Source organism: Microbacterium sp. NPDC089695 (assembly GCF_044749085.1).
Lineage (GTDB): Bacteria > Actinomycetota > Actinomycetes > Actinomycetales > Microbacteriaceae > Microbacterium.
Genome location: NZ_JBIVHG010000001.1, coordinates 2227637 through 2453456 on the forward strand (window position 1 = coordinate 2227637; position 225820 = coordinate 2453456).

The 225820-nt window shown below is 69.6% G+C and carries 216 protein-coding genes, 2 tRNA genes, 1 other RNA gene and 1 pseudogene (2 of these 220 cut by a window edge); 143 read left to right on the top strand and 77 right to left on the bottom strand.

Going from position 1 to position 225820, the window contains the following annotated elements:
* Both secA and ACIPYT_RS10675 read left to right on the top strand, forming a co-directional pair.
* Nucleotides 1-1146: the final stretch of a preprotein translocase subunit SecA gene (gene secA, locus ACIPYT_RS10670; RefSeq protein ID WP_401073494.1), read on the top strand. The gene continues 1665 nt to the left of window position 1, outside the view; the window shows 1146 of its 2811 coding nt (coding positions 1666-2811); its start codon lies off the left edge, out of view; it ends in the stop codon at nucleotides 1144-1146.
* A 77-nt stretch (nucleotides 1147-1223) separates the two neighbouring features.
* On the top strand, nucleotides 1224-2450 hold the full coding sequence (locus ACIPYT_RS10675) for a pyridoxal phosphate-dependent aminotransferase (protein ID WP_401073496.1): 1227 nt from the start codon (nucleotides 1224-1226) through the stop codon (nucleotides 2448-2450).
* On the opposite strand, the gene ACIPYT_RS10680 is transcribed toward ACIPYT_RS10675, so the two are convergent.
* The gene (locus tag ACIPYT_RS10680) at nucleotides 2374-3609 is read right to left on the bottom strand and encodes a CpaE family protein (protein ID WP_401073499.1); all 1236 of its coding nucleotides are present in this window, start codon (nucleotides 3607-3609) and stop codon (nucleotides 2374-2376) included. The two genes, ACIPYT_RS10675 and ACIPYT_RS10680, sit on opposite strands and share 77 nt — an antisense overlap.
* Nucleotides 3606-4223, bottom strand: a complete 618-nt coding sequence (locus tag ACIPYT_RS10685) for a hypothetical protein (RefSeq protein WP_401073502.1) — start codon at nucleotides 4221-4223, stop codon at nucleotides 3606-3608. Before ACIPYT_RS10685 ends, ACIPYT_RS10680 begins: the two co-directional genes overlap by 4 nt.
* A 98-nt stretch (nucleotides 4224-4321) precedes the next feature.
* On the opposite strand from ACIPYT_RS10685, the gene ACIPYT_RS10690 reads away from it, so the two are divergent.
* Nucleotides 4322-4600 (top strand): helix-turn-helix domain-containing protein, encoded by a 279-nt coding sequence (locus ACIPYT_RS10690; RefSeq protein WP_401073505.1) that lies wholly within the window; start codon nucleotides 4322-4324, stop codon nucleotides 4598-4600.
* Here the strand turns inward: ACIPYT_RS10690 and ACIPYT_RS10695 are convergent.
* Nucleotides 4588-5196, bottom strand: coding sequence for a hypothetical protein (locus ACIPYT_RS10695; RefSeq protein ID WP_401073508.1), 609 nt, complete (start codon nucleotides 5194-5196; stop codon nucleotides 4588-4590). The genes ACIPYT_RS10690 and ACIPYT_RS10695 overlap by 13 nt on opposite strands.
* A 127-nt stretch (nucleotides 5197-5323) precedes the next feature.
* On the opposite strand from ACIPYT_RS10695, the gene ACIPYT_RS10700 reads away from it, so the two are divergent.
* On the top strand, nucleotides 5324-5710 hold the full coding sequence (locus tag ACIPYT_RS10700; RefSeq protein WP_401073511.1) for an Rv3235 family protein: 387 nt from the start codon (nucleotides 5324-5326) through the stop codon (nucleotides 5708-5710).
* Nucleotides 5711-5734: 24 nt separating this feature from the next.
* On the top strand, nucleotides 5735-7219 hold the full coding sequence (locus ACIPYT_RS10705) for a sensor histidine kinase (protein WP_401073514.1): 1485 nt from the start codon (nucleotides 5735-5737) through the stop codon (nucleotides 7217-7219).
* A gap of 87 nt (nucleotides 7220-7306) precedes the next feature.
* On the opposite strand, the gene ACIPYT_RS10710 is transcribed toward ACIPYT_RS10705, so the two are convergent.
* Nucleotides 7307-7555 carry a WhiB family transcriptional regulator gene (locus ACIPYT_RS10710; protein ID WP_028503730.1) on the bottom strand — a complete coding sequence of 83 codons (249 nt, stop codon included), beginning with the start codon at nucleotides 7553-7555 and terminating at the stop codon, nucleotides 7307-7309.
* A 234-nt stretch (nucleotides 7556-7789) separates the two neighbouring features.
* On the opposite strand from ACIPYT_RS10710, the gene ACIPYT_RS10715 reads away from it, so the two are divergent.
* Nucleotides 7790-8173, top strand: a complete 384-nt coding sequence (locus tag ACIPYT_RS10715) for a hypothetical protein (RefSeq protein WP_401073516.1) — start codon at nucleotides 7790-7792, stop codon at nucleotides 8171-8173.
* 4 nt (nucleotides 8174-8177) lie between these two features.
* Here the strand turns inward: ACIPYT_RS10715 and bcp are convergent, their stop codons facing one another.
* The 3 genes from bcp to aroA are packed head-to-tail and all read right to left on the bottom strand — an operon-like array spanning nucleotide 8178 to nucleotide 11053.
* Entirely contained in the window at nucleotides 8178-8651 is a 474-nt protein-coding gene (bcp, locus tag ACIPYT_RS10720; protein ID WP_401073519.1) for a thioredoxin-dependent thiol peroxidase, read from the bottom strand.
* A 9-nt stretch (nucleotides 8652-8660) separates the two neighbouring features.
* Nucleotides 8661-9731 carry a ribosome small subunit-dependent GTPase A gene (rsgA, locus tag ACIPYT_RS10725; RefSeq protein WP_401073521.1) on the bottom strand — a complete coding sequence of 357 codons (1071 nt, stop codon included), beginning with the start codon at nucleotides 9729-9731 and terminating at the stop codon, nucleotides 8661-8663.
* Nucleotides 9728-11053 (bottom strand): 3-phosphoshikimate 1-carboxyvinyltransferase, encoded by a 1326-nt coding sequence (gene aroA, locus ACIPYT_RS10730; RefSeq protein ID WP_401073524.1) that lies wholly within the window; start codon nucleotides 11051-11053, stop codon nucleotides 9728-9730. Before aroA ends, rsgA begins: the two co-directional genes overlap by 4 nt.
* Before the next feature lie 71 nt (nucleotides 11054-11124).
* Here aroA and ACIPYT_RS10735 point away from each other — a divergent pair, with 71 nt between their 5' ends.
* Genes ACIPYT_RS10735 through ACIPYT_RS10745 form a run of 3 tightly spaced genes read left to right on the top strand, consistent with a single transcriptional unit; the run spans nucleotide 11125 to nucleotide 13384 of the window.
* On the top strand, nucleotides 11125-11787 hold the full coding sequence (locus ACIPYT_RS10735; protein ID WP_401073526.1) for a sigma-70 family RNA polymerase sigma factor: 663 nt from the start codon (nucleotides 11125-11127) through the stop codon (nucleotides 11785-11787).
* Nucleotides 11784-12029: a zf-HC2 domain-containing protein gene (locus ACIPYT_RS10740; protein ID WP_401073529.1), complete on the top strand. Its 246-nt coding sequence runs from the start codon at nucleotides 11784-11786 to the stop codon at nucleotides 12027-12029. Before ACIPYT_RS10735 ends, ACIPYT_RS10740 begins: the two co-directional genes overlap by 4 nt.
* 50 nt (nucleotides 12030-12079) lie before the next feature.
* A complete protein-coding gene (locus tag ACIPYT_RS10745; protein ID WP_401073532.1) occupies nucleotides 12080-13384 on the top strand; it encodes a GNAT family N-acetyltransferase in 1305 nt (434 codons plus the stop codon).
* Between the two features lie 97 nt (nucleotides 13385-13481).
* On the opposite strand, the gene ACIPYT_RS10750 is transcribed toward ACIPYT_RS10745, so the two are convergent.
* Nucleotides 13482-17156, bottom strand: coding sequence for a multifunctional oxoglutarate decarboxylase/oxoglutarate dehydrogenase thiamine pyrophosphate-binding subunit/dihydrolipoyllysine-residue succinyltransferase subunit (locus ACIPYT_RS10750; RefSeq protein WP_401073535.1), 3675 nt, complete (start codon nucleotides 17154-17156; stop codon nucleotides 13482-13484).
* 160 nt (nucleotides 17157-17316) lie between these two features.
* Between ACIPYT_RS10750 and ACIPYT_RS10755 the strand changes: the two genes are divergently transcribed.
* From ACIPYT_RS10755 to ACIPYT_RS10765, 3 genes are all read left to right on the top strand, one after another.
* The gene (locus ACIPYT_RS10755; RefSeq protein WP_401073538.1) at nucleotides 17317-18771 is read left to right on the top strand and encodes a GuaB1 family IMP dehydrogenase-related protein; all 1455 of its coding nucleotides are present in this window, start codon (nucleotides 17317-17319) and stop codon (nucleotides 18769-18771) included.
* A gap of 108 nt (nucleotides 18772-18879) precedes the next feature.
* The gene (locus ACIPYT_RS10760) at nucleotides 18880-20196 is read left to right on the top strand and encodes a hemolysin family protein (protein ID WP_401073540.1); all 1317 of its coding nucleotides are present in this window, start codon (nucleotides 18880-18882) and stop codon (nucleotides 20194-20196) included.
* Entirely contained in the window at nucleotides 20193-21254 is a 1062-nt protein-coding gene (locus ACIPYT_RS10765) for a hemolysin family protein (protein ID WP_401073542.1), read from the top strand. The genes ACIPYT_RS10760 and ACIPYT_RS10765 overlap by 4 nt, the downstream gene beginning before the upstream one ends.
* Before the next feature lie 61 nt (nucleotides 21255-21315).
* Here the strand turns inward: ACIPYT_RS10765 and ACIPYT_RS10770 are convergent, their stop codons facing one another.
* Entirely contained in the window at nucleotides 21316-22383 is a 1068-nt protein-coding gene (locus tag ACIPYT_RS10770; RefSeq protein WP_401073545.1) for an NADH:flavin oxidoreductase/NADH oxidase, read from the bottom strand.
* A 74-nt stretch (nucleotides 22384-22457) separates the two neighbouring features.
* On the opposite strand from ACIPYT_RS10770, the gene ACIPYT_RS10775 reads away from it, so the two are divergent.
* The 5 genes from ACIPYT_RS10775 to ACIPYT_RS10795 are packed head-to-tail and all read left to right on the top strand — an operon-like array spanning nucleotide 22458 to nucleotide 26788.
* Complete coding sequence (locus tag ACIPYT_RS10775) at nucleotides 22458-23318, top strand: NAD(P)H-hydrate dehydratase (protein ID WP_401073547.1); 861 nt, start codon at nucleotides 22458-22460, stop codon at nucleotides 23316-23318.
* The gene (locus ACIPYT_RS10780; RefSeq protein ID WP_401073550.1) at nucleotides 23315-24556 is read left to right on the top strand and encodes a hypothetical protein; all 1242 of its coding nucleotides are present in this window, start codon (nucleotides 23315-23317) and stop codon (nucleotides 24554-24556) included. Before ACIPYT_RS10775 ends, ACIPYT_RS10780 begins: the two co-directional genes overlap by 4 nt.
* 4 nt (nucleotides 24557-24560) lie before the next feature.
* Nucleotides 24561-24893: an MTH1187 family thiamine-binding protein gene (locus tag ACIPYT_RS10785; protein ID WP_401073553.1), complete on the top strand. Its 333-nt coding sequence runs from the start codon at nucleotides 24561-24563 to the stop codon at nucleotides 24891-24893.
* Nucleotides 24894-24902: 9 nt separating this feature from the next.
* A complete protein-coding gene (locus tag ACIPYT_RS10790; RefSeq protein WP_401073555.1) occupies nucleotides 24903-26120 on the top strand; it encodes an MFS transporter in 1218 nt (405 codons plus the stop codon).
* Nucleotides 26121-26173: 53 nt separating this feature from the next.
* Complete coding sequence (locus ACIPYT_RS10795) at nucleotides 26174-26788, top strand: NUDIX hydrolase (RefSeq protein WP_401073558.1); 615 nt, start codon at nucleotides 26174-26176, stop codon at nucleotides 26786-26788.
* 30 nt (nucleotides 26789-26818) lie between these two features.
* On the opposite strand, the gene ACIPYT_RS10800 is transcribed toward ACIPYT_RS10795, so the two are convergent.
* From ACIPYT_RS10800 to ACIPYT_RS10815, 4 genes are all read right to left on the bottom strand, one after another.
* Nucleotides 26819-28027 (bottom strand): homoserine O-acetyltransferase, encoded by a 1209-nt coding sequence (locus ACIPYT_RS10800; protein ID WP_401073561.1) that lies wholly within the window; start codon nucleotides 28025-28027, stop codon nucleotides 26819-26821.
* Nucleotides 28028-28089: 62 nt separating this feature from the next.
* The gene (locus ACIPYT_RS10805; protein ID WP_401073564.1) at nucleotides 28090-29040 is read right to left on the bottom strand and encodes an endonuclease/exonuclease/phosphatase family protein; all 951 of its coding nucleotides are present in this window, start codon (nucleotides 29038-29040) and stop codon (nucleotides 28090-28092) included.
* Between the two features lie 124 nt (nucleotides 29041-29164).
* Entirely contained in the window at nucleotides 29165-30487 is a 1323-nt protein-coding gene (locus tag ACIPYT_RS10810) for a bifunctional o-acetylhomoserine/o-acetylserine sulfhydrylase (protein ID WP_401073567.1), read from the bottom strand.
* A gap of 133 nt (nucleotides 30488-30620) precedes the next feature.
* On the bottom strand, nucleotides 30621-31211 hold the full coding sequence (locus ACIPYT_RS10815) for a TetR/AcrR family transcriptional regulator (protein WP_401073570.1): 591 nt from the start codon (nucleotides 31209-31211) through the stop codon (nucleotides 30621-30623).
* Between the two features lie 34 nt (nucleotides 31212-31245).
* Here ACIPYT_RS10815 and ACIPYT_RS10820 point away from each other — a divergent pair, with 34 nt between their 5' ends.
* The 4 genes from ACIPYT_RS10820 (at nucleotide 31246) to ACIPYT_RS10835 (ending at nucleotide 34391) form a co-directional block, all read left to right on the top strand.
* A complete protein-coding gene (locus ACIPYT_RS10820) occupies nucleotides 31246-32178 on the top strand; it encodes a DMT family transporter (RefSeq protein WP_401073573.1) in 933 nt (310 codons plus the stop codon).
* A 64-nt stretch (nucleotides 32179-32242) separates the two neighbouring features.
* Nucleotides 32243-33025 carry an SDR family oxidoreductase gene (locus ACIPYT_RS10825; RefSeq protein WP_401073576.1) on the top strand — a complete coding sequence of 261 codons (783 nt, stop codon included), beginning with the start codon at nucleotides 32243-32245 and terminating at the stop codon, nucleotides 33023-33025.
* 2 nt (nucleotides 33026-33027) lie between these two features.
* A complete protein-coding gene (locus ACIPYT_RS10830; protein ID WP_401073579.1) occupies nucleotides 33028-33741 on the top strand; it encodes a uracil-DNA glycosylase in 714 nt (237 codons plus the stop codon).
* A gap of 38 nt (nucleotides 33742-33779) precedes the next feature.
* Nucleotides 33780-34391, top strand: coding sequence for a GNAT family N-acetyltransferase (locus ACIPYT_RS10835; protein WP_401073582.1), 612 nt, complete (start codon nucleotides 33780-33782; stop codon nucleotides 34389-34391).
* A 6-nt stretch (nucleotides 34392-34397) separates the two neighbouring features.
* On the opposite strand, the gene ACIPYT_RS10840 is transcribed toward ACIPYT_RS10835, so the two are convergent.
* From ACIPYT_RS10840 to ACIPYT_RS10865, 6 genes are all read right to left on the bottom strand, one after another.
* Nucleotides 34398-35210, bottom strand: a complete 813-nt coding sequence (locus ACIPYT_RS10840; RefSeq protein WP_401073585.1) for an ABC transporter ATP-binding protein — start codon at nucleotides 35208-35210, stop codon at nucleotides 34398-34400.
* A complete protein-coding gene (locus tag ACIPYT_RS10845) occupies nucleotides 35207-35998 on the bottom strand; it encodes an ABC transporter ATP-binding protein (protein WP_401073587.1) in 792 nt (263 codons plus the stop codon). Before ACIPYT_RS10845 ends, ACIPYT_RS10840 begins: the two co-directional genes overlap by 4 nt.
* A complete protein-coding gene (locus ACIPYT_RS10850; RefSeq protein WP_401073590.1) occupies nucleotides 35995-36861 on the bottom strand; it encodes an ABC transporter permease in 867 nt (288 codons plus the stop codon). The genes ACIPYT_RS10845 and ACIPYT_RS10850 overlap by 4 nt, the downstream gene beginning before the upstream one ends.
* Nucleotides 36861-37808, bottom strand: coding sequence for an ABC transporter permease (locus tag ACIPYT_RS10855; RefSeq protein ID WP_401073593.1), 948 nt, complete (start codon nucleotides 37806-37808; stop codon nucleotides 36861-36863). Before ACIPYT_RS10855 ends, ACIPYT_RS10850 begins: the two co-directional genes overlap by 1 nt.
* 16 nt (nucleotides 37809-37824) lie before the next feature.
* Complete coding sequence (locus tag ACIPYT_RS10860; RefSeq protein WP_401073596.1) at nucleotides 37825-39345, bottom strand: ABC transporter substrate-binding protein; 1521 nt, start codon at nucleotides 39343-39345, stop codon at nucleotides 37825-37827.
* Between the two features lie 93 nt (nucleotides 39346-39438).
* The gene (locus ACIPYT_RS10865) at nucleotides 39439-40365 is read right to left on the bottom strand and encodes an alpha/beta fold hydrolase (protein ID WP_401073599.1); all 927 of its coding nucleotides are present in this window, start codon (nucleotides 40363-40365) and stop codon (nucleotides 39439-39441) included.
* A 173-nt stretch (nucleotides 40366-40538) separates the two neighbouring features.
* Here ACIPYT_RS10865 and ACIPYT_RS10870 point away from each other — a divergent pair, with 173 nt between their 5' ends.
* From ACIPYT_RS10870 to ACIPYT_RS10880, 3 genes are read left to right on the top strand one after another with little or no spacing between them, the layout of a single operon-like run.
* Nucleotides 40539-41015 carry a carboxymuconolactone decarboxylase family protein gene (locus tag ACIPYT_RS10870; protein ID WP_401073602.1) on the top strand — a complete coding sequence of 159 codons (477 nt, stop codon included), beginning with the start codon at nucleotides 40539-40541 and terminating at the stop codon, nucleotides 41013-41015.
* Nucleotides 41012-41731: a tyrosine-protein phosphatase gene (locus tag ACIPYT_RS10875; protein ID WP_401073605.1), complete on the top strand. Its 720-nt coding sequence runs from the start codon at nucleotides 41012-41014 to the stop codon at nucleotides 41729-41731. The genes ACIPYT_RS10870 and ACIPYT_RS10875 overlap by 4 nt, the downstream gene beginning before the upstream one ends.
* Before the next feature lie 48 nt (nucleotides 41732-41779).
* Nucleotides 41780-42250 (top strand): SIP domain-containing protein, encoded by a 471-nt coding sequence (locus tag ACIPYT_RS10880; protein WP_401073608.1) that lies wholly within the window; start codon nucleotides 41780-41782, stop codon nucleotides 42248-42250.
* A 13-nt stretch (nucleotides 42251-42263) separates the two neighbouring features.
* Here ACIPYT_RS10880 and ACIPYT_RS10885 read toward each other — a convergent pair whose 3' ends face one another.
* From ACIPYT_RS10885 to ACIPYT_RS10900, 4 genes are all read right to left on the bottom strand, one after another.
* Complete coding sequence (locus ACIPYT_RS10885; protein WP_401073611.1) at nucleotides 42264-42716, bottom strand: Fe-S oxidoreductase; 453 nt, start codon at nucleotides 42714-42716, stop codon at nucleotides 42264-42266.
* Nucleotides 42713-43516 carry an arginase family protein gene (locus ACIPYT_RS10890; protein WP_401073614.1) on the bottom strand — a complete coding sequence of 268 codons (804 nt, stop codon included), beginning with the start codon at nucleotides 43514-43516 and terminating at the stop codon, nucleotides 42713-42715. The genes ACIPYT_RS10885 and ACIPYT_RS10890 overlap by 4 nt, the downstream gene beginning before the upstream one ends.
* 62 nt (nucleotides 43517-43578) lie before the next feature.
* Nucleotides 43579-44325: a PspA/IM30 family protein gene (locus ACIPYT_RS10895; RefSeq protein ID WP_401073616.1), complete on the bottom strand. Its 747-nt coding sequence runs from the start codon at nucleotides 44323-44325 to the stop codon at nucleotides 43579-43581.
* Nucleotides 44326-44380: 55 nt separating this feature from the next.
* Nucleotides 44381-46423, bottom strand: coding sequence for a TPM domain-containing protein (locus ACIPYT_RS10900; protein WP_401073618.1), 2043 nt, complete (start codon nucleotides 46421-46423; stop codon nucleotides 44381-44383).
* Between the two features lie 122 nt (nucleotides 46424-46545).
* Here ACIPYT_RS10900 and ACIPYT_RS10905 point away from each other — a divergent pair, with 122 nt between their 5' ends.
* From ACIPYT_RS10905 to ACIPYT_RS10925, 5 genes and pseudogenes are all read left to right on the top strand, one after another.
* The gene (locus tag ACIPYT_RS10905) at nucleotides 46546-47385 is read left to right on the top strand and encodes a DUF3097 domain-containing protein (protein ID WP_401073620.1); all 840 of its coding nucleotides are present in this window, start codon (nucleotides 46546-46548) and stop codon (nucleotides 47383-47385) included.
* 30 nt (nucleotides 47386-47415) lie between these two features.
* The gene (gene trmB, locus ACIPYT_RS10910; protein WP_401073623.1) at nucleotides 47416-48141 is read left to right on the top strand and encodes a tRNA (guanosine(46)-N7)-methyltransferase TrmB; all 726 of its coding nucleotides are present in this window, start codon (nucleotides 47416-47418) and stop codon (nucleotides 48139-48141) included.
* A complete protein-coding gene (locus ACIPYT_RS10915; RefSeq protein ID WP_401073627.1) occupies nucleotides 48138-49031 on the top strand; it encodes a CPBP family intramembrane glutamic endopeptidase in 894 nt (297 codons plus the stop codon). Before trmB ends, ACIPYT_RS10915 begins: the two co-directional genes overlap by 4 nt.
* Before the next feature lie 41 nt (nucleotides 49032-49072).
* Nucleotides 49073-49465 carry a DUF1304 domain-containing protein gene (locus tag ACIPYT_RS10920; protein ID WP_401073630.1) on the top strand — a complete coding sequence of 131 codons (393 nt, stop codon included), beginning with the start codon at nucleotides 49073-49075 and terminating at the stop codon, nucleotides 49463-49465.
* Nucleotides 49466-49526: 61 nt separating this feature from the next.
* Nucleotides 49527-50601: pseudogene (locus tag ACIPYT_RS10925) on the top strand (DNA polymerase IV).
* 72 nt (nucleotides 50602-50673) lie between these two features.
* Here the strand turns inward: ACIPYT_RS10925 and ACIPYT_RS10930 are convergent.
* The 4 genes from ACIPYT_RS10930 to ACIPYT_RS10945 all read right to left on the bottom strand — a co-directional run bounded on the left by ACIPYT_RS10930 (nucleotide 50674) and on the right by ACIPYT_RS10945 (nucleotide 54082).
* On the bottom strand, nucleotides 50674-51651 hold the full coding sequence (locus tag ACIPYT_RS10930; protein ID WP_401073633.1) for a zinc-binding dehydrogenase: 978 nt from the start codon (nucleotides 51649-51651) through the stop codon (nucleotides 50674-50676).
* Nucleotides 51652-51712: 61 nt separating this feature from the next.
* Complete coding sequence (locus tag ACIPYT_RS10935; RefSeq protein WP_401073636.1) at nucleotides 51713-52135, bottom strand: organic hydroperoxide resistance protein; 423 nt, start codon at nucleotides 52133-52135, stop codon at nucleotides 51713-51715.
* Nucleotides 52136-52159: 24 nt separating this feature from the next.
* Entirely contained in the window at nucleotides 52160-52624 is a 465-nt protein-coding gene (locus tag ACIPYT_RS10940; RefSeq protein WP_401073639.1) for a MarR family winged helix-turn-helix transcriptional regulator, read from the bottom strand.
* Nucleotides 52625-52681: 57 nt separating this feature from the next.
* The gene (locus tag ACIPYT_RS10945) at nucleotides 52682-54082 is read right to left on the bottom strand and encodes a threonine/serine exporter ThrE family protein (RefSeq protein WP_401073642.1); all 1401 of its coding nucleotides are present in this window, start codon (nucleotides 54080-54082) and stop codon (nucleotides 52682-52684) included.
* 103 nt (nucleotides 54083-54185) lie between these two features.
* On the opposite strand from ACIPYT_RS10945, the gene ACIPYT_RS10950 reads away from it, so the two are divergent.
* Together ACIPYT_RS10950 and ACIPYT_RS10955 are read left to right on the top strand one after the other, a co-directional pair.
* The gene (locus ACIPYT_RS10950) at nucleotides 54186-54704 is read left to right on the top strand and encodes a CGNR zinc finger domain-containing protein (protein WP_401073645.1); all 519 of its coding nucleotides are present in this window, start codon (nucleotides 54186-54188) and stop codon (nucleotides 54702-54704) included.
* A 61-nt stretch (nucleotides 54705-54765) separates the two neighbouring features.
* Nucleotides 54766-55695: an AEC family transporter gene (locus ACIPYT_RS10955; protein WP_401073648.1), complete on the top strand. Its 930-nt coding sequence runs from the start codon at nucleotides 54766-54768 to the stop codon at nucleotides 55693-55695.
* Here the strand turns inward: ACIPYT_RS10955 and ACIPYT_RS10960 are convergent.
* A complete protein-coding gene (locus tag ACIPYT_RS10960) occupies nucleotides 55682-57079 on the bottom strand; it encodes a glucose-6-phosphate dehydrogenase (RefSeq protein WP_401073650.1) in 1398 nt (465 codons plus the stop codon). The two genes, ACIPYT_RS10955 and ACIPYT_RS10960, sit on opposite strands and share 14 nt — an antisense overlap.
* 78 nt (nucleotides 57080-57157) lie before the next feature.
* On the opposite strand from ACIPYT_RS10960, the gene ACIPYT_RS10965 reads away from it, so the two are divergent.
* The 3 genes from ACIPYT_RS10965 to ACIPYT_RS10975 all read left to right on the top strand — a co-directional run bounded on the left by ACIPYT_RS10965 (nucleotide 57158) and on the right by ACIPYT_RS10975 (nucleotide 61773).
* A complete protein-coding gene (locus ACIPYT_RS10965) occupies nucleotides 57158-58957 on the top strand; it encodes a glycoside hydrolase family 15 protein (RefSeq protein WP_401073653.1) in 1800 nt (599 codons plus the stop codon).
* Between the two features lie 105 nt (nucleotides 58958-59062).
* Nucleotides 59063-60166, top strand: a complete 1104-nt coding sequence (locus ACIPYT_RS10970) for a magnesium and cobalt transport protein CorA (RefSeq protein WP_401073656.1) — start codon at nucleotides 59063-59065, stop codon at nucleotides 60164-60166.
* A 59-nt stretch (nucleotides 60167-60225) separates the two neighbouring features.
* Entirely contained in the window at nucleotides 60226-61773 is a 1548-nt protein-coding gene (locus ACIPYT_RS10975) for a DUF4041 domain-containing protein (RefSeq protein WP_401073659.1), read from the top strand.
* A 68-nt stretch (nucleotides 61774-61841) separates the two neighbouring features.
* Here ACIPYT_RS10975 and ACIPYT_RS10980 read toward each other — a convergent pair.
* Together ACIPYT_RS10980 and ACIPYT_RS10985 are read right to left on the bottom strand one after the other, a co-directional pair.
* A tRNA-Arg gene (locus ACIPYT_RS10980) sits at nucleotides 61842-61914 on the bottom strand.
* Between the two features lie 16 nt (nucleotides 61915-61930).
* Nucleotides 61931-62731, bottom strand: a complete 801-nt coding sequence (locus ACIPYT_RS10985; RefSeq protein WP_401073662.1) for an SGNH/GDSL hydrolase family protein — start codon at nucleotides 62729-62731, stop codon at nucleotides 61931-61933.
* Nucleotides 62732-62801: 70 nt separating this feature from the next.
* On the opposite strand from ACIPYT_RS10985, the gene argS reads away from it, so the two are divergent.
* Together argS and ACIPYT_RS10995 are read left to right on the top strand one after the other, a co-directional pair.
* Nucleotides 62802-64466: an arginine--tRNA ligase gene (argS, locus tag ACIPYT_RS10990; RefSeq protein WP_401073665.1), complete on the top strand. Its 1665-nt coding sequence runs from the start codon at nucleotides 62802-62804 to the stop codon at nucleotides 64464-64466.
* Between the two features lie 40 nt (nucleotides 64467-64506).
* A complete protein-coding gene (locus ACIPYT_RS10995) occupies nucleotides 64507-65358 on the top strand; it encodes a DUF2993 domain-containing protein (protein ID WP_401073668.1) in 852 nt (283 codons plus the stop codon).
* Between the two features lie 9 nt (nucleotides 65359-65367).
* Here the strand turns inward: ACIPYT_RS10995 and ACIPYT_RS11000 are convergent, their stop codons facing one another.
* Nucleotides 65368-66423 carry a YihY/virulence factor BrkB family protein gene (locus ACIPYT_RS11000; RefSeq protein WP_401073671.1) on the bottom strand — a complete coding sequence of 352 codons (1056 nt, stop codon included), beginning with the start codon at nucleotides 66421-66423 and terminating at the stop codon, nucleotides 65368-65370.
* A 146-nt stretch (nucleotides 66424-66569) separates the two neighbouring features.
* Between ACIPYT_RS11000 and lysA the strand changes: the two genes are divergently transcribed.
* From lysA to ACIPYT_RS11030, 6 genes are all read left to right on the top strand, one after another.
* Complete coding sequence (gene lysA / locus ACIPYT_RS11005) at nucleotides 66570-67982, top strand: diaminopimelate decarboxylase (RefSeq protein WP_401073674.1); 1413 nt, start codon at nucleotides 66570-66572, stop codon at nucleotides 67980-67982.
* Between the two features lie 56 nt (nucleotides 67983-68038).
* Nucleotides 68039-69346 (top strand): homoserine dehydrogenase, encoded by a 1308-nt coding sequence (locus ACIPYT_RS11010; protein WP_401073677.1) that lies wholly within the window; start codon nucleotides 68039-68041, stop codon nucleotides 69344-69346.
* The gene (gene thrB, locus ACIPYT_RS11015) at nucleotides 69343-70278 is read left to right on the top strand and encodes a homoserine kinase (protein ID WP_401073679.1); all 936 of its coding nucleotides are present in this window, start codon (nucleotides 69343-69345) and stop codon (nucleotides 70276-70278) included. Before ACIPYT_RS11010 ends, thrB begins: the two co-directional genes overlap by 4 nt.
* A 216-nt stretch (nucleotides 70279-70494) precedes the next feature.
* Complete coding sequence (gene rho / locus ACIPYT_RS11020; protein ID WP_401073682.1) at nucleotides 70495-72438, top strand: transcription termination factor Rho; 1944 nt, start codon at nucleotides 70495-70497, stop codon at nucleotides 72436-72438.
* An 11-nt stretch (nucleotides 72439-72449) separates the two neighbouring features.
* The gene (prfA, locus tag ACIPYT_RS11025) at nucleotides 72450-73529 is read left to right on the top strand and encodes a peptide chain release factor 1 (RefSeq protein WP_401073685.1); all 1080 of its coding nucleotides are present in this window, start codon (nucleotides 72450-72452) and stop codon (nucleotides 73527-73529) included.
* 53 nt (nucleotides 73530-73582) lie between these two features.
* On the top strand, nucleotides 73583-73996 hold the full coding sequence (locus ACIPYT_RS11030; RefSeq protein ID WP_401073687.1) for a hypothetical protein: 414 nt from the start codon (nucleotides 73583-73585) through the stop codon (nucleotides 73994-73996).
* A 9-nt stretch (nucleotides 73997-74005) separates the two neighbouring features.
* Here the strand turns inward: ACIPYT_RS11030 and epsC are convergent, their stop codons facing one another.
* Nucleotides 74006-74575 carry a serine O-acetyltransferase EpsC gene (gene epsC / locus ACIPYT_RS11035; protein WP_401073690.1) on the bottom strand — a complete coding sequence of 190 codons (570 nt, stop codon included), beginning with the start codon at nucleotides 74573-74575 and terminating at the stop codon, nucleotides 74006-74008.
* An 8-nt stretch (nucleotides 74576-74583) separates the two neighbouring features.
* Nucleotides 74584-75522, bottom strand: coding sequence for a cysteine synthase A (cysK, locus tag ACIPYT_RS11040; protein WP_401073694.1), 939 nt, complete (start codon nucleotides 75520-75522; stop codon nucleotides 74584-74586).
* 97 nt (nucleotides 75523-75619) lie between these two features.
* Between cysK and prmC the strand changes: the two genes are divergently transcribed.
* The 16 genes from prmC to ACIPYT_RS11120 all read left to right on the top strand — a co-directional run bounded on the left by prmC (nucleotide 75620) and on the right by ACIPYT_RS11120 (nucleotide 91413).
* Entirely contained in the window at nucleotides 75620-76480 is an 861-nt protein-coding gene (prmC, locus tag ACIPYT_RS11045; protein WP_401073697.1) for a peptide chain release factor N(5)-glutamine methyltransferase, read from the top strand.
* Nucleotides 76481-76533: 53 nt separating this feature from the next.
* Nucleotides 76534-77238 (top strand): L-threonylcarbamoyladenylate synthase, encoded by a 705-nt coding sequence (locus ACIPYT_RS11050; protein ID WP_401073699.1) that lies wholly within the window; start codon nucleotides 76534-76536, stop codon nucleotides 77236-77238.
* Nucleotides 77235-78407 carry a glycosyltransferase family 4 protein gene (locus ACIPYT_RS11055; protein ID WP_401073702.1) on the top strand — a complete coding sequence of 391 codons (1173 nt, stop codon included), beginning with the start codon at nucleotides 77235-77237 and terminating at the stop codon, nucleotides 78405-78407. Before ACIPYT_RS11050 ends, ACIPYT_RS11055 begins: the two co-directional genes overlap by 4 nt.
* A complete protein-coding gene (locus ACIPYT_RS11060; RefSeq protein ID WP_401073705.1) occupies nucleotides 78404-78907 on the top strand; it encodes a hypothetical protein in 504 nt (167 codons plus the stop codon). Before ACIPYT_RS11055 ends, ACIPYT_RS11060 begins: the two co-directional genes overlap by 4 nt.
* A gap of 146 nt (nucleotides 78908-79053) precedes the next feature.
* The gene (atpB, locus tag ACIPYT_RS11065) at nucleotides 79054-79836 is read left to right on the top strand and encodes a F0F1 ATP synthase subunit A (RefSeq protein ID WP_401073708.1); all 783 of its coding nucleotides are present in this window, start codon (nucleotides 79054-79056) and stop codon (nucleotides 79834-79836) included.
* 44 nt (nucleotides 79837-79880) lie between these two features.
* The gene (gene atpE, locus ACIPYT_RS11070; RefSeq protein ID WP_401073710.1) at nucleotides 79881-80114 is read left to right on the top strand and encodes an ATP synthase F0 subunit C; all 234 of its coding nucleotides are present in this window, start codon (nucleotides 79881-79883) and stop codon (nucleotides 80112-80114) included.
* Nucleotides 80115-80140: 26 nt separating this feature from the next.
* Nucleotides 80141-80695 (top strand): F0F1 ATP synthase subunit B, encoded by a 555-nt coding sequence (locus ACIPYT_RS11075; RefSeq protein ID WP_401073713.1) that lies wholly within the window; start codon nucleotides 80141-80143, stop codon nucleotides 80693-80695.
* Complete coding sequence (locus tag ACIPYT_RS11080) at nucleotides 80695-81486, top strand: F0F1 ATP synthase subunit delta (protein ID WP_401073715.1); 792 nt, start codon at nucleotides 80695-80697, stop codon at nucleotides 81484-81486. The genes ACIPYT_RS11075 and ACIPYT_RS11080 overlap by 1 nt, the downstream gene beginning before the upstream one ends.
* Before the next feature lie 47 nt (nucleotides 81487-81533).
* Complete coding sequence (atpA, locus tag ACIPYT_RS11085) at nucleotides 81534-83174, top strand: F0F1 ATP synthase subunit alpha (RefSeq protein ID WP_401073718.1); 1641 nt, start codon at nucleotides 81534-81536, stop codon at nucleotides 83172-83174.
* A gap of 19 nt (nucleotides 83175-83193) precedes the next feature.
* Nucleotides 83194-84093: a F0F1 ATP synthase subunit gamma gene (locus tag ACIPYT_RS11090; RefSeq protein WP_341934818.1), complete on the top strand. Its 900-nt coding sequence runs from the start codon at nucleotides 83194-83196 to the stop codon at nucleotides 84091-84093.
* Nucleotides 84094-84114: 21 nt separating this feature from the next.
* Nucleotides 84115-85569, top strand: a complete 1455-nt coding sequence (gene atpD, locus ACIPYT_RS11095) for a F0F1 ATP synthase subunit beta (protein ID WP_401073721.1) — start codon at nucleotides 84115-84117, stop codon at nucleotides 85567-85569.
* A gap of 2 nt (nucleotides 85570-85571) precedes the next feature.
* On the top strand, nucleotides 85572-85832 hold the full coding sequence (locus ACIPYT_RS11100) for a F0F1 ATP synthase subunit epsilon (protein WP_400816899.1): 261 nt from the start codon (nucleotides 85572-85574) through the stop codon (nucleotides 85830-85832).
* Nucleotides 85833-85908: 76 nt separating this feature from the next.
* The gene (locus tag ACIPYT_RS11105; protein WP_401073724.1) at nucleotides 85909-86655 is read left to right on the top strand and encodes a YaaA family protein; all 747 of its coding nucleotides are present in this window, start codon (nucleotides 85909-85911) and stop codon (nucleotides 86653-86655) included.
* Nucleotides 86656-86773: 118 nt separating this feature from the next.
* Nucleotides 86774-87562 (top strand): large exoprotein, encoded by a 789-nt coding sequence (locus ACIPYT_RS11110; RefSeq protein ID WP_401073726.1) that lies wholly within the window; start codon nucleotides 86774-86776, stop codon nucleotides 87560-87562.
* Nucleotides 87563-87792: 230 nt separating this feature from the next.
* The gene (locus ACIPYT_RS11115; RefSeq protein WP_401073729.1) at nucleotides 87793-88602 is read left to right on the top strand and encodes a PP2C family protein-serine/threonine phosphatase; all 810 of its coding nucleotides are present in this window, start codon (nucleotides 87793-87795) and stop codon (nucleotides 88600-88602) included.
* A gap of 57 nt (nucleotides 88603-88659) precedes the next feature.
* Nucleotides 88660-91413 (top strand): FtsK/SpoIIIE domain-containing protein, encoded by a 2754-nt coding sequence (locus tag ACIPYT_RS11120; protein WP_401073732.1) that lies wholly within the window; start codon nucleotides 88660-88662, stop codon nucleotides 91411-91413.
* Between the two features lie 10 nt (nucleotides 91414-91423).
* Here the strand turns inward: ACIPYT_RS11120 and ACIPYT_RS11125 are convergent, their stop codons facing one another.
* Nucleotides 91424-92419: an asparaginase gene (locus tag ACIPYT_RS11125; RefSeq protein ID WP_401073734.1), complete on the bottom strand. Its 996-nt coding sequence runs from the start codon at nucleotides 92417-92419 to the stop codon at nucleotides 91424-91426.
* A 98-nt stretch (nucleotides 92420-92517) separates the two neighbouring features.
* Between ACIPYT_RS11125 and ACIPYT_RS11130 the strand changes: the two genes are divergently transcribed.
* On the top strand, nucleotides 92518-93012 hold the full coding sequence (locus tag ACIPYT_RS11130) for an OsmC family protein (protein WP_401073737.1): 495 nt from the start codon (nucleotides 92518-92520) through the stop codon (nucleotides 93010-93012).
* Between the two features lie 55 nt (nucleotides 93013-93067).
* On the opposite strand, the gene ACIPYT_RS11135 is transcribed toward ACIPYT_RS11130, so the two are convergent.
* On the bottom strand, nucleotides 93068-93847 hold the full coding sequence (locus ACIPYT_RS11135; RefSeq protein WP_401073740.1) for a lysophospholipid acyltransferase family protein: 780 nt from the start codon (nucleotides 93845-93847) through the stop codon (nucleotides 93068-93070).
* A gap of 124 nt (nucleotides 93848-93971) precedes the next feature.
* Here ACIPYT_RS11135 and ACIPYT_RS11140 point away from each other — a divergent pair, with 124 nt between their 5' ends.
* Nucleotides 93972-94925: an FKBP-type peptidyl-prolyl cis-trans isomerase gene (locus ACIPYT_RS11140; RefSeq protein ID WP_401073742.1), complete on the top strand. Its 954-nt coding sequence runs from the start codon at nucleotides 93972-93974 to the stop codon at nucleotides 94923-94925.
* Nucleotides 94926-94994: 69 nt separating this feature from the next.
* Entirely contained in the window at nucleotides 94995-96077 is a 1083-nt protein-coding gene (dxr, locus tag ACIPYT_RS11145) for a 1-deoxy-D-xylulose-5-phosphate reductoisomerase (RefSeq protein ID WP_401073745.1), read from the top strand.
* Nucleotides 96078-96119: 42 nt separating this feature from the next.
* Here dxr and ACIPYT_RS11150 read toward each other — a convergent pair whose 3' ends face one another.
* The 3 genes from ACIPYT_RS11150 to ACIPYT_RS11160 all read right to left on the bottom strand — a co-directional run bounded on the left by ACIPYT_RS11150 (nucleotide 96120) and on the right by ACIPYT_RS11160 (nucleotide 99238).
* Nucleotides 96120-97742, bottom strand: coding sequence for a Mur ligase family protein (locus ACIPYT_RS11150; protein ID WP_401073748.1), 1623 nt, complete (start codon nucleotides 97740-97742; stop codon nucleotides 96120-96122).
* Between the two features lie 141 nt (nucleotides 97743-97883).
* Nucleotides 97884-98576 (bottom strand): YcnI family protein, encoded by a 693-nt coding sequence (locus ACIPYT_RS11155; protein ID WP_401073751.1) that lies wholly within the window; start codon nucleotides 98574-98576, stop codon nucleotides 97884-97886.
* An 89-nt stretch (nucleotides 98577-98665) separates the two neighbouring features.
* Nucleotides 98666-99238 (bottom strand): hypothetical protein, encoded by a 573-nt coding sequence (locus ACIPYT_RS11160; RefSeq protein WP_401073753.1) that lies wholly within the window; start codon nucleotides 99236-99238, stop codon nucleotides 98666-98668.
* Between the two features lie 81 nt (nucleotides 99239-99319).
* Between ACIPYT_RS11160 and ACIPYT_RS11165 the strand changes: the two genes are divergently transcribed.
* Complete coding sequence (locus ACIPYT_RS11165; RefSeq protein WP_401073756.1) at nucleotides 99320-100636, top strand: M50 family metallopeptidase; 1317 nt, start codon at nucleotides 99320-99322, stop codon at nucleotides 100634-100636.
* Nucleotides 100637-100644: 8 nt separating this feature from the next.
* Here ACIPYT_RS11165 and ACIPYT_RS11170 read toward each other — a convergent pair whose 3' ends face one another.
* Nucleotides 100645-102534, bottom strand: coding sequence for a chorismate-binding protein (locus ACIPYT_RS11170; RefSeq protein ID WP_401073759.1), 1890 nt, complete (start codon nucleotides 102532-102534; stop codon nucleotides 100645-100647).
* A gap of 239 nt (nucleotides 102535-102773) precedes the next feature.
* Between ACIPYT_RS11170 and ispG the strand changes: the two genes are divergently transcribed.
* The 3 genes from ispG (at nucleotide 102774) to ACIPYT_RS11185 (ending at nucleotide 105885) form a co-directional block, all read left to right on the top strand.
* Nucleotides 102774-103904: a flavodoxin-dependent (E)-4-hydroxy-3-methylbut-2-enyl-diphosphate synthase gene (gene ispG, locus ACIPYT_RS11175; RefSeq protein ID WP_401073761.1), complete on the top strand. Its 1131-nt coding sequence runs from the start codon at nucleotides 102774-102776 to the stop codon at nucleotides 103902-103904.
* 78 nt (nucleotides 103905-103982) lie between these two features.
* The gene (locus ACIPYT_RS11180) at nucleotides 103983-104972 is read left to right on the top strand and encodes a hypothetical protein (protein WP_401073764.1); all 990 of its coding nucleotides are present in this window, start codon (nucleotides 103983-103985) and stop codon (nucleotides 104970-104972) included.
* 40 nt (nucleotides 104973-105012) lie between these two features.
* Entirely contained in the window at nucleotides 105013-105885 is an 873-nt protein-coding gene (locus ACIPYT_RS11185) for a hypothetical protein (RefSeq protein WP_401073766.1), read from the top strand.
* Between the two features lie 15 nt (nucleotides 105886-105900).
* Here the strand turns inward: ACIPYT_RS11185 and ACIPYT_RS11190 are convergent, their stop codons facing one another.
* Both ACIPYT_RS11190 and ACIPYT_RS11195 read right to left on the bottom strand, forming a co-directional pair.
* Entirely contained in the window at nucleotides 105901-106608 is a 708-nt protein-coding gene (locus ACIPYT_RS11190) for a hypothetical protein (protein ID WP_401073769.1), read from the bottom strand.
* The gene (locus ACIPYT_RS11195; protein WP_401073771.1) at nucleotides 106605-108020 is read right to left on the bottom strand and encodes an RNB domain-containing ribonuclease; all 1416 of its coding nucleotides are present in this window, start codon (nucleotides 108018-108020) and stop codon (nucleotides 106605-106607) included. The genes ACIPYT_RS11190 and ACIPYT_RS11195 overlap by 4 nt, the downstream gene beginning before the upstream one ends.
* 68 nt (nucleotides 108021-108088) lie before the next feature.
* Between ACIPYT_RS11195 and ACIPYT_RS11200 the strand changes: the two genes are divergently transcribed.
* Entirely contained in the window at nucleotides 108089-108859 is a 771-nt protein-coding gene (locus tag ACIPYT_RS11200) for an isocitrate lyase/phosphoenolpyruvate mutase family protein (protein WP_401073774.1), read from the top strand.
* 42 nt (nucleotides 108860-108901) lie between these two features.
* Complete coding sequence (locus ACIPYT_RS11205; protein ID WP_401073777.1) at nucleotides 108902-110659, top strand: proline--tRNA ligase; 1758 nt, start codon at nucleotides 108902-108904, stop codon at nucleotides 110657-110659.
* Nucleotides 110660-110723: 64 nt separating this feature from the next.
* On the opposite strand, the gene ACIPYT_RS11210 is transcribed toward ACIPYT_RS11205, so the two are convergent.
* Nucleotides 110724-111227: a pyridoxamine 5'-phosphate oxidase family protein gene (locus ACIPYT_RS11210; protein ID WP_401073779.1), complete on the bottom strand. Its 504-nt coding sequence runs from the start codon at nucleotides 111225-111227 to the stop codon at nucleotides 110724-110726.
* Between the two features lie 149 nt (nucleotides 111228-111376).
* Between ACIPYT_RS11210 and ACIPYT_RS11215 the strand changes: the two genes are divergently transcribed.
* The 6 genes from ACIPYT_RS11215 (at nucleotide 111377) to ACIPYT_RS11240 (ending at nucleotide 119498) form a co-directional block, all read left to right on the top strand.
* Nucleotides 111377-112417 (top strand): TIGR00730 family Rossman fold protein, encoded by a 1041-nt coding sequence (locus tag ACIPYT_RS11215; RefSeq protein WP_401073782.1) that lies wholly within the window; start codon nucleotides 111377-111379, stop codon nucleotides 112415-112417.
* A 118-nt stretch (nucleotides 112418-112535) separates the two neighbouring features.
* Entirely contained in the window at nucleotides 112536-113519 is a 984-nt protein-coding gene (gene nusA / locus ACIPYT_RS11220) for a transcription termination factor NusA (protein ID WP_401073785.1), read from the top strand.
* 125 nt (nucleotides 113520-113644) lie between these two features.
* Nucleotides 113645-113854: a YlxR family protein gene (locus ACIPYT_RS11225; protein WP_401073788.1), complete on the top strand. Its 210-nt coding sequence runs from the start codon at nucleotides 113645-113647 to the stop codon at nucleotides 113852-113854.
* 59 nt (nucleotides 113855-113913) lie between these two features.
* Nucleotides 113914-116670 carry a translation initiation factor IF-2 gene (gene infB, locus ACIPYT_RS11230; protein ID WP_401073791.1) on the top strand — a complete coding sequence of 919 codons (2757 nt, stop codon included), beginning with the start codon at nucleotides 113914-113916 and terminating at the stop codon, nucleotides 116668-116670.
* Nucleotides 116671-116746: 76 nt separating this feature from the next.
* A complete protein-coding gene (gene rbfA, locus ACIPYT_RS11235; RefSeq protein WP_401073793.1) occupies nucleotides 116747-117178 on the top strand; it encodes a 30S ribosome-binding factor RbfA in 432 nt (143 codons plus the stop codon).
* Between the two features lie 166 nt (nucleotides 117179-117344).
* Entirely contained in the window at nucleotides 117345-119498 is a 2154-nt protein-coding gene (locus tag ACIPYT_RS11240; RefSeq protein ID WP_401073796.1) for a LuxR C-terminal-related transcriptional regulator, read from the top strand.
* 22 nt (nucleotides 119499-119520) lie between these two features.
* Here ACIPYT_RS11240 and ACIPYT_RS11245 read toward each other — a convergent pair whose 3' ends face one another.
* A complete protein-coding gene (locus ACIPYT_RS11245; RefSeq protein WP_401073799.1) occupies nucleotides 119521-120420 on the bottom strand; it encodes an A/G-specific adenine glycosylase in 900 nt (299 codons plus the stop codon).
* 68 nt (nucleotides 120421-120488) lie between these two features.
* Here ACIPYT_RS11245 and truB point away from each other — a divergent pair, with 68 nt between their 5' ends.
* The 6 genes from truB to ACIPYT_RS11275 all read left to right on the top strand — a co-directional run bounded on the left by truB (nucleotide 120489) and on the right by ACIPYT_RS11275 (nucleotide 126819).
* Nucleotides 120489-121382 carry a tRNA pseudouridine(55) synthase TruB gene (truB, locus tag ACIPYT_RS11250; RefSeq protein WP_401073802.1) on the top strand — a complete coding sequence of 298 codons (894 nt, stop codon included), beginning with the start codon at nucleotides 120489-120491 and terminating at the stop codon, nucleotides 121380-121382.
* Complete coding sequence (locus ACIPYT_RS11255) at nucleotides 121379-121747, top strand: hypothetical protein (protein ID WP_401073804.1); 369 nt, start codon at nucleotides 121379-121381, stop codon at nucleotides 121745-121747. The genes truB and ACIPYT_RS11255 overlap by 4 nt, the downstream gene beginning before the upstream one ends.
* A gap of 108 nt (nucleotides 121748-121855) precedes the next feature.
* On the top strand, nucleotides 121856-122275 hold the full coding sequence (locus tag ACIPYT_RS11260) for a hypothetical protein (RefSeq protein WP_401074822.1): 420 nt from the start codon (nucleotides 121856-121858) through the stop codon (nucleotides 122273-122275).
* A complete protein-coding gene (locus tag ACIPYT_RS11265; protein WP_401073807.1) occupies nucleotides 122272-123225 on the top strand; it encodes a bifunctional riboflavin kinase/FAD synthetase in 954 nt (317 codons plus the stop codon). The genes ACIPYT_RS11260 and ACIPYT_RS11265 overlap by 4 nt, the downstream gene beginning before the upstream one ends.
* 198 nt (nucleotides 123226-123423) lie before the next feature.
* A complete protein-coding gene (locus tag ACIPYT_RS11270; protein ID WP_401073810.1) occupies nucleotides 123424-125568 on the top strand; it encodes a DEAD/DEAH box helicase in 2145 nt (714 codons plus the stop codon).
* Nucleotides 125569-125790: 222 nt separating this feature from the next.
* Entirely contained in the window at nucleotides 125791-126819 is a 1029-nt protein-coding gene (locus ACIPYT_RS11275; RefSeq protein WP_401073813.1) for an ATP-dependent 6-phosphofructokinase, read from the top strand.
* Between the two features lie 97 nt (nucleotides 126820-126916).
* Here the strand turns inward: ACIPYT_RS11275 and ACIPYT_RS11280 are convergent, their stop codons facing one another.
* A complete protein-coding gene (locus ACIPYT_RS11280) occupies nucleotides 126917-127507 on the bottom strand; it encodes a DUF559 domain-containing protein (RefSeq protein ID WP_401073815.1) in 591 nt (196 codons plus the stop codon).
* Nucleotides 127508-127978: 471 nt separating this feature from the next.
* A complete protein-coding gene (locus ACIPYT_RS11285) occupies nucleotides 127979-130072 on the bottom strand; it encodes a S9 family peptidase (RefSeq protein WP_401073818.1) in 2094 nt (697 codons plus the stop codon).
* Between the two features lie 157 nt (nucleotides 130073-130229).
* Here ACIPYT_RS11285 and ACIPYT_RS11290 point away from each other — a divergent pair, with 157 nt between their 5' ends.
* Both ACIPYT_RS11290 and ACIPYT_RS11295 read left to right on the top strand, forming a co-directional pair.
* Entirely contained in the window at nucleotides 130230-131636 is a 1407-nt protein-coding gene (locus ACIPYT_RS11290) for an anion permease (RefSeq protein WP_401073821.1), read from the top strand.
* Nucleotides 131633-131968 (top strand): peptidase, encoded by a 336-nt coding sequence (locus ACIPYT_RS11295; RefSeq protein WP_401073823.1) that lies wholly within the window; start codon nucleotides 131633-131635, stop codon nucleotides 131966-131968. The genes ACIPYT_RS11290 and ACIPYT_RS11295 overlap by 4 nt, the downstream gene beginning before the upstream one ends.
* Nucleotides 131969-131978: 10 nt before the next feature.
* Here the strand turns inward: ACIPYT_RS11295 and ACIPYT_RS11300 are convergent, their stop codons facing one another.
* Entirely contained in the window at nucleotides 131979-132545 is a 567-nt protein-coding gene (locus tag ACIPYT_RS11300; RefSeq protein WP_401073825.1) for a TetR/AcrR family transcriptional regulator, read from the bottom strand.
* Between the two features lie 70 nt (nucleotides 132546-132615).
* Between ACIPYT_RS11300 and ACIPYT_RS11305 the strand changes: the two genes are divergently transcribed.
* Nucleotides 132616-133530: a phosphodiesterase gene (locus tag ACIPYT_RS11305; RefSeq protein ID WP_401073828.1), complete on the top strand. Its 915-nt coding sequence runs from the start codon at nucleotides 132616-132618 to the stop codon at nucleotides 133528-133530.
* Nucleotides 133531-133623: 93 nt separating this feature from the next.
* Nucleotides 133624-135084: an aspartate ammonia-lyase gene (locus tag ACIPYT_RS11310; RefSeq protein ID WP_401073831.1), complete on the top strand. Its 1461-nt coding sequence runs from the start codon at nucleotides 133624-133626 to the stop codon at nucleotides 135082-135084.
* A gap of 66 nt (nucleotides 135085-135150) precedes the next feature.
* On the opposite strand, the gene ACIPYT_RS11315 is transcribed toward ACIPYT_RS11310, so the two are convergent.
* Nucleotides 135151-136020 carry a fumarylacetoacetate hydrolase family protein gene (locus ACIPYT_RS11315; protein WP_401073833.1) on the bottom strand — a complete coding sequence of 290 codons (870 nt, stop codon included), beginning with the start codon at nucleotides 136018-136020 and terminating at the stop codon, nucleotides 135151-135153.
* A gap of 88 nt (nucleotides 136021-136108) precedes the next feature.
* On the opposite strand from ACIPYT_RS11315, the gene ACIPYT_RS11320 reads away from it, so the two are divergent.
* From ACIPYT_RS11320 to ACIPYT_RS11335, 4 genes are all read left to right on the top strand, one after another.
* On the top strand, nucleotides 136109-137500 hold the full coding sequence (locus ACIPYT_RS11320; protein ID WP_401073836.1) for a PrsW family intramembrane metalloprotease: 1392 nt from the start codon (nucleotides 136109-136111) through the stop codon (nucleotides 137498-137500).
* Nucleotides 137501-137513: 13 nt separating this feature from the next.
* The gene (locus ACIPYT_RS11325; protein WP_401073839.1) at nucleotides 137514-138227 is read left to right on the top strand and encodes an alpha/beta fold hydrolase; all 714 of its coding nucleotides are present in this window, start codon (nucleotides 137514-137516) and stop codon (nucleotides 138225-138227) included.
* 208 nt (nucleotides 138228-138435) lie between these two features.
* Entirely contained in the window at nucleotides 138436-138804 is a 369-nt protein-coding gene (locus ACIPYT_RS11330) for an FKBP-type peptidyl-prolyl cis-trans isomerase (RefSeq protein ID WP_401073842.1), read from the top strand.
* Nucleotides 138805-138981: 177 nt separating this feature from the next.
* Nucleotides 138982-139536: a YceI family protein gene (locus ACIPYT_RS11335; RefSeq protein ID WP_401073844.1), complete on the top strand. Its 555-nt coding sequence runs from the start codon at nucleotides 138982-138984 to the stop codon at nucleotides 139534-139536.
* Nucleotides 139537-139567: 31 nt separating this feature from the next.
* Here the strand turns inward: ACIPYT_RS11335 and ACIPYT_RS11340 are convergent, their stop codons facing one another.
* Entirely contained in the window at nucleotides 139568-140860 is a 1293-nt protein-coding gene (locus tag ACIPYT_RS11340; protein ID WP_401073847.1) for an MFS transporter, read from the bottom strand.
* Nucleotides 140861-141046: 186 nt separating this feature from the next.
* On the opposite strand from ACIPYT_RS11340, the gene rpsO reads away from it, so the two are divergent.
* A complete protein-coding gene (gene rpsO, locus ACIPYT_RS11345; RefSeq protein ID WP_005048780.1) occupies nucleotides 141047-141316 on the top strand; it encodes a 30S ribosomal protein S15 in 270 nt (89 codons plus the stop codon).
* A gap of 73 nt (nucleotides 141317-141389) precedes the next feature.
* On the opposite strand, the gene ACIPYT_RS11350 is transcribed toward rpsO, so the two are convergent.
* From ACIPYT_RS11350 to ACIPYT_RS11380, 7 genes are all read right to left on the bottom strand, one after another.
* Nucleotides 141390-142634, bottom strand: a complete 1245-nt coding sequence (locus ACIPYT_RS11350) for an MFS transporter (RefSeq protein WP_401073850.1) — start codon at nucleotides 142632-142634, stop codon at nucleotides 141390-141392.
* Entirely contained in the window at nucleotides 142588-143796 is a 1209-nt protein-coding gene (locus tag ACIPYT_RS11355) for an amidohydrolase family protein (RefSeq protein WP_401073853.1), read from the bottom strand. Before ACIPYT_RS11355 ends, ACIPYT_RS11350 begins: the two co-directional genes overlap by 47 nt.
* Entirely contained in the window at nucleotides 143783-144814 is a 1032-nt protein-coding gene (locus tag ACIPYT_RS11360; RefSeq protein WP_401073856.1) for an ABC transporter ATP-binding protein, read from the bottom strand. The genes ACIPYT_RS11355 and ACIPYT_RS11360 overlap by 14 nt, the downstream gene beginning before the upstream one ends.
* Nucleotides 144811-145827, bottom strand: a complete 1017-nt coding sequence (locus ACIPYT_RS11365; RefSeq protein ID WP_401073858.1) for an ABC transporter ATP-binding protein — start codon at nucleotides 145825-145827, stop codon at nucleotides 144811-144813. The genes ACIPYT_RS11360 and ACIPYT_RS11365 overlap by 4 nt, the downstream gene beginning before the upstream one ends.
* Entirely contained in the window at nucleotides 145827-146825 is a 999-nt protein-coding gene (locus ACIPYT_RS11370; protein ID WP_401073860.1) for an ABC transporter permease, read from the bottom strand. Before ACIPYT_RS11370 ends, ACIPYT_RS11365 begins: the two co-directional genes overlap by 1 nt.
* 69 nt (nucleotides 146826-146894) lie before the next feature.
* Nucleotides 146895-148619, bottom strand: a complete 1725-nt coding sequence (locus ACIPYT_RS11375; RefSeq protein ID WP_401073863.1) for an ABC transporter substrate-binding protein — start codon at nucleotides 148617-148619, stop codon at nucleotides 146895-146897.
* 37 nt (nucleotides 148620-148656) lie between these two features.
* Complete coding sequence (locus tag ACIPYT_RS11380) at nucleotides 148657-149670, bottom strand: ABC transporter permease (protein WP_401073867.1); 1014 nt, start codon at nucleotides 149668-149670, stop codon at nucleotides 148657-148659.
* 169 nt (nucleotides 149671-149839) lie between these two features.
* Between ACIPYT_RS11380 and ACIPYT_RS11385 the strand changes: the two genes are divergently transcribed.
* The gene (locus ACIPYT_RS11385; RefSeq protein WP_401073870.1) at nucleotides 149840-151327 is read left to right on the top strand and encodes a chlorohydrolase family protein; all 1488 of its coding nucleotides are present in this window, start codon (nucleotides 149840-149842) and stop codon (nucleotides 151325-151327) included.
* Complete coding sequence (locus ACIPYT_RS11390; protein WP_401073872.1) at nucleotides 151324-151992, top strand: GntR family transcriptional regulator; 669 nt, start codon at nucleotides 151324-151326, stop codon at nucleotides 151990-151992. The genes ACIPYT_RS11385 and ACIPYT_RS11390 overlap by 4 nt, the downstream gene beginning before the upstream one ends.
* A 30-nt stretch (nucleotides 151993-152022) precedes the next feature.
* On the opposite strand, the gene ACIPYT_RS11395 is transcribed toward ACIPYT_RS11390, so the two are convergent.
* Nucleotides 152023-153027, bottom strand: coding sequence for an isopenicillin N synthase family dioxygenase (locus tag ACIPYT_RS11395; protein WP_401073874.1), 1005 nt, complete (start codon nucleotides 153025-153027; stop codon nucleotides 152023-152025).
* A gap of 160 nt (nucleotides 153028-153187) precedes the next feature.
* Here ACIPYT_RS11395 and efeU point away from each other — a divergent pair, with 160 nt between their 5' ends.
* The 3 genes from efeU to efeB are packed head-to-tail and all read left to right on the top strand — an operon-like array spanning nucleotide 153188 to nucleotide 156715.
* Nucleotides 153188-154141, top strand: a complete 954-nt coding sequence (efeU, locus tag ACIPYT_RS11400; RefSeq protein WP_401073876.1) for an iron uptake transporter permease EfeU — start codon at nucleotides 153188-153190, stop codon at nucleotides 154139-154141.
* On the top strand, nucleotides 154138-155370 hold the full coding sequence (gene efeO, locus ACIPYT_RS11405; protein WP_401073879.1) for an iron uptake system protein EfeO: 1233 nt from the start codon (nucleotides 154138-154140) through the stop codon (nucleotides 155368-155370). The genes efeU and efeO overlap by 4 nt, the downstream gene beginning before the upstream one ends.
* Nucleotides 155371-155392: 22 nt before the next feature.
* Complete coding sequence (efeB, locus tag ACIPYT_RS11410) at nucleotides 155393-156715, top strand: iron uptake transporter deferrochelatase/peroxidase subunit (RefSeq protein WP_401073881.1); 1323 nt, start codon at nucleotides 155393-155395, stop codon at nucleotides 156713-156715.
* Nucleotides 156716-156722: 7 nt separating this feature from the next.
* On the opposite strand, the gene ACIPYT_RS11415 is transcribed toward efeB, so the two are convergent.
* Both ACIPYT_RS11415 and ACIPYT_RS11420 read right to left on the bottom strand, forming a co-directional pair.
* Nucleotides 156723-157610, bottom strand: a complete 888-nt coding sequence (locus tag ACIPYT_RS11415) for a serine hydrolase domain-containing protein (protein ID WP_401073884.1) — start codon at nucleotides 157608-157610, stop codon at nucleotides 156723-156725.
* Nucleotides 157607-158755, bottom strand: a complete 1149-nt coding sequence (locus ACIPYT_RS11420; RefSeq protein WP_401073886.1) for an acyltransferase family protein — start codon at nucleotides 158753-158755, stop codon at nucleotides 157607-157609. Before ACIPYT_RS11420 ends, ACIPYT_RS11415 begins: the two co-directional genes overlap by 4 nt.
* Nucleotides 158756-158890: 135 nt before the next feature.
* Here ACIPYT_RS11420 and ACIPYT_RS11425 point away from each other — a divergent pair, with 135 nt between their 5' ends.
* The 3 genes from ACIPYT_RS11425 to ACIPYT_RS11435 all read left to right on the top strand — a co-directional run bounded on the left by ACIPYT_RS11425 (nucleotide 158891) and on the right by ACIPYT_RS11435 (nucleotide 162168).
* Nucleotides 158891-160090 (top strand): LLM class flavin-dependent oxidoreductase, encoded by a 1200-nt coding sequence (locus ACIPYT_RS11425; RefSeq protein ID WP_401074825.1) that lies wholly within the window; start codon nucleotides 158891-158893, stop codon nucleotides 160088-160090.
* A 1-nt stretch (nucleotide 160091) separates the two neighbouring features.
* On the top strand, nucleotides 160092-160736 hold the full coding sequence (locus ACIPYT_RS11430; protein ID WP_401073888.1) for an FMN reductase: 645 nt from the start codon (nucleotides 160092-160094) through the stop codon (nucleotides 160734-160736).
* A 79-nt stretch (nucleotides 160737-160815) separates the two neighbouring features.
* On the top strand, nucleotides 160816-162168 hold the full coding sequence (locus ACIPYT_RS11435) for an FAD-binding oxidoreductase (protein WP_401073891.1): 1353 nt from the start codon (nucleotides 160816-160818) through the stop codon (nucleotides 162166-162168).
* A 45-nt stretch (nucleotides 162169-162213) separates the two neighbouring features.
* Here ACIPYT_RS11435 and ACIPYT_RS11440 read toward each other — a convergent pair whose 3' ends face one another.
* Together ACIPYT_RS11440 and ACIPYT_RS11445 are read right to left on the bottom strand one after the other, a co-directional pair.
* Entirely contained in the window at nucleotides 162214-162912 is a 699-nt protein-coding gene (locus ACIPYT_RS11440) for a response regulator (RefSeq protein WP_401073892.1), read from the bottom strand.
* Complete coding sequence (locus ACIPYT_RS11445) at nucleotides 162909-164189, bottom strand: ATP-binding protein (RefSeq protein ID WP_401073895.1); 1281 nt, start codon at nucleotides 164187-164189, stop codon at nucleotides 162909-162911. The genes ACIPYT_RS11440 and ACIPYT_RS11445 overlap by 4 nt, the downstream gene beginning before the upstream one ends.
* A 159-nt stretch (nucleotides 164190-164348) precedes the next feature.
* Between ACIPYT_RS11445 and ACIPYT_RS11450 the strand changes: the two genes are divergently transcribed.
* Nucleotides 164349-165791, top strand: coding sequence for a cation:dicarboxylate symporter family transporter (locus ACIPYT_RS11450; protein WP_401073898.1), 1443 nt, complete (start codon nucleotides 164349-164351; stop codon nucleotides 165789-165791).
* A gap of 53 nt (nucleotides 165792-165844) precedes the next feature.
* Here the strand turns inward: ACIPYT_RS11450 and ACIPYT_RS11455 are convergent, their stop codons facing one another.
* Together ACIPYT_RS11455 and ACIPYT_RS11460 are read right to left on the bottom strand one after the other, a co-directional pair.
* A complete protein-coding gene (locus tag ACIPYT_RS11455) occupies nucleotides 165845-166021 on the bottom strand; it encodes a DUF5302 domain-containing protein (RefSeq protein WP_161804375.1) in 177 nt (58 codons plus the stop codon).
* A gap of 39 nt (nucleotides 166022-166060) precedes the next feature.
* The gene (locus ACIPYT_RS11460; RefSeq protein ID WP_401073900.1) at nucleotides 166061-166633 is read right to left on the bottom strand and encodes a DedA family protein; all 573 of its coding nucleotides are present in this window, start codon (nucleotides 166631-166633) and stop codon (nucleotides 166061-166063) included.
* A gap of 154 nt (nucleotides 166634-166787) precedes the next feature.
* Here ACIPYT_RS11460 and ACIPYT_RS11465 point away from each other — a divergent pair, with 154 nt between their 5' ends.
* Nucleotides 166788-168713 carry a GDSL-type esterase/lipase family protein gene (locus ACIPYT_RS11465; protein WP_401073903.1) on the top strand — a complete coding sequence of 642 codons (1926 nt, stop codon included), beginning with the start codon at nucleotides 166788-166790 and terminating at the stop codon, nucleotides 168711-168713.
* A gap of 45 nt (nucleotides 168714-168758) precedes the next feature.
* Here the strand turns inward: ACIPYT_RS11465 and ACIPYT_RS11470 are convergent, their stop codons facing one another.
* Entirely contained in the window at nucleotides 168759-170069 is a 1311-nt protein-coding gene (locus ACIPYT_RS11470; RefSeq protein ID WP_401073905.1) for a UDP-glucose dehydrogenase family protein, read from the bottom strand.
* Nucleotides 170070-170433: 364 nt separating this feature from the next.
* On the opposite strand from ACIPYT_RS11470, the gene ACIPYT_RS11475 reads away from it, so the two are divergent.
* The 5 genes from ACIPYT_RS11475 to ACIPYT_RS11495 all read left to right on the top strand — a co-directional run bounded on the left by ACIPYT_RS11475 (nucleotide 170434) and on the right by ACIPYT_RS11495 (nucleotide 175868).
* Nucleotides 170434-172710: a polyribonucleotide nucleotidyltransferase gene (locus ACIPYT_RS11475; protein WP_401073908.1), complete on the top strand. Its 2277-nt coding sequence runs from the start codon at nucleotides 170434-170436 to the stop codon at nucleotides 172708-172710.
* Between the two features lie 215 nt (nucleotides 172711-172925).
* Nucleotides 172926-173951 (top strand): aldo/keto reductase, encoded by a 1026-nt coding sequence (locus ACIPYT_RS11480; RefSeq protein ID WP_401073911.1) that lies wholly within the window; start codon nucleotides 172926-172928, stop codon nucleotides 173949-173951.
* A gap of 84 nt (nucleotides 173952-174035) precedes the next feature.
* Nucleotides 174036-174638: a histidine phosphatase family protein gene (locus tag ACIPYT_RS11485; RefSeq protein WP_401073913.1), complete on the top strand. Its 603-nt coding sequence runs from the start codon at nucleotides 174036-174038 to the stop codon at nucleotides 174636-174638.
* A gap of 55 nt (nucleotides 174639-174693) precedes the next feature.
* On the top strand, nucleotides 174694-175434 hold the full coding sequence (gene dapB, locus ACIPYT_RS11490; protein ID WP_401073916.1) for a 4-hydroxy-tetrahydrodipicolinate reductase: 741 nt from the start codon (nucleotides 174694-174696) through the stop codon (nucleotides 175432-175434).
* The gene (locus ACIPYT_RS11495) at nucleotides 175434-175868 is read left to right on the top strand and encodes a hypothetical protein (protein WP_401074827.1); all 435 of its coding nucleotides are present in this window, start codon (nucleotides 175434-175436) and stop codon (nucleotides 175866-175868) included. The genes dapB and ACIPYT_RS11495 overlap by 1 nt, the downstream gene beginning before the upstream one ends.
* A gap of 26 nt (nucleotides 175869-175894) precedes the next feature.
* Here ACIPYT_RS11495 and ACIPYT_RS11500 read toward each other — a convergent pair whose 3' ends face one another.
* From ACIPYT_RS11500 to ACIPYT_RS11510, 3 genes are all read right to left on the bottom strand, one after another.
* The gene (locus tag ACIPYT_RS11500) at nucleotides 175895-176320 is read right to left on the bottom strand and encodes an OsmC family peroxiredoxin (RefSeq protein ID WP_401073919.1); all 426 of its coding nucleotides are present in this window, start codon (nucleotides 176318-176320) and stop codon (nucleotides 175895-175897) included.
* A 90-nt stretch (nucleotides 176321-176410) separates the two neighbouring features.
* On the bottom strand, nucleotides 176411-176911 hold the full coding sequence (locus ACIPYT_RS11505; protein ID WP_401073922.1) for a DUF4395 domain-containing protein: 501 nt from the start codon (nucleotides 176909-176911) through the stop codon (nucleotides 176411-176413).
* Nucleotides 176912-176931: 20 nt separating this feature from the next.
* On the bottom strand, nucleotides 176932-177345 hold the full coding sequence (locus ACIPYT_RS11510; protein WP_401073925.1) for a thioredoxin family protein: 414 nt from the start codon (nucleotides 177343-177345) through the stop codon (nucleotides 176932-176934).
* Nucleotides 177346-177440: 95 nt separating this feature from the next.
* Between ACIPYT_RS11510 and ACIPYT_RS11515 the strand changes: the two genes are divergently transcribed.
* From ACIPYT_RS11515 to ACIPYT_RS11605, 19 genes are all read left to right on the top strand, one after another.
* On the top strand, nucleotides 177441-178250 hold the full coding sequence (locus ACIPYT_RS11515; protein WP_401073927.1) for a thymidylate synthase: 810 nt from the start codon (nucleotides 177441-177443) through the stop codon (nucleotides 178248-178250).
* Nucleotides 178247-178723, top strand: coding sequence for a dihydrofolate reductase (locus ACIPYT_RS11520; RefSeq protein WP_401073930.1), 477 nt, complete (start codon nucleotides 178247-178249; stop codon nucleotides 178721-178723). The genes ACIPYT_RS11515 and ACIPYT_RS11520 overlap by 4 nt, the downstream gene beginning before the upstream one ends.
* A 1-nt stretch (nucleotide 178724) precedes the next feature.
* Nucleotides 178725-179486, top strand: a complete 762-nt coding sequence (locus ACIPYT_RS11525) for an SDR family NAD(P)-dependent oxidoreductase (protein ID WP_401073932.1) — start codon at nucleotides 178725-178727, stop codon at nucleotides 179484-179486.
* A 64-nt stretch (nucleotides 179487-179550) separates the two neighbouring features.
* On the top strand, nucleotides 179551-180528 hold the full coding sequence (gene dapA / locus ACIPYT_RS11530; protein WP_401073935.1) for a 4-hydroxy-tetrahydrodipicolinate synthase: 978 nt from the start codon (nucleotides 179551-179553) through the stop codon (nucleotides 180526-180528).
* 68 nt (nucleotides 180529-180596) lie between these two features.
* The gene (locus tag ACIPYT_RS11535; protein ID WP_401073938.1) at nucleotides 180597-182273 is read left to right on the top strand and encodes a ribonuclease J; all 1677 of its coding nucleotides are present in this window, start codon (nucleotides 180597-180599) and stop codon (nucleotides 182271-182273) included.
* A gap of 65 nt (nucleotides 182274-182338) precedes the next feature.
* Nucleotides 182339-182833 carry a GNAT family N-acetyltransferase gene (locus ACIPYT_RS11540; protein WP_401073941.1) on the top strand — a complete coding sequence of 165 codons (495 nt, stop codon included), beginning with the start codon at nucleotides 182339-182341 and terminating at the stop codon, nucleotides 182831-182833.
* A 72-nt stretch (nucleotides 182834-182905) separates the two neighbouring features.
* Nucleotides 182906-185620, top strand: coding sequence for a DNA translocase FtsK (locus ACIPYT_RS11545; RefSeq protein WP_401073944.1), 2715 nt, complete (start codon nucleotides 182906-182908; stop codon nucleotides 185618-185620).
* Nucleotides 185620-186195 (top strand): CDP-diacylglycerol--glycerol-3-phosphate 3-phosphatidyltransferase, encoded by a 576-nt coding sequence (gene pgsA / locus ACIPYT_RS11550; RefSeq protein WP_401073947.1) that lies wholly within the window; start codon nucleotides 185620-185622, stop codon nucleotides 186193-186195. Before ACIPYT_RS11545 ends, pgsA begins: the two co-directional genes overlap by 1 nt.
* Nucleotides 186192-186671 carry a CinA family protein gene (locus ACIPYT_RS11555; RefSeq protein WP_401073950.1) on the top strand — a complete coding sequence of 160 codons (480 nt, stop codon included), beginning with the start codon at nucleotides 186192-186194 and terminating at the stop codon, nucleotides 186669-186671. Before pgsA ends, ACIPYT_RS11555 begins: the two co-directional genes overlap by 4 nt.
* A gap of 144 nt (nucleotides 186672-186815) precedes the next feature.
* The gene (locus ACIPYT_RS11560; protein WP_401073953.1) at nucleotides 186816-187124 is read left to right on the top strand and encodes a helix-turn-helix domain-containing protein; all 309 of its coding nucleotides are present in this window, start codon (nucleotides 186816-186818) and stop codon (nucleotides 187122-187124) included.
* A gap of 22 nt (nucleotides 187125-187146) precedes the next feature.
* Nucleotides 187147-187371, top strand: a complete 225-nt coding sequence (locus ACIPYT_RS11565) for a DUF3046 domain-containing protein (RefSeq protein ID WP_401073956.1) — start codon at nucleotides 187147-187149, stop codon at nucleotides 187369-187371.
* A gap of 257 nt (nucleotides 187372-187628) precedes the next feature.
* Entirely contained in the window at nucleotides 187629-188672 is a 1044-nt protein-coding gene (recA, locus tag ACIPYT_RS11570) for a recombinase RecA (RefSeq protein ID WP_401073960.1), read from the top strand.
* A gap of 371 nt (nucleotides 188673-189043) precedes the next feature.
* The gene (locus ACIPYT_RS11575) at nucleotides 189044-189502 is read left to right on the top strand and encodes a regulatory protein RecX (RefSeq protein WP_401073963.1); all 459 of its coding nucleotides are present in this window, start codon (nucleotides 189044-189046) and stop codon (nucleotides 189500-189502) included.
* A gap of 106 nt (nucleotides 189503-189608) precedes the next feature.
* The gene (gene miaB / locus ACIPYT_RS11580) at nucleotides 189609-191159 is read left to right on the top strand and encodes a tRNA (N6-isopentenyl adenosine(37)-C2)-methylthiotransferase MiaB (protein WP_401073966.1); all 1551 of its coding nucleotides are present in this window, start codon (nucleotides 189609-189611) and stop codon (nucleotides 191157-191159) included.
* Nucleotides 191156-192091 (top strand): tRNA (adenosine(37)-N6)-dimethylallyltransferase MiaA, encoded by a 936-nt coding sequence (miaA, locus tag ACIPYT_RS11585; RefSeq protein WP_401073969.1) that lies wholly within the window; start codon nucleotides 191156-191158, stop codon nucleotides 192089-192091. Before miaB ends, miaA begins: the two co-directional genes overlap by 4 nt.
* Before the next feature lie 102 nt (nucleotides 192092-192193).
* A complete protein-coding gene (locus tag ACIPYT_RS11590) occupies nucleotides 192194-192736 on the top strand; it encodes a dihydrofolate reductase family protein (protein ID WP_401073972.1) in 543 nt (180 codons plus the stop codon).
* Nucleotides 192737-192745: 9 nt separating this feature from the next.
* Nucleotides 192746-193204 (top strand): GNAT family acetyltransferase, encoded by a 459-nt coding sequence (locus ACIPYT_RS11595; RefSeq protein WP_401073975.1) that lies wholly within the window; start codon nucleotides 192746-192748, stop codon nucleotides 193202-193204.
* 23 nt (nucleotides 193205-193227) lie between these two features.
* Nucleotides 193228-194100: a diaminopimelate epimerase gene (gene dapF / locus ACIPYT_RS11600; RefSeq protein ID WP_401073978.1), complete on the top strand. Its 873-nt coding sequence runs from the start codon at nucleotides 193228-193230 to the stop codon at nucleotides 194098-194100.
* Between the two features lie 23 nt (nucleotides 194101-194123).
* On the top strand, nucleotides 194124-194753 hold the full coding sequence (locus ACIPYT_RS11605; protein ID WP_401074830.1) for an HAD family hydrolase: 630 nt from the start codon (nucleotides 194124-194126) through the stop codon (nucleotides 194751-194753).
* 17 nt (nucleotides 194754-194770) lie between these two features.
* Here the strand turns inward: ACIPYT_RS11605 and ACIPYT_RS11610 are convergent, their stop codons facing one another.
* Nucleotides 194771-195424 carry a class I SAM-dependent methyltransferase gene (locus tag ACIPYT_RS11610; RefSeq protein ID WP_401073981.1) on the bottom strand — a complete coding sequence of 218 codons (654 nt, stop codon included), beginning with the start codon at nucleotides 195422-195424 and terminating at the stop codon, nucleotides 194771-194773.
* Nucleotides 195425-195493: 69 nt separating this feature from the next.
* On the opposite strand from ACIPYT_RS11610, the gene hflX reads away from it, so the two are divergent.
* A complete protein-coding gene (gene hflX, locus ACIPYT_RS11615; protein ID WP_401073984.1) occupies nucleotides 195494-197005 on the top strand; it encodes a GTPase HflX in 1512 nt (503 codons plus the stop codon).
* A gap of 18 nt (nucleotides 197006-197023) precedes the next feature.
* Here the strand turns inward: hflX and ACIPYT_RS11620 are convergent, their stop codons facing one another.
* Nucleotides 197024-197692: an SIMPL domain-containing protein gene (locus ACIPYT_RS11620; protein ID WP_401073987.1), complete on the bottom strand. Its 669-nt coding sequence runs from the start codon at nucleotides 197690-197692 to the stop codon at nucleotides 197024-197026.
* Nucleotides 197693-197834: 142 nt separating this feature from the next.
* On the opposite strand from ACIPYT_RS11620, the gene ssrA reads away from it, so the two are divergent.
* Nucleotides 197835-198204, top strand: a transfer-messenger RNA (tmRNA) gene (gene ssrA, locus ACIPYT_RS11625).
* A gap of 95 nt (nucleotides 198205-198299) precedes the next feature.
* On the opposite strand, the gene ACIPYT_RS11630 is transcribed toward ssrA, so the two are convergent.
* The 3 genes from ACIPYT_RS11630 to hisN are packed head-to-tail and all read right to left on the bottom strand — an operon-like array spanning nucleotide 198300 to nucleotide 200605.
* Nucleotides 198300-199160 (bottom strand): transposase, encoded by an 861-nt coding sequence (locus ACIPYT_RS11630; protein WP_401073989.1) that lies wholly within the window; start codon nucleotides 199158-199160, stop codon nucleotides 198300-198302.
* A gap of 45 nt (nucleotides 199161-199205) precedes the next feature.
* The gene (locus ACIPYT_RS11635) at nucleotides 199206-199772 is read right to left on the bottom strand and encodes a hypothetical protein (RefSeq protein WP_401073992.1); all 567 of its coding nucleotides are present in this window, start codon (nucleotides 199770-199772) and stop codon (nucleotides 199206-199208) included.
* A gap of 35 nt (nucleotides 199773-199807) precedes the next feature.
* Nucleotides 199808-200605 (bottom strand): histidinol-phosphatase, encoded by a 798-nt coding sequence (gene hisN / locus ACIPYT_RS11640; protein ID WP_401073995.1) that lies wholly within the window; start codon nucleotides 200603-200605, stop codon nucleotides 199808-199810.
* A gap of 147 nt (nucleotides 200606-200752) precedes the next feature.
* Between hisN and ACIPYT_RS11645 the strand changes: the two genes are divergently transcribed.
* Nucleotides 200753-200825, top strand: a tRNA-Lys gene (locus tag ACIPYT_RS11645).
* A 152-nt stretch (nucleotides 200826-200977) separates the two neighbouring features.
* On the opposite strand, the gene ACIPYT_RS11650 is transcribed toward ACIPYT_RS11645, so the two are convergent.
* Genes ACIPYT_RS11650 through ACIPYT_RS11660 form a run of 3 tightly spaced genes read right to left on the bottom strand, consistent with a single transcriptional unit; the run spans nucleotide 200978 to nucleotide 203477 of the window.
* Complete coding sequence (locus ACIPYT_RS11650) at nucleotides 200978-202207, bottom strand: MFS transporter (protein ID WP_401074832.1); 1230 nt, start codon at nucleotides 202205-202207, stop codon at nucleotides 200978-200980.
* A gap of 7 nt (nucleotides 202208-202214) precedes the next feature.
* Nucleotides 202215-202634 carry a MarR family winged helix-turn-helix transcriptional regulator gene (locus tag ACIPYT_RS11655; RefSeq protein ID WP_401073998.1) on the bottom strand — a complete coding sequence of 140 codons (420 nt, stop codon included), beginning with the start codon at nucleotides 202632-202634 and terminating at the stop codon, nucleotides 202215-202217.
* Nucleotides 202635-202688: 54 nt separating this feature from the next.
* Nucleotides 202689-203477, bottom strand: coding sequence for an IclR family transcriptional regulator (locus ACIPYT_RS11660; protein ID WP_401074000.1), 789 nt, complete (start codon nucleotides 203475-203477; stop codon nucleotides 202689-202691).
* A 105-nt stretch (nucleotides 203478-203582) separates the two neighbouring features.
* On the opposite strand from ACIPYT_RS11660, the gene ACIPYT_RS11665 reads away from it, so the two are divergent.
* From ACIPYT_RS11665 to ACIPYT_RS11675, 3 genes are read left to right on the top strand one after another with little or no spacing between them, the layout of a single operon-like run.
* A complete protein-coding gene (locus ACIPYT_RS11665) occupies nucleotides 203583-204356 on the top strand; it encodes a CoA transferase subunit A (RefSeq protein ID WP_401074002.1) in 774 nt (257 codons plus the stop codon).
* Between the two features lies 1 nt (nucleotide 204357).
* Nucleotides 204358-205005 (top strand): CoA transferase subunit B, encoded by a 648-nt coding sequence (locus ACIPYT_RS11670; RefSeq protein ID WP_401074005.1) that lies wholly within the window; start codon nucleotides 204358-204360, stop codon nucleotides 205003-205005.
* Nucleotides 205002-206204 (top strand): acetyl-CoA C-acetyltransferase, encoded by a 1203-nt coding sequence (locus ACIPYT_RS11675; protein ID WP_401074007.1) that lies wholly within the window; start codon nucleotides 205002-205004, stop codon nucleotides 206202-206204. Before ACIPYT_RS11670 ends, ACIPYT_RS11675 begins: the two co-directional genes overlap by 4 nt.
* Nucleotides 206205-206225: 21 nt before the next feature.
* Here the strand turns inward: ACIPYT_RS11675 and ACIPYT_RS11680 are convergent, their stop codons facing one another.
* Nucleotides 206226-206504 (bottom strand): hypothetical protein, encoded by a 279-nt coding sequence (locus tag ACIPYT_RS11680; protein WP_401074010.1) that lies wholly within the window; start codon nucleotides 206502-206504, stop codon nucleotides 206226-206228.
* 200 nt (nucleotides 206505-206704) lie between these two features.
* Here ACIPYT_RS11680 and ACIPYT_RS11685 point away from each other — a divergent pair, with 200 nt between their 5' ends.
* The 7 genes from ACIPYT_RS11685 (at nucleotide 206705) to ilvC (ending at nucleotide 215473) form a co-directional block, all read left to right on the top strand.
* Nucleotides 206705-207985 carry an MFS transporter gene (locus tag ACIPYT_RS11685; RefSeq protein ID WP_401074013.1) on the top strand — a complete coding sequence of 427 codons (1281 nt, stop codon included), beginning with the start codon at nucleotides 206705-206707 and terminating at the stop codon, nucleotides 207983-207985.
* A 48-nt stretch (nucleotides 207986-208033) separates the two neighbouring features.
* Complete coding sequence (locus ACIPYT_RS11690) at nucleotides 208034-209443, top strand: trehalose-6-phosphate synthase (RefSeq protein WP_401074016.1); 1410 nt, start codon at nucleotides 208034-208036, stop codon at nucleotides 209441-209443.
* Nucleotides 209444-209489: 46 nt separating this feature from the next.
* Nucleotides 209490-210287, top strand: a complete 798-nt coding sequence (gene otsB, locus ACIPYT_RS11695) for a trehalose-phosphatase (protein WP_401074020.1) — start codon at nucleotides 209490-209492, stop codon at nucleotides 210285-210287.
* A gap of 9 nt (nucleotides 210288-210296) precedes the next feature.
* The gene (gene ilvD / locus ACIPYT_RS11700) at nucleotides 210297-212015 is read left to right on the top strand and encodes a dihydroxy-acid dehydratase (protein ID WP_401074024.1); all 1719 of its coding nucleotides are present in this window, start codon (nucleotides 210297-210299) and stop codon (nucleotides 212013-212015) included.
* Between the two features lie 70 nt (nucleotides 212016-212085).
* A complete protein-coding gene (locus ACIPYT_RS11705) occupies nucleotides 212086-213888 on the top strand; it encodes an acetolactate synthase large subunit (RefSeq protein WP_401074026.1) in 1803 nt (600 codons plus the stop codon).
* Nucleotides 213889-213890: 2 nt separating this feature from the next.
* Nucleotides 213891-214400, top strand: a complete 510-nt coding sequence (gene ilvN / locus ACIPYT_RS11710; RefSeq protein WP_401074029.1) for an acetolactate synthase small subunit — start codon at nucleotides 213891-213893, stop codon at nucleotides 214398-214400.
* Nucleotides 214401-214444: 44 nt separating this feature from the next.
* Nucleotides 214445-215473: a ketol-acid reductoisomerase gene (gene ilvC, locus ACIPYT_RS11715; RefSeq protein WP_401074031.1), complete on the top strand. Its 1029-nt coding sequence runs from the start codon at nucleotides 214445-214447 to the stop codon at nucleotides 215471-215473.
* Nucleotides 215474-215625: 152 nt separating this feature from the next.
* Here the strand turns inward: ilvC and ACIPYT_RS11720 are convergent, their stop codons facing one another.
* A complete protein-coding gene (locus tag ACIPYT_RS11720; protein WP_401074033.1) occupies nucleotides 215626-216561 on the bottom strand; it encodes a hypothetical protein in 936 nt (311 codons plus the stop codon).
* A gap of 75 nt (nucleotides 216562-216636) precedes the next feature.
* Here ACIPYT_RS11720 and ACIPYT_RS11725 point away from each other — a divergent pair, with 75 nt between their 5' ends.
* The 3 genes from ACIPYT_RS11725 to serA all read left to right on the top strand — a co-directional run bounded on the left by ACIPYT_RS11725 (nucleotide 216637) and on the right by serA (nucleotide 219224).
* Nucleotides 216637-217167 carry a hypothetical protein gene (locus ACIPYT_RS11725; protein ID WP_401074036.1) on the top strand — a complete coding sequence of 177 codons (531 nt, stop codon included), beginning with the start codon at nucleotides 216637-216639 and terminating at the stop codon, nucleotides 217165-217167.
* Nucleotides 217164-217493 carry a hypothetical protein gene (locus ACIPYT_RS11730; protein ID WP_401074038.1) on the top strand — a complete coding sequence of 110 codons (330 nt, stop codon included), beginning with the start codon at nucleotides 217164-217166 and terminating at the stop codon, nucleotides 217491-217493. Before ACIPYT_RS11725 ends, ACIPYT_RS11730 begins: the two co-directional genes overlap by 4 nt.
* Before the next feature lie 126 nt (nucleotides 217494-217619).
* The gene (serA, locus tag ACIPYT_RS11735) at nucleotides 217620-219224 is read left to right on the top strand and encodes a phosphoglycerate dehydrogenase (protein ID WP_401074041.1); all 1605 of its coding nucleotides are present in this window, start codon (nucleotides 217620-217622) and stop codon (nucleotides 219222-219224) included.
* A 72-nt stretch (nucleotides 219225-219296) separates the two neighbouring features.
* Here the strand turns inward: serA and ACIPYT_RS11740 are convergent, their stop codons facing one another.
* On the bottom strand, nucleotides 219297-219842 hold the full coding sequence (locus tag ACIPYT_RS11740; RefSeq protein WP_401074044.1) for a TetR/AcrR family transcriptional regulator: 546 nt from the start codon (nucleotides 219840-219842) through the stop codon (nucleotides 219297-219299).
* A 120-nt stretch (nucleotides 219843-219962) separates the two neighbouring features.
* Between ACIPYT_RS11740 and ACIPYT_RS11745 the strand changes: the two genes are divergently transcribed.
* From ACIPYT_RS11745 to ACIPYT_RS11765, 5 genes are all read left to right on the top strand, one after another.
* Nucleotides 219963-221498: an MFS transporter gene (locus ACIPYT_RS11745; RefSeq protein ID WP_401074047.1), complete on the top strand. Its 1536-nt coding sequence runs from the start codon at nucleotides 219963-219965 to the stop codon at nucleotides 221496-221498.
* A gap of 74 nt (nucleotides 221499-221572) precedes the next feature.
* Nucleotides 221573-222616, top strand: a complete 1044-nt coding sequence (locus tag ACIPYT_RS11750) for a 3-isopropylmalate dehydrogenase (RefSeq protein WP_401074050.1) — start codon at nucleotides 221573-221575, stop codon at nucleotides 222614-222616.
* Nucleotides 222617-222677: 61 nt separating this feature from the next.
* Nucleotides 222678-223778: a branched-chain amino acid aminotransferase gene (locus ACIPYT_RS11755; RefSeq protein ID WP_401074052.1), complete on the top strand. Its 1101-nt coding sequence runs from the start codon at nucleotides 222678-222680 to the stop codon at nucleotides 223776-223778.
* Between the two features lie 83 nt (nucleotides 223779-223861).
* Entirely contained in the window at nucleotides 223862-224638 is a 777-nt protein-coding gene (locus ACIPYT_RS11760; protein ID WP_401074055.1) for a fumarylacetoacetate hydrolase family protein, read from the top strand.
* A protein-coding gene (locus tag ACIPYT_RS11765) for an MFS transporter (protein WP_401074058.1) crosses the window boundary here: on the top strand, nucleotides 224635-225820 show its 5' portion. The gene runs 92 nt beyond the window's last position; only the first 1186 of its 1278 coding nucleotides appear in the window; the start codon lies at nucleotides 224635-224637; its stop codon lies off the right edge, out of view. The genes ACIPYT_RS11760 and ACIPYT_RS11765 overlap by 4 nt, the downstream gene beginning before the upstream one ends.

Genomic DNA, 225820 nt, shown 5'->3' on the forward strand with positions numbered 1-225820 from the left:
ACGGAGCGCCACGAGTCGCGCCGCATCGACAACCAGCTGCGCGGACGATCCGGACGTCAGGGCGACCCCGGCGAGAGCCGGTTCTACCTCAGCCTCACCGACGACCTCATGCGGCTGTTCCAGTCGGGTGCCGCGGAGGCGATCCTGTCGCGCACGAACTTCCCCGATGACGTGCCGATCGAGTCGGGCCTGGTGTCTCGAGCGATCCGCAGCGCGCAGTCGCAGGTCGAGGCGCGGAACGCCGAGATGCGCAAGAACGTGCTCAAGTACGACGACGTCCTGAACCGGCAGCGCGAAGCGATCTATGCGGACCGTCGGCACATGCTGCAGGGCGACGACATCGCCGACCGCGTGCAGCACTTCATCGAGGACGCGATCAGCGGCGTGGTGAGCGACCACACCGGCGAGGGGCACAACGAGAGCTGGGACTTCGACGCCCTGTGGACCGAGCTCAAGACCCTGTACCCGGTCAGCGTCACGATCGACGAGGTCGTCTCCGAGGCGGCCGACCGCAAGGGCGGCATCACGGCGGACGGACTCACCCGCGAGCTGCTCTCCGACGCGAAGATCGCCTACGAGACCCGCGAGGAGTCGCTGGGAGAACCGGCCACGCGCGAGCTCGAGCGTCGCGTGGTGCTGCAGGTGCTCGATCGTCGCTGGCGCGACCACCTCTACGAGATGGACTACCTCAAGGACGGCATCGGCCTGCGGGCCATGGCCCAGCGCGACCCGCTCATCGAGTACCAGCGCGAAGGCTACGCGATGTTCCAGTCGATGATGGGCCAGATCAAGGAGGAGTCGGTCGGCTACCTCTACAACCTCGAGGTCGAGGTGCGCCGCGCCGGCGACTCCGAGACCGCCGAGGTCGAGGCCAAGGGGCTGTCCGACGGCGCCGGCGAGCAGCGTCTCGAGTACTCCGCGGCGAACGACGCCGGCGAGGTCGAGGTCCGCAACGAGCGTGGTCAGGTGCAGCAGGCGGCGACAGATCGTCTGCGTCAGGCGGCTGCGCGCGCCCAGGCTCCGCAGCAGGAGGCGCCCGCCGCGGAGGCCCCGCGCGGTGCGTTCGGACAGCGCACGGATGCCGCCGAGGCGCCGGCCGCCGGCAACCGCGAGCAGCGACGGGCGCAGTCCAAGAAGAAGAAGTAGAGCGCGCCGCGACGCGTTCGGCGAAGAGGGCCAGTCCGTGCGGATTGGCCCTCTTCGCGCCCCTGTAGGCTTGCGCAATGACACCATCGCGCCACTTCGACCAGTCGTCGAAGCTCAAGAACGTCCTGTACGAGATCCGTGGGAACACGCTCGTCGAGGCGGCGCGACTCGAGGCCGAGGGCCACCGCATCCTGAAGCTGAACACCGGCAATCCCGCGATCTTCGGCTTCGAAGCACCGCACCAGATCGTGCACGACATGCTCGCCGCGCTCCCGACGGCCCACGGCTACAGCGACAGCAAGGGCATCGTGTCGGCACGCCGCGCGGTGGTCAGCAGATACGAGCAGATCGAGGGGTTCCCGCGCTTCGACCCGGAGGACGTCTTCCTCGGGAACGGCGTGTCCGAGCTCATCACGATGACCATGCAGGCTCTGCTCGACGAGGGCGACGAGGTGCTGATCCCCGCACCCGACTACCCACTGTGGACCGCCATGACGAGCCTGGCCGGCGGCACTCCCGTGCACTACGTGTGCGACGAGGACGACGAATGGCAGCCCGATCTCGAGGACATCCGCTCGAAGATCACCCCCCGCACCAAGGCGATGGTGATCATCAACCCGAACAACCCGACCGGCGTCGTGTACTCGAAGGAGATCCTCGAGGGCATGGTGCAGATCGCACGTGAGCATGAACTGCTCCTGCTCTCGGACGAGATCTACGACCGCATCCTGTTCGACGACGCGGTCCACATCCCGACGGCGACTCTCGCCCCCGACCTGCTCTGCCTGACGTTCAACGGTCTGTCGAAGACGTACCGTGTCGCCGGCTACCGCTCAGGATGGCTCGTGATCACGGGTCCGCAGTCACATGCCAAGGGATTCCTCGAGGGGATCACGCTGCTCGCCTCGACGCGACTGTGCCCGAACGTGCCTTCGCAGTACGCCGTGCAGGCCGCACTGGGGGGCGTGCAGTCGATCGATGCGCTCATCGCGCCGACGGGGCGCCTGCACGAGCAGCGGGACATCGCCTGGCAAGGCCTCGAGGCGATACCCGGAGTGTCGTGCGTCAAGCCGCAGGGCGCGCTCTACGCCTTCCCGCGGCTCGATCCGAACGTGCATGAGATCCGTGACGACGCAAAGCTCGTGTACGACCTCCTCGTGTCCGAGCACATCCTGCTCGTGCAGGGCACCGGATTCAACTGGGCGACCCCCGATCACCTCCGTATCGTCACGCTCCCCGAGCCGCGGGTCCTCGCAGAAGCCGTCGAACGACTCGGGAACTTCCTCGCGAGCTACCGCCAGTAGCGACCGGGGCTTCGGGTACGAGCGAGGCCGCTGCTCTGCGTACAGCGGCGACGAACGCCGAGCGCGGCGCGACCTCGGACGGCGGGCGAGCGTGCAGCAGCGCTGCATCCGTCGCTCGGTCGTCGAACGGAAGGAACGCGATGTCGGAGACCCCGGCGAACCTTTCGAGCGTGCGCCGTATCTGGCTCCGCGCGTCGATGCCGAGTGGGCCGGGTCGTGTCTTGTTGACGAGCACCCTGATCGGTGTGCCGGGTGCGAGTCGAGAGAGCTCGGCGTGATCGCGGAGGAAGCGGCTGATCCCCACAGGGTCGGCGGACACCACCGCCAGCACGATGTCGGCTTCGGCGAGCACGGCCGTCGTCGCGGCATGGCGGCGTGGGCCGCTGACGTCGAACGTGACCTCGTCGTCGGCATCGAGCGCAGCAGACACGTCGACGACGGAGTCCTGCGCCCAGCTCCGACAGGCGCGAAGCGCGGCGTGCACGCGTGATGCCGTGAGCTCCGGCCATCGCGACGGGCGATTGATCCCGCTCAGGACGGAGATGTCACCGCCGCTCGTCGGCACGACCACCGACAGTCGATGCAACTCGGCGTCGTCGAGAGCACCCATCTCGGCACGGCGGCAGGCGGCGGCGATGCCGGGAGCCTCGTCGCTCAGCCCCAGGAGCAGCGAGATCGACGGAGCGACCGTGTCGGCGTCGACCAGAGCCGTGCGTCGACCGTGGCGTGCGAGCTCGACCGCCGACTGGATGGCCACGATCGACCGGCCGGGAGCACCCGCGGGCCCCCACACCGCGATGACGCGGTTCGGGGACGTCGCGGGGGCGGACGGCGCGATCGACTCCGCCTCGTGGAGTGCGGCGAGAACCTCCCATCCGCTCGCGTCCGGGGCGAGCGAACCCGCGAGTCCGTACCGCGCCAGAAGTCGGCTGTCATGCTCGCCCAGGGGGATGACGCGCACCGCCGCACGGTCGCAAGCCAGGATGAACGCCGGGGTGAGCAGCGTGCGAGAGGCGGGGACCACCACGGCGTCGACGCCGTCGAGCCGTGCGCCCAGCGCGGAAGGAGGCGCCACATCGGTGTCGACGCCCTCCAGCGCCAGTTCGGCGGCCAGTGCGTCGGCACGCGGCTGGGGGAGGCCGATGAGTATCGTCGTCATCGTGTTCCGACCGGGACGATCGAGAGCGCCGCGCCGCTGGAGATCGCGGCGAGCACGTCGGCGACGGCTGCCCGCGCCACCGTGAGCTCGACGGCCGCGTTGCCGGTGTCGAGCACAGCGTCGTCGTCGACCAGGGCATGGACGATCGCGTCACCCACCACGACCCGTGGTGGCACGGGAGCACCGTCATCCGCGGCGACGGGAGTCTCCCAGAGCTCGACGACGGTGCCGGCGGCCACGTCGTGCGGCACGCCCGTGCTGCTCGTGACGACGACGGTCGTGGTGCGGCGGGAATCCTGATCGACCAGGGCGGAGCGCGGGACGAGTTCGCCCTCATCGAGGGTGCGGGCCGAGACGACACCGGGGCGGAGTGTGGAGGGCGAGACGTAGTCGTCGGTGAGCGCGCCGAGGTTCGCCTCGACCGGTCGCAGGTCGTCGGCTGTGATCGTCTCGCCCAGCACGATGGTCCGGTTCGCCTGGTACACCGGCGTGGTGGAACCGGCCGAGGAGACCACGAGCCAGACGCCGCCGATCGCGGCGGCGACGAGGCCGAGACCGATGACGAAGCGCAGATCGCTCCAGAACGCGCGTCGAGGATGCAGGGGTGTGCTCATGCCACACATGCAAACAGAAAACCGCGGCGGCCTCCGTGAGTTATCCACACTGCTCACCGGATCCCGGCATCCGGTGGGCACAGGTGGAGAATAGGGGCATGTCCGACTCGTCAGCGCAGGCCGCGCGTTATCTCGCGCCCTCGCAGGTCGCCGAGCTGCTGGGCATCGAGGTGCATGAGGTCGTCGAGCTCGTGCACCAGGGGCGCCTGCGTGGCTGCCGCCTCGGCTCTCCGCCGCGATGGCGCATCGACGAGTCCAGCATCGAGGGCTACCTCGCCGAGCAGGCGGAGGAGACACGGCGAATGGCGCTGTGGCGGCAGGCGAACGAGGCGAGTTTTCCGGAGCTGTGGGGGACCGCTCGCACTCACGGTATGTGAGATCCGACGATCTGCACGCCGGCGATCGCGCGGAACGGCACGATCCGGAATCCCGTCACGCCGCTCACGGAACGCGGTGAGCCGGCATCGTGCACCGCGAGGTCGAGGTGGTCGGCGCCCGCGCGATCGATCGTCCCGTGCAGGTCCGGTCCCTCGACGCGGAGAACCCGAACCGGTGCGCGCCGTCGCGCGAGGTCTCGCAGCACGAACCCGAGCGTCATGCGCTCGCGGAGACCGTCGTCGGCGTTCCCGGTATCGAGGCTCGCGAGCAGCAGGCCGTGATCGACGTCGAGCCCGAGGATCGCGTTCAGCGGGACGATCCGCGTCGCACGCGCACGATCGGCGCCTTCCGCCTCGGTCAGCACCATCGCCGACCAGTCCGCACCCAGGGTCTGCAGTCGCACGCGGACCCGGCCGCACCCGGCCACATCGACCGTCGCGGAGGCGCCCGAGGCCGTGAGGATGCGCAGACGGTCGCGCAGGTCGAGCCGCGAGATCCGCAGGCGCTCCGACTCGGCATCCAGCGCGGCGCGCTCACTCTCCCATTCCGAGGCGAGCTGGCTCTCGAGGTCTTCGAACAGGCGGTCCCAGTGCACCCCACATACCGTAGGCGAACCGATCACCGGACATACGAGTTATCCACACTCTTCGCGCTCGCCCCCTTTCCGCCGTTCCTTCCCGTGCTCTACTGGCGGCAGTTTTCCCGGATGGAGAGTGCCTCAGATGTCGCTTCACGAGTACTTCGGACCGCAGCCCACGCCGCGAGTCGAGCTGCCAGACCCGCTCCCGCTGCTGCGCAGCCTCACACGCGGAGTCCTCGAAGTGCTCGCCGGGATCAGGGAGGTGGACCAGCTCGCCCGCTGGTTCAGCGAGGACGCGTACCGAACCCTGGTGACGCGTGCGAACCTCTCCGCACGGGCACGGAGCGCCCGGGGCATGGCACCGGCGCGTCCGTCGTTCGACATCCTGTCGATCCGCACCTCCGAGCCCGCAGACGGCGTGGTCGAGGCCGTCGTGGTCGTCGCTGGGCCCGGTCGCACGCGCGCGGTCGCCGTGCGTCTGGAAGGGCTCGACCGGCGCTGGCGCGCGACGTCGCTGGCCATTCTCTGAGCCGACGCGCTCTAGGCTGGACGGGTGTCAACCCTCAGTGATCTCGCCCACGCCCAGGGTCGTCTGACCGACAACGACGTCGAGTGGCTCCACCGGCTCGCCGGTGACGGCCAGCTGCTCGCCGATCTGGCCTCCGCGGACATCGTCGTGTGGGTCCAGACCGAGGACGGCTCGTTCATCGCGGTCGCCCACGCTCGTCCGAGCGGCGCAGCGACGCTGTTCTACCGCGACATCGTCGGAGAACGCGTGCGTCCGCAGTGGCGCACGCAGGTGCAGGGCGCCTTCGACTCCGCGGAGATCGTCGACTCCTCCTCACCCGACTGGTTCGAGGAGACCCCGACCCGCGTCCGGGCCGTGCCGATCGTCAACGTGCGCGGCGACGCCGAGCGGCGTCCGTCGGTGATCGGTGTCGTGACGCGGCACACCAACCTCGGTGAGGCGCGCACGCCCTCTCGGCAGCAGATCACGTTCGACGAATGCGCCGACGATCTGTTCCGCATGATCGCCGACGGCAGCTTCCCCGATCTCGCGGCACCTACCTCCCCGCGCCGGGGGGCGCCGCGTGCGTCGGACGGGCTGATCCGCATCGACGTGGACGGCATCACGACCTTCGCGAGTCCGAACGCGCTCTCGGCGTTCAACCGCATGGGCTTCGACGACGAGCTCGAGGGCGAGTCGCTCGCCGAGGTCACGACGCGGCTGGTCCCGCCGTCGCGACAGGTCGACGAGTCACTGCCCGTCGTCGTGACGGGACGCGCGCCATGGCGGACGGACATCGAGGCACGGGGCGTCACGGTATCGCTCCGCGCCATCCCGCTCAAGGATCGCGGCACGCGGATCGGCGCGATCGTGCTGTGCCGTGACGTGTCGGAGCTGCGTCACCAGGAGCAGGAGCTGATCACCAAGGACGCGACGATCCGCGAGATCCACCACCGCGTCAAGAACAACCTGCAGACGGTCGCCTCCCTGCTCCGGATCCAGGCACGGCGCACGCACTCCGACGAGGCCCGGGATGCGCTCACCCAGGCGATGCGGCGTGTCGACGCGATCGCCGTGGTGCACGACACCCTCGCCCAGGGGCTGACCCAGAAGGTCGATTTCGACGAGGTCTTCCACCGCGTCCTCAAGCTCGTCGCCGAGGTCGCATCGGCGCCCAACACTCGGGCGCGGACGCAGTCCACCGGACGATTCGGCGTGCTGCCGAGCGAGTACGCTACGCCTCTCGCGCTGGCTCTCACCGAGGTCGTCACGAACGCTGTCGAGCACGGGCTCGCGGGTCAGGAGGGCATCGTCACGATCGATGCCGCTCGCACCGAGGAGAACCTGCGGGTGACCGTGCGCGATACGGGCCACGGTCTGCCCGAGGGACGCATCGGCCAGGGGCTCGGGACGCAGATCATCCGCACCCTGATCCAGGGCGAGCTGAGCGGCTCGATCGAATGGCGGGGGAGTGAGGGCGCGGGCACGGAGGTCGTGATCGACATCCCCCTGCGCTGGCTCACTACCTGATCGCGAGGAGACGCGCATCCGGAGGAGACCCGGAGCGTACACGCGAAAGCGGCCCGAGACATCGTCTCGGGCCGCTCGTCGTCGTGGTCAGGATGCGCGGCGGGCGCGTGCGGCGCGGCGCTTGAGAGCGCGGCGCTCGTCTTCGGAGAGGCCGCCCCATACGCCCGAGTCCTGGCTGGACTCGAGGGCGTACTGCAGGCAGATCTCGGTCACCGTGCAGGTGGCGCAGACCGTCTTCGCCTTCTCGATCTGATCGACGGCCGGGCCGGTGTTCCCGACGGGGAAGAAAAGCTCGGGGTCGACAGTCAAGCAGGCGGCTTTGTCGCGCCAATCCATAGGGGGCTCCTCGGTGTGGGACTTGTGAATCGTCGCAGCGCGACGACACGGATTTCGGGTCGCAGTTCGGGTTCAGCTACCCTGTTGAGATACGGACGGTTGCCCGCATTCTGTGATGCGGGCACGAAGCCCGCCCCACGCCGCTGTGGGAGCACATGACGTTGTCTATTCTGTTACATGAACCAGGCGAAATCAAGGGTTTCTTCGCTTCTCATTCGATTCCCAGGAGACAACGTGCGCTCACCGGCCCTCGCTTTCGCCGCCGCCGCGATCCTCGCCCTCGAGGCGCTCGCGCTGATCGTGTTCGCGCTGATCGAGATCGTCGGACTGGGCTCGGGGGATGCGTCGTCGTTGCCGACCGCGATCGCATTGATCGTGCTCACGGTGATCGGCGCCGTCGCTCTGGCCGCCTTCGCGATCGGGACGCGATCGGGGCGTTCCTGGGCCCGCTCGGGCGGCATCGTCTTCCAGGTGCTGGCCGTCGCGATCGCTCTGGCGTCGCTGACGATCCAGCCCGTCCAGTGGCTGTTCACCCTGGCTGTCGGAGTGCCCGGCCTGGTGTGCTTCGTTCTGCTGATAGCGACCACGCGCGCCGAGAACGCGACGCCGTCGGAGTAGCGGCCTAGGCGTCGATGCCGAGCTGCTTGCGAAGCCGCGCGACGTGCCCCGTGGCCTTCACGTTGTACTGCGCGAGGGCGATCTCGCCATCCTCATCGATCACGAACGTCGATCGCAGGACGCCCTCGATCTTCTTGCCGTAGTTCATCTTCTCGCCCCATGCGCCATAGGCGAGGTGCACGGCGTGGTCGGGGTCGCTGAGGAGAGTGAACGTGAGTCCGTCGCGCTCGCGGAACTCGCGCAGCTTCGCCGGCTCGTCGCGCGAGACGCCGACGACGCGGTATCCCGCTCCCTGCAGGGAGGAGATGCTGTCGCGGAAGTCGCAGGCCTGGGTCGTGCAGCCGGGCGTCATCGCCGCGGGGTAGAAGTACAGCACGACCTTCTCACCGCGCAGATCCGCCAGGCGAACGGTCTCGCCGTCCTGGTCGAGCAGAGCGAAGTCGGGGGCGGGGTTTCCGGATTCCAGGCGCACAGTCACGCCCTCAGCCTATCGGCCGGGAGCCTGATCCGCCTTGTCGGCGAACGTCTGCAGCAGGCGCTGCAACGAATCCAGTCGGGCCAGTTCGCTCGGGCCCAGCTCACCGCGCTGCGCAGCCTCGATCAGGGCGCAGTCCGGCGCGTCCGCGAGGTGCGTGCAGCCCCGCGGGCAGTTCTCGGCGATCACCGCGAGCTCGGTGAACGCCGCGAGGATGTTCGCCGGGTCGACGTGTCCGAGGCCGAACGATCGGACCCCGGGGGTGTCGATCACCCAGCCCGACCCGTCGGCACCCTCGTAGCGCAGGGAGACCGTCGACGACGAGGTGTGGCGTCCTCGCCCTGTGACCTGGTTGACATGTCCCGTCGCGCGAAGCGCGGTCGGCACCAGGGCGTTCACGAGGGTCGACTTGCCCACACCGGAGTGACCGACGAACACGGTCGAGTGCCCCACGAGCGCCGCCCCGATCTCGTCGACGGGCATCTCGGCGCGCGCGCTGGTGAAGACGCGCAGGTCGAGACCGTCGAAATGCGACAGGACGGCGGTCGGATCGGCCAGGTCGGTCTTGGTCACGACGAGCAGGGGGCGGATGCCGGCATCCAGCGCCGCGACGAGGTAGCGGTCGACCAGGCGGGCGCGGGGCTCCGGATCGGCGGCGGCGACGACGACGAGCATCTGGTCGGCGTTGGCGACGATCACCCGTTCCACCTGGTCGGTGTCGTCCGCGCTGCGGCGCAGCAGCGAGGTGCGCTCGACGATCCCGACGATGCGGCCCAGGGTGCCCTCCTCGCCGGAGGTGTCGCCGACGACGCGCGCCCGGTCTCCCGTGACGATCGGCGTACGGCGCAGCTCGCGCGCTCGCGCGGCGGTGATCGTGCGCTCCTCCGGGCCGTCCTCGTCGAGCATCACGGAGTAGCGCCCGCGATCGACGCCGAGCACGCGACCGGTCAGTGCGTCCTCGTGGGCCGGGCGGCGCTTGGTGCGCGGACGGTTCGCCTTCGGGTTCGGCCGGCTGCGGATGCTGCTCTCGTCGTAGTCCTCGTAGTCGTCTTCGAGGTCGTCGGCGTCGTCGAGCCAGCTCACGCGGATGCGCCTCGCAGCATGCGCTCCCACAGCATCGTGAACTCGGGGAGGGTCTTCGTGGTCGTGCCGATGTCGTCGATCTCCACGCCGGGGACCCGGAGTCCGATCAGCGCGCCCGTCGTCGCCATGCGGTGGTCGTGGTACGCCTTCCAGGTGCCGCCGTGCAGAGGGCGCGGGATGATCCGCAGGCCGTCGGGGAGCTCCTCGGCCTCGCCGCCGAGAGCTCGCAGGTTCGCGACGAGCGCGGCGATGCGATCCGTCTCGTGCAGGCGGATGTGGCCGATGCCGCGGATCGTGGTCGGACCGGAGGCGAAGGCTGCGAGGCCGACGAGGGTGGGGGTGAGCTCGCTCGCCGCCGACAGGTCGAGGTCGAGTCCGCGGATCTCGGCGCCGGCCTTGACGGTCATCGTTCCGCTGTGGCGTCCGACGTGGGCGCCGAGAGCCTGGAGGATCTCCGGCAGCAGTGCGCCCGGCTGCGTCGAATGCACGGGCCAGCCGGGCACGGAGACCGTGCCGCCCGTGACGAGTGCGGCGCCGAGGAACGGCGCGGCGTTCGACAGATCGGGCTCGATCGCGATCTCCTTGGCCCGGGGCACTCCCGCCTCGACGAGCCATTCGCCGTGCGCGGGGCGTTCGATGCGGATGCCACGGCGACTGAGCGCCTCGATGGTCATGTCGATGTGCGGGAGGCTCGGCAGGTGCTCGCCGGTGTGCACGAGGTGGAGGCCCACGTCGAAACGCGGGGCCGCGAGCAGCAGCCCGGAGACGAACTGGCTCGAGGCGGAGGCGTCGATCTCGACACGTCCGCCCATGATGCGTCCGTGTCCGCGGATCGTGAACGGCAGGGCCCAGGTGCCCTCGTCGTCGATGTCGACGCCGAGGTCGCGGAGCGCCGTGATGAGCCCTCCCATGGGGCGGTGCAGGGCGGTCTCGTGCGCCGTCAGATGCACGTCGTGAGCGGCGAGTCCCGCGAGCGGCGCGATGAAGCGCATCACGGTGCCGGCCTGACCGCAGTCGACCGTGGTGCCGCCGACGAGCTTGGCGGGGGTGACGACGAGGTCGGGGCCGAACTCTCCTGAGCCCTCGACCTCTTCGATGTCGACGCCGAGAGCGCGCAGCGCATCGACCATGCGTCGGGAGTCGTCGGAGTGCAGCGGCGCGACGAGTCGGCCGGGGCCGTCGGCGATCGCGGCGATGATCAGCTCACGGTTCGTGAGCGACTTCGACCCGGGGATCGTCACGGTGGCGTGCACGGCGTCGGAGACGGTCGGGGCCGGGTAGGCGCCGCGGACCGGGGCGGGGGAATACCTGTCAGCGCTCATCGGTTCCCACTTTAGTAAAGACGAGTCGCCGCCCGACCGAACGGCGCGATCTCGAGACCGGAAGAGAGAGCATGCTCGCCACGCTTGAGCGCGAATCCGTGCGCCTCAGCGGCCTAGACTGGCCGGTGATGGATGACACCGCACCCGCAAGCACGGTCAGCGACCCTCGACGGGAGTTCGAGGAGCAGGCGCTCCCGTTCATGGATCAGCTGTACGCCGCAGCCATGCGCATGACCCGCAACCCCGCCGACGCCGCCGACCTCGTGCAGGAGACGTTCGTGAAGGCGTACGGCTCCTGGTCGACGTTCGCGCAGGGCACGAACCTCAAGGCGTGGCTCTATCGGATCCTCACCAACACGTACATCAACATCTATCGCAAGAAGCAGCGCGAGCCTTTCCAGGGCACGATCGACGAGCTGGAGGACTGGCAGCTCGGCGGTGCGGAGTCCACGACCGCCTCCCACAGCCGCTCGGCCGAGGCCGAGGCGATCGACCACATGCCGGCATCCGTCGTGAAGGACGCACTGCAGGCCGTACCGGAGGACTTCCGGCTGGCGGTGTACCTCGCGGACGTCGAGGGCTTCGCCTACCAGGAGATCGCCGACATCATGAAGACGCCCATCGGCACCGTGATGAGCCGACTGCATCGAGGCAGGCGGATGCTGCGGGAGCTGCTGGCTGACTACGCCGCGGAGCGGGGAATCTCCGCGGCCGACACGAGGAGCAGGAAATGAGCGACTGCGGCTGCGACAAGGCCCGTCAGGATCTGGAGGAGTACCTCCGCAACGAGGTCTGCAAGACCGGGCACTCCGAGATCCGCGAGCATCTCGAGAACTGCCCCTCCTGCCGGGACGAGGCGCTCGTCGCGAAGACCCTCACCGAGGTCGTCGCCCGCGCGTGCAAGGAGACGGCGCCGGAGGAGCTGCGCGACCAGGTGTTCGCCCGACTCCGCGAGGTCCAGGCCGCGCAGCACTGAGGGCTCCCCGCACGCACGGCGACGTCCGCGCCCACCCGTAGGGTGGTCTCATGACGCACATCGACGCACGCGACATCTCCGCCGACCCTGCATCCGCCGATCGTCTGTCGGCCGACGGTCTCGACTATCGCATCGTCGACACTGCGGATGCCGTGGAGTCCGAGGCCTTCCAGCGTGCCGTCTCACGAGGTTTCCTCGGCGCGGAGCAGACCGCTGAGGCGCTCGCGTTCGGGAACGAGACGTTCACGTCGCGCCGCAACATCGGCGTGTTCGACGCGGCGGTGACCGACGGGCGCCCCGTGGCGACCGTCGACTCCTGGGTCACGCCGCTGACCCTGCCCGGCGGCGAGATCCCCATGTGGGCGATCAGCGGGGTCACGGTCTCCGCGACGCATCGTCGCCGCGGGATCGCTCGTGCCCTGCTGGAGGGCGAGTTGCGCGCCGCCGCGAACGCCGGCGTCCCCGTGGCGGGGCTCACGGTCTCGGAGGCGACGATCTACGGCCGTTACGGCTTTGGTCCGGCGGTCCCCGTCGCCCGGGTCAGCGTCGACACCCGACGCGCGGGATGGGCCGCGCCGGCCGCCCCTGGGCGTCTCGAGTACATCGACCGCGAGACTCTCGCGACGGAGCTCGGCGCCGTGCACGAGCGCGCGCGTCGCAGCCGGCCGGGACAGATCCCGGGGTGGACGGCCCGATGGGAGCAGATGGCAGGTCTCGCTCCCGCCGACACCGACCGCGATCGCGTACGCGGCGTGCGCTACCGCGACGCGGCGGGCGAGGTGCGCGGTGCGATCGCCTACACGCTCGCCGAGGGGACGGGGACGTCGGCGTGGCGGCACACGCTCAAGATCCGCCTGCTCGTCGGCGAGACCCCGGAGGCGACGGCCGCGCTGTGGCGGTTCGCCCTGCAGCACGACCTCGTCGACGGGGTCGAGGCGGATCTGCGTCCTCTCGACGACTCCTTGCCGTGGCTCGTCCACGACCAGCGCGGGGTGACCCAGACCGTGCACGACCACGGATGGCTGCGCATCCTCGACGTCGCGGCCGCGCTGAGGGCACGGCGCTACACGACGGCGCTCGACGTCGTGCTCCGGGTAACAGATCCGCTCGGATTCGCCGCCGGGGACTGGCGTCTTCAGATCGACGCCTCCGGCACGGCAGAGGTCGAGGCGGTCGACGCACGGACTCCGGACGTCGAGCTCGACGTGTCGGCGTTGTCGGCGATCTACGCGGGCGGGGTGCGCGCGTCATCCCTCTTCGGAGCCGGGCGGATCACCGCTTCGGCGGAGACGGTCGAGGCGCTGGACCGCGCATTCGTCAGTGTGCCCGCTCCCGCGCTCGACATCTGGTACTGAGGACATCCGGTACTGAGACCGACCGAGAGCAGAGGTCGTACGACGAAGGGCCCCGATTCTCGTGATCGGGGCCCTTCGTCGTATGCATCTCTCTCGGTCAGTTCAGCGTGAGAGCCTGGCGGATGAGCGTCGCCTGCTCGGCAGCGTGCACCTTCGATGAACCGGTCGCCGGTGAGGCCGACGCCGACCGTGCGATCGGCCGGAATGTGCGGTCACCCGGGACGTCGGCGAAGGCGAGCGCGAGGAACGGCCAGGCACCCTGGTTCTCCGGCTCCTCCTGCACCCACACGATCTCGGCGTTCGGGTACGAGTCGGTGATGGCCTTGAGCGCGTCGATGGGAGTCGGGTACAGCTGCTCCATGCGCACCAGCGCGATCTCGGGGTTCGGGTTCTTCTCGAGCTCCGAGCGGAGATCCCAGTGGACCTTGCCCGAGTGCACGAGCACGCGCTTGACGGCGGTGCGGTCGAGACCGCGGTCGTCGTCGATCACGGGCTCGAACCGGCCCTGCGTGAAGGCCTCGACCGGGCTCGTGGCACCGCGCAGACGCAGCATGGCCTTCGGGGTGAAGACGATGAGCGGCTTGCGCGGGCGCGCGTAGGCCTGTCGGCGGAGCAGGTGGAAGTATGACGCCGGGGTCGATGGGCGCGCGACGATCATGTTGTCCTGCGCGCACAGCTGCAGGAACCGCTCGATGCGCGACGACGAGTGATCGGGTCCCTGGCCCTCGTAGCCGTGGGGGAGCAGCAGCGTGACGCTCGACTGCTGGCCCCACTTCTGCTCGGCGGCGGAGATGTACTCGTCGATCACCGACTGGGCGCCGTTCACGAAGTCGCCGAACTGCGCCTCCCAGAGCACGAGGGCCTCGGGGGCCTCGACGGAGTAGCCGTACTCGAAGCCCAGCGCCGCGTACTCGCTCAGGAGCGAGTCGTACACGAAGAAGCGACCCTGCGACTCGGAGAGGTTCGACAGCGGCAGCCACTCCTGGCCGTTCGCACGGTCGTGCAGGGTCGCGTGGCGCTGCACGAAGGTGCCGCGTCGCGAGTCCTGACCGGCGAGTCGCACGGGTGTGCCCTCGACGAGCAGCGAGCCGAACGCGAGCAGCTCGCCGAAGCCCCAGTCGATGTTGCCGTTGCGGCTCATGTCGAGGCGCTTCTCGAGCTGCTGCTGCAGCTTGGAGTGCACCGTGAAGCCTTCCGGCTTGTTGACGAAGGCGTCACCGATGAGCTGGATGACCTCGGTCGGGACCCCTGTGACGTCGGGCTCGCCGAGCTGCTCGTCGACGGCCGGAGCATCCTGCGCGATCGGGGTCGCGCCGGTCTCGGCGGCGTGCGTCTCGGCGAAGGCGATCTCCAGACGGTTCTGGAAGTCGGCCTTGGCCTCGTCGTACTCCTCCTCGGTGATGTCGCCGCGACCCACGAGCGACTCGGTGTAGAGCTTGCGCACCGAGCGCTTCGCCTGGATCAGGTCGGTCATGAGCGGCTGCGTCATCGAGGGGTCGTCGCCCTCGTTGTGTCCGCGGCGGCGGTAGCAGACGAGGTCGATCACGACGTCGCGGTGGAAGCGCTCGCGGTACTCGAAGGCGAGCTGCGCGACGTGGATCACGGCCTCGGGGTCGTCGCCGTTCACGTGCAGCACCGGCGCCTGGATCGTCTTCGCGACGTCGGTGGCGTACACCGAGGTGCGGGAGTCGTTCGGCAGCGTCGTGAAGCCGACCTGGTTGTTGACGACGATGTGGATCGTGCCACCCGTGCGATAGCCGCGCAGCTGCGACATCTGCAGCGTCTCGACCACGACGCCCTGACCGGCGAACGCGGCGTCGCCGTGCACGAGGATCGGGAGCCACGTGAAGGTGCCGATGGGCTTGCGGTCCTGCTTGGCGCGGACGATGCCCTCGAGCACGCCGTCGACGGTCTCGAGGTGCGACGGGTTCGCGGCGAGGTACACCGGGAGCTCGGAGTCGTCGTCGGCGACGAAGGTGCCCTGCGTGCCCAGGTGGTACTTCACGTCGCCCGACCCGCGCTGGTTGCCCGGGGTCTGGAGGCCCTCGAACTCCTGGAACACCTGTCCGTAGGTCTTTCCCGCGATGTTCGTGAGCACATTCAGGCGGCCGCGGTGGGCCATGCCGATCGCCGCGCCCTCGAGCCCGGACGTCGCCGCGCCCTGCAGGATCTCGTCGAGCAGCGGGACGAGCGACTCGCCGCCCTCGAGGGAGAAGCGCTTCTGGCCGACGAACTTCGTCTGCAGGAAGGTCTCGAACGCCTCGGCCTCGTTGAGCTTGCGGAGGACCCGCAGCTGCTCGTCGTGGCCCGGCTTCTGGTACTTGACCTCGACCTTCTCCTGGAACCAGCGGCGCTGCTCCGGATCCTGGATGTGCATGTACTCGATGCCGAGCGTGCGGCAGTACGAGTCGCGCAGGACGCCGAGGATGTCGCGGAGCTTCGCGATGCGCCGCCCGCCGAACCCGCCAGTGACGAACTCGCGGTCGAGGTCCCAGAAGGTGAGGCCGTGGCTCTCGATCTCCAGGTCGGGGTGCGACCGCTGCACGTACTCGAGCGGGTCGATGTCGGCCATGAGGTGTCCGCGCACGCGGTAGGAGTTGATGAGCTCCTGCACGCGGGACTGCTTGTCGACGCGCTCGGCGAGGTCGACCGCGATGTCGGGGTTCCACCGGATCGGCGCGTAGGGGATGCGCAGTGCGGCGAAGATGTCGTCGTAGAAGCCGCGCTGCCCGATGAGCAGCTCGTGCACCTTCTTCAGGAACTCGCCGGACCCGGCGCCCTGGATCACGCGGTGGTCGTACGTGCTCGTGAGCGTGATCGTCTTGCCGATCGCGAGCTCGTTGAGGGTCTTGCCGCTCGCGCCCTGGAACTCGGCGGGGTACTCGAGGGCGCCGGCGCCGATGATGCAGCCCTGGCCCTTCATCAGGCGCGGCACGGAGTGCACGGTGCCGATGCCGCCGGGGTTGGTCAGCGAGACGGTGGTGCCCTGGAAGTCGGCGGCCGTGAGCTTGTTGTTCCTGGCGCGCGTGACGAGATCCTCGTAGGCCACGAGGTACTCGGAGAAGGTCATGGTGTCGGCGCGCTTGATGCTGGGCACCATGAGCGCACGGGTGCCGTCGGGCTTGGGCAGATCGATCGCGATGCCGAGGTTGACGTGCGCAGGCGCCACGACCGACGGCTTGCCGTCGATCTCGGCATAGAACACGTTCTGGCTGCGGAACTCGTCGAGCGTGCGGATGAGGGCCCAGCCGATCAGGTGCGTGAAGCTGATCTTGCCGCCGCGCGTGCGCGCCATGTGGTTGTTGATGACGATGCGGTTGTCGATCATCAGCTTCGCCGGGATCGTGCGAACGCTCGTCGCGGTCGGGACGGTGAGCGACTCGTCCATGTTCGCCGCGAGGGTCTTGGGCAGTCCGCGCAGCGGGGTGACCTTGTCCTCCTCGGCCGCCTCCTCCGCCTCCTTGGCCGCGGGCTTCGGCGCCTGCGCGGGGATCGGAGCCGCGACGGCGGGCTTGGCGGTCGTGCGGGCCACGGGCTGTGCGCCGATCACGGGGATCGGAGCGGTCACAGGATGCGCGGCGGACGGCTCGGCGGCAGGTGCGGCGGGCGTCGTGCCCGACCCGGTCTCGGAGTGGTACTTCTCGAGGATCGGCCACCACTCCTTGTCGACGGAGTCGCGGTTCACCTTGAACTGCTCGTAGAGCTCTTCCACGAGCCAGGAATTGGCTCCGAACCCCCCGTCGCCGCTGACGCCGGTCACCTGGTTCGACACGCTCGATCGCCCTCTTTCATCACTGAATTCCACGTGTGCGCATCAGGACGTCAGGATGCGTCCGGGCCCGCACACTCTCGACCATCAAGCCTAACGTGTTTCGACCGGCAATCGTCCAGGCCGGGCACCTCCGTCGCCGGGATCTCGGTACCGTGGAGACATGGAGTTCATCGGCGCATCGCCCACAGTGGATCTCACCTACTCGGACGTGTTCCTCGTGCCGCGACGATCGGCCGTCACGAGCCGGCTCGAGGTCGATCTCGCGCCGCAGGACGGCACACCCGCGACTCTGCCCCTCGTCGCGTCGAACATGAACTCCGTGACGGGTCCGCGCCTGGCGGCGGTCCTCGCGCGCCGCGGCGGCCTGGGCGTGCTCCCGCAGGACATGCCGTTGCAGGATCTCGACGCCGCGATCCGCGAGGTCAAGGCGCAGCCGGTGCTCTGGGACACGCCGGTGGTGCTGGCACCGCAGGCCTCGGTGGCCGACGCGCTGCGCCTGTTCCCGGCGGCTCCGGGGCACGGGATCGTCGTGGCGACCGGGACGGCGCCGTACGACGTCGACCGCATCCTCGGCGTGCTCCCGGCCACGCGTCTCGCCACCGCGCTGCCCGACGCGCAGCTCGGCGACCTGGTGCACACCGGCACGCCCGCCATCGACGCCGACGACATCGGGTCGGGACGTCACGCCTTCGATGTGATCACCGACGCGGGTGTCGAGACCGTCACCGTCGTGCACCACGGGCACCTGGTGGGCACCCTCAGCGCGCGCAGCGCCCTGCGGTCCACGCTGTACGGCCCGGCTCTCGACGCCGACGGTCGGCTCGCGGTCGCGGCGGCGGTCGGCATCAACGGCGACGTCGCCGCCAAGGCGAAGGCCCTCGCCGCTGCGGGCGTCGACGTCCTCGTGGTCGACACCGCGCACGGACATCAGGAGGGGATGCTGGGCGCGTTGCGCGCCGTCGCAGGCCTCGGCCTCGGCATCCCGATCGTCGCGGGCAACATCGTCACGGCCGACGGCGTGCACGACCTCGTCGCGGCCGGCGCGTCGATCCTCAAGGTCGGCGTGGGCCCTGGCGCGATGTGCACGACGCGCATGATGACCGCCGTCGGACGCCCGCAGTTCTCGGCGGTCCTCGAGACCGCGGAGGCGGCGCGCTCGCTCGGAGCGCACGTGTGGGCGGACGGGGGAGTGCGGTATCCGCGCGACGTCGCGCTCGCGCTCGCCGCAGGCGCGGCATCCGTCATGATCGGTTCCTGGTTCGCCGGCACGATCGAGGCCCCGGGCGAGCTGCAGTCCGATCCCGACGGCCGTATCTACAAGGAGTCCTGGGGCATGGCGTCGACCAAGGCCGTGCAGGCGCGCTTCGGTCGTCTCGACGCGTACGAGCGTGCACGCAAGGAGCTGTTCGCGGAGGGGATCTCCTCGTCGAAGATCTACCTCGATCCGCTGCGTCCCGGCGTGGAGGACCTGCTCGACATGATCACGTCGGGCGTGCGGTCCTCGTTCACGTACGCGGGCGCCGCCTCCGTGCCCGAGTTCCATGACCGCGCTCGTGTGGGCCTGCAATCAGCAGCCGGGTACGAGGAGGGCAAGGCGCTTCCCGTCAGCTGGTGACCGCCGGGGGCGCGGTGCGATCCCGTATGATTTTCTCACCATGGACGACCCTCCCAGTTGCAGTACATCGCCCCACCGCCCGCCTCTCCGCTGTGAGGGGTCACTCTGATGGACTTCATCCTGCTGGGCGTGGGGCTCCTGCTCACGATCGGCACCGGTCTGTTCGTCGCGAGTGAGTTCGCTCTGGTCAATCTCGACCGTGCCGAGGTCGAGGCGCGGCAGGCGCGGGGCGAATCCCGGCTCTCGATCACCATCAGCGCGCTGCGGCACACCTCGACGCATCTGTCGTCGGCGCAGCTCGGCATCACGCTGACCACCCTCCTCACGGGCTACACGATGGAGCCCGCGCTCTCGAACATGCTCCGCCCCACGCTCGTCGCCTGGCATTTCCCGGAGGCCGTCATCGCGCCGCTCGCGACCGTCGTCGCGATGCTCGTCGCGACCGCGCTGTCGATGATCCTCGGCGAGCTCGTGCCCAAGAACTTCGCCCTGGCGCTGCCGCTCGCGACCGCGAAGCTCGTCGTCCCGTTCCAGGTCGCCTTCACGACGGTGTTCAAGCCCGCCGTCGTCGTGCTCAACGGCTCGGCCAACGGCGTGCTGCGCAGCATGGGCGTCGAGCCCAAGGAGGAGCTCTCCGGCGCGCGCACCGCCGAGGAGCTGTCGTCGCTGGTCCGTCGCTCGGCGATGGCCGGTGTGCTGGAGGCCGACACCGCCACCCTGCTCGACCGCACCCTGACGTTCTCGCGCCTCTCCGCGGCCGACGTCATGACGGCCCGTCCGAGCATGCACGCGATCGCGGCGAGCGACTCCGCCGACGAGGTGCTCCAGCTCGCCCGACGCACGGGCCACAGCCGTTTCCCCGTGTACGGCGACGATCTCGACGACATCACGGGTGTCGTGCACCTCAAGGCGGCGATCTCGGTGCCGCGCGAGCGTCGAGCGGAGGTGCCGGCGGGCGCGCTCGCGACCGAGCCGCTGCGGGTTCCCGAGACCGCGCACGTCGACAGCATGATCGCCGAGCTGCGGGCGCGCGGCTACCAGCTCGCGGTCGTCGTCGACGAGTACGGAGGGACCGCCGGGCTCGTGACCCTCGAGGACCTGGTCGAGGAGATCGTCGGCGAGGTGTCCGATGAGCACGACCGCACCAGGGCCGGTGTTGTCGTCGGGCGCGACGGCATCACCTTCCCGGGTGAGCTCCGACCCGACGAGCTGCGTCGCCGGGCCGGCGTCGACGTGCCCGAGGGCGACGTGTACGACACGGTCGGCGGATTCGTCATGAGCGTGCTCGAGCGCGTTCCCGCCGCGGGCGACGAGGTGCCGCTCGACTCCGGCACACTGCAGGTCGTGAGGATGGACGGGAGGCGGGTCGACCGCATCCGCTTCGTGCCCGGCCCCGAGATCGCGGACGGGGAGGAGACCCGATGAACGATTGGGCAGGACTCGCCTGGCTGGTCGTGCTGCTGGTCGCCAACGCGTTCTTCGTCGGCGCCGAGTTCGCAGTGATCTCCGCGCGCCGGTCGCAGATCGAGCCCCGTGCCGATCAGGGCTCCCGTGCGGCCAAGACCGCGCTGTACGCCATGGAGCATGCGACGCTCATGCTCGCGACCTCGCAGCTCGGCATCACGATCTGCTCGCTGCTGATCCTCAACGTGTCGGAGCCGGCGATCCACCACCTCCTCGCGGCGCCGCTGCACGCGATCGGATGGTCGGATGCCGTGGTCGACGTGGTGTCGTTCACGTTCGCACTGCTGATCGTGTCGTTCCTGCATGTGGTGTTCGGCGAGATGGTGCCGAAGAACCTCGCGTTCTCGGTTCCGGACCGTGCCGTGCTGCTGCTCGCCCCGCCGCTCGTCTGGGTGTCGAAGGCGTTCATGCCGGTGATCTGGGTGCTCAACGCGGCGGCGAACGGCGTGCTCCGGTTGTTCCGCGTCGAACCGAAGAACGAGGCCGCATCGACGTTCACGCTGGGTGAGGTCGCGACCATCGTCGACCAGTCCCGCCGCGAGGGCGTGCTCATGGATGCCGCGGGCGCCGTGGCCGCCGCGGTCGAGTTCACCGACAAGAAGGCGCGCGACGTCGCGGTGCCGCTGAGCGATCTCGTGACGCTGCCGCAGACGACGACGCCGGACGACATCGAGAAGGCCGTCGCCCGCTACGGCTTCTCGCGCTATGTGATCGTCGACGAGGAGGGCGTGCCCGTGGGCTACGTGCACCTCAAGGACATCCTGCGTGCGTCCGACGGCCCCGACGCCGAGGCCAGGCTCTTCGAGCCGTTGCCCACCAAGCGCATCCATCACATGGTGCCGGTGCAGGAGCAGACCGACCTCGAGGACGCGCTCGCTGTGATGCGCCGCGCCGGACGCCACCTCGCGAAGGTGCGCGACGCCGAGGGACGGACCACGGCCGTGCTCTTCCTGGAGGACATCCTCGAGGAGCTCGTCGGAGAGGTGCAGGACGCGACGCGTCGCGTGCGCGGCCACTGACCGGGCGACGCGAGGCCCTCCGGATCATCGATCCGGAGGGCCTCGTCGTGCAGGGCGGCGCTCAGCGCCAGCGTGCGCGGTCGTACTGCGGCGGCCACACGATCTCGGCGCCGAGCTCGTGCGCCGCGCGCAGGGCGAAGTGCGGATCGCGGAGCCACTCCCGGCCCGCGAAGATCGCGTCCGCCGCTCCGTCGACGAGCACCTGCTCTGCCTGCGCCGCCGCGGTGATGAGTCCGACGGCCGTGACGGGGATGCGGCCGCCCTGGCGCACCCCTTCGGCCAGCGACACCTGGTAGCCGGGGAAGACGCTGATGCGCTGGTGCGCGACGAGCCCGCCCGACGACACGTCGATGAGGTCGGCGCCGTGCGCACTCGCCCAGCCGCTCACGGTCTCCGCTTCCTCCGGCGTGAAGCCGCCGTCGGCGTGGTCGGTCGCCGAGATGCGCACGAACACGGGAACGTCGTCGTCGACGGCGGCGCGCACGGCATCGACGACGCGGAGCAGCAGGCGGGCCCGGTTCTCGAGAGAGCCGCCGTACTCGTCGTCGCGGAGGTTCGACAACGGCGAGAGGAACTGGTGCAGCAGGTAGCCGTGTGCGGCATGGATCTCGAGCACGTCGAAACCCGCCTCGGTCGACCGGCGCGCCGCGGCTGCGAACGCCTCGACCACGGCGTCGATGCCGTCCGCGTCGAGGGCGACGGGTTCGGCGTATCCGTCGAACCCGATCGCCGACGGTGCGAACGTGCGCCATCCGCCCTCGGCCGACGGGACGCTGCCCCGCTGCTCGGCCCAGGGCCACCAGGTCGACGCCTTGCGACCGGCGTGCGCGAGCTGGATGCCCGCGGCGGCACCGCGATCGTGGATCGCCTTCACGATCGGCGCCCAGGCGTCGCGCTGCTCGTCGGTCCAGATGCCCGCGTCGCGCGGAGAGATGCGGCCGTCGGCGACGACCGCCGTCGCCTCGGCGATGACGAGACCGGCGCCACCGGAGGCGAACTGCGCCAGATGCGTATGATGCCAGTCCTGCACGACGCCGTCGACGGCGCTGTACATGCACATGGGGGACACCCACAGGCGGTTGCGGACGGTGACGGATCGGATCTGCAGCGGGGAGAAGAGTGTGCTCACCCGTCCACGTTACGGCGCTGAGAAGCACCGTGGGCCGTGCGGGCGCGGGCTGTGGAGAGGGCTAACGTGGAGCCATGCCCTCCGCCGCCTCCGCGTGGTCACGCGCCGACACCGCGCGTTTCGTGCGCGTCCCCGGCCATGACGACGACAAGTACTCGCGCGGGGTCGTCGGGCTGCGCACCGGGTCGACCGCCTACCCGGGGGCGGCCGTGCTCGGCGTGGAGGCCGCGTGGCGCACCGGTGCGGGATTCGTGCGCTACATCGGACCGGGTCGTGCGGCCGATGCCGTGCTCGCGCGGCGCCCCGAGACGGTCGTGAGCGCCACGGTCGGCGGAGCCCGCGTGGGCGCCTGGGTCATCGGATCGGGCACGGACGCCGCGCACCGCGGACCCGAGGATGCGGCCGAGGTGAGGGACGTCCTCACCGGCGACGCGCCCGTGATCGTCGATGCGGGAGCCCTCGACCTCGCCGCGGACGAGGCCCTGTCGGAGAACGGCGTGAGAGCACCGCTGCTGCTCACGCCGCATCGGCGCGAGTTCGATCGCCTGCGCCGACACCTCGGTCTGGCGGCGCTCGACGATCGGGAGCAGGCAGCGATCCGGATGGCCGAGGCCGTCGACGCCGTGGTGCTGCTCAAGGGTGCACGGGCGATCATCGCCGCCCCCGACGGCGCCGTGATCGCGGTCGAGGCGGGCACCCCCTGGCTCTCGACCGCGGGGACGGGCGACGTGCTCGGGGGAGTGCTCGGTGCGATCGTGGCCGCCAACCCCGACGCTCGCCTGATCGAGGCGGCCGCAGCCGGAGCATGGCTGCACGGTGCGGCAGCCAGGCACGCTGCCGGCCTCGACGAGGGCGACGGTGCACCCGGCCGACCGATCGTCGCCCTGGACGTGGCGGAGTCGCTGCCCCATGTGGTCGCAGGGCTCCTCCGGTGATCGCACGTCGACACGCGACCCGCCTCGTACTCCTGTGGAGCGCGTTCCTCGCCGTGCACGCCCTCACGGCGGCGACCGGATGGATCTACCCGAGCCAGCCGATGGGCGACGTCGTGCTCGTGTACGAGCCGTGGTCGACGGCCGCCCTCACCGGTGGACCGATCGTCGGCATCACCGAGACCTGGGTCTACCCGCAGCTCGCGCTGGCGCCCATGCTCGCGACGAAGATCCTGTCCGCGCCGCTCGTACCCGTGCTCGGCGTCGCGGGGGCGTATCTGGTCGCATGGGCGGTCCTCGTCACGGCTCTCGACGCTGTCGCCTTCGCATTCCTGCTCGGGCGACGCCCGGCGACGGGCCATCGCGCCGCCGGATGGTTCTGGATCGCCGCGCTCCTGCTGCTCGGACCCATCGCGATGTACCGGATCGACGCGGTCACCGTGCCGATCGCGATCGTCGGAGGCCTGTGGCTCCTGCGTCGCCCTGCGGTCGCGGCGGCGTTGTTGACGATCGGCGCATGGATCAAGATCTGGCCCGGCGCGCTGCTCCTGGCAGCCCTCGTCGCTGCACGGACCAGGATGCGGATGCTGATCACGGCCGCCGCGGTGACGGCCGGCATCGTCGTCGTGCTGTTCGTCCTGGGCGCCGACGACGAGATCCTCGGCTTCCTCACCGAGCAGACCGGTCGCGGCCTGCAGATCGAAGCCGTCGCGGCGACGCCGTTCCTCTGGCTCGCCGTCGTGGGTGCCGCGCGCATCGAGTACAGCTTCGACATCCTCACGTTCCAGATCGCCGCTCCGGGCGCGGACGCGGTCGGCGCGATCCTGACCCCGCTCATGGTGCTCGTCGCCGTGGTCCTCGTCGCGGTCGGCGCACGCAAGACCATGCGGGGCGCCGCCGTCGCCCGGTTGTTCCCGCCGCTCGCGATGTCGCTGGTGGTCACGCTCATCGCACTCAACAAGGTCGGCTCGCCGCAGTTCCAGAGCTGGCTGATCGTGCCGGCGCTCCTGTGGATCGTGATGGATCGCACGAGGGCCGCGGCCCCTGCTCTGCTCGTCCTGGCGCTGTGCGCCCTGACCTGCCTCGTCTATCCGCTGAACTACGACGCGCTGCTGCGGGCCGAGGCGCTGCCCGTCGTCATCCTCTCGGTGCGCAACGCCCTGCTCGTGGTGCTGCTCGCCGTCGGCATCCGCGCTCTCGCGCGAGTGCCCGTCTCCGCATCGAACACGAACAGGGAGTGACCCCATGCTGATCGCCTTCTCCGTCGCACCGAGCGGTGTACCCGCCGACGGTTCCGAACGCAGCGACGCCTCGGTGCACGACGCGGTCGCCGCGGCCGTCCGCGTGGTCCGCGAATCCGGACTCGCCCACCGCACGACGAGCATGTTCACCGAGATCGAGGGGCCCGACTGGGACACGGTCATGGACGTCGTGAAGCGTGCGACCGAGGCGGTCATGCCGTTCGGCTCACGCGTGTCGCTCGTGCTCAAGGCCGACATCCGCCCCGGGTACTCCGGAGAGCTCGACGCCAAGATCGAGCGGCTCGAGGCGGCGATCGACGACGCGGAAGACCGCTAAGCTGAACCGGTGAATCCCTCGACTGAATCGAGGGGTGCGGCGAAGTGGGCGCTCCTCTCTCTCGCCATAGGCAGTTTCGGCATCGGCATGACCGAGTTCGTCGTGATGGGCCTGCTGCCCAACATCGCCGAAGAGCTCCTGCCCGCCGTGTGGGCCTCCAGCCAGGAGGACGCGCTGAGCCAGGCCGGGTGGCTGATCTCGCTGTATGCGCTCGGCGTCGTCGTCGGCGCACCGACCATCGCCGGTTTCGTGGCGCGCTTCCCGCGTCACCGGGTCATCATCGGCCTCGCGATCGCCCTCACGGTGTTCAACGCGCTCACGGTCGTGCTGCCCACGTTCGAGTTGGTCGGCGTCTCGCGATTCCTCGCGGGGCTGCCGCACGGCGCGTACTTCGGCATCGGCGCGCTGATCGCCGCCGACGTCATGGGACCGGGCAAGAGGGCCAAGGGCGTCGCCTTCATCCTCACGGGTCTCACGGTCGCCAACGTCGTGGGTGTGCCGCTCGGCACGTTCCTCGGGCAGGTCTGGGGATGGCGCGCGGCGTTCGCCGTGGTGGCCCTGGTGTTCACCCTCGCCACGGTGTGCGTCGTGCTGTTCGTGCCCGAGCATCCGGGATCGCCCGGTCGCACGATGCGACAGGAGCTCGGCGTCTTCCGCATCCCCCAGGTGTGGTTCACGCTCGGCGTCGGCGCGATCGGCTTCGGCGGGTTCTTCGCGGTCTACAGCTACATCGCCCCGCTCGTGACCGAGGTCGCGGCCTCTCCGGAGTGGGTCGCGCCGATCGTGCTCGTGATCATGGGCATCGGGATGACGGTCGGCAACCTCGTCGGAGGTCATCTCGCCGACCTGGATCTGCGGCGGACTCTGCTCTACGGGTTGGCGGCGATGGGCGTCGTGTACGCGCTGCTCGCCGTGTTCGCCTTCTGGATCGTCTCCCTCGCGCTGCTCGTGTTCGTCGTCGGCTTCGTGTCGTCGGTGCTGAGCCCCACCATCCAGACACGTCTGATGGACGTCGCGGGCGACAACCAGTCGATCGCCGCGGCGATGAACCACTCCGCGTTGAACATCGGCAACAGCCTCGGCGCCTTCCTCGGCGGCGCGGTGATCGCTGCGGGGTGGGGGTTCACAGCGCCGTCCTGGACCGGTGTCGCGCTCGCGGCAGCCGGTCTGCTGATCGCCCTCGTGTCGTACCGCGTGGAGGCCCGGCGTCCCGCGCTGGTCGACTGAACCCGCACTCTCGGCGCGCGCGAGCGGTGCACGGGCGCGCCTAGAGTGAGGGGATGAGCGCCGCCGCCGAGCCCGACCTCCCCGTCGCGGGCACCGTGGTGCTGCTGCGCCCGGGAGCCTCCGGCATCGAGGTGCTGCTCATGCGACGTCCCGGGCGGGGATTGTTCGCGGACGCGTGGGTGTTCCCCGGCGGCAAGGTCGAGGACTCCGATCGCCAGGAGGGCGCGACGGAGCAGGACGACGCACGTCGCGCCGCCATCAGGGAGACCCGCGAGGAGGTGGGGCTGGAGATCGACGACGCGATCGTGCTGTCCCGCTGGCAGCCGCCCGCGGAGGCTCCCGTGCGCATCCGCACCTGGTTCTTCCTGGCGGCAGCACCCGAGGGCGAGCTCGTGCCGTCCGCGGGCGAAGTCGTCGCGACGTCCTGGGTCACGCCCGCGGACGCTCTGGCACGCCACGCCACGGGGGAGTGGGTGCTGTTCCCTCCGACCTGGGTCACCCTGCAGCAGTTGGGCGCACCGGCATCCGTGGACTCGGCTCTCGCCGCGGCCGGAGTGGCGAGGTACTTCGCGACGCGTGTGCACGAGACCCCGCAGGGCACGGTCTTCGACTGGGACGATCTGCGCCTCGAGACCGGCGCGCTGCCCTGGAGACTCGTCGAGCGCTGAGCCCTACGCGGTGTCGCGGCCCTGACGTGATCAGGACGCGAGCAGACGGCGCAGGTGCCGGCCGACAGCCTCGGTCTCGATCAGGAACCCGTCGTGCCCGAAGTCGCTGGCGAGCACGACCGCTTCGGGCCCGTCGAGCGTGTCGGCGATGCCGTGGGCGATGCGGTGCTGCCCCTCGACGGGGAACAGGCGGTCGGTGTCGATGCCCAGCACGAGCGTGCGCGCCGTGACGAGACCCAGCGCCTGCTCGACGCCCCCGCGATCCCGGCCCACGTCGTGCGAGTTCATGGCCTCGACGAGCGTCACGTAGCTGTTCGCGTCGAAACGGCGGGTGAACTTGTTGCCGTGGAAGTCGAGGTACGACTCGACCGCGAACCGGCCGCCGTGCCCCAACGGCGAGACGTCCGACTGCCACGACCTCTGGAACCGCTGGTTGAGCTCGATCGGGCTGCGGTAGTTCAGCAGCGCCATGCGGCGCGCGAGCGCGAGGCCGCGGTGCGGCCCGTCTCCGTCGGCGAGGTCGTAGTACTCTCCGCCCTGATACCTCGGGTCCATGCGGATCGTCTCGAGCTGCACGGTGTTCAGTGCGATCTGGTCGGCCGTGGTCACCGGGGGCGACGACAGCACGGCGAGGCGCTCGACGCGGTCGGGATGCTCCACGCCCCATTCGAGAGCGTGCATGCCTCCCATGGAGCCGCCGATCACGGCCGCCCAGGAGTCGATGCCCAGCGCGTCGGCGAGACGCACCTGGGCCGCCACCTGGTCGCGGATCGTGAGATACGGGAATCGCGACGCCCATTCGTAGCCGTTCGGCGCGATGCTGGCCGGACCCGTCGAGCCCTGGCATCCGCCGAGCATGTTGGGGGCGATCACGAACCAGCGATCCGTGTCGAGCGGTGCACCCGGCCCGACGATCTCCTCCCACCAGCCGGCGGTCGGGTGGCCGGCACCCGCCTCGCCGCGCACGTGGCTGTCTCCCGTGAGGGCGTGCAGCACGAGGATCGCATTGTCGCGGGCGGCGTTCAGCTCGCCCCACGACTCGAACGCGAGCCGGATGCCGGGGAGCTCGGCGCCGCTCTCGGTGGTGAAGGCTCCGAATGCGGCGAAACGCCGCCCGCCGAGGTGGTCGCCGTCGCGCCACGCCCCCGTGGCCGGCGGTCGGGCGCGCAGCAGCCGCACATCGGCCTCCGTCACGGGAGCCGACGGCACCGTGTCCTCCGACGTCGTCTGCCAGTCCATGCATCCATTCTCGCGTGAGCGGCGCGACGGATGCCGAACGTTACGGAGTCCGGGAGAGTCGCTCAGAGACCGAACCGCGTGACGGTGGCGAGGTGGTCGCTGTTGCCCGCGCGCATGGTCGTCGAGGACTCGACGTCGAGACCGCGGGCGAACACGTGGTCGATGCGTGTGAGCGGCATCGCCGCGGGCCAGGTGAGGCCGAGCGTCGCATCGGTCGGGCGCACCCAGTCGAGCTGTCGGCGCAGTGCGTCGAGCGCAGGATCGGCCGAGGCTGCGTTGAAGTCGCCGACCACCACGACCGACTCCGCGGGGTCGGCGGCCACGGTGTCGGCGATGCCGGAGAGCATGGTGTCGCGGCCCTGCTGATGACCGGGGCGCACGGATGCCGCATGCAGCACGTACACCGCGACCTCGGCCTCGGGGGCCTGCACCGTGACGCGCATCGCGCGCTTCCAGTCGAGTCCGAGAGTGAGGGCTTCCGCCTGGCCGATCGGGTACCGGCTCCACACCCCGACCGTGCCGACTGCGTACGAGTGCGGATACCGTGACGCGAGAGCCTCCCGTGCGGCCGCCAGACTCTCGCCGTCCAGCTCGGTGAGGGCGATCACGTCCGCCGAGGTCGCGGCGAGCTCGAGCGCTGAGGCCGCTGCCCCGCCCGATTGCGCGCGCACGTTCTGGCTGACGATCTCGATCGCGGGGGAGCCCGCCGGCGCCGCAGCCGCGAACCCGGGAGCCGACGGCAGCATCGCGAGAGCCCACACGAGCACGGGCGCGAGGAGGAGCAGCAGCACTCGTCGTGCGCTGACGACGGCGATCACGAGAAGCACGGCGAGGGCGAGACCGATCCACGGCAGGAGGACGGATGCCGCGGTGCCGACGATCCCGGGAATCCATGCGCCCACGATCACGACCAGCAGGACGAGCGCCGCCAGGGCGATGGCACGTGCGGTCGCCGAGCGGCGTGCGCGGGGCGGTCGTGTCCGCGACGGCGGAGGGGGTGCGGCGACGGTCATCGGGTCTCCTCGTGAGCGGATCCCATTCTCGTCGGGGCGGCTGTGGGTCGGCCGAGCGCGGGTCGTCGGTGAACGAGGAAGCGCCCCGGGCGGACCCGGGGCGCTTCCGACGGCGGGGACGAGCTCAGGCTCGCGCGGCCTCCGACACGCGACGCGCGGCAGCGAGGGCCTGATCGAGGTCTGCCTTGAGGTCGTCGATGTTCTCGATGCCGACCGAGAGGCGCACGAGGCCGGGGGTGACTCCGGCCGTGAGCTGCTGCTCCGGGGTCAGCTGGGCGTGCGTCGTCGATGCCGGGTGGATCACGAGCGAGCGCACGTCGCCGATGTTGGCGAGGTGGCTGAACAGCGAGAGGCTGTTGACGAACTCGCGCCCCGCCTCGACACCGCCCTTGAGCTCGAACGACAGCACGGCGCCGACGCCCTTGGGGGCGTAGGTGTTCGCCGCGGCGTACCAGGGCGACGACGGCAGGCCGGAGTAGTTCACGCTCGCGACGTCGTCGCGCCCGTCAAGCCACTCCGCGATCTCCTGCGCGTTCTGCACGTGGCGCTCGATGCGCAGCGACAGCGTCTCGATGCCCTGGATGAGGTTCCAGGCGCTCTGCGGCGCGATCGACGATCCGAGGTCGCGGAGCAGCTGCACGCGGGCCTTGATGATGTAGGCGAGCGGGTCGCCGACGGCCGTGGTGTAGCTGGCGCCGTGGTACGAGGGGTCGGGCTCGGTGAGCCCTGGGAACTTCTCGACGTTCTTCGACCACTCGAAGGTGCCGCCGTCGATCACGACGCCGCCGATCGTGGTGCCGTGGCCGCCGAGGAACTTGGTGACGGAGTGCACGACGACGTCGGCGCCGTGCTCGAACGGGCGGATGAGGTACGGCGTCGCGATCGTGTTGTCGACGATCAGCGGCACGCCCGACTCGTGGGCGATGTCGGCCACGGCGCGGATGTCGAGGATGTTGATCTGCGGGTTGCCGATCGTCTCGGCGAAGAACAGCTTGGTGTTGGGCCGCACGGCGCGGCGCCACTCCTCGGGGTCGTCCTGGTTCTCGACGAACGTGACCTCGATGCCGAGCTTGGCCAGCGTGTACTTGAACAGGTTGTAGGTGCCGCCGTAGATCGAGCTCGACGAGACGAAGTGGTCGCCGGCCTGGGCGATGTTCAGGATCGCGAACGTCGAGGCGGCCTGGCCGCTGGACAGCACGAGTGCGCCGGTGCCGCCCTCGAGCGCGGCGAGACGCTGCTCGAGAACGTCCTGCGTCGGGTTCTGGATGCGCGTGTAGATGTTGCCGAATTCTGCGAGCGCGAAGAGGTTCGCGGCGTGGTCGGCGCTGTCGAACACATACGACGTGGTCTGGTAGATCGGCGTCGCGCGTGCCTTGGTGACGGGGTCGGGCGCGGCTCCGGAGTGGATCTGCTTGGTCTCGAAACGCCAGGTCTCGGGTGCGGACATGTTGTTCCCCCTGGAACGGTCGATGGTCGAAGCGGCGGATGCTGCTGCATGCGAGAGTACGGAACTCCGACGGATGCCGACAGTGGCCGGGACATGTGACGTAACACCCGCGGTCACGGGACTGGGAGCGCGATCACCCCTGCGTGAGGAGCGTCCGTGCCCAGCGGCGCGCGACGACGAAGGGCTCGGCGAACGTCGCCATCCCCACCGTCACGATGGCGCCCTCGTAGAGCAGCATCATCGCCTCGGCCGTGCGGCGCGGATCGGGCACGTCCGCCTCGGCGCAGAGATCCGCGAAGAGATCGAGGAGCCAGGCCTTCTGCCGCGACACCTCGGGGAACACCGGATGGTCGTCGGTGCCCTCCCCGATCTCGGCGCGGGCGTTGATCGCGCTGCATCCCTTCGGGCTGTTCTCATCTGACCAGGAGATCGCGGCGTCGAAGACCGCGAGCACGCGATCGGGGCCGGCGTCGGGAACCTGCGCGAGGTGCGCGGCGACGTGCGCGCGCCAGCGGGCGTCTCGATGCTGCAGGTAGGCGACGACCAGCGACTCCTTGGAGCCGAACCGGTCGTACAGCGTCTTCTTCGTCACCCCCGCCGCGTCGGCGATCGTGTCGACCCCGACCGCGTGGATGCCGCGCTCGTAGAAGAGTCGGGATGCCGCGTCCAGCACCCGCCGGCCGCCCGGCGTGAGGGGAGCGAGGGTCGGTACCGGGGCTGTCATGCCCTCGACTATACCAATCTGTATAGTCGAGGGCATGAGTAAACAGATCGGTATACTTCCGCGGATCGTCACGGTGACGGCCGCCGGCGCGTTCGTCGCGAGCTGGAGCTCGGGGTTCGTCATCCCGGCCTTCGCGACGACGGAGGTCTCGCCGCTGACTCTGCTGGTGTGGCGGTTCGTTCCCCTCGCGATCCTGCTCGTGGGACTCGTCGCCATCTCCGGCGCGGGGCGCGGCACGAGCATCCGCGATCTCGGGGTGCAGGCGACGATCGGCCTGTTCGCGCAGTTCGGATACTGCATCGCCGTGTACGGCGCGGTCGCCGCGGGTATCGCGACCGGCACCGTCGCGCTGATCGACGCCGTTCAGCCGCTCGTCGTGGCGGTGCTCGCGGGGCCGGTGCTGGGTCTCCGCGTGCGGGGATCGCAATGGGTCGGTCTCGGCATCGGCGCGATCGGCGTGCTGCTCGTCGTCCGCTCCCAGTTCGGATCCTCGCCCGCTGCCCCCGTGGCGTACGTGCTGCCGGTGCTGGCGATGGTCTGCCTCATCGTCGGCACGCTCCTGCAGCGCAGGCACGCCGTCTCAGGCCCCGTGCTGCTGACTCTGGCCGTGCACGTGTCCGTCGCGGCCGCGCTGTTCCTCGTGATCGCCATGAGCACCGGCACCCTGACGCCCCCGGCCTCGGGATCGTTCTGGATCGCGGTCGCGCTGACGGCCGTGTTCCCGACTCTCGCGGCGTACGGGCTGTACTGGTGGCTGCTGCGACGGATCGGTGTCACCGCGCTCCAGGCGCTCCTGTTCCTCATCGCCCCCGTCACCTCGCTCGCCGGGGCGCTGCTGCTCGACGAACCCCTCACGCTCGAGACCGTCCTCGGCTATCTGCTCTGCGGAGCCGGGGTCGCCGTCGTGCTCGCGGTCGAGAGCTCGGCTCAGCGGGCTGACGCGGCGGTGGGACAGCGCGAGCGCTGAACGGAGGCCGGCGCAACGCCGCGCGCGAACCGCGCTGCGGCACGGAACATCGTACGGTGGAGGCATGGCGAACAGGCGTGCAGTCGTGACCGGTGCGAGCTCGGGGATCGGGGAGGCCACGGTGCGCGCGCTGCGTGCTCGGGGGTGGGACGTCGTCGGCGTCGCGCGACGTGAGCAGCGTCTCGCCGCCCTCGTCGCCGAGACCGGTGCCTCTGCCATCGCATGCGATCTGACCGATCCGGTCGCCGTCGCCGCCCTGGTCGAGGAACTCGACGCCACGGGGCCTGTGCACGCGCTCGTGCAGGTGGCGGGAGGGGCGCGCGGCACCGACCGGGTCGAAGACGGGGTCACCGCCGACTGGCAGTGGATGTATGACGCGAACGTGCTCGCGACGCAGCGGCTCGTGGCCGGACTCCTTCCCCTTCTGCGGCGCGCGGCGGCAACCGACGGCCACGCCGACACCCTGTTCGTAACGTCGACGGCCGCGCAGGTCGCCTACCCGGGCGGTGCGGGCTACAACGCCGCCAAGGCCGCGGAGTCGATGCTGGTGCACGCGCTGCGCCTCGAGCTCAACGGCGAGCCCATCCGCGTCGCCGAGGTCGCGCCCGGTCTCGTGCACACCGAGGAGTTCACGCTCAACCGCCTCGGCGGCGACACGGCCGCTGCCGAAGCCGTCTACTCGGGCGTCGAGGCGCCGTTGCTCGCCGACGACGTCGCCGACGTGATCGCCTACGCGCTCGACGCCCCCGGCCACGTCAACCTCGACCTCATCACCATGCGACCGGTGGCCCAGTCGGCGAACCATCTGCTCGCCCGCGGCCCGCTCCGGGTCCGCCCGGCCGAATGACGATGCCGCCGCGCACCCTCGCCGAGCTCGCCGCCGACGGGTTGATCGACCCCGGGTGGGCCGACGCGCTCGCGCCGGCGCAGGACACGATCTCCGAACTGGGTGATCGGCTCCGTGCCGAGCAGGCCGCCGGTCGCGGATACCTGCCGTCGGGGGAGCACGTGCTCCGTGCGTTCCGGCGTCCGCTCGCCGACGTGAAGGTGCTCATCACCGGGCAGGACCCGTACCCCACGCCGGGGCACGCGATCGGTCTCTCGTTCGCGGTCGACGCCGCCGTGCGGCCGCTGCCGCGGAGTCTCGGCAACATCTACAAGGAGCGACAGAGCGACCTGGGCCTCCCGCCCGCACCCCACGGCGACCTGACCGCGTGGAGCGACCAGGGCGTGCTGCTGCTGAACCGGGTGCTGACCGTGAGCCCCGGGGAGGCCGCGTCGCATCGCGGCTGGGGCTGGGAGAAGGTCACCGAGCTCGCCATCCGCGCTCTCGCGGCGCGCGACGAGCCGCTCGTCGCGATCCTCTGGGGCAAGGATGCCGCGGGGCTGCAGCCCCTGCTCGGGCCCACACCGACGATCGCATCGGCGCATCCGTCTCCGCTGTCGGCGAGCCGGGGTTTCTTCGGCTCTCGCCCGTTCTCGCGGGCGAACGCGCTGCTCGAGGGGCTCGGGTCCGAGCCCGTCGACTGGCGGGTCGCGGGTGAGCGCGTCACGGACGGTTGACCGAGCGGCATGGCGGCGGCGCGCCCTAAGCTGAGCGCATGCAGTTCGAACCCGGGGATCGTCGTCGCGTGCTGCCGCGCCATCTGCGTCCGCAGGAGGCACCCGATGTGTTCTCGTACTCGATACGACCGGTGCGTCCGGGGGACCTCCCGCACGTGCGCGAGATCTACAACCATTTCGTGAGCAACTCCGTCGTCACGCTCGACGAGCGGCGCAGCAGCATCCCGTACTGGCGCGACAAGTTCGCGATGCTCTCGCGTCTCGGCCTGCCGTTCCTGGTCGCGGTGTCGCCGTCCGGCGCGGTGCTCGGCTATGCCCTGGCGCAGCCGTGGGCAGGGAAGAACGCTTACCGCTACACGGTGGAGGACTCGATCTACCTCGGCCCCGGCGCCGGCGGCAAAGGGCTGGGCAGCGTGCTGCTGCAGGCGCTCATCGATGCCTGTGAACAGCTCGGCATCCGCGAGATGGTCGCCGTCATCAGCGATACGAAGGCCGACGCGTCGATCCGACTGCATGCCCGCCTCGGCTTCGTCGAGGCGGGCCGCATGGGCCGGGTCGGGCACAAGTTCGGTCGCGACCTCGGCACGGTCTACATGCGCAAGGCGCTGCGTCCGAGCCGGCGTCGCCGGTTCTTCGGCGCCGGGCGCTGACGCGGTTCACGCGTCGGACACCGGCCGCCCCGGTACGTCGGGGATGACGGGAATGGCGGCCAGCAGCGCCCTGGTGTAGTCCTCGGTCGGCCGCTGCAGCACCTCGGAGGTATGCCCGCGCTCGACGATGCGGCCGTCCTTCATGACGACGACCGTGTCGCACAGGTGCTGAACGACTCCGAGGTCGTGGGAGACGAGCAACAGCGTGAGGGCGGTGGTGCGGCGCAGCTCGATCAGCAGTTCGAGGATCTGCGCCCGCACGGTCACATCCAGGGCCGACAGCGGTTCGTCGCCCACGAGGATCCGCGGACGATGCACGATCGCCCTGGCCAGAGCGATGCGCTGCCGCTGACCGCCCGAGAACTCGTGCGGATAGCGGTCGGCCATCGCGGGATCGAGACCGACCTGGATCAGCACCTCGCGCACGCGCGCGCGACGGTCGCCGTCGATGTCGAGAGCCCACAGCGGCTCCGCGATGATGCGCCCCGCGGTCATGCGGGGATCGAGTGAGGCGTAGGGGTCCTGGAACACCAGACCGGTCTCGCGTCGCAACCAGTGCAGCGAGCGCGCCGATGCCGCGGCGTCGACCTGTCGACCGTCGATCGCGACGGTGCCGTCGGTCGGTCGGTCGAGGCCGAGGAGCAGTCGTACGAGCGTCGACTTGCCCGAACCCGACTCGCCGATGATGCCGAGCGCCGACCCCTCGGCGACGTCCAGATCGGTGGGGTGCAGTGCGAGCTGGCGTCGCGTGCGCTCGAACGCCGCACGCTTGGGCACGACGAACTCGCGGCTCAGTCCGCGCGCCTCGATCAGGCTCATGCCGACTCCCCGTCCGGTCGCCACAGCGTCGCGGTCGCGTCGCGGAGCAGGCCCTGCGTGATCGGCGATGTCGGCGCGGTGAGCAGTGTGCTCACCGGGGCGGCCTCGACGACGCGTCCGTGCTCCAGTACGACCCCGTGCGTCGCGACCTGTGCGAGCACGGCGAGGTCGTGGGTGATGAACACGAGCGACATGCCGTGCTGGTCGACGAGTGAGAGGAGCAGGTCGAGGATCTCGGCCTGGATCGTGACGTCGAGGGCGGTGGTGGGCTCGTCGGCGATCAGGAGCTGCGGTCGGCAGGCGAGGGCCATCGCGATCGCGACGCGTTGACGCTGGCCACCCGACAGCTGATGCGGGTAGCGGTCGACGATCGACGCCGGGTCGGGCAGTCGCACGCGCGCGGCCTCCTCGATCGCACGCTGCCGGGCCGCCCGACGGTCGATCCGTTCGTGGATGCGCACGGACTCGGCGATCTGACGCCCCACCGTGCGGATCGGATTGAGCGCCGTGCGGGGCTCCTGGAAGACGATGCCGATCTCGTCGCCGCGCAGGCGCGCGAGCTCGCGATCCGGCATCCCGATCAGCTCGGTGCCGCGCCAGCGGATGCTCCCGCTCGCGACGGCGCCTTCGGGCAACAGGCCGAGGATCGCGAGGGCGGTGAGCGACTTCCCCGAGCCGGACTCGCCGATGAGTCCCAGGCGCGCGCCGTCGGGGACCTCGAACGAGATGCCGTCGACGACGCGTCGCCCGTCGATCTCGATCACGAGACCGTCGACGATCAGACTCATGCGACCACCGCCGGGGTGTGGGTCTCGGCGGCGCGGTGCCGCAGAGTCGGGTCGGTCGCCTCGCGCAGACCGTCGCCGAGGAGGTTGAGCGCCAGCACCGTGATCGTGATGGCGAGTCCCGGCCAGATGACAGAGAGCGGATGCACGCCGATGTACCGCTGCAGATCGGCCAGCAGGAGTCCCCAGCTCGGATCGACGACCGAGGCGCCGAATCCGAGGTACGACAAGCCCGCCTCGGCCAGCACAGCCACCGCCATCGACCACGACAGCTGCACGATGAACACGGGCGCGACGTTGGGCAGGAGGTGACGGGTCAGGTTCTGGGTCGTCGTGAGGCCGGATGCCCGGGCGGCGAGCACGAAGTCGCTCTGCTGCACCCGTCGCAGCTCCGGCCGCGTCACGCGTGCGATGTTGACGCCGAACCCGATGCCGACCGCCCAGATCACGACCCAGAGCGAGCCCCCCCAGACCGAGGAGATCATCATCGCGATGAGGAGCACGGGGAATGCGATGAGAATGTCGACGAGCACGGCCACGGTCTCACGGAGCCACCGGGCGGTGAGTGCGCCGAGCGCCGCGAGGGCGATTCCGACGATCGTCGCCACGATCCCGGCGCCGATGCTGACGAAGACGGTGGTGCGCGCGCCGGCCATGAGCAGGCTGAGGATGTCACGGCCGGTGTCGTCGGTGCCGAGCAGGTGCGGCCAACCGGGCACGGCCCACCGGGAGGCGATGTCGCTGTTCTGCGGATCGAACGGTGTCCAGAACAGAGAGACGAGAGCGGTGACCGCGATCACGGCGACGACGAGGAGTCCGAAGCGACCGGTCGCACCGCTCCACAGGCGTGTGAGCCAGACGGGCATCAGGCCTCCCCCTGCCGCGGGTCGATGGCCCGATGGATCAGGTCGACGGCGAAGCCGATCACGAGCACGAAGCCCGTGAGGACCAGCAGCTCGCTCTGGACCTTGATGAGGTCGCGGGTGCCGACATCGGTCACGAGCATCCGTCCGATACCGGGCAGGGTGAACAGCTGCTCGATCACGACCGAGCCGACGATGATGCCGGCGACCTGGAGACCGAGCACCGTGACGATCGACAGTCCGACGGCCGGGATGCCGTGCGAGATCAGCGCACGCGTGCGGGTGAGGCCCTTGGCGGCGGCGGTGCGCACGAAGTCCTGCCCCGCGGCCTGGAGCGTCGCGCTGCGCACGAAGCGCATGAGCATCGCGCCCTCCACGACGCCGATCGTGAGCGCGGGGAGCAGCAGCGACTCGATCGCCGCGCCCGGGGTGCTCCACCCCGTGCGCGGGAAGCCCTGCGGCGGGAGCCAACCCAGCCAGACCGAGAAGACGACGATGAGCATCATCCCCGCCCACACCACGGGCACCGCGGCGAGTGCCTGGGCGCCGACGCTCAGCGCGGTGCCTCCGACGCGGCCCCGACGAAGAGCCGCGAGGATGCCGAAGGGCACGGCGATCAGCAGCGCGATCAGCAACGACATGATGCCGAGCGGGACGGTGACCTGCGCCTTCTGCGCCAGTTCGTCGCCGACCGAGGCCCCGGACAGCAGCGACGTGCCGAGGTCGCCCCGGAGGATCCCTCCGATCCATTCCGCGTACTGCTGGGGGAGCGGTCGGTTGAGTCCGAGCGATTCGCGCAGCGCCTCGACCTCGGCGGGTGACGCCTGGGTGCCGGCGATCAGTTGCGCGACGTCGCCCGGGAACACCCGCAAAGTGAGGAAGATCAGCACGCTCGACACGAGGAGCCCTGCGATGAGCAGGGCTCCTCGGACGAGCGTGTAGCGGATCACGACGGGTGCGCCGCGATCACTGCTCGGCGGCGACGGTCACGCCGGCCAGATCGATGCGGGAGTTGATCGAGTCCTGCGGGAACCCGCTCACGAGCGGACTCACCGCGGTGATCGTCGCGCCGTTGTACAGCCAGTCGGCCGCGTGATCCTCCGACACGAGATGGGCGGCTTCGGCGAGGAGCTTCGCGGACTCGTCGGGGTCGACCTCGGCCAGAGCCTTCGTGTAGAGGTCCTGCACCTCGGCGTTGTCGTAGCCGAAGTAGTAGTCGGGGTTCGCGAAGTTGCCGAAGTCACGCGGCTCGACGTGCAGCACGAAGCTCAGGTCGTAGTCGTGGTTCGTGTACACGTCCTCGAGCCAGGTCGGGAACTCCACCGAGTCCACGTCGAGCGTGACGCCGACCTTGTTGAAGTCGGAGATCAGCACCTTCGGCACAGTGGTGCCGTAGAAGCTCGGGATCGTGAGGGTGAGCTCGAGGTCTTCCTGACCTGCTTCCGCGAGGAGCTCCTTGGCCTTCTCGGGGTCGTACGAGATCACGTCCGACAGGTCTTCGTATCCCGGATCGAGCTCGGGGATCGGACCGTAGAGCGTGGACCCGGCGCCGACCGCCTCGACCAGCGACTCGTGGTCGATCGCCAGGCGGAGCGCCTCGCGCACGCGCACGTCGTCGAGCGGGGCTTTGGCGTTGTTGAACGCGAGCGTCGCCTTGTCGGTCGTGCGTCCCGTCGTGAGCGTGAAGTCGCCGGAGTCCTCGAGCTGAGGGGCGAGGTTCGGATCGACCGCGGTGAGCACCTGGACCCCACCGTCGAGCGCCGTGTTCACTCCGGCCGTGAAGTCGGGGATGTACTGGAACTCGACCTCGGCGACGCCGGCGGGCTCGCCCCAGTAGGCGTCGTTGCGCGCGAAGGTGATCGAGCTGCCCTTGCTCCAGCGGGTCAGGGTGAAGGGACCCGTGCCGTTCTCGGCGGTCTTGAGGTCGGTCGTGTCACCGGTCTGGAACACGAGGCCGGCGGGACCTGTGAGCGCGAACAGGAAGTTCTGGTTCGGCTCGGTGAGCACGATCTGCACGGTCGTCGCGTCGGGGGCCGTGATCGAGGCGACCGCGGCGAACTCGGCGTTGCCCTGCAGCGTCGCGTCCGTGCGCACGGCCTCGTACGAGGACACGACGTCGGCGGAGGTGAGCGCGGCGCCGCTGTGGAACACGATGCCGTCGTTCAGCGTGAACGTGTACGTCAGGCCGTCACCGGACACCTCGTAGTCGGAGGCGAGTCGCGGCACGATCTCGTTGTCCTCCGTGCGGCTCACGAGACCCTCGTAGATGTTGTCGATGAGGATCTGCTCGAGCGCGGCGCCGCTGGTGTGCCGGATGTCGAGGTTGGTGGGCTCGAGCACCAGGCCGACCTGCAGCGTCGCATTCGGGTCGGGGTCGCCGACGGGCGCGGTGGTCTCGGGCTGGGAGGCGCCGGAGCAGGCGCTGAGGACGATCGCGCTCGCGGCGATCGCGGAGATGACTGCGAGTCGCCTGATACGTCGGGACATGGGTGGTTTCCTCTCGGTGCGGCAGGTGCTGTGTGCCGGTGGAACGAGCCTAGGGATGAGCGGGAGGGGGAGGGCCGGTGATGGAACGGAAGGTCACAAACCCTGCGAGGAGCGAGCCGCGGAGATGATCTCGGCGAGGGCGCCGGGTGCCGTCTCCTGGACGTTGTGCGTGGCATCGAGTGCGAGGACGCGAGCATCGGGGAGCCGGCGCGCGAACTCCTCGGCATCCGCGGCCGAGACGAAGCCGTGCACGGCACGGATCAGCGTGACGGGCGCGGCCGTGCGTGCGAGATCGTCCCACCCCGATGCGCTGAGGATCGACGGCGAGGCGGCATCGCCGGGGGCGTGCGCCGCGAGCGCCTGGGCGGCGAGATGGGCGAAGTGGTGCTTCCACTCGACCCGGCCGTCGGCGCGGACGCGCGTGTTGTGGAAGACCCCGCGCTCGGTGTCGGCACGCGCGCCGCCGAACCCGAATGCGATCGCACGGTCGACCAGCTCGTCGCGGCTCGCGAAGTCCGTGGGCCCGGCGTAGAACTCCCGCAGCGCCGCGGGGCCGGCTGACGTGTCGATCCCCGGAGTGATGTCGACCACGAGGAGCTCGGCGACCAGGTCGGGGCGCGATGCCGCGAGCGCCGCGCCGGTCAGGCCTCCGAGCGACTGGCCGACCACGATCTGCGGCGCGTCCGTCCAGGCGTCGAGCGCCGTCGCGACGTCGGACGCCAGGGTGCGCGGAGAGTAGTCGAGGTCGCTCCGCCAGGAGGAGTCCCCGTGGCCTGCGAGATCGAAGACGAGGGCGGAGTCGCCGAGGGCGAGGACAGTGGTGTCCCAGGTGTGCGCGTTGAGCCCTGCGCCGTGCAGGAGGGTGATCCGCGGAGGCTCCGTGCCGAAACGGAGAGCACTGATCGTGCGGCCGTCGGCGAGAGCGAGGGAGAGCCGCTCGACGGGCGGCACGGAAACGCCGTACGCCTCGGCCTGCGCGGGAAGATAGCTGAACTCGGTGATGTCGGTCGCCACCTGCATATTCTCCACTGCGGCAGACCCCGTCGAGAAATACGAGAGCAGTACGACAAGTCGTTCGTCATTCAGGCAGTGCATAGTGCTGTCGATTCGTCGATGAAGGTGTGCTTCATGCATTCCGCGCGCAGGCGGAGTCGTGCCGCTCCGTCGACATCGACGCGCAATATCATGGAGCCATGAGCGAGACGCGAGTGCACCTCTCCAAGACCGAGCCGACCGCCTACCAGGCGCTCGACGCGTTCGCGAGGACCGTCGGGCAGATCTGCGCGGCGAACGGCATCGACGATCGGCTCAAGGAACTCGTCATGATCCACTCGTCGCAGCTGAACGGATGCGCGTACTGCACGCGTGTGCACGTCGACCGTGCGGTCGCCGCCGGGATCGACGCCGACACGATGATGCAGATCGCCTCCTGGCGCGAGAGCGACGTGTTCAGCGAACGGGAGCAGGCGGCGCTCGAGCTCGCCGAGGCGTTCACGTTCATCTCGGAGGACGGGATCTCCGATGACCTGTACAACCGCGTCGGCGCTGTCTTCACCGAGAAGGAGTACGCGGCGTTGAGCTGGGCGTGCGTCTCGATCAACGCCTTCAACCGCGTCGTGATCGCGGGGCGGTACCCCGTGCCGCCGCGCACGCCGCAGGCGCAGGCATGACGATCCTCGAGATCGACGGCGTCACGAATGTGCGGGACGTCGGGGGGATGCCCGCCGTCGGAGGCCGCATCCGTTCCGGCGTGCTGCTGCGCTCCGGTCAGCTGTCGGGGGCGACCACGGCCGGCGCCGACGCGCTGCGGCATCGCGTCGCGCACATCGTCGACCTTCGCGACGGCGAGGAGGTCGCTGCCGAGCCCAGCGGGATCGAAGGCCCCACCACCACGCATCTGCCGCTGTTCCTGGGTTCCGTCCGCTCGTTCTTCGAGAGCGACACGAGCCTCCACGACCTGTACCTGCACCTGCTGGAGGAGAGCGGGGAGCGGATCGTCGCGGCGATCCGGGTGATCGCCGCGGGGGAGCCGACGCTGGTGCACTGCACCGTCGGCAAGGATCGCACGGGCGTGACGGTGGCACTCGCGCTCGCCGCGGTCGACGCGGACCGCGAGTCGATCATCGCCGACTATGCGCTCACCGAGTCGCAGCTGCCGCCCGAGCGATCGCGTCGCATCGCCGCGTACCTGACGGCGCAGCATCCCGAGGCCGTGCATGCCGTGGCGCTCGCCACGCAGTCGCCCGCCCCGGTCATGCGCGGGCTGCTCGACGCCGTCGACGAACGATGGGGCTCGGCGCGGGAGTATCTCCGCGCCCAGGGGATGACGGATGCCGAGCTCGAGGCGCTGCACGACGCGCTCGTCGAGTCGGTTATGACGGAATAGTGCGACCAAGGTTAGGCAACCCTTCGCGTGGTGTAGCATGGACTCATCATGAGCATCACCGTCGAGACCCGTAGCACGCGCGCCGAGCGCCGTGCCGCGCGTCGCGCTGCGCACCACCTCGTGACCGCCGACGAGAACTCGCTCGCCGAGCTCGAGGCCTTCCTCGCGACGCTGCCGCTCTGCGCCTCCGGACGCATCTTCATCGAGGTCGCCGAGACGAGCGACATCGGAGTGATCGACGCCCCGGGCCGCATGACGGTCACGTGGCTCGCGCGCGATCGTCGCTCGGGCATGCCGGGGACAGGGCGCGCATGTGCTCCGGGTCAGGCTCTCGCCCGCGCGACCTGCGCGTGGGCCGACGAGATGCTGTGCGACGAGGAGTTCGAGACGCACGTCACGCTGCTCGGCGGCTACCTCGGCACGGCCGACATCATCGAGCACCTCACGGGCGACCTCGAGATCGCGCCGACGCGCATCCACGCTCCCGAGCGCTTCGGGCTGCTTCCGATCGAGCGCTGAGCGCTCTCTTCGGCTAGCGCTGCGATCTCGGCGCACCTCGGCGGACGTAGTTGCCGTCTTCGAGTCCGGCCTCGATCTCGAAGCGGTTCCGTAGCGGATCTCGTCCTGCGAGCGCGTAGAGCACTGGCATCAGGAACCCATAGCGCAGCCACTGCGCCTTGTGCACCGCCTCGTGCCGCAGCACGGCATCGGTCGGCCGCGCGTCGCCGGTCAGGAAGCATCCGCCGACGCACACGCCACCGCGATTGAAGGTCCAGTTCGGCATGCCGCGGAACACCCACAGGCCTGAGCGACGCTCGATCGGGCCGGTGCTCCACAGCGATCCCCACACCCAGCCGACGGCGGTGCCCCACCAGTAGCCGATGCGGCTGATCGGGGATCGCAGCAGGACAGACGGGATGCGCCGATCGATGCGTCGCCCGCGGGCGAGCGCCTCCTCGGCGGCGGGACGCCAGTCGGTGCTCACGCCACGGCCCCGACCAGTCGGAGAAGTGCGCCGAGGTCGTCGACGGCGTCGGCTGGGGAGCGCGGAGCGAACCCCGCGATCGTGGCTCCCGCCAGAGGTACGCGCTCGCGGAGCGCACGGATCGCAGCGCCGAGCGTTGCGGGTGCCGCTCCGAAGGGCACGGCCGCGGAGACACCTGAGAGATCCGCGGGATCGAGCACGTCGACGTCGATGTGCACCCAGACGCGGCTCGCCCCGGTGGCCTGCACGGCATCGGCGAGGGCGTCGACGCGGTCGAGGTCGTCGACCGACAGCTGCGAGAGACCCGCGAGCACGGGCGCCTCCGCATCGTCGACGGTGCGCATGCCGACCGTGACCACCCGATCGCGGGGGATGCCGGGGGACAGCGCCACCTGCGGCTCGCCCTCGCCGAGCACGGCACGGAGCGCCATTCCGGAGAACGCCCCGGACGGCGAGGTCTCGGGGGTGTGGAGGTCGCCGTGCGCATCGCACCACACGACGGCGAGATCGTCGGTACCGCCCGGGAGGGCTGCGAGAGCCGCGACCGTGACGCTGCAGTCGCCGCCGATCACGACCGTGTCGGCGGTCATGCTCTCGGCCACGAGTTCACGTGTGCGGCGGAGCGCGCTGAGCCTGCGCACGCCGGTGCCGAGTGATTCACCGGCCTCCACGGGCACCTCGAGCACGGTGGTCGCCGCACGGGGAAGATCGCCGGCGATCGCGGATGCGCCGTCGACGAGGAGCATCGCGCGCGCGGCGGGGGAGCCCTGCCACTGCGGGACGACGAGAAAACGCACCATCGGTGCCTCCCGGAGGAAGTGCGGATGCCCCGGACGTGAGTCCGGGGCATCCGCGGGGTGTGTCAGGAGCCTTCGATGGCCTGGCGCGACGCGGTCGAGCCCCCGGCCTTGAGCTCGGCCAGCCGTGCCTCGACCTCGGTGAGCTCGCCGAGGTCCTCGAGGCTCTCGAACTGGGCGTCGAGGCTCGATGCGGCCAGCTCGGCCTTGCCCTGGGCCAGCGCCTCCTGGCGACGGACCTTGTCTTCGAAACGACCGAGCTCGCTGGTCGGGTCGAGCACGTTGATCGACGAGACCGCGTCCTGCACCTTGGTCTGCGCCTCCGCCACCTTGGCGCGGGCGAGCAGCTCGCTGCGCTTGTTCTTGAGCTCGCCGAGCTTGTCCTTCATGCCGTTGAGGCCGGACTTGAGCTTGTCGACGATCTCGGTCTGCGACGCGATCTGCGGCTCGGCACCCGTCGCCTCGCGCTCGGCGCTGATCTGGCGCTGGAGAGCGATCTTGGCGAGGCTGTCGAACTTGTCGGCGTCGGCGGCGTTGCCGCTGGTGCGCATCTCGTCGGCCTTGCGGCTGGCGGCGAGCGCCTTGTTGCCCCACTCGGTGGCCGCCTGGACGTCCTCTTCGTGGTCGCGCTCGAGCAGGCGCAGGTTGCCGATGGTCTCGGCGATCGCCGACTCGGCGTCGGCGATGCTGTTGGTGTAGTCGCGGACGAGCTGGTCGATCATCTTCTGCGGGTCCTCCGCAGAGTCCAGGAGCGAGTTGATGTTCGCGCGGACGAGGGTCGAGATGCGTCCGAAGATGGACTGCTTGGTCATGAGTGTTCCTTTCGAAGGGGCGTGGTCATGGTCTGTGGGTGGACGTGTAGGAGAGTCAGAAGCGTCGACCTCCCGAGCGGCCGCTGCGGCCGCTGGAGCGACTGCCGCCTCCGCCGCCGAACCCGGAGCTGCGGAACCCGCCGCCCCCGCTCGAGCGCCAGCTGCTGCTTCGTCGTGTGGAGCCGCCGCCTCCGCCGCCGGACAGGAGGCCGCCGATGATGCCTCCGAGGATGTCTCCGCCGAGGCCGGAACCGCCGCCCGAGGAGCCGCCGCCGAAGATGCCGCCCCCTCCCCAGCCGTCGTCGTAGCGGTTCGGGTTCATGGCCGACACGTCGGCCTGCGCCGATGACGTCGCCTGGCGCGCGAGGTCGAGCGCCCGCCCGGCCTCGGTGAGCGCGGCCTCGGCGTTCGATGAGCGCAGGTCCAACGCCTGTGTCAGCGTGGACTGGGCCTGGGAGAGCCGGGTGCGTGCGGTCGACCCGACCGTGCCTCGGCGGGTCTCGATGTACTCGCGCGCCGCGCGGATCTCGGACTCCGCCTGAGCGAGCGTCTGGTCGAGCATGTGCGCCGTGCGACGGGTGCGTTCGACGGCCTCGGTGCCCTGGGCGATGGCCGCGTCGATCTGGGTATTCGCCGCCGTGAGGGCGTCGAGCACGCGTTGCGGGCTCCGCGCTGTGCCCGACAGCTCCGCCTGCGCGGCCTGGAGCTGTGCCGCGGTGGCGGAGACGATGCCGCCGATCGTCCCCGAGGCGTCGGGGATCCCCTGAGCGGTCGCGATGTCGCCCTGGAGCTCGGCCACGAGGGCCTGCGCCTGCGACTCGATGCCGCCGAGCTCGGAGCCGAGGTCGGTGATCGCCTTCACGAGCTGCGCGGACTGGGCCACGGACTGCTCGGCGGTGCGGATCGCGAAGGCGGCCTCGCCGGTGCGCCCCGCCGTGATGGCCTGCGCGGCTCCGGCGATCGAGCGATCCGCGAGGGCTGCGCGCTCGGCGGCCTGCGCGGGGTTGTCGGCGACCGTGACCAGTGCGCTCCGATCGTAGGTGCCCGCAAGGCCGGCGAGGGCGGCGGACGCGTCGGCCAGAACGGGATCGAGGGCCGCACGCTCGGCGCGGACGCGGTCGAGCTCCTGCGGCGCGTTCTGCTCGAGCTTGCGGAGCGCGTCGAAGGCCTCGGTGTTGGCGTCGAGGACGTCGTCGATCTCGTCGCACAGTCGGATGATGCGGATATGCCAGTCCCGACGATCGTGGACCGTGTCCTCGATCTCGTCGTCGAGCTTCTGCTTGAGGTCGAACGCCTCCGACATCTTGGCCTTGGCTGTCTCGACCGCGCCGCTGAACTCCGACGTCGCCTCCTCGCCGAACTGCGCGACCGCGAATCCGAGCTCCTCACGGCTCGACGTGATCGCGTCGTCGGCCTGAACGAGGGCGGCACCCGCCTGGGTCTGCACCTGCTCGTCCGTCAGCGTCGAGAAGGGGTCGTTCGGATCGGGCCTCTCGGGCATCGCGCCGCGGGCACGCACCGCCGCCTTGCGCCGAGAGCGCACGATCAGCGCGATCACGAGCCACACGAGGAGACCGGCCACGATGACGCCGACCACGATGAGCGTGGCGCGCAGCGCGCCCGCCCCGCCGTCGCCCTGCATCTCGTCGGCGGCGAGGATGACCGCGCCGCTCCAATCGCTGTCGCGCATCTGGGGGAGGATCGAGTCTTCGATGTCGTCGAGCTTCGCGTCGCTCAGCGGGCCGTCGGCGGCCGCGGAGATGTAGTAGCTGCGCCCGTCGACCGCCACCGCGAGGAGGTACTGCTCCGAGCCGAGGTTGTTCGCCTCCGCCACGGCATCGGCCCAGCCGGCGCTGTCGCTCGGAGAGGTGAAGTCGTCGACGAACACGACGAACAGCTCGATGGATACCGCATCGCTCAGGGTGTCGAGTCTGTCTTCGACCGCCTGCTTCTCCGTCGGGTTGAGCACGCCGGCGTCATCGGTCACGTACCCCGGATCGAGCGTGATCGGATCGGTCGCGTAGGCCGCCGGGGCGACGAGCGCCCCGAGCAGCGCGGCGGTCGCCAGCGCAGCCGCTCCGAGCAACCGTGTCTTCATAGCGTTCCCTCCGACCGGCAGCCGAGCCCCATGGCACGAGTCTATGCACTGAGTCCGACACGCGACAGCCTCCGGCGGGTGTTGTCCGTTCGCCGTCAGCGGAGACACATACGCTGGAGGGCATGGACGACAGGTACGGATCTGATGTGCTCGCGACCGGGTGGCGGCAGCGCGGCGTGAAGCCGGTGCCCGAGGTCGCGGCCGAGGTCGACCTCGTCGTCGAGGTCGCGTCCGACGGGTATGTGGGCGCGGTCACCCGGGTGCAGGGCGGGAACGTCGAGCTCGAGGACCGGGTCGGGCGGAAGCGCCTGTTCCCGCTCGGCGGCGGATTCATGATCGACGGCGCCGCCGTGCGCCTCACCCCGCCCGCCCCGAAGGAGCAGCGCGCGAAGCGCACGGCATCCGGGTCCTTCGCCGTGGGGGACCAGCGGGCGCGTGTGGCGCTGCCCAGCCGCATCCTGGTAGAGGGGCGGCACGACGCCGAGCTCGTCGAGAAGGTGTGGGGCGCCGACCTGCGCGTCGAGGGCGTCGTCGTGGAGTACCTGCAGGGCGTGGATCTGCTCGACGACCTCCTCGCGGAGGAGCCGCCGAGCGCCACCCGCCGCTACGGCGTGCTCGTCGACCACCTGGTCGCCGGCTCCAAGGAGTCGCGGATCGCGGATGCCGTCGCACGCGGACCCTACGGACGCCACGTCAAGATCGTCGGGCACCCGTTCGTCGACGTGTGGCAGTGCGTGACTCCTCGTGCCCTCGGCATCGCGAAGTGGCCCGAGATCCCGAGGGGGACCGACTGGAAGACCGGGATCTGCCGGGCGTTCGGCTGGCCGCACGAGACGCAGGCCGACACGGCTCGCGCATGGCAGCACATCCTGTCGAAGGTGCACACGTACCGCGACCTCGAGCCGACGCTTCTCGGCCGCGTCGAGGAGCTCATCGACTTCGTCACCGCTCCCGCATCCTGAAGGCGGTCGGGCGCCGACTACCCTGGAGTCATGCCCGAACCCCGTACCTTCCGTGACGAACCGGTGTCCTTCGTGCGCCGCAGCGGACGGATGTCCGACGCGCAGGAGCGCGCCTTCGAGGAGCTCGGACCGCACTATCTGCTCGACGTCCCGCGCGACGTCGCGTGGACGTCCGTGCACCCCGAGGCCCGTCTCGATCCCGCGGCGGAGTACGGCCGCGACGCCGACCTCTACGTCGAGATCGGCTCCGGTCAGGGGCACGCGATCGTCTCGGCCGCCGCGTCGCGTCCCGACGACGACTTCCTCGCGGTCGAGGTCTTCCGCGCCGGACTCGCGCGCACCATGCTCGACGCGGATCGCGAGGATGCGCGCAACCTCCGCGTCGTCGAGGCGAATGCTCCGGAGGTGCTCTCCTCGTACCTTCCCGAGGGCGCCGCCGCCGAGGTCTGGATCTTCTTCTCCGACCCATGGCACAAGAAGAAGCACACCAAGCGTCGTCTCATCCGGCCCGGTTTCGGCGTGACGGCCGCGCGAGCGCTGCGCGACGGCGGCCTGCTCCGCCTCGCGACCGACTGGGAGGACTACGCGCTGCAGATGCGAGAGGTCTTCGACGCCGAACCCGACTTCGAGCGGGCGTTCGAGGGCGAATGGGCGGCGCGCTTCGACGGGCGCGTCATGACGGCGTTCGAACGCAAGGGCATCGCGAAGGGCCGGGACATCCGCGATCTGGTCTACCGCCGGAAGCCCCGCGCGTGACGACCGTCCGCGCCGAGACGACCGTATGGCCGGGGCTCGCCCCGGCGGTGCTCGTGTGCCTCGCGGCGCCGGCCTTCTTCGTGCTCGAGATCCCGTGGCTGGGGTGGACGCTGCTGGCCCTCGGCACCCTGTCGGCGTGGCTCGTGGAGCGGAACCGCCCGCGCGTGCCCGACGCGGTCGTGAGCATGGGCTCGCGGCGAGAGACGGCGCGCGTGATCGGCGTCTCCCGGCAGCCCTCGCTCACCCGGGACCTGTCGCTCATCGCGCTCGGGATGCTCGTCGTGAGCGTCATCCCGCTCGCGGCCGAGCTCGACAACCTCGCGATGCTCCGCTTCACGCTGGCGCTCGGCGGTGCCGTGGCCGTGCCGTACCTCGTGTCGCGCTTCATCTACCGCGACAGGGCGATCAGCTTCCCGTGGCGTACCGGCGAGCGGTGGGGGCGGCTGCAGTGGGGCTGGCTCGTGGCGGTGCTGGTTCTCGGCTGGCTGATCCTGCCGTTCTACTTCATCACCAGCGGCGTCTACCAGAACTGGCCCGTGGTCGACACCCCCGACCTCATCGCACGGCTGTTCGTGGGCGTCGGCGCGGTCGGCATCTGGGACGAGCTGTTCTTCATCTGCACGGTCTTCGCGCTGCTGCGCCGTCACTTCCCCGACGCGCTCGCGAACGCGCTGCAGGCGATCGTGTTCGTGTCGTTCCTGTGGGAGCTCGGCTACCGCGAGTGGGGCCCCGTGCTCACGATCCCGTTCGCGCTGCTGCAGGGGTTCATCTTCCTGCGCACGCACTCGCTCGCCTACGTCGTCACGGTGCACCTGCTGTTCGACGCCGTGGTCTTCGCGGTGCTCGTGCACGCGCACAATCCCGGACTCCTGCCGATCTTCCTGGTCTGAGGCGTCCGCGTCCGACAGTCCGGCGGCGATACGATCGAGCCATGCTCATCACAGGCCTCGTCCTCGCGGCGGCTGCCGCCGCCTTCCACGTCTTCATCTTCGCCCTCGAGTCGCTCAAGTGGACCGAGCCCGAGACGCGCAAGATCTTCGGCGTCGCGAGCGAGGCGGACGCCATCACGATGAAGCAGCTCGCGTTCAATCAGGGGTTCTACAATCTCTTCCTCGCCCTGACCACTCTGCTCGGCATCGGTCTCACGATCGTCGGTGCGCCGACGGTCGGACTGACGCTGGTGTTCGCGGGCACCGGGATGATGGTGGCCGCGGCCCTGGTGCTCGTGCTGTCCGACCGCACGAAGCTCCGTGCGGCGGCGATGCAGGGCACGCTGCCGCTGCTCGCCGTGATCGCGACGGCGGTCGGCGTCTCCCTGGGCTGAACGCCGCCCGAATCCGAGGCAGAGGGGTGACATCCCCGTCGCGACAGGTCACACTCGTGGCATGGCCGACTGGGTGCTGCACGTGGACATGGATCAGTTCATCGCGGCGGTCGAGGTGCTCCGACGGCCCGAGCTCGCGGGGCTGCCGGTGATCGTGGGCGGGCGCGGTGATCCGACCGAGCGGGCGGTGGTGTCGACGGCATCGTACGAGGCCCGGGCGTTCGGGATCGGGTCGGGGATGCCGCTGAAGATCGCCGCGCGCAAGGCGCCGGATGACGCGGTCTTCCTCCCGGTCGACCACGAGGCCTACGAGTCGGCCTCGGCAGAGGTCATGTCCGCACTCAGAGCGGTGCCGGGAGTCGTCGTGGAGATCATCGGGTGGGACGAGTGCTTCCTCGGTGTCGCGACGGAGGATCCGGAGCAGGTCGCCGCCGACGCGCAGTCCGCCGTGCTCGAGGCCACGGGGCTGTACTGCTCGGTCGGCATCGGCGACAACAAGGTGCGCGCGAAGATCGCCACCGAGTTCGGCAAGCCGCGGGGGATGTTCCGGCTCACGGCCGAGAACTGGTTCGCGGTGATGGGGGAGAAGCCCACACGCGACCTCTGGGGAGTCGGTCCCAAGGTGCAGAAGCGTCTCGCCGGCCTCGGCGTCGAGACCGTGCAGGAGCTCGCGGACGCGGATCGAGAGTCTCTGGTCGCCGTTCGGCCCGCGCATGGGCGTCTGGTACCGAGATCTCGGTGCGGGCAACGGCCCTGCGACGGTCGACGACAGCCCATGGGTCGCCCGCAGCCACAGCAGGGAGACGACGTTCCAGCAGAACCTCACCACGCCTGACGAGGTCGACGCGGCGCTTCGCGAACTGGCGGGCCACGCCTTCGACGATTGTGCGGCAGAGGGGAGGCCCGTCGTGCGGGTGCACCTCAAGGTGCGGTACGCGCCTTTCGAGACCAAGACGTTCGGGCGCAAGCTCGCTGAGCCCACCATGACCCGTGACGACGTGATCACCGCCGCCGTCGCGCTCGGTCGCACGCTGGATGCCGACCGCGAGGTGCGGTTGCTCGGAGTGCGCGCGGAGATGACCATGCCCGACGGCGGCGACGCGGCCGAACGGACCCCGGTGCGCGGGCGCATCTGACGCCATGCCCCCGCGGGGAGGAGACGATGTCCCTGCTCGCGTCGGCGAGCGCGCAGGGACACCGCCGCACGATCAGAACCTCAGCAGCACCTTGCCGACGCGTCCGGCGGTGTCGCTCGCCCGCACCGCATCGGCGATCTCAGCGGCGTCGAACACGGCGGAGACGGGGAGCGTGAGGGTGCCGTCGGTCATCCGCTGGATCAGCTCTCCGAACAGGGCGCCACGTGTCGCGGCATCGAGCGAGGGGATCACCTTGCTGCCCCAGAAACCCTTCACGACGGCCTGCTTGAAGATCACGTCGGAGGAGGCGATCTCCATGACCGGCGACTGCATCGCGCCGAAGGCGACGAGCGTGCCGCCCTCGCCGAGCAGCGACAGGACGTCGCCCGCCGACGAGCCGCCCACCGAGTCCACCCCGTAGGCGATATCCGCGCCGCCCGTGATCTCGGCGACGCGGTCGCGCCAGTCCTCGGCATCCGTCGCCACGACCTTCTCGATGCCCTGCGCGCGCAACTCGTCCACACCCGCCGCGCGGCGGACGAGTCCGAGGACGTTCACGCCGCGCGCGGATCCGAGTTGTGCGAGCATGCGTCCCACGGCGCCGTTCGCGGCGTTCTGCACGATCCAGTCGCCCTCTTTCGCACCGAGGAACTCCAGCAGCGTGATCGTGCTGAACGGCATCGACACGAGCTGCGACGCGGTCTCGTCGTCGATCGCGTCCGGCACGGGGATGAGACCGGCGGCGTTCGCGACGACGTACTCGGCCCACGCGCCGAAGGTGCCGCCCGTGGCGACGCGCTGTCCGATGCTCAGGTGCTCGACGCCCTCGCCGAGCGCGTCGACGACACCCAGCGCCTCGGTGCCGGAGGCCGCGGGGAGGTCGGGCACGAAGCCGTACGTGCCGCGCACGGTCCAGAGGTCGTGGTTGTGGATCGGCGACAGGACGATCCGCAGGCGGACCTGGCCGGGGCCGGGCTCGGGCGTCGGGCGCTCCTCGACGGCGAGGACGTCTTCGGGGGCGCCGAAGGACTGATGGATGAGTGCGCGCATGATGTTCTCCTCGGAGATGGTTGCAGTGACGGATGTGGTCGTGCGGAGAGCGGATCGAGGGTCAGTCGTCCGCGACCGTGATCGTGACCTCGATGTTGCCGCGGGTGGCGTTCGAGTACGGGCAGACCTGATGTGCGGCGTCGGCGAGTGCCTGGGCTTCGTCGTGCGCGAGTCCGGGGATCACGACCTCGAGCTCGACGGCGAGTCCGAAGCCGCCCTGGCCGTTCGATCCGATGTGCACGCGGGAGCCGACGGAGGTGTCGGCGATCGCGACCTTCTGCGTGCGGGCGACCGCCTGCAGCGCCGAGTGGAAGCAGGCGGCGTACCCGGCGGCGAAGAGCTGCTCGGGGTTCGCGCCGTCGCCGCTGCCGCCCATCGCCTTCGGGATGGCCAGGTCGAACGCGAGACCGCCGTCGGCGGTGACGGCGCGGCCGTCGCGGCCTGCTCCGGTGGCGAGGGCTTCGGCGGTGTAGAGAGCATCCATCGTGGGATTCCTTCCGGTTGGCGGTCAGCGACCGCGGTGGCCTGTGGAGAGGTCGCCGGAGGCGGCGACCTCGTGCAGCAGAGCGGTGAGCCCTCGCAGCTCGGAGATGAGACGACGACGGTCCTCGTCGTCGGCTTTACCGGCGAGCTCGGCGACCCTGGCATGCACGGGAGCGACCTCGGCGCGGAGCGCGACGCCCGCGTCGGAGAGCTGCACGATCACCACGCGTTCGTCGCCGGCGCGGCGGGTGCGGGTGACGTAGCCGGCCTGCTCGAGTCGGCGCACGAGGGGGGAGAGAGTGCCGGAGTCGAGCTGCATGGCGTCGCCGAGTGCGCCGACGCTCTGCTCGCCCTCATTCCAGAGGATCGCGAGCACGAGGTACTGCGGATACGTGAGTCCCCAGGGTGCCAGGAGCGAGCGGTACGCCTGCGTCGTCGCGCGGGCGGCGGAGTAGAGCGAGAAGCACACCATCTCATCGGTCACGGCCATGAGAAAGATTGTGCACAATCTAGTTGTGCGTGACCTGAACGCCTGGGGGAGCGTCCTTCAGCGGCGCAGACGCGCGCGGGTCTTCGAGACGCTCGACAGCGTGGCGCGCACGGGCGTGCCGAGGTACAGGCCCAGCGACGCTCCGGACGCGAGACCGATGCCGATCACCGCGGCGTCGATCAGCGAGCCGCCGGCGCCGACGACCCCGCTCGTCGTACCGCCGGCATGCACCATCTCCAGGAGCCCCTGGAACACGGCGACTCCCGGAACCAGCGGGACGATCGCCGCCGTGGTCACCGCGACCGACGGCACGTGCAGGTTGTGCGCGATCAGCACGCCCACGAAGCTCGCGAGCAGCGCGCCCACCGCGCTCGCCGCCGCGGGGTGCAGGTTCACGGCGGTCGCGCCCGTGTATCCCGCGATCGTGATGGCGCTGAGCAGTGCGCTCACCAGGATGATCCGGAGCCCGGCGCCGTTGAACACCGCGACCGCGACCGCGATGATGATCGCCCCCGCGAACACCCCGAGCAGGGGGCCGAAGGGGGCGGGGTCGTCGGGGAGGTCCATCGTGAACCCCAGCAGCCCGCCGAGTTCCAGTCCGACGAGGATGCCGATCACGACGCCGAGCGTCTGCATCGTCAGGTCGAGGATGCGGCCGCCCGCCGTCAGGGCGAAGCCGTCGATCGCATCCTGCGCCGCGCCGACCACCGTGAGTCCGGCGAGCATCAGGACGATTCCCGAGGCCACGATGATCGACGGTCGGATGCCGACGAACGGCTCGATACCCGCGGAGCCCAGCGCCGACACCGCGACCGCGACGACCGTCGTGACGAACCCTCCCGCGATCTGGCTGAAGAAGAGCGGCACCCGGATGCGCGCGAGCCCGGCCTGGGTGAGTGCGGCGGCGAGTGCGGCGAGGAACGTCAGGCCCACGATCACGGGCGATGCGCCCAGCAGGATGCTCACCCCGACGGCGAGCAGCGCCCGCGCGACGATCACGACCGGCTGCTGGTAGCGGAACGGCAACCGTCGGATGGCGCGGAACGCGGTGCGCGCCGACTCCAGATCGAGGCCCCCGTCGATGTCGGCGACGAGCGCCTGCACCCGCTGCAGCTTGGCGTGGTCCGGAGCGGCCACGCGCACGACGCGAACGAGCGTCTCCGGCCACACCTCTCCGCTCAGGTGGAACGAGACCGTGATCGAGTTGTAGGTGACGTCGACCTGGACGCCGCGCAGACCGTAGGCCTCGCACACGCGGATGATCGCGAGCGTGACCTCGTGCGCCGAGGCGCCGACGCCGAACATGGCCTCGCCGATCCTCGTCGCGAGGTCGAGGACGCGCGGGACGGTGCGTTCGTCGATCACCGGCAGCATCTCGGTGTGCGCGACGCTCGAAGGATCGGTGTGCAGGATGCGTCGCATCGAGGCGAGCAGTCGCCGGCGCGAGTTCGGGGACATGCGTCCATTGTCCCGCGCACGAGGCTCGGCGCAGGCGACGCGCGGGTGCGTCGGGAATCCCGACGCCTCCGACGGCCGGGGCCGCTCGTGGTGTAATCGTTCAATGCTGTTCGCTCATGACAACATGCCGGGAGCGCACCTGGCGGCCGCGCTGGTGAACGCCGCGGCGTCGGGCATAGCGCGTCCGGCGATGGAGGAACTGCTCGGGGAGCACGGCATCCGGCGCCCGCAGCTCACCGGCGACCAGGCCGAACTCCTCGGTGACTGGTCGACGCGCCTGCGCACGGTGTTCGCTGCGGAGGACCAGGACGCGCGCACCGTCGCGGTGAACGCTCTGCTGACCGTCGGCACGACCGGCGTCTACCTCACCACCCATGACGGGCGTCGTCCGCATCTGCACTTCACTCCGGAGGACGACGACATCGTCGGACGGGTGCGTGCCGTCACCGCGGGCGGCCTCGCGATCTTCACGGTCGAGTCCGAAGGCGAGCGCCTCGGCACCTGCGCGCGTACCGGGTGCCGTGCGGTCTTCGTCGACACGAGCAGGAACGGACGACGACGCTACTGCTCGGCGCGCTGCGGCAACTACGACGCCGTGCACCGGCATCGCTCTCGGGTGTGACGCGACGCGGGCGCCGTTGTCATGGTTGAAATGCCATAACCGCTTGCACGACTCTCGATGAGTGCCTCTCGCCGTCACCGCCATCCTGCCCGTCGTCCTCCTGCTCGTGATCGGATGGGCGCTCCGTCATCGGGCGCCGCTCGATCCCTCGTTCTGGCGAGGCCTGGAGTGGATGAGCTACCGGGTCTTCACTCCCGCGCTCTTCGTGACGTCCATCGGTCGCGCTGACCTCGGGATCGTGCCGATCGTGCCGCTCGTGGTCGCGCTGACCGCGCCGGTGCTGGTCGTCCTCGGCATCCTCTTCGGCGCAGCGGCTCTGCTGCGCATCACCGGAGCTCGACTGACGTCTCTCGTGCAGGGGTCGGTGCGCGTGAACACCTATCTCGGCCTGATGTTCGCGACAGCGCTGCACGGCGAAGAGGGCATCGCCACCTATGCGATCGCGAGCGCCGTCATGGTGCCACTCGTCAACGTGGTCTGCGTCTCGGCGCTCGCACGCTGGGGCGACGGCGTCGATGATCGCAGGCCGCACTTCGGACGTGAGCTCGCGTCGAACCCGCTGATCCAGGGGTGCCTGATCGGGATCCTCGTGAACGTCACGCGCATACCTCTCGAGGGTCCGATCGCGACGGTGCTCGATCTGCTCGCTGCACCGGCCCTCGTGACCGGGACGCTCATCGCCGGGGCGGCGCTCACGTTCGCGCTCCGACGGCAGGACCTCCTCGACATCGGCATCGCGGTGCTGCTCAAGCTCATCGTGCTGCCCGCGCTCGCGGTGACGGCGGCCGTGCTGCTGGGGATCGACGGCGTGGTGCTCGCCGCGGTCGTGCTCATCGCCGCCGTACCCACTGCGCCGTCCGCCTATGTGCTGGCGCGGCGCATGGGCGGCGACCACCGACTGATGGCGTCGATCACCGGAGTGCAGACCGTGATGGCGCTCCTGACCGTGCCGCTCGCGCTGGCCGTGCTGGACGTGGTCACGACGCGGTGAGGGCGGTTCCGTCGACGGCCGAGCCGCCCGTGCTCGGCCACCCGTCGGGCCCCGCCGACCCGGCGGGGTACTCCTGCATCGGGACGGCCCCCGCGGCCCAGGCATCGCGGATCGGCTGCAGGATGCGCCAGCAGTCCTCGGCCTCGTCCGCGCGCACCGAGAGGGTGACGTCGCCGTCGAGCAGCTCGTCCAGCACCTCTTCGTACGACCGCTGCTGGCCCCGACCCATCTCCGCGACGAGTTCCTCGTCACGGAGGTCGAAAGGCTCGTCGCCGCTCGTCACGTGCAGGTCGAGCGTCATCCGGTCGGGACCGAGCGCGAAGGTCAGTCGCCCGCCGTCCCGCGGCGCCGGCGAGAGGCCCGCGGGCAGGTGTCGCACAGGGCGGAACGTCACGACGACCTCGGAACGCTTCGCGGGCAGTGCCTTTCCGGAGCGCAGGACGAACGGCACGCCGGCCCAGCGTTCGTTCGCCACCTCGAACACGACCTCCGCGAGCGTCTCCGTCGCACGCGCCGCATCCACGCCTTCTTCGTCGACGTACGACGGGATGCTCCTTCCGTCGACCGTGCCCGCGGTGTAGCGAGCGCGATACGACGCGGTCTCCGGCGAATCCCTCCACACGTGAGTCGCCCGCAGGGCCGCGGCTTTCGCATCGCGCAGGTCGCGTTCGCCGAGGGTCGCCGGCGGCTCCATGGCCATGAGGCCCAGAACCTGCAGCAGATGGCTCTGGATCATGTCGATCATCGCCCCGGCGCGGTCGTAATAGCCCGCACGATCCTCCAGGGCGAGCGACTCGTCGAAACGGATCAGCACGGATTCGATGTGCTCGGCCGACCACACCGGGTCCCACATGCGGTTCGCCAGACGCAGGCCGAGCAGATTGAGGAGCATGGAGCGCCCCAGGAAGTGATCGACCCGGAAGATCCTGTCCTCCGGAACGAGGGTGGTCAGGGCTGCATTGAGGGAGCGCGCGCTCGCCGCATCGTCGCCGAAGGGCTTCTCCATCGCGAGCACGAGATCGTCGGGCAGGTGTGCTCCGTGGAGGGCGTCGACGGCCTTCCGGGTGATCGCAGGCGGGAGCGCGAAATACAGAACGGTGCCGGGTCCGACCGTCGCGAGCAGCGCGCCGAGGGCGGAGGGGTCGGTCACATCGACGGCCGTGTAGTCGCCGATCGTCGCCCGACCTGCGGCGGCCGTGCCGACGGCATCCGTCACGGTCGTCCGCCAGCGCGCGTCGTCCCAGTCCTCGACGCCCGCGCCGCGCACGGTCACCGTACGGTCCGGAGTGCGGGCGAGCAGTGTGCCCAGGGAGGGGAGGAGGAGGCGCGAGGTGAGGTCGCCCGTGGCTCCGAGGATGAGCAGGGTCCGTGACGAGCTGGTCATGCCGTCGAGGGTATGCATTCGCCGAGTACCGGCGCCACCCCGTGGTCGGGCACGCGAAGTCATGGCACACTGCGGATCGTGACTGCTCGGATCGAGGACTACGCCCTGCTCAGCGACTGCCGCACCGCGGCTCTCGTCTCGACGGAGGGGAGCATCGACTGGTTGTGCCTGCCGCGCCTCGACTCCGCTTCGGTCTTCGCGGCGCTCCTCGGCGACGAGCATCACGGACGGTGGCAGCTGCGCCCCGTCGACGCGGATGCCGTGAGCACGCGTCGCTACGACGGCGACACCTTCGTGCTCGTCACCCGGTGGCGGAGCGGCGACGCGATCGCCGAGGTGCACGAGGTCATGCCCGTCGTCGACGACCCGGAGGCGTCCGTGCTGCGCACCGACATCGTGCGCCGCATCGTCGGCATCCGGGGTGAGATGAGGTTCGTGCAGCACCTCACTCTGCGTTTCGACTATGCGAGGGCGATGCCCTGGGTGCGTCAGACCGGTACAGAGGACGATCCCTGTCTCGTGGCGATGGCCGGACCGGATGCCGTCGCGATCCGCGGAGCACGGCTGGAGCCGAACGATCATGAGCACGCCGGCGACGTCGTGATCCGCGAGGGGGAGGTGCGCGATCTCCAGCTCACCTGGTTCCCCTCGCATCGTGACCTCCCCGCGCGGCTCGACGCCGACGCGGTCTTCGCGGACACCGCGCAGTGGTGGCAGGAGTGGGCCGATCGGATCACGCATGAGGGCCCGCATCACGCCGAGGTCGTGCGGTCGCTGCTGATCCTCCGCGCCCTGTCGAACCGCGAGACAGGCGGCATCGCGGCAGCGGCGACCATGGGCCTTCCCGAGGACGTCGGAGGAGAGCGCAACTGGGACTACCGGTACGTGTGGCTGCGGGATGCGGCGCTCACGCTCGAGGCTCTCGTCGACCACGGCTTCCTGCACCTCGCAGACGCCTGGCGCACCTGGTTGTTGCGCGCTGTGGCCGGTGACCCGGCGGATCTGCAGATCATGTACGGACCGGCGGGCGAGCGCGACATCACCGAGCGCGCGCTGACCCACCTCCCGGGGTTCGAGGATTCGCGTCCGGTGCGTCTCGGCAACGGGGCGGCGACGCAGTACCAGGCCGACGTGGTCGGCGAGGTGGTGGTCACTCTCGCGGCGGCGCGAGCGGCGGGCGTGCACGAGTCGACGTTCTCGTGGGCGCTGCAGAAGCAACTGCTGCGATTCGCGGCCGACCAGATCGACCGGCCCGATCAGGGTCTCTGGGAGATCCGCGGCGAACCGCGCTACTTCACGCACTCGCGCGTCATGATGTGGGCGGCGTTCGACCGCGGAGTGCGTGCGGTGGAGGACGACGGACTCGACGGCCCGGTCGACACCTGGCGCGGGTTGCGCGACCGCCTGCGCGCCGAGATCGACGAACGAGGGGTCAGAGACGGATGCTTCGTGCAGCACGCCGACACCGACGAGGTCGACGCGTCGCTGCTGCTCCTCCCGCAGGTGGGCTACTGCCGCCCCGACGACCCGCGCATGCTCGCCACGGTCGAGCGCATCGAGCAGACGCTGATGCGCGACGGATTCGTGTACCGGTACCGGACGGCGACCGGCGTCGACGGGCTGCCGGGGCCGGAGGGGGCGTTCCTCGCCTGCTCGTTCTGGCTCGTGGAGCAGTACGCGTGCACGGGGCGGATCCACGAGGCGGAGCAGCTCATGGGCCGGCTGTGCGCCCTCGCGAACGACGTCGGGATGCTGTCGGAGGAGTACGACCCGGCGGCGGGGCGACAGCTCGGCAACACCCCGCAGGCGTTCTCGCACCTCGCGCTGGTCCGCGCGGCCGATGCCCTGGCGCGCAAGATGCACCGGCCGCGCGGCTGAGGAGCCGTTGCTCGTCGGCGTCGTCACCGCCCGTCGCGGCCTCCTCGTGCCTATGCTCGTGGATGGCGCAGGCGGCGCATCCCCATCAGAGAACGAGGACACGGCATGACGCAGCACGCGAGCGACGACCCGAACCGCCAGCGCGGCGGCGTGTTCCGCCGACGGACGCCTTTCGCGTCGACCCCCGGCACCGGGACGACCCGCCGCACCCGCTACGTCGACGACGGTCACCTCGTCCGCGCTCCGCGCGACACCTCGGTCGACGACGCACAGGCCTTCACAGACGAGGACGACCGCCGCACAGCCCTCCTGCTCTACCCGTCGCCCACGCCCGAAGACGTCGCGGAGCTCGCGAACACCTGGCACCTGCATCCGCTGCTCGTCGAAGACCTCCTGCACGCCGGGCAACGACCCAAGCTCGAGCGCTACGACGACACGCTGTTCCTGGTCGTGCGCTCCGCCTGGTACGTCGACGCGACGGAGGACGTCGACTTCGCCGAGTTCCACATCCTCGTGCGCCCTCGGGCCGTGGCCGTGTTCTGTCAGGACGGACGCTGGATCGACGGTCTCGACGCCGATGACGCGTCCGGGGCCGCCGACCGCGGCGAACAGACCCTCCTCGACGACGAGCAGCTACTGCACCACGGACCGGAGGCCATCGTCTACCGCCTGCTCGACGCCATCGTCGACGGCTACACGCCGGTGCTCCGCGGCCTCGACATCGATCGGGAGCAGATCGAGCGCCAGGTGTTCGGCGGCGACGCGGCCGTCACCGAGCGCATCTACCGGCTGAGCCAGGAGGTCATCGACCTGCAGCAGGCGACCTCCGGCTTGACCGAGGTGCTCGCGTCCCTGCGCGACGGGTTCCGCCGCTACGACATCCCTGCACCGCTGCAGTCGTACCTCCAGGACGTCGCCGATCACCTCAGTCGCGCCGAGGTGCGGGTCGGCGACCTGCGGGAGTCGCTGTCGCAGATCCTCACGGTCAACGGCACGCTCGTGGCCCAACGGCAGAACGAGGACATGAAGAAGATCTCCGGCTGGGCGGCGATCCTGTTCGCCCCCACGCTCATCGGTGCGATCTACGGCATGAACTTCGACAACATGCCCGAACTCCACTGGGCGTTCGGATACCCGCTCGCCGTCGGCGGGATGGTGGCCTTCGCACTCGTCCTGTACATCGTCTTCAAGCGTCAGAAATGGATGTAGTCGCGGGGCGCCCTGGGGTCACGATGATGTGCGTCTGATCTCTGCGCTACGTTGAGCGAATGACAAGCGACACCGTGCAGCCGGGTTGGCATCCAGACCCCTCCGGACAGTTCGAACAGAGGTACTGGGACGGAGCGACGTGGACGGAGCACGTATTCGCCGGCGGGATACAGTCCGTGGCTCCGATCGCTTCAGTCGCTCCGGTCGCTCGCAGTCGCGCAGAGGCCCGCGCACTCGCAGGCCAGACCGCCGCTGAGCCGCGCCCCGCGCAGATTGCGGGGGTGGATCCCGTCGCTTCCGAACCTGCGCCGTCGAACGTCGGCGCCCGGAACGCACTGGTCCTCGAGAACATCCCGCTCGTCGGTGCACGCAAGCACGCCGAGAAGCTCCGCTCGGAGGTCGCGCGACTCCAAGGACTCATCGATCAGTACGGTCTCCAAGACGTGGCCGCCCTCGATGATCTGAAGCGTCACCTGAACCAGGAGATCGACGGCGTTCGCGGACGAGTCGCAGCCGCCGCGGCGGAGCTCGCATCGCGCCAAGCGGACATCGCTTCGACGGAGGCGTCTCTTCTCGACCTGCGCGGCGCCGTCGAGATTCAGGAGCTCGGTCTCTACGACTACGAGCATCCTGCTGAGGACTCGGTCGCTCTGGCAACGCAGCTCGAAGCGCTGCGTGCAGACATCAAGACGGCAGTCCGCACCGGTCGTGCGACGCAGGCATCGAGCAACTTCACGTTCAACAACAGCACGGCCAAGGGTGCGAAGTTCGTCCGCGACATGTCGAAGCTCATGCTCCGCTCCTACAACGCGGAGGCCGAGAACTGCGTCAAGGCTGTCCGGGCCGGTAACCTCGCCACTGCTCAGAAGCGCCTCACGACCGCCATGGAGCAGATCGCCCGTCTGGGCACCATGATCGACCTGAGCATCACGTCGTACTTCCACCAGCTCCGACTGCGGGAACTCGAACTCGCCAACCGACACCTTCGTGCCGTCCAAGAAGAGAAGGAAGCGGACCGCGCCCATCGTGAGGAACTTCGGGAGCAGCGCAAGGCGGAGAAAGAACTCGCCGCCGAGAAGGCGCGACTCGAGAAAGAGCGAGGGCACTATGCCAACACCATCGCGGCCCTCGAAGCCAACGGCGACCACGAAGGCGCAGAGCGGATGCGGGCGCGCCTCGCCGATGTCGATCACGCCATCGAGAACGTCGACTACCGTGCGGCGAACATTCGCGCCGGGTATGTGTATGTCATCAGCAACGTCGGATCTTTCGGACCAGATGTGGTGAAGATCGGGCTCACCCGCCGGCTCGAGCCCATGGACCGCGTGAACGAGCTCGGTGACGCATCAGTGCCGTTCCGTTTCGACGTCCACGCGCTGTTCTTCGCCGACGACGCGGTCAGCATCGAGGCGATGCTGCATCAGCACTTCGCGGACCGTCGCATCAACCGGATCAATCTGCGTCGTGAGTACTTCCGCACGACGCCGACCGAGGTGCGTGAGGTGTTGAAGGCGCACTCCGTCGAGCTGCTCGACTTCAAGCTCGAGCCCGCGGCGGAGGAGTACATGGCTACTCGTGCCCTCCAGGGCGACCAGGTCCCGGCGTGACCGACCGGCGCCAGCGGTAACGCGAAGAGGGACCGTCCAGATGGACGGTCCCTCTTCGTATGTCTGTGTGCCCCCGACAGGAGTCGAACCTGCGACCTACGGTACCGGAAACCGGCGCTCTATCCACTGAGCTACGGAGGCGTACCGAACGACGATATCACTGGTCGGGGTCGGTCTCCGACCCGGCCTCGGTGACGGGCGCGTCGCCCAACTGCGTGAGCGCGTCGGCGAGCTTCTCGGCCAGGTAGCGGTGGCCGTCGGTGGAGGGATGCACGGTCGCGGCGTCGATCACCGACAGGTAGTTCTGATCGGTGATCCAGTCCTGACCGATGGGGGAGATGTACCACCAGCCGCGGGCGGCGGCGAGCTCCGACAGGTCGGCGTCGATGCGCGCGGTCGCGTCCCCGACCGGAAGCTCGTGCGGGGCCGGCCCGAGGATGACGATCGTCGCGTCGGGGTACGTCGCGGCCATGGCGTCCCACGCGGCGTTCACCGCATCCCGATATCCGGCGACGCCCTGCGCGCGGTCGTTGATCGACCCCTGGATGATCACGAGGTCGGGGGAGAGCGCGGGGTCGAGCGCCGCGATGCGTTCGCCGAAGGTCGGCCCGTCGATGCCCGGCTTGAGGTAGCCGCTGCCGCGCACGCCGTTCACGATCGTCTCGCCGTCGATGAGATCCGCGAGCACATAGGCGTAGCCGTCGGTGGGCACGGTCGCCGAGGATCCGTACGTCCACGAGTCGCCGAACACGAGCACCGTCGGATGCTCGGGGAGGGCGAGAGGCGCCGGTGCGATCGCGACCGCGTCGTCACCCGCGGAGGCGGCGCCGATCGGCTCGGTCGCCGGCGTCCCGATCCACGGTCGCCACACCCCGAGAACGACCGCCGAGAGCGCGAGGATCACGGCGATCACGACGCCTGCGACGGGCAGGCGACGGCGGGCGGCGGCGGGAATCATGGCATGACTGTAGATCACGTTCGGCCCTACGCAAATTCGGCGCCGCGACGCGCCGTAAACTGGGCAGTCTATGAATCCTGAAACGCTCGCCCACGCCCTGCTCGCCGTGCTCGCACCGATCGCCGAGGAACGACGTCCGGGCGAGCCTCTCGCGCTCGCCGCATCGGACATCGTCTTCGAGCGTCCGCGCAACCGCGAGCACGGGGACTGGGCGTCGAACATCGCGATGCGTCTCGCGAAGCAGCTGGGCACGAACCCGCGTGAGCTCGCGCAGCAGATCGCCGACGGCCTCGCCCAGGTCGACGGCGTCGAGACCGCCGAGGTCGCGGGGCCGGGATTCATCAACATCCGCCTGGATGCCGCGGCCGCCGGCGCGCTCGCGAAGGTCATCGTCGATGCCGGCGCCGCCTACGGCACCAATGACTCGCAGGCGGGGCAGAGCATCAACATCGAGTTCGTGAGCGCGAACCCGACCGGCCCGCTGCACATCGGACACACGAGGTGGGCGGCGCTCGGCGACGCGATCGCGCGCGTGCTCATCGCGTCGGGGGCGAACGTCGCCCGCGAGTACTACATCAACGACGCCGGCGTGCAGATGGAGCGCTTCGCGCACTCCGTCCTCGCCGCGGCGAAGGGGGAGCCGACGCCCGAGGGAGGGTACGCGGGCAGCTACATCGGCGATCTCGCGGCACGCGTGCTCGCCGCGCGCCCCGATCTGCTCGACCTTCCCGCCGAGGAGCAGGTGCTCGTGACGCGCGAGCTCGCGTACGAGTACCAGCTCGACGAGCAGAAGGAGTCGCTCGCGAAGTTCAACGTCGAGTTCGACGTCTGGTACTCCGAGCGCCGTCTGCACGCGAAGAACGCCGACGGCGTGAGCCTCGTCGACCAGGCCGTCGACCGTCTCCGCGAGCAGGGCCACGTCTTCGACGACGAGGGAGCGGTGTGGGTGCGCACCACCGATTTCGGCGACGACAAAGACAGGGTCATCCGCCGTTCCAACGGCGAGTACACGTACTTCGCCGCGGATGCCGCGTATTACCTCGACAAGGGCGACCGCGGGTTCGAGTACAAGCTGTATCTGCTCGGCGCCGACCACCACGGCTACGTGCACCGACTCAAGGCGATCGCCGGGGCCGCGGGCGAGGACCCGGAGAAGAACGTCGAGGTGCTGATCGGCCAGCTCGTGTCGGTCGGCGGTGCGCGTCTGAGCAAGCGCGCGGGCAACATCATCGAGATGGATGATCTGCGCGAATGGCTCGGAACGGATGCTCTCCGCTACTCGCTCGAGCGCTCGCCCGCCGACTCGCCGCTCGCGCTCGACCCCGAGCTGCTGAAGAAGCGCACGAACGACAACCCCGTCTTCTACGTGCAGTACGCCCACGCGCGCACGCACAACGTGGGTCGTAACGCCGCCGACTCGGGTGTCGACCGCTCCGAGTTCGCGCCCGAGACGCTCACTCACGAGACCGAGGCGGCGCTGCTGGGCGCACTGCAGGAGTTCCCGCGCATCGTGGCGTTCGCGGCAGAGGTGCGCGAGCCGCACCGGGTCGCCCGCTACCTCGAGGAGCTCGCGGGGCTGTATCACCGCTGGTACGACAACTGCCGAGTGATCCCTCAGGGAGACGACCCGATCGAGAGCGTGCACCGCACCCGCCTGTGGCTCAACGATGCGGCCGGACAGGTCTTCCGCAACGGGCTGAACCTGCTGGGGGTCTCCGCCCCCGAGCGCATGTAGCCGTCTCCGGCGGACTGCACCGATACGGCAGAATGCCAGAATGAGCGACGACAACCCCACGCTGCCCTACCCCTCGGCCGACACCGAGCATCCGACGCTCGTGATCCCGGGCGAGGACGACGGTGCGGGCGCGACCGCACCTCGCACGCGCCGGCGTCGCTGGCCGTGGGTGCTGCTCATCGTGGTGGTCGTGCTGGCGCTGCTCGTCGTCGCCGCGGAACTCGTCGTGCGCTCGGTCCTCCCCGGGGTGGTGCGGTCGATCGTCGTGGAGCAGCTCGATCTGCCCGCCGACCAGCAGCTCGACGTCGAGGCCGACGGCATCCTGCTCCCGCAGCTGATCGGCGGACGCCTCGACAGCCTGCACCTGTCGACCGACTCCGTGACGCTGGAGGGGGTGACCGGCGCGGTCGACGTGACGGCGACGGGAGTGCCGCTGCGCGGCGGCGACCTCGACGGCGCGTCCGGGACCATCCGGATCGACGAGTCGCAGTTCACCACGCTCCTGGCGCGCACCGACCTCCCCGTCGACACGGTCACGCTCGATGCCCCGAACGCCACGGTGGCGGGGTCGGTCCCGGTGCTCGGCATCCCGATCCCGATCACCCTGACCGTCACACCGGGCGTCGCCGAGGGCGACCTCGAACTGACACCCGTGTCGCTGACGGTCGGCGGACTCGAGATCGACGCCGACCAGGTGGGATCGTCGCTCGGTTCGCTCGGCGCCCAGATCACCGAGACGCAGCGCGTGTGCATCGCCGATCAACTCCCGGCCGGACTCACCATCACGGGTCTGGAGATCGAGGGGAGCGAGGCCGTGATCGACGTCGACGTCGACGGGGCGATCGCGACCGACCCCGCACTGCTCGAGAAGGGCGTGTGCCCCGCGCCCTGACCGGTGGGGTCAGGCGTCCTCGCCAGGGGTCGTGAGCCCTGCGGCCTTCTGCGCCGTGCGCAGCGCCGCGGTCGCGAGAGCGACCTCTGCTTCGGCGCGCTGCACGCGCCGCTGCTCGAACGTCGTCGCACCGAAACGGGCGTGCACGCGATCCCCGCGTTCCTCCTCGGACGTCACGATGTACGAGCAGGCGATCAGGATCACCTGGGTCGACAGCTGAAGCCAGATCAGGAGTGCGAGCAGCGAGGCGAACGACGCCAGAAGCGGATTGCTGGTGGCCCCGCCGACGAAGAGGCTCGAGAGCGCCTGCAGGACGAGAAGCCCGACGCCGCCGATCACCGCGCCGCTCCAGAGCGAGCGCGCCGACGCGTGCACGCCCGACAGCAGCCGGAAGATCGCTGCGACCAGCGCCGTGTCGAGCGCGAGGACGACGAGAAGCGAGACGATGCGGATTCCCCATGCGGCGCCGGGGGAGTCCTCGGGCAGCCCCAGCAGACCGCTCAGCCAGGTGATGCCGATGCGTCCCACGAAGGTGACACCCGCCGCCGCGACGAACGCCGCGCCCACCCCGACCGCGAGCAAGAGGTTGCGCAGCATGACCCAGATGAACAGGATGTCGTCCTGAGCCGTACCCGAGATCACGCGCACCGCCGTCCGCAGCGAGCCGATCGCGGCCAGCGCCGAACCCGCGAGAGCGACGGCGCCGACGATGCCGGCGATCGAGAGCGAGAGCGGAGCGCGCAGCTCGTCGGGATCGACGACGCCTCCCTCGCCGATCAGTCCGGGGACCACGGACTGCACGGCGTCGATGATGGCGCGCCAGGCGTCGGGGTTCCCTGCGAGCCACAGCGCGGCGATCGAGAACCCGAGCAGTACGCCCGCGAACACGCTGAACAGCGCGCGATACGTGACGCTGTCGGCGAGCATCGCGCCCCGACGCTCGGAGTAGAGCAGGAACGCACGCACCGCGCGACGCTGCAGCGCCCAGCGGATCGCGGCGGCGCTCACCCTCGGGATGAGGCCTGGCCGGGGGGTCTCTGCCGGAGAACTCTCGCTGCTCGTCACGCCCCCACCCTACGAGTCGCGAGATCGCCATCGCAGGGGGTTGACGCGGGGTGTCACCATGACGGAAGCGGCATGGACGGTGCCCTAGAATCGGGTCAACTCGCTGTGCCCGATCCGGCCCGAGACCCGTCCACGATTGGTGATCCTTGCATTCCCCTGCCGACTCGCTCGCCCCGGACTGGCTCGTCGTGCCCGACGACGCGAACGACCTGCCGACAGCCGTGTGGCCCGCATCCGCAGCACGCGACGACGACGGAACGCTCACCCTCGCCGGCATCCCCGCGACCGCGCTCGCCCAGACCTACGGCACGCCGCTCCTCGTGCTCGACGAAGACGAGGTGCGCTCCCGTGCCAGGTCGTTCCGCATCGCGTTCGACGAGGCCGCAGCCGAGAACGGCACCACCGCTCAGGTCTACTACGCGGGCAAGGCATTCCTGAGCACCGCCGTCGCGCGCTGGGTCGTCGACGAGGGTCTCCGCGTCGACGTGTGCACAGGCGGGGAGCTCGAGGTCGCACTCGCGGCCGGCGTCGCTCCGGCATCCCTCGGCTTCCACGGCAACAACAAGTCGGTCGCAGAGCTCGAGCGCGCGGTCGAGGTCGGCGTCGGCACGATCATCGTCGACAGCGCGATCGAGATCGAACGCCTCGCGGCGATCACGGCGCGGACGGATGCCGTGCAGCGCGTGCTCGTACGCGTCATCAGCGGTGTCCACGCCGAGACGCACGACTTCCTCGCGACGGCGCACGAGGACCAGAAGTTCGGTTTCCCGCTGCCGGACGCCGCGATCGCGGTCGCCCGCATCCGCGAGATCCCCGGGCTGGAGTTCGCCGGGCTGCACTGCCACATCGGTTCTCAGATCTTCGGCGTCGCCGGATTCCGCGAATCCGCCGAGCGCGTGCTCGAACTGCACGCCGCCCTCCTCGCCGGCGGCCCGGTGCCACAGCTCAACCTCGGCGGCGGGTTCGGCATCGCCTACACGAGCGTCGACGATCCCACTCCGATCGAGACGCTGGCCGGCGAGATCGTGGCCGCGGTGGCGGCCGGCTGCGCGGCTCGCGGCATCGCCGTCCCCGCGCTGTCGTTCGAACCCGGTCGCGCGATCGTCGGCACCGCCGGCGTCACGCTGTACGAGGTCGGCACCACGAAGGACGTCGAGCTCGAGTCCGGCGCGGTGCGTCGCTATCTCAGCGTCGACGGCGGAATGAGCGACAACGCCCGCCCGGCGCTCTACGGCGCCCAGTTCTCGGCCCGGCTCGCGTCACGGCTCGGCGTCGGCGCCCCGCAGCTCAGCCGCGTGGTCGGCAAGCACTGCGAATCCGGCGACATCGTCGTCGACCACGAGTACCTCCCCGGCGACGTCGTGCCGGGAGATCTGCTCGCGGTGCCGTCGACCGGTGCCTACTGCGCCTCGTTGGCGAGCAACTACAACCACGTGGCCCGTCCGCCGATCGTCGCGGTCCGTGACGGCCGGTCGACCGTGATCGTCCGCGGCGAGACCCTCGCCGACGTCCTGTCCCGCGACGCGGGAATCCTCGTCGGTGACGAGGCGCGAGCCTGACCGGCCCGCGCTCGTCGCCCGCATCGAACCCCGTCCCACCCTCCGAAGGAGAAGAAATGACGACTGAGTACCGACGACTTCGCGTGGCGCTGCTGGGCGCCGGTGCGGTCGGCTCCCAGGTCGCCGCCCTTCTGCTGCGTCACGGCGACGAGCTCGCCGACCGCGCGGGAGCCTCGCTCGAGCTCGCCGGCATCGCCGTGCGCAACCTCGACGCGCCGCGCGACGTCGATCTGCCGAAGGAGCTGTTCACGACCGACGCCGAGTCGCTGATCCTCGGATCCGACATCGTCATCGAGCTGATCGGCGGGATCGAGCCGGCCCGCGCGAACATCCTGCAGGCGATCGGTTCCGGAGCCGATGTCGTCACGGCGAACAAGGCACTGCTCGCGACTCATGGACCGGAGCTCTTCGAGGCCGCCGACCGTGTGGGCGCGTCCGTCTACTACGAGGCGGCGGCCGCGGGGGCGATCCCGATCATCCGTCCACTGCGCGACTCGCTGGCCGGCGACCGGGTCGTGCGGATCATGGGCATCGTCAACGGCACCACGAACTACATCCTCGACCGCATGGAGACCGAGGGCGCCGACTTCGCCGACGTGCTCGCCGACGCCCAGCGTCTCGGCTATGCGGAGGCCGACCCGACCGCCGACGTCGAGGGACACGACGCGGCGCAGAAGGCGGCGATCCTCGCGAGCCTCGCCTTCCACACCGCGGTGCCGCTCGATGCCGTGCACTGCGAGGGCATCACGACGATCACGGCCTCGATGATCGAGGAGGCACGGTCCGCCGGCTTCGTGATCAAGCTCCTCGCGGTGTGCGAGCGCATCGACGTCGACGGCGCGGAGTCGATCTCCGTGCGCGTATACCCCGCGCTCGTGCCGCAGTCGCACCCCCTCGCCACCGTGCACGGCGCGAACAACGCCGTGTTCGTCGAGGCCGAGGCCGCGGGCTCGCTGATGTTCTACGGTGCGGGCGCGGGCGGCGTGCAGACCGCATCCGCCGTGCTCGGCGACGTCGTCTCGGCGGCACGTCGTCACATCGCGGGCGGCGTGGGAGTGGGCGAATCGACCAGGGCGAATCTGCCGGTGGTGCCGATCGGCCACGTCACCACGCGCTACCAGATCACCCTCGAGGTCTCCGACGCGCCCGGCGTGCTCGCCACGGTCGCGGGCATCCTCAGCGAGGGCGGCGTCTCGGTCGCGACGGTCGTGCAGACGGTCGAGGGCGAGGACGAGCCCACCGCGCGACTGGTGATCGGCACCCACCGTGCCACCGACCAGGCGCTGAGCGCCACGGTCGACACGCTGGCGAACAGCTCGGTCGTCGAGCGCGTGGTCTCCGTGCTGCGCGTCGAAGGCGAGTGACGGTGGCCGTCGGACGCACGGTCGAGGTCACGGTCCCGGCGACCAGCGCCAACCTGGGCCCCGGCTTCGACACGCTCGGGCTCGCGCTCAGCGTGTACGACACCCTGCTCGTCACGGAGCTGCCCGCGGGGGAGCTCGAGATCGAGGTGTCGGGATCCGGCGCCGCCGAGATCCCGCGCGACGCGTCGAACCTCGTGGTGCGCACGATCGCGCATGTGTACGCCGACGTCGAACGTCCGATGCCCGGTCTGCGCATCGTCGCCGAGAACGGGGTGCCCCACGGGCGGGGGCTGGGCTCGTCGGGGGCGGCCGTGACGGCCGGCATCCTCGCAGCGAAGGGTCTGCTCGACGGCGAGGTCGAGATCGACGACGTCGCGATGCTGCGCCTCGCGACCGAGATCGAGGGTCACCCCGACAACGTCGCCCCCGCTCTGTTCGGCGGACTCACGATCGCCTGGATGGGGGAGCGCGGACCTCAGCACAAGAAGCTCCTCGTGCATCGCGGCGTGTCGCCACTGGTGCTCGTGCCCGCGTACACGATGTCGACCTCGGCCGCGCGCTCGCTGCAACCGCCCCAGGTGTCGACGGCCGACGCGGTGTTCAACCTGTCGCGTTCGGCGCTGCTGATCGCGGCGCTCATGCAGAGCCCGGAGCTCCTGCTCGACGCCACGGCCGACCGGCTGCACCAGGACTACCGTGCGGGAGCCATGCCCGAGACCCAGCGCCTGGTCCAGGCGCTCCGCGCTGCGGGATTCGCCGCCGTGGTGTCGGGCGCAGGGCCCAGCGTCCTCGTGCTGGCCGACGGTCCGGGGAGCCGTCAGGATGCCGTCGAGCTGGCCGCCGCGACCACCGACACCCCGTGGGAGGCGCTGCTGCTCGCCGTCGACGTGCGGGGTGGTACAGTGGGGAATCGAGCGGAGGGCTCCACGTAACTGCGTGAATCTGGCCCCATTGCAACTCTGCAAGATCCGCACGCCAAACCCCTGAAGCACTGATCTTTCGAGAACGCCGTCTTCTCCCGAGAGCACGGTTCTCTCCGAGAGCGCAGCGCGGGGGCCGGCCGACGCCGAGCGTCAGCCCGTGCGATCGTGCGCAGCACCCGTTGCGCGCGTACCGCTCATGTCTTCGAGACCAAAGAGGGAGCACTCGTGGAGAACTTCTCCGAGACCCAGAACGACCAGGCGGCCCCGGCCGCCGAGGCTCCGGCATCCGCCGCAGCCCCCGCGACGACCGACGCTCCGGCAGAGGCCGCCCCGGCTCGCAAGCGCGCGCCCCGTCGGGCGAACACCGCCACTGCGGCCGCCAAGGCCGAGAAGGCGGCGGAGAGCACGGAGGCGGCACCGGTCGCCGACGCCCCGGCCGCCGACGCCGAGACGCCCAAGGCCAAGGCCCCGCGCCGCAGCCGCGCGAAGAAGGCCGACGCCGAGCCTGCGGCGGACGCCGCTCCGGCAGCGGATGCGCCCGCCGCGGACACCTCGTCCGCCGACAGCGCGAAGGCCACCGACACGAAGGCCACCGACACGAAGGCCGCCGACGCATCGAGCGAGACGCCGTCGGGCGCCGCCGAGGAGCCCAAGAAGGGCCGCGGTCGCCGTCCGGCGAAGAAGCCCGCAGAGGCCGACGCTTCGGCGACGAACGCCGCCGAGGAGAAGCAGGTCGAGAGCGCTCCGGCCGAGGCGCCGGCATCCGCCGACTCCGCGTCCGAGTCCGCCGAGGGCGGCGACGAGCAGGGCGGTCGAGGCCGCAGCCGCAACCGCAGCCGCAACCGCGGTCGCGGCCAGGGCGGCAACGCACAGGGCGAGCAGCAGCAGAACGCGCAGTCCGACGACGACCAGGCGTCGGGCAACGGGCGAGGCCGTCAGCGCAACAAGCGCCGCGGTGGCGCTCCGACCGACGAGTTCGAGACCGAGATCGGCGAGGACGACGTCCTCATCCCGATCGCGGGCATCCTCGACGTGCTCGACAACTACGCCTTCGTGCGCACGACCGGCTACCTCGCCGGCCCGAGCGACGTCTACGTGTCGCTCGGCCAGGTCAAGAAGTACAACCTGCGCAAGGGCGACGCGATCGTCGGCTCGATCAAGCAGCCGCGCGAAGGCGAGCAGCAGGGCCGCCAGAAGTACAACGCCCTGGTGAAGGTCGACTCGATCAACGGCCTCTCGGTCGACGACGCCGCGACCCGCGTCGAGTTCGGCAAGCTCACGCCTCTCTACCCGCAGGAGCGCCTGCGCCTTGAGACCGCGCCCGAGAAGCTGACGCAGCGCATCATCGACCTCGTCGCCCCGATCGGGAAGGGCCAGCGCGGCCTCATCGTCGCGCCGCCCAAGGCCGGCAAGACGATCGTGCTGCAGCAGATCGCTAACGCGATCGCGCAGAACAACCCCGAGGTCCACCTCATGGTCGTGCTCGTCGACGAGCGCCCCGAAGAGGTCACCGACATGGAGCGTTCGGTCAAGGGTGAGGTCATCGCCTCGACGTTCGACCGCCCCGCCGAAGACCACACGACGGTCGCCGAGCTCGCGATCGAGCGCGCGAAGCGTCTGGTCGAGCTCGGTCGCGACGTCGTGGTGCTGCTCGACTCGATCACGCGTCTCGGCCGTGCGTACAACCTGGCGGCGCCGGCCTCCGGCCGCGTGCTGACCGGCGGCGTCGACGCTTCGGCGCTGTACCCGCCCAAGCGCTTCTTCGGCGCCGCGCGCAACATCGAGAACGGCGGATCGCTCACGATCCTCGCGACCGCGCTCGTCGAGACCGGATCCAAGATGGACGAGGTCATCTTCGAGGAGTTCAAGGGCACCGGCAACAGCGAGCTGCGCCTGTCGCGCGCTCTCGCCGACAAGCGGATCTTCCCGGCCGTCGACGTCAACGCCTCGAGCACGCGTCGTGAGGAGATGCTCCTCTCGGCCGACGAGGTCAAGATCACGTGGAAGCTGCGTCGCGCCCTCGCGGGCCTCGACCAGCAGCAGGCCCTCGAGGTCGTGCTGGGCAAGCTCAAGGAGACCCACTCCAACGTCGAGTTCCTCGTGCAGATGCAGAAGTCGATCCCGACGCTGCCGGCCGGCGGCCACGGGCACGACAACAACATCCGCTGAGCGGCGCCACGGTGTTCGAGTCCGTCCAGACTCTGATCGACGAGCATCGCCGGGTTCAGGAGGAGCTCTCCGACCCGGCGGTGCACGCCGATGCCGCGCGCGCCAAGCGCGTGAACCGTCGCTACGCCGAGCTGTCGCGCATCGTCGCGGCTCACGAGGCGTGGGTCGCGGCATCCGATGATCTGGATGCCGCGCGCGAACTCGCTCGGGAGGACGACGCGTTCGCCGATGAGGTGCCGGTGCTCGAACAGGGGCTGCAGTCGGCGCAGGAGAAGCTGCGGCGGCTGTTGATCCCGCGCGACCCCGACGACGCCCGCGACGTGATCATGGAGATCAAGGCGGGGGAGGGCGGCGCCGAGTCGGCGCTGTTCGCCGCCGACCTGCTCCGCATGTACGTGCAGTACGCCGCCTCGAAGGGCTGGAAGACCGAGCTCCTGGAGCGCAACGAGTCGGATCTCGGCGGTTACAAGGACGTCCAGGTCGCGATCAAGGGATCGTCGTCCGACCCGGCGCAGGGCGTGTGGGCCCACCTCAAGTACGAGGGCGGCGTGCATCGCGTGCAGCGCGTTCCGGCGACCGAGTCCCAGGGGCGCATCCACACCTCGACGACGGGCGTGCTCGTGTTCCCCGAGGTCGACGAGCCCGAGGAGATCCAGATCGACCAGAACGATCTGAAGATCGACGTGTTCCGCTCGTCCGGCCCCGGCGGCCAGTCGGTCAACACGACGGATTCGGCCGTGCGCATCACGCACGTGCCGACCGGCATCGTGGTGTCTATGCAGAACGAGAAGTCGCAGCTGCAGAACCGAGAGGCCGCGATGCGCGTGCTCCGTGCACGTCTGCTCGCGAAGCAGCAGGAGGAGCTCGACGCCGCGGCGTCGGACGCGCGCAAGTCGCAGATCCGCGGCATGGATCGTTCGGAGCGCATCCGCACGTACAACTTCCCGGAGAACCGGATCGCCGACCATCGCACCGGCTTCAAGGCGTACAACCTCGACCAGGTCATGGACGGTGCGCTCGAACCGATCATCGAGAGCGCGATCCAGGCCGATGAAGAGGCCCGCCTCGCTGCCGTGGGATCCGACTCCTGACGCTGTTCGGAGCGCTCCCACACCCAGGCCCCGCTGAGCGCTAGGCTCGGGCCGTGATCACGTTCCTGTTCCGCTCGCTGATGTACGTCGTCTCCGCCGGCCTCGGCCTCATCGTGGCGGATCTGCTGCTCGACGGCTTCCAGATCCAATGGAGCAGATGGTGGGGCTTCGTCATCTGCATCCTCATCTTCGCGATCCTGCAGAGCGTGCTCGCGCCGTGGGTGGGAAAGCTCGCCGATCGCTACGCGCCGGTGCTGATGGGCGGGATCGGCATCTTCTCGACGCTCATCGCGCTGGTGATCGTCGTGCTGCTGCCGATCGGCGGTCTGCGCATCGTCGACGCGACCGGGTGGCTGCTGGGTGCGGTGATCGTCTGGCTCGTCACGGCTCTGGGCAGCGTCCTGCTGCCTCTGATCTTCCTGCGCCGTGAGGTCGACGCGAAGCGCGGAACACCCCGCAAGCGCTGAGCAGGTCGATCAGATCGAATACTCGGGCGCCGTGAGCAGCGCCCTCGAATCGTCGTGCGAGGTGCGCGGGCGCGGCTTCGCTGGCACGCCGACGAGCACGCTGTCGGCCGGGGCGTCTCGCGTGACGACGGCGTTCGCGCCGACGACCGAGTGCGCCCCCACCGTGACGGGTCCGAGGATCTTCGCGCCGGCGCCCACCGCGACGCCGTCGCCGAGGGTCGGATGCCGTTTGCCGGCGTCCCTGGTCCGTCCGCCGAGGGTCACGCCGTGGTACAGCATCACGTCGTCGCCGATCTCGGCGGTCTCGCCGATCACCACGCCCATCCCGTGGTCGATGAAGAACCGACGGCCGATGTGCGCCCCGGGGTGGATCTCGATGCCGGTGAGCCAGCGCGAGATCTGCGACCCCGCGCGCGCGAGGAGCCGCAGCCGGCGGTGCCACAGCGCGTGCGAGACACGGTGCGCCCAGATGGCGTGGAGCCCTGGGTACAGCAGTGCGACCTCGATCGCGCTGCGTGCGGCGGGGTCGCGCAGCCGTGCCGCCGCGATGTCCTCGCGCATTCGACCGATCATGTCCATCGGGCGGATCAGTCCTCGCGCAGGTGCTCGTAGAGGGCGGTCGACAGGTAGCGCTCGCCGAACGACGGGATGACCACGACGATGGTCTTGCCCGCGGCCTCCGGCCGCTTCGCGATCTCGAGAGCGGCCCAGATGGCGGCGCCGCTCGACATGCCGACCAGGATGCCGTCCTTCGCCGCGGTGTCGCGGGCGAGGCGGATCGCGTCGTCGAACTCGACGTCGACGACCTCGTCGATCACGTCGCGGTCGAGGATGGGCGGCACGAAGTTCGGTCCGATGCCCTGGATCTTGTGCGGTCCGGGGTGGCCCTCGGTGAGGATGGGGGAGTCCTTGGGCTCGACGGCGATGACCTTGACGCCGGGGACGCGCTCCTTCAGGACCTGGCCGACGCCGGTGATGGTGCCGCCCGTGCCGATGCCCGCCACGAAGTAGTCGACGTGGCCGTCGGTGTCGCGCAGGATCTCCTCAGCGGTGGTCTTGCGGTGGATGGCCGGGTTCGCCTCGTTCGCGAACTGCTTGGCGAGAACCGCGCCGGGGGTCTTGGCGGCGATGGCCTCGGCCTCCGCGACCGCATGGGTCATGCCCTTCGTGGGATCGGTGAGCACGAGCTCCGCGCCGAACGCCTTCAGGAGCATCCGACGCTCCTTCGACATCGAGGCCGGCATGGTGAGGATCACCTTGTAGCCGCGTGCGGCGCCGACCATCGCGAGGGCGATGCCTGTGTTGCCGCTCGTGGCCTCGACGATCGTGCCGCCGGGCTTCAGCTGTCCCGACTCCTCCGCTGCGTCGACGATCGCAATGCCGAGGCGATCCTTGACGCTGGATGCGGGGTTGTAGAACTCGAGCTTCGCGAGAATCGTCGCGTCGACGCCCTCGGCCACTCGGTTGAGGCGGACCAGCGGAGTGTTTCCGAACGCCGTGGTGATGTCGGAGTGGATGCCGGGCATGAGGAGCCTTCCTGGATGCGGGGTGACTGCGACCCAGCCTAGGCGAGCGGCGGTGACAGGGCGTCAATGTGACGGCGGCGCCCCGTACGCTGGACTCATGCCCGACGCCTCTCTCGCCATTGTCGTGCGCGCCGCCGCGCAGCGTCTCGCGGACGCCGGGGTCACGGATCCGCTGGTCGACGCCGAACTGCTCGCCGGTCACGTCCTGGGACTCCGCCGCGGCGAGGTGCAGGCCACCCTGGTGCGCGGTGACGCGATCTCCGAGGGCGACGCGGCAGCGCTCGAGGAGACGGTCGCGCGTCGCGCCGCACGTGAGCCGCTCCAGCACATCACCGGGGTCGCGCCGTTCCGGCACCTCGAGCTCGCGGTCGGTCCCGGTGTGTTCGTGCCGCGGCCCGAGACCGAGACGGTCGTGCAGTTCGCGATCGATGCGCTGCTCGCCGCGCCCGAGGCCGCGCCGGTCGCCGTCGATCTCGGCACGGGTTCAGGGGCGATCGCGCTCGCGATGGCCACTGAGGTGCCCCATGCCGTCGTCTTCGCTGCGGAGCTGTCGCCAGAGGCCTTTCCCTGGGCGCAGCGCAACACCGCCGGGGTCGCCAACCTGACCCTCGTGAACGAGGATCTCGGCGAGGCGTTCCGCGAGCTCGACGGCACGGCATCCGTGGTGATCTCCAATCCGCCCTACGTACCCGACGCCGCGGTGCCCCGTGACCCCGAGGTGCGGCTGTTCGATCCGCGCATGGCGCTGTACGGCGGAGAGGACGGACTCGACATCGTCCGCGTCCTGAGCATCAGGGCCGCGGAGCTGCTCCGTCCGGGCGGACTTCTCGTGATCGAGCACGGCGAGCTGCAGGGCGAGGACATCCGCGGCATCCTCACCCGCGACGGCTGGCGTGCCGCCGCCACTCACCGCGACCTCACGCTGCGCGACAGGTCGACCACCGCGCTGCGGGCATGACGACCGTCTCGTCACCGGGTGTTCAGGCGACCCCGGACTAGAATCGGAAGGTCATGTCCTCCATCTTCGACTGCGGCGACGAGTCCGAGCTCCTCGCCGGCATGCGCCACGCGCGCCAGGCCATCGCCCGCGGTGAGCTCATCGTGATGCCCACCGACACCGTCTACGGCGTCGCCGCCGATGCCTTCTCGCCTGCCGCCGTGCAGCGGCTGCTCGATGCGAAGGGTCGCGGACGCGACCAGCCGCCTCCCGTGCTGATCGGATCGAAGGAGACGCTGCAGGCGCTCGCGGAGTCGGTCCCGGAGCCCGTGCAGCGACTGGTCGACGCGTTCTGGCCGGGCGGTCTGACGATCGTGCTCCCTGCGCAGCCCTCGCTCATGTGGGATCTGGGGGAGACGCAGGGGACCGTCGCGGTCCGCATGCCCGAGGGTCGTGTGGCCCTCGAGCTCCTCGCCGAGACAGGACCCCTCGCGGTGTCGAGCGCCAATCTCACGGGCCGTGACGCCGCGATCTCCGCCTACGACGCCGAGCGGATGCTGGGCGACAGCGTCGCGGTCTATCTCGCCGACGGCATCAGCCGCGACGGCGTGGCGTCCACGATCGTCGACGCGACCTCGCTCGTGCCCCGTGGCGCCGAGCCGACGACCGGTACCGTGCGCGTCCTCCGCCAGGGCGCCGTCAGCCGTGAGCGCCTCGAGGAGGTTCTCGGCGACCTGCTCGAGCCGGGGCCGCCGCTGCAGCAGGACGAGGATCTGTGAAGCAGTACCTCCTCACGGTCCTCATCACCGCCGCGATCACGTTCGCGCTGACCTGGGCGGTGTGGAAGCTGAGCCTGCGGTTCAAGCTGTACCCCGAGATCCGCGAGCGCGACGTGCACAAGACGCCGACGCCTCGTCTGGGCGGCGTCGCGATCTTCCTCGGCATCGCCGCTGCGATGGGGGTGTCCGCCGCGAACCCGTTCTTCGCGACCATCTGGATGCCGCCGCAGACGATGTGGTCCATCCTGGCCGCGGCGTTGCTCATCGCGATCATCGGCGTGGTCGACGACCTGTGGGACCTGGACTGGATGATCAAGCTGGGAGCGCAGTTCCTCGCCGCGGCGATCATCACGATCGGGGGCGGGCTGCAGATCCTGTCGCTGCCCTTCGGCGACCTCATCGTCTTCTCGAGCTGGCTGAGCATCACGATCACGATGTTCGCGATCGTGATCGTCATGAACGCCGTGAACTTCATCGACGGTCTCGACGGCCTCGTGGCGGGTGTGTGCCTGATCGCGAACGGGGTGTTCTTCGCGTACTCGTACATCCTCACGCGCGACACGGGGGCCTCGAGCTACTTCAACCTCGCCTCCTTCCTCGCCGCGGTGCTGATCGGCGCGTGCATCGGATTCCTGCCGTTCAACTGGAGCCCGGCCAAGCTGTTCATGGGCGATTCCGGCGCGCTCGTGCTCGGCCTGCTCATGGCGACCTCGGCGATCGCGGTCACCGGCCAGCTCGAGCCGTCCGCCCTCGACCTCGAGCGCCTCGGACGCTCGCAGCTGCTCGGTGCGTTCATCCCGATCCTGCTGCCGCTGCTCGTGGTGCTGCTGCCGCTGCTCGACTTCGGGCTCGCCGTCCTCCGCCGCATGAACGCCGGCAAGTCGCCATTCTCGCCCGACCGCAAGCACCTGCACCATCGGATGCTGGATCTCGGCCACCGCGACCGCGACGCCGTGCTGATCTTCTACGCCTGGACCGCGATCATCTCGTTCGCCGTCCTGCTGATGTACGTGGGCGCCCGCGAGGACTGGCCCGGGCAGTACCTGCCCGGCGTCGGCTTCGGCGTGCTGGGCATCGCCGCCTGCCTCGTCATCACACTGATGCCTTCCCGTCGCACGAGATCCGCGACGGGTGCCGAGTCCGACCCGACACCCGTGGAGTCCCCATGAGCCCGAATCCCGTCTCCAGCACCCCGATCCTCCGCACGACCCTCATCTGGTCGGCGGTGGCGACCGCCGTGCTCGCCGTCGCCGCCGGCGTCATCGGGTTCATCGTGGCTCAGGGGGAGGGGCTGGTCAGCGGACTGCTCGGCGTTCTGATCGCGGCGGTCTTCCTCGGGATCACCGGCGCCAGCATCCTGATCGCCAACAGGTGGTACGGCGAGCCCCTCTACGTGCAGTTCTTCTTCGCGATCGTGCTGGGCGGCTGGCTGCTCAAGCTGATCGTGTTCTTCCTCGTGATCGTGGTGCTCAAAGATCAGCCCTGGATCGAGCCGGTCATCTTCTTCATCTCGATCGTCGCGGGCGTCCTGATGTCCCTCGTCGTGGACGCGCTGGTGGTCAGCACCATGCGCCTGCCGAACGTGAGCGATTCGTCGCTGCCGACGGAAGTCCCCGAGGACGTCGCGCCGGGCGCGGCTCCCACGGAGGACGGCCCGTCGAGGTCTTAGGCCACCCTCAGATTCTGATAGGGTTGAGTCGTGCCCGCCGCTCGCCCGCGAGCGCTTGCGCTTGAAGCACACCGACCATCGTCGCCCCGGTTCTGACCGGTGCCCCGAAGCTGGAGCCCGCGCTGTTCAATCTTGCTGCGACCCTGATGCCCCGACTCGCCACCGACGACGAGTTCCACGCTCCGTCGATCGCCGAGTTCTTCCCTGACGCGGTCTTCCAGATCGGTGATCTGGTCATCCACCGGATCCACCTGGTCCAGTTCATCGCCACGATCGCCGTGGTGCTGTTCCTCTGGCTGGGCACGCGCCGCATGCGCGTCGTGCCCGGGCGCTTCCAGAGCGTCGTCGAGATGGGGCTCGACTTCGTGCGGGTCAACGTCGCGGAAGACCTGCTCGGCCGCAAGGACGGCCGTCGCTTCCTGCCGATCCTCGCCACGATCTTCTTCATGGTCCTGTTCATGAACATCACGGGTGTAATCCCGTTCATGAACATCGCGGGCACGAGCATCATCGCGGTGCCCCTGCTGCTCGCCGTGGTCAGCTACGTCACCTTCATCTACGCGGGAATCAAGAAGAGCCCCAAGGGCTTCTTCAAGAACTCGCTGTTCCCGTCCGGCGTCCCGCCGTTCCTCTACATCATCGTGACGCCGCTCGAGTTCCTCTCGACGTTCATCATCCGTCCGGTCACGCTCACGCTGCGACTCCTCATGAACATGGTCGTCGGGCACCTCATGCTCGTCCTGTTCTTCTCCGCGACGCAGTTCTTCGTGATCACGCTCGGCGGCGGCTGGATCGCCCTCGGCGCCGGAACGCTCGCCTTCGGCTTCGCCTTCACCCTGTTCGAGGTCCTGGTGGCCTTCCTGCAGGCCTACGTCTTCACCATCCTCACCGCGGTCTACATCCAGCTCGCGGTCGCAGAAGAGCACTGAGCGGGCAGGCATCTGCCTGTCCACCCAACTGAAAGGAAAAACCCGTGGACACCACTACGGTTCTCGCTGAAATCTCCGGCAACATCGGCACCGTCGGATACGGTCTCGCTGCCATCGGCCCCGCCATCGGTGTGGGTATCGTCGTCGGCAAGACGATCGAGGGCGTCGCCCGTCAGCCCGAGCTGGCCGGTCGCCTGCAGGTCCTCATGTGGATCGGTATCGCCTTCACCGAGGCGCTCGCCTTCATCGGCATCGCGACCTACTTCATCTTCCAGTAATCCGACCTCTTCGATAAGGAGACAGGATGCTGAACGCTCTTGTCACGAACCTCGCAGCAGAGGGTGAGCCGCAGAACCCGCTCATCCCCGCGTGGTACGACATCATCTGGTCGGCGGTGTGCTTCATCGTCATCCTGATCGTGGTGTGGAAGGTCGCCCTTCCGAAGCTCTACGAGCTGCTCGACAAGCGCTCCGCCGCCATCGAGGGCAACATCGCCAAGGCCGACGAGGCTCAGAAGCAGGCCGAGGCCGCGCTCGAGGAGTACACGCGTCAGCTGGCCGAGGCACGCACCGAGGCCGGTGAGATCCGCGAGGCCGCCCGTGAGGACGGCAAGAAGATCGTCGCCGAGGCCAAGGACGCCGCGACCAGCGAGGCTGCCCGCGTGACCGCCGCCGCCCACTCGCAGATCGAGGCCGAGCGTCAGACGGCGCTCGTCTCGCTCCGCAGCGAGGTCGGCACGCTCGCGATCGACCTCGCCGGCGGCGTGGTCGGAGAGACCCTCTCCGACGATGCGCGTGCGACGGCTGTCGTCGACCGCTTCCTCGCCGACCTCGAAGCATCCGAGAAGGCGGCTCAGTAATGGGCAGCGCGACCACTCAGGCACTCGCGGCATCCACTCAGGCGCTTGCCGCAGCGAAGGGCGTCACTCTCGACACGGCGCAGGAGCTGTTCGCAGCCGCCCGCGCCGTGGCGGAGTCGTCCCAGCTGAGCGGCGCGCTGGCCGATCCCGCTGCGGCGACCGTGGCTCGACAGAATGTCGTCGCCGCAGTCTTCGGTGCGTTCTCCGCGGGTGCGCAGGACGTGCTGAAGGCGGCCGTCGCGGAGCGCTGGTCGTCCGCGGCCGAGCTGACCGACGGCATCGAGGAGCTGGCCATCCGGGCTGCGGCCATCGCCGAACCCGCGGCGGACATCGAGGGCGAGCTGTTCGGCTTCTCCCGCATCGTCGCCGCGAATCCGGAGCTCGAGCTCGCGCTCGGCAGCCGCCTCGGGGGAGAGGCCGCCAAGGGCTCTCTCATCGAGCGTCTGCTCGCGGGAGGAGCGACGAGCGCGTCGACCGCGTTGATCGTCTCGTCGCTGGTCCGCCAGCCGCGCGACCGTCGGGTGCGTCAGATGCTCAGCCGGGCGATGCGCATCGTCGCGAGCCAGGGCGACCGCGTCGTCGCCACCGTGCACACCGCGAAGCCGCTCACCGATGCTCAGCGCACGCGCCTGAGCGACGCGCTCTCGAGCCGTTACGAGGGCACGGTCTCGCTCAACGAGGTCATCGACCCCGCCGTCGTCGGGGGTCTGCGCGTGCAGATCGCGGATGACGTCATCGACGGCAGCATCTCCGCCCGTCTCGCCGATCTTCGCCAGAAGCTCGCCGGCTAACACGACTTCGCGCGGGGAACCGCGCACCCAGATACAAAGGGAAGACAATGGCAGAACTATCGATCAGCCCCGACGTCATCCGTGACGCGCTGAAGGACTTCGCCGCGGCATACGAGCCCACCGGGGCTGCGGCGACCGAGGTCGGCACCGTCATCGACGCCGCCGACGGCATCGCCCACGTCGAGGGACTGCCCGGCGTCATGGCGAACGAGCTGGTGACCTTCGCCGACGGCACCAAGGGTCTCGCTCTCAACCTCGACGAGCAGGAGATCGGTGTCGTCGTGCTCGGCGACTTCACCGGCATCGAGGCGGGGCAGGAAGTCACCCGCACGGGCGAGGTCCTCTCGGTCCCCGTCGGCGACGGCTACCTCGGCCGCGTGGTCGACCCGCTCGGCAACCCGATCGACGGCCTCGGCCAGATCGCGACCGAGGGCGTCCGCGAGCTCGAGCTCCAGGCCCCCGGCGTCATGCAGCGCAAGTCGGTGCACGAGCCGATGCAGACCGGCATCAAGGCCATCGACGCGATGATCCCCGTCGGCCGCGGTCAGCGTCAGCTGATCATCGGCGACCGCCAGACCGGCAAGACGGCCATCGCGATCGACACGATCATCAACCAGAAGGCCAACTGGGAGTCGGGCGACGTCAACAAGCAGGTCCGCTGCATCTACGTCGCGATCGGTCAGAAGGGCTCGACCATCGCTTCGGTGAAGGGCGCGCTCGAAGAGGCCGGCGCTCTGGAGTACACCACCATCGTGGCCGCTCCGGCATCCGACCCCGCCGGCTTCAAGTACCTGGCTCCGTACACCGGTTCGGCCATCGGCCAGCACTGGATGTACGGCGGCAAGCACGTCCTGATCATCTTCGACGACCTGTCGAAGCAGGCCGAGGCCTACCGCGCCGTGTCGCTCCTCCTGCGTCGCCCGCCGGGCCGTGAGGCCTACCCCGGCGACGTCTTCTACCTGCACTCGCGTCTGCTCGAGCGGTGCGCGAAGCTGTCCGACGAGCTCGGCGCCGGCTCGATGACGGGTCTCCCGATCATCGAGACCAAGGCCAACGACGTCTCGGCCTACATCCCGACCAACGTGATCTCGATCACCGACGGCCAGATCTTCCTCCAGTCCGACCTCTTCAACGCCAACCAGCGTCCGGCGGTCGACGTGGGTATCTCGGTCTCGCGAGTCGGCGGTGACGCACAGGTCAAGTCGATCAAGAAGGTCTCCGGAACGCTCAAGCTCGAGCTCGCGCAGTACCGTTCGCTCGAGGCGTTCGCGATGTTCGCGTCCGACCTCGACGCCGCCTCGCGTCGTCAGCTGTCGCGGGGTGCGCGCCTGACCGAGCTGCTCAAGCAGCCGCAGTACTCGCCGTACCCCGTCGAGGAGCAGGTCGTCTCGATCTGGGCCGGTACGAACGGCAAGCTCGACACGATCGAGGTCGAGGACGTGCTGCGTTTCGAGCGCGAGCTGCTCGACTACCTGCGTCGCAACACCTCGGTGCTCGACACCCTGCGCGAGACCAACGTCCTCGACGACGACACGGTCGCCGAGCTGGCGAAGCAGACGGATGCCTTCATCCTGGAGTTCCAGGGCGGCAAGGGTCACGCCATCGGCGCCCCTGGTCACGAAGAGCACGCTGCGGCCGAGGCCGAGGACGTCAACCAGGAGAAGATCGTCAAGGGTCGTCGCGCGTAATCGCGTGAGGAACTGATTCATGGGCGCACAACTCAGGGTCTACAAGCAGAAGATCTCTTCTGCTCAGACGACCAAGAAGATCACGAAGGCGATGGAACTCATCGCGGCTTCGCGCATCCAGAAGGCGATGGCACGCGTCAAGGCGTCCAGCCCCTTCGCGCGAGCCGTGACGAGGGCCGTGTCGGCCGTCGCGACGCACTCGAACGTCGACCACCCGCTCACTCGCGAGCCCGAGAACATCCGCCGCTCCGCGGTCGTGATCTTCTCGTCGGACCGCGGGCTCGCCGGAGCGTTCAACTCGCAGATCCTCCGTGAGGGTCTCGAGGTGGCCTCGCTCCTGCGAGAGCAGGGCAAGGAGCCGGTGTTCTACCTCATCGGTCGCAAGGCCGTCGGGTACTTCCAGTTCCGTCGCATCGAGTCGGCCGCCGAGTGGACCGGCGACACCGACACCCCGTCGTTCCACACCGCGGAGGAGATCTCGGCCACGCTGCTCGAGGCGTTCTCCCGCGGCGCGGACGAGGGCGGAGTCGACGAGATCCACCTCGTGTACAACCGTTTCGTCAGCATGATGACGCAGTCGCCGGAGTCCGTGCGCCTGCTTCCGCTGGAGATCACGGAGGCCGACGACTCGGAGGCGGGCAGCACGGTCTACCCGCTGTACGAGTTCGAGCCGGACGCCGAGACCGTGCTCGACGCGATCCTGCCGGTGTACATCCAGAGCCGCGTCTTCAACGCTCTCCTGCAGTCGTCGGCCGCCAAGCAGGCCGCGACGCAGAAGGCGATGAAGTCCGCCAGCGACAACGCCGACAAGCTCATCACCGACTACACCCGTCTGCGCAACAACGCGCGTCAGGCGGAGATCACGCAGCAGATCGCAGAGATCGTCGGCGGCGCCGACGCCCTCTCGTCGAGCAAATAGACCCTCAGGAAAGAGACGAAAATGACCACCACCGCCACGGCTGACCAGCCGGCGACCGCGGTCGTCGGGCGCGTCGCACGCGTCAACGGTCCGGTTGTCGACATCGAGTTCCCGCACGACTCGATCCCCGACATCTACAACGCGCTGAAGACCACGATCGCGATCGGCGAGGAGTCGACCGAGATCACGCTCGAGGTCGCTCAGCACCTCGGCGACGACCTGGTTCGCGCCATCGCCCTGAAGCCCACGGACGGCATCGTCCGCGGGCAGGAGGTGCGTGACACGGGCGAGGCCATCTCGGTTCCCGTCGGTGACATCACCAAGGGCAAGGTCTTCAACGTGATCGGCGAGGTCCTCAACGCCGAGCCCGGTGAGACCATCGAGGTGACCGAGCGCTGGCCGATCCACCGCAAGGCCCCGAACTTCGACCAGCTCGAGTCGAAGACCACCATGTTCGAGACCGGCATCAAGTCGATCGACCTCCTGACGCCCTACGTGCAGGGTGGAAAGATCGGTCTGTTCGGTGGTGCGGGTGTCGGCAAGACCGTCCTCATCCAGGAGATGATCCAGCGCGTCGCGCAAGACCACGGTGGTGTGTCGGTGTTCGCCGGTGTCGGCGAGCGCACCCGTGAGGGCAACGACCTCATCCACGAGATGGAGGAGGCGGGCGTCTTCGACAAGACCGCCCTCGTCTTCGGCCAGATGGACGAGCCGCCGGGGACGCGTCTGCGCGTCGCCCTCTCGGCTCTGACGATGGCGGAGTACTTCCGTGACGTGCAGAAGCAGGACGTGCTGCTCTTCATCGACAACATCTTCCGCTTCACGCAGGCCGGTTCCGAGGTGTCGACCCTTCTGGGCCGCATGCCCTCGGCCGTGGGTTACCAGCCGAACCTCGCCGACGAGATGGGCCTCCTCCAGGAGCGCATCACCTCGACGCGCGGTCACTCGATCACCTCGCTGCAGGCGATCTACGTGCCGGCCGACGACTACACCGACCCGGCCCCGGCCACGACCTTCGCGCACCTCGACGCGACGACCGAGCTCTCGCGTGAGATCGCGTCGAAGGGTCTCTACCCGGCCATCGACCCGCTGACCTCCACGTCGCGCATCATGGACCCCCGCTACCTCGGCGAGGACCACTACCGCGTGGCCACCACGGTCAAGCAGATCCTCCAGAAGAACAAGGAGCTGCAGGAGATCATCGCCATCCTCGGTGTCGACGAGCTCTCCGAGGAAGACAAGATCGTCGTGTCGCGTGCACGTCGCATCCAGCAGTTCCTCTCGCAGAACACCTACATGGCCAAGAAGTTCACGGGCGTCGAGGGTTCGACCGTCCCGCTGAAGGACACCATCGAGTCGTTCGACGCGATCACCCGCGGTGACTTCGACCACGTGGCCGAGCAGGCCTTCTTCAACGTCGGTGGCATCTCCGACGTCGAAGAGCAGTGGGCGAAGATCCAGAAGGAGAACGGCTGACCATGGCTCTGCATGTCAGCCTCGTCTCCGCGGACGCGGAGGTCTGGACGGGAGAGGCGAGCCTCGTGGTCGCCAAGACCGTCGAGGGCGAGATCGGCTTCATGACCGGGCACGAGCCGGTTCTGGCGATCCTCGCTGAGGGCCAGGTCCGCATCACCCAGACGGATGGCACCAAGGTGCTGGCGAACGCGCAGGACGGATTCCTCTCGATGGAGGGCAACGACCTGACGATCGTGGCCGGCAACGCGGCGCTCATCGCCTGATCAGTTCCACTCATCGCGTCCGCCTCGGCACCCGCACGGGTGTCGAGGCGGACGCGTCTCTGCGTCACGAGGTTCTATGAAGATCCTGCTTCCGCCGTCCGAGACGAAGCGCCCCGGCGGCGACGGTGCTCCGCTCGACGTCTCGTCCCTCGCACTGCCCGGATTGGCCGGCTCGCGCGACGCGGTGATCGATGCTCTGGTGTCGTTGTCGAGGGATGAGGATGCCGCGCGCTCCGCGCTCAAGCTCAGCGCGAAGCAGGCGCACGAGGTGGCGCACAATCGCACTCTCCGCACTGCGGCCACGATGCCGGCCGTGGATCGCTACACCGGTGTGCTCTACGACGCTCTGGACGCGGCCACTCTGTCTCCGGCATCCCGGCGGTGGCTCGGTTCCCACGTCTGGATCCACTCCGCGCCGTTCGGACCCGTGGGCGCGCTCGACGAGATCCCGACCTACCGCCTCGCCGCGGGGACGTCCCTTCCCGGGATGGCGCCGCTGCGTCGCCATTGGGCGGCCTCGACCACCGCGGCGATCGCGGGGGAGGAGCCTCCGTTCGTGCTCGACCTGCGCAGCGAGGCCTATGTCGCTCTCGGGCCCGTCCCGGCATCCGTTCCCTCGGCCTACGTGCGTGTGGTGACCGAGCACGGCCGTGCGCTCAACCACTTCAACAAGAAGTCCAAGGGGCTGCTGGTGCGCACACTCGCGGAGGAGCGTCCGCGCATCCGCTCTCTGCGCACGCTGAAGACCTGGGCGCAAGCCCGCGGCATCGTGCTGCGCGAGGCGGCCGAAGACGGCGTCCAGGAGCTCGTCGTCGCGGAATGACGCACGGTGGCACGTGGGGATTTCTCCCCGCGCGTGTCATTGCCCAGGATCTCGGCACACCGATATGGTGGGTGTCGCAGCGCGCACGGCGTCTGCTCCATCGGATCCGGAGGGGATCATGTACGACGACTACTACTACGGGCCGGGTGCTGCTGCCGTCTTCGGCGTCATCGCGCTCGTAGGTTTCCTGTTCGCGATCGCGGCCTACGTGCTCACCGCGCTGTTCCTGATGAAGATCTTCGAGAAGGCCGGCGTCCAGGGCAAGTGGCGCGCCTGGGTGCCCGTGTACAGTTGGATGGTCTTCGCGAAGCTGGGTGACGTGTCGCCGTGGGTGGTGCTGATCGCCATCGGCCTCTCGTTCATCCCGTATCTGAACTTCCTGACGGGCATCGCTCTCGCGGTGGTCCTCGCCCTCGCCGCCTGGCGAGTGGGTCTCAAGCTGCAGAAGGACGCCGTCTGGCTGATCCTGTGGGTGCTGCTCGGCATCGTATGGCTCGGCATCAACGCCTTCGACAAGTCGCGCTGGAACCCGAACGTCACGCCCGCTCCCTGGGCAGGCAACGGTTTCTTCGCGGATTCGACGGTGTGGCAGGGCATCCCGGTCCAGCCGCGCCCCGCGGCCGCTCCCGGCTACGGTGCTCCCCAGCAGGGCTACGGCGCCCCGCAGCAGGGATATGCGCCGCCCGCTCAGCCCGGATACGCACCGCCTGCGCAGCCCGGTTACGCTCCGCCTGCAGCTCCGCAGCAGGCTCCTGGCGTTCCTCCGGCAGCGCCCCAGGTGCCGCCCGCTGCGCCGCAGACCCCGCCGGCCGCTCCGCAGACTCCTCCGGCTCCGCCTGCCGCACCGCCGGCAGCTCCGCCCGCTCCGCCCGCGGCGCCGTCGGACCCCAACCAGCCTCCGGCCTGACGGCCGTAGACCCTGACGGCCGTAGACACAGAGCCCTCGACTCAGGTCGGGGGCTCTGTGCTGTGTCGACAGCCGCGCGCCGCGCCACCGATCGCACGAGGTGGGCACCGCAAGACGATAACGTGGAGTCATGCGACGATCGCCGAGCGCGGGCACGGGCTCCGCGGAGTCCATTACGATGTGTGGGTATCCTGGGGCCACCCGATCCAGGGGCAATGCGGAGGCGACGAGTGGCTGAGACGACGACGAGGACGCACGACGTCCCCGGCACGCAGCATCCGCTGATGCTGTCCTGGGCCGGTGCAACGGACGTCGGTCGGCGCCGGGAGACCAACCAGGACGCGTTCTTCGCGGAATACCCGCTGTTCATCGTGGCCGACGGCATGGGTGGTCACGCCGGAGGCGAGATCGCCAGCCAGAGCACGATCCGCAGACTCGAGTCCCTCGTCTCCTCGGACGATGTCGGGCGGGACGCCATCGAGCGCGCTCTCGAACTCGCAGTCGGGGACATCGCCGACCATCCCGAGACGACCGATGAAGGCACGGGAACCACGCTCACCGGTGTGTTCCTCGAGTACGACGAGGGTGTGCCCCACTGGGTGTCGCTGAACATCGGAGATTCGCGCGTCTATCTGCTGCGGGATGACCGGCTGATCCAGGTCACCACGGACCACTCCGTGGTTCAGGAGCTGATCGCCGCCGGCAAGATCAGCCCAGAAGAGGCGGAAGGACACCCGTACAGCAACGTGATCACCCGCGCGGTCGGGGCGAGCGAGCTGACGCCACCCGATTACGTCGCACTCGAAGTGCGCGCCGGCGACCGCTTCGTGATCTGCTCGGACGGTCTCACCAAGGAGCTGACCGATTACGGCATCCAGCATTTTCTCCGGGAGCACGCTGACCCGGCTGCGGCCGTCGATGCGATGCTCGCGGCTGCGCTCGAGAACGGCGGTCGCGACAACGTCACACTCGTGATCGTGCAGGTCGCCGACGAGTCCGCGCCCGACCCGTCCTCCACATCCGAGCCGCTCGGAGAATAGCGGCGTCGCGCCTGTGGATGGGCCTTCGGGGCCGTCTGCATGGTGTCGACTGGGGGCATGGCTCTCCCTCCCATAGCGATTCCCGCCTCGCCCGTACCTCCGGGGCGCACCTCACCGCCCATCCTGGCGGCCCTCGTGCCCGTCGCGGCAGGTTTCGTCATGTGGCTCGTCACCGGGTCGATCTTCTCCTTGTGCTTCGCGGCGCTCGGGCCGCTGATGATCGCGGCTTCGCTTCTCGACGGAGTGCGGGCGCGGCGGAGGGCGCGACGCCGAGCCGCCGTCGAGGACGAGCTCGCGTGGGCGCGCGCGGAGGCGGAGCTCCGCGAGCGACACGAGGAGGAGCGTCTCCTTCGCCGACATCGCGATCCGGATGCGGCTACAGCGGTCCTCGAGCCGCCCTTCAGAGACGGACATCGCGCTGATGCCGAGACCTCCGTCGTGATCGGCATCGGAGCGCGCCCGAGCGCGGTGCGCGCCGCCGGAGGCGACGGAGAGAGAGCACAGGCGTTCCAGGTGAGGTGCGGCCGGATCGAGGACGTGCCGATCACGACGGTTCTCGGGAGGGGCATCGCCCTGCGGGGCACCTCGGTGCTCACGGCGGCCGCCGCGCGAGCCCTGGCCGTGCAGCTGCGTCTGCGCTTCGCCGCGGCGCAGCTCATGCTCGTCGGGGAGGGGCTCGGCGATATCGGGTTCGAGGAGAGCGCGATCTCGAATCCGCCCGGTCGTCGAGCGTTCCGACTCGGACTCGCATCGGGCGGCGCGCCGTCCCCTGATGCCGATGCGGTGCTCTGGATGCTGGAGCCCGGGGACGCGGTTCCGGATGGCATCGTCTGCGTCCTCGACATCGAGAGTCCGCAGAGTGCGTCGTTACGCACACCCGAAGGCGTGCTCGAAGTGAGGCCGGAATTCTTCTCGCGTCGCCAAGCCGCTGCGGCCGTCGCCCTCATACCGGTCGGCGATGAGGTGGCCGTGCTCCCCGATGGGCTTGAACTGGGCGAGCTGGTGCAGAACGTGTCCTCCCGGGGGCTTCCCGCTTCCGTCGGCCGTGGCGAGGGCGGCGACGTGGTGCTCGACATCGTCGAGGACGGGCCGCATGCGATCGTGACCGGCACGACGGGGTCGGGCAAGAGCGAGCTGCTCGTCTCATGGGTGACAGCGCTCGCGACCGCGAACGGCCCCGATCGCGTCGCGTTCGTGCTCGCCGACTTCAAGGGCGGCACGGCCTTCGACCATCTGCGCAGGTTGCCTCAGGTCGTCGCGGTCGTGACCGATCTCGATCAGGCGAGTTCGCGGCGCGGAGTCTCGAGCCTCTCCGCCGAACTGCGGCGACGCGAATCGGTGCTGGCCGCAGCGGGCGCGCGTGACATCACCGAGATCGCCATGCCGCGGCTCGTGATCGTGATAGACGAGTTCGCCGCTCTGCTGCACGACCACCCCGATCTCGCCGCCGTGTTCACGGACATCGCGGCCCGCGGTCGCGCGCTCGGCATGCATCTCATCCTGGGCACGCAGCGGGCGGCGGGCGTCGTGCGGGATGCTCTCGCCGCGAACTGTCCGCTCCGTGTGAGCCTCCGGGTCACCGATGCGGCCGACAGCAGGGCCGTGATCGGCAGCGACGCGGCCGCTGAGATCGCGGGCGGGACGAGTTCGCGCGGCATCGCGCTCGCCCGGCGTCCGCAGGACGCGGATGCACGGATCATGCGGGTCGCACTCACCCGCCCGGAGCACGTGATCCGCATCGCCGAGAGATGGGCGTCCGCGACCCCGTCGCCGAGTCCGTGGCTGCCACCGCTCCCGACGTCGCTGACACTCGATGACGTGAGCGCCGACGCCCCGCCGGGGGTGATCGTCCTCGGGCGCGCCGATGACCCGGAACGTCAGGAGCAGCCGCTCGAAGTCGTGCGCGTCGGTCACGACCGAGGACTCGCGATCATCGGTCAGATCGGCTCCGGTCGAACCTCCGTGGTACGCGCTATAGCGGCTCAACGGCCCGACGCCGTTCTGGTCCCGACAGACCCCGAGGCGGCGTGGGACGTCGTGTCGGCGTTCGCGGGGGAGCGAGACGAAGGGGCGTTGCCGCAGCTGATCCTGTGCGACGACCTCGACGCGAGGATCGACGCTTTGCCGCCGGAGCACGCCGCCGAGTTCGCCCAGCTCTGGGAACGGCTGCTGCGCACCGGGACCCGCACCACGATCGTGGTCACGGCGAGCCGCGCGCACGGAGCGATCGGCAGGATCATCGATCTCCTTCCGCGACGGGCCCTGTTGAGGACGACGGGCAGGGCAGAGCATCTCGCGGTCGGCGGCGACGCCGAGGGGTGGCAGCGCGATCGCCCGATCGGGCGTGCGCGGATCGACGGGCGCGAGGTGCAGCTCGTCCAGGTGGCGCAGGAAGCGCGCCCGACAGCACGTTCGCGTCACACGCGCAGATCGACGCCGTCGTGGCGACCGCACGCCTCCGTCACCGCGCTCGTCACCACAGGCGCTGCGCAGGCGATCGAGGCGCTGCAGCGTGACTTTCCCGAGTGCGCGATCCTTCGTCCCTCAGACCTCGCGACCTCGTCTCCCGATGAATGTCGTATCGTCGTCGCGGACGCCGACACCTGGCAGCGCGAGTGGGCGACGTGGCAGCGCATCCGCGCAGAGGGAGAGATCCTCATACGCGTCGAGAGCCCGGCGGATCTCCGTCAGCTCGGCGGTGTCCGAGAGCTCCCGCCCTACGCGGTTCTCCGAGACGGACGTGCGTGGGCGGTCGAGGGCTCGGCGTCAGTGCGCAGGGTGGTGATCGATGCGCTGCGCCCATCGGCGTGAGTCCTGCGGATCAGATTCCGGAGCCGGGGCGGACCGTTCCGACCACGCCTCCACCGCCGAGCACGTCCAGGGGCAGTGCAGCCGTCAGCGTGGCGAGGTCGGCATCGCTGATCGCTCCGGCGCGGGCGAGGAGGGTGGCTGCGACGACCGTGGACGCGCGGGCGCCGCCGTCGAGCATCTTGAGGGCGACCGTCGTGCCGTTCGGGGCGACCATGACCATGACGCCCTCAGCACCGCCCTTCGCGAAGACGCCGAGGGTCTCGATAGCGATCGTGTCGGGACGGGAAGGGCCTTCGATCGTCCACGGGTTCTCGCGCACCGCACGTACGAGCGAGCCGGCGACACGATGCAGGGCGAACGGGGAGCGATCGGAGGCGGTCCCGATGCGGTGGATGGACCGTGCGAGGCCCGTCAGCGTGATCGCATGAACCGGTGCCCCGCATCCGTCGATCGCTGTGTGGGCGATCTTCTCACCGGTGAGCCGCTCGATCACGTCGCGGATATGCGCCTGCAGCGGGTGGGAGGGCTCGAGATATCCGCGCGTCGGCCAGCCGGTGGCGACGCAGGCGCGGAGCATGGCCGCGTGCTTGCCGGAGCAGTTCATGCGGATCCGCTCCTGCTGGCCGTGCTCGCGCACCATCTCGTCGCGGGTCGCCGTATCGCTCGGCCAGGCGGGAGGACACTCCAGGTCGTCTTCAGTGAGACCGCCGGCCGTGAGCACGTCGCGGACGACGGCCGCATGCCGATCCGTACCGACATGGCTCGCCGTCGCGAGGGCGAGCTGCTCGCCTTCGAGCACTGCGCCAGCCGTGATGCAGGCGACCGCCTGCAGAGGCTTGAGGCTCGATCGGGGGAGGATCAGCGCATCGGGGTCGCCATACCGCGATACGACCTCGCCGTCCGGGGACAGGACGACCGCGGCCCCCGCATGACGGGACTCGACGAAGCCGCTCCGTTCGACGACGGCGAGTTCCACGGCATCCTGAACGGTGAGAGTCTCGAGCACCACCCCAGGATATCGTCGTCTCCGGTGCGACGCGTGGTCCGGGCCCGATCGCGGCATGCCCGGGCGTGCCGCGCCCCGCCGGGTGGCAGACTGACGCTATGGCACAGACCTCGCATGCGCTCGGCGATCACCACTACGCGCTGACCGCGACCTGGACGGGCAACACCGGCACCGGCACGAGCGGGTACCGCGAGTATCGGCGAGATGTCACGCTCGCCGTGGACGGCAAGCCCGATGTCCTCGCCTCAGCCGACAAGCCGTTCCGCGGCGACCCGTCCCGCTGGAACCCCGAGGACATGCTGCTCGCTTCGCTCTCGCAGTGCCACCTGCTGTCGTACCTGCATGCCTGCGTGACCGCCGGGGTCGTGGTCGTCTCGTACCGTGACGACGCATCCGGACTCATGCGCGAGAACGGCGCAGGGGGAGGGGCGTTCGTCGAGGTCATGCTGCGCCCCCAGGTGGTCGTCGCGGACGCCTCCATGATCGACGCCGCCGAGAAGGCGCACGCCCAGGCGAACGAGTGGTGTTTCATCGCCAACTCGATGAACTTCCCCGTGCGACACGAGGCGACGGTCTCCGCCCTGCACCGGTGACGACGCGGGACCGGTGACGATAGAGGCTCGCAGACGATGACGAACGCCCCGGCGCCTATCGGCGTTCGTGCGGCAGCGCCTGCTTGATCTTCTCGATCGTCCCCTGCGCGGGGGCTTCGTTGTACGCCCCGGCGAGCTCCTGACCCGAGAGGGCGTGGATCGCCGCCATGATCTCGTCGGTCGCGAGGCGGCGGGCCCGTCCGCTCTCGGCCGGGCCGTGCGGCGACAGGTCGAGGGGCTCGCCGAAGCGCACCGTGATGCGCTCCTTCAGAGTCGGGAGCTTGGCGCCGACCGGCATGACCTTGTCGGTGCCGACGAGACCGACCGGAACGACGGGGGCACCCGTCTGCAGCGCGAGGAAGGCGACACCGGTGCGTCCCTTGTAGAGGCGACCGTCGGTCGATCGGGTCCCCTCGGGGTAGAGCGCGACCGCGAGACCTTCGTCGAGCAGTTGACGCTGGAGGTCGAGGGCATCCAGCGCCGCCTGGCCCGCACCGCGGCGCACGGGAATGGCGCCGATCGACTGGAAGAACGTCTTGCTCAGCCAGCCGCTGAGTCCGGTGCCCTCGAAGTAGCTCGACTTCGCGAGGAAGTGCACGGGGCGCGGTGCCGCGACGGGGATCGCGATGGAGTCGATGAACGACAGATGGTTGCTCGCGAAGATGACGGCGCCGCTGCGAGGCACGTTCTCGCGGCCCTCGATGCGCGGACGGCACACGCCGCGTGCGAGCGGCGTGATCAGGCTGCGACCGAGCGCATAGGCGAATCCCGCGTGCCGCGGCTTCGCCGTGTCCTCGGGCGACGGATCGGACTCCACGGACTGCGCTGACGTCATCAGAGAAGAGTACCGCCGGATTCATGCTGCCGCGGGAATGAAGCGACAGCGCGCGCCTCCCAGCGCGAACAAAGGGCGATAGGGGATGATGGGGTGTCCCGCCCGCGAACCCTGAGGTCTCACTGTGCGCAAGCGCCCGCTCATCGTCCTGTCCACCATCGCCGCCGCGACTCTGCTCCTGGCGGGCTGCTCGGGGGGCGGGGACGACCCGACCGCGACGCCGACCGACGGTGCGGGAGCCGACCTCTGCTCGGCGGCCGCAGCCTCCGGGGCCGCCTCCGACAGCGTCTCCGTCGAGGGCGCGGTCGGCGAGGTGTCGACCGCGACGTTCGATCTCGACCAGAAGGTCGACGAGATCCAGCGCACCGTGGTGACGGAGGGCGACGGCGAGGAGATCGCCGCCGGTGAGTACGTGCGGTACGCGCTGAGCGCATTCGACGCGACCACCGGAGAGCGCATCGGCGACGCGGGGTACGCCCCCGACGACATGCTGCCGAGCCCGGTCACCGCTGACACGGCCCTCGGCCAGATCCTCGGATGCGCCACCGTGGGCACGCGTCTCTCGGTCGCGTTCCCGGGGACCGACACCGCGAACGCCGCGTTCTACGTCGTCGACGTCCTCGGCGTGACCCCGCTCGCCGCCTGGGGCGAGGAGCAGGAGCCCGTCGAGGGGATGCCCGAGGTGACGCTCGCCGACGACGGGCAGCCCGATGTCACGATGCCCGACGGCGACGCTCCGACCGACCTGAAGATCTCGGTGCTGAAGCAGGGCGACGGCCCCGCCGTGGCGGCCGGCGACACGACGCTGCTGCAGTACTACGGGGTGGACTGGGAGACCGGGGACAGCTTCGACTCGTCCTGGAAGAACGGCGCCCCGATCTCCATCGACGGCAACACGTACGTCGAAGGGTTCATCGAGGCGCTGGAGGGCCAGAAGGTCGGCTCCCAGGTTCTCGTGGTCATCCCGCCGGCGCTCGGCTATGGCGAAGCGGGCTCCAGCGAGCACGAGCTCGCCGGGAAGACGCTCGTCTTCGTGATCGACATCCTCGCGAACCAGAAGGCCGTCGCGCAGCAGTGACCCGCGGCGCCACCCGCCGCCCGGCGTACGACGCCGTGCATGCTGCGGGTGGTGCCATAGGCTGACGACATGCGTCGCATCATCGTCCTCGGCTCCACCGGCTCCATCGGCACTCAGGCGCTCGAGGTGATCCGGGCGAACCCCCGGCGCTTCGAGCTCGTGGGTCTCGCAGCCGGCAGCAACGCCGCGATGATGGCGGAGCAGGCCGAGCTGTTCCAGGTGGAGGACACCGCGCTCGGTGCGGAACAGGCCGAGCAGCTCGTCCGAGACGTCGACGCCGACGTGGTGCTCAACGCGATCACCGGGTCGATCGGCCTGGGCTCGACACTGGCCGCGTTGAAGGCGGGGCGCACACTCGCCCTCGCCAACAAGGAGTCGCTGATCGTCGGCGGCGACCTCGTTCTCGCCGCCGCGGCTCCCGACCAGATCGTCCCCGTCGATTCCGAGCACTCCGCGCTCGCGCAGGCACTCCGCAGCGGCACGCACGATGAGGTCCGCCGATTGGTCGTGACAGCGTCGGGGGGTCCGTTCCGCGGACGCACGCGCGCCGAGATGGCCGAGGTGACCCCGCAGGAGGCTCTCGCGCATCCGACATGGGACATGGGCCGCATGGTCACGACGAATTCGGCGACGCTCGTGAACAAGGGACTCGAGGTCATCGAGGCCCACCTCCTCTTCGACATCGCGTACGACGACATCGAGGTCGTCGTGCACCCCCAATCCATCGTGCACTCGATGGTCGAGTTCGTCGACGGCTCCACGATCGCGCAGGCGTCGCCCCCGGACATGCGTCTTCCCATCTCGCTCGGCCTGGACTGGCCGCAGCGCGTGGGCGGCGTGGGGCGCCCTCTGGACTGGACGCGCGCGACCTCGTGGACCTTCGAGCCGCTCGACGACGCGGCGTTCCCGTCGGTCGCCCTCGCGAAGGCCGTCGGGCGCGCAGGCGCGACCTTCCCCGCCGTCTACAACGCCGCGAACGAGCAGGCCGTCACGGCGTTCCACGAGGGGCGCCTGACGTTCCTCGGCATCGTCGACACGATCGCGCGCGTGGTCGACGCCCACGAGCCGCCGTCCACGCTGACGGTCGCATCGCTCGCAGAGGCGGAGGCATGGGCGCGTCGCACCGCGGACGCCCTCATCGCCAAGGGCTGACCGTCGATCGAGGCGGAGGGGCAGCGGGTGTCGCCCGCTGCCTCAGTCCTCGGCCGGGTAGGGAACGGGCCAGGCCGAGTCGGGCACGGGCCAGCCGGCTGCCTTGAGCGCTCGTCGGGCGAGCTCGCGCGCCGAGTAGGGCGTGCGGGCGCCACGGATGTCGCGGTAGTCCTGGTGGCCGGGACCCGCCCACAGGATCGCGTCCCCGTCGCCGACCATGCCCACGGCCTCGACGATCGCGCGCTCCGGGGGTGAGAACTCGTGGATCTCGGCATCCGGTCGCGCCGCCCTCGCTCCGGCGACGAGCGTGGCGCGGATGGAGTCCGGGTCCTCGAAGCGCGGGTGGTGGTCGGTGACCACGAGGATGTCGCTGCCCTCGACTGCGGTGCGCGCCATGTCGTAGCGCTTGCTCGCGTCGCGGTCGCCGTCAGCCCCGAACAGCATGAGCACCCGGCCGGGGGTGACGCGGCGCACGGCGGCGAGCGTCTTCTCGAACGCGTCGGGGGAGTGCCCGAAGTCGACGAAGACCGCCGGCCCCTTCTCGCCCGAGACGAGCTGTGTGCGACCCGGCAGGTGCGCGTGGATGCCGCCGTCACGCTCGAGAGCCGAGACGATCCGCTCCCAGGCGTAGCCGCCTTCGAGCAGCATCACGATCGCGAGAGCGGCGTTCGCCGCCATGTGGGGTCCGATCACCGGAACCGTCGTCGTGAGTGAACCTGACGGGCCGCTCAGAGTGAACGTCGTGCCTGCGGCACGTTCGTCGTCGATCGTGACGGTCCAGTCGGCTGATGACGCGGCCGCGGGATCAGCGGCGATGGCCGGCGTCGCGACCGTCACGACGGGGACCTCGGCGCGCTGGGCGACGATCGCGCCCGACGGCGAATCGAGGCACACGACGGCACGGACGGAGCGATCGGGGCGGAACAGCGGCAGCTTCGCCTCGAAGTACTCCTCCATATCGGCGTAGTCGTCGAGGTGGTCGTGGCTGAGATTCGTGAATCCGGCGACGTCGAACAGGATGCCGTCGACGCGGTGCCGTGAGAGCGCCTGCGCGCTGACCTCGACGGCGACGGCCTCGACCGCACGCTCGCGCATGAGAGCCAGCAGGGCGTGCATCTCCGATGCCTCGGGGGTCGTGAGCCGCGAGACGATCACGTCGCCCGCGATGTGCCGCTCGGCCGTGGACGACAGACCCGTGACGACGCCGATCTGATCGAGGATGCCCTCGAGCAGGTGCGAGACGCTCGTCTTGCCGTTGGTCCCGGTGGTCGCGAACAGCAGGGGCAGCTCGTCGTCGGCACCGGTTCCGTACACCCAGGCGCTCAGCTCGCCGAGCACGCCTCGAGGATCGTCGACGACCAGGATCGGCAGCCCAGCGGGGGCTGCGATCGCTGCGCCGGCCTCGTCGGTGATGATCGCGACCGCGCCCTTCTCCGCGGCGATCGGAGCGAACTCCGCGCCGTGACGGTTGACGCCCTGGATCGCGACGAAGGCCTCTCCGGGGCGGAGGTCGGCCGTGGCGAGGGTGATCCCGGTCAGGGTCAGTCCGTCGGCATTGCCGCGCACGTCGCGGGCGAATCGGGAGGCGAGTTCGGACAGCTCACGCCGGGGCGGGTTCGCGGGGCGGAGCACGGGCGGCAGGCTCGGTTGCTGTTCAATCGACATGTCGCCTCCATGATCTCACGCCGAGGCCGTCGAGCTGGGGCGCGGCACGTCGCAGCGCCGAGGAGCGACGATCGTTGCGGGAGGCGACGGGCGCCCCCGCGTTCCCTCGCGCCCGGACGACGCGAGGGAACGCGCGTCAGCTCACACGCGTCGTCGGTACGCCAGGATCGCGACCACCAGGGCGGCGACCCCGGCGACGAGTCCGCCTGCGCCGAAAGCGGTGCCGAGGGCGTTCTGCCCCTGATCGGCCGCAGCAGCGGCGGCGTCGGCGGCGTCGGCATCCGCATCCGCGTCCTCGTGGCCGCCGTGCGCAGCGGAGCCCTCGACCACCGACACCACGGGCGCGGGCGCGTCGAGGCTGTGCGGGTCTTCGCCGTCCTCCGCGACCTGCGTCCATTCGGTGCTCCCCGTGACGCAGGTCTGCACGACCGGGAAGACGAGGGTGTCGGGGGTGCTGTCATCGAGCCCGATCCCGAGCGTGACGGCACCGCGGAGGCCGTTGGGCACCGGTGTCAGCGCGGTGTACGTGACGGCGCTCACCAGACCGTCGTCGCCGCGCTCGACGTCGATGGTCCAGTCGGCGTCGATGGTCGGCGCGACCGATGCCAGGCCCTCCGGCATCGTGATGCGCAGCGCCGTGGTGGGCGAGTCCTCGCAGCCGTGCGAGAACGAGAAGGTGAGTGTGCCGTGATCGCCGGCCACGAGCTCGTCGGGACTCACTCCGACGTGCGCGCTGGCCATGGTCGGCACCGCGAGGGCCAGGACGGCTCCTCCGACGAGGCCGGCGACGAGGGTGCGACGGCGAGTGGTGCGAGGGGTGACGTCGATGTTCATGTGTGCTCCTGGGTCTGATGTGCGGGCGCGCCGATGCGCGCGCAACCGCGGGAAGGCACCGCCTCGAGCGAGACGGCGCCGGATGGTGATCAGACCGGGGCGGGTGGTCCTCGGCGCGAGAGCGATGCCGATAGTCCCGATTCGATTCGCGGGGTCGTCTGCGAGTCGAGGAGGAGGCGATGACGATGCGGAAGTCGGACGGATGCGACACGGAGACGCAGGCGGGCGACGATCCATCGAGCGATCGCGCGGATCATCGACTCGCCGTGGCACAGCAGCGCTGTGGTGACGAGGGCTGCGACGACGTGCGCGGCGAGCATCGCGGCATCCGGGGCGGCGACGGCGACGGCCGGTCCGAACACCGAGAGGTCGAGGTGATGCTGATGCCCGATCACGGTCGCTCCGGCGGCGGGAGCACCGAGCAGGGCGAAGACGCCGTGGAACGCGGACTGCGACACGAGCACCACGAGCGCGACCCGGGTCCGGGACGTGCGAGCGCCGATCAGAAGGGCGGAGAGCGGCACGAGGAGCGCCGTCATCGCGACGACGAGGAGAGGGTGTGGGACCGCACCTCCGACGACCGTGTGCGACACGGCCGCGAGCACTGTCGCGACCGCGGATGCCGCCGCTGCGCGCACGAGTCGCAGCTGGCGGGAGGTCACGGATCAACCCTAGTGCGGCACGCGCGCGGCATCCGACGGCATGTGGGCTGATTCCTAGGCGGCGCCCAGTACCGTGGGGGAGTGGAAGCACTGCTCTATCTGGGTGGCATCGTGTTCATGCTGGTCGGCCTCGGCCTGTCGATCGGGCTGCACGAGGTCGGTCACCTCCTCCCGGCGAAGCTGTTCGGCGTGCGCGTCGGGCAGTACATGATCGGTTTCGGCCCGCGTCTCTGGTCGAAGCGGATCGGCGAGACCGAGTACGGCTTCAAGCTCCTTCCGCTCGGCGGGTTCATCTCGATGTCGGGGATGTACCCGGCCTCGACGTCCGCGGGACCCGCGAAGGGCGTCTTCCGTGCGCTCGTGCAGGACGCGCGCACCGCGAACGACGAGACGATCGCCGAAGGCGCGGAGGACCGCGTGTTCTACCGCCTGCCGGTGTGGAAGCGCGTGATCGTGATGCTCGGCGGGCCGCTCATGAACCTGCTGCTCGCACTCGTGATCTTCACGGTGCTCGTGTCGGGCATCGGCGTGCAGCAGGGCACGACCACGATCGCCTCCGTGAGCGAGTGCGTGCTCCCCGCCGGGTCGACCGCCACCGAGTGCGCTCCCGATGACCCGGCGACTCCCGCGGCGGAGGCGGGCGTCATGCCGGGCGACGTGCTGGTCTCGATCGACGGCACGGCGGTGACGACGTTCGCCGAGGCGACGGCGATCGTGCAGGCCGCTCCGGGTGAGACCCTCGACGTGGTGGTGCGGCGCGACGGCGCCGAGCAGACGCTGCGCATCACGCCTGTCACGGCGGAGCGCACGATCACGGATGCGAGCGGGCAGCCCGTTCTCGATGACGCGGGCGATCCCGTCGTGAAGGAGGTCGGGTACGTCGGGATGGGCGCCCAGATGGGCTTCGTGCCGCAGCCCCTCTCGGCCGGACCCGAGATGACCGGTGACACGGTCGCGCGCGTGGGGTCGATGATCGTCACGCTTCCCGTGCGCCTGTGGGACATCGGCGTCTCGCTCGTCACGGGCGGTGAGCGTGATCCGAACGGACCGCTCAGCGTCGTGGGCGTCGGCCGGATCGCCGGCGAGGTCGCGGCGACGGACGCCCCCGTGCTCAACCGCTTCGCCGTGCTCCTGGGGCTGCTGGGTTCGCTGAACGTGGCCCTGTTCGTGTTCAACCTGATCCCGCTGCTTCCGCTCGACGGCGGTCACATCGTGGTCGCGCTGTGGGACGGCATCCGGCGAGCATGGGCGCGGCTGTTCCGTCGGCCGCCTCCTGCGCCCGTCGATGCGACGCGCCTCGTGCCGTTGACGGTCGTCGTCGCGACGCTGTTGATCGCGATGGGTGCGCTGCTGCTGATCGCCGACGTGTTCAACCCCGTCGACCTCCTCGGCGGCTGACGCGAGGGTCAGGCGAGCGCGCGTTCCACGAGCCGGTGGAGGGTGCGGATGCCGTCGCGCGACAGGATCGACTCCAGGTGCCCCTGGACGGAGGCGAGACGGGGGCCGGCGAGGGCGTACACGTCACCCGTGGCCGGATCCGCAGACACCTCGATGTCGCCCGTGCGCGTCGTACCCGGCGCCACGCGCGCCGTGAAGGTGTTGTAGAACCCGATCGACGCGTCCTCGCCGAACACCGGGACCGACTTCTGCAGGCCCTGGTGCGGTGCGTCCAGCGGAGTGAGCTCGATGCCGAAGCGGTCGGCGAGGATCTGGTGGCTCAGGCACACCGCGAGGAGGGGGCGCTCCGCGTCGATCCGGCGGCGCACGATGTCGCGCATCCGTGCGATCCGGTCGCTCGCGTCATCGCGGGGGTCGCCCGGTCCGGGCCCGGCGACCACCAGGTCTGCGGCATCGACATCGTCATCCTGCGCCGCGCTCCACGGCGCGATCGTGACGTCGAGTCCGAGGTGGCGCAGTTGATGGGCGAGCATCGTCGTGAAGCGGTCCTCGGCATCGACGACCAGGGCGCTGCGGCCGGCGAACGGGCCCGAGAAGTCCTCGCCCTGCGGGTTCAGCCAGAACTCGGCGAGCCGCGCGTTGCGCGAGGCGAGCAGTACGGCGATCGCGGGATCGTCCGCGAGGGACTGCCGTGCTCCGGGCTCGTCGGCGTCGGCATCCTTCCGGGCCTCCGCGGCGCGGTCGCGGTCGATCGCCCCGATCGCTCCCAGCACGCCTGCGGCCTTGCCGTGGGTCTCGGAGACCTCGCCGTGCGGGTCGGAATGACGTACGAGAGTCGCGCCCACCGGCACGCTCAGCGAGCCGTTCTGCACGTACACCGTACGGATCAGGATGGGAGCGTCGAGATCGTGCCCGCCGTCGTCGTTCGGCGTGAACAGCGCGGCGACCCCGGAGTAGTACCCGCGGGGCTTGATCTCGTGACGGCGGATCACGGCGCAGGCGTTCTGCATCGGCGAGCCGGTGACGGTCGGCGCGAACATCGTCTCGCGCAGGATGTCGCGCGGATCGAGGCGGCTGCGCCCGCGGAGCATGTACTCGGTGTGGGTGAGGCGCGACATCTCCTTGAGATGCGGGCCCGTGATGCGTCCGCCGTCGGAGCACACGGCGCTCATCATCTTGAGCTCTTCGTCGACGACCATGAAGAGCTCCTCGGTCTCCTTGGTCGACGACAGGAACTCCGTGAGCGTCTCGCGCGTGGATCCGCCGGCGGGATGACGGAAGGTGCCGGAGATCGGGTTCATGGTGACGATGCCGTCGCGCGCGACGACGTGCGCCTCGGGGCTGGCTCCGACGGCGATGTGGCCGGGGGTGACGACCGCGAACGTCCAGTACGCCCCGCGTTCGTGGGCGAGCAGGGCCCGGAACCAGGTGAGGGCGGCCGTGCGGTCGTCGACGTCGATGTCGGCGGTGTAGTCGCGGCGGATCACGAAGTTGGCGCCCTCGCCGCGGCCGATCTCGTCGGCGATGACGGTCTCGACGATCTCGGCGTAGTCGGCGTCGGAGACGTCGAAGCCGCCGCCACGCAGCGGGATGCCGTCGGCGGGCAACGCCGCGATCACCTCCGGCGCGGGGATGCCGACGTGCTCGTCGACGATCAGGCAGCGCAGTGGGGCCCCGTCGTCCTGCGCGACGAAGCCGCGCTCGCGCACCTGGCGGTAGGGGACCATCGCGAAGACCTCGCGGGCCCTGCCGTCGATCGTCAGCGGGATGTCGGCGAGCAGGTCGACGTCGACGATCTCGCCGGTGAGCAGCTCGACCGTGTCGGCGCCGTCCCGGGCGATGAGGACGAACGACGCCTCGGGGTCGGCAGCGAGCTCGGCGAGGCGAGAGAGGGTCATCGGGGTCTCCTGTGCGTGGCTCCGGCTCGGCTCAACGAAAAGACCGCCCCGGAGGCGGTCTGGATTCGTGGGAACGCGAACACACCGCCTAGGAGGCGGGCCACCAGGTGAGGTTCGCGAGCATGGGCCGAAACTATCACACGGAGGCACGCGGCCACGGGCGAATGACGCCTGGGCGCATCCAGCCGCTATGCATCCAGGCGGCGTAGGCTGAGCGTGTGCCAGCAGTGAATATTGGGATGCCGAAGGTCCCCGAGGTCCTCGCCCCGCGACGCAAGTCCCGCCAGATCAAGGTCGGCAAGGTTCTCGTCGGCGGCGACGCTCCCGTCACGGTGCAGTCCATGACGACGACCAAGACGACGGACATCAACGCGACGCTCCAGCAGATCGCCGAGCTGACGGCATCCGGATGCGAGATCGTCCGCGTGGCCGTGCCGCACCAGGACGACGCGGACGCGCTCAAGATCATCGCGATGAAGAGCCAGATCCCGGTGATCGCCGACATCCACTTCCAGCCGCGCTACATCTACACCGCGATCGACGCCGGATGCGGCGCGGTGCGCGTGAACCCCGGCAACATCCGCGAGTTCGACGGCAACGTCGGCAAGATCGCCGAAGCGGCCAAGGCCGCGGGCGTGTCCCTGCGCATCGGCGTCAATGCGGGCTCACTCGATCGCCGCCTCCTCGCGAAGTACGGCAAGGCCACCGCCGAGGCACTCGTCGAGAGCGCCGTCTGGGAAGCATCGCTGTTCGAGGAGCACGACTTCCACGACTTCAAGATCTCGGTCAAGCACAACGACCCGATCGTGATGGTCAAGGCGTACCGCCAGCTCGCCGAGCGCGGCGACTGGCCGCTGCACCTCGGCGTCACGGAGGCCGGCCCGGCGTTCCAGGGCACGATCAAGAGCGCCACGGCCTTCGGCATCCTGTTGGGCGAGGGCATCGGCGACACGATCCGCGTCTCGCTCTCGGCGCCTCCGGCTGAGGAGGTCAAGGTCGGACACCAGATCCTGCAGTCGCTGAACCTGCGCGAGCGCAAGCTCGAGATCGTCTCGTGCCCGTCGTGCGGGCGCGCACAGGTCGACGTCTACACGCTCGCGGAGAACGTCACCGAGGGGCTCAAGGACATGACCGTGCCGCTCCGCGTCGCCGTCATGGGCTGCGTCGTGAACGGTCCGGGCGAAGCCCGCGAGGCCGACCTCGGCGTCGCATCGGGCAACGGCAAGGGCCAGATCTTCGTGAAGGGCGAGGTCATCAAGACCGTGCCGGAGGCCGACATCGTCGCGACGCTGATCGAGGAGGCGAATCGCATCGCGGCCGACATGGGGCCGGACGCGCCGCTCGGCACCGCGCAGGTCGTCACCGCCTGAGATCGACACGACGTTTCGTTGCGTTTCCGTGACGGGGCGTTCACCGAAGGGTGCGAGGCCCGCTCCTAGGCTCGAGGCATGCACCGCATCCTCCGCGCGTCCCTGTCGTCCGCGATGATCCTCGGCGCGGTGATCGCCCTCTCCGCGTGCGCCCCCGAGCCCGAACCGACTCCCACGCAGACACCCACCGCATCGGCGACGTCGACGCCGGAACCCACGCCGACCGGACCCGTCCCCGCGTTCGGGGGCGACTGCGCCGCCGTGGTCGACACGGCGGAGATCGCTGCAGGCATGGGCGAGGACATGTCGTTCTGGGAGGCCGCGTGGGTCGACGGCGCGGATGCCGGCATGGGTGGCGTCCGCTGCGCATGGACCTCGGACCAGTACCTCTCGGGCTTCGCGACCGTGTGGGCGTATCCCGCGGCGGTGCTCGACCCCGCCTACGTGTCCGGGGACGCGTCGAACTCCTGCGAGACGGAGGAGCCGTTCTGCACGATCTCTCAGGTGTTCGGCGACACGTGGGTCGGGGTGCAGGTCTACTCCGACTGGTCCGCCGAGCAGATCGAGCGCATGCGCCCCGTCCTCGCGGGGATCGGCGAGCGCGTCTCCGAGTATCCGACGCCGATGGCCGGCGACCTCGCCGGGTGGTGGCTGCCGGTCGTGACGTGCGAGCAGCTCGCATCCGCCCTCTCCGAGGCGGGCGTGCCGTCGACGGCGACCGACGATCGTCCGGTGCCCGGTCCGGTGTTCGTCGACGGCCCCCGCGCGCGCGGCTGCACGATCGATGTGACGATCCAGGGCGAGCAGCGGACGGCGACGATCCATCTCGACGCGGGTGCGGGCGGAGGCCTCGATTCGGTGCTGGCTCTCGACCCGTCGCAGCGCGTGGATGTCGATGGACGGACGTTCGCGTATGCGGGGGAGCAGTACCCCCTGGACGGTAACCCAGGCCTGATCCTCGGGTCGGACGGTGTCAACCTCGTGTCGATCCTTCGGGGCGACTGGGACGGAGCGACGGCGCTAGATGCGCCGATCCTCGCGGCGGTGCTGAGCGCGCTGGAAGCCTGAGGTCGGTCGACCGCGCAGGGGCTGTGCGAGAGTTGACGTCGTGACCGTTCCTGCTTCGTCCACCGTCGTCTCGTTCGCCGGAGGGGCGGTGCGGGGCACCGGGGTGGTGCAGCGGGTCGACGACGCGGATGCCGGCACGGTGATCGTCGTGGATCGGACACCGTTCCACCCGGTCGACCACACCTGGCCCGATCAGCCGGGCGACAGCGGTGCGATCTCCCTCGATGGCGCGTCAGTGCGGGTGGCGGAGGCCGTGATGGCGGCTGTGTCGGATGAGGGCGTGCTCGCCGTGGGAGGCGCGATCCCGGTGAAGAGGGGCGTGGACGGCTGGACATGGCTCGTGGCGCACCCGATCGAGGGCGGGGTGCCCGCCTGGCTCGTCCCGGGTGCCGAGGTCGATCTGACGGTCGACGCATCCCGACGCGCGGGTCTCAGCCGTGGTCACACCGCCTGCCACCTGGCATCCCTCGCCCTCGATCTCGCGCTCGCCGACCTGTGGCGCAAAGACCCGGGCGTCGATGCACTGGGTGCTCCCGACTTCGAGGGCAGAGCGAACCAGTCGAGCCGCATCCACGAAGACGGCGCGGTCGACGAGTACCGTCTCGGCAAGAGCCTGCGTCGCGCCGGGTTCGACACCGAGACGTTCGCCGCCACTCTCGGCGAGCGGGTCGACGCGATCAACGCGACGCTCGCCGGCTGGGTCGCGTCCGCCGCACCGAGCCGCGTCGTGCCGTCAGGGCCGACCATCGTCGACCGCCGTACCTGGCAGTGCGAGCTCCCGGAGGGAACGGCCGAGATCCTGTGCGGTGGCACGCACGCGGCATCCCTCGCCGAGTTCGCGTCAATCGCGGTCGACCTGGATCTCAGCGACCCGCAGCTCCTCGTCATGACGACCACGGCAGTACCCGCCTGAGAGCCGCACCTGCGCTCAGCGCACGAAGCCGCCCTGCACGCGCCCGCCGGCGCGCTCCAGCTCCTGATCGACTCGCGTCGCGAAGAGGTCGAAGTCGTCGGCGAGCAGCGGTGCGCTCAGCCGTTCGGCGCGGACCGGGTCGAACTCACGGAGCCGGCGCGGCAGCCATTTGCCGGCGGCGATCCACTGCCCTGCATCGAGGAGCATCAGTTCCGCGGTCCGCTCGAAGAGGAGGGATGCTTCGACTCTGCGCTCGAGCGGATCGGTCGCATCGCGGAGATCGTCGAGCACATCCGTGATGACGTATCGACGGAAGCGCGAGTCGGCGTCGCTCAGCGTCGGACCCGCATCGATCACCGGGCGCCATCTCGCGCGAAGCGTCTCCGTCTGTCCGTCGTCGCGGATCGTCAGCCCCTCGAGCAGCATGTGCACGATCACGGGCCGATGCTGCTCGACACTGCGCCGCGCCCATTCGTCGAAGCCACGGTGAGTGTAGGCGAAGATCTCGAACACCTCGCCGTCGACGACATGGGTCGAGGCCTCGCTCTGCGCATCTCCGTCGAAGATATCGTCTCCGAGCAGCAGGAGGTCGATGTCACTGCTCGCGGTGCGCTCGCCTCGACCGGTGCTCCCCGCGACGATCGCGATCGCGGCACGGGGATAGCGTGCGGCGATGAAGCTCTCGGACGCGGCGAGGAGGGCCGAGGTCTCGTGAGAGGTCACAGGGCGAACTCCACCGTGCCGGCGGCGATGTCTGTGGCGACGACGCGGAGGCGGATGACCGATCCGGCTGCGGTGTCGGGCGGGATCGGCGCGGATGCCGTGACGGCGGGGTCCGCGATCTGCACTGTGGCACGTTCGCCGCGCGCCTCGACGACGGTCGCGTCGACGACCGTGCCGACGAGCGGGGTGAGGAGGGCGGCCTCGACGCAGTTGACGGTCTGGGAGTCGAGCTTCGAGGCGCGCTGACCCGACTCCTGCATGAGGCCGGGGACATCGGGGAGGGAGTCGCGCACCCACGACGGCACCTCGTCGCCCTGCGACACCGCGAGGCAGATCGCGAGCGACCATCGGTCCACGAGCCGACGCAGCGGTGCGGTGGCGTGCGCATAGGGCGCGGCGATCGCGGCCTGCTCGGTCTCGGCGGGAATCGAGCCGTCGAAGGTCACGTACCCGGCCCCGCGGAACAACATGGCGGCGGCCTCGAGCACCGGAAGGGTCAGCGGATCGGCACGATCGAGATCACGGAGGTAGTCGCCGTACCGGCCCGCGGTCCAGGGGCGACCGAGCGCCTCGGTCTGTAGACGGAACGACGCGAATGCCTTCTCATCGGGCTGCGGCATCGTGCGCAGGACGCCGACGCGGGCGTCGAGCATGAGCGACGCCGCGGCCATTCCGGTCATGAGCGACAGCTGGGCGTTCCAGTCCTCGACGGGGAGCGGGTGCCGCCGTTCGATCGCATAGCCGCCGCCGGGTGTGCGCACGACCTCCTCGTCGGGCAGGTTGAGGCTCGCACCACCGCGCAGGCGCTCCTGATCGATCCGCAGCGCTCCGATCTCGGGCAGCAGTGCGGCGGGGCCGTCCTCGCCCCGGTCGAGCGCGCTCTGCGTCGCGACGTAGTCGAGCTGGGCGCGCGAGCGGATGAGTGCCCGTTCGAGTCGGAAGTCCTCCACGACACCGGCGCCGTCGAGCGCGAAGGTCCATACGAGCGCCGGCCGCTCGAGGTCGGGCAGGAGCGAGGCGCGATCCTCGCTCAGCACCCTCGGATGCAGGGGGATCGTGCCGTCGGCCGCGTACAGCGTCTGCCCCCGTCGCCGAGCCTCGGCATCGACCGCGCCGCCCGGGCGCACGAATCCGGGGACGTCCGCGATCGCGTAGCGCACGGTGTACCCGTCGCCACGGCGCTCCAGGTGGAACGCCTGATCGAGGTCGCGTGAGCCCATCGGATCGAGCGTGACGAAGGGGATGTCCCGAAGGTCGAGGCCGGGCGCGGTGGCCGTCGACGCCTCGGCCTCGGCGAGGACCTCCGCGGGGAAGTCCACGGGCGCATCGAGAGATCGACGGAGTGCGGCGAGTGCGGCGGCGAGCTCGGACTGCGCGGCGGACGGGGCGACGTGAGCGCGGCGCTGGGGCATGTCCCCACCCTAGGCGGGAGATCCGACGCCGCGGCCCATTGCCGTCGCTGCCGCGTTAGCGTGGAGGCATGACCACTGCAGACAAGGCCAAGACCCTCATCGGACTCTACGAAGCCCCGGAGATCCTCCGGGTGGTGAACGTGTGGGACGTCGTGTCCGCGCGCGCCGTCGCGGCGCTGCCCGAGACGAAGGCGATCGCCACCGCCGGACACGGCATCGCCGCCTCGTTCGGCTGCGACGACGGCACCACGCCGCGCGACGTCATGATCGACATGGTGGGCCGCATCGCGGCATCCGTCTCGCTGCCCGTGACCGCCGACCTCGACGACGGCTACGACGACGCGGGGGAGACCACCCGTCTAGCGATCCAGGCCGGTGTCGTCGGCGCGAACGTCGAAGACCGCCTGAAGCCGTTCGACGAGTCCGTCGCGGCGGTCGAGGCCATCGTCAAGGCCGCCGAGTCCGAGGGCGTGCCCTTCGCGCTCAACGCCCGCACCGACGCGCTCGTGCGCGGGGGACACCGTCCGATCGCGGAGGGCGTCGCGGACGCGATCCAGCGCGGCAAGGCCTTCATCGACGCGGGCGCCACCTCGGTGTTCGTTCCCGGCATCCTCGACGCCGCTGTCACGCGACAGCTCGTCGACGGCATCGGCGAGGGCAAGGTCAGCGTGATCGGTCTCCCGGGTGCGCTCGCCGCATCGGAGTACGAGAAGCTCGGGGTCGCCCGGATCTCCTACGGCCCGCTGCCGCAGCGCGTCGCGCTCACGGCTACGCAGGAGCTCGCCGCGAGCCTGTACGCGGGCGGCGTGATCCCGCAGGGACTCCCGGCCCTCAACTGACGGTCGCGGGGACGGGTGGCCACCGGTCACTAGACTTGGCCCGTGGTCACTCGTCTCTCCAACTTCTTCCTCCGTACGCTCCGCGACGACCCTGCAGGTGCAGAGGTCGCGAGCCACAAGCTGCTGATCCGCGCCGGATACATCCGTCCGCAGGCCGCAGGGATCTTCGCGTGGCTGCCACTCGGCCTGCGTGTCAAGGCGCGTATCGAGAAGGTCGTGCGCGAGGAGATGGCGGCGGCCGGTGCGCAGGAGGTGCACTTCCCGGCGCTGATGCCCCGCGAGGCCTACGAGGCCACCGGCCGGTGGGAGGAATACGGCGACCTCCTGTTCCGCCTCAACGATCGCAAGGGCGGCGACTACCTCCTCGCTCCGACGCACGAGGAGGCGTTCACGCTGCTCGTGAAAGACCTGTACTCGTCGTACAAGGACCTCCCGCTCACGATTTACCAGATCCAGGACAAGTACCGCGACGAGGCGCGCCCACGGGCCGGTCTGCTGCGCGGCCGCGAGTTCACGATGAAGGATGCCTACTCCTTCGACTCCTCGGATGCCGGGCTCGACGCGAGCTACCAGGCGCAGCGCGACGCCTATGAGCGCATCTTCCAGCGCCTCGGCCTCGAGTACGCGATCGTGCAGGCGGATGCCGGTGCGATGGGCGGTTCGCGCAGCGAGGAGTTCCTGCACCCGACGCCGGTCGGCGAGGACACGTTTGTGCGCAGCGCCGGAGGCTATGCGGCCAACGTCGAGGCGTTCACCACCGCGGTGCCCGCGGCGATCGCCTTCGACGCCGATGCGGCACCCGTGGTGTTCGACTCGCCGGACACGCCCACGATCGAGACGCTCGTGGCGCACTCGAACGCGCACCTCGACGGCGAGTACACCGCCGCCGACACGCTGAAGAACGTCGTGCTCGCCCTGACCCACCTCGACGGCACACGCGAGCTCGTGATCGTCGGCATCCCCGGTGACCGCGAGGTCGACCAGAAGCGCGCCGAGGTCGCATTCGCGCCCGCCGACGTCGAGACCGCGACGGCGGAGGACTTCGAGAAGAATCCGCTGCTCGTGAAGGGGTACATCGGCCCGTGGTCGCCCACCGGCGCCGTGCTCGGCGAGGAGTCCGCCACCGGCATCCGCTATCTCGTCGACCCGCGCGTGAGCGAGGGTACGAGCTGGATCACGGGCGCGAACATCGACCAGAAGCACGCGCACTCGGTCGTCGCGGGCCGCGACTTCGAGGCCGACGGCATCGTCGAGATCGCGAACGTGCGCGCCGGTGACCCCGCCCCCGACGGCTCCGGGCCCGTCGAGCTCGCCCGCGGCATGGAGATCGGGCACGTGTTCCAGCTCGGCCGCAAGTACGCGGAGGCTCTCGGACTCAAGGTGCTCGACGAGAACGGCAAGCTGGTCACCGTCACGATGGGTTCGTACGGCATCGGCGTGACCCGCATCCTCGCGATCATCGCCGAGCTCAACAACGACGACAAGGGCCTTATCTGGCCCGCGTCCGTGGCCCCGTTCGACGTGCAGGTCGTCGCCGCCGGCCGCGACCAGGTGGCCTTCGACGTCGCGGCCGACATCTCGGCGCAGCTCGAGGTCGCGGGGCTCGACGTGCTCTACGACGACCGTCCCAAGGTGTCGCCGGGTGTGAAGTTCGGCGATGCCGAGCTCGTCGGCGTCCCGCGGATCGTGATCGTCGGCCGCGGCGCCGCCGACGGCCAGGTCGAGCTGTGGGATCGCGCTTCGGGTGATCGCGACACGCTCCCGGTCGCCGAGGCGATCGAGAAGCTGACGCGACGCTGACGCACTGACGACGAACGCCGCACCCCTCCGAGGGGTGCGGCGTTCGTGCATGCGGTCGAGCGCGTCAGCAGACGATGCGCCCGTGGTTCATGATGTCGTCGTCGGGGGTGTCGCGCGTGACGAGCGCCTTCAGCGCGCCCGCGGCGGTGGCGATCGGGCCCTTGGCGGGCTCCCAGAACTCGGTGACGACGGGCGTGACCTTGAGCAGCACGACTCCGGGGGTGTCGAGACCGTTCTCGAACCAGATGTCGAGCGAGGGGGAGTAGAGCTCCTCCATCTTCGCCCGGTCGCGAACGATCGCCGCGGTGCCGGCGACCGAGACGAACCGCATCCCCTTCGCATCGCAGTACGACAGGCCGACCTGGCGGTGCTCCTGAGCCTCCTCGACCTTCTCGGTGTCGTCCGACGTGAAGAACCAGATGTCGCCCGCATCGTCCATCTGCCGCGTGGACATCGGGCGACTGACGAGGTTGCCCTCGTCATCGGTCGTGGTGAGCATCGTGATGTCGATGTCCTCGACGAGGTGGGCGACGCGGGCGAGGGCTTCGGTTCCGGTGATCTCGGTCATGACGGCATCCTCCCTCGGATCCGTCGGCGCGGCACGGGTGTTGACAGCGCGGGGCGGTCGTGATCCTGGAGTGTCAGGTCGACGTACGTGCGGTGAACCGGCGGCGTTGCGACGACACCGCCGGCGGCGGACCGTGACAGGGTGGAGTCATGACTGAGGAGCCGCTGCCGGAGTCCCTGGCCGCCGAGATCAACACCGTGCTCGACGACGCCGACGTCCGCACGGATCGACGGCTGATCATGCGGATGATGCGCACCGCGATCCTGCTCGGCGAGGACGACACCGAGCGGCTCGACCTCAAGATCGCATCGGCGGCGCTGGCGGAGATGCGCGATGCGTTCCGCCTCTTCGCGCCTTTTCGCGGGGTGCCGAAGGTCACGGTCTTCGGGTCGGCCCGCACCCGGCAGGACGATCCCCTGTACCTCCAGGCCCGCGAAGTCGCGGCGGCTCTCGCCGAGGACGGCTGGATGGTGGTGACGGGGGCAGGTCCCGGCATCATGCAGGCCGCCGCCGAGGGCGCGGGCCCCGAACTCTCGCTCGGCGTATCGATCCGCCTGCCGTTCGAGGAGAAGGCGAACAGTCTCGTCGCGGGCAGCGATCACGTCGTCGCGATGAAGTACTTCTTCACCCGCAAACTCATGCTCATCAAGGAGTCGAGCGGCTTCATCTGCCTTCCTGGCGGCTTCGGCACCCTCGACGAGATGTTCGAGCTGCTCACCCTCCAGCAGACCGGGAAGGCGGAGCCCACCCCGATCGTGCTGCTGGACGAGCAGGGCGGCTCGTTCTGGAAGGGGCTCCAGCGGTTCGTCGACGAAGACCTCTCGCCGACGGGAGTGATCTCCGAGGGCGACTTCGACAGGGTCGTGGTCACCGACTCGGTCGACGCCGCCGTCGCTGAGATCGCGGGGTTCTGGCGCAACTACGACTCGCTCCGCTGGGTCGGCGACACGCTCGTGCTGCGCCTGCGAGGCGAGCCGACCGACGACGAGATCGACGACCTCAACCACCGCTTCGGCGGCATGCTCTCCAGCGGACGCATCGAGCGCTCCGCTCCGCGGTCGCCCGAGATCGCCGACGACGACGTGCTGCATCTCCCGCGGCTCGCCCTGCACCTCGACCAGCGTCAGGTGGGGAATCTGTTCCGGCTGATCGCGGCCATCAACGCCCTCGGCAGCGCCCCCGCCACCTGAGCGGTGCGGAGACGGCATCCGTGCTCCCCGTCGTGGCACGCGGGTGCGCGCACAGGGTATCGTTGTACGGATGTCGCGCCTGTGGACCGGCGCGTCGAGAGCTGAATAGGGAGCCGACATGGATATCGAACTGAGTCTGCTGCGTGGGATCGAGAAGGAGAAGGCGATCCCCTTCGACGAACTCGTCGCGATCATCGAGCAGGCCATCCTGACCGCCTACTCCAAGCACGTCTCGGCAGACGGAGCCACGCCCGAGGGCGTTCGCGTCGAACTCGACCGTCGCAGCGGGCACGTGGCCGTGCTCCAGGCCGTCAAGGACGACGAGGGCGCCGTGATCGGCGAGGAGGACGCGACTCCCGACGACTTCGGACGCATCGCGGCCTTCGCGGCCAAGCAGGTCATCAGCCAGCGGCTCCGCGACATCGCGGACGACGTGGTGCTCGGTGACTTCAAGGACAAGGAAGGCGACATCGTCGCCGGTGTGATCCAGCAGGGGCCCAACCCGCGCATGATCCACGTCGACCTCGGATCCGTCGAGGCGATCCTCCCTCCTGAGGAGCAGGTCCCCGGTGAGGAGTACACCCACGGGTCGCGCCTGCGCGTCTACGTCACGAGCGTCGCGAAGGGACTGAAGGGCCCCCAGATCACGGTGTCCCGCACGCACCCGGGCCTGGTCCGCAAGCTGTTCGCGCTCGAGGTGCCCGAGATCGCGGCCGGCCTGGTCGAGATCGTCTCGCTCGCGCGCGAGGCGGGTCACCGCACGAAGATCGCGGTCACGGCGAACGACCCGTCGATCAACGCCAAGGGCGCGTGCATCGGCGAGATGGGCCGCCGTGTCCGTGCGGTCACCGAGGAGCTCGCGGGGGAGAAGATCGACATCGTCGACTACAACCCCGAGCTCGCCGCGTTCGTGGCCAACGCGCTGTCGCCGGCCAAGGTGACCAGTTCGTTCATCCTGGATGCGGGCACCAAGGCGGTTCGCGCTCTCGTCCCCGACTACCAGCTCTCGCTCGCGATCGGCAAGGAGGGGCAGAACGCCCGTCTCGCCGCGAAGCTCACGGGCGCGAAGATCGACATCCAGCCCGACAGCGTCCTGGACTGACCCTTTCCGACACCCGACTCGCCCTGCCGGCGCGAGTCGGGTGGGAACGCAGGTGTAAGATGGAACCCGTACGAACGTGCGTCGGTTGCCGCACGCGTGCTTCCCGCTCCGCCCTTCTCAGGGTGGTGTCCCAGAACGACACCCTCGTCATCGATGAGCGTGCCGTGCTGCCGGGGAGAGGCGCGTGGGTGCATCCGACTCAGGAATGCATGGATGCCGCGCTGCGGCGACGTGCTTTCGGACGAGCACTGCGCGTGTCCGGTCCTCTGGACACGCAGACCATCGAGAAACAAAGGCTGAACAGCTATGGAAACAAAGTGAACGGCTCGAAATGAGACCCGTCCGCGACTAGTGGTCTGCCCTGTCTGGGCAGACCGACCCAGACAGGAGAATTGTGGCTGGTAAACCACGCGTACATGAGATCGCCGCTGAGTTCGGCGTCGACAGCAAGGTCGCACTTGCAAAGCTCAAGGAGCTCGGGGAGTTCGTCAAGAGCCCCTCTTCGACCATCGAGCCGCCGGTGGCGCGCAAGCTGCGCGCGGCGATCGAGGCCGACCCCTCGCTGAAGTCCTCGGGTGAGGCAGCGGCCCCCGCCGCCAAGCCCGCGGCGAAGCCGGCTGCCGCCAAGAGCGCGGCGCCGACCCCCGGACCGAAGCCCGGCCCCAAGCCTGCTCCGGCTCCCGAAGCACCTGCCCCCGCACCCGCGGCCTCGGCGGATGCTCCTGCGGCGACCCCCGGCCCGGCTGCGGCCAAGCCCGGTCCCGCTGCTCCCAAGCCGTCCGACGGCGCGCCGAAGCCGGGCGCCGACAGTGCGCCCAAGCCCGGTGCTCCGCGCCCCGGCAACAACCCCTTCGCGTCCAACCAGGGCATGGGCCAGCGTCCGACCGGGCCGCGCCCCGGCAACAACCCCTTCGCTTCGGCGCAGGGCATGGGGCAGCGCCCGACGCCGGGGAACATCCCGCGTCCGCAGGCTCCGCGTCCGGGCGCCCCGCGTCCGGGTGCCCCGCGCCCCGGCTCGCCTCGTCCCGGCGCCCCTCGCGGTGGTCAGGGCGGTCGTCCCGGTGCACCGTTCCAGCAGCGTCCCGGCGGTCCCGGTCGTCCCGGCGGCGCCGGCGGTCCCGGTGCCGGCGGTCCCGGCGCTCGTCCCGGCGGCGGCTTCGCGGGTCGTCCCGGCGGCGGCCGCGGTCGCGGCCCCGGCGGCGGCACCGCTGGTGCCTTCGGCAAGGGCGGCGGCAAGAGCAAGCAGCGCAAGTCGCGGCGGGCGAAGCGGCAAGAGTTCGAGATGCGGAGTGCTCCGGTCGTCGGTGGCGTCAACGTCACCCGCGGCAACGGCGAGACCATCCGCATGCGCCGCGGTGCATCCATCGCGGACTTCGCCGACAAGATCGAGACGCTGACCGGCTACACGGTGCAGCCCGGCACGCTCGTCACCATCCTCTTCAACCTCGGCGAGATGGCCACGGCCACCGAGTCGCTGGATGAGGCGACGTTCGAGGTCCTCGGCGAGGAGCTCGGCTACAAGATCCAGATGGTCTCGCCCGAGGACGAGGACAAGGAGCTCCTCGAGGGCTTCGGTCTCGACCTCGAGGCCGAGCTGGAGGCGGAGAGCGAGGACGACCTCGAGATCCGTCCCCCGGTCGTCACCGTCATGGGTCACGTCGACCACGGTAAGACGCGACTGCTCGACGCGATCCGTCAGACCAACGTCATCGAGGGCGAGGCCGGCGGCATCACCCAGCACATCGGCGCGTACCAGGTCTGGACCGAGCACGAGGGCGTCGAGCGCGCCGTCACCTTCATCGACACCCCGGGTCACGAGGCGTTCACCGCCATGCGTGCCCGCGGTGCGCAGGTGACCGACCTCGCGATCCTCGTGGTCGCGGCCGACGACGGCATCATGCCGCAGACGGTCGAGGCGCTCAACCACGCCCAGGCGGCCGAGGTGCCGATCGTGGTCGCGGTCAACAAGGTCGACAAGCCCGAGGCCAACCCGGCCAAGGTGCGTCAGCAGCTCACCGAGTACGGCCTGGTCGCCGAGGAATACGGCGGCGACGTCATGTTCGTCGACGTGTCCGCACGTGCCGGCACTGGCATCCAGGACCTCCTGGACGCGGTGCTGCTCACCGCCGACGCCGGTCTCGACCTCACGGCGAACCCGAACAAGGCCGCCCGCGGTGTCGCGATCGAGGCGAAGCTCGACAAGGGTCGCGGTTCGGTCGCCACGGTGCTCATCCAGTCCGGAACGCTCCGCGTCGGCGACGCGATCGTCGCGGGCACGGCATACGGCCGCGTCCGTGCGATGGCCGACGAGAACGGCGAGCAGGTCGTCGAGGCCTACCCGTCGCGTCCCGTGCAGGTGCAGGGTCTCAACTCGGTGCCGCGTGCCGGCGACGTCTTCATCGTGACCGAGGAAGACCGCATGGCCCGTCAGATCGCCGAGAAGCGCGAGGCCGTCGAGCGCAACGCGCAGCTGGCCAAGGCCCGCAAGCGCATCTCGCTCGAGGACTTCACCCGCGCTCTCGAAGAGGGCAAGGTCGAGTCGCTCAACCTCATCATCAAGGGTGACGTCTCGGGTGCTGTCGAGGCGCTCGAGGAGTCGCTGCTCAAGATCGAGGTCGACGAGTCGGTGCAGCTGCGCATCATCCACCGCGGTGTGGGTGCGATCACCGAGTCCGACGTGAACCTCGCGACGATCGACAACGCGATCATCGTGGGCTTCAACGTCCGCCCCGACACGAAGGCGCGCGAGCGTGCTCAGCGCGAGGGCGTGGACATCCGGTTCTACTCCGTCATCTACAACGCGATCGACGAGATCGAGAGCTCGCTCAAGGGCATGCTCAAGCCGGAGTACGAAGAGGTCCAGTCGGGTGTCGCCGAGATCCGCGAGGTGTTCCGCTCCTCGAAGTTCGGCAACATCGCCGGTGTCATCGTGCGTTCGGGAACGATCACGCGCAACGCGAAGGCGCGCGTCATCCGCGACGGAGTGGTGCTCGCCGATGGCCTCGCCATCGAGTCGCTGCGTCGCTTCAAGGACGACGTCACCGAGGTCCGCACGGACTACGAGGCCGGTATCGGCCTCGGCAAGTACAACGACATCCAGATCGGCGACGAGATCGAGACCACCGAGATGGTCGAGAAGCCTCGAGGCTGATCGGGTTCGATATCGTCGGGCGAGGGTGCGTGAAGCATCCTCGCCCGACGGGCTTTCGCAGGAGGAGAAGGAAACCATGGCTGGAGAACGACAGGCCCGACTCGCGGATCGCATCCGCGTCATCCTCGCCGAGCGGCTGGAGAAGGGACTCCGCGACCCGCGACTCGGCTTCGTCACGATCACCGATGTACGTGTGAGCGGCGACCTCCAGCACGCGTCGGTCTTCTACACCGTGCTCGGCACGGAGGAGGAGCGGCTCTCGAGCGGGGCCGCGCTGACGTCTGCGACAGGGATGCTGCGCAGCGAGGTCGGACGCCAGCTGAGCACTCGTCTCGTGCCGACTCTCGAGTTCATCCCTGATGCCCTTCCCGAGAATGCGGACCACATCACGGCGCTGCTCCGTCAGGCGCAGGAGCGGGATGCGGAGGTCGCGAAGCTGGCGTCGTCCGCCTCGCACGCCGGAGAGGCGGACCCCTACCGTCACGAGGACGACGACGCCACGGCCTGACCTCACGAGGTCGTGCCGGAGGCTCCCGAGCCCCGTGGTCTCCGAGGTCGTGATGGACACGGATGTGATGTTCCGGCATCTCGCTCACCACCCCTGATCCGGTTGCTACCGTCGGCACGGTGCCGAGCGCGTGCTCGGCCGGACAGGGGGCATCGAGGTGGCGAGCGTGCATGCGGCGGATACGCCATCGCTCGCCGTCGTGCAGCCCCTTCTCGGCCGTCTTCTCGACGAGGGCTTCGTCTGCGCGCCACACGTGGTCGCACGCCTCGTCGTGATGCTCGACGGGCACGAAGCCACCGTGAGGCAGGTCGTCGCGCGACTCGATCCATCCGAGCGTGCCGCTCGTCGACCGCTTCCCGACCCGCTCCCGCTGGTCCCTGCCATCGTCGACTCCTACGCCGCACTGCGTGTGGGCGGGCGCGAGAGGGAGCTGCTGGTCGCCGCCGCCATGAGTCGCGACGACCGCGTCGCACCGCTGATCGCGGCACACGACGCCGACGCCGACGTCATCTCGTCCCATCTGCACGTGCACGCGGGACGATTCCGGTTCCGCGACCCACGTCTGGCGGTCTGGCTAGCCGGTACCGCGTCAGCGGCAGAGCTCCGGATCGCGCACGCACGGCTCGAGCGTGCGGCGGGCGCGGAAGGCGACGCCATCACCGCGGCGTGGCATCGGGCTCGCGCATCCGCGCTCGGCGACGCCGATGCGGCCGACGTTCTCGTGCGGGCGGCGTACCGACGGGCGCGCGAGGGCGACGACGAGCGTGCGCTGCAGTGCGCGGCCGAGGCCGCGGCGCATGGCGAGGGGGCGGATCGCGATGCCGCTCGCGTGGTGGCTGGCGTCGCAGCGCTGGGAGCCGGTTACGCGGCTGAGGCGGTGGGGTGGCTGACCGGTGTGCTCACGGATGCCGAGGAGCGATCGCGCCTCCGCGGACTCGCGGCGGTGATCCTGGCGCACACCCTCCTGCAGGGTGCAGTGCCCGACGTGGACCCTGCACGTTTCCGTCCCACCACCGATGCGCGCGAGGACTGGCTGGACTGGACCCGTGCGGCGGCGTTCGCGGCGGCGTTGAGCGCCGAGCGCGGGGATAGGCAGAGGACGCGCGGCTGGCTCGACGCACTGCGCGAGGGCGCGGAGCGCGCCGATGCCCGGCGTGAGCTGCGGGATCCGGTCGTGTCCCTGGTCTGGTTGCTGCTGGGCGAAGGAGACCCCGATGATGCGGGCGGCGACGGCGCTGTGACGGGCGCCCTGTTCGACGCGCTCCGGCTCGGCGTCGGCGGTCGGATCGATGAGGGGCTTCGCCTGCTTACGACTCGGGGCATCGACGCCGTGGACAGCGACGACCCGTTCGTCGCCGGATTCGGGAACAGCGCTCTGATCGAGGCGTATCGCGTCGTCACCGAGGTGTTGCTGCGCGTGTGGCGCGGCGAGATCGCCGACGCCCGCCTGCAGCTCCACCGGGCATCACTGACCGTGCCGATCGCTCTGCCCTTCGCGGGTCTGGGCGTCGTGCTCGCACGTCGACTCGATCTGGCTGTTCTCGGGCGCCTGGGGCCGTTCGCGAGGTCTCTCACCGCGATGCTGCCGTCGGCGGCACGAGCGGATCAACTCATCGACCGGGCGATCCGCGCGCATCTGGCCGGCGACCTCGACGACGCCGCCGCTTTCGTACGGCTGTGGCTCGACCGTGGCGCACCACAGCCGGTGTTCTCGGTTCCGGGGCTTGACGAGCACGTGCCCCTCGGGGTCGACCTCGCCTCTGCCGGGCGCGACCGGGTCGAGCCTCCGGAGTCTGCGCTGGGTCGACTGCTGCGTCAGCGCTCAGCCACGAGCGCCGACGCGATCTGGCGGAGGGAGGCTGCTGATGCGGCCGACGATGCTCGATCGATCGAGTCGCCCTTCGAACGCGCCCGGGTGGAAGCCGCCCTCGGCACGCGCGCGATCATCGGCGGTGACGTGTCCCTCGGCCGACGACACCTGCGCACGGCGCAGCGCCTGTTCGACGAGTCCGGCGCGACGGCCTGGGCCGGGGCGGTCGCCCGGCAACTGCGTCACGTGCCGGGCGAAGACGACGACACGGCCGCGGCCGACCCGGCTCCCACGGCGATGCGGCGGCGGTGGGCGGGAGTCCTCACCGCTCGCGAGCTCGACGTCGCACTCCGCGTCGTGCAGGGGCTGTCGAACCGCGACATCGCCGCCGAGATGTCGGTGTCGGTGCGCACGGTGGAGGTGCATCTGGGGCGTGTCTTCGCCAAGGTCGGCGTGCGCAATCGCGTGGATCTCGTGCTGCTGGCACACCGGACGGCGCGCCATGGCTGACGTCGCTCACCGCGTGGGGCGGTCAGCGGGGCAGTGACAACAGCTCGCCGTCGGCCTCGGCCAGCCCGTCGGCGATCAGTGAATCGAGTGCCCGGTCGCGCTGCAGCGGATCCGGCCAGTCGGCGAGGACGGCGAGCATCGGGACGGCGTCCGGCGCGGCGTCGCGCAGCGCTCGCAGCGCAGCGCCCCGCGCCTGACGGTCGGATCCCTCGAAGGTCGCCTGCCGCCGCCGTGTGTCGCCCGTGTCGGGCCGACCGTCGCCGACCCACGCGCACACGTCGACGAGCGGGCACCGTTCGCAGCGGGGTGCGCGGGAGACGCACACCGTGGCGCCGAGCTCCATCGCGGCCGCGTTGAGGGTCGCCGCATCATCGTCGGACGGCGGGAGCAGCGACTCCATGAGCTCGAGGTCGTGACGCGAGGGCGGCCCCGGCTGGCTTCTGCCTTCGACAGCGCGAGCGAGGACGCGGCGGGTGTTCGTGTCGACGACGGGATGCCGGTCGCCGTAGGCGAACACCGCGACGGCCCTGGCCGTGTAGTCGCCGATGCCGGAGAGCTGCAGCAGGGCCTCGACGTCACGTGGGACCACGCCGTCATGGCGTTCGGTGATCTCCACCGCGGCGCGGTGCAGCCACAGCGCCCGACGGGGATACCCGAGGTTCGCCCACTGCTGGAGGACCTCGGCGGGGGTGGCGGCCGCGAGCGATCGCGCGGTAGGCCACCGGGCGAGCCAGGCCTCGAGATGCGGGATCACTCTGTTGACGGGCGTCTGCTGCAGCATGAACTCGCTGACGAGCGTGCCCCACGCGCCGTGATCGTCATGAAACGCGGCGCGTCGCCACGGCAGGTCGCGGGCCGCGCCCCGATACCATTCGACCAGGCGCGTGAGACCCGGGGGGTCGGGACGCGTGATCGGGGGCACCCCGACAGCCTAGGCGAACAGTGCAGTACGGTGCGGCTGAGAGCGGGCGCGCCCCGTAGGCTGGGGGGATGGTCTCGCCCGGCATCCTCCTCGTCGACAAACCCGCTGGACTGACCAGCCACGACGTGGTCGCGCGTGTGCGCCGTGCCTTCGGCACCCGCAAGGTCGGACATGCCGGAACGCTGGATCCGATGGCGACCGGGCTGCTCGTCGTGGGGATCGAGGGGGCGACGCGTCTGCTCACCTACATCGTCGGCGCGGACAAGACCTACGAGACCACGATCCGACTCGGTGCGACGACGACCACGGACGACGCGGAGGGCGACGTGCTCGTCCGCGCGGAGGACGCCGACCTCGACGCGGTGACCGCGGAAGGGATCGACGCGGGGGTGCGCGCCCTGACCGGGCGCATCTCGCAGGTGCCGAGCTCGGTCTCCGCCATCAAGGTGGACGGACGTCGTGCATACGACCGCGTCCGTGCGGGGGAGGACGTCGTGCTCGCGGCACGGGAGGTGACGGTGTCGCGGTTCGACGTGGGCGCCGCACGTCGCGTCGACGGCGCGATCGACCTCGATGCGGTCGTCGACTGCTCGTCGGGCACCTACATCCGCTCGCTCGCGCGCGACCTGGGGGCGGGGCTGGGGGTCGGCGGACACCTGACCGCGCTGCGTCGCACGAAGGTCGGCAGCTTCGACGTCTCCGACGCCGTCGGCATCGAGGAGCTCGACGGGGCCACGCCGCTGTCTCCCGCGGACGCGGCATCGCGCGTGCTCGACGTCCTGCGCGTGGACGCCGCGGATGCGCGCGACCTCCGCTACGGCAAGCGCCTCGCCGGTCAGGCGACGCGGGTGACCGGGGCGTTCGCGGCCGCCGTCGACGAGGACGACACGCTCGTCGGAGTGGTCGAGAAGCGCGGCGACGATCTGAAGAGCGCCATGAACATGCCGGAGGAGCGCCGATGATCCTGTGGCTGACGCTCGTCCAGGTCGTGGTCGCGGTCCTCGCCGGGCTGTTCTGCGTGACCGTCGGACTCGCCGGACGACGTCCCAGCGACTGGTCGGTCGGTGCCCTCGCCCTCGTCGAGCTGCTGCTCGTGGTGCAGGTGGTCGCGGCGATCGTCGCGCCCTTCGCAGGCAATCCGCCCACGGGGGATCCGCTCGAGTACTGGGTCTACCTCGTCTCGGCGGTTCTGCTCCCGATCGGCGCCGTGCTCTGGGCGCTCATGGAGCGCAGCCGATGGAGCACCGTCATCCTCGGCGTCGCTGCTCTCGCCGTCGCCGTCATGGTCTGGCGCATGCACGTGATCTGGACGATCCAGGTCGCCTGACCGACGACGCGTCATCCTCCGTCACGACCGCCTCCGTCGCGACTCCGGTGTGCTGTGCGCGCGCCTAGAATGGATGGAGCTATGAGCACCTCCCAGCCTTCCTCTCGTATGACCGGCATCGGCCGCGTCCTCGTGATCGTCTACGCCGTCATGGCGCTTGCCGCGACCGGACGCAGCTTCGTGCAGATCGTCCGACAGTTCGACGAGGCTCCTCTGGCCTATGCGCTGTCGGCGCTCGCTGCGGTGGTCTACGTGCTGGCGACGTTGGCGCTGGTGTTCGCCCGTCGCGCTGGCTGGTATGCGGTCGCCTGGACGGCGATCGTGTTCGAGCTCACCGGGGTGCTCGTGGTGGGCGCGCTCAGCATCTTCCTGCCCGATCTGTTCCCGCACGACACCGTGTGGTCGATGTTCGGACGCGGATACCTGTTCATCCCGCTCGTGCTCCCGGTCTTCGGCATCTGGTGGCTGCGGACGCATCGACCGGTCGGCGCCTCTCACGCGTCGACGACGGCGGGGGTCGAGGCGTGATCGTCTTCCGCGATCCGCGGGAGGTCCCGGCCGATTTCGGCCGCACGGCCGTGGCGATCGGCAAGTTCGACGGCGTCCATGCCGGTCATCGCGCGGTCATCCGACGGCTGCGAGCCGCGGCATCCGCGTCGGGTGTGCGCGCTGTGGCCGTCACGTTCGATCGGAACCCGCTCGCCGTTCTGCGACCGGACCGATGCCCTGAGAACGTCGTGACCGTCGAGCGCAAGCTCGAACTGCTCGGCGAGCTCGAGCTCGACGCCACCCTCATGCTGACGTTCGACGAACGGCTCGCCGCGCTGACGGCCGAGGACTTCGTGACCGAGATCCTGGTCGGCGCTCTCCGGGTGTCGACGGTGCTCGTCGGCGAGGACTTCCGTTTCGGTCGGGGCGGTGCCGGCACTCCCGACCTCCTACGCGATCTCGGTCCCGTCCACGGGTTCACGGTCGAGGTCGTGGAAGACGTGTACCTCGAGGGGTCCGATCGACGGGTGTCGTCGACGTGGATCCGAGAGCTCCTGATCGACGGAGACGTGTCGAGCGCGGCGCGCGTGCTCGACCGCAGCGTCGACGTGCGGGGCGAGGTGGTGCACGGCCTCAAGCGCGGTCGCGAGCTCGGCTTCCCCACGGCGAACCTGTCGGCGTCCGTCGACTCGTTCGTCCCGGCCGACGGCGTGTACGCCGGCTGGCTCGTGGATCACGACACGGGCGTGCGGCATCGCGCCGCCATCTCGGTGGGCACGAATCCGACCTTCGATGACGTGCTCGAGCGGCAGGTCGAGGCCCATGTGCTCGGGGAGACCGACCTCGACCTCTACGGACATGACGTCACGGTGGAGTTCGTCGAGCGGCTGCGAGGCATGGTCGCGTTCGAGGGCATCGAGAAGCTCATGGCGCAGATGGCCGCGGACGTCGCCGACGCCGAGCGCGTGCTGTCAGCGGTCGCCCCCTGACCACGGCGGCGTGGCGCAGACTGTGCTGCCCGGGCGTGATGGCATAGACTGATCGCGGTCGCCAGCGGTCCTACGCGGTCATCGCGCATCGATGTCGACCGGTACTGCCGTCCGCACGGTCCTGGCTCGCGCCACACGCGGACTTCGAGAACGGCCGCTCATCATGGGGATGCATCGGCCTTCACGCTCAGGAGGAGCATGCCGACCACGGCAACGGCCGCCACGCGGCGCAAGAAGACGTCCCGTCGAGATGACGAGGCACCCCTCATCCCGATCCTCGCGCGCAAGGTCCGGGAGATCGAGGCGAAGTCGCAGCGCGGCAAGCTCGGTCCCACGAACCGGGTGAAGTTCCAGGTCATCGCCTTCCTGGTCCGCGAGGAGCGCGCCAGGGTGAAGGCCGACGCGGAGATCGCCGACGCCGCACGCGCCGAGCTGCTCAAGCGCCTCGACGGGGTGGCGACGATCCTCGCCAAGACCGCGGCGCGCGACACCTCGCTGATCCAGCTGCTCGAAGCGGACCAGGCCACCTCGCCGGTCGCGAAGCGCATGCGCCGTGACTGGCTGCTCGAGTCGGGCGCCGAGCTCGCCCCCGAGGAGCTCATCATCGCCGACGTGGCGCCTATCCAGGTGCCCGTCGTCTCGGCGGCGATCGCCGAGCGGCAGGTCACGCCGCCCTCGGTCGAGGCCCGTCAGCTCGCCAACCCCTTCCTGGCTCCCGACCTGACCCCTCGCGTCGACACGACTCCGCGGCGGCGCCTCGACGGGTGGGAGCTCATGGGCCCGCTGTACAAGGCGTTCGAGAGCGGAGCGGGGGGCTCGGCCGCCAGCATGGAGCTGCCTCCGGCGCCGGAGTTCGACCACCTGTCGCCCAAGGGGCTCGAGGTGATGGTGCACCAGTCCCGGTTCCTCGAGGCCGTGCGCGCCGGGCACCGCAGCTTCCTGCTCGCCGACGAACCCGGGCTCGGCAAGACCGCGCAATCCGTACTCGCCGCGTCGGTCGCCGGAGCCTACCCGCTGCTCGTGGTCGTCCCGAATGTCGTGAAGATGAACTGGGCGCGCGAGGTCGAGCGCTGGACGCCGCAGCGTCGAGCCACGGTCATCCAGGGCGACGGCGATGACATCGACGCGTTCGCCGATGTCTTCATCGTCAACTACGAGATCCTCGACCGGCACATGTCGTGGCTCGCGTCGATCGGGCTGCGAGGAATGGTCGTCGACGAGGCTCACTTCATCAAGAACCTCAGCTCGCAGCGGTCGCAGAACGTGCTGTCGCTCGCCTCGCGGGTGCGCGAACGCACCCCGGGCGGCAACCCGCTGATGCTGGCCCTCACCGGCACGCCCCTGATCAACGACGTCGAGGACTTCGACGCGATCTGGCGCTTCCTGGGCTGGACCACGGGGGAGAAGCCGGGCCCCGAGCTGATGGAGAAGCTCGACGCCACGGGCTTCACACCGGCCGACAAGGCGTTCTACCCCGAGGCGCGGGATGCGGTGATCTCGATGGGCATCGTCCGCCGCAAGAAGAAGGACGTGGCGGCCGACCTCCCCGACAAGCTCATCGCCGACCTGCCGGTGCAGCTCGACGACGAGTTCGGACGGAGCATCCGGCAGGCCGAGCGCGAACTCGGCGAGCGGCTCGCCGCGCGCTACCGCCGTATCATCGAAGCCCGCGGCGACCGCGGCCTCGCGCCGGGGGAGATCGACGAGGACATCGTCCGTCTCGTGGCCCAGAACGAACTCGAGGAGTCGAAGGCGGCGGGGACCGGGGGAGACAACGTCTTCACGATGGTCCGCCGCATCGGTCAGGCCAAGGCCCAGCTCGCCGCCGACTACGCGGCACAGCTGCAGCGTTCGGTCGGCAAGGTGGTCTTCTTCGCGAAGCACATCGACGTCATGGACCAGGCGGAGGCGCATTTCGCGGCCGCAGGCATCCGCTCGGTGTCGATCCGCGGCGATCAGACCTCGACCGCCCGGCAGCAGGCCATCGACGACTTCAACGGCGATCCCGAGGTCGGCATCGCGGTGTGCTCGCTGACCGCGGCCGGCGTCGGCCTCAACATGCAGGCCGCGTCGAACGTCGTGCTCGCGGAGCTGTCGTGGACGGCCGCCGAGCAGACCCAGGCCATCGACCGCGTGCATCGGATCGGCCAGGACGAGCCGGTCACGGCGTGGCGGATCATCGCGGCGCACACCGTGGACACCAAGATCGCCGAGCTGATCGACCAGAAGCAGGGGCTCGCGGCGCGAGCACTCGACGGCGAGGCCACCGACGACGCGGCCGCCGAGCCGGTGCAGCTCGGAGCCCTCATGCACCTTCTGCGCGAGGCGCTCGGCGCGGCCTGAGCGCCGGAACGACGCCACAGAATCGGCGTTAAGAACCTGGGTTCTTAACGCCGATTCTGCGTCTCAGCCGACATCGATGCGAACTTCTCGTGAATCGTCTCGGATCGGCCGCAAGATCCGCCGTTTTCGCCGTCTCGAATGGCGGTCGATCGCCTCCGACCGCTAGTGTCGATCGCAGGCAGCGTGGCCTTTCCCCCTGTTCCCGAACCCTCTGAGGCAAGCATGAAGATCGGCATTCTGACGAGCGGCGGCGACTGCCCCGGACTCAACGCGGTCATCCGCGGCATCGTGCTCAAGGGCACCACGACGTACGACCTCGAGTTCGTCGGCATCCGCGACGGATGGCGAGGCGTCGTCGACGGAGACTTCTTCCCGCTCACTCGCCACGAGGTCAAGGGTCTCTCGAAGGTCGGCGGCACGATCCTCGGCACCAGCCGCACCAATCCGTATGAGGGCGAGCGCGGCGGCGCCGAGAACATCGCCAAGACGCTCTACGGCCACAAGATCGACGGCATCATCGCGATCGGCGGTGAGGGCACTCTCGCGGCGGCCGACCGTCTCGCGAAGGACGGCATCAACGTCATCGGAGTTCCCAAGACGATCGACAACGACCTCCGCGCCACCGACTACTCGTTCGGGTTCGACACCGCCGTGAACATCGCCACCGACGCGATGGACCGACTCCGCACGACCGGCGACTCGCATCAGCGATGCATGGTCGCCGAGGTCATGGGGCGTCATGTCGGCTGGATCGCCCTGCACGCCGGCATGGCCGCGGGAGCGCACGCCATCCTCATCCCCGAGGTCCCGCAGACGCTCGAGGAGATCACCGCGCTCGTCACGAGCGCGCACGACCGCGGCCGCGCGCCTCTCGTCGTCGTCTCCGAGGGGTTCAAGCTGCAGGGCATGGACGAGGCGTACAGCGACAAGGGTCTCGATGCATTCAACCGACCGCGCCTCGGCGGCATCGGCGACCAGCTCGCACCGGCGATCGAGCGGATGACCGGCATCGAGACGCGAGCGACCATCCTCGGTCACATCCAGCGCGGCGGATCGCCGTCGGCGTTCGACCGCGTTCTCGCGACCCGACTGGGACTCCATGCCGCAGACGCGATCGTCGACGGCGCCTGGGGTCAGATGGTCGCGATGCAGGGCACCGACATCGTGCGCGTCCCGTTCGCGGAGGCGCTCGGCGAGCTCAACACGGTTCCCCGCAGCCGCTACGACGAGGCCGCGGCGCTCTTCGGCTGATCGGGTCGCCGGCGCGGAGGCAGGTGGCGGAGCCGGCGTAGGTCGATTCTGCTCTGATTCCCCTACCTCGGTGTGATGGCCTACCGTGGCGCGCTGGTCAGCGACGTCTCGCCCGGTGGAGTCCCTGGGCGATGGCGGTGAGCACCGTCGCCTGCACCTCGTGCGGGGTGAAGAGCAGCTGGTGGAAGTCGAACCGCAGCGTGGTGTAGCCGCGGAGCGCCAGACGCGCGTCCGCGCGGATGTCACGCCGTCGATCTCGAGCCGTGCTGTGATGGGCGAACCCGTCGATCTGCACGGCCAGGAGATCGCCGATCAGGCCATCGAGAGGATGTCCGTCGATCCACACCTGCTGCCGCACCGTGACCCCGATCTCACGCATGAGCCAGACGAATCGCGTCGCCAACCCCGAGTCCGAGAGCGATGAGGCGACGGAGGCCAGTCGATCTGCCCGCGCCGATCGCCACTGGACGCGCGCGAGCTCGACGTCCGTGATCCGCTGCAGATGCAGCGCAGACTCCCACACGGCAAGGGCGTCGGCCGGTTCAAGGCAGCGAGCGACATGGAACAGTACGTTCAGGAGCGGCTCCTCCGCGGACCTCGACGGCACCGGTATCGGTCCACGCGCCCAGTGAGTCGTGACGTCGTCGATGCGAATGCGGGATGCCGTGGCGGCGACGGCGATATGCACCGAATCGTCCGTCGGGGTCCATAGACCAGACTCGAGGGCCGCCGTGACGCAAGTGATGCGTCCTCCTCCCGCCGCTGCACGACGCCGAGCGTGTGAGCACGTCGCGTCGACGAGCCAGGAGCGTCGCACCCTTACGAGTCGTCCGCTCGCGACGGCTCGGCGCACCGTCGCATCCGTGAATCCGGCATCCCGGAGAGCCGTGCTGTGGGCGATGCCGTTCCGGCTCCGCATCCACGTCGTCAGTTTGTCCACGCACACCAGGATGGGGGATCCGCTGATATCAGCCTGCCCTCTGATGCGCGTAGTGGGGACAGTGGGCGGAGACCTAGTGGTGTGGAGGACGAGTCGTGCCCCACCGAGGTAGGCGATAGTGCGGAGGTAGGCCGATCTTGTGAGAATCCGCCTCCTTCCGCGAGATCACCTACCTCCGCGGGCGGGGGGGAGAGGATGACGGCGCAGCAGGAGCTGACGTCAGGCGAGCCCGACCGTGTCGAGCAACCAGGCGAGCTCGAACGCCCGCTCCTTCCAGGAGTTGTAGCGACCGCTGACGCCGCCGTGCCCCGCGACCATCTCGCACTTCAGCAGCACGTCGGGCGCCCCGGCCACGCGCAGGGCTGCGACCCACTTCGCGGGCTCCACATACGCGACCCGTGAGTCGTTCAGCGAGGTGACGGCGAGGATGCGCGGATACGACGCCCCGTCGCCGATGTTCTCGTACGGCGTGTACGACTTCATGTACGCGTAGACCTCGGGGTCGTGCAGCGGGTCGCCCCACTCGTCCCACTCGATCACCGTGAGCGGCAGCGACGGATCGAGGATCGTGGTGAGGGCGTCGACGAACGGAACGGCCGCCAGGATTCCGGCGAACCGCGTCGGTGCGAGGTTGGCGACCGCGCCCATCAGCAGTCCGCCGGCACTGCCGCCCTCGGCGACCAGACGCTCCGGCACGGCGACGCCGCTGGAGATGAGATGCTCGGCGCAGGCGACGAAGTCCGTGAAGGTGTTGCGCTTGTGCAGCAGCTTGCCGTCCTCGTACCACTGGCGTCCCATCTCGCCGCCGCCGCGAACGTGCGCGACCGCGAACACGATGCCGCGGTCGAGCTCCGACAGGCGCGCGACGGAGAATCCGGGGTCGATCGAATGCTCGTACGAGCCGTAGCCGTAGAGGTGGACGGGGCGCGCGCCGTCGCCCGGTTCGCCGAACGACCGCTTCCAGACGAGTGAGATCGGGACACGAGTGCCGTCGGATGCCACAGCCCAGTCGCGGCGCTGGGCGTAGTCGAGCGGGTCGTAGCCGCCGAGCACCGTCACCTGCTTGCGGAGCACCAGCTCGCGGGTCGCCAGGTCGAGTTCGAAGACGGTGCCGGGCGTCACGAACGACGTGTAGCCCAGGCGGAGGAACGGCGAGTGCCACTCGGGGTTGCCGCTCACGCCCGCCGAGTAGAGGGGCTCGTCGAACTCGACGTCGTCGACGGCATCCGTCGTGTAGTCGAGCAGTCCCACGCGCTCGAGTCCTTCGCGCCGGTACTCGACGGTGGCGAAGTCGCGGAAGGCGTCCATGCCGAGAAGGCGTCGTCCCGGTTCGTGCGGGAGCACCACGCGGCGTTCGCCCTGAGGGTCGTCTGCCGAGACGGACACGAGCTCGAAGTCCAGTGCGCCGTCGTTGTGGAGGATGAACAGGCGGTCCTCCCCGTCGACGACCGCGTGGTCGAGGGAGTACTCGACTCCCTCCCGACGCGGCCAGACCGGACGCGGCTCGGCGGTGAGGTCGCCCGTCAGATCGACGAGGAGCTCCTCGCTGGTGATGCTGGACCCGACGGCGATGATCAGGTATCGACGGCTCCGCGTGATCCCCGCCCCGAGCCAGAACTTCTCGTCGGGCTCGTGGAAGAGCTTCACGTCGTCGGCGACGGGGGTGCCGAGGCGATGCAGCCAGAGGGTGTCGGGTCGCCAGGCGTCGTCGCGGGTCGTGTATAGGACGCCGGTGCCGTCGGGAGTGAAGAACGCTCCGCTCGTGCCGGGGATCTCATCCGCGAGCATCTCGCCGCTCCGGAGGTCGCGCACGCGCACCGTGTAGAGCTCGTCGCCCTCGAAGTCGGTCGACCAGAGCAGCCTCGTGGCGTCGTCGGTGGTGTCGAAGGCCCCGAGCGAGAAGAACTCGTGTCCTTCGGCCTCGACGTTGCCATCGAGCAGCACGACCTCGCCGGGCACCGGGATGCCGGGCACGAGCTGCGGGGGAGTCCAGTCGCCCTCGGCGGCGGCGGTGCGGCAGTGGATGCCGTACTGCGAGCCCTCTTCGGTGCGGCTGTAGTACCACCAGTCGCCGCGGCGCGTGGGCACGGAGAGATCGGTCTCCTGCACGCGCCCCTTGATCTCCTGGAAGAGCGTCTCGCGAAGGCCGACGAGGTGATCCAGCGCGGCCTCCGTGTGCGCGTTCTCGGCCTCGAGGTGCCCGATCACCTCCGAGGAGTCCTTCTCTCGCAGCCACTCGTAGGGATCGTCGAACGTGTCGCCGTGATGGGTGCGGAGGGTGGAACGGCGAGCGGCGATCGGAGCATCAGTCACCCTCTCCACGCTAGTCCAGGTCGAGTTGACCGGCACCCGAGTGGGTGGGAGGATCTACCGGGGCCGGTTAACGGAAGTCAAACCCACGGTGAACTCTTCGTTCATCACGTCGATCACGTCGACACGTCCTTCCTTCCTCGACGACCGAAAGAGAACGGTGGAAACCGCAGTCCTCATCGTCGTGCTGGTGATCGCGCTGGCACTCTTCTTCGACTTCACCAACGGGTTCCACGACACCGCGAACGCGATGGCGACGCCCATCGCGACCGGTGCCCTGAAGCCCAAGACGGCGGTGCTCCTCGCGGCTGTCCTGAACCTCGTGGGTGCGTTCCTGTCGACCGAGGTCTCCAAGACCGTGTCGCACGGGATCATCCGCGAGGACAGCATGCAGGGGGAGCTCTTCCTCCCGATGATCTTCGCCGGACTCATCGGTGCGATCACCTGGAACATGCTGACCTGGTTGCTCGGACTCCCGTCGAGCTCGTCGCACGCCCTGTTCGGCGGCCTCATCGGCGCGACGCTCGTCGGGGTCGGCGCCGCGGGCATCGACTTCGGCATGGTCATGTCGAAGATCATCCTGCCCGCGCTCATCGCGCCGCTCACCGCCGGCATCATCGCCTTCGCGGCGACGAAGCTCGCCTACTCGATCACCCGGCGATACGACGGGAAACCCGACGGACGCGACGGCTTCCGGTGGGGGCAGATCTTCACGTCCTCCCTCGTCGCGCTCGCGCACGGGACGAACGACGCCCAGAAGACCATGGGCGTCATCACCCTCGCGCTCATCGCGGTGGGGTGGCAGAACAGCGAGCAGGCCGATCCCTATCTGTGGGTCATCATCGCCTGCGCCGTGACGATCGCACTCGGCACGTATCTCGGCGGATGGCGCATCATCCGCACGCTCGGCAAGGGGCTGACGGAGGTCAAGCCCGCGCAGGGGTTCTCGGCCGAGAGCTCGACCGCGGCGACGATCCTCGCGTCCAGCGCCTTCGGATTCGCGCTGTCGACGACGCAGGTCGCGTCGGGCTCGGTCATCGGATCCGGTCTCGGTCGGCGCGGCTCGACCGTGCGCTGGCGGACCGCCGGACGCATCGCGATCGGCTGGGTGCTGACCCTGCCTGCGGCCGGCGCCGTCGGCGCGGTGGCCGCTCTGCTCGTCACGTGGCTCGGCAATTGGGGCATCGCGATCGATGCGGTCCTCGCTCTCGCCGTGATCGTCGGACTGTTCCTGCGTTCGCGCAAGGACGCCGTCACGCACGCCAACGCGATGAGCGACGTCGCCGAGTCCGGACTCGCGATCGAGCTGCCCGACACGCCGCCGCCGACGCGACGTCAGCAGCGCATCGCCGAGGCCAAGGCCGAGGCGAAGGCCCGTGCGGAGGCCCGCGAGAAGGCGAAGGCCAAGGCCAAGGCCGAGGCCGCAGCGAAGTCGCGGGCGAAGAGCAAGGGCAAGGACAAGGGCAAGGACAAGGGCAAGGGTGAACCTGTGGACGCGACGCGTCCGCGTGCTCGCACGGAGGGGGCCGCCATGACCGGCGGCACGACCGAGGAGGACTCGAAGTGAGCGTCGACATCGACTGGGGCGCGTTCGCGCAGGTCTTCATCGCCGCGCTCCTCGGCGCGTGCGCCGTCGTGACGTTCTACGCCACGGGGCTGCGTCTGCTGGTGCGCAGCGGTCATGCGCCGGTCGTGAGTCCCGCGGAGTTCACCGACGCCATCACGGTCGTGACCGAGAAGGAGCTCAAGCGCGCCGCGAAGCAGGCCGCGAAGGCCGCCAGGAAGAGCCCGCTGACCGAGGGGCAGAAGCAGCTCGCCCGGGTGGGCGCGTACGGATGCTTCGCGCTGTGCGCGGCGGCGGTCGTGGTCGGCATCCTGATCATCGTCGTCGGACACTGACGCGGGCGCGTCAGCCGAGCAGGCCCTCGACGAGATCGTCGACGATGTCGTCGGTCGACGTCGTGGGGTCGATCGGCGTGGTCAGCCGATCGAGCAGGAGGCCGTCGATCGCGTAGTGGAACAGAGCGATCTCGCGTCGGCCTCCGGGTAGCCCGGCGGCCGCGTTGAAGGCCACGTCGCCCTCGAAGCCGGCTCGTTGCCAGGCGCCGAGCAGGGCGGCGACCTCGGGCCGACGGCTGCTCTCGAGCCGCAGCTCGAACAGCGCCATGGTCACATCGCGGTCGGTGGTGAGGCGTCGGACGATGTCCCGGATGTAGTCCGCGAACAGCGCACGACTCGGCGCGTCCGCGGCCCGACGGGCGAGGTCGTCGTCGGTCGGCGCGAGTCGCTCGCCGATGCGCTCCACGAGTCCCTCGACGAGCGCGTCGCGACTGCGGAAATAGTTCGAGGTCGTCCCGACCGGCAGGCCGGCGGCCTGATCGATCGCGCGGTGCGTGAGTCCCCGCGAGCCTTCTGCGGCGAGCACGCGGAGCCCGGCATCCGTGATCTCGCGTCGACGCACCTGGTTCTTGGCCATGACCGCACTCTATCGGAATCACTACAGGTGACGTGCTCTGCGGGATGCGGTGCGCTCTAGGCTGGGGGGCATGACCGCGACCTCCGAGAGCGAGTACGTGTTCGGACGCCATCGTCCGGCATCCCACGTCATCGTGCACGTCAGCGATCCGCATTTCCTCGCGGGCGGCGCGCGACTCGGGGGCCGCTACGACGTCGAGGCGTCGTTCACACGCACGCTCAACGCGATCCGCGCGGTGCACCCGAGCCCTGCCGCGATCGTCGTCACGGGCGACCTCGCCGATCTAGGGGAGCCCGAGGCCTATCGGCGGCTGAGGGAGGCCGTCGAGCCGGTCGCCGCGGAGCTCGGAACCGTCGTGGTATGGGTCGCGGGCAACCACGACGAGCGTCCGGCGCTGCGCGAGGGCCTCCTCGATCTCGCGCCCACCGAGGAGCCGGTGACGGGCGTGTGGGATCTCGACGGTCTTCGGCTGATCGCGCTCGACTCGAGCGTCCCCGGGTGGCACCACGGCGATCTCGACGGGGCGCAGCTCGAGTGGCTCGCCGAGGTGCTGAGAGAGCCCGCCCCGCAGGGGACCCTGATCGCGACGCATCATCCGCCGCTGCCCAGTCATCTCCCGCTCTTCGACATCCTCGAACTGCGCCATCAGGACGAGTTCGCGGACGTCATCCGCGGGACCGACGTCCGTGGCATCCTCGCCGGGCACCTGCACTACTCCTCGCACGGGGTGTTCGCCGGAGTCCCCGTCAGCGTCTCATCCGCCACGTGCTACACCATGAACGTCGCCCGACCGGCCGCCGACGTGAACGGGATGGACGCCGCGCAGGCCTTCCAGCTCGTGCACGTGCATCCCGACACGATCACGCACACGGTCGTGCCCGTGGTCGACGCGCCCACCGGGACCTACTTCTCGCAGGCATGGCTGGAGCAGATGGCGCGCCTGGGGCCGGAAGGACGGCTCGAGGCGTTCTCGCGCAAGAGATGATGCGGGATCGTATCCCGGTCGACGCATGCGCCGGGGCGTAGACTTGTCGCATCCCCCGCTTCACACACTCGCCACTACCCACAAGGATGTGACATGGCTTCTGCCGCGCCCGCACTGACCCGCACCGAGACCGATTCGCTGGGAAGCATGGAGATCCCCGTCGAGGCCTACTGGGGGATCCATACGGCCCGCGCCGACGCGAACTTCCCGATCACGAAGCGACCCATCTCGGTCTACCCCGACCTCGTGATCGCGCTCGCGATGGTCAAGCAGGCGAGCGCTCGGGCGAACCGCGAGATCGGCGTGCTCGATCCCGAGCGGGCCGACCTCATCGACCGTGCCGCGCAGCGGGTGATCGACGGCGAGTTCCACGACCAGTTCACGGTCGGCGTCATCCAGGGCGGTGCCGGCACCTCGACCAACATGAACGCGAACGAGGTCATCACCAACATCGCGCTCGAGATGGCCGGCCGCGAGAAGGGCGACTACGCCTTCCTGTCGCCGATCGACCACACGAACCGCAGCCAGTCGACCAACGACGTCTACCCGACCGCGGTCAAGATCGGCCTCTCGCTCACGCTGCGCTCGCTGCTCGAGGAGCTCGACCTGCTGCGTGTGTCCTTCCTGCACAAGTCGCACGAGTTCCACGACGTGCTCAAGGTCGGCCGCACGCAGCTGCAGGATGCCGTGCCGATGACGCTCGGGCAGGAGTTCCACGGGTTCGCCACGACCCTCGGCTACGATCACACGCGCCTAACCGAGAACGCCTCGCTCATGTTCGAGATCAACATGGGCGCCACCGCCATCGGCACCGGCATCACGACCCACATCGACTACGCGCCCGCCGTGCTCAAGCACCTGCGCGAGATCACCGAGCTCGACCTCGTGACGGCCGGAGACCTCGTCGAGGCCACGAGCGACACGGGCTCGTTCATGTCGTTCTCCTCGACGCTCAAGCGCAACGCCATGAAGCTGTCGAAGATCTGCAACGACCTGCGTCTGCTCTCGTCGGGCCCGCAGGCGGGTCTCGGCGAGATCAACCTGCCCGCGATGCAGGCGGGGTCGAGCATCATGCCCGGCAAGGTCAACCCCGTCATCCCCGAGGTCGTGAACCAGGTGGCCTTCGCGGTCGCGGGCGCCGACATGACCGTCACGATGGCCGCCGAGGCCGGTCAGCTGCAGCTCAACGCGTTCGAGCCGGTGATCGCGCACTCGATCTTCCAGTCGATCACCTGGATGCGGCAGGCGATGTGGACCCTGCGGGTCAACTGCGTCGACGGCATCACCGCGAACCGCGATCGCCTCGGCGCGATGGTCGGTGCCTCGGTCGGCGTCATCACGGCGCTGACGCCCTTCATCGGCTACGCGGCGGCTGCCGCGCTCGCGAAGACCGCGCTCCTCACGAACCGCAACGTCGCGGACCTCGTCGTCGAGGCCGGCCTGATGTCGCGTGACGAGGTCACGAAGCAGCTGTCGCCCGCGCGTCTCTCGGGTCTCGAGGCGATCACCGCGGCGATCCCCGTCATCACGCCCGAGGACCTGATCGAGATCTGATCGGATCCCTGCACGACGAGAACGGCCCCGGCGGATCGCCGGGGCCGTTCTCGATGTGTCGGGTCGTCAGTCGATCACGCGGCAGTGCGTCGTGAGCTCGCCGATCCCGTCGATGCCCACGGTGACGGTCGAACGGTCGCGGAGGAAGATCTGCGGGTCACGGGAGTAGCCCGCGCCGCCGGGGCTGCCCGTCGAGATCAGCGTGCCCGGCAGCAGGGTCAGCGACTGCGACAGGTGCGCGATGAGCTTCGCGACCGAGCGGACCATCTGGTCGGTGCTCGCATCCTGCACCGTCTGCCCGTCGACCACGGCCCAGATGTGCAGGTCCTGCGGATCGGCGACCTCGTCGGCGGTCACGGCGAAGGGCCCGGTCGGCGTGAAGCCGTCGAAGGACTTGCAGCGCGACCACTGCGCCTCGGAGAACTGCACGTTGCGGGCCGTGATGTCGTTGACCACGGTGTAGCCCCACACGTACGAGAGCGCGTCGTCTTCGGCGACGTCTTTCGCGGGCGTGCCGATGAGCACTCCCAGCTCGGCTTCGTAGTCGACGGCCTCGCTGAGCGCCCGCGGCCACGAGGTGGTCTGCTCGTGACCCGTGAGGGAGTTCGGCCACAGCGTGAACACGGTGGGCGCGGCGTCGGTCTTGAGCCCGAGCTCGCTCGAGTGGGCGGCGTAGTTGAGGCCCACGGCGAGTACGGCCGGAGGGGCGATCACGGCGGAGGAGAACTCCCACTCGCCGAGCGGATGACGCGGCGCGGCGCCGTCGGCCACGGCCGCGCGGAGCTCGTCGAGAACCGGTGCGCCGCGCTCGATGAGCTGCTGCAGGGTCGCCGGTGCATCGGAGAGGAGGTCTGAGACGAGGATGGCGTCGGTGCCGTCCACGACCGCGAGATTCGCAGCAGGGGAGTCGGCGCGACGCAGATGAGCGAACCGCATGCCTCTACGGTATCCGGTACGGCATCCTCGGCGCTGAACGAAGTCGCCAGACCCGGACCCGGATGATTGTTGCCAATATGCTGTCGCTATGAGTTCCGGAGGACCGCAGCAGCCACCGCCGTACACGCCGCCGCCCGCGCAGGCCCCTGCTCAGCCGCCCGTGTACCCGCAGCCGCCGGCAGACGCGAACCCGCAGCCGCCGGCATCCGCGCAGCCGCAGCAGTACCCCGCGCAGCCGCAGCCTCCCGTGCAGCCGCAGCAGTACGGGGTGCAGCAGTACGCGCAGTCGGCATACACGCCGGCCGCGTTCACGCAACGACCCTCCTACGCCTCGGTGCTCGCGCAGCCGACGCCGTACGCCCCGCCGGCCCCGGTCGCTCCCTCGCCCTCGCAGGGGCTCCCGGCCCTTCCCGCAGGTCGACGCGGAGGCCGCGTGGCCCTCGGGGTGCTGTTCGGGTTCCTCGGTCTCCTTCTCCTCGCGCTGATCGCGTACTTCGGCCTCTTCCTCGGCGCGTTCGCCTCGGTCGTCGGCCTCGTGCTCGCGCTGATCCCGCTCACGGCTGTGTTCCTCGTGGTCCGCATGATCGACCGCTGGGAGCCGGAGCCCAAGTCCCTGGTGTTCTTCGCCGTCGCGTGGGGCGCGATCGCCTCGGTCGGACTCACCCTGCTCGTCGATCTCGGTCTCACGCTCGCCTTCGGCGTCCGTGGCGAGGTGGCCGGAGCCGTCATCCAGGCGCCGATCGTGGAGGAGCTCTGGAAGGGCGTGGGCGTCTTCCTGATCTTCCTGATCGCACGACGGGCGTTCGACGGCCCGGTCGACGGCGTCGTGTACGGGGCCCTCGTCGGGGCCGGGTTCGCGTTCACCGAGAACATCCAGTACTTCGCTATCAGCCTGATCGAAGGCGGCGGCGAGCAGCTCACGGTGACGTTCATCCTCCGCGCGGTCATGTCGCCGTTCGCGCATGCCATGTTCACATCGCTCACCGGCCTGGCGATCGGCCTCGCCGCCCGACGCGGCGCCTCGGCCGGTGCGGCCATCGGTTTCGGGCTGCTCGGCATGCTCGGGGCCATGTTCCTGCACGGACTGTGGAACGGCTCGTCCTTCGCGAACTTCTTCCTGCTCTACTTCGTGCTCCAGGTGCCGCTGTTCGTGGGGTTCATCCTGGGTGTCGTGGCTCTGCGTCGCGAAGAGGCGCGCCTGACGCGGGCGCGGCTCGGCGACTACGCGGCGGCGGGGTGGTTCACGCCCGAGGAGGTCACGATGCTCGCGACGCCTGCCGGTCGCCGCACGGGACTGCGCTGGGCGGCGCAGCTGCGCGGGGATCGGCGGCCGCTCATGCGCGAGTTCATCAAGGATGCGACGACGCTCGCGTCCGTCCGTCAGCGGGCGATCACCGGCCGCGACCCGCTCGCGCCGGGGGAGGAGCAGGCGCTCCTCGTGCGGACGAGGGCGGCGCGCGCCGCGCTGCTCGCCTACTGAGAGGAGCCGCGTCATGGCCGCATTCATCCTTCTGCACGGCGGAGGCGACGTCGGCTGGTCATGGCATCTGGTGCAGGCGGCATTGGAGCGGGAGGGACACGCGGTCTTCGCGCCCGATCTCCCCGCCGGCGATGAGACGGCGACGCTCGACGACTACGCGGATGCCGTCGTGGCCGGCGTCGGCACCGGCAGCGGCGACTGCGTGGTCGTCGGCCACTCGTTCGGGGCGTTCACGGCGCCGCTCGTCGCGCAGCGGGTCGACGCCTGTGCGCTCGTTCTGCTGGCGGGAATGATCCCCGCGCCGGGTGAGCGGCCTCAGGACTGGTGGGAGGCCACCGGCTACCTGGACGCCGCCGCGGCTCAGGCCGCACGCGACGGCGGCCTCACCGGCAACGACGATCCTTTCGTGAGCTTCTACCACGACGTGCCTCGCGAGCTCGCCGCGGAGGCGATCGGCCGCGAGCGTGCGCATCCGTCCGAGACCGCCATGCGGACGCCCTGGCCTCTCGAGGCGTGGCCGGATGTGCCCACCGAGGTCATCGTCTGCACGCAGGACAGGTTCTTCCCCGCGTCATTCCTCCGTCAGCTCGCGAGCGATCGGCTGGGCGTCGTCGCGGACGAGATCGACGGCGGTCACTGCGTGGCGCTGAGCAGACCCGACGAGCTCGCCGGCATGCTGATCGGGTACGCAGACCGGTACGGCTCCGGGGGCGCCTCGACGCCGTGAGCCGGCGGCGGACAGACTCAGCGCCCGGTGCTGCGGCGATGCCTGCATGTCTCCCGGGCGCTGAGTTGGTCTACGACCAGGGTGCACCCGGACTCTACGGGTGTCAAGACCTCATCGACGAGGAGGGCGGTCGTGCGTGCTGACGTGTTCGCTGTGAGCAGGTCCGCCCGCGTTGACCGTGCACCTGCGCTCGGGTTGTATGGAGGACATGACTGATCGTACGAAGCCTGAGTTCGACGCCCCCACCGGACCCGCTCCCGCGGAGCTCGTGATCCGCGACCTTATCGAGGGCGACGGCGCCGAGGCGAAGCCCGGCGACACCGTGACCATCCACTACGCCGGGGTCGAGTTCGACTCGGGCGAGGAGTTCGACTCGTCCTGGAGCCGTGGCCAGACCGCGCGCTTCCCGCTGCCGGATCTCATCCGCGGGTGGCAGGACGGCATCCCCGGCATGAAGATCGGCGGCCGGCGCGAGCTCGTCGTCCCGCCGCACCTGGCCTACGGTCCCGCCGGCGGCGGTCACTTCCTCTCCGGCAAGACGCTCATCTTCATCGTCGACCTCGTCGCGGTCGGCTGACCCGGAACCGCATGCACGAGGGCGCCGCATCCATCCGGATGCGGCGCCCTCATGCATCCGGGAAGATCTCGCGTTCAGCGGGAATACATGCAGTTGCATGTAAGTTGTCTCCCGTGACGCCGCGAACGCGGATCCGTCCCCGGCCGCACGAGCGGTCCCGTCTCAGAGGAGCACCCCATGACCAGCATCGACATCCCCGGCTACCGCCCCGGCACCTACATCCTCGACCCCGCGCACAGCGAGGTCACCTTCAGCGTGCGCCACATGATGATCTCCAAGGTCCGCGGCGCGTTCGGCGTCAAGAGCGCGACGCTCGTCGCACCTGAGAACCCCCTCGAGACCACCGTCACGGCGAGCGTGGACGTCACCTCGGTCGACACCAAGGACGAGGGGCGCGACGCCCACCTGCGCTCGGCCGACTTCTTCGACGTCGAGAACTTCCCGACCATGGATTTCGTCTCCACGGGCGCGCGCGTCGACGGCGGCGACTTCTACGTCGACGGCGACCTCACGATCCGTGGCATCACGAAGCCGGTGAGCTTCGAGCTCGAGTTCGGCGGCTTCGGCTCCGACCCGTGGGGCAACTACAAGGCCGGCGCGTCCGCGAAGACCGTCATCAACCGCGAGGACTTCGGCCTCACCTGGAACGCGGCGCTCGAGACCGGCGGCGTCCTGGTCGGCAAGGACGTCACGATCAGCCTCGACCTGCAGGGTGCTCTGCAGCAGGACTGATCACGAGCCAGCGTCGTGAGCCCCGTGCCCGTCAGGGTGCGGGGCTCTCCGCGTCGTAGGCGCGGAAGAGCGGGCTCCGGGCGGCGAGGAACGCGACCAGCGCGATCACGAGGAATCCGCCGAGCAGCGGCGGGAACCAGAGTGTGGTGAGCGAGGCGAGCGCTCCGGCGTAGAGCGCGCCGAGGCGGGGGCCTCCTGCGACCACGATGATGAAGACGCCCTGCAGGCGGCCGCGCATGGTGTCCGGTACCGCCGCCTGCATCATGGTGTTGCGGTAGATCGAGCTCACGTTGTCGGACGCCCCCGAGATCGCGAGCGCGACGCAGGCCGCCACGATCAGTGCGATGTGCGGAGCGCTCTCGGTCGCCGGCGCGGAGAACGCGCCGATCAGCAGCACGACCCCGAACAACAGGATCGCCGCTCCGTACACCTCGACCGCGCGCTCGATGCCCCGGCCATGCCAGCGATAGTGCACCACGCGCCCCGAGAAGAGGCTCGACGCGAAGGTGCCCACCGCGACGGATGCCGTCAGGATGCCGGTCGTGACGGCGCCGCCGCCGAGCAGCACGGTTCCGAGGGCGGGGAACAGCGCGAGCGGCTGCCCGAACGTCATCGCGACGATGTCGATGATGTACTGCATCCTGATGTTGCCCGCGCGGCGCAGGAACCGCCAGCCGTCGACGAGGGAGGCGAGTCCCGGCCGCACGATGTCGCCCTCGGGCCGCAGCGAGGGGAGCGTCCAGAGACCCAGGAACATCGACAGCATCAGCACCACGTCGATCGTGTAGGTCCACCCGTAGCCCGTGAGCGCCACCAGGATGCCGGCGAGAGCGGGACCTGCCATCACCGTGATCCCGAACGCGACGCCGTTGAGAGCGGACGCCGGGGCGAGGAGCTCGCGGGGGATCAGTCGGGGCACGATCGCGGTGCGGGTGGCCATGCCGACGGAGTTCGCCGCCGAGTTCACGATGCTGAGGACGTAGAGCCACCAGATCGTCTCGGCGCCGGTCCAGGTGAGAGCCGCGAGCAGAGCGGTCGACGCGAAGGTCACGGTCGCCGCGATCAGGGCGACGCGTCGCCGGTCGAACGCGTCGGCGAGCATCCCGCCGTAGAGCCCCGCGAGGACCATCGGCACGAGTCCGGCGACGGCGACCATGGACACCGCGAAGGTGCTGCCCGTCAGCGCGAACACGTGCAGCATGACCGTGACGATCGTGAGCTGTCCGCCGATCCCGGCGAGGGAGGAGCCGATCCACATCCGGGCGAACGCCGGGCTCGCCCTGAGGGGACTGAGGTCGATGAGGTGGCCGCGTGCGCCGCTCACTCCTGGTGCCTGTCATGCATCCTCCGAGCGTATCCGAGCGTGTGACGGGGGAGCGCCGACCGCGGTCACGCGCGGCGGTCGATGCCTGGTAGACTCTTCAGGTTGCCGTTCGATCGGCCGCGGATAAAGAGAGCCCACGCATCAGGCGTCGGGCGCCGCGCAACAAGCAGAGAGGGGATCGAATCTATGGCACTGGAAGCAGACGTCAAGAAGGCGATCATCGAAGAGTACGCGACGCACCCCGGTGACACCGGATCCCCCGAGGTGCAGGTCGCGATGCTGACGCAGCGCATCAAGGACCTCACCGAGCACCTCAAGGAGCACAAGCACGACCACCACTCGCGTCGTGGTCTGTTCCTGCTCGTCGGTCAGCGCCGTCGCCTGCTGGGTTACCTGCAGGACATCGACATCAACCGTTACCGCTCGCTCATCGAGCGCCTCGGCCTCCGTCGATAAGGCATCTCGACCCTGCGTGCAATCGCGCAGAACATTCTTGTGAAGGCCGCCCCACGGTGTGGGGCGGCCTTCTTCATGCCCTCGCGGAGGCGGGGGCGTCGGCGTGCACGCGAAGATCGACAGGGTGGCGGCGGACCACGAACCCCATGATCACGCTCAGAGCCAGCGCGCATCCGATCATGAGCACGAGACTGGGCGTCCACGATCCCGTCACGTCGCGCAGGATGCCCACGAGCAGGCTCCCCGCCCCGGCGAACGCATAGCCGACGCCTTGTGCGACGGCCGACAGCAGACCCGCCGACGCCTCGTCCTCCGCCAGGATCACGATGAGAGCCAACGAGAGTCCGAAGACGGCGCTCTGCACGGCGCCGAGGGTGACGGCCATCGCGACGGGTGAGCCTGCGCCCGAGGAGAGCCAGGCGAAGGCGCCGAGCATGACCGCACCGAGGACGGGGACGAGAGCCCTGAGCAGTCGGCGACGGCGCGCGGCGATCGGCGCGAGCAGCGTCGGCACCAGACCGGCGACGTTGACGAGGGCGAGGAGCCCGCCGGCCGTCTGCGGATCCACCCCGCGATCGCCGAGCATGCGCGGCAGCCATGCGGCCACCGCGAAGAAGAGCATCGCCTGGAGTCCGAACATCGCCGTGACGAAAGAGACCGTCGTGAGCGATGAGCTCGACACGGACACGCGCACGGACGGCGGCGCCCCCGCCGAGCGCCGCCGCGCGACCAGCGCCATCGCCGCCGCGGCGAGGACGGCAGGTAGGGCCCAGGCGCCGAGGGCGACGGCGGGGCTCTCCGTGAGCGCATGCACGGGCACGGTCAGGCCGGCGCCGATCGCCGCGCCCGCGCTGAACGACATGGTGCTGAGACCGATCCACAGGCCACTCGCCCGGAGCGACTTCAGATACTGCGGCAGCAGCGTCCCCCCGGCCATGATCGCGAGTCCCGCGACGAAGGTCCCCACGAGCAGTCCGCCCGGCACGGTCACACGCAGCACGAGGGCCCCGGCGAGGGCGAGCATGATCCACATGAGCGCCTCGGCTGTTCCGCGCCGCCTGGCGAGGAACGGTCCGATCGGCGCGCTGACGCCGAAGGCGATGATGGGCAGGGTCGCGAGCAGACTCGTCTGCGTGGGCGTCAGGTCGAAGCGCTCGGCGGCCGGGGCGAGGAGCGCGGCGGTCGAGGTGATCGACGGACGGAGATTGACCCCGATGAGCAGCGCCGCGCCGAGGGCGATCGCCCTCCCGCGCCTCGCGCTCCCGAGGGGCTCACCGACCGACGACACGAAGACCGTCGGCGACGACGCGGCCGTCATGGATGACGAGACGATCGGCGCCGCGGTCCATCACGGCGCTCGTCGGCGTCTCGCCGTCGACGAGCAGCAGATCGGCCCGATCGCCCGGCTGCAGGCCGGGACGGTCGTCGACGCCGCGAAGACGAGGCGACTGGGCCGACATGATGCTCGCTCCGCCCATCGTCGCCACGGCGAGCGCCATCTCGATGTGGTCGTCGCGGCGGAAGCCGTTCGTGAACGCGAGCTGCCATGTCCGATCGAGCATGTCGCCGTTCCCGTAGGGGCTCCAGTAGTCGCGCTGGCCGTCCTCACCGAGTCCGATGCGCACACCGGCCTCCACGAGCTGCACGAGCGACAGATGGTTGCTCGTCGACGGTGCGACCGTCGCCATCGAGACGTCCAACTCGGCGAACTCCTCGATCAGACGGCGGCTGGTGGCCTCGTCGACAGCGCCGAGCTCGTAGGCGTGCGCCATCGTGACCTTGCCCTGCATGCCGAGGGCGCGGACGCGCTCCAGCACGAGCTCGGTGCTGAAGACGGCGAGCGCCCCCGGCTCATGCAGGTGGATGTCGACCTCGACCTGGTACTTCTCGGCGAGGCCGAAGACGATGTCGAGGTGCTTCGCCGGATCGCGATCCAACTGCGAGGGGTCGATCCCGCCGATCACATCGGCGCCCTGGCGGAGCGACTCCTCGAGGTACTCCACCGTGCCCGGCTCGCGGAGGATCCCGGCTTGCGGGAAGGTCATCACCTGGACGTCGGCGTGGGCGGAGAAGCGCTCCTTCGCCGCCATGACCGCGTCGAACTTCTCGAGCCGGCAGTCCACGTCCACCTGGGCGTAGGAGCGCACACGCGTCGTGCCGTGCGCGATCATCCGCTCGAGCGTCCCGGCCACCCGCGTCGGCAGATCGATCTCGGCGGACCGCCAGTTCGCGCGATCGTTCATCATCATGCCCCACACCCCCGGCGATCCCGAGTGCGGACGGAAGGGGAGCCCGATCCGCGTGGAATCGAGGTGCACGTGCACGTCGCTGAACGACGGCAACAGGAGACGGCCGCGCCCGTCGACCTCGTCGCCCGATGCCGGCGCATCGTCGTGGGGACGGATCCGGGCGATGCGGGAACCCTCGATCAGGACATCGGATGCGGGACCGCCCCAGGGGCGGACGTCACGAATCAGCATGGACTCTTCTTTCTTCTGAGGTGTCGATCCGCGACCCGAGGTCCGCGGCGGCGTCGAGATGGTGGCAGGCGGCGTCGCCGACGGGGACGCGTTCGGAGCACTCCCGTCGCCGGGACTCGTCGAGGAGGGGCAGCACCGGGCACCGCGTGCGGAACACGCATCCGCTCGGAGGATCCGACGGGTGGGGCAGGTCTCCCACGAGCCGGATGCGCCCGCTGCGGTCCGCCGACGGGTCGGGAGACGGCACGGACGAGAGGAGCGAACGCGTGTAGGGATGCCGTGGAGCGCCGAACACCTCGTCGCGCGTACCGTGCTCCATGATCCGCCCGAGGTACATCACCGCGACCTGATCGGCGAAGTGCTTCACCACTGACAGGTCGTGGGCGATGAACACGTAGGAGATTCCGGTGTCGGCCTGGATGTCCTGCAGCAGATTGACGACCTGCGCCTGGACCGACACGTCGAGGGCGGAGACGGGCTCGTCGCAGATCACGATGTCGGGTTCGAGTGCCAGGGCGCGCGCGATGCCGACGCGCTGCTTCTGCCCGCCCGAGAACTCGTGCGGGAAGCGGTTGTAGTGCTCCGGGCGCAGGCCCACGCGGTCCATGAGCGTCGCGACCCGCTTCTTCATCCCTTCCTTGGGCGTGATGCGCTGGGCCTGCAGCGGGGCCGCGATGGCTGCGCCGACGCTCTGTCGCGGGTTCAGCGACGACGACGGGTTCTGGAACACCATCTGCACGCGCCGACGGAACTGCTGGAGCTCGGCGCCGCGCAGCCCGGCGACGTCGGCGCCGTCGAGGCGGATCCGGCCGGAGGTGGGGGAGAGGAGGCGCATCAGGAGCCGGCCCGTCGTCGACTTGCCGCATCCCGACTCGCCCACCAGGCCGAGGGTCGATCCGCGCTCGAGGGTGAAGGAGACGCCGTCGACGGCCTTCACGGTGTCGGATCCGCGCAGGAAGCCCCGGCCGACGCTGAAGTGCTTGGCGAGGTCGTCGACCTGCAGCAGCGGTGCGCTCATCGGATGACCTCCTGGGGTGCGAGCAGTGCGGCGGCATCGCCGGCGACATGGCAGCGGGCGCGGTGACCGCTCGTCACCTCCGCATGCGCGGGGCGGTCGGTGTGGCATCTGTCGTCGGGGACGAGAGGAGCCACGGGGCAGCGATCGGCGAACAGGCACCCGTGCGGCAGTGCGAGCAGCGACGGGGGGAAGCCCGGGATCGGCGTGAGGCGTCCGAGGTCGTCCGCCATCGAGGGCATCGACGCCAGGAGCCCTCGCGTGTACGGGTGCGCCGCGCGCGCGAACAGGTCCCCGACGCTCGCCTCCTCGACGCATTGACCGCCGTACATCACCACCACGCGTTGGCACACCTCCGCGACGACGCCGAGGTCGTGCGTGACGAAGATCACCGCCGAGCCGGTCTCCGCCTGCAACGAGGAGATCAGATCGAGGATCTGCGCCTGCACGGTGACGTCGAGAGCGGTCGTGGGCTCGTCGGCGATCAGGAGCTCGGGTTCGCAGATCAGCGCCATCGCGATCATGGCGCGCTGACGCATGCCGCCGGAGAACTCGTGCGGGTAGGAGTCGTAGCGTGCGACCGGGTCGGGGATGCCGACGCGACGCAGCATCTCGACGGCCTGCGCCTTCGCGGCACGTGCGCTGACGGCGTTGTGCACGCGGTAGGCCTCGGCGATCTGCCGCCCGACCGTGTAGAACGGGTGCATCGCCGACAGAGGATCCTGGAAGATCATCCCGATCTTCCGCCCGCGGTACCGGCGCATGGCGCTCTCTCCGAGCGGCACGAGGTCGACGCCGTCGAACAAGACCTGTCCTGTGACCTGCGCGCTCGTGCCTGTGAGCAGACCCATGAGCGTCTGGCTCGTCACGGTCTTCCCTGAGCCGGACTCGCCGACGATGCCGATCGTCTCCCCGCGATGCACGGTGAGGTCGATGCCGTTGACGGCATGCACGAGGCCGTCGTCGGTGGGGAATGCCACCCGCAGATCGCGGATGTCGAGGATCGGGGTGGTCATCAGTTGACCCTCACTCTCGGGTCGACGCCCGCGTAGACGAGGTCGACGATGACGTTCGCGGTGATGATGAAGAAGGCGGCGAGCATGGTGATCGCCATGGTGACGGGGAGGTCTCCCGAGGTGGCGGCGCGCACCGCGGTGAATCCGAGGCCCGGCACGGAGAAGATCTGCTCGGTGAGCACCGCCCCGCCGAGCAGGGCGCCGATGTCGAGGCCGAGCATCGTGATGATCGGAGTGAGCCCGGCACGCACGCCGTGCGCCGTGATGCGTCGTGGTCGCAGACCTTTCGCCCGCGCTGTGCGCATGAAGTCCTCACCGAAGGTCTCGATCATGTTGGTCCGCGTGATGCGGATGTACTGCGCACTGAACAGGATCGCCAGGGCGACCCACGGCAGGAGGTAGTTGGCGACCCACGCACCCGGTCCGGCGGTGCCGAAGGGCGACGATATCTGGTTGCTCGTGAACGGCAACCAGTGGAGGGAGCTCACGAAGACGAGGAGCAGCAGCAGCCCGGTGACGGGGACGGGGAGGGAGACGCCGACGGATGCCGCGCCGACGATGATCCGGTCGGTGGCGGTGCCTTTGCGCAGGGCGGCCAGCAGGCCGAGGCCGACACCCACGATCGTCCAGAGGATCACGGCGCCGATCGCGATCGACAGCGTGTACGGCAGGGCGCGCACGATCACATCGGTCACGTTCTCGTTGGTCTGGAACGACTTGCCGAGGCACGGCCAGGCGCAGATCTGCTCGGCGCCGGGGGCGCCGATCATACGATCGCCGAAGAAACCGCTCAGGTAGACCGCGTACTGCACGAGGAACGGCTTGTCCATGCCGAGGGCGACCCTGGCCTGTTCGATGCGCTCGGGCGTGCACTCCTGACCGCACGCCGCGGCGGCGGGATCAGCGGGGCCGATCTGGAAGAGCGCGAAGGTCACGAAGCTCACGACGAGCAGGAGGACGACCAGTGCGGCCGTGCGGCGGATGATGAATCCGAACATTGCTGTCCCGTTCGGGGCCGACTCGCGGCTGCGGTCGGCCCCGTCCTTTCCTGGGGTGTGGTCTCGTCGTTACTGCTCGACGCCGACGGTGGACAGGTCGATGCTCCCGAAGAAGTACCCGACCTGGGCGTTGCGGATCTTCGAGCCGACGACGCTGTTCGTGAAGGTGCGGATCAGCGGCACGATGGGGTAGGCCTCCATCGACTCGTTGTAGAGCTCGGCCCACTGGGTGTTGAGCTCCTCGGACGTGCCGTTCGTGTTGCGCAGGTCGTACATGCGAGCCGACAGGTCGGCATCGTAGAACCGCGAGATGTTGCTGAAGCCGTACATCGTGCCGTCGAGGCTCGGTCCGATGTTGGGGTCGACGGTCGTCCTGGTCGAACCGGAGGCCGCACCTCCGCACCATCCGCCGCGGGCGATGTCGGGCATCTCGTCGCTGGCGAGCACCGTGTAGTAGTTGGCGGCGGGGATCGGCACGAGCTGGAGGTCGATGCCCAGCTCCTGGAAGTTCTGCTGCAGGACGGTGCCGAGGTTCTTGAACCGGTCGACCGCGTTCGAGTACCCGTAGGTCAGGGTCGACGGGACGTCCTTGCCCTCGAGGAGCTTCTTGGCCTCGTCGAGCTGGGGAGCGCCCTCCGGATCGAGATCGGTGGTCTCCTCGACGTAACCCACCTGCGCGTCGTTGAGGTACGAGTTCGTGAGCTTGCCGAACCGTGCCCCGCCGTACTGCACCTGGATCGCCGCGCGGTCCATCGCGAGCGCGAGCGCGTGTCTGACGTCGGGATCCGTGATGGTCTCGGTGTTGAAGTTCAACACGTCCGTGCAGCCGAGAAGACCGGATGCGGTGCGGTCGGCGATGGCGGGATCCGCCAGTCGCGAGGTGTCCGATGCCTGCAGGGCTCCGTTCTGGTCGAGCGTGACGGCCGTCGGGTCGGCATCCGACATGAGCTGCTGGCTGATGGTCGCCTGCGCCGTCGAGAGGGAGAAGGTGAAGGTGTCGGGGAGCGCGGTGCGGTTCTCATCGGTCGCGGGGTCCCATTCGGGGTTACGCACGAGCTTCAGCTCACGACCCCGGTCGTAGGTCTCGATCATGTACGGGCCCGAGGAGATCGGGTGATTGGTGTAGTCGAGCATCGTGTCCGCCGCCTGCGGGACGGGTGCCGTGTTCGAGCGCGACACGAGCGCGGCGAAGTCCGGATTCGGCTGCTTCAGGTGGAAGACGATCGTCTTGTCGTCGGGCGTCTCGACGGCCGAGAGATCGCCGCCGCCCGAGTAGGGGCCGGTGTAGTCGTCAGCGTCGAGCGCCGAGTTGAGCTCCTGCGGTGCCTGCGTGAAGACGTCCCGCGCGAAGGTGCGCGCGATGCCGTACTTGATGTCCGCCGACGTGATCGGAGTGCCGTCCTCGTACCGCAGTCCGTCCTTCAGCGTGTACGTCCAGGTCAACCCGTCTTCGGACGCGGTCCCCGTGTCGGTGGCCAGATCGGCGACGATCGCCGGCGGTTCTCCGGCCGTCTCCTTCGCCATGGTCAGGGTCCGGTAGTAGAGCTGACCGACGTTGGCGGTCTGCACGTAGTTGCTGTTGCCGGGATCGAGCGTCATGAAGTCGCTCGACATCAGCACGTTGACGTTGCCGCCGGGCTCGTCGAACCCCGACTGCACGATGTGCGCGGCATACGGGTCGTTCGCCCCGTCGGGGCCGGACGGGCCTCCGGTGGCGCCGGAGGCGGTGCAGCCGGTCGCGACCAGGGCGATCGCCACGGTCGCTGCGGCGAGCAGGGGACTGCGGTGTCTCATTACTCGTTCTCTTTCGTTGAGGGATGGGGGCGGATCGTCAATGACGAGAGGCTTTGGGGTCGAGAGCGTCGCGAACGGCGTCGCCGAGGAGGTTGAACGCGAGGACGGTCACGATGAGGGCGGTGCCGGGCACGATCAGGAACCAGGGGTCGCTCAAGTACCAGTTGCCCGCCTGGGCGGCGTTCAGCATCTGACCCCAGGACGGCGTCGGATCCTTGACGCCGACGCCGAGGAAGGAGAGCGCCGCCTCCGCGGAGATGTTCGCGGGGATCATCATCGTCGCGTACACGAGCACGACTCCGAGGACGTTGGGGATCACCTGGCGGAAGATGATCGTGCGATGCGAGGCGCCGTACGACGTGGCCGCTTCGATGTACTCCTGCTCACGGATGCTCAGCACCTGGCCACGGACCACTCGGGCCAGGTACGCCCATCCGAAGAAGCCCAGGATCAGCACGAGGGAGGCGATCGGGACGAAGCTGCCCTGTCCGAGCGGGGTGTCGCGGAGTCGCGATTGGAGGATCGGCGTGAGCGAGAGCACCAGCAGCAGGTGCGGGAAGGCGAGGAAGAGGTCGATGATGCGGCTGATGACGGTGTCGACCTTGCCGCCGAAGTACCCTGCGGCGGCGCCGAGGATCGTACCGAGCACCACGGAGACGACGGTCGACAGCAGTGCGATCAGCAGAGACACCTGTGCGCCGTAGGCGATCCGCGCGAAGATGTCCCGACCGAGGCCCGGCTCGATCCCGAGCCAGTGCTCCGCAGAGGGGTACATGTACCCCGGGAGGGGGAGGCCGGGCGTCATGAAGTTGTCGAGGTAGTCCGACCCCGTGTTGGTGCGGAACGGGTCCTGCCCCTCGATCGCCACGAGCACCGGCGCCAGCAGGGCGAAGAGCACGATCGCGACGACGACGCCGAACGAGATCAGAGCCACAGGGCTGCGGCGGATGCGTATCCATGCGGTGCCCAGGAGCGAGCGTCCGGTGGCGATCGGCGGCGGCGCGGTGGCGAGGGCGTCGGTCTTGGGGGCCAGAGTCGTGGTGTCCGTCACGATCTTCCTTGATGTCGGGTGGCGGGATCTCAGAATCGTATACCAGATTCTTAAAATGGGATACCAAAGTTCGTTACGTCATCCAAAATCGATGCGTATAGCGCCAGGGTGCACGTTACCCACTAGATTTTGGATACCAAACGTTCTCCAGAGATCATCGAGGCTCTCCATGCGCACACTCCTCTCCGCCGACCACGTCCTCGCCTTCGACGGCACGGGGCACACCTTGATCCGCTCCGCGGCAGTCGTGGTGGACGACGACGTGATCGCGTGGATCGGATCCGCGACGGATGCGCCCGACGTCGATGAGCGCATCGATCTCGGCGAGAGTCTGCTGATGCCCGGGCTGATCGATCTCGACGCGTTGGCGGACATCGATCATCTGATCCTCGACTCCTGGGGGACGCCCGCGCATGCGTCTCGTCTGCAGTGGTCGGACGAGTACGCCGCCCACCCGGTGCACGTCTTCTCCGATGCGGAGCGGGCCCGGATCCGCGAGATCGCACTCGTGCAGCTGGCGCTCCACGGAATCACCAGCTACATGCCGATCGCCTCGGAGGCGCACTCCGCGTGGGCGGAGTCGGCCGCGGACATGCACGCCCTCGCGCGCTACTCCCGCAGGCTGGGGCTGCGCGGGTTCCTGGGCCCCTCGTACCGATCGGGGGTGACCGTGATCGGCTCCGACGGCGCGCGCGGGATCCGTTTCCGGGAGGAGGAGGGGGAGCGAGGTCTCGCCGACGCGGAGCGCTTCTTCGACGAGCTCGCCGAGATGGGCGACCCGCTGCTCACGCCCGTCTTCCTCCCGTGCCGGATCGAGACGCTCACTCCCGCACTCCTCGAGGCGACGGCCTCCGCGGCTGCGGCGAGGGGCGCGATCGTGCGGCTGCATGCTCTGCAGGGAGAGTTCGAGCGGCAGTACGTCCTCGCGGAGCACGGGTGCACGCCACTTGACCTCATCGCGCGGCACGGACTGCTGAACGAGCGCCTCATCGTTCCCCACGGCGTCTTCCTCGACGTGAACCCGCGTGTGCACGGCGAGGATCGGGGCGATCTCGCTCGTCTCGTCGACGCGGGAGTGTCGATCGTGCACTGCCCGCTGACGAACGCGCGCTACGGATCGGAGCTCGAGACGTTCGGGCTCTATCGCCGTGCCGGGGTCACGATCGCACTCGGTACCGATTCGTTCCCGCCCGATCTCGTCCGCGGCATCGATGCGGGCGTCTCGGCGGCGAAGGTGCAGAACGCGAGTCTCGCCGCCGGCGATCTGAAGGGGTACGTCGAGGCGGCGACGCTGGGTGGAGCGCAGGCGCTCCACCGTTCGGACCTCGGCCGGATCGAGATCGGGGCACAGGCCGATCTCACCGCGTTCCGGCTCGATGACGTGCGCATGGGCGCCGTGGAGGACCCGCTGCGCACGCTCGTCCTGAACGGCACGGCCCGCGACGCCTGCCTGACCATGGTCGCCGGCCGCGTCGTCATGCGCGACGGCCGGATCGACGGCGTCGACCTCGAATCCGTCCGCGCGGACACCCGGATGCTCTTCGCGAAGATGCGCGCCGCATACACTGGGCGCGACCGCTGGGGCGGCGCCGTGGACGAACTGTTCCCCCCGGTGTTCCCCCTGCGAGACGACTTCCCCCGAGAGGAACCGCGATGACGAGTGCCGCCACACCGGTGACAGACGGCTCGGCGTTGGCCGAACGCGTGTACCGCGGACTCCTGCGAACGATCATCGACGGCGACCTGCGCCCCGGCGCCTGGTTGAAGGAGCGCGATCTCTCGGAGCGCTTCGAGGTGTCCAGGGTGCCGGTACGTCAGGCGCTCCAGCGTCTCGAGGTGGAGGGGTTCGTCACGATGGCCCGCAACCGCGGGGCGATCGTGACCCCGGTCTCTCGCGCCGACGTCGAGGAGCTGTTCGACGCGCGCCTGTGCATCGAGCCGTACGCCACCCGCCATGCCGCGACGCGCGTGCATTCGGGGGCGGCGAGTGCCGATCGTCTGCGCGAGATACTCCACAGCGCGCTCTCTCCCGACGGGGAGGGGCAGCGCGAGCAGTCGAATCTCGCGTTCCACCTCGAGCTCGTGCGGCTCTCGGGCAACCGCATCCTCGAACGCAGCCTGCTGCCGATGCTCGGACGGATGGAGTGGATCTTCCGCCTGACCCGAGCCATGCGCGACGAGGAGCACGCGATCGAGCATCAGCAGATCCTGGATGCGATCGTCGCCGGCCGCGGCGAGGTCGCGGCCGCTTTCGCCCACGCGCATATCGAGCAGGGGCGCGAGCCCATCCTCGCGGCGCTGAGTGACCTTCTCGAATGGTGACGACGACGGGCGGCCGTCAGCCCTGAGAGGTCAGGCCGGCGGGGCCACGAGGTCGGGGTGGTGGATGGCTGCGACGTCCGGATGCGCGCGGAGCCGCGACTTCATCGCGTTCTCGCCGTAGGTCGCGTGGATCGGGTTGCTCGGGTCCTCCGTGATCCCGCGGGCCGCGGCCGCCAGGTCGGCGGGCAGCTCCAGGAGCGGCAGCTGCTGATCGAGGGCCGGGTTGAAGAAGAAGGGGATCGAGATGCGCTCCTCGGGCGCCTTCGGCGAGATCACCCGGTGGTTGGTGGCCTTGAGGTAGCCGCCGGTCGCGTACTCGAGGAGCTCGCCGATGTTGACGACGAAGGCGCCGGGCACGGGCGGGGCCGAGACCCACTCGCCGTCGCGCTCGACCTGGAGCCCGCCCTTGCCCGGCTCGACCCAGAGCAGGGTGAGCACACCCGAGTCCTTGTGCGCTCCGACGCCCTGCTGGGGCTCCGGCTCGTGCGTTCCGGGGTAGCGGACGATCTTGATGAGGGTCGAGGGGTCGCGGAACGACTCGTCGAAGTAGGTCTCCTCGGCGCCGAGGGTCAGCGCCCATTCGCGCAGCAGTCTGCGAGCGATCTCGGTGAGGGTGTCGTGCCATTCGGTGACGACGTCCTTGAGCTCGGGCTGGGCTGCGGGCCACAGGTTCGGGCCGGTCAGACGGTTGAACGCGGGACCGCCCTCGACGGGCTCCCGCTCCGGACCGATGTCGATCTGCTCGCGCCAGTCGACCTTGCCCTGCGTGCGCTCCCCGCCGACGCGGGTGTATCCGCGGAAGTGCGGGCTCTTCACGTTCTCGATCGCGAGCTTCTCCTCCTCGGGGAGGGCGAAGAAGTCGAGGGCGGCCTGGTGCAGGCGCGCCTCGAGCTCGGGGGAGATGCCGGTGCCGGTCAAGTAGAAGAACCCGACGTCGTGCGTGGCGGCGCGCAGGTCGTCACGGAATCGTGCCGCGGCCTCGGGGCCGGCGTCGAGCTGCGACAGGTCGAGGATGGGGAGCGAGAGATCAGCCATGCCCTGAGCGTAGGTCGTCGCATCCGCACCCGGAACTGTGTTGCGTCGCATTACCCGGGCGGAGCATATCGGTGGCCCGTCGAAACATTCCCCGGTGTGGTGCTAGGGTCTCCTTCGGTAAGGGATGCCTTACCTCAGTTTTCGAGAGAGTTCCCGTTCTGTGCTCGCCACTTTCCTGATCGGCCTTCGTGAGGGCCTCGAAGCCGCTCTCGTCGTCGGCATCCTCGTCGCCTACCTCCGGCGTCTCGGTCGCGGCGACGCCCTGCCGCGCATGTGGGCGGGCGTCGCTCTCGCGATCGCCCTCGCCCTCGGCATCGGTGCGATCCTCACCTTCGGCGCGTACTCGCTCTCGTTCGAGGCTCAGGAGCTCATCGGCGGCCTCCTGTCGCTGCTCGCGGTCGGCATGGTCACCTGGATGATCTTCTGGATGCAGAAGGCCGGCCGCACCATGAAGGCGACCCTCGAGGGAGGCATCGACCGCGCGCTGACCCAGGGCGGGATCTGGGCGCTGATCGCGATCGGGTTCGTCTCTGTCGCCCGCGAGGGCATCGAGACCACCCTGCTGCTCTGGTCGATGGTGCAGTCGTTCGGCGATGCACCGGCCGCCCTGCTCGGAGCCGTACTCGGGCTCCTCGCCGCCGTCGTCGTCGGGTGGCTGCTCGCTCGCGGTGCACTGCGACTCGATCTGCGCCGCTTCTTCCTGTGGACCAGCGGGTTCCTCGTGGTCGTCGCGGCGGGCGTGCTCGCCTACGCCGTGATGGATCTGCAGGAGGCCGGTGCGCTTCCCGGTCCGTTCACGACACTCGCTCCTGTCGACGCTGCCACCGGTGCGGTGCTCACGGGGTGGGCGGCGTTCCCCTTCGGCTGGGCGTTCGACGTGAGCGCGGTCATCGCGCCGGGCCAGACGCTCGCGACCATCCTCCAGGCGACGATCGGCTTCATGCCGCGCATGACCTGGCTGCAGGTGCTGGCGTGGGGCGGGTACATGCTCGTCGTCGGCACCCTCTTCGTCCGCGGGGTCCGCTCCCGTCGACCCGTCACCCCTCGGACGGCCCCGGAGACCGCACACGCGGACACGGCTGCGCCCTCCCTCACCGATCAAGGAGCACCATGACCACCTCCCGCCGAGTCCTCGCTGCCGTCGCGGCAGCGGGTGCGGCCGTCCTCGTCCTCAGCGGATGCGTCGCGAAGAGCGACGTCGCCGCCGGGGCCGCGTTCGACGTCGCGTCGACCGATTCCGCCTGCACGGTCTCGGGATCCACCGCGCAGAGCGGCACGTTGACGTTCGACGTGAAGAACGACAGCGCGCAGACCACGGAGTTCTACCTGCTCGCGGAGGACGGGCTGCGCATCGTGGGCGAGGTCGAGAACATCGCACCCGCCGCGTCGCGCACGCTCACCGTCGTCGCGCAGCCGGGCTCGTACTTCACGCTGTGCAAGCCGGGGATGATCGGCGACGGCGTCGGGAAGTCGGAGTTCACGGTCACGGGCGACCGCGTCGCGCTCACGGGTGAGGACGCCGAGCAGAAGCAGCAGGCCGTCGATCTGTACGCCGCCTTCGTCAAGGATCAGGTCGGCCAGCTGGTGCCCGCGGTCGACGACCTCGTCGCGGCGTACGAGGCGGGCGACGACGAGACCGCGCGCACGCTGTTCCCGCAGACCAGGGCTTTCTACGAGCGCATCGAGCCGGTGGCGGAAGCGCTCGGCGACCTCGACCCGCGGATCGACTATCGCGAGGTCGACGCCGTCGCCGAAGGCCTCGACTGGACCGGCTTCCACCGGATCGAGAAGGACCTCTGGGTTCCCGCCCAGGATGCGCTGAACGCGGACGGCGAGACTCCGGCCTGGCAGGACTGGGCGCCCTCGACGACCGCCGAGCGCGCCGACTACGGCGACCAGCTGATCGCCGACGTGCAGGAGCTCTACGACTACGTGCACTCCGACGACTTCACCACGGCCCTCGACGACCAGGGCATCGGCGGCATCTCGAACGGCGCCATCGCGCTGCTCGACGAGGTCGCGACCGGAAAGATCTCCGGCGAGGAGGACTGGTGGTCGGGTACCGATCTCTACGACTTCGCCGCGAACGTGGAAGGATCGAAGATGGCGTTCTCGCTCGTGCAGGACTTCGCATCCGCTCAGGGCGGCGACGGCGAGACGCTCGTCGGGGAGATCGAGGACGGCTACGCGGCTCTCGAGGCCTCGCTCGCCGCACACGGGTCCCTGGCCGACGGCTTCGTGGGCTACGCGGAGCTGACCGACGCCGACAAGCGTGAGTTCACCGACCTGATCAACGCGCTCGCCGAGCCGCTGTCGCAGCTCACCGGTACCGTTCTCGACTGAGTTCGAGAGTACGATCGCGCAGGTGAACGACAGCACGAACGACGCCGCCGCCGACTCCCGCGAGGAGCCGGCGGCGGCGTCCGTCCCCGCAGAGGCCGCACCCGCAGGGCTCAGCCGACGGGGTCTCCTCGGTCTCGCCCTGGGCGGCGGCGTCGCCTCGCTCGCCGTGGGAGCGGGAGCCGGGCTCACGGGCGGCGTGGCTCTCGGGCGCGCCAGGGCCGCGGAGGATTCCGACAAGGCGTATGCGTTCTTCGGCGCACATCAGGCGGGCATCACGACGCCTGTGCAGGAGCATCTGCACTTCGCATCCTTCGACATGATGCCGCGCACCGACCGCGATGACCTCATCAGTCTGCTCCAGGACTGGAGCTATGCGGCCTCGCGCATGACGCAGGGGCTCGAGGTCAGTGCGACCGGCGCGGTCGGGGGAGACCCCGAGGTGCCTCCGGACGACACGGGGGAGGCGCTGGGTCTTCCCGCCGCGGGACTGACGATCACGATCGGATTCGGACCGAGCCTGTTCGAGAACGAAGACGGCGACCGCTACGGGATCGCGGCGCAGCGCCCCTCGGTCCTCGAGCGGCTCCCCGCGTTCCTCGGCGACGATCTCGACCCGCAGACCTCCCACGGAGACCTCTGCATCCAGGCGTGCGCGGACGATCCGCAGGTGGCCGTGCACGCGATCCGCAACCTCAGTCGCATCGCCTTCGGCCGCGCCAAGCTCCGCTGGTCGCAGCTCGGCTTCGGCAAGACCTCGCGCACGACATCGGATCAGGCGACACCGCGCAACCTCTTCGGTTTCAAGGACGGCACGGCCAACATCCTCGCGGACGACGAGGATGCTCTCGCCGACAACGTGTGGGTCGCGGCGTCCGACGAGCCGGGCTGGATGGCGGGCGGTTCGTATCTGGTGGCGCGCAGGATCGCGATGCTCATCGAGACCTGGGACCGCGTGCGCCTCTCGGAGCAGAACACGATCATCGGCCGCGACAAGGGCGTGGGCGCACCGCTCTCGGGCGGGGACGAGTTCACGGCGCCCGACCTCGACTCCTCGACGATCGACGCGAACGCGCACGTGCGTCTCGCGCATCCCGATGAGAACGACGGCGTGCGCATCCTCCGTCGCGGGTTCAACTACGTCGACGGCAACAACGACCTCGGCAGACTGGACGCCGGCCTCTTCTTCCTCTCCTATCAGCGCGACCCGGCGCAGTTCGTCACTCTGCAGCGCCGGCTCTCCACGGATCGCATGAACGAGTACATCCGTCACGTGGGTTCAGGGATCTGGGCGATCCCCGGCGGAGCCGCGGCCGGCTCGTACATCGGCGCGTCTCTCTTCGGCTGACCGGGCGTCAGGCGTCGCCGACGGCCGCGAGGATGTCGGCGACCGCCAGCGCGATCGCATCGGCCCCGAAGTGGTCGTCCGCCGAGATCGTCACGACCGCGTCGCCGAGGAAGATGAGCAGCTGACCGTAGGCGCCGTGCAGACGCCACGCCTCGCCGGGTCCATCCCATCCGGCGAGGGCGTACCGCTCGTAGCCGACGCCGCCTCCGGCGTCTCCCCACCCCGTGTGCATCGCGTCCACGACCTCTGCGGGAACGAGCTGGCGGTCGTGCCATCGGCCGCGGTCGCGGATCAGCAGCCCGAGACGCGCGAGTTCCTCGGTGCGCAGGGCGATCCCCTCGCCGGCGAGGATCCGTCCGTTCGGACAGCGTCGCCAGGTGAGGTCGTCGATGCCCAGGGGTGCGAACAGGCGCGGGCGCAGGTACTGCTCGACGTCGCCCGTGCGCGTCTCGAGCACGGTCATGGCGGTGTACGTGCTCGCGTTGGAGTACTGGAAGATCCGGCCTCGCGCGTCGCGCGACAGGAACTCGGTCGCCAGATCCGGCCAGTCCGTCATCATCGTCTCGGACCACGGCAGGTCGATGCCGCTCGACATCGTGAGGAGATGCCGCAGCGTCACGCTGTCGACGCCTGCTCCGAGCGCGGTTCCGCGATCGAGGTATTCCGCGATCGGGGCGTCGAGGTCGACGAGCCCTTCGGCCTGTGCGATGCCTGCGGCCAGGACGCTCACGCCCTTCGCGACCGAATGGATCTCCTCGCGCTCATCGGGAGTCCAGCGATGAACGGCGCTGTCGTCGCCGATCCGCACGTGCAGCCCGTGCACGCCGAATCCCGCGGCATCCGCCGCGACGACGATCGCGTCCCTGGCGCGCGACGCCGGGGTCGTCTCGCTCACCTCGGCGTACCTCCGACCGGCCGCGGACGACGCGAGCCGGTCGGATCGCTGCGGTGGCCCTCGCGGCCCGCGAGCTCGGGGTCCGAGAACAGCCACTTCGGGCGGGGCTCGACCAGGGGACGGAACACCCACCGCACCGGGCGCGTGGCGAGCAGCAGGGCGAGGCCCACCGACAGCAGGGTCACGAGAGGCAGCCAGATCCACGTCGGATCGAGGTCGCGGAGCACCCCGGTCTCACGGAACGGGTAGAGCGCGAACGAATGCAGCAGGAAGACGTACATCGTGTACTGGCCGAACCGGGTCCACCAGTACGTCCCGCGCGGGATGAGCGCGAAGAACGATGCGCTGAGGATCACGGCGAGCAGCATGAGCGCTATCCGCACGCCGCCGGCCCACCACTGCTCGCCGCCGAGGTCGGCGTAGGCGTCTTCGTAGAACAGCCAGTGCCGCAGGTCGATGGCCTGCCACAGGTCGATGCCCGCCCAGGCGACGAATCCCGCCGTGCCCAGCACGGCGACCGCGACCACGCGCGTCCACCACGGGCGCGCGTCGAGCAGCCGGAAGCGCGCCACGATGTCCTTCTCGCGCAGCCACCAGCCGAGCGTGAAGAAGGGAAGGAGACCGAGAGTGCGTGACAGGGAGAACGTGCTGTCGACGTTGGGGAGGTATCCGACGCCGATCGAGATCACGACCGTCCAGAGAAGGGGCCAGCGCAGGAGCGCCAGGTAGGGGAGGACGAGACGGAAGATGCCCAGGGCGAGGAGGAACCACAGGGTCCAGGACGGCTTCGTGAGGTTCGGGTCGGCCTGACCCTCCACGAGCCACTTCGTGAAGGTCCAGAGGACCTCGAAGATCACGTAGGGAACGAGGATGTCCGTGATGACGCGCGCCATCTGCACGCGGGTGGGAGAGCCGGACTTCGAGAAGTAGCCGGAGATGATCGCGAACGCGGGCATGTGGAAGGCGTAGAGCGCGAGGTAGGCCGCGAGCGCGATGTCGGAGTCGTACGTCAGGCGCTGGATCGCGTGCCCGAGCACCACGAGCACGATGCACGCGTAGCGGGCGTTGTCCCAGAAGGGCACGCGTCGGCGGGGCTTCGGGGTGTTCGCGGTGACGGGGTTCGGGTCGGCTCCGGCACTGTTCATCCTCCGAGGCTACCGCCGGGAATATATTTGCTCCCACCACGTTGTCTCAGATACATTCAAATGAATAGAACCGGATGCATGACGTCGGGTTCGGAGGAATCGGAGCAACTCATGAGCGAGAACGCAGCCACCCAGATGCAGTTCGGCATCATGTCGGTCAGCGACATCACCCGCGACCCCACCACGGGCGTCACTCCCAGTGAGCAGGAGCGGATCGCCGCGACCATGACGATCGCGAAGCACGCGGAGGAGGTCGGCCTCGACGTGTTCGCGATCGGCGAGCACCACAACCCGCCGTTCTGGTCGTCGAGCCCGACCACGTTCCTCGCGGCGCTGGCCGCGCAGACCGAGCGCCTCGTCGTCTCGACCTCCACCACCCTCATCACGACCAATGACCCGGTGCGCATCGCCGAGGAGTACGCGATGCTCCAGCACGTGTCGGGCGGTCGTATGGATCTCATGCTCGGACGCGGCAACACCGGACCCGTCTACCCGTGGTTCGGACAGGACATCCGCCAGGGCCTGCCGCTCGCGATCGAGAACTACGCGCTGCTGCACAAGCTGTGGCGCGAGGACGTCGTCGACTGGGAGGGCAAGTTCCGCACCCCGCTGCAGGGCTTCACCTCGACGCCGCGCCCGCTCGACGGCATCGCGCCGTTCGTGTGGCACGGGTCGATCCGCACCCCCGAGATCGCCGAGCAGGCCGCATACTACGGCGACGGGTTCTTCGCGAACAACATCTTCTGGCCCAAGGAGCACTACCAGCGCCTGATCGAGCTGTACCGTCAGCGCTACGCGCACTACGGCCACGGCACGCCGGAACAGGCGATCGTCGGCCTCGGCGGTCAGGTGTTCATGGCCGCGAAGTCGCAGGATGCCGTGACGCGGTTCCGTCCGTACTTCGACAACGCGCCGGTATACGGCCACGGCCCGAGCATGGAGGACTTCACCGAGATGACCCCGCTCACGGTCGGCTCGCCCCAGCAGGTCATCGACCGCTACGCCGGCATGCGCGCGCACTTCGGCGACTACCAGCGCCAGCTCTTCCTGATCGACCACGCCGGGCTGCCGCTGAAGACCGTGCTCGAGCAGCTCGACATCCTCGGCTCCGAGGTCGTGCCGGTGCTGCGCAGGGAGCTCGCGAAGGACCGCCCCGCGACCGTGCCGGACGCTCCCACCCACGCCGCGCGTGTGCAGGCCGTGTACGGCGACGGTCCGACGCGTCAGGCCCGCCCGGGAGCGAACCGCGGCGACAACCTGACGGGGGACTCGCCCTACCAGGACACCCCCGCACCCGCCGGTGCGGCATTCGGCCTCAGCCGGAAGGAGGCGTGACATGACGACGCGTCGCATCGCCGTCGTGTCGGCCGGGCTGTCGAACCCGTCGTCCACGCGGATGCTGGCCGACCGCCTCGCGGCCGAGACCGTGAAGGCACTGGCCGCGAAGGACATCGCCGCCACGATCGACGTGATCGAGTTGCGCGACCACGCGCACGACATCACGAACAACATGCTCACGGGGTTCGCACCGCCCGCGCTCGAGACGGCGATCAACACCGTGGTATCGGCCGACGCGCTCATCGCCGTGACGCCGATCTTCTCGACGAGCTATTCGGGGCTGTTCAAGTCGTTCATCGACGTGCTCGATCCCGATTCGCTGACCGGGAAGCCCGTGCTCATCGGCGCCAACGCCGGCACGGCGCGGCACTCGCTCGCCATCGACTACGCGATCCGTCCGCTGTTCGCCTACCTGCACGCCGAGGCCGTCTCGACGGGAGTGTTCGCGGCATCCAGTGACTGGGGCGGATCGGGCGACGACGTCGCACCGCTCGCGAAGCGCGTCGAGAAGGGCGCGAGGGAGCTCGCCGAGGCGATCGCCGTCCGCGACGTCGCGACCGCCGCTGATCCTTACGATCCGGCGACCTACCTCGGCGAAGGACGCTCGTTCGGCCACATGCTGGGCGGTCTCGCCGGCGAATGACGCCGGAACGCGCCGGCGAGGTTCGCGGGAGGGCCAGGAGGCCGTCGACAACGTCCGAGGGGCGTCGTACGGTGACCTCATGGCCCTTCACTCCGTGTGGGACTCGGCGGCCGCTGCGCTGCGCGGGTCACTGATCCTCCCCGACGACGACGCGTTCGCCGCCGCCCGTCGTCCGTGGAACCTCGCGATCGACCAGCATCCGATCGCGGTCGCGTCGCCGGCAGACGTCGACGACATGCGCACCGTGCTCTCGGCGGCTCGAGACACCGGCACGACCGTCGCCGTGCAGCCCAGTGGGCACGGTGCGTCCGGTGACCTCTCGGGTGCGGTCATCGTGCGCATGGCCGCGTTCGACGGGCTCGCGGTCGACCTCGACGCCGGGATCATCCGCGTCGGCAGCGGCGTGCGATGGGGCGCGGTCGTGCAGGCGCTCGAGGGCACCGGATGGGCGGCTCCGGCCGGTACGAGCCCGGTCGTGAGCGTCGCGGGCTACACGCTGGGCGGGGGGCATTCGTGGTTCAGCCGCACCGCCGGTCTCGGGTCAGACAGCCTGCGCGCCGCCTGGGTGCTGCGCGCCGACGGCACGCACGAGCGCATCGACGATGCCAGCGACCCCGAGACCATGTGGGCGCTGCGCGGCGCGGGCGGCATCGTCGGCATCGTGACCGATCTCGAGTTCGATCTCGTGCGGGCACCGTCGATCTGGGGAGCGGGCCTCACCTTCGACGCCGCCGACTCCGCCGCCGTCCTGCGCGCGGTCCGCGATCTCGCGGCCGACGCGCCGCCGTCGCTCAACGTGTTCGTCGACTCGATGCGCATGCCCGACGTCCCGCAGCTTCCCGACGAGATCAGGGGACGCAGCTTCCTCACCGTGCAGATGCTCACGACCGACGGTCCCGCCTCGGACCTCATGGATCGCGTACGTCGCGCGGGTGCTGTGCGCCAGGAGACCAGCGGGCCGACCTCGCCCGCGACACTCGCCGCGGCCGCAGCCGAACCCACGGATCCCACGCCGGGGCGCGGGGCGTCCGCGGCGCTCACGGCGCTCGACGACGGGATGATCGACGAGCTCATGGCGTTTCGGGAGGCGCCGGAGCAGTGGCCGATCATGGGCATCAACATCCGGATGCTGGGCGCAGCGCTCGATGCGCCGCGGCGACCCGGATTCGCGACGTTGAAGGGCGTCGGCTGGCTTCTGCACGCACTCGTGCCCGTGTTCCCCGCCACGCCGTCCGAGCCGGGAGACGCGAGCATGGCGGGTTTCCGACGTGTCCTCGATCGAGCGCTCGCGCCGCACACCGTGACGACTTTCCTCGGCCCGGGCGAGACGCTCGAGAGGTGCGGGACGGCGGAGTCGATCGAGCGTCTGCGCGCCGTCCGCGCCCGACTCGATCCCGACGGGCTGCTGCACGAAGGTCGCCTGCCGCGCTGACGCGGCGGCATCGGGCACCGTCCACCCGCCAGGATCGCCCGACCGTCAGCGTCGGTCGCCGGTGCGGCGCTCCCAGACGTACTCGGTCTCGGGGCGCCCGCGCGTGCCGTGTCGAGCGGTGCGGGCGACGACGCCCTCGGCGGCCAGGTGCTCCAGGTATCGGCGAACCGCGACCCGTGACATTCCGAGGCGCTCGGCGGCCTCGCTCGCCGACAGCGCGATGCCCGCGGCCCGCAGTTCGCTCGACACCGTCTGCAGCGTTGCCGCCGACAGTCCCTTGGGCACGGGGATCGTGCCCGTGGCGCGCCCGAGGAGCGCATCGATCTCGGCCTGAGTCGCCTCGCCGTCGGTCGATCGCGCGCTCTCGCGGTGCTCACGGTACGACGCGAGCCGCTCGCTGAACACCGAGAACGGGAACGGCTTGACGAGGTACTGATGCACTCCGAGCGCGGCCATCTGCCGCACGGTCTCCGCATCGCGCACGCCCGTGATCGCGATGACGTCGATGGCCGTCCCGCGGGCCCGCAGTGTGCGCAACACATCGATGCCGGAGCCGTCCGGCATCGTGATGTCGAGCAGCATCAGATCGAACGGCGTGGAGCCCGCGTGGCCGAGCACGGCGTTCACGGCGGCCCGCGCGCTCGTGCATTCGGCGCCGACCTCGAAGCCGTCGACGCGGTCGAGGTACGAACGATGCAGCTCCAGCGTGAGCGCGTCGTCGTCGACGAGCAGGGTGCGGATCACGGCATCCTCCGTCGTCGTGCGGCGGGCAGGGTCACGAGGAACGTCGTCGGATCGGAGCGGAGCTCCACCGTCCCGCCGGCGTCGCGGACCACCGAGCGGACCAGGGCGAGCCCCACGCCACGGCCCTGGGCGCGGGCGGGCTTGGTCGAGAAGCCGGATTCGAAGATCCGCTCTTCCAACGCCGCCGGCACTCCCGGGCCGCTGTCGGCCACCTCGAGCACGATCCCGCCGTCCGGCGAGGGCTGCAGCACCACCGACACCCACCGCTCTGAGCCGGTGGCGGCGGCATCCATCGCGTTGTCGACCAGGTTGCCGAGCACCGCGACACTGTCGACGGGGCTCAACGGCGATGCGGGCGTGTCCGGCTCGATGCGGATGCGCCAGTCGATGCCGCGTTCCTTGGCCTGGGAGGCCTTGCCCAGCAGCAGTGCGCCCACAGCCGGGTCGCCCGCGCGCCGCGCCGTGACCTGGTCGACCAGCGACTGGCTCTGCCGTGACGTCTCGGTGAGGATCTCGATCGCCTCGTCGTTGCGACCGAGTTCGAGCAGAGCCACCGCCGTGTGCATGCGGTTGCCGTGCTCGTGCGTCTGCGCGCGCAGCGCGTCGCCGAGCGTGCGCAGCGACTCGTACGACGACACGGCGTCGCGGACCTGCCCCGGCGGCAGATCGCCGGCGATGCGCTGTGTCACGCGGCGCGCAGCCCAGGCGCCGGCCGCGCCGAGAGCGACCAGGCCGGCCGTGATCGCGAGCGACAGCGGCAGCCGGCGCAGCAGTGTGTCGGAGATCGACTCGATCGTGACGCCCGCCGACACCCACCCCAGCACAGCACCGTCAGTCGCCACCACGGGCACGATGGTCCGTACCGAGGGGCCGAGCGTGCCGGTGAACACCTCGGTCAGCGGTCGCGGTTCGGCGGGGATCGTGCCGAGGTACTGCTCGCCGATGCGTTCGAGATCGGGATGCGTGACGCGCACGCCCTCAGGGGTCATCACCGTGACGAAGTCGAGGTCGGCCGTGTCGACGACGTCGAGCGCGTACGGTTCGAGCATCCGTGTCGCGGTGCTCTGATCGCCGGACTGCAGCGCGTCGATCACGACAGGCGAGCCCGCGAGCGTCTGCGCCGTGGCCGCTGTGACCCGCTCCGCCTCCGCGTGCGTCGCGCGCTGCGCCTCCACCACGAGGAAGACGGCGACGAGCGCGCCGATCACGAGCGCGGCGACCAGCAGCACGAGGAACACGCGGGTGGCCGTGCTGAGCGCTGTGCGGGCGGGTGCCATCGCTTCCTTCCGATCGTCGTCGATCGCGGTGTCCGGATCTCGTCCCGACCAATACGACCACAAATCGCGCCGCCGACGGAAGTCGAGCACTGTGGGGTGATCGCCGGGCGAGGACGCCCGTGCACATGACACGACGACGTTCATGATCGAGGAGGACTCATGGCCATCACGACGGGATTCTCGCTCCCCGGGTTCCACTGGCGGCGCAACAAGCAGGCGTGGGACAGGCACACCTGGCTGTATGTGTCCGTCATCATCGCGGTCGTGCTCGGCGCGGCCGTCGGACTGATCGCCCCCGAAATCGGCCAGTCGCTCGAGCCGATCGGCAAGGGATTCGTCTCACTCATCAAGATGATGATCGCGCCGATCATCTTCTGCACGATCGTGGTCGGCGTCGGGTCGATCGCGAAGGCCGCCACGGTCGGCAAGATCGGCGGGCTCGCGCTGCTGTACTTCATGGTGATGTCGACCTTCGCGCTCGCGATCGGCCTCGTCGTCGGCAACATCATCCACCCGGGCGCCGGTCTCGACATGGCCTCCGCCACGTACGACGCCGCCGACACCGAGGCGAAGACCACGACGGAGTTCGTGCTCGGCATCATCCCGACGACGTTCTTCTCGGCCTTCACGGGTGAGAGCGTGCTGCAGGTGCTCTTCATCGCGCTGCTCACCGGCTTCGCGCTGCAGGGGCTGGGCGAGAAGGGCGCGCCCATCATGGATGCGGTCAAGAACCTGCAGAAGCTCGTCTTCCGCATCCTGGGGATGATCCTGTGGCTGGCTCCGCTCGGTGCGTTCGGTGCGATCGCCGCGGTGGTCGGCAAGACCGGCATCGCCGCGATCTGGAGCCTCGGCATCCTGATGATCGCGTTCTACATCACATGCATCGTGTTCATCGTGGTCGTGCTCGGAGTGCTGCTGTACGCCGTCACGCGCGTGAACATCTTCAGCCTCGTCAAGTACCTGGCGCGCGAGTACCTGCTGATCGTGGGCACGTCGTCGTCGGAGTCGGCGCTGCCCCGCCTCATCGCCAAGATGGAGCACGTCGGCGTCTCGAAGCCCGTCGTCGGCATCACGGTGCCGACCGGCTACTCGTTCAACCTCGACGGCACCGCGATCTACCTCACGATGGCGTCGCTGTTCATCGCGACCGGCATGGGACAGCCGATGTCGATCGGCGAGCAGATCGGCCTCCTCGTCTTCATGATCATCGCGAGCAAGGGCGCTGCGGGTGTCACGGGTGCCGGGCTCGCCACCCTCGCCGGCGGTCTGCAGGCCTACCGCCCCGACCTCGTCGACGGCGTCGGCGTGATCGTCGGCATCGACCGCTTCATGTCCGAGGGGCGCGCGCTGACCAACTTCACGGGCAACGCGGTCGCGACCCTGCTGATCGGCACGTGGACCAAGCAGATCGACCGCGACCGCGTGCGTCGGGTGCTCAGCGGCGACCTGCCGTTCGATGAGTCGCTCCTCGACGGCGTCGACGGCCACGGGATGGCGGATGAGAAGTCCGCCGTGGATTCGCAGGGGCTGAAGGACTCGGCCATCGACGAGATGTCGGCCAAGCAGGAGAGGGCGCGGGTCCGCGCCGCACAGCAGCGCTGACGGACGGAGAAGGGATGCGGGAGCCGAGGCGATCGGCTCCCGCATCCGTGCGGTCACCCGCTCTTGCGTCGGAACTCGCGCCGCGTCTGCGGGGCGGCACCTCCGTGCACGGCGGAATCGCCGTCCAGGTGGGCTTCGCCCTCACGGTGGTGCGCGTTCTTCTTCTCGAGCGCTTCCTTGAACTTGCGCTTCATGTCCTCTGTCGAGGACGCGCCTTCTTCGGTGCTCATGCCCGCCAGCCTAGGGCACCACCCGGTTCGGGAGGCGAGTCACCTGCGCACACGTCGCGTCACCAGGTCGATCGCAGCGCCGAGCCCCAGGGCGACGGCGACCGAGACGAGCACGGCCACCACGGGGCCGCCGGGGACGATCGCGGCGACCAGCGCGCCGATCGACGCCTGGTAGGCGGCCCACCCCAGCGCGGCGAGCCCGGCGAGACTCAGATACCGTGCCGGATGCACGCGCGAGGCGCCGGCGACCAGGTTGACGGCGAGTCGCGCGAACGGCACGAATCGTGCCGTGAACAGCACCGTCGCCATGCCCCCGTCCAATCGACGGCGAGCCCACGCCAGCGCCCGCTGCACGCGCGGCGCACGCATCCATCGCCACCGCTCCGTGCCGACGGTGCGCCCGATCACGTAGACGGTCGCATCGCCGAGCGCCGCGGCCGCACCGCCGCACACGATCACGGCCCACAGCGGGGGAGAGCCGGATGCCGCCGATACGGCGCCGAGGGCGGTCACGGCGATCTCGCCCGGGATCACGACGAAGAACGAGTCGCCGAGAACCAGGAGGCTCATGATCGCGAGAGCCCAGGGTCCGGTGAGCAGGTCTGTCGGCACGGCCTCACAGTGCGCTCCCGAGATGAACGGGAACCAACGCGCGGATAACCGGTGACCAGCGCTCCAGCATCCGGTGAACTTCTGGTGCGCGGCGCCGTTTCGGCGAACCGGGCACCACCGGCACCTGCATCCTGAGGGTGTGAGAGTCGCGATCGTGACAGAGTCCTTCCTTCCGCACATGAACGGTGTCACCGGATCCGTGCTGCAGATCCTGAAGCACCTCGAACGCACCGGCCATGAGGCGCACGTGATCGCGCCGTCCGCCGTCGGCATCCCGACCGAGATCGACGGCGCGCGCATCGAGGCGATCCCCAGCGTCCCGCTCCCCGGATACCGCAACGTGCGCGTGGGCACCTCGCCGGCTCACCGGGTCGCGGCCTCGCTGCGGCGCTTCCGGCCCGACGTCGTGCACCTCGCCTCGCCCTTCGCACTGGGGTGGCGCGGTGCGCTCGCCGCCGAGCGGCTCGGCGTGGCATCCGTCGCGGCGTACCAGACCGACGTCGCCGCGTACACGGAGCGCTACCGCATCCCGGTCACGACGGGGATCGCGCAGACGCACATCGCGCGGTTGCACCGGCGCTCGACGCTCACCCTCGCACCATCGGTCGAGTCCGCCCAGCAGCTCGCCTCGCTCGGCGTCGATCGCGTCCGTCGGTGGGGTCGCGGCGTGGATGCCGAGCGCTTCCAGCCCGCGCGTCGCGACGAGACCTTGCGTGCGGAGTGGGGTGGGGAGGTCGTGATCGGCTACGTGGGGCGCCTCGCACCCGAGAAGCAGGTGGAAGACCTCGCGGTGCTCCAAGACATCCCCGGAGCGCGCCTCGTGATCGTCGGCGACGGACCCAGCAGAGCGAAGCTCGAAGCGCTGATGCCCCGGGCGCTGTTCCTCGGCCACCTCGACGGGAGCGCGCTCGCCGCGGCCTCCGCATCCTTCGACGTGTTCGTGCACCCGGGGGAGAGCGAGACCTTCGGGCAGACGCTGCAGGAGGCGCATGCGAGCGGCGTGCCCGTCGTCGCCACCGGGAGGGGCGGTCCGCTCGACCTCGTGCGCATGGGCATCGACGGCTGGCTGTACCGTCCGGGCGACCTCGACGACCTGCGCATGAGGGTCGCCGACCTCGCCGGTGACGCCCGCAAACGCCGCGCCTTCGGCGACGCCGGCTGTGAGGCCGTGCAGGGGCGCAGCTGGGCGAGCGTGTGCGATCAGCTGCTCGGGCACTACGACGATGCGCGGGAACTGCGCGCCGTCGATGCGGGGCTCCGCGCTCGCCGCGTCACCCGCCCCGAGGCGACCGCACCGCTCGTGGGCCACCGCTGGCAGCGATACGTCGCTCTGGGGGACTCCCTCACCGAGGGGCTGTGCGATCCCGCGCCGGACGGCGCGCTGCGCGGATGGGCCGACCGGCTCGCGCTGCTGCTCGCGGCGCGCGGCGGACTCCACTACGCGAATCTCGCGATCCGCTCCAAGCGCGTGCGCGACGTCTGCGAGACCCAGCTGCCGCGTGCCCTCGAGCTGCGGCCCGATCTCGTCTCGATCCTGATCGGGGCGAACGACCTCGTGAAACGCACCGTGGACGTTCGCGCGCTCGCCGCAGACCTCGAGGACGCCGTGCAGCAGCTCAGGGAGATCGGGGCCGACGTGCTGCTGGTCACGCCGTTCCTGCCTCGACGTCGCGCCGCGCGGCTGTACACGCGGCGGTTCTCGGCCTTCGCGACCGCGCTCGCCGGGATCGCCGCACGCACCGGCGCCATCCTCATCGACACCGACATGCACCCCACGCTGCCCGATCGGCCGAACTGGGGCGAAGACCTCGTGCACCTGAGCAGCCGCGGACACCGGTTCCTCGCCTACCGCGCGGGCGACGTGCTCGGCGTGCCGCACGCCGACGCCCTGGGTGCGCTGGATGCCGCACTGCACGAGCACGAGTCGATCGGCGCCGGGCTGTGGTGGCGCAGGCATGCCCTGCCGTGGTTGTGGCGGCGCCTGCACGGACGAGCCGCGGGCGACGGCCGCGTCGCGAAGCACGACGACTACGTCTACCTCGGGCGGTCGACCGCGGAGCGCTCGGTGACGGTGTCCTGACTTCGCGCCGCCCGTCGCCGAGAGGTCGGCAACGGGCGACGTGCGTCAGCGGCGGCCCATGCCGTGGTACGCCCACCCCGCGGCGCGCCAGGCGGCGGCATCCAGGCAGTTGCGACCGTCGACGATGACCCGACCGGCGACGAGGGAGCCCGCGTGCTCCGGGCTCATCTCACGGCGGTAGAGGTCCCACTCCGTCACGACGACCACGGCGTCGGCGTCGCGCAGCGCGTCGTCGCGTTCGGCGGCGTAGCCCAGCTGCGGGTGGGCCGCTGCGGCGTTCGGCAAGGCCGCAGGGTCGGTCACCACGACGTCGGCGCCGAGCCCGCGCAGCCGCACCGCGACGTCGAGCGCGGGGGAGTCGCGGATGTCGTCGCTGAACGGTTTGAAGGCGGCGCCCAGCACGGCGATCCGCTTTCCGAAGACGAGCCCTCCGAGCGCGTCGATCACGAGCTGCACCGCGCGGTCGCGTCGTCGCAGGTTGATGCTGTCGACCTCGCGGAGGAACCCCACGGCCTCGCCGCGCCCGAGTTCCTCGGCTCTGGCGGCGAAGGCGCGGATGTCCTTCGGGAGGCAGCCTCCGCCGAAGCCGATGCCCGAGCCGAGGTAGCGACGCCCGATCCGCGTGTCGTGGCCGAGCGCGTCGGCGAGCAGCGTCACGTCGGCTCCCGACGCCTCGGCGATCTCGGCCATGGCGTTGATGAAGGAGATCTTCGTCGCGAGGAACGCGTTGGCGGCGCCCTTCACGAGCTCCGCGGTCGCGAGATCGGTCACGAGGAACGGAGCCCCGGCATCGATCGCGGGGGCGTAGGCCTCGCGCAGGAAGGCGGCGGCGGCGTCGCCGGCATCCGTCGGAGGGATGCCGACCACGAGCCGGTCCGGTGTGACGGTGTCGTGCACGGCCCAGCCCTCACGCAGGAACTCGGGGTTCCACACGAGTGTCGCTCCCGTCGCCTCGATGCTCTCCGCGAGACGGGCGGCCGTGCCCACCGGCACGGTCGACTTCCCTGCGACGACGTCGCCCGGTCGCAGGTGGGGGAGCAGCGACTCGACGGCTGCATCCACGAAGCGCAGATCGGCGGCGTGACCGCCGGCGACCTGCGGCGTGCCGACGGCGAGGAAGTGCACCGTCGAGCCGGCGGCATCTGCCATGTCGGTCGTGAAGCGCAGTCGTCCCGAGGCGAGTCCGTCGCGCAGGAGCTCGTCGAGCTGCGGCTCGAAGAACGGGGCGACGCCCTCCGCGAGCGCCGCCGCCTTCCGTGGATCGACATCGACGCCGACCACATCGTGTCCGATCGAGGCCATCGCGGCGGCGTGCACGGCACCGAGGTACCCGCAGCCGATGACTGACATGCGCATGTGCACCACATCAGCGGACGCCGCGCACCGCGCCGCATCCGCGCGGTGAACGTCGGATGTCGGACGGATGACACTTCGGGATCGTGGCCGGTCCCGGGGGATTCCGCGACGGCGCTGATAGAGTTGTCCGGACTGGCTCCGGCCCGTCGACAACTGAACATCGACTCATGGAGCGATCGGCGGAGAAGCTGGTCCCCTGTGGTGGGTTCCTCGGCGGGCGACGTCGGGTGGCTTTCTACTGGTGGCCAGCGCAGGCGAGATTCGCGGGAGTGCCCGCGCGCCCGAACCCCGTCGTCCTGCTCCTTCATGAACACGCTCGCGCGTCACACGGACTCGCGAGTCTAAACAAAGAAGGAGAGACCTCTTGGAAGGTCCTGAAATCACCGCCACCGAGGCCGTTCTCGACAACGGCCGCTTCGGCACCCGCACCATCCGCTTCGAGACCGGCCGCCTCGCGCAGCAGGCTCAGGGCGCCGTCGCCGCGTACCTCGACGGCGAGACCATGCTCCTCTCGGCCACCAGCGCGGGCAAGCACCCGCGCGAGGGCTTCGACTTCTTCCCGCTGACGGTCGACGTCGAGGAGCGCTCCTACGCCGCGGGCAAGATCCCCGGCTCGTTCTTCCGCCGCGAGGGCCGCCCCTCGACCGAGGCCATCCTCGTCTGCCGTCTGATCGACCGTCCGCTGCGTCCGTCGTTCGTCGACGGCCTGCGCAACGAGGTCCAGATCGTCATCACGGTTCTGTCGATCGCTCCCGGCGAGTTCTACGACGCTCTCGCGATCAACGCCGCCTCGGCGTCGACGCAGATCTCGGGCCTGCCGTTCTCGGGTCCCGTCGCCGGTGTGCGCCTCGCGTTCATCCCCGGCCACGGCGAGCACGCCGACCAGTGGGTCGCGTTCCCGACCGCCGAGCAGGTCTCGGAGGCCGTGTTCGACCTGATCGTCGCCGGTCGTGTCGTCACCAAGGCCGACGGCACCGAGGACGTCGCGATCATGATGGTCGAGGCCGAGGCGACCGAGGGCAGCTGGAACCTCATCAAGGCCGGCGCCACGAAGCCCGACGAGGCCGTCGTCGCGCAGGGTCTCGAGGCGTCGAAGCCGTTCATCGCGCAGCTCGTGAAGGCTCAGGCCGAGCTCGCCGCCACCGCGTCGAAGGAGCCGGGTGTGTACCCGGTCTTCCCGCCGTACTCCGACGAGGTCTTCGACTTCGTCTCGGAGCGCGCGTTCGCCGAGCTCACCGACGTGTACCAGATCGCCGACAAGCAGCAGCGTCAGGATGCCGACGACGCGATCAAGGACCGCGTCAAGGGCGAGCTCGCCGCCGCGGTCGAGGCCGGCACGCTTCCCGACTCCGCCCTGGGCGAGTTCTCGGGCGCGTACAAGTCGGTGACGAAGAAGATCGTCCGCGGTCGCATCCTCACCGAGAACGTGCGCATCGACGGTCGCGGCCTGGCGGACATCCGTCCGCTCGACGCCGAGGTGCAGGTCATCCCGCGCGTGCACGGCTCCGCGATCTTCCAGCGCGGCGAGACCCAGATCATGGGCGTCACCACGCTGAACATGCTCAAGATGGAGCAGCAGATCGACTCGCTGTCGCCCACGACGAGCAAGCGCTACATGCACCACTACAACTTCCCGCCCTACTCGACCGGTGAGACCGGCCGCGTGGGCTCGCCGAAGCGTCGCGAGATCGGGCACGGCTTCCTCGCCGAGCGCGCCCTCGTGCCGGTGCTGCCGAGCCGCGAGGAGTTCCCCTACGCGATCCGCCAGGTGTCCGAGGCGCTGAGTTCCAACGGCTCGACGTCCATGGGCTCCGTCTGCGCGTCGACCCTGTCGCTGCTGAACGCGGGCGTGCCGCTGCGCGCACCCGTCGCCGGCATCGCGATGGGTCTCGTCTCCGACGAGGTCGACGGTGAGACCCGCTACGCGGCGCTCACCGACATCCTCGGTGCAGAGGACGCCCTGGGCGACATGGACTTCAAGGTCGCCGGCACGAGCGAGTTCGTCACGGCGATCCAGCTCGACACGAAGCTCGACGGCATCCCGTCGTCGGTGCTCGCCGGTGCGCTGACCCAGGCTCGTGACGCCCGCCTCACGATCCTCGGCGTCCTGAACGCCGCGATCGACGCTCCCGACGAGATGGCGCCGACGGCGCCGCGCGTCATCAGCGTGCAGATCCCGGTCGACAAGATCGGCGAGCTGATCGGCCCGAAGGGCAAGACGATCAACGCGATCCAGGACGAGACCGGCGCCCAGATCTCCATCGAGGAGGACGGCACCGTCTATATCGGCGCGACCGACGGCCCCTCGGCCGAGGCCGCCCGCGCCCAGGTCAACGCGATCGCCAACCCCACCAACCCCGAGGTCGGCGAGCAGTTCCTCGGAACCGTCGTCAAGATCGCGACGTTCGGCGCGTTCGTCTCGCTCCTCCCGGGCAAGGACGGCCTGCTGCACGTCACCGAGGTGCGCAAGCTCGCCGGTGGCAAGCGTGTCGAGAACGTCGACGACGTGCTCTCGGTCGGCCAGAAGATCCTCGTGAAGATCACGAAGATCGACGACCGCGGCAAGCTGTCCCTCGAGCCCGTGCTCGACGACGCGCCTGCGGCTGACGCGGCCCCTGCCGCGGAGTCCGCTGCCGAGTGATCGACTGATCCGCACAGGGAACCCGGGTCCGTCTTCGGACGGACCCGGGTTCCCTGCGTTTCGCGTGATCAAACCGTTATGGGAAGTTTCCCCGCCGTTCCCCGGATTGAACGGCGTGCACGCGGTTGTCGCTTACCCTCGAAGTACGCACCGGGGGGTGCATTTCAGGCAGTGACGCAGATCGGTACGCACCGATCGACGCGGGGGTGAGGAAGATGCGGTTGTTCAGCGTAGGCGCAGGCGCCTCCGCAGAGCGCGCGTCGCAGGACACCACCCACCCGTCCGCCCCCATCCCGATCGTCGGTCCCGGAATAGGAGAGACCATTCGCGTCCCCCTCGGTGAGACCGGATTCGAGACCTTCCCGCTGATGCTCGGCGCGGCCGAGTTCGGCTGGAACGTCGATCTCGAGACCAGTCACGGCATCCTCGATCGCTACGTCGAGTTCGGCGGCAACGCGATCCACACCGCCGACGGTTTCTCGGGCGGGCGCAGCGAGCACATCATCGGGCAGTGGCTGCGCTCGAGGGGCCAGCGGGAACGTGCGCTGCTGAGCGTGCGCATCGGCGCCCACGCCGACAACCCCGGCCTCGGTTCGGTCAACCTCGTCCGCGCTGTCGAGGGGTCGCTCACGCGGCTCGGCGTCGAGCGGATCGACGTGCTGTACCTCGACGCGACGCTCGATCGCACGACCAACCTCGAAGACACCCTCGCGACGGTCGAGTGGATGGTCGACGCGGGCAAGATCGGCGCACTCGGCGCGTTCGGCTTCGCGCCGGAGCGTCTGGTCGAGGCGCGCATCCTCGCCTCCGCGGGGTACCCGCGCATCGAGGTCATCGACTCGCCGTACAACCTGATCAGGCGCCAGCCGTTCGAGGGCGACCTGCGACTCGTCGCGGGGGCGCAGAACCTCGCCGTCACGCCGTCGCATGCGCTCGAGCACGGATTCCTCTCCGGGCGTCATCGCAGCAAGGCGCTCACGTCCCGTGGCGTGCGCGGCGAGCAGCTGCGTGGGCATCTCAATCGTCGCGGCACCAAGATCCTGCGTGCTCTCGACCAGGTGGCCGGCGAGCTCGAGGTCCCCGTGGCCGCGGTCTCGATCGCGTGGCTGCTCGCGCAGCGCACGGTCGCAGCACCCATCGTCAACACGTTCGCGACAGAGCACGTCGACGAGCTCATGCAGGGCGCCGGCGTGTCGCTGTCCCGCACGCAGATCGCCGATCTGACCCGCGCGGGCAACTGACTGAGCTTCGTCACACCGCTGTCACATACCTGGCATAGGGTGGAGTGAATCCCGGCGGATGCTGTCGATGAAGCGAGCGAGTTTGTGACGCACTACATATATCTGGTCAGACACGGTGAACATCAGGATGCCGAGCACGGCCTCGCCGACGGACCCCTCTCACCGCGCGGTGCGCGTCAGGCCGAGTTGATCGCCGACCGTCTCTCCGGACTCCCACTCGATGCGGTCTGGCATTCCCCGCTGCTGCGTGCGGCGGAGACGGCGCGAGCGATCGCGGCTCGTCTGCCGTCCGTGGATCCTGCGCCGACGGCCCTGCTGTTCGACTGCGTCCCCACCGGGATGACCGACGACACGCCCGCCGCGTTCGAGCCGTTCTTCGGCTCGATCAGCGAGGCCGAGATCGAAGCCGGCGCCGCCCAGATGTCGGACGCCGTCAACGAGTTCCTGGTGCGCAAGCCGGGCGACGTGCACGAAGTGCTCATCACGCACAACTTCGTGATCGCCTGGTTCGTCCGCGAGGTGCTGGGAGCGCCGGAGTGGCGGTGGATGACTCTCAACCAGGCGCACTGCGGTCTTACGGTGATCGCCCAGAAGCAGGGCCGTCCGTGGACCCTGCTGACGCACAACGACACCGGCCATCTTCCGGTGGAGCTGCGTACGGGTATTCCCGACACCATGCCCGTCTGATCCTCCGCGGCCCGGCGCGACGGAGTGCGCATGTGTCCGAAATAGGATTGAGGGCATGACCACGCAGGTAGCACTCGTCGGCGGAACCGGGAAGCTCGGGACCATCATCCACGCGGTGATCGGGGAACTCGACGGCTTCGAGGTCGTCCGCGTGCTCACCTCGTCGAGCGATCTCTCGGAGCTGGACGGCGCCGATCTCGTGATCGACGCGACGACCCCGCAGGTGAGCATCGACGTCGTACGCGCGGCCGTCGAGCGCCGGATCAACGTGCTGGTCGCGACCTCGGGATGGTCGGCCGAGCGGATCGCTCTCATCCGGCCGCTGGTCGACGAGGCGGCGAGCGGTGTGGTGTTCATCCCGAACTTCTCGCTCGGATCCGTCCTCGGGTCGGCTCTCGCCGCAGCCGCAGCTCCGTTCTTCTCCTCCGCCGAGATCGTCGAGGCGCATCACGAGAAGAAGGTCGATTCTCCCAGCGGCACCGCCGTGCGCACCGCCGAGCTGATCGCGGCGGCCCGCGCAGAACAGGGGCCCGTCAGCGCACCGCACGCCGACCAGCGCGCACGCGGTCAGCAGGTCGGCAGCGTTCCGATCCACTCGCTGCGTCGTCCCGGTGTCATCGCCAAGCAGGAGGTCATCCTCGCCGGCCCGGGGGAATCGCTCACGTTCACCCATGACACGGTCGAACCGGCGCTCGCCTACGCGCCCGGCATCCGACTCGCGGTCCCGTACGCCGCGCAGGCACACGGGGTCGTGGTCGGCCTCGAGAACATGATCGACATCGGCTTCCGCTCGTGATGTCGCGTATCGCCGTGGCGCTGATGGCGGCGGCGCTCCTGGTCTACCTCGCGGTCGCGATCTGGCTCGCCGTGATGTTCTTCGCGGTCGGCACGGCCGTCTCGATCGGCATGGGCGTCGCGCTCGCTGTCCTCGCGCCGCTGGGCGGCTGGGCGCTCATCCGCGAGATGGTCTTCGGTCTACAGGCCGATCGCCTCGGACGCATCCTGGACGCGGAGGGCGGCATGCCGGAGGCCGAGACCGACCTCACTCCCAGCGGGCGACTGCGCCCGGATGACGCGGACCCGCTGATCGCCCGGTACACGGCCGCGGCCGAGTCCGAGCGCGACGACTGGCGTGCGCGATACCGCCTGGGTGTGGTGCAGGACGCCGCGGGGCGGCGTAAGGACGCGCGCGCCAGCATCCGCGAGTCGATCCGGCTCTCACGCCGTTGAGTCCGCCGGGCGGCTGCAGATGAGACTCAGGCGAGTGTCGCCTCGAGGGTGATCTCGATGCCGGCGAGCGCCTGGGAGACCGGGCATCCCGTCTTGGCGCCGTTCGCGATCTCCTGGAATGCCTCGGGCGTGAGGCCGGGGACGACGGCGTTGACGTTGAGATGACTGCCGGTGATGCCCACGCCGGGAGTGAAGCTCACGGACGCGCTGGTGTCCACGCGCTCCGGGGGAGTGCCGTTCTCCGACAGGGCGTGCGACAGGGCCATGCTGAAGCAGGAGGCGTGCGCCGCGGCGATGAGCTCCTCGGGCGTCGTGGTCGTGTCACTGCCCTCGCTGCGCGCCTTCCAGTTGATCGGGAACGTGCCGAGGTTCGACGACGAGAACGCGACGGTGCCGGAGCCCTCCGCGAGGGATCCGGTCCAGGTGGTGTGCGCTTCACTGGTGACGGGCATGATTCCTCCGGTTCTCGCGCTGCTCGGTGTGCGGGTCGCGTGTCCGGTCAGCCTACCGAGGGCGCGGGCGGGAGGGAACCGGCGCCGGTGTCAGACCGAGGCGACGCGTCCGAGGAGCCCGGCTCGCTGCAGCAGCAGGTAGAACTGGCATCCCAGGCACAGCCCGATCGCCGCGTTGAGGAATGCGGCGACGAAGGCGGCGGCGGTGGCGATCGGGAGCGCCCACGGCACGCCGACGAGGTGCAGCACGAGACCGACCGTGACGACGAACAGGCCGACGCCCTGCGCGAAACGCGGCGGACGAGGGTCCTCGAGCTCGCGCGGAGGGCTCAGGCGCGGACGCACGAGGCGACGGAACAGGACACCCCACGGGGCCGTAGCGGGGGAGAGGACGCTCCACAGGAACAGCGCCGCGATCACGACGGTCAGCAGGAACGCCGGGTCGAGCGCGCGCTGGGCGAGGGATGCCGCGGCGATCGCCTGCGTCGAGATCCCGACGAGGCCCAGGAAGGTCGCGACGAGCAGCAGTGCCGTCGTGACGGTCGCGGCGAAGCGCGGACCGCGCGGGTCGATTCCTGCGGGTGTGCTCATGATGCTCCTGTCGGTCCGCCTCACACGGCGGCGAGTGCCTCGGTCAGCGCGCGCGGCTGCGGCACGCCGTGGAATCGTGCGCGGACGGCGCCTGTGGCGTCCACGATGAACGTCGTGGGGGTCTGCAGGACCCGGTAACGCGCCGACAGATCGGGGCGGCGCGTGAGGTCGATGTCGACGTGCACCAGCGCATCGTCGTCCGCGGCGTACGACGACAGGAGACGCCGCACCTGGGGGCACCGGGAGCACGTCTCCGTGCTGAACTGCACGAGCGTCGCACGGGCGCCCAGGTCGACCGCGCCCGCATCGTTCGGGTCGAATCGCAGGTGTCCGCCGGCGCGCCGCCGCCCCTCGCGCACTCGGATCGCGATCGCGGCGACCACCGCGAGCACGACCAGCGCCCCGGCGAGGGCGAGCGCGAGAGCGGGTGACATGCGTCGAGAGTATGCCCGTGGGCGGGGGCGGCGGCGCGATGTGACGGTGCGTGACGATCCGGCCCGATGTCGCCGGCGGCGGGTAGTCTGGCTGCATGAGCGCAGCCGTCCCCACGCCGTACGAAGACCTGCTCCGAGACGTGCTCGAGAACGGCACGCACAAGTCCGATCGCACGGGCACCGGCACCACCAGCGTGTTCGGCCGTCAGATCAGGTTCGACCTCTCCGAGGGGTTCCCGCTGATCACCACCAAGCGGGTGCATTTCAAGTCCATCGCCTACGAGCTCCTGTGGTTCCTTCGCGGCGACTCGAACGTGCGCTGGCTGCAGGAGCACGGAGTGAGCATCTGGGACGAATGGGCCGATGCCGACGGCGACCTCGGACCCGTCTACGGCGTGCAGTGGCGGTCGTGGCCCACGCCCGACGGGCGGAGCATCGACCAGCTGTCCGACGTGATCGAGCAGATCCGCGCGAATCCCGATTCCCGGCGCCTGATCGTGTCCGCGTGGAACCCGGCGGACATCCCCGACATGGCGCTGGCTCCCTGCCACGCTCTCTTCCAGTTCTATGTCGCAGACGGCAGGCTCTCCTGCCAGCTCTACCAGCGCAGTGCCGACCTGTTCCTCGGGGTGCCGTTCAACATCGCGTCGTATGCGCTGCTCACCATGATGGTCGCGCAGCAGGTGGGGCTCGAGCCGGGTGACTTCGTCTGGACGGGCGGCGACTGCCACATCTACGACAACCACGTCGAGCAGGTGCGCGAGCAGCTGAGCCGCGATGCGTACCCCGCACCGACCCTGCGATTCGCCCGCACGCCCGATTCGGTCCTCGACTACGAGTACGACGACTTCGTGATCGACGAGTATCGGCACCACGCTCCGATCCGCGCGGCGGTCGCCGTATGACCTGGGTCGGCCTCATCTGGGCCGAGGCGCGAGGGGGCGTCATCGGCGCAGAGGGCGGCATGCCGTGGAGCGTGCCGGAAGACCTCGCGCACTTCAAGGACATCACCCTCGGCGCTCCGGTCGTCATGGGTCGCAAGACCTGGGATTCGCTGCCGGAGCGCTTCCGCCCGCTTCCGGGGCGCGACAACGTCGTGGTGACCCGACAGCAGGACTGGAACGCGGAGGGCGCGCGCCGCGCCGCGACCGTCGCCGACGCCGTGCGGGGACTGGATCGCGTCTGGATCATCGGTGGCGCCGACATCTTCCGCCAGGTGATCGGCGACGCCGATCGACTGGAGGTCACGGAGCTCGACCTCGACGTCCAGGGCGACGCCTTCGCACCGCCGACCGACGGATGGCGGCTGGTCGACCACAGCGACTGGCGGACCTCTCGCTCCGGCATCCGCTATCGCTTCCTCGGATACGAGCGCTGAGATGCCGACAGCGTTGATCACGGGTGCCAGTGCCGGACTCGGCGCCGAGTTCGCACGGCAACTCGCTCGCCGTCGGGCCGATCTGATCCTCGTGGCTCGTTCGGTCGATGCCCTCGACGAGCTCGCGGCCGAGCTGCGGAGCGAGTTCGGCGTCGCCGTCGAGGTCCTCGACGCCGATCTCGCGGTCGAGGAGGGAGTCGAGGTCGTCGCGGCACGGCTCCGCGACGTCGTCGACCCCGTCGATCTTCTCGTGAACAACGCCGGGTTCGGACTTCCGCTGCAGTTCGCCGACAACGACATCGACGACGAGGTGCGACATCTGCGGGTGCACGTCGAAGCGTCCATGCGCCTGATGCACGCAGCCCTGCAGACCATGCGCGGACGCGGGGGCCGGATCATCAACGTGGCCTCGGTCGCCGGCTTCATCTCCCGGTCGACGTACTCGGCGTGCAAGGGCTGGCTCATCGGCTTCAGCCGCTGGGCGAACGCGGAGTACGCCCGCGACCGCGTCAGCGTCACCGCCGTGTGCCCGGGATTCACTCACACGACGTTCCACGAGCGCATGGGGCTGGCGCCCGGGCACGAAGGCGTGCCGGGTGCGATGTGGCTCGACGCCCGCGACGTCGTGCGCGAAGGGCTGCGCGATGCAGCCCTGGGCAGATCGGTCTCGATCCCGTCGCTGCGCTACAAGGCGATCGTGGCGATCGCCGGGTTGCTTCCGAGTTCCCTCACCTCCGGCATCGCTCGACGGGGGCGCGTCTGATCTCCTCCGCTCGGCGGAACCGCCCCGTCCGTGTGAGCGGCCGCCGAACCGATACGCTGGGTGCATGACGCACTCGGGCAATCCTTTCGGACAGGTTCTCGTCGCGCTCGTCACTCCGATGACGGCCGACGGCGAAGTCGACTGGCCCGCTGTCGAGAAGCACATCGATGACGTGATCACCGCAGGAGCGGACGGCATCGTCGTGACGGGAACGACCGGCGAGACCTCGACCCTGACGGACCCCGAGAAGCTCAAGCTCGTCGAGATCGGCAAATCCGTCTCCGCTGGTCGCGCGAAGATCATCACCGGTGGCGGATCGAATGAGACCGCGCACGCGATCGAGCTGTACAAGGCCAGCGAGAAGGCCGGCGCCGACGGCATCATGATCGTCACGCCGTACTACAACAAGCCCACGCAGGCCGGCATCCTGACGCACTTCCGTCTCGTCGCCGACGCCACGGATCTCCCCGTGATCCTCTACGACATCCCCGGACGCACCGGCGTGCCCATCAAGTACGAGACGATCCTCCGTCTCGCCAAGCACCCGAACATCCTCGCGGTGAAGGACGCCAAGGGCGACTTCTCCGAGGTGAGCCGCGTGCTCAACCAGACCGATCTGATGTATTTCTCCGGCGACGACGCCAACGTGCTCCCGCACCTCGCGATCGGTGCCACCGGGCTGATCGGCGTCACGGCGAACGTCGCCGCCGCGCCCTATCGGACCATCGTGGATGCCGTGAACCGGGGCGACCTCGCCGCGGCGACCGCCGAGCATCGACGACTGGAGCCGCTCGTACGCGCCGTGATGACCCACGTGCCGGGAACGGTCGCGGCGAAGTACATCCTGCACGGACTCGGACGCATCTCGAGCCCGCGCGTCCGCCTGCCTTTGGTCGGCCCGGAGGAGTGGGAGGCCGCCCTCATCGAGGACGAGCTCGACCTCGTCAGGGACGTGCCCGGCGCCGACTTCTCGAACTTCCGCCCCGACCGCAACGCCGCCGCCGGCGGTGCTCTGCCCAAGGTGCACGGAACGACACGCTGACACAGGCTGCGGTGCGCCGCGGCACGATGAACGACCGGACGCGCGGAGCGTCCGACTGAGGAGAGACCATGTCCATCCCGATCGCAGACCCCGCCGCCCTCGAACAGGGGACGCTCCGCGTCATCCCGCTCGGGGGCCTCGGCGAGGTCGGCCGCAACATGACCACCTTCGAGTACGACGGCAAGATCCTGATCGTCGACTGTGGTGTGCTGTTCCCCGAGGAGCACCAGCCCGGCGTCGACCTGATCCTGCCCGACTTCGAGCCCATCAAGGATCGTCTGGACGACATCGTCGGGATCGTGCTCACGCACGGTCATGAGGACCACATCGGCGCGGTGCCGTACCTGCTGCGGTTGAAGAGCGACATCCCTCTGATCGGCTCAGGACTCACGCTCGCGCTCGTCGAGGCGAAGCTGAAGGAGCACCGGATCAAGGCGTTCACCCTGACCGTCAAGGAAGGGCAGCACGAGAAGGTCGGTCCGTTCGACCTCGAGTTCGTCGCCGTGAACCACTCGATCCCCGATGCCCTCGCCGTGGCGATCCGCACCCAGGCCGGCATGGTGCTCGCCACCGGTGACTTCAAGATGGACCAGCTGCCCCTCGACGGCCGCATCACCGACCTCCGGGCGTTCTCGCGCCTGGGGGAGGAGGGAGTCGATCTCTTCCTCGTCGACTCCACGAACGCCGACGTCCCCGGCTTCACGCCCACGGAGCGCTCGATCGGACCGGTCCTCGATCAGGTGATCGCGAAGGCGCCTCGTCGAGTCATCGTCGCGAGTTTCTCGAGCCACGTGCACCGCGTGCAGCAGGTCATCGATGCCGCGCACGCTCACGGTCGTCGCGTGGCGTTCCTCGGACGCAGCATGGTGCGCAACATGACCATCGCCGAGCAGCTCGGGTACCTCAAGGTGCCGGACGGGGTGCTCATCGACTTCAAGAAGGCGCGCGACCTGCCCGACGACCGGATCGTTTACATGTCGACCGGGTCGCAGGGCGAGCCGATGGCGGTGCTCAGCCGGATGGCCAACCTCGATCATGCGATCGAGATCAGCGAGGGCGACACCGTCATCCTCGCCTCGAGCCTCATCCCCGGCAACGAGAACGCCGTCTACCGCGTGATCGACGGGCTCACGAAGCTCGGCGCGAACGTCGTCCACAAGGCGAACGCGCGGGTGCACGTCTCCGGTCATGCCGCCGCGGGTGAACTGCTGTACTGCTACAACATCCTCAAGCCGAAGAACGTGCTCCCCGTGCACGGCGAGTATCGGCACCTGATGGCCAACGCCAAGCTCGCTCAGGACACCGGCATCCCGGCCGAGCGCACGATCATCGCCTCGAACGGCACCGTGATCGACCTCAAGGACGGCGACGCGCGCGTGGCGGGCCAGCTCGACCTCGGCTTCGTATACGTCGACGGCTCGACCGTCGGCGAGATCACCGACGCGGATCTCAAGGACCGCAGGATCCTCGGCGAGGAGGGCTTCGTCTCGGTGATCGTGGTCGTCGACGCGGCGACCGGGCGCATCATCTCCGGGCCGGAGATCCACGCGCGGGGCATCGCGGAGGACGACGCCGTGTTCGACGACGTGGCGCCGAAGATCGTGGCCGCGCTCAAGGAGGCATCCGGCAACGGGGTGCGCGACACGCACGCGCTCTCGCAGGTCGTGCGACGCACGATCGGACGCTGGGTCAACCAGAAGCTCCGTCGTCGACCGATGATCGTCCCACTCGTCATCGAGGCCTGAGCGCCGGCGGTCGGCTCACGGGAATCCGTCATTCCGACGTAACACGCTCGTCCTATGCTCGCGTCATGCACAGGGGCTTCGCCCTCCGCAGGGCCGCGCAGACGGATGCGATGTTCCTCGGCGACATGCTCGTCGAGGCCGCGAACTGGCGCGCTGGCGGCGTGCGTCCGCGGCATGAGGTGCTGACGTCGGCCGAGCATCGCCGGTATCTCACGGGATGGAAGCGGTCGTCGGACGACGGATTGATCGCGACCGGTGAAGACGACGTGCCCGTCGGCGCGGCGTGGTTCCGGATGCTCCCGCAGAACGATCCCGGTCTCGGCTTCGTCGGAGTCGGCGTCCCCGAGCTGATCATCGGCGTGCATCCGCTGTGGCGTGCGCGCGGTGTGGGGCGATCGCTGCTGCGCGGGGTCGTGGAGCTGGCGGGTGTGCACGGGCACTCCCGGATCAGCCTGAGCGTCGAGCGCGACAACTTCGCGCACACGCTGTATCGGGCCGAGGGTTTCACGGTGGTCGCCGAGTCGCCGTCGCGACAGACGATGGTGCGCGCGACGGGGTAGCCGATCCTCGAGGATCCCCGGAAAGCCGCGTCATTACGGGCCGATGTCGGCTGCTCGTCGTAACGTGTGAGCATGGCCAGGAGCACCACGAAATCAGCGCGCGCGTCCGAGAGCGCCACGCCTCGCCCCAAGAGGCAGGCCGCTCCGAAGACCCAGGCCGCCCCCAAGAAGTACATCGACGACGTCGAGAAGCCGCCGGCAGCCGCGCGCGCTTGGCTCGGACTCGCTCACGGCGTGGGCGGCATGTTCCGGGCGTTCGGCCCGGAGACTCTGCAGAAGGACGACCGTCGCGACGGGTTCCCGTTCCTCCTCGTCCTGCTCGCGATCGCGGGCGCCGTCAACGAGTGGTTCTTCATCGGCAACGAGATCGCGACGAACGTCAGCGCGTACTCCGTCGGGCTCCTCATCGGTCGTATGGCCTTCATCTTCCCCGTCCTGCTGCTGCTGCTCGCAGGGTGGTTGTTCCGGCATCCGTCCTCGGTGCACGACAACGGCAGGATCGGCATCGGCTTCGGGTTGTTGATGATCACGCTGGCCGGCTTCTGCCATCTCGCCGGCGGTCTGCCGCAGCCCAGGGAGGGCATGGTCGCGCTCAGTGCGGCCGGGGGCCTGTTCGGATGGATGGTCGGTCAGCCCCTGAGCTATCTGACCTCGATCCCGGCCTACGTGATCCTGTCGCTGATCGCCGTGCTGAGCGTGCTGATCCTCACGAAGACGCCGCCGAACCGCATCGGACAGCGCCTCGGCGATCTCTACGCGTGGATGTTCGACGCCGAGCGTGCGGAGAAGCCTGTCAAGGACTCCGCGGCGATCGACGACGCCGACAAGGTCGACGACCCGGACGTGCTGCCCTGGTGGCGTCGCAACAAGACCGGGCGCGAGGAGGATCCCGACGAGGGCACCCTCGGTTCGGACGACATCACGGCGCTCCTCGGCGAGCCGGAGGCGACTCCTGCCTACGATCAGGCCGTCACGGTGGCGAATCCGTACGACGCCGCCACCGAGGTGATCTCCGACGTCCGGTCGGTGACCGACGCGCTCGCGGAGCAGCAGACCACAGCACTGCTCGACGACGACTCCGACACGGGTGAGATGCCCGAACTCCCGGGCATGGACGGCTTCGGGACGGACGGCCCGGGAGACCGGGGTCCGCAGGCTCCCGTCGCTCCCTACGTGCTGCCGTCGCCGGGAGTGCTCGCCGAAGGTCCTCCGTCGGTCGCCCGCTCGGAGGCCAACGACAAGATCGTCGAGCAGATCACGAGCGTGCTGTCGCAGTTCAACGTCGACGCCAAGGTCACCGGTTTCTCGCGAGGTCCGACGGTCACCCAGTACGAGGTCGAGGTCGGACACGGCGTCAAGGTCGAGAAGATCCTGCAGCTGAGCAACAACTTCGCCTACGCCGTCGCGTCCAACGACGTGCGCATCCTCTCGCCGATTCCCGGCAAGAGCGCGATCGGCATCGAGATCCCGAACACCGATCGCGAGACGGTCTCGCTGGGCGACGTGCTGCGGTCTCAGGCTGCGCAGAAGAGCACGCATCCGCTGACCATCGGCGTCGGCAAGGACGTCGGCGGCAACTTCGTCACCGCCAACCTCGCGAAGATGCCCCACCTGCTGGTCGCCGGCTCCACCGGATCGGGTAAGTCGAGCTTCGTGAACTCCATGATCACGAGCCTGCTGATGCGTGCGCGGCCGGCGGACGTGCGCATGGTGCTGATCGACCCCAAGCGCGTCGAGCTCACGAGCTACGCAGGCGTCCCGCACCTGATCACTCCCATCATCACGAACCCCAAGAAGGCCGCTGAGGCTCTGCAGTGGGTCGTGAAGGAGATGGACATGCGGTACGACGACCTCGCGTCGTTCGGGTTCCGTCACATCGACGACTTCAACAAGGCCGTGCGCGCCGGGGAGGTCGAGGTGCCGGTGGGCAGCGAGCGCGTGCTCAAGCCCTACCCGTATCTGCTGGTCGTGGTCGACGAGCTGGCCGACCTGATGATGGTCGCTCCGCGTGACGTCGAGGACTCGATCGTGCGCATCACCCAGCTCGCGCGCGCCTCCGGCATCCACCTGGTTCTCGCGACCCAGCGCCCGAGCGTCGACGTCGTGACGGGTCTGATCAAGGCCAACGTGCCGTCGCGGCTCGCGTTCGCCGTCACCAGCGTCACCGACAGCCGCGTGATCCTCGACAGCCCCGGTGCCGACAAGCTCATCGGCCAGGGCGATGCGCTCTTCTCTCCCATGGGTTCGTCGAAGCCCTTCCGCCTGCAGGGCGCATGGGTCGACGAGAAGGAGATCGACGCGGTCGTCAAGCACGTCACCCGCCAGGCTCGGCCCGAGTATCGGGCGGATGTGCAGGAGGCGATGGAGCCGGCCAAGAAGAAGGAGGTCGACGAGGACATCGGCGACGACCTCGAGCTGCTGCTTGCGGCCGCTGAGCTCATCGTCTCGTCGCAGTTCGGCTCGACGTCGATGCTGCAGCGCAAGCTCCGCGTCGGCTTCGCCAAGGCCGGCCGGCTGATGGACCTCCTCGAGTCGCGCGAGGTCGTCGGGCCGTCCGAGGGGTCCAAGGCGCGCGACGTCCTCGCGACGCCGGAGCAGCTCCCGCAGGTCATGGCGAAGCTCCGTGGCGATGACGTCCCGTCGGCGCCGGCCGGCTCGGCGTCAGCGCCGGCGATGCCCGCCGCGCCGACGCCCCCTGACCCGGTGGACGCGCAGTTCGACGGTCTCCCGGTGGTGGAGGCGGAAGGCGGCGATGAAGACGCCTGGGGCCTGACGGGACGCGACTGATGGCCATTCCTCGTCAGCTCCCGAATGCGATCACCGTCGCGCGGATCCCCCTCGCCGTACTCTTCTTCGTGATCCTGCTGCTCGGAGGCATCTTCGGCGACGCCGACATCGTGCTGCGCTGGATCGCCGGCGTCCTCTTCGTCGTCGCGATCTCGACGGACTGGGTCGACGGCTACCTCGCCCGGCGCTACGACATCGTGAGCGATTTCGGGAAGCTCTGGGATCCGATCGCCGACAAGCTCCTCACCGGGGCCGGATTCATCGGACTCGCCGTCCTCGGCGAGTTGTCGTGGTGGATCGTGATCGTCATCCTCGTCCGTGAGTGGGGCATCACCGTGCACCGTCTGGTCGTCGCGAGAGAACACGTCGTCGCGGCCGCCTGGATGGGCAAGATCAAGACGGCCGTGCAGGGCGTGGCGCTCTCGTGGGCGCTGCTGCCGCTGCACGTCTTCATCGGCCTCGGCGCATGGACGCTGGTGACCGCGGTGCTCATGATCGCGGCCCTCGTGCTGACGGTCGCGAGCGGCATCGATTACATCTTCGCTCAGGTACGAGGGTCGCGGCAGCAGTCGTGACACTCGCATCGGAGGCCGTCGCAGCGCTCGTCTCCCGTGGGTGGACCCTGGGCGTTGCGGAGTCCTTGACGGGCGGCGCGGTGTGCGCCGAGATCGTCGCGGTTCCCGGTGCCTCTGCCGTGCTGTGGGGTGGCGTCGTCGCCTACGCGACCCCGGTCAAGCACTCGGTGCTCGGTGTCGATGCCGATCTCCTCGCCGAGCACGGACCCGTGCACGCCCGCGTCGCGTTGCAGATGGCGGAGGGCGTGCGAGGCGCCGTCGCGGTCGGCCGTCGCGCCGACGTCGGGATCGCCACCACGGGGATCGCGGGCCCCGATAGCCCCGACGGACAGCCTGTCGGCACGGTGCACATCGCGATCGTGACCCCCGACGGCGCCGTGAGCGAGTCGTACCGCTTCCTCGGTGATCGCGCGACGATTCGCGCCCGCTCCACGGATGCCGTTCTCTCGGCGCTCCGTCGACTGGTCGGGGAATAGCGGCGACACGGGTGCGGTTGTCATGGATGTGCTCACATCGAAAGCACAGCGTGCGAAGGTAGATTCTGTGGCAGTCCCAAGGACTAGACTGGCGATTCCATCGGGGGAGACCCCGCGATGGCGATCTGGGAGGAGGAGGTTCCGATGATTCTCGTACGACAGGAAATCGGCGATGTGCTGAGGGACTTCCGCCTGCAGAAGGGGCGCACGCTCCGGCAGGTCGCGAGCAAGGCGTCCGTGGCCCTCGGCTACCTCAGCGAGGTCGAGCGCGGTCAGAAAGAAGCCTCGAGCGAGATCCTCGCATCCGTGGCGGACGCGCTCGATGTGCCGATCTCGACCATCATGCGCGAAGTCGGCGACCGCATCTCGGTTCTCGAAGGCATCCAGGTGTTCCCGGACGTCGTGCCCGACGATCTCGTGGCCGCGGTCGAGCCCGAGCTCACGCTGCGCTGAGCCCGACGGCGGTCGATCGTCGATGAGACGCAGTGAGTTCCTCCGTGCCGTCGACGCGGAGTTCGGCGGTCGTGCATCGTCTCTGGTGAGCGATCTGGTGTTGAAACCGCTCGATGGCAGGACGGCCGCCGAAGCGTTGGATGCCGGAGTGTCTCCGCGTGACATCTGGCTCGCGCTCTGCGCTGAAGCGGACGTGCCCCTCGAGCGGCGCCACGGGGCGGGACGCCTCGAACCTCGCCGGCACTGAGAGTGCGGAGGCATCCCGGAGGAGACACGCCGAGTCGGCGTGTCGTCGAAGGTGTGTTCGAAACAGGCGTAGTCTTCTGCACAAGTGGTTCAGGGATTACGTTCTCCCCATTCGCCGCGGCCGATGACGCAATGTCGGAGGCTGCTCGTACGGTGTGAACAGGCCCGAGAGCCATACGCCTTGTCGGAGAGTTCCACCCAGCCCGGGTGGGCCGCGACAGCCTACAGGCGGCACCACGCGAGCAGAAGGAGCACGCCATGCCATCACCCGCCGACCGCGAGAAGTCCCTCGAGACCGCCCTCGCCCAGATCGACCGGCAGTTCGGAAAGGGCTCGGTCATGCGCCTCGGCAGCGACGAGCGCGCTCCCGTCGCGGTGATCCCGACCGGATCCATCGCGCTCGACGTCGCTCTCGGCGTCGGCGGTCTCCCGCGCGGCCGCATCGTCGAGATCTACGGCCCCGAGTCCTCGGGTAAGACGACGCTCACGCTGCACGCGATCGCGAACGCCCAGCGTTCCGGCGGCATCGCCGCCTTCATCGACGCGGAGCACGCGCTCGATCCCGATTATGCGGCGAAGCTCGGCGTCGACATCGACGCTCTGCTGGTCTCGCAGCCCGACACCGGTGAGCAGGCGCTCGAGATCGCCGACATGCTCGTCCGGTCGGGAGCGATCGATCTGATCGTCATCGACTCCGTCGCGGCCCTCGTGCCCCGTGCCGAGATCGAAGGCGAGATGGGTGATTCCCACGTCGGACTCCAGGCCCGCCTGATGTCGCAGGCGCTCCGCAAGCTCACGGGTGGTCTCAACCAGACCAACACGACGATGATCTTCATCAACCAGCTGCGTGAGAAGATCGGCGTCTTCTTCGGATCCCCGGAGACCACCGCCGGCGGTAAGGCCCTGAAGTTCTACGCATCGGTGCGCATGGACATCCGTCGTATCGAGACGCTGAAGGACGGAACCGACGCCGTCGGAAACCGCACCAGGGTCAAGGTCGTCAAGAACAAGATGGCACCCCCCTTCAAGCAGGCGGAGTTCGACATCCTCTACGGCGTGGGTATCTCGCGAGAGGGCAGCCTCATCGACTTCGGTGTCGATCATGGCATCGTGAAGAAGTCGGGATCCTGGTACACCTACGACGGCGATCAGCTCGGTCAGGGCAAGGAGAACGCACGGACGTTCCTGATCAAGAACCCCGACATCGCGCTGACCATCGAGACGCAGATCAAGCAGAAGCTCGGCATCGGTGGCGCGGCCGCCGCGCCCGGCGATGAGCTTGCAGAGCGCCGCCCGGCCTGATCATGACGACACGAGACGACGGGGGCGCGTCCGAGAGGATCGCCCCCGTCATCCCTCTCTTCGGCGCGCAGCGAGGAGCACGCGCGGAGTCGACCGCTTCGGTCGGCCGCGACGCCCCTGAGCGGGCCGATCGCGTCACTCCTCACGCTGACGACGACCTCGTTCAGTGGCGTACGACATGGGGTGACGAGCCCTCCTCGCGGCATCCCGCCCGAAGAGGCTCACGATCTTCGAGACCGGGTCTTCGGGCCGTGAATGACACGTCGGGAGATTCCGGGTCTGCGGGTGCAGAGACTGTGCTGGCCCAGAGCGATGTCCGTGCGGCCGCCGAAGAGTCGCTCGTGAGAAAGCTCCGCACACGCTCTCTGTCGGTGTCCGAGGTCCGGTTGATTCTCCGCGGCTTCGAGCACCACGGCATGTCGCTCGACGGGTCGCTGATCGACGACATCCTCGATGATTTCGAGCGTCGCGGATACGTCGACGACGCACAACTCGCCGGCCAACTGGTCGCTGCCGGTGTCGAGCGAAAGGGGCAGGGGCGCGTGGCTCTTTCGCGCGCTCTCGCTCAGCGGGGAATCCCTCGAGAGATCATCGATGCCGCCCTCGACGAGCTGCCCGACGATGATGCCGATCGCGCCCTCGACTACGCCCGGTCGAAGGCACGCTCGCTCGCGCGGCTGGATGCCGACACCGCGCTGCGTCGACTCGTCGGCCAGCTCTCGAGGCGGGGGTACAACGGCGCTGTCGCCATGTCAGCGGCGAAGACGGCCCTGCGCGAGACGTCGGGCGGTCGGCCGGCCACGGGCGTGCGTTTCGTCGACTCCGACTGACCTCGGTCGTCCCGCGCGGCCGCCAGCCGGTGCGTCCGCGGCGCGCGTCGTCGACGCGTGCGGCGGGCACCTGGCCGAGAGGAGGCGCTCGTACAATGGGAGAACCATGACTATTCCGCGCAGTGAACCGACGATCATCGCCTCGTCGTCCGCAGCCGTCGATCTCGACGGACGCCATCGCTCGTACGAAGTGCGAACCTTCGGGTGCCAGATGAACGTGCACGACTCGGAGCGCCTCTCCGGCTCGCTCGAGAGCGCCGGCTATGTGCGTGCCGAGGCTGGCGACGATGCCGACGTCGTGATCATCAACACGTGCGCCGTGCGTGACAACGCCGCCGGAAAGCTCTACGGCACGCTGGGGCAGCTCGCCGCGGTCAAACGTCGCAAGGACGGCATGCAGATCGCCGTGGGCGGGTGCCTCGCGCAGATGGACAAGCAGGCCGTCCTCGACAAGGCGCCCTGGGTCGACGTCGTCTTCGGAACCCACAACATGGGATCGTTGCCCGGGCTCCTCGAGCGGGCTCGTCACAACGGTGACGCAGAGCTCGAGATCCTCGAGTCCCTGGAGGTCTTCCCGTCGACCCTGCCGACCAAGCGCGACTCCGCCCACAGCGGATGGGTGTCGATCTCCGTCGGGTGCAACAACACCTGCACCTTCTGCATCGTCCCCAGCCTGCGCGGCAAGGAGAAGGACCGGCGCCCCGGCGACATCCTGAACGAGATCCGGCTGCTCGTCGAGGACGGCGCCATCGAGGTCACGCTCCTCGGCCAGAACGTGAACTCCTACGGCGTCGAGTTCGGAGACCGGCAGGCCTTCGGCAAGCTTCTGCGCGCGGCGGGCGAGATCCCGGGTCTCGAGCGCATCCGCTTCACGAGCCCGCACCCGGCCGCATTCACCGACGACGTGATCGACGCCATGGCAGAGACGCCGAACGTCATGCCTCAGCTCCACATGCCGCTGCAGTCCGGCAGTGATCGGATCCTCAAGGCGATGCGGCGCTCGTATCGGAGCGAGAAGTTCCTGGGCATCCTCGATCGCGTGCGCGAGCGCATTCCGAACGCGGCCATCACGACCGACATCATCGTCGGGTTCCCCGGCGAGACCGACGAGGACTTCGAAGACACGATGCGCGTGGTCGAGCAGGCGCGGTTCTCGAGTGCGTTCACGTTCCAGTACTCGATCCGCGAAGGCACCCCGGCGGCGACCATGGACGGGCAGGTGCCCAAGGCCGTCGTCCAGGAGCGGTACGAGCGCCTCATCGCCCTGCAGGAGCGGATCTCGCTCGAGGAGAACCGGAAGCAGGTCGGCCGAGAGGTCGATGTCGTGGTCTCCACCGGCGAGGGGAAGAAGGATGCCGAGACGCACCGCCTCACGGGGCGCGCCGAAGACAACCGTCTCGTCCACTTCGAGGTGACCGCCGGCTCGCCGCTGCCGCGTCCCGGCGATGTCGTCACGGTGACGATCAGCCGCGCCGCGCCCTTCCACCTGCTCGCAGACGACCCGACGGGGGCGCCCCTGCAGATCCGTCGCACGCGGGGCGGCGACGCCTGGGATCGCGCGCAGGCGGAGTCGTGTGCCGTTCCGACGCCGAGTGCTGACGGCGGAGCGCCGCGAGCGGTCTCGCTGGGGCTCCCCACCCTGCGTGTCGGCGTGTGACCGATTCGACACCCGCACGGTCGCGCCCGCGACTGTGGGCCATAGTCGGCGCGACGGGGACCGGCAAGAGCGATCTCGCCCTGGATCTCGCGGAGCTGCTGCAAGTCCGAGGCACCCCTGCCGAGATCGTCAACGCCGACGCCATGCAGCTGTACAGCGGAATGGACATCGGGACGGCGAAACTGCCGCTTGCAGAACGCCGCGGCATCCCGCATCACCTCTTCGATGTGCGCGAGGTCGATCAGGAGGCCGCCGTCGCGTGGTACCAGCCACGCGCGCGGCAGGCGATCCACGACATCCAGGCCCGTGGTGGTGACGCGATCCTCGTGGGAGGGTCGGGTCTGTACGTCTCGAGCGTGATCTACGACTTCGCGTTCCCGCCCCGCGACCCGGCGGTGCGCGAGCAACTCCACCGGGAGCTCGAACGCGACGGCCTCGATGCGCTGATGGCGCGCCTTCGCGCGCTCGACCCGGCCACGGCCGACCGAGTCGACCCTCGAAACGAGCGGCGCGTCGTACGCGCGCTCGAAGTTCTCGCACAGGGCGGCGCGACCCACGGCGCGATCCTCCCGGAGAGACCCGCGCTCTGGCAGCCCGGCGCGACACGGGTCGTCGGCCTGCACGTCGACCGTCCCGTTCTCACCGAACGCCTGGATGCCCGGGTGGAGCGCATGTGGCGCGACGGCCTGGTCGAGGAGGTCGCGCAGCTTCGGACCCGCGGGCTGGAGAACGGCACCACGGCTCGGCGAGCGATCGGATACGCACACGCGCTCGCGCAGATCGACGGACGCCTGACGCGCGACGAGGCGGTCGCGGAGACGCAGGCGCTGACCCGTCGATACGCCCGCCGACAGGTGTCGTGGTTCAAGCGCTACCCCGAGATCGAATGGCGGGATGCACCGGCCGACGCCGAAACTCTGCTCACGCACTGATCGCCACCACGGATCGCGACCACGGATCGCTACCGCGGATCGGCGCGGGCGGGGTACGGTACAGGGCTGCGGAATGTCCGAAGCCCGTGGGAGGGTGTCGGCATGGCCACCCACTACTTCACCGCATCCAGCCTCGACGGATTCATCGCGACCGCTGACCATTCGCTCGACTGGCTGCTGTCTCGCGACATAGATCAAGAGGGTCCGATGTCGTACGTCGAGTTCGAGAAGGGCGTGGGCGCGCTCGCGATGGGCGCGTCGACCTTCGAATGGGTGATGGGGCACGACGAAGGGCGCTGGGGGTACACACAGCCCACCTGGGTGTTCACGCACAGGGAGCTCGAGGTCCCGAACGGCGCCGACGTCAGGCTCAGCCAGGGCGACGTGCGCCGCGCGCACGCCGAGATGGTCGAGGCCGCTCAGGGACGGGACGTGTGGATCGTCGGCGGCGGCGATCTCGCGGGCCAGTTCGCCGATGCCGGCCTGCTCGACGAGGTGTGGGTGCAGTACGCGCCCGTGACCTTGGGGTCGGGTGCTCCGCTCCTCCCACGCGCTCTGGAACTGGAGCTCATCGACGTCGCACGCAACCGCGACTTCCTGTGCGGGCGGTACCGGATTCGCAGGGACGCCGTCGAGCGACCCTAGACTCGATCGATGAGTTGGCACGTGCGCGCATTCGATCCCGACGACGCCGACGGTGTGGTCTCCTTGTGGGAGTCGGCAGGGTTGACGAGGCCGTGGAACGATCCGCGACGCGACATCGAGCGCAAGCTGACCGTGCAGCCCGAACTGTTCCTCGTCGCCGTCGAGGAGGGCGCGCAGACGCAGGGGAGCGACGAGAATGCGCCGTCGATCATCGGCAGCGTGATGGCGGGCTACGACGGACACCGCGGATGGCTGTACTACCTCGCATCTGCTCCGTCTCATCGTCGTCTCGGAGTGGGGAGGGCGCTCGTCGCGGAGGCGGAGCGCCTGCTGATCGACATGGGATGCCCGAAGATCCAGTTGATGGTGCGCGAAGGGAACGAGCAGGCGCTGGAGTTCTACGACGCGCTCGGCTACGAGAGATTCTCCGTCTCGAACACGGGCAAGCGTCTCATCGTCGACGCATAGCCCGGTGTCCCTAGACTGGACGGATGGTCGCATTCACCAAGGGACACGGCACGGGCAACGATTTCGTCATCATCGCCGACCCCGACGGGATGCTCGATCTGAGCGCTGAGCAGGTCGCCGCGCTCTGCGACCGGCACTTCGGAATCGGCGCGGACGGCATCCTCCGTGTCGTGCGATCCACGTCGATCGCGGATGGCGCTGCGGCGCCGGCTGCCGAGGCCGGGGCCGAATGGTTCATGGACTATCGCAACGCCGACGGGTCGATCGCCGAGATGTGCGGCAACGGCGTGCGTGTCTTCGTCCACTACCTTCTCCGCTCGGGACTGGCGACGATCGAGCCGGGCGCGTCGCTTCCCGTCGGCACGCGCGCCGGCGTCCGTGACATCACGCTCAGCGACGACGGCTATCAGGTCGATCTCGGTCCGTGGGGCCTGTCAGGAGACGATCCCCTGGTGACGGCCGACGGCCTCCCGGTCGCGCGTCCGGGCCTCGGGATCGACGTGGGCAATCCGCATGTCGTGGTCGCCCTCGCCGAGGACGGCGAACTCGCGTCCCTCGAACTGCACCGTGCGCCTCTTCTCGATCCGGCTCCGCCGGCGGGCGCGAACGTCGAGTTCGTGGTTCCGGGCGAGCCGCTCGTGCGTGACGGCGTCGGACACGTGCGCATGCGCGTCTCCGAGCGCGGCGTCGGGGAGACCCTCAGCTGCGGCACCGGCGTCGCCGCCACGGCCCTCGCCGTGCGGCACTGGGCGGGGGAGAAGGCCCCCGACCGATGGACGGTGGAGGTTCCCGGCGGAACTCTCGGCGTGCGGATGTTCCCGGCGCACGACGGCGAGCACGTCGCCCTCTCGGGCCCTGCCCAGCTCGTCTACAGCGGCGAGGTCGAGCTGATCTGACGTCGTCCGGCGATGTCGAGCTGATCGTCTTCGATTGCGACGGCGTCCTCGTCGACAGCGAGCGCATCTCGGTCGAGATCGACCGTCGCGTCCTCGCGCAACTCGGTTGGGCCCTCACGCGGGAAGAGATCATCCACCGCTTCGTGGGACGCTCCGACGCGCATTTCCGCGCCGAGGTCGAAGCGCATCTCGGGCGAGATCTCGACGACGACTGGGTGCGCCCGTTCGACGCGTGGTACCGCGAGGCGTTCGCGCGCGATCTCGTGGCCGTGCCCGGCGTGGAAGCCGCTCTCGACGTGATCGACCTCGACACCTGCGTCGCCTCCAGCGGGTCACATGACAAGATCCGACGAAGCCTGACCCTGACCGGATTGCTGCCGCGGTTCGCCGGCCGCATCTTCAGCGCCGACGACGTTCGCGACGGCAAGCCCGCGCCCGATCTGTTCCTCCACGCCGCTGCACGGCTCGGTGTCGCTCCGGAGCGCTGCGTCGTGATCGAGGACAGCCGGTTCGGCGTGCAGGCCGCGCGGACGGCCGGTATGCGCGTGCTCGGCTACGCGGGCGGCATCACCCCGGTAGAGTGGCTGGCTGAAGAGGGGGCGACGGTGTTCACCGACATGCGGGATCTTCCCGCGCTGCTCGACACCGTCTGACGCGAGCACTCCCGCTGCTACGACGACAGCGCCGAGAGGGTGATCGGCTCGGTCGGGGGAGTGCCGTGCTTGCGGACCTTGAGCACGCGGTATCCCTTGGCGGTGGCCGTGCGGAACACGCTGAAGCCCGGAGTGAAGGTCGAGCCGATCCACCTCTGCAGCGAGTCGGCCCCGAGATTGCGCTGCACCACGAGCCACGCATCACTGCGCTCGTCGAGACGGGGGATCCACTTCTCCAGCAGACCGTGCAGTTCGCTCTTGCCCACGCGGATCGGAGGGTTCGAACGGATAGACCGGAACATCACATCGGCGGGAACATCCTCGGGGCGCACCGCGTTGACATTGGTGAGGCCGAGGGATGCCGCGTTGCGGCGCACGAGGTCGAGGGCGCGTTCGTTGACGTCGACCGCCCAGACGGTCGCGTGCGGAGCGTTCATCGCCATCGTGAGCGAGATGGGACCCCATCCGCTTCCGAGGTCGAGAAGGTTGCCGCCCGGCGGCACCGGAGGCATGTTGGCGAGGAGGACCGCAGTTCCGGCGTCCAGCCGATCCGGGCTGAAGACGCCGCCTGCGGTGGTGACGTCCAGCTCACGGCCTGCGAGCGATACACGGATCGTACGCAGGTTCTCGGGACTCGCCGGGGCCGCGGTGAAGTAATGGTCGGACCCCATACCGTGAGCGTAGCGGACAGCGCGGGCTAAGGTTAAGACTCGCAAACGAAACCCAGAGAACAGGGACGGATGACGGATACCACGACACCTTCGACCGGCGACGACGCGCTCGACCGCGTGCTCGCGAACTCGGAGAAGCGCACCGAAGCGCGCGTGTTCGGAGCGGCGCAGGCGCTGCAGGACGAAGCGACCGCGGCGCACGCCCGATCCGACGGTGATCAGTGGGATCTGGAGGACCGACACGCCCTGCGACGTGTCGGTGGACTCTCGACCGAGCTCGAGGACGTCACCGAGGTCGAGTACCGGCAGCTGCGTCTCGAGAACGTGGTGCTCGTCGGCGTCTACCCGCAGGGTGCGCAGGACGATGCGGAGAACTCGCTGCGCGAACTCGCCGCTCTCGCCGAGACGGCCGGAGCCGTCGTGCTCGACGGCGTGCTGCAGCGGCGTCCGCACCCGGATGCCGCGACCTACATCGGGCGTGGCAAGGCCCAGGAGCTCCGAGACATCGTCGCCGCGACCGGTGCCGACACCGTGATCGCCGACACCGAACTCGCTCCCAGCCAGCGCCGTGCTCTCGAGGATGTCGTGAAGGTCAAGGTCATCGATCGCACGACGGTCATCCTCGACATCTTCAGCCAGCACGCCAAGAGCCGCGAGGGCAAGGCGCAGGTCGAACTCGCCCAGCTCGAGTATCTGCTTCCCCGTCTCCGCGGGTGGGGCGAGTCGATGAGCCGTCAGGCCGGTGGCCAGGTGGGCGCCGGCGGGGCCGGTATGGGATCACGTGGACCGGGTGAGACGAAGATCGAGCTCGACCGCCGCCGCATCCGCACCAAGATGGCGCTGCTGCGCCGTCAGATCCGTGACTTCGGCCCTGCGCGCGAAGCGAAGCGGGCCGAGCGTCGTCGCAACACGATCCCCTCCGTCGCGATCGCGGGGTACACCAACGCGGGCAAGTCGAGCCTCCTGAACGCTCTCACGAGCGCAGGAGTGCTGGTCGAGAACGCGCTCTTCGCGACGCTGGACGCGACGGTGCGACGCTCGGAGACCGCCGACGGTCGCGTGTACACGCTGACCGATACGGTCGGGTTCGTGCGCAACCTCCCGCATCAGCTGGTCGAGGCGTTCCGCTCGACGCTGGAGGAAGTGGGCGACGCGGATGTCGTGTTGCACGTCGTCGACGGCTCGCACCCCGACCCGGCCGGTCAGCTGCAGACGGTGCGCGATGTGATGGGCGACGTGGGCGTGCGCGACATGCCCGAACTCGTGGTCTTCAACAAGGCCGACCTCATCGACGACGACGAGCGGCTCGTGCTGCGCGGTCTCGAGCCCAAGGCGCACTTCGTCTCCTCGCGTTCCGGTGAGGGGATCGTCGAGCTCCGCGCCGCGATCGAGGACGCACTGCCGAAGCCAGCCGTCGAGATCCATGCCGTCGTCCCGTACGACCGGGGGGACCTCGTCGCGGCGATCCACGAGAGCGGCATGCTGCTCTCGGTGGATCATCGTGAGGACGGCACCGCTGTGCACGCCCGCGTCTCGGAACGTCTCGCCGCCGACCTGGAGCCCTTCGCGGTCAGCGCCTGACGCTCACCCGCGGCCGGGTCACCGCGCGAGGAATCGTGCCTCCACGGTCGCCGCGATCACGATGTCGTCAGGTTCGTACTGCATGGCCGGTGCCGCGTCCGCCGCGAACGCTGCGCCCCGCGCCGCCTTCATCATCATCGGCGTGGGAGCAGCGGGCTGACCGTTCGAGATGAGCCCGACGTCGGCGATCTCGAGCGGGGTCACTTCGTGCAGACCGAGGGCGCTCGCATAGGCCTGAGCGCGGGTCAGGGCGACGCCGACGGCCTGTGCCGCGACAGCGCGCTCTGTGGTCGTGCGCGTCTCGGGTGTCAGGTGCCAGTCGACCCAGCCGACCTCGACACCGTCCCAGATCGAGATGTCGGAGACCCACAGCGACAGCTCGGCGACGTCTCCGAACGTGGCCGTGAGATCGATGCTCGCGTAGTGCACGGGCGCGAGTCGCTTGCCCTCGTTGTTCCACGGACGCTCGGCTCGCACCGAGAGTCGGGTGCTCGACCAGTCGAGCACCCCTCCGGCATCCGCGCGTGCGGTGAGGGACTCGCGCACGGGGTCGGTGAGGCGGGTCACGCGCTCGACGACAGCGGTGCGCTCCGGACCCTCCGCCCGCACGCTGACCTGGATGGTGGCGCGCTCGGGCTTCACGCGCTCTTCGTGCTCGCCGCGGACGGTGACGGTGACATCGCTCATGCGGCGACTCTACGCTCCCCGCCGTTCCCGTGCGGAATGGCGCGGCGTGCGCAGACGTTGTAGTCTGAGACGCTCGGGAACCTCGGTTGCCGAGCATGACAAATCCACAGAGTGACAGCGGCTCCTTCGAGAGAAGGACCACGGGGCTGATCGGTTTCGACAGCGCCTGTGAATCCACGAGAAGCGGGCCGAGGATGCAGAGTTATCTCGTAAACGCTCTCTGCAAAACAATAGTTGCCGAATCCAAGCGCAACGACTTCGCCCTCGCTGCATAAGCGAGCCCGATAGTCCGTCAGACCGTATGTGATTCCGATACGGATCCTGGCGTCATCTAGGAATCTTGCTGTGTGACGGCGTCTGGACGTCACGCGGGACTCTTCCCAGGCTGGGCTCGTCGACTTAGGTGTCTGTGACAAAGGTCGGAGCCGAGCAGAACGCTTCCACAGACTGCGCCCGGAGAAGGCGTGGAGACTCAGCGTTGGACGGGGGTTCGATTCCCCCCAGCTCCACCAGGTCGCTGTCACCGGATTCAGACCCCGTCGGATGCGCACACGCACCCGACGGGGTCTCGTCATCTGCGCTGACCAGGGGCGCTGTGGTGGCCGCGTCAGCGGTCGCCGAGCGCGGAGAGGTTCGCCTGTGCGTCGGCGACGGCCTGCTCGGCGTCGGCGACGCGACCGTCAGCGGTCGCAGCGGCATCCTCGGCGGTGTCCGACTCGACGCGCGCGCGGTCGCGCCGTCGACGGAGCTGCGAGAGTTCGCGCTCGATCTCGGCTTCGCGTGCGGTGAGCTCGTCGATCGTCGCCCGGAGGTTCGCCGCCGTCTTCGCCGTCGCCTTCTGCTCGCGGAGGAGACGGTCGCGAGACTGCTCGGCGTCGCGCACGGCGCGCTCCGCCTTCTTGCGCTCGCGACGCGCGGCGACCTCGTCGGCGGGAGCGGACTCCGGCGCGGCCGCCGACGGTGCGCCGCCCGCGACGATCGAGCCCATCAGATCCGAGTATGTCTCCGACGGCTCGAGTGCGCGCACGAGTCGACCTGACGCGACCGCAGCGGCTGCATCGGGATCGAAGAACGCGGCCGAGATCGTCTGCTGCACCGCCTCGCGTGTCGCATCCGTGACGCGCTCACCCCGCGATGCGGCGAGGTCGGCGGCCGCTGCGGCCAGCCGCGCGGTCAGCGCACGGCGATCTCGGCCCAGCTGGGCGAGGGCCTTCGCGTCGAGGTCATCCTGCGCGTCACGAAGCTCCGCGGCCAGTGCGAGCGCCTCACCGAGCTGGGCTGCTCGCTCGCGGGCGAACACGTTCACCACCCACGCCGCGACCGACGGCTTGCGCAGCGATCGGATGCCCGCGGAGAGCGCCGCGTCGGTCGTGGCCTTCGCGCGGGCGTCGCGGGTCGCGGTGAACTCGACGAGCGGGGCGGTGTAGAGGGCAGCGGCGATCGACGTCAGGTCGTCGTCCGTGCTCATGCGAGCGACACTACACCGCAGTCGCGGAGCGCCGATGTCGTGGGGTCAGCCCTGCCACTCGATGAGGAGGAGGCTCTGGCGGGTGTCGGCGACCTCCACCCAGCCGTCGCCGAACAGGTACGTCATCCCGTAACCGTCGTCGTCGGTGCCCATCGAGAAGTCGGGGTTCTCGGTGATGTAGATCCCGTCAGCGCCGTCTTCGCGCGTCCATCCCGAGGAGAGCAGCGACGACTGCGCGTCGGCGGCCTGGTCGGCGGTGATCGCAGACCAGCCGTACAGCTGACCGTGGTCGGACGCGACCGAGTAGTCGGCCCAGAAGCACAGCAGGCCGTCAGGCAGCGTGACATCGCCGATCACGAACTCCTTCTCCTCGGACGTCCAGCCCGCGTCGGTGAGCGCCTGCACGGTGCCGGCCGAGACGATCGTGTCGCACGTGGGCTGCGCCGCGGGTTCGGGCGTGGGCGTCGGCGTCGGGGTGACGGTGGCCGTCGCCGTCGGCTTCGGGACGTCGGGCGTCGGCGTCGCGTTCGCGTCGGTGCCGCCGGAGCATCCGGCGAGCACCGCCGCAAGGGCGAGTGCGCCGAGTGCTGTGGTCAGAGTGCGGTGCGTCATCTCGGGCCTTCGTGGGGAGTTCGTCGGGCGTCGGGTCAACCGTGCAACAGGTCGAGGAAGGCGTCGTGCAGCGTGCCGTTGCTGGCGAGTGTCGACAGGTCGGAGATCGTCTCGGCGCCGTCGAATCCCGTCATGCGGCCGCCTGCTTCGCGGACGATCGGTACTGCGGCCGCGATGTCGTACTCCTTGACGTCGAACTCGGCGACCATGTCGATGCGTCCCTCGGCGAGCAGCATGTAGGCGTACACATCGCCGTAGGCGCGATCGCGCCAGACGTGGTCGGCGAGGCGGAGAAGCTGGTCGCGGTGCCCGGAACGGGTCCACTGCGCGATGCTCTGGAAGCTGACACTCGCATCGTCGAGCGACGCGACGTCGGAGACCTGCAGACGGCGGGGTCCGGAGGCGGTGCCCGTCCATGCACCGGCGCCTGCGGAGGCCCACCAGCGGCGTCCCAGAGCCGGCATGCTCACGACTCCCACCTGCGGTACGCCGTCGATCGCGAGCGCGATCATGGTGCCCCACAGCGGCACGCCCCGGAGGAAGTTCGCAGTGCCGTCGATCGGGTCGATGATCCACTGTCGGTGGGTGTCGCCCTGGGCGCCGAACTCCTCGCCGAAGATGCCGTCGGCAGGCCGCTCCGCGGCGATGATCTCGCGGATCGCCCGCTCGGTGGCGAGATCGGCGTCGGTGACGTGAGAGCTGTCGGCCTTTGTGGACACTTCGAGGTCTGCGCTGTCGAAGCGGGGGAGCGACTGGGCGTCGGCGGCGTCGGCGAGCCGGAGGGCGAGCTCGAGGTCGCGGGACAGGTCGGCGGCAGCGGTGGAAGCAGTCACGTGAACAGGATAACCGCCGGGTCAGGGGCGACCGCCGCGGTCCGACATGCGGCGACACGCGCGGCGGTCTCGGGGGAGCGACGCGGATTTCGTCTCGCGCCCGTCGGCTGGTAATGTAATTCCTCGGCCGGGGGAAATCCGGGCCACGCACCTCTAGCTCAATCGGCAGAGCAACTGACTCTTAATCAGTGGGTTCAGGGTTCAAGTCCCTGGGGGTGCACGGATCAGCCTCGAAGACTCTCGCCAGTCTTCGAGGCTTTTTCGCGTCTACGGGCACGATGGCAGATGACCACCGGGCGGTGCGGATCATCTGGTGTCCCGCCGGGGCGGTACGGCGTCGTGCCGACCCGGCGGGAGCTCGAGCGGCGACTGTCAGGCGGCGTCGCCGATGAGGATCGCCGCGGCATCCTCATCGGCGTCGTCGGGCTCGTCGTCGATGTGGGCGAGGGCTTTGCGCCCGAGGAACACGGTGAGCGCAGCGATGAGCACAGCGAGCGCCGCCACCAGATACGGGACGGTGGCGTTCATCGCGTGCCACAGGGCCGCGGCGAGAGGCGGAGCCATGGCGCCGCCGAGGAACCGGACGGCCGAGTACGCCGACGATGCGACCGAACGGGGCAGGTCGGTGGCCTCCATCACGGCTTCGGTGAGCACCGTGTTCATGATGCCGAGGAGCAGGCCGCCGACGATGATGCAGGTCACGAGGGCCGCAGCCGACGACACCAGGAGTCCGGCCACGACGAGGTCGACGGCCAGCAGCGGCAATACCGACAGGATCACGCGGGTGCGCGGCATGCGCCGCATGAGGACCGGGGCGACCCAGACGCTCGTGACGGCGAGGGCGACGCCCCAGCCGAAGAACGTGAACCCGATGCCCATGGCGCCGAAGCCGAGTGGGAACGGCGAGAACGCCAGGAGGATGAAGAACCCGATGTTGTAGAACAGCGCCGTCACCGCGAGGATCGCGAGCGCCGGGCGGCGCAGAGCAGTGAACGGCGCGGAGAAGCGCACCGGAGCCGGCTTGTCCTGCGGGCCGCGCAGCAGGACGAGGACCGCCAGGAAGGCGATCGCCATCAGCACGACCACGCCGAAGAACGGCGCACGCCAGCTCTGCTCGCCCAGGATGCCGCCGAGCAGCGGCCCGATCGCGATGCCGAGTCCGAGCGCGGCCTCGTACAGCACGATCGCCGCGGCGCTGCCGCCGGACGCGGCGCCCACGATGGTCGCGAGCGCGGTGGAGATGAACAGCGCGTTGCCGAGTCCCCAGCCGGCTCGGAAGCCGATGACCGCGTCGACGCTGCCGCTCAGGGCGCAGAACAGCGCGAACACGACGATGAGCGCCAAGCCGATCAGCAGGGTGCGCTTCGCGCCGATACGGCTCGAGATCCAGCTCGTGACGAGCATGGCGACTCCGGTGACGGCGAGGTAGCTGGTGAAGAGCAGCTCGGTCTCGAAGGGGCTCGCCTGCAGCGAGTCGGCGATGGCCGGGAGGATGGGGTCGACCAGGCCGATGCCCATGAAGGCGACGACGCAGGCGAAGGCGACGGCCCAGACCTGTGCGGGCTGCTTCCACACGGAAGCGGTGTTACTGCTCACTGCGATGCTCCTGTCAGTCGTTCGTGGTGTGCGCGGCGAGGATCTCGGCTGCGCGCATGAGGGTGCTCCAGTCGTCGTCGCCGAGATCGGCGAAGCGCGGGGCGAGGGTGTCGCGGAACTCGGCTCGCCAGGTGCGCAGGGCCGCGCGTCCGGCATCCGTGATGTCGACCGCGATCGCGCGCGAGTCCTCCGGCACGGGGGAGCGGAGCACGAGTCCGGAGGACTCGAGCACGCCGATGAGCCGGGTCATTCCGGGCTGCGTGGTCCGTGCGGCGGTCGCGAGTTCTCCCACGCGCTTGGATCCGCTCTGCTCGAGCAGGCTCAGCACGCGCCACTGCGCGGCCGGGGCCTCGTTCCCGGCATCCTGCGCCGCGATCCGCGCCAGGGCGTGCGCCGACAGGACGAGGGAGGGGATGACGTCCGCACGATTCATACCTCAGAGTATATACCCGATGGTATGGATCTTGGCGTGAGTGGAGCCGATCCGTCAGCGCCGGGCGCCGGCGATGCGTGCCGAGAGCTGGTGCGCGTGTGCGAGCAGGATGCGTCCGAGCTCCGCGGTGCGATCGGGACCGAAGCGGAACGCGACCCCCGTCAGGCTCAGCGCCCATTCCGGCCGGCCGGATCGATCGAAGACCGCAGCGCCGAGGCCCCAGCTGCCCTCGACGATGAGTCCGGGGTTCACGGCGTACCCGCGCTCCTTGGTCTCGGCGAGTCGGGTGCGCAGAGGGTTCTCCCCGTGGGGTCGACCCCAGTTCTGCGCGAGCTCGGGATGACGGTCGAAGTAGGCGTCCACATCGTGGTCGGGGAGGAACGCGAGGATCGCGAGTCCGGCGCTCGCGACCCCGAGCGGGAAGCGCACGCCCTCACTGAGCACGAACGACCGGATCGGGAACGCGCCCTCCTCGCGCAACAGGCACACGGTCTCATCGGCGCGTCTCACCGAGAGGAAGGCGCTCTCCTCGGTCTTGACCGCGAGAGAACGGACGATGTCGCGGGCCAGACTCGTGACGTCGTAGCGGGTGGCGGCGACGGATCCCATCAGGAACAGCTCAGGCCCCGGCATCCATCGCACGCTGTCGTCGTCGCGATCGACCAGCCCCTCTGCGCGGAGGGCCGACAGCAGTCGATGCGCGGTGGAGCGCGAGAGACCGGAGTCGCGAGCGAGCTCTTGCAGCGTCGCACCGTCGGAGCCGCTCCGGGTGACGAGACGCAGCAACGACGCCGCACGGGCGATGGCCTGCGCGCCCGGAACGGTCCGGTTCGTAGATTCCATATCGTGGACGCTACGCGACGGTTCGGCCATATGGCAAGAACCGGCTTGGGGGCGGTGGGCGCCGAGGCGCAAGCTGTATGCACGCACGTCTTCGAAGGAGCACACGTGATCGACAAGGAATGGGCCTCGGCGCAGCAAGCGGTGGCGGACATCGCCGACGGGTCCTCTCTCGCGGTAGGAGGATTCGGTCTCTCGGGCAACCCGATCGCCCTGATTGAGGCAGTGCTCGCCCAGGGCACCGCCGACCTCAGCATCGTCAGCAACAACTGCGGGGTCGACGACTGGGGCCTCGGCATCCTGCTCGGAGCTCGTCGCATCCGCAAGATGACGTCGTCGTACGTGGGGGAGAACAAGGAGTTCGAACGGCAGTTCCTCTCCGGTGAGCTGGAACTCGAGCTGACCCCTCAGGGGACTCTCGCCGAGAAGCTGCGCGCTGGCGGGTCCGGGATCGCCGCGTTCTACACGCAGACGGGTGTCGGCACGCAGGTCGCCGAGGGCGGTCTTCCCCGTCGCTACGCCGCGGACGGCACCGTCGCGGTGGCCTCGCCCGTCAAGGACGTCCGCAACTTCGCCGTCGACGGCACGCCGCGCGACTACGTGCTCGAAGAAGCGATCACGACGGACTTCTCCCTCGTGCACGCGCTCCGCGGCGACCGCCACGGCAACCTCGTGTTCAACAAGGCGGCGCGCAACTTCAACCCGCTCGCCGCGATGGCGGGTCGGGTGTGCATCGCCCAGGTGGAGGAGCTCGTCGAGCCGGGAGAGCTCGATCCCGACAGCATCCACCTGCCCGGCGTCTTCGTGCACCGCGTCGTCGAGGTCGGCTCCGACATCCCCAAGCGCATCGAACGGCGCACGACCACGACGGACGGAGCCTGAGATGGCGCTCACACGCGACGAGATGGCCGCACGGGCCGCGGCCGAGCTGCAGGACGGCTCCTACGTCAACCTCGGGATAGGCCTGCCGACCCTGGTCCCGAACCATGTTCCCGCCGACGTCACGGTCGTGCTGCAGTCGGAGAACGGCATCCTCGGGGTCGGCCCGTACCCGAGGGAGGACGCCGTCGATCCCGACCTCATCAACGCCGGCAAGGAGACCGTGACGGTGCTGCCGGGATCGGCCTTCTTCGACTCGGCGACGAGCTTCGGCATGATCCGCGGCGGCAAGATCGACGCCGCGATCCTCGGCGCGATGCAGGTCTCGGCGACGGGTGACCTGGCGAACTGGATGATCCCCGGCAAGATGGTCAAGGGCCCGGGAGGCGCCATGGACCTGGTGCACGGCGCCGCCCGCGTGATCGTGCTGATGGAGCACGTCGCACGCGACGGATCGGCGAAGATCGTGCACGAGTGCAGTCTGCCGCTCACCGGTCGCGGCGTCGTCGACCGCATCATCACCGACCTCGCCGTGATCGACGTCACGGACGACGGGCTCGTCCTCGTCGAGACCGCACCGGGTGTCGACGTCGACGAGGTCATCGCTGCGACCGAGCCGCCGCTCATCATCAGGAAGGACACCACCCCATGACCGACACTGCCGCCACCCACGAAGACGACATCGTCATCGTCGCCGCCGCCCGCACGCCTCAGGGGCGCCTCAAGGGGCAGCTCGCGAGCTTCTCCGCGCCGCAGCTCGGCGCCTTCGCGATCCGCGGGGCGTTCGAGCAGGGAAGCATCGACCCCGGTGACGTGGACGCGGTGATCGTGGGGCAGGTTCTGGCCGCAGGGTCCGGCCAGAACGCGGCCAGGCAGGCGGCGATCGGTGCGGGCATCGGATGGGACGTGCCGGCGCACTCGGTCAACAAGGTGTGCCTGTCGGGTCTCACGGCGGTGATCGATGCGGCGCGCATGATCAGGACCGGCGACGCCGACGTCGTGGTCGCGGCGGGGATGGAGTCGATGACGCGTGCGCCGCACCTGCTCATGGGGTCCCGCGACGGCTGGACGTACGGCACCGTCGAGGTGCTCGATCACATGGCCTACGACGGCCTGACCGACGCCTTCGACCGCGAGAGCATGGGCGCGTCGACCGAGCGGCACAACGCCCGGTACGAGACGACGAGGGCCGCGCAGGATGCCGTCGCCGCGCTGTCGCACCAGCGAGCGGCCGCCGCGCAGCAGGCGGGCGTCTTCGACGCGGAGATCGTGCCCGTCACGGTGCCGCAGCGACGGGGTGAGCCGATCGTCGTGCGCGCCGACGAGGGCGTGCGCCCGGACACGACCACGGAGTCGTTGGCGGGTCTTCGTGCCGCGTTCGCCGAGGGCGGGTCGATCACGGCCGGCAACTCCTCGCAGATCTCCGACGGAGCATCGGCCGTCGTCGTGACGACTCGCGGGCGGGCAGCGGAGAAGGGCTGGTCGGTGCTCGTGTCGGTGGGAGCGAGCGGGCAGACCGCCGGGCCCGACAACTCCCTGCATGCGCAGCCGGCGCGGGCTATCGAGCAGGCGTGCGCACGGCAGGGCATCGCGCCCGCCGACCTCGACCTGGTGGAGATCAACGAGGCGTTCGGCGCCGTCGTCGCGCGGTCGCAGGTGGAGCTCGGCCTGAGCAGCGATGTCGTCAACCTCCACGGCGGGGGCATCGCGATCGGGCATCCGATCGGCGCCTCCGGCAACCGTCTGGTCGTCCACATCGCGCATGAGCTCGCCCGACGCGGCACCGGCGTGGCCGCCGTGGGACTCTGCGGCGGCGGCGGTCAGGGCGAGGCGCTCATCCTCACCCGCTGAGCCGCGCGGTGCAGGAGGGGCTCAGCGCCGTGCGCGCTTGAGCTCCTTCTGGAAGTTCTTCTCCTTCTTCAGGATGTCCTTCTGCTGCTTGGCGTACAGCGGGGAGTCCGGTGAGACCGGCTTGCCCTGATTCAGCCGTCGCGTGTCGATCACGGCGCCGATCGCGAGCGCGAAGGTGATCGCCCAGCTGAACCAGGCGAGCGCGGCACGCCAGGTGATCTTCGTCTCGCGCGAACCGCGCAGGAGGGCGACGCCCGACATGATCGCGCCCAGCAGTCCTGTTCCCGTGAGGTAGTTCATGCCCTCACGCTACCCGTCCGCACCCCCGCGCCGTCGAGCCTTGACAAGAGGAGCGGATGCGGTCCGGCCGTCTTTCAGGCTCACGCGCTACCATGGAGGGGTCGCGGCTCGCCGCGGCCGCACCCGTGTATCTACCGGCCGTCGGCTCCCCGACGGACAGCGGCGGCACCCGACCCCGCGTCCGCGGACGCGCGAGAGCCATGACACACGCCACATCCTCGTCCACGTCGACCACGGTCGACCCCGCCCCTCAGCCGGACGCTCAGCAGAGTCTTCTCAGACTCGCGGGCCTGCCGTACTTCATCATCGCGTTCGTCGCGCGACTGCCCTTCGCGATGATGGTCGTCGGTGTGCTGACGGTCGTCGTCTCCGCCCGCGGATCTCTCTCGCTCGGCGGACTCACCTCGGCCGCGGTCGGTCTCGGCACCGCCTGCTTCGGCCCGCTCCTCGGGGCTGCGGCCGACCGGTTCGGTCAAAGGCTCGTACTCCTCCTGCTCGCGATCGCCAACGGTGCGATGCTCGTGCTGTTCACGGTCGTCGTCTACGGAGACGCCGTCGATGCGCTCGTGCTGATCGCTGCTTTCGGCATCGGCGCGACCGCCCCGCAGGTGGCGCCCATGTCGCGCTCGCGACTCGTGACGATCATCGCCGATCGGATGCCGGAGTCCCGACGTGCCCGCACGGTCTCCGGCACCATGGCCTATGAGTCGGCGGCCGATGAGACCGTGTTCGTGTTCGGGCCGTTCCTGGTGGGCATCCTCGCCTCCGCTCTGGCCCCGTGGGCCCCGCTCGCGGGCGCCGCGGCGCTGACCGTCGTATTCGTCGGCGCGTTCGCCCTGCATCCGAGCGCTCGCGCGGTGTCGGTGCATCGGGGAGCGGACGGACGTGCGCCCTCGGCGGTGTCCGAGCTGTTCGATGCGCGCGTGCTCGTGGTCGTGCTCGGCATCCTCGGCGTCGGCGTGTTCTTCGGAACCATGCTCACCTCGCTCACCTCGTTCATGGCCGACCGTGGCGCGCCGGAACAGGCGGGACTGCTGTACGGCGTCATGGGCGTCGGATCGGCGATCCTCGCCCTCGGTGTGGCGTGGCTGCCGCCGAGATTCACGCTGCGGGCCCGATGGCTCGTGTTCTCCGGCATCCTGCTCGCGGGATCCCTGCTGCTCCTGGTCGTCGACGCGCCGACGACCATGATGCTGGCCCTCGCGATCATGGGCGTCGGCATCGGCCCGACTCTGGTGACCCAGTACAGCCTCGGTGCGGCCCGCAGCCCGCTCGGGCGCTCGGCGACCGTCATGACGATGCTCGGATCCGGAGTGGTCGTCGGTCAGTCGATCGGAGCCGCCGTGGCGGGCGAGCTCGCGGAGAGCGTCGGCACGGGCGCCGCCCTCATGCTGCCGATCGCGGCCGCGGCGATAGCTTTCGGTGCAGGCCTTGTCAACTGGCCGCTGAGTTCCGCTCGCACTCGCGTAGCCTCGGTCTGAGCTTCTGTAGCCTGAGGAGCACCGCACCGCACCGACAGGAGCTCCACCATGTCCGCCGCAGAATTCGTCGTCGTCGCCAATCGCCTGCCGGTGGATCGGGTGATCGGCCCCGACGGCTCGGAGGAGTGGCGCACATCACCCGGAGGGCTCGTGGCGGCTCTCGAGCCCATGATGCGCCACGCGCACGGCGCCTGGGTCGGGTGGCCGGGTCAACCCGACGTCGACCTCGAGCCCCTCGAGATCAACGGGATCGACCTGATCCCCATCGCGTTGTCGGCGGAGGAGATCGCCGACTACTACGAGGGCTTCGCGAACGACACGATCTGGCCGCTCTACCACGATGTGATCGCGCCCCCGCAGTACCACCGGGAGTGGTGGGACGCGTACGTGCGGGTCAACCGGAGGTTCGCCGAGGCCGCGGCGTCGGTGGTCGCGCCCGAGGGAACGGTATGGGTGCACGACTACCAGCTGCAGCTCGTCCCGCAGATGGTGCGGGAGCTGCGACCCGACGTCACGATCGGGTACTTCCACCACATCCCGTTCCCCGCGCACGGCCTGTACGCGCAGCTGCCCTGGCGCGATCAGGTGCTGACGGGTCTTCTCGGCGCCGACGTGATCGGCTTCCAGCGGGCCCAGGACGCGACCTACTTCCTCACGGCTGTGCGTCGTCGGCTGAAGTACGAGGTGAAGGGCGCGGCGGTCGCGGTCCCCGACGGTGACGGGGCGACCCGTACGTCGGTCGCCCGGGCCTTCCCGATCTCGATCGACACCGCTCCGTACCTCGAACTCGCCGCGCGCCCCGACGTGCAGGCGCGTGCCGCGGAGATCCGCGCGAGCCTCGGCAACCCCGCGAAGATCCTCCTCGGCGTCGACCGACTCGACTACACCAAGGGAATCCGACACCGCATCAAGGCGTACGGGGAGCTCCTCGAAGACGGGCACCTCAAGGTCGAGGACGTCACGTTCGTGCAGGTCGCGAGCCCCAGTCGTGAACGCGTCGACGCCTACGTGCATCTGCGCGACGAGATCGAGCTCGCGGTCGGGCGCATCAACGGCGACCACGACACCATGGGGCACACGGCCATCCGCTACCTCCACCAGGGGTACCCGCGGGAGGAGATGGTGGCGCTGTACCTCGCCGCCGACGTGATGCTCGTCACCGCCCTGCGCGACGGCATGAACCTCGTCGCCAAGGAGTACGTGGCCACGAGGGCCGACAACCGCGGCGTACTCGTGCTCAGCGAGTTCACCGGCGCGGCCGACGAGCTGCGCCAGGCGGTGCGGGTGAATCCCCACGACATCGCCGGGCTCAAGGACGCGATCATGACGGCGGTCGAGATGCCTCCGGCGGAGCAGGGCAAGAGGATGCGGTCGCTGCGCCGTCGCGTGCTCGAGAACGATGTCGACGCGTGGTCGTCGTCGTTCCTGGCGGCGCTCGCGGAGGTCAGAGGGCGCTGACGGGACGGCCATACTGGAGGGGACACCCGCCTCGATTGGAGACCCCGTGACCCGCACCTGGACCCCTGGAACGCCGGATGCCGCCGTGAGCGCGATCGCGGCCACACCGCGCCTCGTCGTCGCGCTCGACTTCGACGGCACGGCTTCCCCGCTCGTCCCGGACCCGATGGCGGCACGGGCGCTGCCGGAGGTCGCGGCTCAGGTCGACCGCCTCGCGGATCTGCCCGACACGGTCGTGGCCTACGTCTCCGGCCGCAGCATGCACGACCTGCGGATCATCACGGAGCACACCGACGATTCGCTCATCGCCCTCGCCGGATCGCACGGCGCCCAGTACTGGTATCCCGGTATGGGCGAGGCCGACGCGACGGGTCCCGACACGGTCGACGGCGCCCGGGAGGAGCTCTGGGCGGCGGCGCAGCCGATCATCGACCGCTACGAGGGCGCCGAGCTCGAGCCCAAGACCTTCGGCATGGGCGTGCACACGCGCACGGCGACGCGTGAGGTGGAGACCGCGGTGTTCGCCGAGATCGACGAGCTGGTCGCCGAGCGGTTCCCGCACTGGCGCCGGCGCTCCGGGCACCGCGTCCTGGAGTTCTCGTCGCGCACCGAGGGCAAGGATGCCGCGATGGCCGCTCTCCGCGCGCACTTCGACGCGACCGCGATCCTCTTCGCCGGCGACGACGTGACCGACGAGGATGCGATGCGGGTGCTCGAGGGCGACGACCTCGGGGTGCGCGTCGGCCCGGGGGAGAGCGCCGCGGCCCTGCGTGTGGAGAACCCACAGGAGATCGCGCTGCTTCTGGAGGCTCTCGCGGACGAGCGGATCGCCGGTCGGGAATAGACTTCCGTCATGTCCTCGCTCGAGTCCGCACCCCACGAGTCCATCGACATCAAACCGCGCAGTCGCGTCGTCACCGACGGCATCGAAGCCACGACCTCCCGGGGCATGCTCCGTGCGGTCGGCATGGGCGACGCCGACTGGGACAAGCCCCAGATCGGCATCGCGTCCAGCTGGAACGAGATCACCCCCTGCAACCTGAGCCTCGACCGCCTGGCGCAGGGAGCCAAGGAGGGCGTGCACTCCGGCGGCGGGTACCCGCTGCAGTTCGGGACGATCTCCGTCTCCGACGGCATCTCGATGGGGCACGAGGGCATGCACTTCTCGCTCGTGTCGCGCGAGGTCATCGCCGATTCGGTCGAGACGGTGATGATGGCCGAGCGCCTCGACGGCTCGGTCCTGCTCGCAGGGTGCGACAAGTCGATCCCCGGGATGCTGATGGCCAGCGCCCGCCTCGATCTGTCGAGCGTGTTCCTGTACGCGGGTTCGATCGCACCGGGTTGGGTCAAGCTCTCCGACGGCACCGAGAAGGACGTCACGATCATCGACTCGTTCGAGGCGGTCGGAGCCTGTCGTGCCGGCCTCATGAGCGAGGAGGACCTCAAGCGCATCGAGTGCGCGATCGCTCCAGGCGAGGGCGCGTGCGGCGGAATGTACACGGCCAACACCATGGCATCGGTCGCCGAAGCGCTCGGGCTCAGCCTCCCGGGCTCGGCTGCCCCGCCCGCAGCCGACCGCCGCCGCGACTACTTCGCCCACCGCTCGGGCGAGGCCGTCGTGAACCTGCTGCGTCAGGGCATCACGACGCGCGACATCCTCACCCCGGAGGCCTTCGAGAACGCGATCGCGCTCGCGATGGCGCTCGGCGGCTCGACGAACGTCGTGCTGCACCTGCTCGCGATCGCCCGCGAGGCCGAGGTCGAGCTGAGCCTGCACGACTTCAACCGCATCGGCGACAAGGTGCCGCACGTGGCCGACATGAAGCCGTTCGGCAAGTACGTCATGAACGACGTCGACCGGCACGGCGGCATCCCCGTGATCATGAAGGCCATGCTCGACGAGGGCCTGCTGCACGGCGACGCGCTCACCGTGACCGGCAAGACACTGGCCGAGAACCTCGCCGAGCTCGACCCGCAGCCCATCGACGGCGAGGTCATCCACACCTTCGACGACCCCATCCACGCCACCGGCGGTCTCACGATCCTGCATGGATCGCTCGCGCCCGAAGGGGCCGTCGTGAAGACCGCCGGCTTCGACGCCGCCGTGTTCGAGGGTCCTGCCCGCGTGTTCGAGCGCGAACGCGCAGCGATGGATGCCGTCGCGAACGGCGAGATCGACGCCGGCACCGTGATCGTGATCCGCTACGAGGGACCCAAGGGCGGACCGGGCATGCGCGAGATGCTCGCGATCACCGCGGCCATCAAGGGCGCGGGGCTCGGAAAAGATGTACTACTCTTGACGGACGGACGATTCTCAGGCGGCACAACCGGCCTGTGCATCGGCCACATAGCACCCGAAGCGGTGGACGCAGGTCCCATCGCCTTCGTGCGCGATGGTGATCTGATACGGGTCGATATCGCAGCTCGCTCTCTCGATCTACTCGTCGATGAGGCGGAGCTCGCCTCCCGCCGCTCTGGCTGGGAGCCGCTTCCCCCGCGCTATACCCGTGGCGTTCTTGCCAAGTACTCACGCCTCGTGCGGTCCGCCGCCGAGGGCGCGACGACCGGCTGACACCGACGTTCGACCGACATCCGCGATGTCCGGCATCCGACGTCACCCGCAGACCACCAGAAGGAAAGTCATGACTGCTGACTCCGTCTCGGCCGTGCCGAGGCCCCCCGCACCCAAGTCCGCCGCCCCCGAGATCACCGGGGCCGAGGCCGTCGTCCGCAGCCTCGAACTGCTCGGCGTCACCGACGTCTTCGGTCTGCCCGGGGGAGCGATCCTCCCCGTGTACGACCCGCTCATGGACGCCGAGTCGCTGCGCCACATCCTCGTGCGCCACGAGCAGGGCGCCGGTCACGCGGCCGAGGGATACGCGTCGTCGTCCGGCAAGGTGGGCGTGTGCATCGCCACCTCCGGGCCCGGCGCGACGAACCTCGTCACCGCCATCGCCGACGCGTACATGGACTCGGTGCCGCTGCTGGCGATCACCGGCCAGGTGTTCTCGACGCTCATGGGCACGGATGCGTTCCAGGAGGCCGACATCGTCGGCATCACGATGCCGGTCACGAAGCACTCCTTCCTCGTGAAGGACGCCGCCGACATCCCCGGAGCGATCGCCGCAGCCTACGAGATCGCCTCGACCGGCCGGCCCGGCCCGGTGCTCGTCGACATCACGAAGGATGCCCAGCAGAACGTCGCACCGTTCATCTGGCCGCCCAAGATCGACCTGCCCGGTTACCGTCCGGTGACCAAGGCGCACGGCAAGCAGATCCAGGCCGCCGCAGCTCTTCTCGCCGAGTCGAAGAAGCCCGTCCTGTACGTGGGCGGCGGCGTCGTGCGCGGCAAGGCGTCGGCAGAGCTGCTCGGCCTCGCCGAGACCACCGGTGCGCCGGTCGTCACGACGCTCATGGCGCGTGGCGCGTTCCCCGACTCGCACCAGCAGCACCTCGGCATGCCGGGCATGCACGGCACGGTGCCCGCGGTGCTCGCGCTGCAGGAGGCCGACCTCATCGTGTCGCTCGGCGCCCGGTTCGACGACCGCGTCACCGGCAAGGCCGCCCTGTTCGCCCCGAACGCCAAGGTCGTGCACGTCGACATCGACCCGGCGGAGATCTCGAAGATCCGCACGGCGGACGTGCCGATCGTGGGCGACGTGCGCGACGTGCTCATCGACCTCGAGACGGCGTTCCGCAGCGCGATCGGCACCGCGACGCCCGACACCGAGGAGTGGTGGTCGTACCTCGACGGGCTGCGCACGGAGTTCCCGCTGGGCTACGCGCCCACGACCGACGGGCTCCTGGCGCCGCAGTACGTGATCCAGCGCATCGGCGAGCTGACCGGCCCTGAGGGCATCTACGCCGCAGGCGTGGGACAGCACCAGATGTGGGCGGCGCAGTTCATCAAGTACGAGCGTCCCAATGCGTGGCTGAACTCCGGGGGAGCGGGCACCATGGGGTACTCGGTTCCCGCGGCCATGGGCGCCAAGGTCGCCGAGCCGCACCGCCAGGTCTGGGCGATCGACGGCGACGGATGCTTCCAGATGACCAACCAGGAGCTCGCGACCTGTGCGATCAACGACATCCCGATCAAGGTCGCGATCATCAACAACTCCTCGCTCGGCATGGTGCGCCAGTGGCAGACGCTGTTCTACGACGGTCGTCACTCCAACACCGACCTCAACACGGGACACGGCACGATCCGCATCCCCGACTTCGTGAAGCTCGCCGAGGCCTATGGCTGCCTCGCGATCCGCGTGGAGAAGGAGGAGGAGGTCGACGCCGCGATCCAGCTCGCCCTCGAGACGAACGATCGCCCCGTGGTCATCGACTTCGTCGTGAGCGCCGACTCCATGGTGTGGCCGATGGTCCCCCAGGGCGTGAGCAACAGCTATGTCCAGTACGCGCGTGACCACGCGCCCGCATTCGACGAGGAGGACTGACCATGACGACGCACGTGCTGAGCCTCCTCGTGGAGGACACCCCCGGTCTGCTCACGCGAGTCGCGGGGCTGTTCGCCCGCCGCGGCTTCAACATCCACTCCCTCGCCGTCGGCGTGACCGAGGTGCCGAACATCTCGCGCATCACGGTCGTCGTCGATCTCGACGACCTCCCGCTCGAGCAGGTGACGAAGCAGCTGAACAAGCTGATCAACGTCATCAAGATCGTCGAGCTCGACTTCTCTACATCCGTGCAGCGTGAGCACATGCTCATCAAGGTCCGGACCGACAACGCGACGCGGTCGAACGTGATCGAGGTCGTGAACCTGTTCCGTGCCTCTGTCGTCGACTACGCCTCCGACGCGCTCGTGGTCGAGGTCACGGGCGACCGCGGCAAGGTCGAGGCGCTGCTGCGGGCGCTCGAGCCCTTCGGCATCAAGGAGATCGCGCAGTCGGGTCTCCTCGCCATCGGACGCGGCGGCAAGAGCATCACCGAGCGCGTCCTGCGCGGCTGACATACCCACACACGTACAGAACCCCAATCAAGGAGAAAGAACCAGTGAGCACCGAGATCTTCTACGACGCCGACGCCGACCTGTCCCTCATCCAGGGCAAGAAGGTCGCCGTCGTCGGCTACGGCTCGCAGGGCCACGCCCACGCGCAGAACCTGCGCGACTCGGGCGTCGAGGTCGCCATCGCCCTCAAGGAGGGGTCGAAGTCGGCCGCCAAGGCCGAGGAGGCCGGCTTCCCGGTCAAGACGGTCGCCGAGGCGACCCAGTGGGCCGACCTCATCATGATCCTCGCGCCGGATCAGCACCAGCGCACGATCTACAGCGAGTCGATCGCACCGAACCTCACCGAGGGCAAGACGCTGGCGTTCGCGCACGGCTTCAACATCCGCTTCGGCTACATCGACGCTCCCGAGGGCGTCGACGTCATCCTCGTCGCCCCGAAGGCGCCCGGCCACACGGTGCGCCGCGAGTTCGTCGCCGGTCGCGGCATCCCGGACATCATCGCGGTCGAGCGCGACGCCTCGGGCAACGCCTGGGCGACGGCTCTCTCGTACGCGAAGGCCATCGGCGGCACCCGCGCCGGCGTCATCAAGACGACCTTCACGGAGGAGACCGAGACCGACCTGTTCGGCGAGCAGGCAGTGCTCTGCGGTGGCATGAGCCACCTCGTGCAGGCAGGTTTCGAGACGCTCGTCGAGGCGGGCTACCAGCCGCAGATCGCCTACTTCGAGGTGCTCCACGAGCTGAAGCTCATCGTCGACCTCATGTGGGAGGGCGGCATCGCCAAGCAGCGCTGGTCGATCTCCGACACCGCCGAGTTCGGCGACTACGTCTCGGGCCCGCGCGTCGTCGACGAGCGTGTCAAGGAGAGCATGAAGGGCGTGCTCGCCGACATCCAGTCGGGTGCGTTCGCGAAGCGCTTCATCGACGACCAGGACAACGGCGCCGAGGAGTTCCTCGCTCTCCGTGCCAAGGAGGAGACGCACCCGATCGAGGCGACCGGCAAGGAGCTGCGTTCGCTCTTCGCCTGGAAGCAGCAGGACGAGGACTACGTCGACGGCAGCGCTGCGCGCTGACGGCGACGTAATCCTCGGAGGGCTGTGCTGGTCTGGCCGCTGCGCGGCCGCCGGCCTTCGGCCTTAGTCGACGGCAGCGCTGCGCGCTGATCACGCTGACAGACCCAGAACGGGCCCGGTGCGAATCGCACCGGGCCCGTTCCGTGTCCGGGTCACTCCGCGGGAGCGGCGTCCTCGACCTCGATCGGAGCGTCGGTCGGGTCTGCCCACACAGGCGCGGGCAGCGGCGTGTCGACGGCACCGCCCTGGATCGCGCGGAGCGCCTCGGTGATCTCGTCGGCGTTCTCGGGCACCGCGAGCCCGCACGTGCGCAGCTCCGACGCGAACTTGAGGGTGAGACGGATCTTCCCCGCCTCGACGGCCTCGGCGGTAGTGCCGGTGACTTTCTCGCTGCCGGTCTGGATGTCCGAGACCTCGTCGCACACGTGATAGACGGCACCGCCGGCGACCCAGACGACCTCGTCCTTGCCGAGGAGCTGGATGACCGTCGACTGGTCGGCCGTATACTGCTCGACGGAGGGCGGGTCGAAGTCGATGCCGAGCACGACCGCGAGAGCGGCGAGCACGATGCCCACGATCCCCGCCGCGGCCTTCTGCCCCTTGTCCATGTCCTTGTTCAGGAAGATGAGGATGATCAGAGGCAGGAACGCGACGACGGCGATGATCGCGCCGAGTTGGTTCTGTACGAAGAAGCGGACCTTGTCGGACTTGCGTGCGGGATCGAGGCGGTTGGCCTTCTTCCACAGGATCGAGCCGGTGATCGACAGCGCCGCGATCACGACGAGCATGACCAGGAGCGTGATGAACGCCCACTGCGGGAACACCACGGTCGCATCCTGGCTCTCGAGGAGCCCGGTGTCGGCGTTCCGCACGAAGCTCCCGTCCTCACCGACCACGACGCGCTGGCGGAGGAGCCAGAAGATCGCGACCGCCTCGGCCGCGATCGCGACGACCCAGAGTGCGACGGCGATCCACCGGAAGGTCATGGCCTTCGACTTCGCCTGCGCGGTCGGCACCCAGCCGGGCGCCGGCTCCTGCGCCGCTCCTTCCGAGGCGCTCGCCTCGACGTTCTTGTTCTGCTCGGCCACGATCATCCCTCCCGACAGGCGCCTCCGGCGCTGATGCCCCTGAGCCTAGTGGAGCGGGTGTCCTACGCTGGAGACATGACATCCGATCCCGATGACGACGCCCTCACCTGGGACGGCGACGACGGCGCTGCGCGCCCGAAGCGCGATCGCGCCGCGGCCGCGCGCACGACCCCTCCGGTCGGCGACGCCTCGCTTCCCGACGGATGGAATGCGGTCGGGCGGGGGAGCGACGCCATCACGCATCGGCCCGATGCGGATGTCGCGGACATCGATGAGCGGGGAGCGGAGTCGCTCGACGAGACGCGTCCTCCGCTCAGCACCGCGATGCTGCTCACCCTCGGAGTCGTCGGCGGCGTCTACCTGCTGTACAGCGTCGGCTGGGTCGTCGGCGGCCTGCGCCTGAAGCCGCTCGCCAACTTCTTCGTCGCCGACGCGATGTTCATCCCCTGGTTCGTGCTGGCCGTGGCGGCTCCGGCTCTCTGGTTCGTCGCGAGCTTGGTGCTGACGCGAGGCAGGGCCGGCTGGATGCGGGTGGGAGCACTCGTGCTCGGCGTCGTGCTGCTGGTGCCCTGGCCGTTCGTGACGGTGGGGGCGATCGGCGCATGAGCGAGACGGCCACGCGGGCGGCATCCGCATCTCCCCGCTGGATCAGCGGACTCGTGCTCGGCCTCGCCGGGCTGTTCTACGCGTACGCGATCTGGAACGCGATCGCGCACCTGATCACGATGGCGCGGAGCGGCCTGGACACGGCCGGATGGGTGGCGCTCGTGTTCGGGGTGGTCTTCCCGGCGATCGTGTTCGTATTCGCCTACCTGATCGGTCGCCGTCGTCGCGTCGGCGAGCTCGCGATCACGCTGCTCGCAGGACTCGGCCTCGTCGCGGTGTTCTGGCTGAGCCTGCTCGCCTACAGCCTCACTCTCGCCACCGGGTGAGCCGCCGCGGGGCGTCACACGTCACGGACGTGCCGAGGCCCTCGGGTAGAGTTGAGGCGATCGCGCCCCCACGGTGTGCGGCGCATCGGCCCCTCCCGCCTGTCGCGCTGCCCCGAAGGATCCACTGTGCCGAAGCCCGTCGTGCTCATCGCCGAAGTACTCTCTCCCGCCACGATCGAGGCTCTCGGCCCCGACTTCGACGTCCGTGACGTCGACGGCACCGACCGCGAGGCCCTGTTCGCGGCTCTCGCGGATGCGGACGCGGTGCTCATCCGGTCGGCGACCCGCATCGACGAGGAGGCGCTCACGCACGCGCCGAAGCTCAAGGTGGTGGCCCGCGCCGGTGTCGGCCTCGACAACGTCGACATCAAGGCCGCGACCGCCGCCGGCGTCATGGTCGTGAACGCGCCCACGTCGAACATCGTGTCCGCCGCCGAGCTCACGGTCGGGCACATCCTCAGCCTCGCCCGTCGCATCCCTGTCGCGCACGCCTCGCTGTCTGCGGGGGAGTGGAAGCGCAGCTCCTTCACGGGTGCCGAGCTGTTCGAGAAGACGGTCGGCATCGTGGGCCTCGGCCGCATCGGCGCGCTCGTCGCGGCACGACTGGCCGCGTTCGACATGCGCGTGGTCGCCTACGACCCCTATGTGACCTCGGCGCGCGCACAGCAGCTCGGCGTGCAGCTGCTGTCGCTCGACGAGCTCGTGGCCGAGGCCGACTTCCTCACGATCCACATGCCGAAGACGCCGGAGACGACCGGCATGATCGGCGCCGAGCAGTTCGCGGCGATGAAGCCGACCGCGTTCGTCGTGAACGTCGCCCGCGGCGGGCTCATCGACGAGGCCGCGCTGCACGAGGCGCTCGTGGCCGGGGAGATCGCGGGAGCCGGTCTCGACGTCTTCACCTCCGAGCCGCCGGCCGAAGGCGGCTCCGCGCGTCCGCTGCTCGACCTCCCCAACGTCGTCGTCACCCCGCACCTGGGGGCGAGCACCGAGGAGGCGCAGGAGAAGGCCGGTGTCTCGGTCGCGAAGTCCGTGCGTCTCGCACTCGGGGGAGACCTCGTGCCCGATGCCGTGAACGTCGCCGGCGGCGTCATCGACCCGTACGTGCGTCCCGGCATCTCGCTGGTCGAGAAGCTCGGCCAGATCTTCGCCGCCCTCTCGACGTCGCCGCTCACGAGCCTCGACGTCGAGGTGCACGGCGAACTGAACGCCTACGACGTCAGCGTGCTCAAGCTCGCGGCCCTCAAGGGCGTGTTCACGAACATCGTCAGCGAGACGGTCTCGTATGTGAACGCACCTCTCCTCGCCGAGCAGCGCGGCATCGCCGTGCGCCTCATCAAGGACGACGTGAGCGCCGAGTACCGCAACGTCATCACGCTCACCGGTGCACTGTCCGACGGCACGCAGCTCTCGGTGTCGGGAACGCTGACCGGTCCCAAGCAGACCGAGAAGCTCGTCGGCATCAACGACCACGCGCTCGAACTGCCCATCGAGAAGCACCACGTCGTGATGCTCTACACCGACCGCCCCGGCATCGTGGCGGTCTACGGCCAGAAGTTCGGAGAGGCCGGCATCAACATCGCCGGCATGCAGATCGGTCGTCTGGCCGCCGGCGACCAGGCTCTCAGCGTGCTCACGCTGGACTCGCCCGTGTCCGACGAGCTGCTCGACGACGTGCGCGGCGCGATCGACGCCGACCTGTTCCGCCAGATCGAGATCACCGAGGTCTGATCTACGCAGAGTGACGAGGGAGGATGCCGTTGCTCACGGCATCCTCCCTCTGTCGTCGGATCGCGGGCGCGGTCAGAGCGCCGTGGCGCGCAGCACCAGCGCGAGGAGTGCGTCGAGGTCGCCGTCGCGGGGCACCAGTCTCTCGACGCCGTTCACGTCGAGCGAGTTGTTGAAGTAGAGCCCGTCGCTGACGAGCATCACGAGGTCGAGGCTCGCCCGGTCGCGGACCTGCGGGCGGATGACCTCTTCCCAGCGCCGGCGTGCATGGCGCAGCGCGTCGCCGGCCGCGACGGAGCCGCCTTGCGCGAGCCGCGAGGTGGCGATGAGCGCCCGGTCGAGGGCGTCGTCCTCCATCACGGACGTGCGCAGGTAGTACGCCACAGGCCCCTCGTCGTGCGCGTTCATGCGCTCGAGATCCAGCGTCGTCAGTCGGTCGAGACGGTCGAGGATGCCGGCGGCGAGCTCTTCCTTCGAGGCGAAGTGGTAGAGCAGACCGCCCTTCGAGACCCCCGCTTCCTTGGCCGTCGTGTCGAGTGTCGCGGCACGCTCGCCGTCGGTGATGACGATCTTCTCGAACGCGTCCAGGACGCGTTCGCGGGCGAGGGGCGGTCTGGGCATGCATGTCCTCTGCTCGACGGTTGTCTGACCTCACGCTAGTGCCAGGAGAGCGGCGATTCTGTTACTATACCATCTGGACGGTTCAGAATCAGGTCGTCCGCGATTCGAAAGGTGTGACCCATGACCCGTACGGCGTCGATCCCGACGACGGAGACGGATGCTCCCCGCGTCGGAGCCCGCGGATGGGCGGCTCTCGTCGTCCTCATGCTCCCGGTTCTGCTCGTCTCGGTGGACAACACGGTGCTGAGCTTCGCGCTCCCGGAGATCTCCATCGCCCTCGCGCCGACCGGCGCCGAGCAGCTGTGGATCATCGACGTGTACCCGCTCGTGCTGGCGGGACTCCTCGTGACGATGGGAACCCTGGGAGACCGCTTCGGCCGGCGTCGGATGCTGTTGATCGGCGCGACGGGATTCGCGGTCGTGTCCGCACTGGCGGCGTTCGCACCCACCGCCGGACTGCTGATCGCCGCTCGCGCACTCCTCGGCTTCTTCGGCGCCATGCTCATGCCGTCCACCCTGTCGCTGCTGCGCTCGATCTTCCTGAACCGCGACCAGCGGCGCCTCGCGATCGCCGTGTGGGCGTCGGCCTTCTCGGCGGGGGCTGCCCTCGGGCCCATCGTCGGCGGCTTCCTGCTCGAGCACTTCGCGTGGGGATCCGTGTTCCTCATCGCCGTGCCCGTGCTGATCCCGCTGCTCGTGTGCGCCCCGCTGCTGGTTCCGGAGAGCCGCGACCCTCAGCCCGGACGCATCGACCCGATCAGCATCCTGCTCTCGATGGCGGCGATGATCCCCGTCGTCTACGCGATCAAGTCCCTGGCGGTCGACGGCCCCTCGCTCACGGCCGGCGCCTGGGCGCTGCTCGGCATCCTGATGGGGTACCTGTTCGTGCGTCGCCAGCTCCGTGCCGACATCCCGATGCTCGACATGGCGCTGTTCCGCCGCGGCACGTTCTCGGGGGCGATACTCGTGAACCTGCTCAGCGTCGTCGCGCTCGTCGGCTTCCTCTACTTCGTCTCGCAGCACCTGCAGCTCGTCCTCGGGCTGTCACCCATGGTCGCGGGTCTGGCGCTCGTGCCCGGGATGGTCGCCATGATCATCGCCGGTCTGAGCGTCGTTCCGATCTCCCGTCGCGTCCGCCCGCACATCCTCGTGCCGGCCGGACTGGTGTTCTCGGTGGCGGGCTACCTGCTCGTCGCGATGTCGACCGAGGAGCACGGCGTGGCTCCGCTCATCCTCGCGTTCGTCGTGTTGGGGATCGGCATCGGGGCGGCCGAGACGATCTCCAACGAGCTGATCCTCTCCAGCGCCCCGGCAGCGAAGGCCGGTGCCGCGAGCGCCGTGTCGGAGACCGCGTACGAACTGGGCGCCGTGCTCGGCACCGCCGTGCTCGGCGGACTCATCACCGCCTTCTACCGCGGTGCTCTCGTGATCCCCGAGGGCATTCCCGCCGACGCGGCGCAGGCGGCATCCGAGACCCTCGCAGGCGCGTACACCGCAGCCGCGGCTCTCCCTGGAGAACTCGGCGACGCGCTCTGGGCCGCAGCGTCGGCCGCGTTCGGCTCCGGGGTGCTGGTGACGTCGCTGATCGGCGCGGCGCTCGTCGTGCTCGCCGGGGTGATCGCCGCCGTCACACTGCGCAAGGCCCCCGCGCACTGAGCGCTACTCTGGGAGGACCGGCCCGCCGCCGAACCCGTTCGGGCGCGCCGGTCCATCCCGATGCAAGGAGTCGCATGTCGCGTGTCGTGAAGCTGGCCGTGATCCCCGGAGACGGGATCGGTCCCGAGGTCGTCGCCGAGGCCGAGAAGGTCCTCGACGCCGTGACCGCGTCGAGCGACGTGACGTTCGAGAAGACGCGGTTCTCTCTCGGCGCCGCGCGCTTCCTCGAGACCGGCGACACGCTCACCGATGACGACCTGCAGGCGATCTCGGCTCAGGATGCGATCCTGCTCGGCGCCGTCGGCGGCACTCCGGGCGACCCGCGTCTCAAGGACGCGAACATCGAGCGCGGCCTGCTCCTGAAGCTGCGCTTCACGCTGGACCACTACGTCAACCTGCGTCCGTCGAAGCTGTTCGTCGGGGCATCCGGGCCGCTCGCCGCCCCCGGCGACATCGACTTCGTCGTGGTGCGCGAGGGGACCGAAGGTCCGTATGTCGGCAACGGGGGAGCGATCCGCCAGGGCACGCCGCACGAGGTCGCGAACGAGACCTCGGTGAACACGGCCTTCGGCGTGGAGCGCGTCGTGCGCTACGCCTTCGATCTCGCCGAGCGTCGTCGCAAGAAGCTGACGCTCGTGCACAAGACCAACGTCCTGGTGCACGCGGGGGCGATCTGGAAGCGGATCGTCGATCAGGTCTCCGCCGAGCATCCCGACGTCGAGGTCGACTACCTGCATGTCGACGCCGCCACCATCTTCCTCGTCACCGATCCGTCGCGCTTCGACGTGATCGTGACCGACAACCTCTTCGGTGACATCCTCACCGACCTCGCCGGCGCCGTCACGGGCGGCATCGGCCTCGCAGCCTCGGGGAACATCAATCCCGACGGCGCATTCCCGTCGATGTTCGAGCCGGTGCACGGATCCGCGCCCGGCATCGCCGGGCAGCAGAAGGCCGACCCCACGGCCGCGATCCTCTCGGTCGCCCTGCTGCTCGATCATCTCGGCCTCGGTGCGGAGAGCGCTCGCGTGAGCGCCGCCGTCGAGGCCGACATCGCCGCGCGAACGGGCGCGCGACCGACCGCGGAGATCGGCTCCGCGATCGCTGCACGCCTCTGAACGACAGGCGTAGGCTGAAACGGCGCGACGGTGCGCCCACCCACGAGGATTGGATGAAGACATGACGACCATCGACGCTGAGGCGGCCGTGGCTCCACTGGAGTTCGCGGTGACGAAGAACCTGACCGCTGCCACGCCGGCGCGTGTCGCGGAGGTCCACGAGAATCCCGGGTTCGGGGTGGTCTTCACCGACCACATGGTCGACATCTGCTGGTCGGCCAAGGGCGGATGGCACCGCCCCCGCGTGCAGCCCTACGGCCCGATCCCGCTCGACCCCGCGGCTTCCGTGCTGCACTACGCGCAGGAGATCTTCGAGGGCATCAAGGCCTACCGCCACGCCGACGGCTCGATCCACACGTTCCGTCCCGACCGCAACGCGGCACGGATGCAGGCGAGCGCACGACGCCTCGCCCTTCCGGAGCTGCCGACCGAGTACTTCATCCAGTCGCTGCGCGAGCTCATCGCGGTCGACGGCCGTTGGGTGCCATCGGGCGCCGATCAGAGCCTGTACCTGCGCCCGTTCATGTTCGCGAAGGAGGCGTTCCTCGGGGTGCGCGCCGCGCAGAAGGTGGCGTACTACGTGATCGCGAGCCCTGCGGGCGCGTACTTCACGGGCGGCGTGAAGCCCGTGCGCATCTGGCTCTCGGAAGACCACTCCCGGGCAGGACGAGGCGGCACCGGCAAGGCGAAGACCGGCGGCAACTACGCCTCGAGCCTGCTGCCCCAGGCTCTCGCGAGCGAGAAGGGATGCGACCAGGTCGTGTTCCTCAACGAGAACGGCTTCGTCGAGGAGCTCGGCGGCATGAACGTCGTCTTCGTCTTCAAGGACGGTCGGGTCGTGACGCCGGAATCCGACAGCATCCTCGAGGGCATCACCCGCGATTCCCTGCTTCAGCTCGCTGAGGACCGCGGCTACACGGTCGAGAAGCGGCCGATCTCGATCGATGAGTGGCGCCAGGGTGTGGCGTCCGGCGACATCGTCGAGGTGTTCGCGTGCGGCACCGCGGCGGTCGTGACCCCCATCGGTGCTCTCGTCGGCGAAGGATTCGACGAGGCGCAGCCGCTCGGCGAGCTCGCACTGTCGCTGCGCGAGGAGCTCACGGACATCCAATACGGGCGCCGTGAGGACCGGCACGGCTGGCTCCTGCGCCTCGACGCCTGAGGACTCGACAGACGCCCTGACCCCGCTTTGCGACATTCGCAAAGCGGGGTCTCGTCGTCGGGGCCGCTGGCTAGGCTGGACGCATGAAGATCGCCCGGTTCAGCCATGACGACGCCATCCTCTTCGGGATCGTCGACGACAAAGACCTCGTCGTCCTCGAGGGCGACCCGCTGTTCGCGGGGTACGAGACGACGGGCGCGCGTGTGCCGATCGCGGATGCCGTGATCCTCGCGCCGGTGATCCCGCGGTCGAAGATCGTGTGCGTCGGCAAGAACTACCACGACCATGCTGTCGAGATGGGTGGCGAGGCTCCTGAGGAGCCCCTGCTGTTCCTCAAGCCGAACACCTCGGTGATCGGCCCCGGCGATGCGATCATCCGCCCCGCGATCTCCGAGCAGACCGAGTACGAGGGAGAACTCGCGGTCGTGATCGGCCGTGTCGCGAAGAACGTCGCTGCCGCGGACGCGCTCGATCACGTTCTCGGCTACACGATCGCCAACGATGTCACGGCCCGCGATCTGCAGCGCAAGGACGGGCAGTGGACCCGCGCGAAGGGCTTCGACACCTTCTGCCCGCTCGGTCCGACGATCAACACCGATTTCGACCCCGCCACGGCGACCATCGAGACGCGTGTGAACGGCGAGGTCCGTCAGAGCGCACCGCTCACGGACATGATCCACTCGGTCGCCGCGATCATCGAGCACGCCTCTGCCGTGTTCACGCTGCTGCCCGGCGATGTGATCCTCACCGGGACGCCCGCCGGAGTCGGCGCCTTCTCGGCGGGCGACACCGTCGAGGTCGAGATCACCGGTCTCGGCATCCTGCGCAACAGTGTGCGCGACGCGCCGCGCGCGCCATGAGCGTCGTCGCCCTGTCGGCGGAGCAGCTCTCGAGGGTGCAGCGCCGGACGGTGCTGACGCTGTCGCTCGGACAGGTGTTGGGCGGCATCGCGTTCGGCGCGACCGTCTCTCTCGGCGCGCTCCTCGCGGCGGACATCTCGGGCAACGACGCGCTGTCGGGACTCGCCACGGCCTCCGTGACGCTCGGCGCCGCTCTCTGCGCGATCCCGCTCGCGCGTCTCGCCGCGCGCCTCGGTCGACGGCGCGCCCTGACGCTCGGCAACCTGTTCGCGCTCGTGGGCATCGCGGTCGTGATCCTCGCGGCCTCGCTGCGGGTGTTCCCGCTGCTGCTCGTCGGCATCCTCATGATCGGCGCGGGCAACGCCGGCAACCTGCAGTCGCGGTTCGCCGCGACGGATCTCGCAGCGCCGGCGCACCGCGGCCGGGATCTCTCGATCGTCGTGTGGGCGACCACGATCGGCGGCGTCGCGGGCCCGCTGCTGCTCGGGCCCGGCGAGGTCGTCGGCGAGATGATCGGGATGCCGCCGCAGACCGGTTCGTACGCGTTCTCGTTCGTCGCGCAGTGCGCCGCGCTCGTCCTGTACCTGGTCGCGCTGCGCCCTGACCCGCTGCTCACGGCCCAGCGCCTGGCGACGGCGACCGAGGCGGCGACCGGTGCCGTATTCGCCGATCGTCCGCGCGTCGCGCGGTACGCGATCTTCGCGATCGCGGGATCCCACGTCGTGATGGCCTCGGTCATGGCCATGACCCCGGTGCATCTGTCGCACATGGCGCACGGCGCGCACGGCATGGCGCCGACGCCGGCCGACGTCTCGGCGCTCGTCGGCATCACGATCGCGCTGCATGTCGGCGGCATGTACGCGCTCTCGCCAGTGTTCGGCATCCTGGCCGACCGCTGGGGACGCCTGAGGGTCGTGCTCCTGGGACAGGTGCTCCTCGGCGGCGCGCTGGCCTTCGCGGTGTTCGCGAACGATCGCGAGTGGGGCGTCATGGTCGCGCTGATCCTGCTCGGTCTCGGCTGGAGCGCGGCGACGGTCGCGGGCGCCGCGCTGCTGACCGAGTCGAGCGCTCCCGAGCTGCGCACCCGTCGCCAGGGGCGCAGCGACTCCCTGATGAGTCTCTCCGCCGCGGCGGGCGCCGTGCTCGCCGGCGTCGTTCTGGCCAACTTCCAGTACGCGGGGC

Bases quoted from the DNA above. Each gene is read 5' to 3' on its own strand.
- ACIPYT_RS10675 (WP_401073496.1), top strand. From the start codon at position 1,224: ATGACACCATCGCGCCACTTCGACCAGTCGTCGAAGCTCAAGAACGTC.
- ACIPYT_RS10680 (WP_401073499.1), bottom strand. From the start codon at position 3,609: ATGACGACGATACTCATCGGCCTCCCCCAGCCGCGTGCCGACGCACTG.
- ACIPYT_RS10685 (WP_401073502.1), bottom strand. From the start codon at position 4,223: ATGAGCACACCCCTGCATCCTCGACGCGCGTTCTGGAGCGATCTGCGC.
- ACIPYT_RS10690 (WP_401073505.1), top strand. From the start codon at position 4,322: ATGTCCGACTCGTCAGCGCAGGCCGCGCGTTATCTCGCGCCCTCGCAG.
- ACIPYT_RS10700 (WP_401073511.1), top strand. From the start codon at position 5,324: ATGTCGCTTCACGAGTACTTCGGACCGCAGCCCACGCCGCGAGTCGAG.
- ACIPYT_RS10710 (WP_028503730.1), bottom strand. From the start codon at position 7,555: ATGGATTGGCGCGACAAAGCCGCCTGCTTGACTGTCGACCCCGAGCTT.
- aroA (WP_401073524.1), bottom strand. From the start codon at position 11,053: ATGAGCGCTGACAGGTATTCCCCCGCCCCGGTCCGCGGCGCCTACCCG.
- ACIPYT_RS10735 (WP_401073526.1), top strand. From the start codon at position 11,125: ATGCTCGCCACGCTTGAGCGCGAATCCGTGCGCCTCAGCGGCCTAGAC.
- ACIPYT_RS10740 (WP_401073529.1), top strand. From the start codon at position 11,784: ATGAGCGACTGCGGCTGCGACAAGGCCCGTCAGGATCTGGAGGAGTAC.
- ACIPYT_RS10745 (WP_401073532.1), top strand. From the start codon at position 12,080: ATGACGCACATCGACGCACGCGACATCTCCGCCGACCCTGCATCCGCC.
- ACIPYT_RS10755 (WP_401073538.1), top strand. From the start codon at position 17,317: ATGGAGTTCATCGGCGCATCGCCCACAGTGGATCTCACCTACTCGGAC.
- ACIPYT_RS10760 (WP_401073540.1), top strand. From the start codon at position 18,880: ATGGACTTCATCCTGCTGGGCGTGGGGCTCCTGCTCACGATCGGCACC.
- ACIPYT_RS10765 (WP_401073542.1), top strand. From the start codon at position 20,193: ATGAACGATTGGGCAGGACTCGCCTGGCTGGTCGTGCTGCTGGTCGCC.
- ACIPYT_RS10775 (WP_401073547.1), top strand. From the start codon at position 22,458: ATGCCCTCCGCCGCCTCCGCGTGGTCACGCGCCGACACCGCGCGTTTC.
- ACIPYT_RS10785 (WP_401073553.1), top strand. From the start codon at position 24,561: ATGCTGATCGCCTTCTCCGTCGCACCGAGCGGTGTACCCGCCGACGGT.
- ACIPYT_RS10795 (WP_401073558.1), top strand. From the start codon at position 26,174: ATGAGCGCCGCCGCCGAGCCCGACCTCCCCGTCGCGGGCACCGTGGTG.
- ACIPYT_RS10800 (WP_401073561.1), bottom strand. From the start codon at position 28,027: ATGGACTGGCAGACGACGTCGGAGGACACGGTGCCGTCGGCTCCCGTG.
- ACIPYT_RS10805 (WP_401073564.1), bottom strand. From the start codon at position 29,040: ATGACCGTCGCCGCACCCCCTCCGCCGTCGCGGACACGACCGCCCCGC.
- ACIPYT_RS10810 (WP_401073567.1), bottom strand. From the start codon at position 30,487: ATGTCCGCACCCGAGACCTGGCGTTTCGAGACCAAGCAGATCCACTCC.
- ACIPYT_RS10815 (WP_401073570.1), bottom strand. From the start codon at position 31,211: ATGACAGCCCCGGTACCGACCCTCGCTCCCCTCACGCCGGGCGGCCGG.
- ACIPYT_RS10820 (WP_401073573.1), top strand. From the start codon at position 31,246: ATGAGTAAACAGATCGGTATACTTCCGCGGATCGTCACGGTGACGGCC.
- ACIPYT_RS10825 (WP_401073576.1), top strand. From the start codon at position 32,243: ATGGCGAACAGGCGTGCAGTCGTGACCGGTGCGAGCTCGGGGATCGGG.
- ACIPYT_RS10830 (WP_401073579.1), top strand. From the start codon at position 33,028: ATGCCGCCGCGCACCCTCGCCGAGCTCGCCGCCGACGGGTTGATCGAC.
- ACIPYT_RS10835 (WP_401073582.1), top strand. From the start codon at position 33,780: ATGCAGTTCGAACCCGGGGATCGTCGTCGCGTGCTGCCGCGCCATCTG.
- ACIPYT_RS10840 (WP_401073585.1), bottom strand. From the start codon at position 35,210: ATGAGCCTGATCGAGGCGCGCGGACTGAGCCGCGAGTTCGTCGTGCCC.
- ACIPYT_RS10845 (WP_401073587.1), bottom strand. From the start codon at position 35,998: ATGAGTCTGATCGTCGACGGTCTCGTGATCGAGATCGACGGGCGACGC.
- ACIPYT_RS10850 (WP_401073590.1), bottom strand. From the start codon at position 36,861: ATGCCCGTCTGGCTCACACGCCTGTGGAGCGGTGCGACCGGTCGCTTC.
- ACIPYT_RS10860 (WP_401073596.1), bottom strand. From the start codon at position 39,345: ATGTCCCGACGTATCAGGCGACTCGCAGTCATCTCCGCGATCGCCGCG.
- ACIPYT_RS10865 (WP_401073599.1), bottom strand. From the start codon at position 40,365: ATGCAGGTGGCGACCGACATCACCGAGTTCAGCTATCTTCCCGCGCAG.
- ACIPYT_RS10870 (WP_401073602.1), top strand. From the start codon at position 40,539: ATGAGCGAGACGCGAGTGCACCTCTCCAAGACCGAGCCGACCGCCTAC.
- ACIPYT_RS10875 (WP_401073605.1), top strand. From the start codon at position 41,012: ATGACGATCCTCGAGATCGACGGCGTCACGAATGTGCGGGACGTCGGG.
- ACIPYT_RS10880 (WP_401073608.1), top strand. From the start codon at position 41,780: ATGAGCATCACCGTCGAGACCCGTAGCACGCGCGCCGAGCGCCGTGCC.
- ACIPYT_RS10890 (WP_401073614.1), bottom strand. From the start codon at position 43,516: ATGGTGCGTTTTCTCGTCGTCCCGCAGTGGCAGGGCTCCCCCGCCGCG.
- ACIPYT_RS10895 (WP_401073616.1), bottom strand. From the start codon at position 44,325: ATGACCAAGCAGTCCATCTTCGGACGCATCTCGACCCTCGTCCGCGCG.
- ACIPYT_RS10900 (WP_401073618.1), bottom strand. From the start codon at position 46,423: ATGAAGACACGGTTGCTCGGAGCGGCTGCGCTGGCGACCGCCGCGCTG.
- ACIPYT_RS10905 (WP_401073620.1), top strand. From the start codon at position 46,546: ATGGACGACAGGTACGGATCTGATGTGCTCGCGACCGGGTGGCGGCAG.
- trmB (WP_401073623.1), top strand. From the start codon at position 47,416: ATGCCCGAACCCCGTACCTTCCGTGACGAACCGGTGTCCTTCGTGCGC.
- ACIPYT_RS10920 (WP_401073630.1), top strand. From the start codon at position 49,073: ATGCTCATCACAGGCCTCGTCCTCGCGGCGGCTGCCGCCGCCTTCCAC.
- ACIPYT_RS10930 (WP_401073633.1), bottom strand. From the start codon at position 51,651: ATGCGCGCACTCATCCATCAGTCCTTCGGCGCCCCCGAAGACGTCCTC.
- ACIPYT_RS10935 (WP_401073636.1), bottom strand. From the start codon at position 52,135: ATGGATGCTCTCTACACCGCCGAAGCCCTCGCCACCGGAGCAGGCCGC.
- ACIPYT_RS10940 (WP_401073639.1), bottom strand. From the start codon at position 52,624: ATGGCCGTGACCGATGAGATGGTGTGCTTCTCGCTCTACTCCGCCGCC.
- ACIPYT_RS10945 (WP_401073642.1), bottom strand. From the start codon at position 54,082: ATGTCCCCGAACTCGCGCCGGCGACTGCTCGCCTCGATGCGACGCATC.
- ACIPYT_RS10950 (WP_401073645.1), top strand. From the start codon at position 54,186: ATGCTGTTCGCTCATGACAACATGCCGGGAGCGCACCTGGCGGCCGCG.
- ACIPYT_RS10960 (WP_401073650.1), bottom strand. From the start codon at position 57,079: ATGACCAGCTCGTCACGGACCCTGCTCATCCTCGGAGCCACGGGCGAC.
- ACIPYT_RS10970 (WP_401073656.1), top strand. From the start codon at position 59,063: ATGACGCAGCACGCGAGCGACGACCCGAACCGCCAGCGCGGCGGCGTG.
- ACIPYT_RS10975 (WP_401073659.1), top strand. From the start codon at position 60,226: ATGACAAGCGACACCGTGCAGCCGGGTTGGCATCCAGACCCCTCCGGA.
- ACIPYT_RS10985 (WP_401073662.1), bottom strand. From the start codon at position 62,731: ATGATTCCCGCCGCCGCCCGCCGTCGCCTGCCCGTCGCAGGCGTCGTG.
- argS (WP_401073665.1), top strand. From the start codon at position 62,802: ATGAATCCTGAAACGCTCGCCCACGCCCTGCTCGCCGTGCTCGCACCG.
- ACIPYT_RS10995 (WP_401073668.1), top strand. From the start codon at position 64,507: ATGAGCGACGACAACCCCACGCTGCCCTACCCCTCGGCCGACACCGAG.
- ACIPYT_RS11010 (WP_401073677.1), top strand. From the start codon at position 68,039: ATGACGACTGAGTACCGACGACTTCGCGTGGCGCTGCTGGGCGCCGGT.
- epsC (WP_401073690.1), bottom strand. From the start codon at position 74,575: ATGGACATGATCGGTCGAATGCGCGAGGACATCGCGGCGGCACGGCTG.
- cysK (WP_401073694.1), bottom strand. From the start codon at position 75,522: ATGCCCGGCATCCACTCCGACATCACCACGGCGTTCGGAAACACTCCG.
- prmC (WP_401073697.1), top strand. From the start codon at position 75,620: ATGCCCGACGCCTCTCTCGCCATTGTCGTGCGCGCCGCCGCGCAGCGT.
- ACIPYT_RS11050 (WP_401073699.1), top strand. From the start codon at position 76,534: ATGTCCTCCATCTTCGACTGCGGCGACGAGTCCGAGCTCCTCGCCGGC.
- ACIPYT_RS11060 (WP_401073705.1), top strand. From the start codon at position 78,404: ATGAGCCCGAATCCCGTCTCCAGCACCCCGATCCTCCGCACGACCCTC.
- atpB (WP_401073708.1), top strand. From the start codon at position 79,054: ATGCCCCGACTCGCCACCGACGACGAGTTCCACGCTCCGTCGATCGCC.
- ACIPYT_RS11075 (WP_401073713.1), top strand. From the start codon at position 80,141: ATGCTGAACGCTCTTGTCACGAACCTCGCAGCAGAGGGTGAGCCGCAG.
- ACIPYT_RS11080 (WP_401073715.1), top strand. From the start codon at position 80,695: ATGGGCAGCGCGACCACTCAGGCACTCGCGGCATCCACTCAGGCGCTT.
- atpA (WP_401073718.1), top strand. From the start codon at position 81,534: ATGGCAGAACTATCGATCAGCCCCGACGTCATCCGTGACGCGCTGAAG.
- ACIPYT_RS11090 (WP_341934818.1), top strand. From the start codon at position 83,194: ATGGGCGCACAACTCAGGGTCTACAAGCAGAAGATCTCTTCTGCTCAG.
- atpD (WP_401073721.1), top strand. From the start codon at position 84,115: ATGACCACCACCGCCACGGCTGACCAGCCGGCGACCGCGGTCGTCGGG.
- ACIPYT_RS11100 (WP_400816899.1), top strand. From the start codon at position 85,572: ATGGCTCTGCATGTCAGCCTCGTCTCCGCGGACGCGGAGGTCTGGACG.
- ACIPYT_RS11105 (WP_401073724.1), top strand. From the start codon at position 85,909: ATGAAGATCCTGCTTCCGCCGTCCGAGACGAAGCGCCCCGGCGGCGAC.
- ACIPYT_RS11110 (WP_401073726.1), top strand. From the start codon at position 86,774: ATGTACGACGACTACTACTACGGGCCGGGTGCTGCTGCCGTCTTCGGC.
- ACIPYT_RS11120 (WP_401073732.1), top strand. From the start codon at position 88,660: ATGGCTCTCCCTCCCATAGCGATTCCCGCCTCGCCCGTACCTCCGGGG.
- ACIPYT_RS11130 (WP_401073737.1), top strand. From the start codon at position 92,518: ATGGCACAGACCTCGCATGCGCTCGGCGATCACCACTACGCGCTGACC.
- ACIPYT_RS11135 (WP_401073740.1), bottom strand. From the start codon at position 93,847: ATGACGTCAGCGCAGTCCGTGGAGTCCGATCCGTCGCCCGAGGACACG.
- dxr (WP_401073745.1), top strand. From the start codon at position 94,995: ATGCGTCGCATCATCGTCCTCGGCTCCACCGGCTCCATCGGCACTCAG.
- ACIPYT_RS11150 (WP_401073748.1), bottom strand. From the start codon at position 97,742: ATGTCGATTGAACAGCAACCGAGCCTGCCGCCCGTGCTCCGCCCCGCG.
- ACIPYT_RS11155 (WP_401073751.1), bottom strand. From the start codon at position 98,576: ATGAACATCGACGTCACCCCTCGCACCACTCGCCGTCGCACCCTCGTC.
- ACIPYT_RS11170 (WP_401073759.1), bottom strand. From the start codon at position 102,534: ATGACCCTCTCTCGCCTCGCCGAGCTCGCTGCCGACCCCGAGGCGTCG.
- ispG (WP_401073761.1), top strand. From the start codon at position 102,774: ATGCCGAAGGTCCCCGAGGTCCTCGCCCCGCGACGCAAGTCCCGCCAG.
- ACIPYT_RS11180 (WP_401073764.1), top strand. From the start codon at position 103,983: ATGCACCGCATCCTCCGCGCGTCCCTGTCGTCCGCGATGATCCTCGGC.
- ACIPYT_RS11195 (WP_401073771.1), bottom strand. From the start codon at position 108,020: ATGCCCCAGCGCCGCGCTCACGTCGCCCCGTCCGCCGCGCAGTCCGAG.
- ACIPYT_RS11200 (WP_401073774.1), top strand. From the start codon at position 108,089: ATGACCACTGCAGACAAGGCCAAGACCCTCATCGGACTCTACGAAGCC.
- ACIPYT_RS11210 (WP_401073779.1), bottom strand. From the start codon at position 111,227: ATGACCGAGATCACCGGAACCGAAGCCCTCGCCCGCGTCGCCCACCTC.
- ACIPYT_RS11215 (WP_401073782.1), top strand. From the start codon at position 111,377: ATGACTGAGGAGCCGCTGCCGGAGTCCCTGGCCGCCGAGATCAACACC.
- nusA (WP_401073785.1), top strand. From the start codon at position 112,536: ATGGATATCGAACTGAGTCTGCTGCGTGGGATCGAGAAGGAGAAGGCG.
- rbfA (WP_401073793.1), top strand. From the start codon at position 116,747: ATGGCTGGAGAACGACAGGCCCGACTCGCGGATCGCATCCGCGTCATC.
- truB (WP_401073802.1), top strand. From the start codon at position 120,489: ATGGTCTCGCCCGGCATCCTCCTCGTCGACAAACCCGCTGGACTGACC.
- ACIPYT_RS11255 (WP_401073804.1), top strand. From the start codon at position 121,379: ATGATCCTGTGGCTGACGCTCGTCCAGGTCGTGGTCGCGGTCCTCGCC.
- ACIPYT_RS11260 (WP_401074822.1), top strand. From the start codon at position 121,856: ATGACCGGCATCGGCCGCGTCCTCGTGATCGTCTACGCCGTCATGGCG.
- ACIPYT_RS11270 (WP_401073810.1), top strand. From the start codon at position 123,424: ATGCCGACCACGGCAACGGCCGCCACGCGGCGCAAGAAGACGTCCCGT.
- ACIPYT_RS11275 (WP_401073813.1), top strand. From the start codon at position 125,791: ATGAAGATCGGCATTCTGACGAGCGGCGGCGACTGCCCCGGACTCAAC.
- ACIPYT_RS11300 (WP_401073825.1), bottom strand. From the start codon at position 132,545: ATGGCCAAGAACCAGGTGCGTCGACGCGAGATCACGGATGCCGGGCTC.
- ACIPYT_RS11305 (WP_401073828.1), top strand. From the start codon at position 132,616: ATGACCGCGACCTCCGAGAGCGAGTACGTGTTCGGACGCCATCGTCCG.
- ACIPYT_RS11310 (WP_401073831.1), top strand. From the start codon at position 133,624: ATGGCTTCTGCCGCGCCCGCACTGACCCGCACCGAGACCGATTCGCTG.
- ACIPYT_RS11315 (WP_401073833.1), bottom strand. From the start codon at position 136,020: ATGCGGTTCGCTCATCTGCGTCGCGCCGACTCCCCTGCTGCGAATCTC.
- ACIPYT_RS11320 (WP_401073836.1), top strand. From the start codon at position 136,109: ATGAGTTCCGGAGGACCGCAGCAGCCACCGCCGTACACGCCGCCGCCC.
- ACIPYT_RS11325 (WP_401073839.1), top strand. From the start codon at position 137,514: ATGGCCGCATTCATCCTTCTGCACGGCGGAGGCGACGTCGGCTGGTCA.
- ACIPYT_RS11330 (WP_401073842.1), top strand. From the start codon at position 138,436: ATGACTGATCGTACGAAGCCTGAGTTCGACGCCCCCACCGGACCCGCT.
- ACIPYT_RS11335 (WP_401073844.1), top strand. From the start codon at position 138,982: ATGACCAGCATCGACATCCCCGGCTACCGCCCCGGCACCTACATCCTC.
- rpsO (WP_005048780.1), top strand. From the start codon at position 141,047: ATGGCACTGGAAGCAGACGTCAAGAAGGCGATCATCGAAGAGTACGCG.
- ACIPYT_RS11350 (WP_401073850.1), bottom strand. From the start codon at position 142,634: ATGACGGCCGCGTCGTCGCCGACGGTCTTCGTGTCGTCGGTCGGTGAG.
- ACIPYT_RS11355 (WP_401073853.1), bottom strand. From the start codon at position 143,796: ATGCTGATTCGTGACGTCCGCCCCTGGGGCGGTCCCGCATCCGATGTC.
- ACIPYT_RS11360 (WP_401073856.1), bottom strand. From the start codon at position 144,814: ATGAGCGCACCGCTGCTGCAGGTCGACGACCTCGCCAAGCACTTCAGC.
- ACIPYT_RS11365 (WP_401073858.1), bottom strand. From the start codon at position 145,827: ATGACCACCCCGATCCTCGACATCCGCGATCTGCGGGTGGCATTCCCC.
- ACIPYT_RS11370 (WP_401073860.1), bottom strand. From the start codon at position 146,825: ATGTTCGGATTCATCATCCGCCGCACGGCCGCACTGGTCGTCCTCCTG.
- ACIPYT_RS11375 (WP_401073863.1), bottom strand. From the start codon at position 148,619: ATGAGACACCGCAGTCCCCTGCTCGCCGCAGCGACCGTGGCGATCGCC.
- ACIPYT_RS11385 (WP_401073870.1), top strand. From the start codon at position 149,840: ATGCGCACACTCCTCTCCGCCGACCACGTCCTCGCCTTCGACGGCACG.
- ACIPYT_RS11390 (WP_401073872.1), top strand. From the start codon at position 151,324: ATGACGAGTGCCGCCACACCGGTGACAGACGGCTCGGCGTTGGCCGAA.
- ACIPYT_RS11395 (WP_401073874.1), bottom strand. From the start codon at position 153,027: ATGGCTGATCTCTCGCTCCCCATCCTCGACCTGTCGCAGCTCGACGCC.
- efeO (WP_401073879.1), top strand. From the start codon at position 154,138: ATGACCACCTCCCGCCGAGTCCTCGCTGCCGTCGCGGCAGCGGGTGCG.
- ACIPYT_RS11420 (WP_401073886.1), bottom strand. From the start codon at position 158,755: ATGAACAGTGCCGGAGCCGACCCGAACCCCGTCACCGCGAACACCCCG.
- ACIPYT_RS11425 (WP_401074825.1), top strand. From the start codon at position 158,891: ATGCAGTTCGGCATCATGTCGGTCAGCGACATCACCCGCGACCCCACC.
- ACIPYT_RS11430 (WP_401073888.1), top strand. From the start codon at position 160,092: ATGACGACGCGTCGCATCGCCGTCGTGTCGGCCGGGCTGTCGAACCCG.
- ACIPYT_RS11435 (WP_401073891.1), top strand. From the start codon at position 160,816: ATGGCCCTTCACTCCGTGTGGGACTCGGCGGCCGCTGCGCTGCGCGGG.
- ACIPYT_RS11445 (WP_401073895.1), bottom strand. From the start codon at position 164,189: ATGGCACCCGCCCGCACAGCGCTCAGCACGGCCACCCGCGTGTTCCTC.
- ACIPYT_RS11450 (WP_401073898.1), top strand. From the start codon at position 164,349: ATGGCCATCACGACGGGATTCTCGCTCCCCGGGTTCCACTGGCGGCGC.
- ACIPYT_RS11455 (WP_161804375.1), bottom strand. From the start codon at position 166,021: ATGAGCACCGAAGAAGGCGCGTCCTCGACAGAGGACATGAAGCGCAAG.
- ACIPYT_RS11470 (WP_401073905.1), bottom strand. From the start codon at position 170,069: ATGCGCATGTCAGTCATCGGCTGCGGGTACCTCGGTGCCGTGCACGCC.
- ACIPYT_RS11480 (WP_401073911.1), top strand. From the start codon at position 172,926: ATGCGGTTGTTCAGCGTAGGCGCAGGCGCCTCCGCAGAGCGCGCGTCG.
- dapB (WP_401073916.1), top strand. From the start codon at position 174,694: ATGACCACGCAGGTAGCACTCGTCGGCGGAACCGGGAAGCTCGGGACC.
- ACIPYT_RS11495 (WP_401074827.1), top strand. From the start codon at position 175,434: ATGTCGCGTATCGCCGTGGCGCTGATGGCGGCGGCGCTCCTGGTCTAC.
- ACIPYT_RS11500 (WP_401073919.1), bottom strand. From the start codon at position 176,320: ATGCCCGTCACCAGTGAAGCGCACACCACCTGGACCGGATCCCTCGCG.
- ACIPYT_RS11505 (WP_401073922.1), bottom strand. From the start codon at position 176,911: ATGAGCACACCCGCAGGAATCGACCCGCGCGGTCCGCGCTTCGCCGCG.
- ACIPYT_RS11510 (WP_401073925.1), bottom strand. From the start codon at position 177,345: ATGTCACCCGCTCTCGCGCTCGCCCTCGCCGGGGCGCTGGTCGTGCTC.
- ACIPYT_RS11515 (WP_401073927.1), top strand. From the start codon at position 177,441: ATGAGCGCAGCCGTCCCCACGCCGTACGAAGACCTGCTCCGAGACGTG.
- ACIPYT_RS11520 (WP_401073930.1), top strand. From the start codon at position 178,247: ATGACCTGGGTCGGCCTCATCTGGGCCGAGGCGCGAGGGGGCGTCATC.
- ACIPYT_RS11525 (WP_401073932.1), top strand. From the start codon at position 178,725: ATGCCGACAGCGTTGATCACGGGTGCCAGTGCCGGACTCGGCGCCGAG.
- dapA (WP_401073935.1), top strand. From the start codon at position 179,551: ATGACGCACTCGGGCAATCCTTTCGGACAGGTTCTCGTCGCGCTCGTC.
- ACIPYT_RS11535 (WP_401073938.1), top strand. From the start codon at position 180,597: ATGTCCATCCCGATCGCAGACCCCGCCGCCCTCGAACAGGGGACGCTC.
- ACIPYT_RS11540 (WP_401073941.1), top strand. From the start codon at position 182,339: ATGCACAGGGGCTTCGCCCTCCGCAGGGCCGCGCAGACGGATGCGATG.
- ACIPYT_RS11545 (WP_401073944.1), top strand. From the start codon at position 182,906: ATGGCCAGGAGCACCACGAAATCAGCGCGCGCGTCCGAGAGCGCCACG.
- pgsA (WP_401073947.1), top strand. From the start codon at position 185,620: ATGGCCATTCCTCGTCAGCTCCCGAATGCGATCACCGTCGCGCGGATC.
- ACIPYT_RS11560 (WP_401073953.1), top strand. From the start codon at position 186,816: ATGATTCTCGTACGACAGGAAATCGGCGATGTGCTGAGGGACTTCCGC.
- ACIPYT_RS11565 (WP_401073956.1), top strand. From the start codon at position 187,147: ATGAGACGCAGTGAGTTCCTCCGTGCCGTCGACGCGGAGTTCGGCGGT.
- recA (WP_401073960.1), top strand. From the start codon at position 187,629: ATGCCATCACCCGCCGACCGCGAGAAGTCCCTCGAGACCGCCCTCGCC.
- miaB (WP_401073966.1), top strand. From the start codon at position 189,609: ATGACTATTCCGCGCAGTGAACCGACGATCATCGCCTCGTCGTCCGCA.
- ACIPYT_RS11590 (WP_401073972.1), top strand. From the start codon at position 192,194: ATGGCCACCCACTACTTCACCGCATCCAGCCTCGACGGATTCATCGCG.
- ACIPYT_RS11595 (WP_401073975.1), top strand. From the start codon at position 192,746: ATGAGTTGGCACGTGCGCGCATTCGATCCCGACGACGCCGACGGTGTG.
- dapF (WP_401073978.1), top strand. From the start codon at position 193,228: ATGGTCGCATTCACCAAGGGACACGGCACGGGCAACGATTTCGTCATC.
- ACIPYT_RS11610 (WP_401073981.1), bottom strand. From the start codon at position 195,424: ATGGGGTCCGACCATTACTTCACCGCGGCCCCGGCGAGTCCCGAGAAC.
- hflX (WP_401073984.1), top strand. From the start codon at position 195,494: ATGACGGATACCACGACACCTTCGACCGGCGACGACGCGCTCGACCGC.
- ACIPYT_RS11620 (WP_401073987.1), bottom strand. From the start codon at position 197,692: ATGAGCGATGTCACCGTCACCGTCCGCGGCGAGCACGAAGAGCGCGTG.
- ACIPYT_RS11630 (WP_401073989.1), bottom strand. From the start codon at position 199,160: ATGAGCACGGACGACGACCTGACGTCGATCGCCGCTGCCCTCTACACC.
- ACIPYT_RS11635 (WP_401073992.1), bottom strand. From the start codon at position 199,772: ATGACGCACCGCACTCTGACCACAGCACTCGGCGCACTCGCCCTTGCG.
- ACIPYT_RS11655 (WP_401073998.1), bottom strand. From the start codon at position 202,634: ATGAATCGTGCGGACGTCATCCCCTCCCTCGTCCTGTCGGCGCACGCC.
- ACIPYT_RS11660 (WP_401074000.1), bottom strand. From the start codon at position 203,477: ATGGAATCTACGAACCGGACCGTTCCGGGCGCGCAGGCCATCGCCCGT.
- ACIPYT_RS11670 (WP_401074005.1), top strand. From the start codon at position 204,358: ATGGCGCTCACACGCGACGAGATGGCCGCACGGGCCGCGGCCGAGCTG.
- ACIPYT_RS11675 (WP_401074007.1), top strand. From the start codon at position 205,002: ATGACCGACACTGCCGCCACCCACGAAGACGACATCGTCATCGTCGCC.
- ACIPYT_RS11680 (WP_401074010.1), bottom strand. From the start codon at position 206,504: ATGAACTACCTCACGGGAACAGGACTGCTGGGCGCGATCATGTCGGGC.
- ACIPYT_RS11685 (WP_401074013.1), top strand. From the start codon at position 206,705: ATGACACACGCCACATCCTCGTCCACGTCGACCACGGTCGACCCCGCC.
- ACIPYT_RS11690 (WP_401074016.1), top strand. From the start codon at position 208,034: ATGTCCGCCGCAGAATTCGTCGTCGTCGCCAATCGCCTGCCGGTGGAT.
- ilvD (WP_401074024.1), top strand. From the start codon at position 210,297: ATGTCCTCGCTCGAGTCCGCACCCCACGAGTCCATCGACATCAAACCG.
- ACIPYT_RS11705 (WP_401074026.1), top strand. From the start codon at position 212,086: ATGACTGCTGACTCCGTCTCGGCCGTGCCGAGGCCCCCCGCACCCAAG.
- ilvN (WP_401074029.1), top strand. From the start codon at position 213,891: ATGACGACGCACGTGCTGAGCCTCCTCGTGGAGGACACCCCCGGTCTG.
- ACIPYT_RS11725 (WP_401074036.1), top strand. From the start codon at position 216,637: ATGACATCCGATCCCGATGACGACGCCCTCACCTGGGACGGCGACGAC.
- ACIPYT_RS11730 (WP_401074038.1), top strand. From the start codon at position 217,164: ATGAGCGAGACGGCCACGCGGGCGGCATCCGCATCTCCCCGCTGGATC.
- ACIPYT_RS11740 (WP_401074044.1), bottom strand. From the start codon at position 219,842: ATGCCCAGACCGCCCCTCGCCCGCGAACGCGTCCTGGACGCGTTCGAG.
- ACIPYT_RS11745 (WP_401074047.1), top strand. From the start codon at position 219,963: ATGACCCGTACGGCGTCGATCCCGACGACGGAGACGGATGCTCCCCGC.
- ACIPYT_RS11750 (WP_401074050.1), top strand. From the start codon at position 221,573: ATGTCGCGTGTCGTGAAGCTGGCCGTGATCCCCGGAGACGGGATCGGT.
- ACIPYT_RS11755 (WP_401074052.1), top strand. From the start codon at position 222,678: ATGACGACCATCGACGCTGAGGCGGCCGTGGCTCCACTGGAGTTCGCG.
- ACIPYT_RS11760 (WP_401074055.1), top strand. From the start codon at position 223,862: ATGAAGATCGCCCGGTTCAGCCATGACGACGCCATCCTCTTCGGGATC.